Source organism: Hymenobacter sp. HSC-4F20, from assembly GCF_019599275.1.
In the GTDB taxonomy this organism is placed as follows: Bacteria; Bacteroidota; Bacteroidia; order Cytophagales; family Hymenobacteraceae; genus Hymenobacter.
On sequence record NZ_JAHZTD010000003.1, the window covers coordinates 1 to 227,284 of the forward strand.

General features: G+C 58.0%; 207 protein-coding genes, 3 tRNA genes and 2 pseudogenes (1 of these 212 cut by a window edge). 104 read left to right on the plus strand and 108 right to left on the minus strand.

The window, feature by feature from the left end; all coding sequences use genetic code 11:
- Positions 1 to 44: 44 nt before the first annotated feature.
- From K3G63_RS15960 to K3G63_RS16000, 9 genes are all read right to left on the minus strand, one after another.
- The gene (locus tag K3G63_RS15960) at positions 45 to 1,265 is read right to left on the minus strand and encodes a pyridoxal phosphate-dependent aminotransferase (protein WP_220615136.1); all 1,221 of its coding nucleotides are present in this window, start codon (positions 1,263 to 1,265) and stop codon (positions 45 to 47) included.
- A gap of 89 nt (positions 1,266 to 1,354) precedes the next feature.
- Positions 1,355 to 3,340, minus strand: a complete 1,986-nt coding sequence (locus K3G63_RS15965; protein WP_220615137.1) for a glycosyltransferase family 2 protein — start codon at positions 3,338 to 3,340, stop codon at positions 1,355 to 1,357.
- Between the two features lie 496 nt (positions 3,341 to 3,836).
- The gene (recR, locus tag K3G63_RS15970; protein WP_220615138.1) at positions 3,837 to 4,451 is read right to left on the minus strand and encodes a recombination mediator RecR; all 615 of its coding nucleotides are present in this window, start codon (positions 4,449 to 4,451) and stop codon (positions 3,837 to 3,839) included.
- Positions 4,452 to 4,867: 416 nt separating this feature from the next.
- On the minus strand, positions 4,868 to 5,947 hold the full coding sequence (arsB, locus tag K3G63_RS15975) for an ACR3 family arsenite efflux transporter (RefSeq protein WP_220615139.1): 1,080 nt from the start codon (positions 5,945 to 5,947) through the stop codon (positions 4,868 to 4,870).
- Entirely contained in the window at positions 5,934 to 6,461 is a 528-nt protein-coding gene (locus K3G63_RS15980) for a GNAT family N-acetyltransferase (RefSeq protein WP_220615140.1), read from the minus strand. Before K3G63_RS15980 ends, arsB begins: the two co-directional genes overlap by 14 nt.
- A gap of 12 nt (positions 6,462 to 6,473) precedes the next feature.
- Entirely contained in the window at positions 6,474 to 7,247 is a 774-nt protein-coding gene (locus K3G63_RS15985) for a metallophosphoesterase (RefSeq protein ID WP_220615141.1), read from the minus strand.
- Between the two features lie 24 nt (positions 7,248 to 7,271).
- A complete protein-coding gene (locus tag K3G63_RS15990) occupies positions 7,272 to 7,838 on the minus strand; it encodes an ArsI/CadI family heavy metal resistance metalloenzyme (RefSeq protein WP_220615142.1) in 567 nt (188 codons plus the stop codon).
- A 35-nt stretch (positions 7,839 to 7,873) separates the two neighbouring features.
- Positions 7,874 to 8,224 carry a helix-turn-helix transcriptional regulator gene (locus K3G63_RS15995; RefSeq protein ID WP_220615143.1) on the minus strand — a complete coding sequence of 117 codons (351 nt, stop codon included), beginning with the start codon at positions 8,222 to 8,224 and terminating at the stop codon, positions 7,874 to 7,876.
- Positions 8,225 to 8,661: 437 nt separating this feature from the next.
- Positions 8,662 to 8,943, minus strand: coding sequence for an ATP-dependent Clp protease adaptor ClpS (locus K3G63_RS16000; protein WP_220615144.1), 282 nt, complete (start codon positions 8,941 to 8,943; stop codon positions 8,662 to 8,664).
- A gap of 323 nt (positions 8,944 to 9,266) precedes the next feature.
- Between K3G63_RS16000 and K3G63_RS16005 the strand changes: the two genes are divergently transcribed.
- Positions 9,267 to 9,824, plus strand: a complete 558-nt coding sequence (locus tag K3G63_RS16005) for a hypothetical protein (protein ID WP_220615145.1) — start codon at positions 9,267 to 9,269, stop codon at positions 9,822 to 9,824.
- 31 nt (positions 9,825 to 9,855) lie between these two features.
- Positions 9,856 to 10,629 (plus strand): hypothetical protein, encoded by a 774-nt coding sequence (locus K3G63_RS16010; protein ID WP_220615146.1) that lies wholly within the window; start codon positions 9,856 to 9,858, stop codon positions 10,627 to 10,629.
- Positions 10,630 to 10,688: 59 nt separating this feature from the next.
- Here the strand turns inward: K3G63_RS16010 and K3G63_RS16015 are convergent, their stop codons facing one another.
- Positions 10,689 to 11,336, minus strand: a complete 648-nt coding sequence (locus K3G63_RS16015; protein ID WP_220615147.1) for a YceI family protein — start codon at positions 11,334 to 11,336, stop codon at positions 10,689 to 10,691.
- Between the two features lie 59 nt (positions 11,337 to 11,395).
- The gene (locus tag K3G63_RS16020) at positions 11,396 to 11,845 is read right to left on the minus strand and encodes a MarR family winged helix-turn-helix transcriptional regulator (protein ID WP_220615148.1); all 450 of its coding nucleotides are present in this window, start codon (positions 11,843 to 11,845) and stop codon (positions 11,396 to 11,398) included.
- A 183-nt stretch (positions 11,846 to 12,028) separates the two neighbouring features.
- Here K3G63_RS16020 and K3G63_RS16025 point away from each other — a divergent pair, with 183 nt between their 5' ends.
- Positions 12,029 to 12,598: a DUF6799 domain-containing protein gene (locus K3G63_RS16025; protein ID WP_220615149.1), complete on the plus strand. Its 570-nt coding sequence runs from the start codon at positions 12,029 to 12,031 to the stop codon at positions 12,596 to 12,598.
- 115 nt (positions 12,599 to 12,713) lie between these two features.
- Here the strand turns inward: K3G63_RS16025 and K3G63_RS16030 are convergent, their stop codons facing one another.
- Positions 12,714 to 13,766, minus strand: a complete 1,053-nt coding sequence (locus K3G63_RS16030; protein ID WP_220615150.1) for a dipeptide epimerase — start codon at positions 13,764 to 13,766, stop codon at positions 12,714 to 12,716.
- A 187-nt stretch (positions 13,767 to 13,953) separates the two neighbouring features.
- On the opposite strand from K3G63_RS16030, the gene K3G63_RS16035 reads away from it, so the two are divergent.
- The 7 genes from K3G63_RS16035 to K3G63_RS16065 all read left to right on the plus strand — a co-directional run bounded on the left by K3G63_RS16035 (position 13,954) and on the right by K3G63_RS16065 (position 23,709).
- The gene (locus tag K3G63_RS16035) at positions 13,954 to 15,375 is read left to right on the plus strand and encodes a dicarboxylate/amino acid:cation symporter (protein WP_220615151.1); all 1,422 of its coding nucleotides are present in this window, start codon (positions 13,954 to 13,956) and stop codon (positions 15,373 to 15,375) included.
- A gap of 248 nt (positions 15,376 to 15,623) precedes the next feature.
- On the plus strand, positions 15,624 to 16,295 hold the full coding sequence (locus K3G63_RS16040) for a hypothetical protein (RefSeq protein ID WP_220615152.1): 672 nt from the start codon (positions 15,624 to 15,626) through the stop codon (positions 16,293 to 16,295).
- Between the two features lie 178 nt (positions 16,296 to 16,473).
- Positions 16,474 to 17,871 (plus strand): pitrilysin family protein, encoded by a 1,398-nt coding sequence (locus K3G63_RS16045; RefSeq protein WP_220615153.1) that lies wholly within the window; start codon positions 16,474 to 16,476, stop codon positions 17,869 to 17,871.
- Positions 17,872 to 17,901: 30 nt separating this feature from the next.
- The gene (locus K3G63_RS16050) at positions 17,902 to 19,461 is read left to right on the plus strand and encodes a pitrilysin family protein (RefSeq protein WP_220615154.1); all 1,560 of its coding nucleotides are present in this window, start codon (positions 17,902 to 17,904) and stop codon (positions 19,459 to 19,461) included.
- 233 nt (positions 19,462 to 19,694) lie between these two features.
- Complete coding sequence (locus tag K3G63_RS16055) at positions 19,695 to 20,570, plus strand: T9SS type A sorting domain-containing protein (RefSeq protein WP_220615155.1); 876 nt, start codon at positions 19,695 to 19,697, stop codon at positions 20,568 to 20,570.
- Positions 20,571 to 20,696: 126 nt separating this feature from the next.
- On the plus strand, positions 20,697 to 21,269 hold the full coding sequence (locus tag K3G63_RS16060) for a hypothetical protein (RefSeq protein WP_220615156.1): 573 nt from the start codon (positions 20,697 to 20,699) through the stop codon (positions 21,267 to 21,269).
- Positions 21,270 to 21,384: 115 nt separating this feature from the next.
- On the plus strand, positions 21,385 to 23,709 hold the full coding sequence (locus K3G63_RS16065) for a GAF domain-containing protein (RefSeq protein ID WP_220615157.1): 2,325 nt from the start codon (positions 21,385 to 21,387) through the stop codon (positions 23,707 to 23,709).
- Positions 23,710 to 23,830: 121 nt separating this feature from the next.
- Here K3G63_RS16065 and K3G63_RS16070 read toward each other — a convergent pair whose 3' ends face one another.
- The 3 genes from K3G63_RS16070 to K3G63_RS16080 all read right to left on the minus strand — a co-directional run bounded on the left by K3G63_RS16070 (position 23,831) and on the right by K3G63_RS16080 (position 25,548).
- The gene (locus K3G63_RS16070; RefSeq protein WP_220615158.1) at positions 23,831 to 24,499 is read right to left on the minus strand and encodes a phosphatase PAP2 family protein; all 669 of its coding nucleotides are present in this window, start codon (positions 24,497 to 24,499) and stop codon (positions 23,831 to 23,833) included.
- A 118-nt stretch (positions 24,500 to 24,617) separates the two neighbouring features.
- Positions 24,618 to 24,699, minus strand: a tRNA-Leu gene (locus K3G63_RS16075).
- 132 nt (positions 24,700 to 24,831) lie between these two features.
- Positions 24,832 to 25,548, minus strand: coding sequence for a phosphatase PAP2 family protein (locus tag K3G63_RS16080; RefSeq protein WP_220615159.1), 717 nt, complete (start codon positions 25,546 to 25,548; stop codon positions 24,832 to 24,834).
- Between the two features lie 74 nt (positions 25,549 to 25,622).
- On the opposite strand from K3G63_RS16080, the gene K3G63_RS16085 reads away from it, so the two are divergent.
- Together K3G63_RS16085 and K3G63_RS16090 are read left to right on the plus strand one after the other, a co-directional pair.
- Positions 25,623 to 26,267: a trans-aconitate 2-methyltransferase gene (locus tag K3G63_RS16085; protein ID WP_220615160.1), complete on the plus strand. Its 645-nt coding sequence runs from the start codon at positions 25,623 to 25,625 to the stop codon at positions 26,265 to 26,267.
- A gap of 121 nt (positions 26,268 to 26,388) precedes the next feature.
- Complete coding sequence (locus tag K3G63_RS16090) at positions 26,389 to 28,245, plus strand: M61 family metallopeptidase (RefSeq protein ID WP_259404523.1); 1,857 nt, start codon at positions 26,389 to 26,391, stop codon at positions 28,243 to 28,245.
- A 90-nt stretch (positions 28,246 to 28,335) separates the two neighbouring features.
- Here K3G63_RS16090 and K3G63_RS16095 read toward each other — a convergent pair whose 3' ends face one another.
- Together K3G63_RS16095 and K3G63_RS16100 are read right to left on the minus strand one after the other, a co-directional pair.
- A complete protein-coding gene (locus K3G63_RS16095) occupies positions 28,336 to 29,067 on the minus strand; it encodes a Bax inhibitor-1/YccA family protein (RefSeq protein ID WP_220615161.1) in 732 nt (243 codons plus the stop codon).
- Positions 29,068 to 29,167: 100 nt separating this feature from the next.
- Positions 29,168 to 29,821, minus strand: coding sequence for a hypothetical protein (locus tag K3G63_RS16100; RefSeq protein ID WP_220615162.1), 654 nt, complete (start codon positions 29,819 to 29,821; stop codon positions 29,168 to 29,170).
- A 120-nt stretch (positions 29,822 to 29,941) separates the two neighbouring features.
- Between K3G63_RS16100 and K3G63_RS16105 the strand changes: the two genes are divergently transcribed.
- The 9 genes from K3G63_RS16105 (at position 29,942) to K3G63_RS16140 (ending at position 38,748) form a co-directional block, all read left to right on the plus strand.
- Positions 29,942 to 30,517, plus strand: coding sequence for a hypothetical protein (locus tag K3G63_RS16105; protein ID WP_220615163.1), 576 nt, complete (start codon positions 29,942 to 29,944; stop codon positions 30,515 to 30,517).
- A gap of 93 nt (positions 30,518 to 30,610) precedes the next feature.
- Positions 30,611 to 31,627 (plus strand): MBL fold metallo-hydrolase, encoded by a 1,017-nt coding sequence (locus tag K3G63_RS16110; protein WP_220615164.1) that lies wholly within the window; start codon positions 30,611 to 30,613, stop codon positions 31,625 to 31,627.
- Between the two features lie 73 nt (positions 31,628 to 31,700).
- Positions 31,701 to 32,036 carry a DUF6678 family protein gene (locus tag K3G63_RS23190; RefSeq protein WP_409070874.1) on the plus strand — a complete coding sequence of 112 codons (336 nt, stop codon included), beginning with the start codon at positions 31,701 to 31,703 and terminating at the stop codon, positions 32,034 to 32,036.
- A gap of 205 nt (positions 32,037 to 32,241) precedes the next feature.
- Positions 32,242 to 33,723, plus strand: coding sequence for a sodium:solute symporter (locus tag K3G63_RS16115; protein ID WP_220615165.1), 1,482 nt, complete (start codon positions 32,242 to 32,244; stop codon positions 33,721 to 33,723).
- 126 nt (positions 33,724 to 33,849) lie between these two features.
- Positions 33,850 to 34,341: an energy transducer TonB gene (locus K3G63_RS16120; RefSeq protein WP_220615166.1), complete on the plus strand. Its 492-nt coding sequence runs from the start codon at positions 33,850 to 33,852 to the stop codon at positions 34,339 to 34,341.
- Positions 34,342 to 34,480: 139 nt separating this feature from the next.
- Positions 34,481 to 36,331, plus strand: a complete 1,851-nt coding sequence (locus K3G63_RS16125) for an ABC transporter ATP-binding protein (protein WP_409070873.1) — start codon at positions 34,481 to 34,483, stop codon at positions 36,329 to 36,331.
- 318 nt (positions 36,332 to 36,649) lie between these two features.
- On the plus strand, positions 36,650 to 37,216 hold the full coding sequence (locus K3G63_RS16130; RefSeq protein WP_220615168.1) for a hypothetical protein: 567 nt from the start codon (positions 36,650 to 36,652) through the stop codon (positions 37,214 to 37,216).
- Positions 37,216 to 37,749: a hypothetical protein gene (locus K3G63_RS16135; RefSeq protein ID WP_220615169.1), complete on the plus strand. Its 534-nt coding sequence runs from the start codon at positions 37,216 to 37,218 to the stop codon at positions 37,747 to 37,749. The genes K3G63_RS16130 and K3G63_RS16135 overlap by 1 nt, the downstream gene beginning before the upstream one ends.
- Positions 37,750 to 37,854: 105 nt before the next feature.
- Entirely contained in the window at positions 37,855 to 38,748 is an 894-nt protein-coding gene (locus tag K3G63_RS16140) for a DUF2911 domain-containing protein (RefSeq protein WP_220615170.1), read from the plus strand.
- An 85-nt stretch (positions 38,749 to 38,833) separates the two neighbouring features.
- Here the strand turns inward: K3G63_RS16140 and K3G63_RS16145 are convergent, their stop codons facing one another.
- The 4 genes from K3G63_RS16145 to K3G63_RS16160 form a co-directional block, all read right to left on the minus strand.
- Positions 38,834 to 40,528, minus strand: a complete 1,695-nt coding sequence (locus K3G63_RS16145; RefSeq protein WP_220615171.1) for a sodium:solute symporter — start codon at positions 40,526 to 40,528, stop codon at positions 38,834 to 38,836.
- 184 nt (positions 40,529 to 40,712) lie between these two features.
- Positions 40,713 to 41,399, minus strand: a complete 687-nt coding sequence (locus tag K3G63_RS16150) for a phosphatase PAP2 family protein (RefSeq protein ID WP_220615172.1) — start codon at positions 41,397 to 41,399, stop codon at positions 40,713 to 40,715.
- 145 nt (positions 41,400 to 41,544) lie between these two features.
- Positions 41,545 to 44,235 (minus strand): PIG-L family deacetylase, encoded by a 2,691-nt coding sequence (locus tag K3G63_RS16155; protein ID WP_220615173.1) that lies wholly within the window; start codon positions 44,233 to 44,235, stop codon positions 41,545 to 41,547.
- Positions 44,236 to 44,526: 291 nt separating this feature from the next.
- Positions 44,527 to 45,315, minus strand: a complete 789-nt coding sequence (locus K3G63_RS16160) for a hypothetical protein (RefSeq protein ID WP_220615174.1) — start codon at positions 45,313 to 45,315, stop codon at positions 44,527 to 44,529.
- Positions 45,316 to 45,412: 97 nt separating this feature from the next.
- On the opposite strand from K3G63_RS16160, the gene K3G63_RS16165 reads away from it, so the two are divergent.
- Positions 45,413 to 47,065 carry a S8 family peptidase gene (locus tag K3G63_RS16165; RefSeq protein WP_220615175.1) on the plus strand — a complete coding sequence of 551 codons (1,653 nt, stop codon included), beginning with the start codon at positions 45,413 to 45,415 and terminating at the stop codon, positions 47,063 to 47,065.
- 111 nt (positions 47,066 to 47,176) lie between these two features.
- On the opposite strand, the gene K3G63_RS16170 is transcribed toward K3G63_RS16165, so the two are convergent.
- The gene (locus K3G63_RS16170; protein WP_220615176.1) at positions 47,177 to 47,524 is read right to left on the minus strand and encodes a DUF805 domain-containing protein; all 348 of its coding nucleotides are present in this window, start codon (positions 47,522 to 47,524) and stop codon (positions 47,177 to 47,179) included.
- A 156-nt stretch (positions 47,525 to 47,680) separates the two neighbouring features.
- Between K3G63_RS16170 and K3G63_RS16175 the strand changes: the two genes are divergently transcribed.
- The 4 genes from K3G63_RS16175 (at position 47,681) to K3G63_RS16190 (ending at position 51,449) form a co-directional block, all read left to right on the plus strand.
- Positions 47,681 to 48,646, plus strand: a complete 966-nt coding sequence (locus K3G63_RS16175) for a YitT family protein (protein WP_220615177.1) — start codon at positions 47,681 to 47,683, stop codon at positions 48,644 to 48,646.
- 108 nt (positions 48,647 to 48,754) lie between these two features.
- Positions 48,755 to 49,585, plus strand: a complete 831-nt coding sequence (locus K3G63_RS16180) for an MOSC domain-containing protein (RefSeq protein ID WP_220615178.1) — start codon at positions 48,755 to 48,757, stop codon at positions 49,583 to 49,585.
- Positions 49,586 to 49,867: 282 nt separating this feature from the next.
- Positions 49,868 to 50,680, plus strand: a complete 813-nt coding sequence (locus K3G63_RS16185; protein WP_220615179.1) for a DUF547 domain-containing protein — start codon at positions 49,868 to 49,870, stop codon at positions 50,678 to 50,680.
- Positions 50,681 to 50,771: 91 nt separating this feature from the next.
- On the plus strand, positions 50,772 to 51,449 hold the full coding sequence (locus K3G63_RS16190; protein ID WP_220615180.1) for a DUF2461 domain-containing protein: 678 nt from the start codon (positions 50,772 to 50,774) through the stop codon (positions 51,447 to 51,449).
- Between the two features lie 198 nt (positions 51,450 to 51,647).
- On the opposite strand, the gene K3G63_RS16195 is transcribed toward K3G63_RS16190, so the two are convergent.
- Positions 51,648 to 52,271, minus strand: coding sequence for a deoxynucleoside kinase (locus K3G63_RS16195; RefSeq protein ID WP_220615181.1), 624 nt, complete (start codon positions 52,269 to 52,271; stop codon positions 51,648 to 51,650).
- Between the two features lie 261 nt (positions 52,272 to 52,532).
- Between K3G63_RS16195 and K3G63_RS22900 the strand changes: the two genes are divergently transcribed.
- On the plus strand, positions 52,533 to 52,658 hold the full coding sequence (locus K3G63_RS22900; protein ID WP_259404524.1) for a hypothetical protein: 126 nt from the start codon (positions 52,533 to 52,535) through the stop codon (positions 52,656 to 52,658).
- A 302-nt stretch (positions 52,659 to 52,960) separates the two neighbouring features.
- Here the strand turns inward: K3G63_RS22900 and K3G63_RS16200 are convergent, their stop codons facing one another.
- Entirely contained in the window at positions 52,961 to 53,638 is a 678-nt protein-coding gene (locus tag K3G63_RS16200) for a DUF6565 domain-containing protein (RefSeq protein WP_220615182.1), read from the minus strand.
- A 165-nt stretch (positions 53,639 to 53,803) separates the two neighbouring features.
- Here K3G63_RS16200 and K3G63_RS16205 point away from each other — a divergent pair, with 165 nt between their 5' ends.
- Together K3G63_RS16205 and K3G63_RS16210 are read left to right on the plus strand one after the other, a co-directional pair.
- A complete protein-coding gene (locus K3G63_RS16205; RefSeq protein WP_220615183.1) occupies positions 53,804 to 54,319 on the plus strand; it encodes a GNAT family N-acetyltransferase in 516 nt (171 codons plus the stop codon).
- A 155-nt stretch (positions 54,320 to 54,474) separates the two neighbouring features.
- Positions 54,475 to 54,762, plus strand: coding sequence for a CDGSH iron-sulfur domain-containing protein (locus K3G63_RS16210; RefSeq protein WP_259404525.1), 288 nt, complete (start codon positions 54,475 to 54,477; stop codon positions 54,760 to 54,762).
- Between the two features lie 86 nt (positions 54,763 to 54,848).
- Here K3G63_RS16210 and K3G63_RS16215 read toward each other — a convergent pair whose 3' ends face one another.
- A complete protein-coding gene (locus K3G63_RS16215) occupies positions 54,849 to 55,100 on the minus strand; it encodes an acyl-CoA-binding protein (RefSeq protein WP_220615184.1) in 252 nt (83 codons plus the stop codon).
- A gap of 427 nt (positions 55,101 to 55,527) precedes the next feature.
- On the opposite strand from K3G63_RS16215, the gene K3G63_RS16220 reads away from it, so the two are divergent.
- A complete protein-coding gene (locus K3G63_RS16220) occupies positions 55,528 to 56,055 on the plus strand; it encodes a CinA family protein (RefSeq protein ID WP_220615185.1) in 528 nt (175 codons plus the stop codon).
- Positions 56,056 to 56,119: 64 nt separating this feature from the next.
- Here the strand turns inward: K3G63_RS16220 and K3G63_RS16225 are convergent, their stop codons facing one another.
- Positions 56,120 to 57,157, minus strand: coding sequence for a hypothetical protein (locus K3G63_RS16225; protein WP_220615186.1), 1,038 nt, complete (start codon positions 57,155 to 57,157; stop codon positions 56,120 to 56,122).
- 206 nt (positions 57,158 to 57,363) lie between these two features.
- Here K3G63_RS16225 and K3G63_RS16230 point away from each other — a divergent pair, with 206 nt between their 5' ends.
- The 3 genes from K3G63_RS16230 to K3G63_RS16240 all read left to right on the plus strand — a co-directional run bounded on the left by K3G63_RS16230 (position 57,364) and on the right by K3G63_RS16240 (position 60,807).
- Positions 57,364 to 58,605, plus strand: a complete 1,242-nt coding sequence (locus tag K3G63_RS16230; RefSeq protein WP_220615187.1) for a zinc dependent phospholipase C family protein — start codon at positions 57,364 to 57,366, stop codon at positions 58,603 to 58,605.
- 342 nt (positions 58,606 to 58,947) lie between these two features.
- Entirely contained in the window at positions 58,948 to 59,853 is a 906-nt protein-coding gene (locus K3G63_RS16235; protein WP_220615188.1) for a manganese catalase family protein, read from the plus strand.
- A 186-nt stretch (positions 59,854 to 60,039) separates the two neighbouring features.
- A complete protein-coding gene (locus K3G63_RS16240) occupies positions 60,040 to 60,807 on the plus strand; it encodes a peptidylprolyl isomerase (RefSeq protein WP_220615189.1) in 768 nt (255 codons plus the stop codon).
- A gap of 10 nt (positions 60,808 to 60,817) precedes the next feature.
- Here the strand turns inward: K3G63_RS16240 and K3G63_RS16245 are convergent, their stop codons facing one another.
- Entirely contained in the window at positions 60,818 to 61,255 is a 438-nt protein-coding gene (locus K3G63_RS16245) for a hypothetical protein (RefSeq protein ID WP_220615190.1), read from the minus strand.
- Positions 61,256 to 61,369: 114 nt separating this feature from the next.
- Positions 61,370 to 63,481: a M13 family metallopeptidase gene (locus K3G63_RS16250; RefSeq protein WP_220615191.1), complete on the minus strand. Its 2,112-nt coding sequence runs from the start codon at positions 63,479 to 63,481 to the stop codon at positions 61,370 to 61,372.
- 326 nt (positions 63,482 to 63,807) lie between these two features.
- On the opposite strand from K3G63_RS16250, the gene xseA reads away from it, so the two are divergent.
- The 8 genes from xseA (at position 63,808) to K3G63_RS16290 (ending at position 69,307) form a co-directional block, all read left to right on the plus strand.
- Complete coding sequence (gene xseA, locus K3G63_RS16255; protein ID WP_220615192.1) at positions 63,808 to 65,301, plus strand: exodeoxyribonuclease VII large subunit; 1,494 nt, start codon at positions 63,808 to 63,810, stop codon at positions 65,299 to 65,301.
- Between the two features lie 12 nt (positions 65,302 to 65,313).
- On the plus strand, positions 65,314 to 65,529 hold the full coding sequence (gene xseB, locus K3G63_RS16260) for an exodeoxyribonuclease VII small subunit (protein ID WP_220615193.1): 216 nt from the start codon (positions 65,314 to 65,316) through the stop codon (positions 65,527 to 65,529).
- 83 nt (positions 65,530 to 65,612) lie between these two features.
- Positions 65,613 to 65,993 (plus strand): hypothetical protein, encoded by a 381-nt coding sequence (locus tag K3G63_RS16265; RefSeq protein WP_220615194.1) that lies wholly within the window; start codon positions 65,613 to 65,615, stop codon positions 65,991 to 65,993.
- Between the two features lie 25 nt (positions 65,994 to 66,018).
- Complete coding sequence (locus K3G63_RS16270) at positions 66,019 to 66,699, plus strand: hypothetical protein (RefSeq protein WP_220615195.1); 681 nt, start codon at positions 66,019 to 66,021, stop codon at positions 66,697 to 66,699.
- Between the two features lie 115 nt (positions 66,700 to 66,814).
- Complete coding sequence (locus tag K3G63_RS16275) at positions 66,815 to 67,228, plus strand: hypothetical protein (RefSeq protein WP_220615196.1); 414 nt, start codon at positions 66,815 to 66,817, stop codon at positions 67,226 to 67,228.
- 10 nt (positions 67,229 to 67,238) lie between these two features.
- On the plus strand, positions 67,239 to 68,027 hold the full coding sequence (locus K3G63_RS16280; RefSeq protein ID WP_220615197.1) for a hypothetical protein: 789 nt from the start codon (positions 67,239 to 67,241) through the stop codon (positions 68,025 to 68,027).
- 75 nt (positions 68,028 to 68,102) lie between these two features.
- Entirely contained in the window at positions 68,103 to 68,885 is a 783-nt protein-coding gene (locus K3G63_RS16285) for a sensor histidine kinase (RefSeq protein ID WP_220615198.1), read from the plus strand.
- Complete coding sequence (locus K3G63_RS16290) at positions 68,882 to 69,307, plus strand: response regulator transcription factor (RefSeq protein WP_220615199.1); 426 nt, start codon at positions 68,882 to 68,884, stop codon at positions 69,305 to 69,307. Before K3G63_RS16285 ends, K3G63_RS16290 begins: the two co-directional genes overlap by 4 nt.
- A gap of 53 nt (positions 69,308 to 69,360) precedes the next feature.
- Here K3G63_RS16290 and K3G63_RS16295 read toward each other — a convergent pair whose 3' ends face one another.
- Positions 69,361 to 69,717 carry an MGMT family protein gene (locus K3G63_RS16295; protein ID WP_220615200.1) on the minus strand — a complete coding sequence of 119 codons (357 nt, stop codon included), beginning with the start codon at positions 69,715 to 69,717 and terminating at the stop codon, positions 69,361 to 69,363.
- Positions 69,718 to 70,077: 360 nt separating this feature from the next.
- Between K3G63_RS16295 and K3G63_RS16300 the strand changes: the two genes are divergently transcribed.
- The 5 genes from K3G63_RS16300 (at position 70,078) to K3G63_RS16320 (ending at position 76,673) form a co-directional block, all read left to right on the plus strand.
- Positions 70,078 to 71,238 (plus strand): efflux RND transporter periplasmic adaptor subunit, encoded by a 1,161-nt coding sequence (locus tag K3G63_RS16300; RefSeq protein ID WP_220615201.1) that lies wholly within the window; start codon positions 70,078 to 70,080, stop codon positions 71,236 to 71,238.
- A gap of 43 nt (positions 71,239 to 71,281) precedes the next feature.
- Positions 71,282 to 71,647: a four helix bundle protein gene (locus tag K3G63_RS16305; protein WP_220615202.1), complete on the plus strand. Its 366-nt coding sequence runs from the start codon at positions 71,282 to 71,284 to the stop codon at positions 71,645 to 71,647.
- A gap of 32 nt (positions 71,648 to 71,679) precedes the next feature.
- Positions 71,680 to 74,760, plus strand: coding sequence for an efflux RND transporter permease subunit (locus tag K3G63_RS16310; protein ID WP_220615203.1), 3,081 nt, complete (start codon positions 71,680 to 71,682; stop codon positions 74,758 to 74,760).
- 56 nt (positions 74,761 to 74,816) lie between these two features.
- A complete protein-coding gene (locus tag K3G63_RS16315) occupies positions 74,817 to 76,241 on the plus strand; it encodes a TolC family protein (RefSeq protein WP_220615204.1) in 1,425 nt (474 codons plus the stop codon).
- Between the two features lie 258 nt (positions 76,242 to 76,499).
- Entirely contained in the window at positions 76,500 to 76,673 is a 174-nt protein-coding gene (locus K3G63_RS16320; RefSeq protein ID WP_220615205.1) for a hypothetical protein, read from the plus strand.
- A 144-nt stretch (positions 76,674 to 76,817) separates the two neighbouring features.
- On the opposite strand, the gene K3G63_RS16325 is transcribed toward K3G63_RS16320, so the two are convergent.
- Complete coding sequence (locus tag K3G63_RS16325; protein ID WP_220615206.1) at positions 76,818 to 78,092, minus strand: zinc dependent phospholipase C family protein; 1,275 nt, start codon at positions 78,090 to 78,092, stop codon at positions 76,818 to 76,820.
- Between the two features lie 278 nt (positions 78,093 to 78,370).
- On the opposite strand from K3G63_RS16325, the gene K3G63_RS16330 reads away from it, so the two are divergent.
- The 4 genes from K3G63_RS16330 (at position 78,371) to K3G63_RS16345 (ending at position 84,737) form a co-directional block, all read left to right on the plus strand.
- A complete protein-coding gene (locus tag K3G63_RS16330; protein WP_220615207.1) occupies positions 78,371 to 78,787 on the plus strand; it encodes a hypothetical protein in 417 nt (138 codons plus the stop codon).
- Positions 78,788 to 79,012: 225 nt separating this feature from the next.
- A complete protein-coding gene (locus tag K3G63_RS16335) occupies positions 79,013 to 82,174 on the plus strand; it encodes an efflux RND transporter permease subunit (protein WP_220615208.1) in 3,162 nt (1,053 codons plus the stop codon).
- A gap of 94 nt (positions 82,175 to 82,268) precedes the next feature.
- Positions 82,269 to 83,501, plus strand: coding sequence for a TolC family protein (locus K3G63_RS16340; protein ID WP_220615209.1), 1,233 nt, complete (start codon positions 82,269 to 82,271; stop codon positions 83,499 to 83,501).
- A 66-nt stretch (positions 83,502 to 83,567) separates the two neighbouring features.
- Complete coding sequence (locus tag K3G63_RS16345; RefSeq protein ID WP_220615210.1) at positions 83,568 to 84,737, plus strand: efflux RND transporter periplasmic adaptor subunit; 1,170 nt, start codon at positions 83,568 to 83,570, stop codon at positions 84,735 to 84,737.
- A gap of 62 nt (positions 84,738 to 84,799) precedes the next feature.
- On the opposite strand, the gene K3G63_RS16350 is transcribed toward K3G63_RS16345, so the two are convergent.
- From K3G63_RS16350 to mltG, 8 genes are all read right to left on the minus strand, one after another.
- Positions 84,800 to 86,068, minus strand: coding sequence for a PAS domain-containing protein (locus K3G63_RS16350; protein WP_220615211.1), 1,269 nt, complete (start codon positions 86,066 to 86,068; stop codon positions 84,800 to 84,802).
- 34 nt (positions 86,069 to 86,102) lie between these two features.
- Positions 86,103 to 86,462 carry a hypothetical protein gene (locus K3G63_RS16355; RefSeq protein WP_220615212.1) on the minus strand — a complete coding sequence of 120 codons (360 nt, stop codon included), beginning with the start codon at positions 86,460 to 86,462 and terminating at the stop codon, positions 86,103 to 86,105.
- Positions 86,463 to 86,666: 204 nt separating this feature from the next.
- Positions 86,667 to 86,751 (minus strand) — tRNA-Ser (locus K3G63_RS16360).
- A gap of 73 nt (positions 86,752 to 86,824) precedes the next feature.
- Positions 86,825 to 86,911 (minus strand) — tRNA-Ser (locus K3G63_RS16365).
- 118 nt (positions 86,912 to 87,029) lie between these two features.
- Entirely contained in the window at positions 87,030 to 88,001 is a 972-nt protein-coding gene (locus K3G63_RS16370) for a YihY/virulence factor BrkB family protein (RefSeq protein WP_220615213.1), read from the minus strand.
- Positions 88,002 to 88,159: 158 nt separating this feature from the next.
- Complete coding sequence (locus K3G63_RS16375; RefSeq protein ID WP_220615214.1) at positions 88,160 to 88,648, minus strand: thioesterase family protein; 489 nt, start codon at positions 88,646 to 88,648, stop codon at positions 88,160 to 88,162.
- Between the two features lie 4 nt (positions 88,649 to 88,652).
- Positions 88,653 to 88,979: a hypothetical protein gene (locus K3G63_RS16380; RefSeq protein WP_220615215.1), complete on the minus strand. Its 327-nt coding sequence runs from the start codon at positions 88,977 to 88,979 to the stop codon at positions 88,653 to 88,655.
- Between the two features lie 28 nt (positions 88,980 to 89,007).
- Positions 89,008 to 90,081: an endolytic transglycosylase MltG gene (mltG, locus tag K3G63_RS16385; RefSeq protein WP_220615216.1), complete on the minus strand. Its 1,074-nt coding sequence runs from the start codon at positions 90,079 to 90,081 to the stop codon at positions 89,008 to 89,010.
- A 189-nt stretch (positions 90,082 to 90,270) separates the two neighbouring features.
- On the opposite strand from mltG, the gene K3G63_RS16390 reads away from it, so the two are divergent.
- On the plus strand, positions 90,271 to 92,097 hold the full coding sequence (locus K3G63_RS16390; protein ID WP_220615217.1) for a T9SS type A sorting domain-containing protein: 1,827 nt from the start codon (positions 90,271 to 90,273) through the stop codon (positions 92,095 to 92,097).
- Between the two features lie 198 nt (positions 92,098 to 92,295).
- Positions 92,296 to 92,925 (plus strand): L-threonylcarbamoyladenylate synthase, encoded by a 630-nt coding sequence (locus tag K3G63_RS16395; protein ID WP_220615218.1) that lies wholly within the window; start codon positions 92,296 to 92,298, stop codon positions 92,923 to 92,925.
- Between the two features lie 82 nt (positions 92,926 to 93,007).
- On the opposite strand, the gene K3G63_RS16400 is transcribed toward K3G63_RS16395, so the two are convergent.
- Positions 93,008 to 93,916, minus strand: coding sequence for a lysophospholipid acyltransferase family protein (locus K3G63_RS16400; RefSeq protein ID WP_259404526.1), 909 nt, complete (start codon positions 93,914 to 93,916; stop codon positions 93,008 to 93,010).
- The gene (locus tag K3G63_RS16405; protein WP_220615219.1) at positions 93,913 to 94,797 is read right to left on the minus strand and encodes a hypothetical protein; all 885 of its coding nucleotides are present in this window, start codon (positions 94,795 to 94,797) and stop codon (positions 93,913 to 93,915) included. Before K3G63_RS16405 ends, K3G63_RS16400 begins: the two co-directional genes overlap by 4 nt.
- Positions 94,798 to 94,924: 127 nt before the next feature.
- On the opposite strand from K3G63_RS16405, the gene K3G63_RS16410 reads away from it, so the two are divergent.
- The 5 genes from K3G63_RS16410 (at position 94,925) to K3G63_RS16430 (ending at position 102,280) form a co-directional block, all read left to right on the plus strand.
- Complete coding sequence (locus K3G63_RS16410) at positions 94,925 to 95,692, plus strand: WbqC family protein (RefSeq protein WP_259404527.1); 768 nt, start codon at positions 94,925 to 94,927, stop codon at positions 95,690 to 95,692.
- Positions 95,693 to 95,815: 123 nt separating this feature from the next.
- Positions 95,816 to 98,437: an ATP-dependent Clp protease ATP-binding subunit gene (locus K3G63_RS16415; protein WP_220615220.1), complete on the plus strand. Its 2,622-nt coding sequence runs from the start codon at positions 95,816 to 95,818 to the stop codon at positions 98,435 to 98,437.
- Between the two features lie 169 nt (positions 98,438 to 98,606).
- Positions 98,607 to 100,175 (plus strand): acyl-CoA carboxylase subunit beta, encoded by a 1,569-nt coding sequence (locus tag K3G63_RS16420; RefSeq protein ID WP_220615221.1) that lies wholly within the window; start codon positions 98,607 to 98,609, stop codon positions 100,173 to 100,175.
- Between the two features lie 116 nt (positions 100,176 to 100,291).
- Positions 100,292 to 101,362, plus strand: coding sequence for a M42 family metallopeptidase (locus K3G63_RS16425; protein WP_220615222.1), 1,071 nt, complete (start codon positions 100,292 to 100,294; stop codon positions 101,360 to 101,362).
- Between the two features lie 111 nt (positions 101,363 to 101,473).
- Positions 101,474 to 102,280 (plus strand): ABC transporter substrate-binding protein, encoded by an 807-nt coding sequence (locus K3G63_RS16430; RefSeq protein WP_259404528.1) that lies wholly within the window; start codon positions 101,474 to 101,476, stop codon positions 102,278 to 102,280.
- 194 nt (positions 102,281 to 102,474) lie between these two features.
- On the opposite strand, the gene K3G63_RS16435 is transcribed toward K3G63_RS16430, so the two are convergent.
- On the minus strand, positions 102,475 to 103,686 hold the full coding sequence (locus tag K3G63_RS16435; protein WP_310794602.1) for a 3-phosphoshikimate 1-carboxyvinyltransferase: 1,212 nt from the start codon (positions 103,684 to 103,686) through the stop codon (positions 102,475 to 102,477).
- A gap of 177 nt (positions 103,687 to 103,863) precedes the next feature.
- Positions 103,864 to 104,904 (minus strand): 3-dehydroquinate synthase, encoded by a 1,041-nt coding sequence (aroB, locus tag K3G63_RS16440; RefSeq protein ID WP_259404529.1) that lies wholly within the window; start codon positions 104,902 to 104,904, stop codon positions 103,864 to 103,866.
- 124 nt (positions 104,905 to 105,028) lie between these two features.
- On the opposite strand from aroB, the gene K3G63_RS16445 reads away from it, so the two are divergent.
- The 7 genes from K3G63_RS16445 to lysS all read left to right on the plus strand — a co-directional run bounded on the left by K3G63_RS16445 (position 105,029) and on the right by lysS (position 114,000).
- Entirely contained in the window at positions 105,029 to 105,484 is a 456-nt protein-coding gene (locus K3G63_RS16445; RefSeq protein ID WP_220615223.1) for a hypothetical protein, read from the plus strand.
- Positions 105,485 to 105,740: 256 nt separating this feature from the next.
- Positions 105,741 to 106,931 (plus strand): proline dehydrogenase family protein, encoded by a 1,191-nt coding sequence (locus K3G63_RS16450; protein ID WP_220615224.1) that lies wholly within the window; start codon positions 105,741 to 105,743, stop codon positions 106,929 to 106,931.
- Positions 106,932 to 107,053: 122 nt separating this feature from the next.
- The gene (locus K3G63_RS16455; protein WP_220615225.1) at positions 107,054 to 107,422 is read left to right on the plus strand and encodes a hypothetical protein; all 369 of its coding nucleotides are present in this window, start codon (positions 107,054 to 107,056) and stop codon (positions 107,420 to 107,422) included.
- 191 nt (positions 107,423 to 107,613) lie between these two features.
- On the plus strand, positions 107,614 to 108,483 hold the full coding sequence (locus K3G63_RS23090) for a hypothetical protein (protein WP_310794603.1): 870 nt from the start codon (positions 107,614 to 107,616) through the stop codon (positions 108,481 to 108,483).
- A gap of 324 nt (positions 108,484 to 108,807) precedes the next feature.
- Complete coding sequence (locus K3G63_RS16465; RefSeq protein ID WP_220615226.1) at positions 108,808 to 110,955, plus strand: carboxy terminal-processing peptidase; 2,148 nt, start codon at positions 108,808 to 108,810, stop codon at positions 110,953 to 110,955.
- Between the two features lie 229 nt (positions 110,956 to 111,184).
- Positions 111,185 to 112,222: a hypothetical protein gene (locus K3G63_RS16470; RefSeq protein WP_259404530.1), complete on the plus strand. Its 1,038-nt coding sequence runs from the start codon at positions 111,185 to 111,187 to the stop codon at positions 112,220 to 112,222.
- Positions 112,223 to 112,437: 215 nt separating this feature from the next.
- A complete protein-coding gene (gene lysS, locus K3G63_RS16475; RefSeq protein WP_220615227.1) occupies positions 112,438 to 114,000 on the plus strand; it encodes a lysine--tRNA ligase in 1,563 nt (520 codons plus the stop codon).
- A 577-nt stretch (positions 114,001 to 114,577) separates the two neighbouring features.
- On the opposite strand, the gene K3G63_RS16480 is transcribed toward lysS, so the two are convergent.
- The gene (locus K3G63_RS16480) at positions 114,578 to 114,937 is read right to left on the minus strand and encodes a YtxH domain-containing protein (protein WP_220615228.1); all 360 of its coding nucleotides are present in this window, start codon (positions 114,935 to 114,937) and stop codon (positions 114,578 to 114,580) included.
- 197 nt (positions 114,938 to 115,134) lie between these two features.
- Positions 115,135 to 115,569: a CsbD family protein gene (locus K3G63_RS23095; protein WP_220615229.1), complete on the minus strand. Its 435-nt coding sequence runs from the start codon at positions 115,567 to 115,569 to the stop codon at positions 115,135 to 115,137.
- A gap of 245 nt (positions 115,570 to 115,814) precedes the next feature.
- On the opposite strand from K3G63_RS23095, the gene K3G63_RS16490 reads away from it, so the two are divergent.
- Both K3G63_RS16490 and K3G63_RS16495 read left to right on the plus strand, forming a co-directional pair.
- Positions 115,815 to 116,060, plus strand: coding sequence for a Kazal-type serine protease inhibitor (locus tag K3G63_RS16490; protein WP_220615230.1), 246 nt, complete (start codon positions 115,815 to 115,817; stop codon positions 116,058 to 116,060).
- A 67-nt stretch (positions 116,061 to 116,127) separates the two neighbouring features.
- Entirely contained in the window at positions 116,128 to 116,499 is a 372-nt protein-coding gene (locus K3G63_RS16495; protein WP_220615231.1) for a cupin domain-containing protein, read from the plus strand.
- Between the two features lie 60 nt (positions 116,500 to 116,559).
- Here the strand turns inward: K3G63_RS16495 and K3G63_RS16500 are convergent, their stop codons facing one another.
- From K3G63_RS16500 to K3G63_RS16510, 3 genes are all read right to left on the minus strand, one after another.
- Positions 116,560 to 117,309, minus strand: a complete 750-nt coding sequence (locus K3G63_RS16500) for a LytTR family DNA-binding domain-containing protein (protein ID WP_220615232.1) — start codon at positions 117,307 to 117,309, stop codon at positions 116,560 to 116,562.
- The gene (locus K3G63_RS16505; protein ID WP_220615233.1) at positions 117,290 to 118,348 is read right to left on the minus strand and encodes a sensor histidine kinase; all 1,059 of its coding nucleotides are present in this window, start codon (positions 118,346 to 118,348) and stop codon (positions 117,290 to 117,292) included. The genes K3G63_RS16500 and K3G63_RS16505 overlap by 20 nt, the downstream gene beginning before the upstream one ends.
- Positions 118,349 to 118,429: 81 nt before the next feature.
- Positions 118,430 to 119,203, minus strand: coding sequence for a hypothetical protein (locus tag K3G63_RS16510; protein ID WP_220615234.1), 774 nt, complete (start codon positions 119,201 to 119,203; stop codon positions 118,430 to 118,432).
- A 192-nt stretch (positions 119,204 to 119,395) separates the two neighbouring features.
- Between K3G63_RS16510 and K3G63_RS16515 the strand changes: the two genes are divergently transcribed.
- The 3 genes from K3G63_RS16515 (at position 119,396) to K3G63_RS16525 (ending at position 122,840) form a co-directional block, all read left to right on the plus strand.
- Positions 119,396 to 120,256, plus strand: a complete 861-nt coding sequence (locus tag K3G63_RS16515; RefSeq protein WP_220615235.1) for a dienelactone hydrolase family protein — start codon at positions 119,396 to 119,398, stop codon at positions 120,254 to 120,256.
- 14 nt (positions 120,257 to 120,270) lie between these two features.
- Positions 120,271 to 120,900 carry a hypothetical protein gene (locus tag K3G63_RS16520; protein ID WP_220615236.1) on the plus strand — a complete coding sequence of 210 codons (630 nt, stop codon included), beginning with the start codon at positions 120,271 to 120,273 and terminating at the stop codon, positions 120,898 to 120,900.
- Positions 120,901 to 121,385: 485 nt separating this feature from the next.
- A complete protein-coding gene (locus tag K3G63_RS16525) occupies positions 121,386 to 122,840 on the plus strand; it encodes a carbohydrate-binding protein (protein WP_220615237.1) in 1,455 nt (484 codons plus the stop codon).
- A gap of 151 nt (positions 122,841 to 122,991) precedes the next feature.
- On the opposite strand, the gene K3G63_RS16530 is transcribed toward K3G63_RS16525, so the two are convergent.
- Together K3G63_RS16530 and K3G63_RS16535 are read right to left on the minus strand one after the other, a co-directional pair.
- Complete coding sequence (locus K3G63_RS16530) at positions 122,992 to 124,566, minus strand: M20/M25/M40 family metallo-hydrolase (protein WP_220615238.1); 1,575 nt, start codon at positions 124,564 to 124,566, stop codon at positions 122,992 to 122,994.
- Between the two features lie 254 nt (positions 124,567 to 124,820).
- The gene (locus K3G63_RS16535; RefSeq protein ID WP_220615239.1) at positions 124,821 to 127,058 is read right to left on the minus strand and encodes a xanthine dehydrogenase family protein molybdopterin-binding subunit; all 2,238 of its coding nucleotides are present in this window, start codon (positions 127,056 to 127,058) and stop codon (positions 124,821 to 124,823) included.
- 271 nt (positions 127,059 to 127,329) lie between these two features.
- Between K3G63_RS16535 and K3G63_RS16540 the strand changes: the two genes are divergently transcribed.
- The 13 genes from K3G63_RS16540 (at position 127,330) to K3G63_RS16600 (ending at position 137,782) form a co-directional block, all read left to right on the plus strand.
- Positions 127,330 to 128,127: an alpha/beta fold hydrolase gene (locus K3G63_RS16540; RefSeq protein ID WP_220615240.1), complete on the plus strand. Its 798-nt coding sequence runs from the start codon at positions 127,330 to 127,332 to the stop codon at positions 128,125 to 128,127.
- Between the two features lie 43 nt (positions 128,128 to 128,170).
- Complete coding sequence (locus K3G63_RS16545) at positions 128,171 to 128,461, plus strand: antibiotic biosynthesis monooxygenase (protein ID WP_220615241.1); 291 nt, start codon at positions 128,171 to 128,173, stop codon at positions 128,459 to 128,461.
- 32 nt (positions 128,462 to 128,493) lie between these two features.
- Positions 128,494 to 128,967, plus strand: a complete 474-nt coding sequence (locus tag K3G63_RS16550) for a hypothetical protein (RefSeq protein ID WP_220615242.1) — start codon at positions 128,494 to 128,496, stop codon at positions 128,965 to 128,967.
- Positions 128,968 to 129,039: 72 nt separating this feature from the next.
- On the plus strand, positions 129,040 to 130,851 hold the full coding sequence (locus K3G63_RS16555) for an ABC transporter ATP-binding protein (protein WP_220615243.1): 1,812 nt from the start codon (positions 129,040 to 129,042) through the stop codon (positions 130,849 to 130,851).
- A 62-nt stretch (positions 130,852 to 130,913) separates the two neighbouring features.
- A complete protein-coding gene (locus K3G63_RS16560; protein WP_220615244.1) occupies positions 130,914 to 131,282 on the plus strand; it encodes a hypothetical protein in 369 nt (122 codons plus the stop codon).
- Between the two features lie 253 nt (positions 131,283 to 131,535).
- Positions 131,536 to 131,799, plus strand: coding sequence for a barstar family protein (locus K3G63_RS16565; protein ID WP_220615245.1), 264 nt, complete (start codon positions 131,536 to 131,538; stop codon positions 131,797 to 131,799).
- Positions 131,800 to 131,964: 165 nt separating this feature from the next.
- Entirely contained in the window at positions 131,965 to 133,044 is a 1,080-nt protein-coding gene (locus tag K3G63_RS16570) for an SDR family oxidoreductase (RefSeq protein ID WP_220615246.1), read from the plus strand.
- 284 nt (positions 133,045 to 133,328) lie between these two features.
- Positions 133,329 to 134,087 carry a DUF4272 domain-containing protein gene (locus K3G63_RS16575; RefSeq protein WP_220615247.1) on the plus strand — a complete coding sequence of 253 codons (759 nt, stop codon included), beginning with the start codon at positions 133,329 to 133,331 and terminating at the stop codon, positions 134,085 to 134,087.
- Positions 134,088 to 134,152: 65 nt separating this feature from the next.
- Positions 134,153 to 135,172 carry a hypothetical protein gene (locus K3G63_RS16580; RefSeq protein WP_220615248.1) on the plus strand — a complete coding sequence of 340 codons (1,020 nt, stop codon included), beginning with the start codon at positions 134,153 to 134,155 and terminating at the stop codon, positions 135,170 to 135,172.
- A gap of 67 nt (positions 135,173 to 135,239) precedes the next feature.
- On the plus strand, positions 135,240 to 135,689 hold the full coding sequence (locus K3G63_RS16585) for an ACT domain-containing protein (protein WP_310794604.1): 450 nt from the start codon (positions 135,240 to 135,242) through the stop codon (positions 135,687 to 135,689).
- A gap of 94 nt (positions 135,690 to 135,783) precedes the next feature.
- A complete protein-coding gene (locus tag K3G63_RS16590; RefSeq protein WP_220615249.1) occupies positions 135,784 to 136,638 on the plus strand; it encodes a hypothetical protein in 855 nt (284 codons plus the stop codon).
- A 33-nt stretch (positions 136,639 to 136,671) separates the two neighbouring features.
- Positions 136,672 to 137,025 carry a hypothetical protein gene (locus tag K3G63_RS16595; RefSeq protein ID WP_220615638.1) on the plus strand — a complete coding sequence of 118 codons (354 nt, stop codon included), beginning with the start codon at positions 136,672 to 136,674 and terminating at the stop codon, positions 137,023 to 137,025.
- 79 nt (positions 137,026 to 137,104) lie between these two features.
- A complete protein-coding gene (locus K3G63_RS16600; RefSeq protein ID WP_220615250.1) occupies positions 137,105 to 137,782 on the plus strand; it encodes a metallophosphoesterase in 678 nt (225 codons plus the stop codon).
- 148 nt (positions 137,783 to 137,930) lie between these two features.
- Here K3G63_RS16600 and K3G63_RS16605 read toward each other — a convergent pair whose 3' ends face one another.
- Complete coding sequence (locus tag K3G63_RS16605) at positions 137,931 to 138,347, minus strand: TerB family tellurite resistance protein (RefSeq protein WP_220615251.1); 417 nt, start codon at positions 138,345 to 138,347, stop codon at positions 137,931 to 137,933.
- Positions 138,348 to 138,540: 193 nt separating this feature from the next.
- Here K3G63_RS16605 and K3G63_RS16610 point away from each other — a divergent pair, with 193 nt between their 5' ends.
- Positions 138,541 to 138,948 (plus strand): hypothetical protein, encoded by a 408-nt coding sequence (locus K3G63_RS16610; protein WP_220615252.1) that lies wholly within the window; start codon positions 138,541 to 138,543, stop codon positions 138,946 to 138,948.
- Positions 138,949 to 138,975: 27 nt separating this feature from the next.
- On the opposite strand, the gene K3G63_RS16615 is transcribed toward K3G63_RS16610, so the two are convergent.
- The 3 genes from K3G63_RS16615 to K3G63_RS16625 form a co-directional block, all read right to left on the minus strand.
- Positions 138,976 to 139,953: a pectinesterase family protein gene (locus tag K3G63_RS16615; protein WP_259404531.1), complete on the minus strand. Its 978-nt coding sequence runs from the start codon at positions 139,951 to 139,953 to the stop codon at positions 138,976 to 138,978.
- A gap of 62 nt (positions 139,954 to 140,015) precedes the next feature.
- Positions 140,016 to 140,966: a pectinesterase family protein gene (locus K3G63_RS16620; protein WP_220615253.1), complete on the minus strand. Its 951-nt coding sequence runs from the start codon at positions 140,964 to 140,966 to the stop codon at positions 140,016 to 140,018.
- Between the two features lie 177 nt (positions 140,967 to 141,143).
- A complete protein-coding gene (locus K3G63_RS16625; protein WP_220615254.1) occupies positions 141,144 to 142,475 on the minus strand; it encodes a cytochrome P450 in 1,332 nt (443 codons plus the stop codon).
- A gap of 122 nt (positions 142,476 to 142,597) precedes the next feature.
- On the opposite strand from K3G63_RS16625, the gene K3G63_RS16630 reads away from it, so the two are divergent.
- Entirely contained in the window at positions 142,598 to 143,218 is a 621-nt protein-coding gene (locus K3G63_RS16630) for a DUF3885 domain-containing protein (RefSeq protein ID WP_220615255.1), read from the plus strand.
- 61 nt (positions 143,219 to 143,279) lie between these two features.
- Here K3G63_RS16630 and K3G63_RS16635 read toward each other — a convergent pair whose 3' ends face one another.
- From K3G63_RS16635 to K3G63_RS16670, 8 genes are all read right to left on the minus strand, one after another.
- Positions 143,280 to 144,101, minus strand: coding sequence for an enoyl-ACP reductase (locus tag K3G63_RS16635; protein ID WP_220615256.1), 822 nt, complete (start codon positions 144,099 to 144,101; stop codon positions 143,280 to 143,282).
- Between the two features lie 133 nt (positions 144,102 to 144,234).
- Entirely contained in the window at positions 144,235 to 145,908 is a 1,674-nt protein-coding gene (gene recN, locus K3G63_RS16640; protein WP_220615257.1) for a DNA repair protein RecN, read from the minus strand.
- A gap of 159 nt (positions 145,909 to 146,067) precedes the next feature.
- Positions 146,068 to 146,994 (minus strand): DUF4835 family protein, encoded by a 927-nt coding sequence (locus K3G63_RS16645; RefSeq protein ID WP_220615258.1) that lies wholly within the window; start codon positions 146,992 to 146,994, stop codon positions 146,068 to 146,070.
- Positions 146,987 to 147,637 (minus strand): phosphopantothenoylcysteine decarboxylase, encoded by a 651-nt coding sequence (locus K3G63_RS16650; protein ID WP_220615259.1) that lies wholly within the window; start codon positions 147,635 to 147,637, stop codon positions 146,987 to 146,989. The genes K3G63_RS16645 and K3G63_RS16650 overlap by 8 nt, the downstream gene beginning before the upstream one ends.
- Before the next feature lie 92 nt (positions 147,638 to 147,729).
- Entirely contained in the window at positions 147,730 to 148,281 is a 552-nt protein-coding gene (locus K3G63_RS16655; protein WP_220615260.1) for a flavoprotein, read from the minus strand.
- A gap of 152 nt (positions 148,282 to 148,433) precedes the next feature.
- Positions 148,434 to 148,766 (minus strand): DNA-directed RNA polymerase subunit omega, encoded by a 333-nt coding sequence (locus tag K3G63_RS16660; protein WP_220615261.1) that lies wholly within the window; start codon positions 148,764 to 148,766, stop codon positions 148,434 to 148,436.
- A gap of 133 nt (positions 148,767 to 148,899) precedes the next feature.
- The gene (locus tag K3G63_RS16665; RefSeq protein ID WP_220615262.1) at positions 148,900 to 149,727 is read right to left on the minus strand and encodes an outer membrane protein assembly factor BamD; all 828 of its coding nucleotides are present in this window, start codon (positions 149,725 to 149,727) and stop codon (positions 148,900 to 148,902) included.
- Positions 149,728 to 149,814: 87 nt separating this feature from the next.
- The gene (locus K3G63_RS16670) at positions 149,815 to 151,494 is read right to left on the minus strand and encodes an OstA-like protein (RefSeq protein WP_220615263.1); all 1,680 of its coding nucleotides are present in this window, start codon (positions 151,492 to 151,494) and stop codon (positions 149,815 to 149,817) included.
- Positions 151,495 to 151,843: 349 nt separating this feature from the next.
- Between K3G63_RS16670 and tilS the strand changes: the two genes are divergently transcribed.
- The 5 genes and pseudogenes from tilS (at position 151,844) to mdh (ending at position 158,579) form a co-directional block, all read left to right on the plus strand.
- Entirely contained in the window at positions 151,844 to 153,172 is a 1,329-nt protein-coding gene (gene tilS / locus K3G63_RS16675) for a tRNA lysidine(34) synthetase TilS (protein ID WP_220615264.1), read from the plus strand.
- 104 nt (positions 153,173 to 153,276) lie between these two features.
- Positions 153,277 to 153,444, plus strand: coding sequence for a hypothetical protein (locus K3G63_RS16680; RefSeq protein WP_220615265.1), 168 nt, complete (start codon positions 153,277 to 153,279; stop codon positions 153,442 to 153,444).
- A gap of 359 nt (positions 153,445 to 153,803) precedes the next feature.
- A pseudogene (locus K3G63_RS16685) lies at positions 153,804 to 154,496 on the plus strand (GLPGLI family protein); the annotation flags it as partial.
- Between the two features lie 99 nt (positions 154,497 to 154,595).
- The gene (locus tag K3G63_RS16690) at positions 154,596 to 157,265 is read left to right on the plus strand and encodes a hypothetical protein (RefSeq protein WP_220615266.1); all 2,670 of its coding nucleotides are present in this window, start codon (positions 154,596 to 154,598) and stop codon (positions 157,263 to 157,265) included.
- Positions 157,266 to 157,637: 372 nt separating this feature from the next.
- Complete coding sequence (gene mdh, locus K3G63_RS16695; RefSeq protein ID WP_220615267.1) at positions 157,638 to 158,579, plus strand: malate dehydrogenase; 942 nt, start codon at positions 157,638 to 157,640, stop codon at positions 158,577 to 158,579.
- A gap of 77 nt (positions 158,580 to 158,656) precedes the next feature.
- Here mdh and K3G63_RS16700 read toward each other — a convergent pair whose 3' ends face one another.
- The 4 genes from K3G63_RS16700 to mutL form a co-directional block, all read right to left on the minus strand.
- Positions 158,657 to 159,178 (minus strand): DUF4468 domain-containing protein, encoded by a 522-nt coding sequence (locus K3G63_RS16700; protein WP_220615268.1) that lies wholly within the window; start codon positions 159,176 to 159,178, stop codon positions 158,657 to 158,659.
- A 156-nt stretch (positions 159,179 to 159,334) separates the two neighbouring features.
- Positions 159,335 to 160,231, minus strand: coding sequence for a rhomboid family intramembrane serine protease (locus K3G63_RS16705; protein ID WP_220615269.1), 897 nt, complete (start codon positions 160,229 to 160,231; stop codon positions 159,335 to 159,337).
- A 108-nt stretch (positions 160,232 to 160,339) separates the two neighbouring features.
- Positions 160,340 to 161,122, minus strand: coding sequence for a rhomboid family intramembrane serine protease (locus K3G63_RS16710; RefSeq protein WP_220615270.1), 783 nt, complete (start codon positions 161,120 to 161,122; stop codon positions 160,340 to 160,342).
- Positions 161,123 to 161,271: 149 nt separating this feature from the next.
- Positions 161,272 to 163,329, minus strand: coding sequence for a DNA mismatch repair endonuclease MutL (gene mutL / locus K3G63_RS16715; protein WP_220615271.1), 2,058 nt, complete (start codon positions 163,327 to 163,329; stop codon positions 161,272 to 161,274).
- Positions 163,330 to 163,645: 316 nt separating this feature from the next.
- Between mutL and K3G63_RS16720 the strand changes: the two genes are divergently transcribed.
- Positions 163,646 to 166,597, plus strand: a complete 2,952-nt coding sequence (locus K3G63_RS16720) for a glycoside hydrolase family 3 N-terminal domain-containing protein (RefSeq protein ID WP_220615272.1) — start codon at positions 163,646 to 163,648, stop codon at positions 166,595 to 166,597.
- Between the two features lie 246 nt (positions 166,598 to 166,843).
- Positions 166,844 to 167,980: an N-acetyl-alpha-D-glucosaminyl L-malate synthase BshA gene (gene bshA, locus K3G63_RS16725; protein ID WP_220615273.1), complete on the plus strand. Its 1,137-nt coding sequence runs from the start codon at positions 166,844 to 166,846 to the stop codon at positions 167,978 to 167,980.
- Between the two features lie 111 nt (positions 167,981 to 168,091).
- Here the strand turns inward: bshA and K3G63_RS16730 are convergent, their stop codons facing one another.
- Together K3G63_RS16730 and K3G63_RS16735 are read right to left on the minus strand one after the other, a co-directional pair.
- On the minus strand, positions 168,092 to 168,622 hold the full coding sequence (locus K3G63_RS16730) for a 5' nucleotidase, NT5C type (protein ID WP_220615274.1): 531 nt from the start codon (positions 168,620 to 168,622) through the stop codon (positions 168,092 to 168,094).
- A 145-nt stretch (positions 168,623 to 168,767) separates the two neighbouring features.
- Positions 168,768 to 169,304, minus strand: a complete 537-nt coding sequence (locus tag K3G63_RS16735) for a hypothetical protein (RefSeq protein ID WP_220615275.1) — start codon at positions 169,302 to 169,304, stop codon at positions 168,768 to 168,770.
- Between the two features lie 277 nt (positions 169,305 to 169,581).
- On the opposite strand from K3G63_RS16735, the gene K3G63_RS16740 reads away from it, so the two are divergent.
- Both K3G63_RS16740 and K3G63_RS16745 read left to right on the plus strand, forming a co-directional pair.
- Positions 169,582 to 169,935: an iron-sulfur cluster assembly accessory protein gene (locus K3G63_RS16740; RefSeq protein ID WP_220615276.1), complete on the plus strand. Its 354-nt coding sequence runs from the start codon at positions 169,582 to 169,584 to the stop codon at positions 169,933 to 169,935.
- A gap of 172 nt (positions 169,936 to 170,107) precedes the next feature.
- A complete protein-coding gene (locus K3G63_RS16745) occupies positions 170,108 to 172,303 on the plus strand; it encodes a penicillin acylase family protein (RefSeq protein WP_220615277.1) in 2,196 nt (731 codons plus the stop codon).
- Between the two features lie 83 nt (positions 172,304 to 172,386).
- Here the strand turns inward: K3G63_RS16745 and K3G63_RS16750 are convergent, their stop codons facing one another.
- From K3G63_RS16750 to K3G63_RS16765, 4 genes are all read right to left on the minus strand, one after another.
- The gene (locus K3G63_RS16750) at positions 172,387 to 173,268 is read right to left on the minus strand and encodes a DUF1080 domain-containing protein (RefSeq protein WP_220615278.1); all 882 of its coding nucleotides are present in this window, start codon (positions 173,266 to 173,268) and stop codon (positions 172,387 to 172,389) included.
- Positions 173,269 to 173,462: 194 nt separating this feature from the next.
- Entirely contained in the window at positions 173,463 to 174,413 is a 951-nt protein-coding gene (locus K3G63_RS16755) for an MBL fold metallo-hydrolase (RefSeq protein ID WP_220615279.1), read from the minus strand.
- Positions 174,414 to 174,449: 36 nt separating this feature from the next.
- Positions 174,450 to 175,304, minus strand: coding sequence for a DUF4261 domain-containing protein (locus K3G63_RS16760; protein ID WP_220615280.1), 855 nt, complete (start codon positions 175,302 to 175,304; stop codon positions 174,450 to 174,452).
- Between the two features lie 29 nt (positions 175,305 to 175,333).
- The gene (locus tag K3G63_RS16765; RefSeq protein WP_220615281.1) at positions 175,334 to 175,798 is read right to left on the minus strand and encodes a GNAT family N-acetyltransferase; all 465 of its coding nucleotides are present in this window, start codon (positions 175,796 to 175,798) and stop codon (positions 175,334 to 175,336) included.
- Between the two features lie 101 nt (positions 175,799 to 175,899).
- On the opposite strand from K3G63_RS16765, the gene K3G63_RS16770 reads away from it, so the two are divergent.
- Positions 175,900 to 177,486, plus strand: coding sequence for a glycerol-3-phosphate dehydrogenase/oxidase (locus K3G63_RS16770; protein ID WP_220615282.1), 1,587 nt, complete (start codon positions 175,900 to 175,902; stop codon positions 177,484 to 177,486).
- Between the two features lie 12 nt (positions 177,487 to 177,498).
- Here K3G63_RS16770 and K3G63_RS16775 read toward each other — a convergent pair whose 3' ends face one another.
- From K3G63_RS16775 to K3G63_RS16800, 6 genes are all read right to left on the minus strand, one after another.
- Positions 177,499 to 178,137 (minus strand): hypothetical protein, encoded by a 639-nt coding sequence (locus K3G63_RS16775; protein ID WP_220615283.1) that lies wholly within the window; start codon positions 178,135 to 178,137, stop codon positions 177,499 to 177,501.
- Positions 178,138 to 178,167: 30 nt separating this feature from the next.
- On the minus strand, positions 178,168 to 179,052 hold the full coding sequence (locus tag K3G63_RS16780) for a ChaN family lipoprotein (RefSeq protein ID WP_310794605.1): 885 nt from the start codon (positions 179,050 to 179,052) through the stop codon (positions 178,168 to 178,170).
- A 142-nt stretch (positions 179,053 to 179,194) separates the two neighbouring features.
- Positions 179,195 to 180,583 (minus strand): ABC transporter permease, encoded by a 1,389-nt coding sequence (locus tag K3G63_RS16785; protein WP_220615284.1) that lies wholly within the window; start codon positions 180,581 to 180,583, stop codon positions 179,195 to 179,197.
- Between the two features lie 68 nt (positions 180,584 to 180,651).
- Positions 180,652 to 181,605: an ABC transporter ATP-binding protein gene (locus K3G63_RS16790; protein WP_220615285.1), complete on the minus strand. Its 954-nt coding sequence runs from the start codon at positions 181,603 to 181,605 to the stop codon at positions 180,652 to 180,654.
- Positions 181,606 to 181,685: 80 nt separating this feature from the next.
- On the minus strand, positions 181,686 to 182,186 hold the full coding sequence (locus K3G63_RS16795; RefSeq protein WP_220615286.1) for a hypothetical protein: 501 nt from the start codon (positions 182,184 to 182,186) through the stop codon (positions 181,686 to 181,688).
- A gap of 122 nt (positions 182,187 to 182,308) precedes the next feature.
- Positions 182,309 to 182,818 carry an RNA polymerase sigma factor gene (locus K3G63_RS16800; protein WP_220615287.1) on the minus strand — a complete coding sequence of 170 codons (510 nt, stop codon included), beginning with the start codon at positions 182,816 to 182,818 and terminating at the stop codon, positions 182,309 to 182,311.
- A gap of 79 nt (positions 182,819 to 182,897) precedes the next feature.
- Here K3G63_RS16800 and K3G63_RS16805 point away from each other — a divergent pair, with 79 nt between their 5' ends.
- The gene (locus K3G63_RS16805; RefSeq protein ID WP_220615288.1) at positions 182,898 to 183,056 is read left to right on the plus strand and encodes a hypothetical protein; all 159 of its coding nucleotides are present in this window, start codon (positions 182,898 to 182,900) and stop codon (positions 183,054 to 183,056) included.
- 94 nt (positions 183,057 to 183,150) lie between these two features.
- Here K3G63_RS16805 and dnaJ read toward each other — a convergent pair whose 3' ends face one another.
- Positions 183,151 to 184,293 carry a molecular chaperone DnaJ gene (dnaJ, locus tag K3G63_RS16810; RefSeq protein ID WP_220615289.1) on the minus strand — a complete coding sequence of 381 codons (1,143 nt, stop codon included), beginning with the start codon at positions 184,291 to 184,293 and terminating at the stop codon, positions 183,151 to 183,153.
- Between the two features lie 94 nt (positions 184,294 to 184,387).
- Positions 184,388 to 184,957 (minus strand): nucleotide exchange factor GrpE, encoded by a 570-nt coding sequence (locus tag K3G63_RS16815; protein WP_220615290.1) that lies wholly within the window; start codon positions 184,955 to 184,957, stop codon positions 184,388 to 184,390.
- Between the two features lie 164 nt (positions 184,958 to 185,121).
- Here K3G63_RS16815 and K3G63_RS16820 point away from each other — a divergent pair, with 164 nt between their 5' ends.
- On the plus strand, positions 185,122 to 185,766 hold the full coding sequence (locus tag K3G63_RS16820) for a GIY-YIG nuclease family protein (RefSeq protein ID WP_259404532.1): 645 nt from the start codon (positions 185,122 to 185,124) through the stop codon (positions 185,764 to 185,766).
- A 37-nt stretch (positions 185,767 to 185,803) separates the two neighbouring features.
- On the opposite strand, the gene obgE is transcribed toward K3G63_RS16820, so the two are convergent.
- The 5 genes from obgE to K3G63_RS16845 all read right to left on the minus strand — a co-directional run bounded on the left by obgE (position 185,804) and on the right by K3G63_RS16845 (position 191,717).
- Positions 185,804 to 186,802, minus strand: coding sequence for a GTPase ObgE (gene obgE / locus K3G63_RS16825; RefSeq protein WP_220615292.1), 999 nt, complete (start codon positions 186,800 to 186,802; stop codon positions 185,804 to 185,806).
- A 209-nt stretch (positions 186,803 to 187,011) separates the two neighbouring features.
- The gene (locus K3G63_RS16830) at positions 187,012 to 187,635 is read right to left on the minus strand and encodes an adenylate kinase (protein WP_220615293.1); all 624 of its coding nucleotides are present in this window, start codon (positions 187,633 to 187,635) and stop codon (positions 187,012 to 187,014) included.
- Positions 187,636 to 187,754: 119 nt separating this feature from the next.
- Positions 187,755 to 188,294 carry a hypoxanthine phosphoribosyltransferase gene (hpt, locus tag K3G63_RS16835; protein WP_220615294.1) on the minus strand — a complete coding sequence of 180 codons (540 nt, stop codon included), beginning with the start codon at positions 188,292 to 188,294 and terminating at the stop codon, positions 187,755 to 187,757.
- A 101-nt stretch (positions 188,295 to 188,395) separates the two neighbouring features.
- The gene (locus tag K3G63_RS16840; protein WP_220615295.1) at positions 188,396 to 190,606 is read right to left on the minus strand and encodes a sodium-translocating pyrophosphatase; all 2,211 of its coding nucleotides are present in this window, start codon (positions 190,604 to 190,606) and stop codon (positions 188,396 to 188,398) included.
- A 196-nt stretch (positions 190,607 to 190,802) separates the two neighbouring features.
- Entirely contained in the window at positions 190,803 to 191,717 is a 915-nt protein-coding gene (locus K3G63_RS16845) for a M20/M25/M40 family metallo-hydrolase (protein WP_220615296.1), read from the minus strand.
- 111 nt (positions 191,718 to 191,828) lie between these two features.
- Here K3G63_RS16845 and K3G63_RS16850 point away from each other — a divergent pair, with 111 nt between their 5' ends.
- Together K3G63_RS16850 and K3G63_RS16855 are read left to right on the plus strand one after the other, a co-directional pair.
- Positions 191,829 to 193,085 (plus strand): tol-pal system protein YbgF, encoded by a 1,257-nt coding sequence (locus K3G63_RS16850; RefSeq protein WP_259404534.1) that lies wholly within the window; start codon positions 191,829 to 191,831, stop codon positions 193,083 to 193,085.
- A gap of 20 nt (positions 193,086 to 193,105) precedes the next feature.
- Positions 193,106 to 194,476: a hypothetical protein gene (locus tag K3G63_RS16855; RefSeq protein WP_220615297.1), complete on the plus strand. Its 1,371-nt coding sequence runs from the start codon at positions 193,106 to 193,108 to the stop codon at positions 194,474 to 194,476.
- Here K3G63_RS16855 and K3G63_RS16860 read toward each other — a convergent pair.
- Positions 194,428 to 195,495, minus strand: a complete 1,068-nt coding sequence (locus K3G63_RS16860; protein ID WP_220615298.1) for a glycosyltransferase — start codon at positions 195,493 to 195,495, stop codon at positions 194,428 to 194,430. The genes K3G63_RS16855 and K3G63_RS16860 overlap by 49 nt on opposite strands.
- A 195-nt stretch (positions 195,496 to 195,690) precedes the next feature.
- Between K3G63_RS16860 and K3G63_RS16865 the strand changes: the two genes are divergently transcribed.
- Together K3G63_RS16865 and rffA are read left to right on the plus strand one after the other, a co-directional pair.
- Positions 195,691 to 196,632, plus strand: a complete 942-nt coding sequence (locus K3G63_RS16865) for a glycosyltransferase family 2 protein (RefSeq protein ID WP_220615299.1) — start codon at positions 195,691 to 195,693, stop codon at positions 196,630 to 196,632.
- A complete protein-coding gene (gene rffA / locus K3G63_RS16870) occupies positions 196,629 to 197,795 on the plus strand; it encodes a dTDP-4-amino-4,6-dideoxygalactose transaminase (protein WP_220615300.1) in 1,167 nt (388 codons plus the stop codon). Before K3G63_RS16865 ends, rffA begins: the two co-directional genes overlap by 4 nt.
- Before the next feature lie 37 nt (positions 197,796 to 197,832).
- Here the strand turns inward: rffA and K3G63_RS16875 are convergent, their stop codons facing one another.
- From K3G63_RS16875 to K3G63_RS16930, 12 genes are all read right to left on the minus strand, one after another.
- On the minus strand, positions 197,833 to 199,056 hold the full coding sequence (locus K3G63_RS16875) for a hypothetical protein (RefSeq protein ID WP_220615301.1): 1,224 nt from the start codon (positions 199,054 to 199,056) through the stop codon (positions 197,833 to 197,835).
- Positions 199,056 to 200,315, minus strand: a complete 1,260-nt coding sequence (locus K3G63_RS16880; protein ID WP_220615302.1) for a glycosyltransferase — start codon at positions 200,313 to 200,315, stop codon at positions 199,056 to 199,058. Before K3G63_RS16880 ends, K3G63_RS16875 begins: the two co-directional genes overlap by 1 nt.
- Positions 200,316 to 200,327: 12 nt before the next feature.
- Positions 200,328 to 201,359, minus strand: a complete 1,032-nt coding sequence (locus K3G63_RS16885) for a glycosyltransferase family 2 protein (protein WP_220615303.1) — start codon at positions 201,357 to 201,359, stop codon at positions 200,328 to 200,330.
- A gap of 185 nt (positions 201,360 to 201,544) precedes the next feature.
- Entirely contained in the window at positions 201,545 to 202,663 is a 1,119-nt protein-coding gene (locus K3G63_RS16890; protein ID WP_220615304.1) for a DUF563 domain-containing protein, read from the minus strand.
- Positions 202,664 to 202,727: 64 nt separating this feature from the next.
- Positions 202,728 to 203,417, minus strand: a complete 690-nt coding sequence (locus K3G63_RS16895; RefSeq protein ID WP_220615305.1) for a DUF1919 domain-containing protein — start codon at positions 203,415 to 203,417, stop codon at positions 202,728 to 202,730.
- Positions 203,418 to 203,497: 80 nt separating this feature from the next.
- Positions 203,498 to 204,457 (minus strand): glycosyltransferase family 8 protein, encoded by a 960-nt coding sequence (locus tag K3G63_RS16900; protein WP_220615306.1) that lies wholly within the window; start codon positions 204,455 to 204,457, stop codon positions 203,498 to 203,500.
- Positions 204,458 to 204,465: 8 nt separating this feature from the next.
- A complete protein-coding gene (locus K3G63_RS16905) occupies positions 204,466 to 205,494 on the minus strand; it encodes a glycosyltransferase (protein WP_220615307.1) in 1,029 nt (342 codons plus the stop codon).
- 65 nt (positions 205,495 to 205,559) lie between these two features.
- On the minus strand, positions 205,560 to 206,612 hold the full coding sequence (locus tag K3G63_RS16910) for a glycosyltransferase (protein ID WP_220615308.1): 1,053 nt from the start codon (positions 206,610 to 206,612) through the stop codon (positions 205,560 to 205,562).
- Between the two features lie 73 nt (positions 206,613 to 206,685).
- Positions 206,686 to 207,621: a glycosyltransferase gene (locus tag K3G63_RS16915; protein ID WP_220615309.1), complete on the minus strand. Its 936-nt coding sequence runs from the start codon at positions 207,619 to 207,621 to the stop codon at positions 206,686 to 206,688.
- A gap of 41 nt (positions 207,622 to 207,662) precedes the next feature.
- Positions 207,663 to 208,307 carry a NeuD/PglB/VioB family sugar acetyltransferase gene (locus K3G63_RS16920; protein ID WP_220615310.1) on the minus strand — a complete coding sequence of 215 codons (645 nt, stop codon included), beginning with the start codon at positions 208,305 to 208,307 and terminating at the stop codon, positions 207,663 to 207,665.
- Positions 208,308 to 208,386: 79 nt separating this feature from the next.
- Complete coding sequence (locus K3G63_RS16925) at positions 208,387 to 209,466, minus strand: DegT/DnrJ/EryC1/StrS aminotransferase family protein (protein ID WP_220615311.1); 1,080 nt, start codon at positions 209,464 to 209,466, stop codon at positions 208,387 to 208,389.
- A gap of 60 nt (positions 209,467 to 209,526) precedes the next feature.
- Positions 209,527 to 211,044: an ABC transporter ATP-binding protein gene (locus K3G63_RS16930; RefSeq protein ID WP_220615312.1), complete on the minus strand. Its 1,518-nt coding sequence runs from the start codon at positions 211,042 to 211,044 to the stop codon at positions 209,527 to 209,529.
- 1,027 nt (positions 211,045 to 212,071) lie between these two features.
- On the opposite strand from K3G63_RS16930, the gene K3G63_RS16935 reads away from it, so the two are divergent.
- Complete coding sequence (locus tag K3G63_RS16935; RefSeq protein WP_220615313.1) at positions 212,072 to 212,992, plus strand: glycosyltransferase; 921 nt, start codon at positions 212,072 to 212,074, stop codon at positions 212,990 to 212,992.
- 15 nt (positions 212,993 to 213,007) lie between these two features.
- Here K3G63_RS16935 and K3G63_RS16940 read toward each other — a convergent pair.
- The 10 genes and pseudogenes from K3G63_RS16940 to asnB form a co-directional block, all read right to left on the minus strand.
- Positions 213,008 to 213,800: pseudogene (locus K3G63_RS16940) on the minus strand (IS5 family transposase).
- Between the two features lie 235 nt (positions 213,801 to 214,035).
- Positions 214,036 to 214,296: a hypothetical protein gene (locus K3G63_RS16945; RefSeq protein ID WP_220615314.1), complete on the minus strand. Its 261-nt coding sequence runs from the start codon at positions 214,294 to 214,296 to the stop codon at positions 214,036 to 214,038.
- A 116-nt stretch (positions 214,297 to 214,412) separates the two neighbouring features.
- Positions 214,413 to 215,519: a DegT/DnrJ/EryC1/StrS aminotransferase family protein gene (locus tag K3G63_RS16950; RefSeq protein ID WP_220615315.1), complete on the minus strand. Its 1,107-nt coding sequence runs from the start codon at positions 215,517 to 215,519 to the stop codon at positions 214,413 to 214,415.
- A gap of 21 nt (positions 215,520 to 215,540) precedes the next feature.
- Positions 215,541 to 216,479, minus strand: coding sequence for a glycosyltransferase family 2 protein (locus K3G63_RS16955; protein ID WP_220615316.1), 939 nt, complete (start codon positions 216,477 to 216,479; stop codon positions 215,541 to 215,543).
- 31 nt (positions 216,480 to 216,510) lie between these two features.
- Positions 216,511 to 217,443: a hypothetical protein gene (locus K3G63_RS16960; RefSeq protein ID WP_220615317.1), complete on the minus strand. Its 933-nt coding sequence runs from the start codon at positions 217,441 to 217,443 to the stop codon at positions 216,511 to 216,513.
- Positions 217,422 to 217,832, minus strand: coding sequence for an FdtA/QdtA family cupin domain-containing protein (locus tag K3G63_RS16965; RefSeq protein ID WP_220615318.1), 411 nt, complete (start codon positions 217,830 to 217,832; stop codon positions 217,422 to 217,424). The genes K3G63_RS16960 and K3G63_RS16965 overlap by 22 nt, the downstream gene beginning before the upstream one ends.
- Before the next feature lie 102 nt (positions 217,833 to 217,934).
- The gene (locus K3G63_RS16970; RefSeq protein WP_220615319.1) at positions 217,935 to 218,921 is read right to left on the minus strand and encodes a UDP-glucuronic acid decarboxylase family protein; all 987 of its coding nucleotides are present in this window, start codon (positions 218,919 to 218,921) and stop codon (positions 217,935 to 217,937) included.
- 45 nt (positions 218,922 to 218,966) lie between these two features.
- Positions 218,967 to 220,304: a UDP-glucose/GDP-mannose dehydrogenase family protein gene (locus tag K3G63_RS16975; protein ID WP_220615320.1), complete on the minus strand. Its 1,338-nt coding sequence runs from the start codon at positions 220,302 to 220,304 to the stop codon at positions 218,967 to 218,969.
- A gap of 63 nt (positions 220,305 to 220,367) precedes the next feature.
- Positions 220,368 to 221,099 carry a glycosyltransferase family 2 protein gene (locus K3G63_RS16980; RefSeq protein ID WP_220615321.1) on the minus strand — a complete coding sequence of 244 codons (732 nt, stop codon included), beginning with the start codon at positions 221,097 to 221,099 and terminating at the stop codon, positions 220,368 to 220,370.
- 60 nt (positions 221,100 to 221,159) lie between these two features.
- The gene (gene asnB / locus K3G63_RS16985; RefSeq protein ID WP_220615322.1) at positions 221,160 to 223,067 is read right to left on the minus strand and encodes an asparagine synthase (glutamine-hydrolyzing); all 1,908 of its coding nucleotides are present in this window, start codon (positions 223,065 to 223,067) and stop codon (positions 221,160 to 221,162) included.
- Between the two features lie 127 nt (positions 223,068 to 223,194).
- Between asnB and K3G63_RS16990 the strand changes: the two genes are divergently transcribed.
- Entirely contained in the window at positions 223,195 to 223,725 is a 531-nt protein-coding gene (locus K3G63_RS16990) for an acyl-CoA-binding protein (RefSeq protein WP_220615323.1), read from the plus strand.
- Between the two features lie 179 nt (positions 223,726 to 223,904).
- Here K3G63_RS16990 and K3G63_RS16995 read toward each other — a convergent pair whose 3' ends face one another.
- The gene (locus K3G63_RS16995; RefSeq protein WP_220615324.1) at positions 223,905 to 225,314 is read right to left on the minus strand and encodes an FAD-binding oxidoreductase; all 1,410 of its coding nucleotides are present in this window, start codon (positions 225,312 to 225,314) and stop codon (positions 223,905 to 223,907) included.
- A 42-nt stretch (positions 225,315 to 225,356) separates the two neighbouring features.
- Here K3G63_RS16995 and K3G63_RS17000 point away from each other — a divergent pair, with 42 nt between their 5' ends.
- Positions 225,357 to 226,043, plus strand: a complete 687-nt coding sequence (locus K3G63_RS17000; protein ID WP_259404536.1) for a C40 family peptidase — start codon at positions 225,357 to 225,359, stop codon at positions 226,041 to 226,043.
- Positions 226,044 to 226,184: 141 nt separating this feature from the next.
- A protein-coding gene (locus tag K3G63_RS17005; RefSeq protein WP_259404537.1) for a TonB-dependent receptor crosses the window boundary here: on the plus strand, positions 226,185 to 227,284 show its start. It continues 2,395 nt past the right edge of the window; 1,100 of the gene's 3,495 nt are visible here — the first part of the coding sequence; the start codon lies at positions 226,185 to 226,187; its stop codon lies beyond the right edge, outside the window.

Here is a 227,284-nt window from a genome sequence, read left to right on the forward strand (position 1 = left end):
GGGCGGCCCGCCTCTCTCAGGACGGGATAGGGAAAGCCCGGTAGTTACTCTAGCTTGGCCAAGCTGTTTTTGATGCGGATAAAGGCTTCGCGCAGCTTTTCATCGGCAGCGGCAGTGCTAAACCGAATACAGGTGGGTGCCCCGAAGGCCGAACCATCTACGGCCGCTACGTGGCCGTCATGGAGCATAAACAAGGCTAGGTCCATGGCCGAGTTGATGACTTCGCCGGCGGGAGTGGTTTTGCCGAAGTAGCCGCTTACATCGGGGAAGATATAGAAGGCCCCCTCGGGGGTAGGCGTACGGAACCCCGGAATGTCTTTTACCAGCTCCAGCACCAAGTCGCGGCGGCGGCGGTAGGCTGCCACCATCTCATCCGCTGAAGTCCGCCCGCCTTGTAGCGCGGCCAGGGCCGCGCGCTGAGTCATGGCGCAGGTGCCGGAGGTAATCTGGCTTTGCATTTTCTCGCAGGCGCAGGCAATTTCCTTGTTGGCCGCCAGGTAGCCTACGCGCCAGCCCGTCATGGCATAGCCCTTGGAAAAGCCATTCACCGTAATGACCCGGTCTTTAATGACAGGAAACTGGGCAATGCTCACGTGTTCCCCCACAAAGTTGATGTACTCGTAAATTTCATCGGCCAGCACGTAGAGCTGGGGGTAGCGGGCCACTACCTCCGCAATAGCGCTCAGCTCCTGCCGCGAGAAAACGGCCCCCGTGGGGTTGCAGGGGGAGGAGTACATGATAAGCTTGGTTCGGGGCGTAATGGCTGCTTCCAACTCCGCGGCCGTTACTTTGAAGTCGTTTTCCAGGGAGCCCACCAGCTGCACCGTGGTGCCCTCGGCCAGCTTCACCATTTCCTCGTAGCTGACCCAGTAGGGTGAAAACACGATGACTTCGTCGCCGGGGTTTACCAGGCTGAGCACGGCGTTAGCCAAGGACTGCTTGGCACCGGTGCTCACCACAATGTTTTCGGGTTTGTAGTCGAGGTTATTGTCGCGCTTGAACTTGTCGCAGATGGCCTGGCGCAGGTCGGGGTAGCCAGGTACGGGGGTGTAGAAGGTAAAGCCATCATCGAGGGCCTTTTTGGCGGCGTCCTTGATGTACTGCGGAGTTTGAAAATCCGGCTCCCCGAAGCTCAGGCTAATCACATCAACGCCCTGGGCGGCCAGCTCGCGGGCTTTCTTGGCCATGGCAATTGTCTGCGACTCCTGCATGGCGTTAATACGGTCGGAGAGAACAAGGGGGGCGAGGGCAGTAGCGTCGGGCATAGCAAACTGGGGGTTGGGAAAGGCCACAAAGGTACGCGGAATGTACGGAGTGTTCCTGGAAAACGGCCTTTCCGGCTCCCGGAACTTCCTTAGCTTTCCCGGCCCAGCCAGCGGAAGCAGCGTAGCAGCAGGCCCACATCGGTACCAGGCTCATAGTCCTTGGCGTAGAGTAGCTCCAGGCGGCGCCGGGTAGCTTCCGAGAGGGGCGCTGCAGTAGACTGAGCGGCATCGGCGGCCGAGAGGATGGCGCGGGTCATGCGGCGCGGCGCCGCGGCGTAGCGCAGCCCCACCCAGGTGCGGGAGCCGGCCAACACCCGCAGACAGTTGCGCAGAAAGCCGCTTTTGTGCTGCTGCCCCCACACTACTACCGGCGCGGCCAGAAGCAGGAGCACGCTCACTGTAACATCGAGCAGGCGCTTGGCGCGCACCTGCGCCGGCCGGAACAGGTTCAGCTGGATGTCGAGGGCGTAGTAGTCGCCGGGCGAGTCTTTGCCCGAGCTGCCGATGATGTATTCACTACCCTGGGGCAGGATTTTATACTCCACGGGAGGCTGGCGGTGCAGCTCCACCATCAGCCCGATAATCTGGCTGGCCGACAGGTCGCGCCCGCAGAAAATCAGCTCATTCAGATTGTAGATGCGAATAATGTCGTCGAGTTGGCGCACTTCGCCCAGCAGGTCGTCGGCCGGTGCGCTAGCCTTGCCCGGCCCCGGCTCAATGTGGCCGATTACCCGGGCCGGAACGGCGGCGTGTTCCAGTAGGTAGCGCACTCGCTGGCTTTCCTCGGCCGAGCCCACAATAGCCACGTTTTTCTGGGGCTCGGTAGTAAGGCTGAAGGTGCGGTAGCGGAGGAAGTTGGCGGCAGCCCGGCGCAACGCCAGCGCTGCCACGGCCCACGCCCCGCCCAGCACAAGCAGGGCCTTGGAGAAACGCCAGGCATCCAGGAAATTACTAAACGCCGAAATGAGCACCGTACCCACAAAAACGCCCCGCACAATGCGACTGAGGCGAGTGGGCTTGTCGTAGGCGCCGCTGAAGAAGGCCGAAAGTAACCACACGGCCACGTACACCGGCACGGCTACTTCCATGTACTGCTCGGGGTAGGGCACGCGCACGTAGCGGTGGTTTTGCTCCCAGTAGGTTTTCAGGAAGTACATGCCCCCGTAAAGCAGGCCAGCATCCAGCAGCACGGGGGCGGCCTGCGCCAGCAGCCGCTGCGCCACGGCGGCCCCGGCTCGTAGCCAGATGGCCAGATTAATCAGGAAGCTGAAGGTGCCGGCCCGGCCCGGCGCAAAGTGCTTGCGGGCAAAAATGACCATGGCCCGGTAGAACACAAACACGTAGTTTACGCTCGTGCGCTTGGTGCTCTCCCCCTTGTAATGAATGATGCGGGTGCCGGGGTAGTAGTAATTTTTCCAGCCACCCCGGGTAAGCCGGTACGAGAGGTCAATATCCTCGCCGTACATAAAGTAATCTTCGTCTAGCAGGCCTACCTGGTCCAGCGCTGCCTTGCGCATGAGCATGAAGGCCCCACTGAGCACCTCTATTTCATGGGTTTGCTCGGGGCTGAGGAAGCCCAGGTGGTAGCGCCCAAAGCGGCGCGACTTCGGAAACAGCTTGGCTAGCCCGAAAATCTTGTAGAAGGCCACCCAGGGGGTAGGCAGGCCGCGCTTGCTTTCCGGCAGAAACATGCCCTGTCCGTCGAGCATCTTTACGCCTAGCCCACCGGCCTGCGGGTGCTGGTCCATAAACTCGCAGCACAGCCGGAAGGTGTCTTCCTCCACTACCGTATCGGGGTTGAGCAGAAGCACGTACTGGCCCCGGGCCCGGCGCAAGGCTTGGTTGTTAGCCTTCGAGAAGCCGGGGTTGTCTTTGTTTTCAACGAGGATAACTTCCGGAAACCGGCTGCGCACCATCTGCACCGAGCCGTCCACGGAGTTATTATCTACCACGAAAACTTCGACGGGCCGGCCGAGCTTTTCCACCGCCCGCCGCACCGAGAGCAGCGCCTGCTCCAGGAAGTAGCAGACGTTGTAGTTGACAATAATGACGGATAGCGTGAGGGCGGGCGGCACAGCAGCAAAGCAGGAAAGGCCGCGAAAGGTAAGCAGAGTCTCTCTGTTCTAAGACAAACTACCCGTACAGTGGCTTCACGGCACCAAGTCAATAGCCTGCTTCCCTCCACCGCAAGCATGCCCCTGCTTTCTTCTGAGCGCCGTTGCTTCCTGCTATCCTGGTGCCTTCGCGCCGACTCTTACCCGGTCCTTTTGCACGTCGTTATGGCTGCCCGGCACCTTCTCTCCTACCCTTGCTGAGTTTCAGACAGACCTGCTGTATACGCCCGGGAGAAGCGTACCAACTCCTGCTTTTCGCCCTGAGGTTTCCTGCGCTGAAGGCGCCAGAACCCAGAACTGCTAGTCTGTCAGGCATTTTTTTGAAGGCAGGGGCAGAAGCACAAATCAGGACTATTGAACCATGCAACCTGATAACGCCTCCGCCACGCGTTGCGGTTACCCAAACCAAAAAAGCCCCACCGGCTACGGTGAGGCTTTTTTGGTTTTCAGCAGCGCGTTAGCGCGCCTGGCGCTGGCGCTCCACAATGGAGCGGCCCAGAGTAATTTCATCGGCGTACTCCAGCTCGCCGCCCATGGGAATACCACGGGCAATGGTGCTTACGTGCAGGTCGGGCAGGTCGCGGAGCTTGCGTGAGAGGTAGAAGGCCGTGGTGTCGCCTTCCATGGTAGGACTGATGGCCAGTATCACCTCCCGGATTTCGGAGCCTTCCTTGGTTACGCGCTCCACTAATGAGTCAATGGTCAGGTCTGAGGGGCCCACGCCTTCAATGGGCGAAATCACGCCCCCGAGCACGTGGTACATACCCTGGTACTGGGCCGTATTTTCAATGGCAATTACGTCGCGAATGTCCGACACCACGCACACCGTGCTCTGGTCGCGGAGCTGGTTGGCGCAGATGCTGCACTCGGGCGTATCGGAAATGTTATGGCAGGTGTCGCAGTAGCGAATCTCGAAGCGCATCTTGGCCAGCGACTCCGCCAGAGTAGCGGTAGTGTCGGCCTCGGCTTTGAGCAGGTGCAGCGCCAGCCGCAAGGCCGTTTTCTTGCCCACCCCCGGCAGCTTCGACAACTCGCCCACGGCGTTTTCTATCAGTTTGGAAGGGAATTCCATGTATATTCTTTTTACCTCTGGCTTTCAGATATTTACTAAAGGCAAACAGCTGAAAGCGGACTGATTTTAGACAGGTTTGTGGGACTACGCAACTACCTATGCTCTCCTCCTAAAAAACTTACCTTCCTCTTCATAAACGTTCTACAAGGTACGGGGCAGCAGGACAAAAGCGGCCTAGAAACTGTGTACGTGGTATATCGTGACATGAAAGGCGTGGAAACGTTGAACGCAACAGGCAGACAGGTAGATTCAGCTCATTGTAACACCCAAAGCGGCAAAATCAGTCCCGAAGACACCTATTTTCCGGAGAACAACGCAAAGATAGATGCTCCCCTCGCAGACTTCGAGACGGTGATAGACAAGACAACATGAAGCTAGCCGGATGAGGCTTGCTGTTTAACACAGGCACACGGACCTTACGTGCTGGAGTACCACCGACGCCGGAACCAGAATGCGACGTTCACTAGTGCTAGCAGCGCCGGAACCTCAATGAGCGGCCCGACCACACCAGCAAAGGCTTGCCCGGAGTTCAGGCCGAAAACACCGATAGCCACGGCAATTGCCAGCTCGAAGTTGTTGCCCGTAGCCGTAAAGGCAATGCTGGTGTTCTCCGCGTAGCCAGCCCCCAGGTACTTGCCAGCAACGAAGCTCAGCAGGAACATACTGCCGAAGTACAGGCACAACGGTACTGCTATCCGCACTACGTCCAGGGGAATTCGCACGATGAGTTCTCCCTTCAGGCTGAACATGATGACGATGGTGAACAGCAGGGCCACGAGAGTTATCGGGCTGATGGCGGGCAAGAACACCTGCTCATACCATGTACTCCCTCTCAGCCGCAGTAGCAGGTAGCGAGAAAGAAACCCAGCGGCAAACGGGATACCCAGGTACACCAACACGCTCTGCGCGATGTCCCAGATGCCCATGTTCACGCTGTAGCCCTTCAGGCCGAAGCGCGGCGGTAGTACCGTAATGAAAAGCCAGGCTAGTAGGCTGTAGAACAGAACCTGAAAAACCGAGTTTAAGGCGACAAGGCCAGCAGCGTATTCCCGGTCACCATCGGCAAGGTCGTTCCACACGAGAACCATTGCAATGCACCGAGCAATACCGATAAGAATAAGCCCAATCATGTAATCCGGCCGATCCGGTAACAGCCAGACGGCAAGACCAAACATCAGCAGCGGCCCCACAACCCAGTTTAGCAGCAAGGAAAGCCCAATGACGCGGATGTTCTGAAATACCCGCCCGAGCTTTTCGTATTTCACTTTCGCTAGGGGCGGGTACATCATCAGGATGAGGCCCACGGCAATCGGAACGTTAACGGTACCGACGGAAAGGTAATCAATGGCCTGCTCTATGCCGGGCACGAAGTAGCCCAAGGCTACACCGAGTAGCATTGCCAGGAAAATCCACAGAGTCAGGCCACGGTCAAGCCTGGAGAGCTTTTTTGGTGCCACAGCAAATGCCGGTGCAGCCTCCGGACTATGCGTGCTCATGGATGGCCTGGGATTCAGGCTCACTACCAACGACCTGACTACGGCGCTCCAGTAACACTGTATTGCGCCAGACGCCCCGCATTTGCCCAATTCGCTCACGGTAGCCCACCGTGCGAAAACCGAGGGATTCGTGTAGCTTAATACTCGGGACGTTCTCGGGAAAGACACCTGCTTGCAGGGTCCAGATACCGTTCTGCTCGGACTCTGCCACCAACGATTCCAGGAGCTTGTATCCTACCCCTTTGCCACGGGCAGCGGCGGCTACATACACGCTTACCTCAGCTACTCCGGCGTAAACACACCGGCCCGAAACCGGTGTCAACGCCGCCCAGCCCAGGACGCGGCCATCCCCGACAGCTACGAGCCTGCTGTGTGGTAAATGGGCCGGGTTCCAGGTATCCCACTCCGGTGCCTCCGTCTGGAAGGTGGCGTTACCCGTGGACATGCCTTCCTCGTAAATGGTTCGCACCTCGGGCCAGTGCTCTTGTGCCAGGGAGTAAAGTTCGATGTTCATGATGAGAAAGAGTTAATAGGCCCGACGCAACATGTCGGCATATTGGTTAGGCAACGCACTGGCTTCTACGGCTTGTGCCGCTTTTTCCACGTCGTATTCCACCCTCACTAGTTCGCTGCGTAAGCTCGTTGGGCTTGTCAACTGCGTCTCCTGATTCAGGTGCAAGAGCAAGTACGCGGCCCGAGGGTCCCCATCTTTGGGTTTTCCTACTGAGCCGATGTTCAGGGCATGACGGTACCGAGTTTCGCCGTTGCTTTCATAGGCGAAGGTTCGGTGATACGGCCTGTGGGTATGCCCGAATAGCAATACGTCGGCATTGGCGTCTTCCAGCACCCGCAAAAAGCTCTTTTCCTGCCGGTCCTCAAACAGGTACTCGTTAATGCGGCGTGGTGAACCGTGAACCATCAGCAAGCTCAGCGTAACGGGTTCATCCTGGAAATCCAATTGCATATGCTTTGGTAGGTACCGCAGGTACCGGCGCTCGTCGGCACCGACGGTTGCATTAGTAAACGCAATGCTCTGCGCCCCCAGGTCCCTTTCTACGTCGGTTGTATAAGCGCAACCGCATTCGGAGCTAGCTAGCCCAATGCCTTGGTCGTAGTTACCCGCCAGGGTAGGAATACCCCGCCGCCGAACTTCGGCAATGACTTCGTTTGGCCAGGGAGCGTAGCCCACCAAGTCACCCAGGCAGAACACCATATCAGGCTTACGACGGTCCAGGTCGGCTAGCACAGCCTCCAGGGCGGGCAAATTGCCGTGAACGTCCGAGAAGAAGGCAATCGTCATAGTGTTACCGCTGGAGTTCCAGAGTTAGCAGCACTCCCCGCCAGGAGAGCAAGTAGGGCCGGACTTGGTAGTGGTTTCTACCAGGGTGAAGGCCAGCGGCGCGGGTGCCGGGGCTTCAGCAGCAACTCCCTTAGCAGCAGGAGCGATACAGCACTGGCTGTTACCATTAGCTTGGTCGTACTCTTCCTGATAACGTGGGTCGTTGAACTCTGCATCTTCATGGAAGTAATATACCTCCCACTCCACGCCGTCAGGGTCGCTCACCCAAAATTTATCCTGCTTGGCGTAGCAGCAATTGGTCCCCATTTCCTCCCGCTGCACCAGGCCAGCCGCCCGCGCCGCTGCTAGTCGCTCGTTCAATTGCTCGATGGTTTCCACCTGAAACCCTAGGTGGCCGAAGCTGCTACGTACCCGCTCCGGGTTTTCGACAAACGAAATGAGGAGCGAAGGCGTGTCCAGCACGTACTTGGCGTAGCCTCGGCGAATCTTAGTAGCTGGTTGGCCAAAGAACGCGGTGTAGAAGTTTACAGTGCTGGCCAGATCGGAGACGTACAGCGAGACGTGCATCCGGGGAAAAACAGAGGCTTCCATGTGCTGAGTGGTAATAAGAGTGGAACGGAGAGGTATTAGCAGGCGCAACCGTCACCGGAGCCACAGGCTCCGTTAGAAGTAGCTTCCAGGAAAAAGCCAGTGAATTGCGCATGCACCTTGCGCAGCAACTCGATATTGAGGCAGTAGCAGACCGTTAGCCCGTCAATCTCCCCCCTGATCAGGTCCAGGGCCTTGAGTTCCTGTAAGTGTTGAGAAACCGTAGTCCGGCTCAGCGGTAGCTCGGCGGCGATGTCGCCGGAAATACATGTCTGTTTAGACGCTAGCAGTTGGATGATGGCCACGCGGGCCGGGTGAGCCAGGGCTTTCGCCACGCGGGCTAGTTCCTGTTGCTCCTGGGTAAAGTCGGAGGTTTTGGCGTAAGTCATGCTACGGGTATGCAGTATGTCGTAAATATACGACATACTATGACGCATGAACACGTCATAGACTTCTTTTTCGTTACGCCCGGAAAAGGTGACCGGCAGAACTGCTAACTCGTAGAGTCCAACTCCGAGAAGTTCAGTAGTTGGTTTTTCAGCTACCACTAAAACCGCGTCCCGTTTAAAAACGAAAATAGTCCCATTTTCGTGAGACTATTTTCGTTTCCAGGTAGCATCAAAATGCAGTATCGGCCAGCATTTTAACTCACGCGAATCTTTGTAAATACTCAAGTAGAAGAAGATTCCATTCAAGTCAGGAAGAGAGTAACGGACCTGTTATCCGGGCGTGCAGTATCGTATCAGAGGCCCGTATCCAACTACTACTCCCTCTCCGACAGGTCCCGGATAAACCGAGGGGAACCGATGTATCGGCGGGAAACTCGTTATACTACGTCGGCTGAGATACCCCGGTCGTGAATGGCGGTGCACATACCAGCCAACTCGTCATAGGCCCCGTGCTTGACGGTGCACTGGCCTTTGTAATGAATAAGCAAGGTACACTGCTCGGCCTGCTCGGGCTCGTGGCCACACACGTCAATAAGCGTTTTGATGACGTGGTCGAAGGTGTTAATGTCATCGTTGTACACGACTAGGTCGCGCACGTCAATGGTTTCTTCCAGGAGCAGAACGTCCTCGTCGTACTCGATTTGCGGGTTGCTGTTCATGGCGTAAAAATACGGAGAAACGGCCAAAACACCGGGTTTTATCGTTCCGGTCTGGGTAGTATAACCCGTTGAGGTGCTGAATCGTTTCTTGGATTTTGAAAGATTCTGCTTGCTTGCCGCCATTTTTGCAGCTCCGAACCACCGCTTCCTGGCGGACCGCGGCGCAAGGCCAAACACCGATGCCAAGGAAGATGGCTGGGTGCGCCGAACCACGCTGCCCGCCTGGTGTAGGCTTCGCTACCGCAAGGGGAAGAGCACTGCCCCAGCGGACCTGCCTGGCCTCCCGCCCGCCGCTTTCTTTTTTTCTTTTCGCCTACCCACCTATGCCTGTTCCGTCCGCCGAATTCAAGCGCGCCCTTAAACGCCTTTCCGATAAAGAAAAGGAAGCCCTGCTGCTGCGGGCGGCCCGCCGCGACGCGGAACTGTACGAGACGCTCAGCTTCGAGCTGCTGCCCGACGTGACCACGGAAACCATCTTTGAGCAGGCTTCCGACCAGATTCATGAGCTGTTTGCCGTGGGCGCTACCGGCCGCCTGCTCAACCGCAGCCTTACCAAGGCCCTGCAGAAAGCCACCAAGGAAGTGGCCCGCGCCCGCCGCATCACCAAGGATAAGCGTCTGGAAGTCGACCTGAACCTGTATACGCTGCGCCACATCTTTGAGAACTACACCGGGCAGTTTGAGAGCGTTTATGCGGGCTTTTACACCAGCACGGCCCGCCTGGCGGCGCGTACAGCCCAGCTGATTCTGCAGAACCTGCACGAAGACCTCTGGCTGGAATACAAGCCTGAACTCGACGATTTTCTGCAGCAGCTGCATGCCCGCGCCAAAAGCCGCAGCCTGAAGTTTGAGCTGCCCCGGGAACTGGAGTTACCTGACTAGGTAGTTACTTGCTGGCTCACTAGTATCCAGCATGTTTTCTATCCGCTTAACTACCCCTTTGGCGCTGCTCAGCGCCCTGGCCGCCTGCACCCCCGATGGCGGCCCGCCCGCGGCTACCTCCCCTACCCCCGCTGCACCCAACGCCTCGGCCGTGCAGCAGGCGGCCCGCGACTACCGGGTGCACTACAACACGCCTGTCGACCTCGACAGCACCGATTACTACTACCAGCCCGTTTCGGTACTATCTCAGGACGGCTCCTCGCCCAGCCGCACCTACGACTCGGGCAGTTCCTACGGGAGCAGCTCGGAGGGCCGCTCCGGCATTGAGGGAACTTGCTACAACGTGCTGTTTCTACGCAAATCGGGGCCGGCGGAGCAGCGGCTGCTCCTCCCCCACGGCCGCTTTGTGCTCACCAGCATCGACGACGAGCGCCAACCGGACAGCCGCTGGCCCTATTTGTTCTACACCGTCGTCAAGGCCGATACCAACGCCGACCAGGAGCAGGACGAGGAGGATGCCACTACCCTCTTCGCCTCGGACCGCAGCGGACAACACCTGCGCCAGCTTACCCCCGACGGCACCCAACTGCAAAGCCGCCACTACCTGCCCCCTACCTCCCTGCTACTGGTGGAAGTACGCCCGGACACCAACCACGACCAGGAATTCACGGCCGCCGACGCCCCCTACTGGCTCCGCTACGACCTGCGCAACCTCTCAGCACCACCCACCCGCACGCCCACCCCGGCCCTGGGTGGCCAGTTGCACCGGCAAATGCTGCAACGGCAAACCAGCCCGGCCCACTAAGCCAAAAGCCCCGCCGGCACGCGCCAGCGGGGCTTTTTAGCTCGTGCAGAGCAGGGGGCTTACTTCTTGGCAATAACGTTGAAGCTCATGGTGAAATCATCCATGATGGCTTTGTCGCCGATGCTCTCGAAGAACGACTTCGAGCCGTACTTGATGTCGTACTTGGTGCGGTCGATGGTAGCGGTGCCGCTGGCTGATGCCACGCCGTTTTTCACTCCTACCTTGGCCGGGAAGGACACGGGTTTGGTGATGCCCTTGATGGTCAGGTCGCCGGTTACGGTGGCGTTGTTGCCGTTGGCGTCGCCCTTCAGCGGAGCCAGGCTGGTGATTTTGAAGGTTGCCGTCGGGTTCTTATCAATGCTGAAGAAGTCTTCCGAGCGCAGGTGGCCCACCAGCTTATCGTTGTACTCCTTCTCCTTGATGTCCTCCACTTTCAGGGAGTTCATGTCCACGGTGAAGGTGCCGCCCACAATCTGATTGCCGCGCACCAGCACGTTACCATCTTTGAACTGCACGTTGCCGTTGTGCTGGCCGGTTACTTTTTTGCCTACCCAGCCCAGAGTGCTCAGCTGCGGCTGCAGGGCGTAGGAAGCAGCGGCGGCCTTTTCAGTGCCAGGGTTGGTTTTTTTAACAGCGGGCTTTTGCGCGAAAGCCGGAGCGGCCAGCAGAGAAGCAGCCAGCAAGGCCGGCAAAAACATTTTTTTCATGGGATGTAGAAACAAAAGAGAAAAGGGAGAGAAAATGATATCAGAGAAAACACCACGGGCTAGTCCCGGATTTTATCGAGCAGGTCGCTGAGCTGGGTTGCTTCCTCGGGGGTGAGGTTGTGCAAGCCAATACTCTGCACCTGCATGACCTCATCTAGGCGGCGCAACAGCTCCAGGCCGGCCTCCGTGATGCGGATGTCCACGGCCCGGCGGTTGCTAGGACACACCTTGCGGGTAACCAAGGCCTTGGCCTCCAGCTTGTCCACGATGCGCGAGGCATTGCTGGTTTTATCGAGCATACGCTCAATGAGCAGATTTACAGTGGCCGGCTTGGGGTGCTGGCCGCGCAGAATGCGTAGAATATTGAATTGCGGCAACGTCAGGCCGTACTCTTTGAACATGGCACTCTGGCGCAGCTGCAACCACCCGGCCGTAAATACCAGGTTGATGTAGGCTTTCTGGCGTTCATCCTTGAAAGCCCGCTGCTTGATTTCGTCTTCGATTTTCATGAGCTGCATGGGAAGCCGGAAAGTGCTGCAAATATATGTACATACATTTAATGTCGCAACACTGTTCGGGAAATTTATTCAAAAATAGTAAGCTGCGGTCATCCCGTCACCTGGGCCCGGCCTGGCAGGAACACCCGCGCTGGAATCTCGTAAGCAAGCCCGTTCACCCTACCCTCTCCTAGTATGAAGAACTTTCTGTTTTCCCTTCTGACCTTGAGCTTGCTGACGGCCACTGCCGCCACGGCGCAAACCACGGCCAGCCCCACGGTGGCCGGCCCGGTGGCCACTACCCCCTCTGACCGGTTTATGCTGCAAAACGGCGAGGTAGTGCTGGTGCAGGGCAAGCGCATGACTCCGCTCAACAAAAATGTGCTGCTGTCGAATGGCACTAAAATCAACTACAAAAGTGGCATTGTAGAGCTGCCCGGCGGCAAAATAACCACCCTGAAAGAGGGGGACTACGTGCGGCCCAACGGCGACATTGTGTTTGCTACTCCGGCCAGCGCCGCCCAGGCCCGCGGCGACAACTCGGTGCCCGCCAACACGACCTTTACGCAGTACGTTGATCCGCGCTCCGGCTCGGCGCCTATGGAAACGCGCCTGGCCGAAATGAACTCGCAGATCAGCCTGATGGCCGAGAAAATCCAGTTGCTGAATCAGAAGATCAGCCTGCTGAGTACCAACGCCCAGCGCCCCACCGATACTGCGGCCCTCGACCGGCAGATTCAGGCCATTGATGCCAAGCTGAAGTAGCCCAGCCGGTTTTCAAGGCTGGCCAGCCTACCCAGGCGCACTAGCCCACTACCTCTTGTGCCGGCCCCTACCGCGTGCCCGCGGTGGGGGCTTTTTCCTGGTGGGCCTACCTCTCCTATGCCGGCGGCACCGTGGGCGCCAGGTGGTAGGGCGCAGTAGCCGGCTGCTGGAGGGTCAACCGGCCGTTTTCTTCTGTTACCAACCCGAACGGCTCCTCCCGCACTACCAGAAACCCGTCCAAGTCACAGATGTCGGCCAGGGCACTGACCTGCAGGGCGGAATAGATGCCCAGGGAAGTTTCTACCATGCAGCCCAGCATGGTTTGCAGGCCGTGGGCTCGGGTTTCGCGCAGAATGCGCAGGCCGTTAAGGTAGCCGCCCGCTTTCATCAGCTTCATGTTTACCCCGTCGAACTGGCGGGCAATGTCGGCGAAGTCAGCCTCGTCCGTCACCGATTCATCGGCAAAAACCGGGCAGCCGAGCCGGCCTTTAACGGAGTGGTAGTCAGCGGTACAGGCGGCGGGCAGGGGCTGCTCCAACAGGCGTACCCGCAGGCCGGGCAGGGCCTGAATCTGCTCCCAGCTGCGGCGCAGGCTGTCGGCATCTGTCCAGGCTTCGTTGCCGTCGATGAGGAGGGGGCGACCGGGGAACAGCCGGGCTACCTCGCGCAGCAGATCCACGGCCCCCTCCTGGTTTACCTTGATTTTCAGCAGCTCGAAGCGCTCCAGCTGCTGCTCCTGCGCGAACTGCGCCACCAAACCAGGCTCCATAATGGGCAGCGTTATGGCGGTGGGCACGGCAGCGGCCGGAGCGGGTACCCCCAGCCACTGGGCTACCGTCTGCCCAGCCCGGGCTGCTTCCCAGTGCACCCACGCCGATTCCAGGGCAAAGCGCAGGGCGTGGGCCGGGGCGTGCTGGTGTAAAAAGCTGGTCAGTTCCGAGAGCGTGGCACACCGCCCGAGGCCGGCGGCCTGCAGGCGCGCAAACTCCTCTTGCAGCCCCTCGGGGGTTTCATTGTAGCGCACGTTAGGAGCCGCTTCGCCCAGCCCCTCGTAGCCGTGGCCTTGCACCCGCACCAGCAGATTCGTTTTGACTGTGGAAGCGTTACGCGCTATTTTCCAGGTATAGCGCAGCGGCAGCGACAGGAGCGTGAGCGTCCAGGTAGGCATAGGGGCAGGCGTAGGGTAAAGCACAATACGGCGAAAGATACTCGTCGCCAGCCGGACCTGGCAAACAGGCGGCTGGCTCCTTACTGGCGGCCATAGGATGCCTCGCCAGTCGGTGCGCCAAACTACTGCCGACAGAAACCTATCTTTGCTGCATTCCCGCTACTTCTTTTTCCCTGAATTGCCGCGCATGAAGTTTTCGCGACTTACTCTCATCGTTCTTCTCCTGTTTCTAGTGGCGGCCCTGCTGACGGCCGCCAGCGCTCAGGGCTGGCTGGCCTTGGACCCGGTAGTGCCCCTCGTGGCTCGCTGGCTGGCTATAGTGGCGGCCGTGGCCCTGGCCGTACAGCGGCGCTCCATCACCTTCTGGATTGTGGTGAGCATGCTAGTAGGCGCTGAAATCGGCCACGATTTCCCTACCCGGGCCGTGCAGCTCAAGGTTCTCAGCGACGTGTTCCTGCGCCTGGTGAAAACCATCATTGCCCCGCTGGTATTCGCTACCCTGGTAGTAGGCATTGCAGGCCACGCCGATTTGAAGCAGGTGGGCAAGATGGGCCTGAAGGCGCTGGTGTACTTTGAAATCGTGACCACGTTTGCCCTGTTCATTGGCCTGGGTGCCATTAACCTGACCCGGGCCGGCGAGGGCGTAGACCGCAGCGGCATTGCCGCCGACACGGAGCAGCTCCAGACCGTTAAACAGTCTACCGCCGATATCATCCTCCATATCTTCCCCGAAAACATTGCCAAATCGGTGGCGGAAGGTCAGGTACTGCAGGTAGTGGTGTTTGCCATTATCTTCGCCATTGGCCTGGCCATGGTGCACCAGAAGCACCGCCAGCCCCTGCTGCAAGTCACAGAAAGCCTCTCGGAAGTGATGTTCAAATTTACCAACGTGGTGATGTTCTTCGCCCCGCTGGGGGTAGGCGGCGCGCTGGCGTACACGGTAGGTAAAATGGGCTTTGCGCCCCTGCTGAATGCCTTTAAGCTGCTGCTCACCCTTTACGGGGCGTTGGCCGCCTTCGTGCTGCTGGTGCTGGTACCTATTGCGCTGCTGGCGCGCATTCCGCTCAAGCGCTTTGTGCAGGCCATTGCCGAGCCGGTGAGTATTGCCTTTGCCACCACTTCCTCGGAGGCTGCCCTACCCCGGGCTATGGAAGCCATGGAAAGCATTGGCGTGCCGCGCCGTATTGTGGCCTTTGTGATGCCCACGGGCTATTCCTTCAACCTCGATGGCACAACCTTGTACCTGTCGCTGGCGGCGGTGTTTGTGGCCCAGGCAGCGGGTATAGAACTCTCGTTTGGCCAGCAGCTCGTGATGGTGTTTACTTTGATGCTCACCTCGAAGGGGGTAGCCGGGGTGCCGCGCGCCTCGCTGGTGATCCTGCTGGCTACGGTGGCTTCGTTTAACCTGCCGGCCTGGCCTGTGTTTATTATCCTGGGCATTGATGCGCTGATGGACATGGCCCGCACGGCCGTGAACGTGATGGGCAACTGCTTGGCAACGGCCGTGGTGGCCCGCTGGGAAGGCGAGTTCGTTGACAATTACGTGGCGCCCGACCCCGTACTGGACCTGGCCGAAGCCGACAGCGCCCTGTCGCACCACCCGCACTAGGCCTCGTCTTGGTCTAGTACAAGTTTAGCGGTAGTTCGGCTACACAAACGGCCTTGTCTCATAAACTTGAGGCGGGGCCGTTTGCATTTACCCAATATCAAGTTATACCCTGTAGGCACCCAGCTTATTTATAGTAGAAAAATTATATATTTTAATCGTATATCATAAGTCAAATCCTACTTTTCTACTGTTACTGTGCTGTAATTTTGATAATCCGCTGGCGCGGTAGGACTTAGACTATGATGCACATGCCTCGTTTTTACCCCTACTTGTTATTGGCGCTGCTAGGCTCTGGGCTAGGCAGCTGCAAATCCACGGAAAAAGCCGTGTTCCAGACCGTGCGCTCCAACAACTCGGTGGCCCTGGGCCGCCTGCCAAGCCTGGAAGCAGTGGTAGAGCCCGGCCCCCTCAGCACCACGGACGGCGCCCTCCCCGACGATGCCAGCAAGGTGTTCCGGCAGGAGCTTTCCTTTCACCTGGCGGAGTCCCAGCCTGATACCGTAAAGTATGGCTACGCCAAGCTGCTGGTAACGCAGGCACAGGTACAGCGCACCGGCCGTGCCCTGCAAGCCTTTCAGATGCTGACCCTGATGACGCCTAGCTTGCTGGGCATGCCCCTGGAGTGGTACCGCACCCACGTGAAGGCCGAGGTTCAGATCATCAACGCCAAGGGCGAAGTGATTGGCACCTACGCGGGCACGGGCCACAGCAAAGTGCGCGTGGCCATGTACCACGGCTACAGCCAAACCAAGGCCGCCCGCCTCTCCGATGTGCAGGCTCTGCGCCTGGCCCTGGACCAGATCCGGCCCCAACTCGACGCCGCCGCCGATACCCTGCGCCAGCAGTTGGCTACCTCGGGGCCGCTGGAAGAAATTATCGGCCAGTCGGCCTACTCCACCGATTCTACCGCTGTTAATTAACACAACGCTTTTCGGCTTTTTAACGCCGGCTTCCCCGCTTACTGGCCGCTTCGGGCCAAGTAGGCGGGGAAGTGCTTTTCGGGGGAGTGAGACGCAACCGTAGCCGGGGGTTTGGTTACTTTGCTGCGGGTAGTACTTCGCCGCTGGAGTGCCCCAAGCTCACTTTTCCCTTTATCCAATGAAACACGCAGTACAGGCGCTGCTCCTGAGTACGGCACTGCTGGCAACCCCGCCGGCGGCCCAGGCCCAGAAGCAGAAAGCGGCCCCCTTAACGGCCGCTACCCCTGCGGCTTCCGCCAACGCCGCCTTCCCCTACCCTATTCAGCAGAAGCAGCTGGCCAACGGCCTGAACGTAGTCACCGTCCCCTTCGACTCGCCCGGGCTGGCCTCCTTTTTCCTGGTAGTGCGCGCCGGCTCCCGCGACGAGGTAGAGCCCGGCCACACTGGCTTTGCGCATTTCTTCGAGCACGTCATGTTCCGGGGCACTGAGAAGTACTCCAAAGACCAGTATAACGATGTGCTGCAAAGCATTGGGGCCGCGGCCAACGCCAACACCTCCCTCGACCGCACCGTGTACCACATGACCGGCAACGCCCGTATGCTGGAGAAGATGTTTGAGGTAGAAGCCGACCGGTTCCAGAACCTGAAGTACCCGGAGCACGACTTTAAGGCCGAAGCCGGCGCCGTGAAGGGCGAGTACACCAAGAACTCGGCCTCGCTCTACACCCAGCTCAACGAAAAGGTGGCCGACGCGGCCTTCGATCAGCACACCTACGAGCACACCACCATGGGCTTCTTCAAGGATGTGGTGGACATGCCCAACCAGTACAACTACTCGCTTACCTTCTTCGACCGGTTCTACCGCCCCGAGTACACGACCCTACTGGTAGTCGGCGACGTGAAAGCCGATGAAGTAAACAAGCTGGCCGACAAGTATTTCGCCAGCTGGAAGCGCGGCACCTACAAGCCCGACATCAAGCCCGAGCCCGCCCAGACGGCCCCGCGCTACGTGCACATCCAGAACGCCAGCTTCCCGCCCCTGGTGAGCTTGAGCTACCGCGCCCCGGCTTTCTCGGATCAGCAAAAGGACCTGCCCGCCCTGGATGTGCTCACGACTCTGCTTTTCGCCGAAAACTCGCCGCTGTATCAGCAGCTGGTAGTGAAAGAGCAGAAGGTGCGCTTCGTGGGCGGCTCACCCAATTACACCCGCGACCCGTACCTGCTCACCATCCGGGCCTCGGTAGTAAAGCCCCAGGACCTACCCTACGTGAAGGAGCAGATTACCAAAGCCCTGGAGGAGCTGAAAACCAAGCCTGTGGATGCCAAGCGCCTAGCTGACACCAAGTCGGCCTTGAAGTACAGCTTTCTGATGGGCCTGGACGCCCCCGACCAGATTGCCAACGCCCTGGCCCAGTTTATTTGGCTGACCGGCGACGTGAACTCCCTGAACCGCTTCTACGCCCTCTACGACCAGGTAACCCCCCAGGACGTTCAGGCCGCCGCCCAGAAGTACTTTGTGCCCGAGCACCTGACCGTGGGCACTATTGGTCCGAACGCCACTGGCGGCGTGCAGTAAGCTTTTCCTTTCTTTCTTCTGACTTTTTCCATGCTCTATACATTCTCCCGCCTGCTGCTGGCCGCCGCCCTGCTCGGCCCGGCAGCCACTACAGCGGCCCAGGCCGCCGAGGTAGTGGAACTGCGCCAGCCTAACGCGGCCAAGGTGGTCGTGAAGCTGCAGTTCCGCAACGGCTCGGCCACTGACCCCGTGGGCAAAGAGGGCCTGACCTACCTCACCAGCCAACTGGTAACCGAAGGGGGTACCAAGGACCTGACCGCGGCCCAGCTCAAGGACCTGCTTTATCCGATGGCGGCCCGCTATTACGCCACCACCGACAAGGAAGTTACTACCTTCACCTTCGAGTTTCACCGGGACTTTATCGATAAGTTTTACCCGGTGCTGCGCGGGCTAATGCTTACGCCCAGCTTTACCCAGGAAGACTTCGACCGCCTGAAAAGCAACCAGCTCAACTACGTGGAACAAGTGATTCGGGCCTCCTCGGATGAGGACTACAGCAAGTTTGCCCTGGAAGATCAGCTGTTCCGCGGCACGCGCTACCAGCACATGACCCGCGGCACGGCCGCCGGCGTGAAGGGCCTTACCCTCGCCGATGTGAAGCAGTACTATGCTACCGCCTTTGGCAACGACAACCTGACTATCGGGCTGGCTGGTAACTATCCCGCGTCGTTTGCCAAGCAGCTGGAGCAGGACCTCAAGAAACTGCCCAAGAGCACGGTTAAAACCCCGATTCCGGTGGCGGCTGTGCCCAACGGCATTCACGTCGAAATCATCAGCAAGCCCGACGCCCTCGGCTCGGCGGTGTACGCGGGCTTCCCCATCAAAACTACCCGCGCCGACGACGACTTTGCGGCCCTGATGGTGGCCAACTCCTGGCTGGGTGAGCACCGCAAAAGCTACGGCAAGCTCTACGACAAAATCCGCACGACCCGCTCGATGAACTACGGCGACTACAGCTACATCGAGTGGTACGAGGCCGGCGGCTCTAACATGCTGCCCGTGCCCGGCGTGCCGCGCCACGCCAACTACGCCAGCCTCTGGCTCCGCCCCGTGCAAATTGCCGAAGGGCTGCGCAAGCAGTACCCCGCGGAGCTGGGTGACCTGAAAGTGGGCCACGCCCCCTTCGCCCTGCGCCTGGCCGTGCGCGAAATGGATAATGTGGTAAAGAACGGCCTGAGCAAGGAAGACTTCGAGCGCACCCGCACCTTCCTGCGCTCCTACGTGAAGCTCTACGGCACTACCCCTGCCAAGCAGCTCGGCTTCCTACTCGACTCGCGCTTCTACGGCCGCAAAAATTGGCTGCAGGATGTGGATGCCCAACTCGCCAAGCTTACCGTGGATGACGTGAACCGCGCCATGCGCAAGCACTGGCAGGTACAGAACATGTTCGTGACCATCGTAACGGACGACAGCGAGGCCCAACCCCTGGCCGACGTACTCAAACACAACACCCCCTCGCCCATGAGCTACGCCAACGTAGTGAAGGCGGGCCTGCCCAAAGAGGTGGTTGCCGAGGACGCCGAGGTAGCTGCCTACAAGCTGAACGTGACGGAAGTCAAGGTCATCAACACCAACGATACGTTCCGCTAGGCTTTCTATTCTGGCCCAATTGTCATTCCGAACGGAGTAAGGAATCTGGGTGTACTGCGAGAGGGTACCCCAGGTTCCTCACTCCGTTCGGAATGACAGCTTTTATATAGTAAAACCGCTTTGGATACTGTCCGAAGCGGTTTTTCTTTTTGTCGATTAAACCCTACCCCCGCCTGCCCATCTATGCCAGTGGATCCGGATACCACACTCTTCCCACTAGCGTTTACGACTCCATGAAAGCTATTACCCTCGCTCTGGCCCTGTCTCTGCTGTTAGGCGGCTCGGCCGCGCAAGCCCAGAACACCCAGGCCCATCAGGGCGCCCCGGCCCGCCAGGAGCTGCGCGCCTACTACCAGCAGAATGTGCTGCCCGTGGTGCGCCAGCAGCGTCAGAAGCTGGAAGCCCAGCTCTCCACCTCCGACAAGGCTCAGCTCACCCTCTACCGTGCCCAGCTCAAGGAAACCCGCCAGAAAGGCAAAGCTCTGCGCCAAAGCTTCCGCCCGGCCGGTACGCCCGCCGGCACCCGCCCCGAGCTAACGGAAACCCAGAAACAGCAGCTTCAGCAGCTGCGCGCCGAAAACAAGGCTATTTTGCAGAATGTAGGGCAGCTGGCCCAGAAATATGAGGGCGCCATTGCTAAGCTAGCCCAGGAAGTACAGCCGCAACGGGAGAAATGGGCCGCTGATACCAAGGCTATTCTGTCGCGCACCGGCTCCGCAGGGCAGCCTGCTGCCGCTGGCAGCGGGCCGGGCCGCCACCAGCGCCACGCGGGCTTGCGCCGCCACTTTCAGCCCGTCGCCTTTCTCCTGCTCGACCCCAACGCACCCCAAACCAAAGCGCCGGACCCAGAACGTGGCGGCGTGAGCGTGTACCCCAACCCGGTGGCCACTACCAGCCAGCTGGAGTATGAGGTGAAGAAAGCCGGCCCCGTGACGGTAGAGCTGCTCGATAGCCGCGGCAACACCCTGCGCACCGTGGCCCAGGAAAACAAAGTGGAAAAAGGCGCCCACACTTTGTCGGTAAGCGTGGCCGACCTGCCCGCGGGCACTTACTACTTCAAGATTACCACCCGCGCGGGCGCAGAAACCCGGCGCTTCGTCAAGCAGTAAGCCGGCCGCCGGTTAGCCAATATCTGGCCTGGCTCAGCGTTACACAAGCCAATCTGCTACGGGCGGGTTGGCTTGTAGTATGTCGGGGGCCGGGGTTCCGTGCGCGTCCTGTTATCTTTACGGCCTATGCTGCGCTCCTTTGTTACCTGGCTTCTGATTCTGACAACTGCCGCTCTACTGGCGGCCTGCTGCGGCTCCACCGCCTGCGAGTGCGAGGATGCGTATGCCGACGCCATCGGTCTGGCGTTTAGCCCCACCGACTCGGCCGCTACCAACCCCGCCCGGGGGTTTCGCTCGGCCCAGCTGACGACCGTGTTTCTGGTGCGGGTGCCCCTCGACACGTCTCAGCGCCCCAGCGCCGATACGGTAGCCATTACCCGCCCCCGCGCCTCCGTGTTCACCCAGCCTATTGTTATCAATAACGCCACGCCCTTTACCCAAGCCGGCAACCGCCGGCTTAACCAGTATACCTACACGCTTTATCTGGCACCCAGCCGGCGGGCCCTGCCTACCTACACCTACCACATTACCGACATTAACTTGGCCACCGAGTATCAGGCCGACGGCTGCTGCACCTGCTACCAGAATACCCGCAAGCAGGTAACCGTGCTGGACCAGCAACGGGTGCCCCGCCAATTCGACCTCACGGACCCTGCTGGCGAAAATCAGTTAGTGCCCATTGTGCTTACCCGGCCGTAGCCCGCACGGCCGCGGCACTGCGCACGTCCGTGCGGCGCTGGTTACCGTATACAACGTGGCGCTACTTCGCGGCTGCACCAGGCTGGTTCTCTTCGAGTAGTGCCTCTTTGTACCTATGCTGAAAGAACCTACTGCGGCTGTTACGCCAACTTTTCCTTTTAAAACTACGCTCAGCCTGGAGCCACTGATTGCCTACTGGCGCGCGGGTGAGGAATCTGCCAACATGGGCGTGGCCATGCTGGCTCAGGCTGTAAGCGAACAGGTAGCCACCGCCGACTGGTCAAGGGGCATTATTACGGACCTGAAGCTGCTGGAGTGCAACTGCGACCTGGTGGAAACCCTGATGCTGGCCGTATTTCCGCCCGCTTCCTTCGACACCGACATTGCCGGCGCCATTGCCCCTTTTCAGCGCCACAGCTTCTACCACACTCCGCGCTTCGCCGAGGTGCTGCTGAACCCGTCTAAGTCTATTAAGCAGCCGCTTAATATTGATATGCGCACGCTGGAGGTATACACCACCCGCATGGCCTACCAGCTGATTCTGGAGAAGGTATACGGGGTGCACCTCCCCTTGCAAGGCACCATCATCTTTACGGTTCCCGACTACAGCATTGGCCTGTACCGGCACTACGGGGTAGAGTTCAACTCCACCTTTGTGGAGATTAAGGTGCACGGCGACAAGCCGGCGCTGACCCCGGAACAGCTCGACCAGCTGGCCCGCAACCCCCACCGCGCCGATTTGTGGCAGCAGATGCTGCCGCCCGAGCACTTCGAGCTGGTGGGCTTCAACATCCTGCACCTGGTAGATGTGACGGAGCAGGAAATTCTCTCGGAGCTGAAGTACGACCTGCTGGAGCGCGACGTGCTGCAAGCCTCTGACCGCCTGGAGCAGATCCAGGAAAAGCTGCGGGTCCTGTTCGGGCGGCCGTTTCTGCAACTCGGCATTGCAGCCTACGACGAGAAAAAGCGGGCTTTTGTAGACTTCGGTCGCAAAATCAACCACAGCTTCCTGACCAAGCAGCTCCACAGTCCCGACGCTGGCTCCGGCTTCCGGCAGATCTACAGCCAGCTCTGGACCGACCGCCAGCCCCTGGTGCTGGAAGACGTGGAGAAAGCCAACATCCCGGAAGATCTGCGCCAGCAGGTCCTGAGCCTGGGTATTCGCTCCGCTATTCTGGCCTTGCTCCCCTACGGCGACGATGTAGTGGGCTTACTGGAGTTGGGCTCGCCCAACGTAGGGGACCTTAACGAGTTCAGCCTGGAAAATGTAAACCAGTTTGTTCCCCTGTTTGCGGTAGCCGTGAAGCGCAATGCCGAAGACATTCAGACCCGGGTGCAGGCTATCATCAAGGAGAAGTTTACAGCCATTCATCCTACCATGGAGTGGCGCTTCACCGACGCGGCCCAGAACCTGCTCCAGAAGCTGGAGGACGGAAACAAGAACGCGGAAATGGAAGCCATTGTCTTCCACGACGTGTACCCCCTACACGGGTCCAGCGACATTCGGGGTAGTAGCACGGCCCGCAACGAGGCGATTCAGGCCGACTTGATTGAACACCTAACGCTGGCGGGCCAGGTGCTGAGAAAAGCTTCCGAGTTTCAGCAGCTACCCATCCTGGACGAGCTAAAGTTTTACGTCAATAAAAACCTCAACCGCCTGCGCCAGGGCATTCTGACGGGCGACGAGGTAAGCATTTTCGAGTCGCTCAAGACGGAAGTAGAGCCCCTGTTTGAGTATCTGAGCCAGAATACGCCGGAGCTGCGCCCCATCATCCGCCAGTACTGGTCCAACATCGACCCGGAGCTAGGCATCCTCTACAAGCGCCGGAAGGCTTTCGAAGAAACCACCACCCTCCTCAATGATGCTGTTAGCAGTTACCTCGATGAGGAAGATGCCAAGGCCCAGGCTATGTTTCCGCACTACTTCCAGCGCTTTAAAACCGACGGGGTAGAGCACAATATCTACGTAGGAGCCTCGCTGGTGGAAAATAAGCCATTCGACCTAGTATTCCTCAAGAACCTGCGCCTGTGGCAGCTCTTGGTGATGGTAGAAATTACCCGCCGGACAGCCGCCCTGCGGCCTACCTTGCCTCTGCCTCTGGAAACTACCCAGCTTATTCTCATTCATAGCCAGCCCCTGAGCATCCGCTTCCGGCAGGATGAGCGTCAGTTTGATGTAGACGGAGCCTACAATATCCGCTACGAAATCATCAAGAAGCGCATCGATAAGGCTACGGTGCAGGGCACTAGTGAGCGGCTCACCCAGCCCGGCAAAATTGCGTTGGTGTACTCCCAGCAGCGCGAAGCCGACGAGTACGTTGAGTATATTGACTACCTGCAAGACCGGGGCCTACTCGAACCCGAAGTAGAGCACTTGGAGCTGGAGGAGCTGCAAGGCGTGAAGGGCTTGCTAGCCCTGCGGGTAACGGTAAAGCCGTGAACTGATAAGTTACCAAAGTGGTATGGCAAGCAGGCAGCGTATCAGGCCATTCGTCCTCCTGGCTACCCTTCTGAAGCATACGGGGCAGGCTGGATAAAGTCGGCGTTACCTCTCCACAACTTCACAAGTTAACTTCTTCCCGCCACCAAAGCCGCAGGGCGGTGCGCAGCAAAATCAGCCAGAGGAGGCCGGCCGCGAAGCCGGCCGCTACATCGGTGGCGTAGTGCACGTGCAGGTATATCCGGGTCAGGCCAATGAGGACAGCAAACAAAACCAACGCTGTGGCCAGCAGTGGGTGGCGGCGGTGCCGCCACAGCAGCCAAGCCAGGCAGCCGTACAGGGCCAGACCAATCATGGCGTGTCCGCTGGGAAAACTCAGCCCCTGCTGAAATACCAGGGCGGAGGCGGGCCGCACGCGCTGGAAATGCGTTTTCAATACCTGATTCAGCAGCGCGGCACCCGCTACAGCCAGCAGCACTTCCAGCGCCTCCCGGCGGTGCCCGCGCGCGCGTAGCGTGACCGGGATGCCCACTCCGGCCGCTACCAGGAAAGGGAAGGAAGCAAAGAAGGTAAGCCCTGCTACTACTGGCGTCAGGTAGGGGCGGGTTGCGCGCAGGGCATCCATCTGCTGGAACGCCCAGTTATCGAACTGCACCGAGTGGGCAACGAACACAACCCGGGTCAGATAGAAAAACAGGAGGGCCGCCCCCAGAAATACACTGCCCACTACGGCTACCTCGACCGTTAAAAAGCTAAAGACCGCAACCAGCCGAGCAGAAAAGGATTTCATAAAGCGCGGATGTAGCAAACTGCCTGAGCGTACGCTACCCAGATGGTGAGAGGCTACCGAGGGGGTAGCGCGGGAAGCTACAAACAAAAAAGCCGATCCATTCCTGGATCGGCTTTCGTGCGCTCGGAGAGACTCGAACTCTCACACCTTTCGGAACTGCCGCCTGAAGACAGCGCGTCTACCAATTTCGCCACAAGCGCAGCTCTTTTTATCATTTGACCGCCGTGGTGGTTGTCATTTGATGCTGCAAAGATAGGGGGCTTTTTTGCCCCGTGTCAAGCTTTTGCTTAAAAAAACCTCATAATTTTTTTCAAAAAAAGCGTGATTTCACGCTATACAGGCTGTTTTTCAGCGGATTGCAGCTCCGTTTTGAATCGTTTTTTTACTACAATTTCTAATTGTTTCAGCAGCGGAATAGCCACCACCAGCCACGCAGCCCCCGCCGCAAAGCCCGCCAGCACATCGGTGGCGTAGTGCACGCGCAGGTACACGCGGGTTAGGCCGATGAGCAGAATTAGGGCTACCAGCCCCGTTACCAAGGCGTAACGCAGGGCTGGTCGTCGCACGTGCGTCCAGACCAGGTAGACGAGCAGGCCGTAGAACGAGGCCGATATCATGGCATGGCCACTTGGGAAGCTCAGCCCCGAGGCCGAGGTGAGTGGCAGCAAGGGCCGGGGCCGCTGGTAGAGCTGCTTGAGCACCAGATTCAGGCTAATACTACCCAGCGCTACTACGGGCACCAGCAGCGAGTACCAGCGGTGCCGCCGCACTAGCAGAAACCAATTGATCAGCAGGCAAGCCGCCGCGGAGATAAAATTGCGCGAGGCCAAGAACGTAATGCTTTCTACCCACGGCTGCCGCTCGGCCCCCAGCAGCTGCCGTGCCCACCGGAAGGCCGCCGCATCGAAGGTGGCCGCATCCTGGTCGAATACCTCGCGTCCCAGGGCCAGAAACGCCACTACCCCCAAAGTGCCCAAGGCCAGGGTAATGGCAAATTCGGTGAGAAATAAGGTGAAGCCGGCCAGCAACCGGCGCAGAGCTGTTGTCATACTTCCTGATACGATGCCCGCCACATTTTCGGACGCTACCTCCTCCGGTGCGCGGCATCCTGATAGCTTTGCATATGCCCCGTCTTCCCGATTCTGGCTTCGATGTAGTAGCTGCCTTTTATGATCCGCTGGCGCGGCTGGTGTACGGGCGAGCCTTGCAACATGCTCAGCAAGCAGCGCTGGAAGCTGGCGTACGGCCTGAAAGTAGGCGTGTGCTTATCATTGGGGGCGGCACTGGCTGGGTGCTGGGCGAAGTGCTCCGGCGCCAGCCCGAGGCGCGGATACTCTACCTGGAAGCTTCCCCGCAGATGGTGTATCGTAGCCAATGGTGGCTTACGCGGCATTGCCCTCAACATAGCGGGCAAGTCGAGTTTCGGGTGGGTACGGAAGTTGCCCTGCGGCCCGAGGAGCAGTTTGAGGTTGTCATTACCTTTTTCTTTCTGGATTTGTTTGAGCCCGTGCGGCTGCGGAGCATCGTAGCCCGCCTTGGCCTGGCCTTACACCCGGCCGGCGCGTGGCTGCTCGCCGACTTTGCTGCTCCCCGCCGCTGGTGGCAACGGCTGCTGCTCCAGCTTATGTATTGGTTTTTCGGAGCTACTACCCAGATCAGCGCCAGAAAGCGCCCTCCCATTGAAGCCGAGCTAAGGCAGTTAGGCCTGCACTGTGCCCCGGCCGGAAGGTTTTTCCGGGGCATGGTTGAGGCCAGCGTGTGGCGGTAGCCCCACTTCAGGAGGCCACGACTTGCTTTCTCCCTTCTAGTTTCTACCCCCAACCCTATCAGCTCTGCTAAAGACCTGTTAGGTTAGCGTTTCCTTTCTATTCTTTTCTATTTCTCTGCGTATGACGATGCGGAAAACTGCCGCCCTGCTGCTGCTAGCCCTACCCCTCGCACTGGCCCGACCCGTTCAGGCCCAGGCGCCGGTTCAGTACAATCTTTCCTTCCCGAATGCCGCGCACCACGAAGCGCGTATCACCGCTACGTTTCGAGAGTTGCCCGCCGGACCGTTGCAAGTGCGGATGGCCCGCTCCTCCCCTGGCCGCTACGCCCTGCATGAGTTTGCCAAGAACGTATACGATGTGCAGGCCACGGACTCTAAGGGGCAACCTCTGTCGGTGGTGAAGCCCGACCCCTACGGCTGGACGGTAGCCGGCCACGATGGCACCGTGACGTTTACCTACACTCTGTTCGGCGACCGGACTGACGGCACCTACGCTGGCATTGATGCCCGCCACGCTCACCTGAACATCCCCGCCACCCTGGCGTATGCCCAGGGCTTGGAGCAGCGCCCCGCCGAGGTGAAGTTTGCCCTACCCCAGGGCTGGACGGTAGCCTCCCAGCTACGCCCCGATGCGGGCGGTGCCACCTGGTACGCGCCCAACCTGCAGTACCTCATGGATTCGCCTACCTCCCTGGGCCCGCAGCAAGTGCGCACTTGGCAGGAACAGGGCAAAACCATTGAGCTGCAGGTGCTGCACGAGGGTACGCCCGCCGAGTTGGATGCGTACACCGAGCAAACCAAGAAGATTGTACGCGAGGCCGCTGCCATCTTCGGCGGCCTGCCCGACTACGATTTCGGGCGCTACACCTTCGTGGCCAACTACCTGCCCCAGACTAGCTCCGACGGCATGGAGCACCGCAACTCTACCAGCCTCACCAGCAACCGCCCGTTGCGCGGCCCCAGCGCCATCGATAACCTGGGTACCGTCTCGCACGAGTTTTTTCATAGCTGGAACGTGGAGCGCCTGCGCCCCCAGGACCTGGAGCCCTTTGACTTTCAGCGCGCCAACATGAGCAGCAACCTGTGGTTTGCCGAGGGCTTTACCCAATACTACGGCGACTTGCTGCTGCGCCGCGCCGGAATATTCACCGATGAGCAGTACTGCCAGGAAGCCCTTAGCGGAGTGGTGGATGCTATGCTGACCATGCCCGGCCCGAAGCGCTACTCGCCGGTGTACATGAGCCAACAGGCGCCCTTCGTGGATGCCGCCGCGGCCATCGACCCCAACAACCGCTCGAACACCTACCTAAGCTACTACTACATCGGGGCGGGCAATGCCTTGGCCCTGGACTTGCAGCTGCGCCAGCGCTTCAAATCCGACCTCGACACGTATATGCGCGCGCTTTGGAAAGAGCACGGCCAGCAGCAGAACTACGCCCCCGCCAAGCCCTACACCCTCCGCGACCTGCAACGGGTGCTGGGTCAGGTAACTAAGGATACCACCTTTGCCGGCCAGTTTTTCCGTCAGCACATCACCGGCCACGAGGCGCATAACTACGAGCAGCTCCTGGCCCCGGCTGGGTTGCTGGTGCGGCGGGCCCACGCCGGCCAGGCCACGCTGGAAGCCCGCCTACAGTTCAACCCCGACAGCAGCGCCACCTTGGGCACTACCCTACTGGGTAGCCCCTTCTACCTCGCCGGCCTCGACCGGGAAGACGTGGTGCTGAAGCTGGATGGCCGTAAGCCCACTAATGCCAAGGAAGTGCAAAAGCTCCTGGCGGCTCACAAACCCGGCGACGTCATTCAGGTGGAAGCCCGCGCCCGCGACGGGGTGCGCACCGTACCGGTTACCCTCCAGGAAAACTCTGACCTCGAAGTGGTGCCCTACGAAAAAGCTGACCGCCCCGTGAGCAAAGCTCAGAAGAAGTTCCGGGACGAATGGCTGAATGCCAAGGCCAAAGCAACGGCAAAGCGGTAGCCCGCATTCCCTACCCCTCCGAAACAAACAAGCCCCTACCTCACAGCTGCGGGGTAGGGGCTTGTGGTGAGTAGAACTCTTTCCCTGCTATTAACGCCGACGGCCGAAAATGCGCAGCAAAAACAGAAACAGGTTGATAAAGTCGAGGTAGAGGGTAAGAGCCCCCAGCACGGCGGCTTTGCGGTCCGTGGCCTCATCTTCCAGACCCACAAAAGCCAGGGCTTTCAGCTTCTGCGTATCGTAGGCGGTTAGGGCCACAAACAGAATAACGCCAATAAACGAGGTGATGGTGTGCAGCACCGAGTTCAGCCAGAACATATTCACCACGGAAGCAATGATAAGCCCTACCAGGCCCATCATCAGCACATTGCCCCAGTGTGCCAGGTTCGTGCGCGTGAAGTAGCCGTAGAGGCTCATCACGGCGAACGTCCCGCCTGTTACGAAGAAAGTAGAAGCAATGGAGTCAGCGGTGAAAACCAGGAAAATCACGCTCAGGGTAATGCCACCAAGGGCCGAATACGCAATGAATGCGCCCGTGATGGACGAGGCCGACATGTCGAAGGCGCGGCTGGAGATATAGCCAACCACAAACATTTCCAGCAGCAACAATCCAAAGAAAACCAGGCGGTTGCCCACCACCACTTCCACTAGTTCGGGCATGGAGCTAACGAGCATAGCTACCCCACCGGTCAGGGCCAAGGCGCCGGCCATCCAGCCGTACACTTGCTGCATAAACGTGCCCTGAATGCGGGCAGCCTCTTCAGCGCTGATGTGCAAAACCGGCTGCACTTCCTCTTGCTGCTCGGGTACAAATTCTTCCATGAAGTAGATAAAGTAAGGGATTAGAAAAATACAGTTGGCGTGCCTAAAGTACAGATTTTAGCGTATGCTGCTGCTCCGTTTAGCTCCATTACTTAGCAGATTATTCGCCCGTGTAAAGGCGCCAGGCCAGCACCAGCAGAAAGCCCACTACGCCCAGCGCTAGAATGCGCAGGCCATGGGCACGGTCCTGAGGAATGAAACCATACACCTGCCGACCATCGGGCAGTTGCTTTTTATGCGAGTACAGGTGCCAGCCGATAAACAGGGCAATGACACCGCCCAGCAAGGCCGTTACGTAGCCAAATACTACCCAGGCTTTTTGGCGGGGCTCGGGCTGGGCTAGGTCCTGAATGCGTTGCTGCCGCAGCCGTTCCGTGAGAGCCGGGCTAACGTCGTGGCCGCGCTGGCGCAAGATGCGGCGGGCCAGGGCCACATCGAAACTATTCCACTCGTCGGGCTTCAGCAGGATGTCGAGTAGCTCATCATCGGTGAAGTTGAAGAGGTAATGGTCGGCGGGGGCGTTGGCGGTTAGCTCGTCGCTGGCGGCCAACTCCAGGGCGTGAGCGCGCTCAAAGTCCTCGGGGCGCAGCTGCACCACGAAGTAGGTGCTAGTAGGGTTAAAGGCAAACGACGGGTCGATGCGCGGCTGATCGAAGGCGGTTTCGTAGGGAATATCCTGCTCGTGCAGCAACTGGAGCAGAGGCTGAGCAACTTCCACGGAAGCAAACCGCTGATAGGATTGATAGTCAGACATAGGGTAGCAAGGTAAACGGCGGTGAAGGTGGCAGTTTTTTCCGGGCTGGGCACGGTAACGGGGCGCGTAGCGTTTCGTACCTTAGATGCCGGTTCACCCAACGGCTCCGGCCGCCCTCCTATGCTCCGATTCCTTTCCCTTCTCACCTGCGGCTTATTGCTGGCCGGCGCGGTTCAGGCCCAAGTTCAGGCGCCGGAACAGCCCGCGCCTACCCCCCGCCTCGGCCTCAAGCCTTCGTACAGCCTCAATGCCGGGGCCATGTTTGCGGGCCGTTACGGCTCAGCCACCTACCTCAGCCCTACGGTTTCCGCGCCGGTTACCAACCGTTTCTCGGTATTTGGCGGCGTTACTTACATGCGCGTGATGCCGGGGGCAGCGTACCTGCCCTTTGGTGAGGCTGGCCGCATCGGGGCCACGGCCCAGAACCGCTACCTCATTCAGGGCGGCGGCCAGTATGCCTTGTCGCCGCGCGTGACCCTGACGGGCTCGGCGTGGAAAGACCTGACGCCTACCTCCGGTTTTCAGGTGAACCCCTATGCTGGTTTTGGGGGCAACTTAGGCTCCGGCGTGAACCTGCGCGCCGACTACCACATCACCGAGAACTTCTCGGTGTCGGGTGGGGTGCGGGTAAGCAACGGTGCTACGGCCTACCCCGGTGCCTATTCGCCGCTCTACGGGCCGGGCGGGTACTGGTAACCGTATCATCACGCAGAACTTGCCAAAGCCTCGGGAATCTTCCGGGGCTTTGTTGTTTCTTTGACTACCTACTTTCTATCCTTCTTGCCGCGTATGGCCCCTACCCCTCGCTTCGTCCGCAACCCGCAACTGGCCACCATCAAGCCCAACTACCCTGGCAACAAAATGATAGGGGCCGAGTACTGCAACGGCGAGGAGCTGTACGAGCCCAATTTCGGCACCGTTATTAAATGGCAGCTGAGCGAGAATCCGCAGAAAGAAGAGAAAAAGGCCGATACTTGGGCGCCGGAGGTGGTAGACTGCACGGCATTTCTGCAAAGCCAGGAAGACGGCCTGGTGTGGCTGGGGCACGCCTGCTTTCTACTGCGCGTCAGTGGCAAAACCATCCTGTTTGACCCGGTGCTGTTTTCGTCCATAGGGTTGCGCCACCGTCACCCCCTGCCCTGCCGCCCCGAGGACCTGACGAACCTCGACTACCTGCTGCTCAGCCACGGCCACCGCGACCATCTGGACGAAAAATCCATCAAGCTGCTGGCCCGCCAGAATCCGCAGCTGCGTGCGTTCGGTCCCCTAGGCATGGCCGGGCTGGTGCGCGGCATGGCCCGCACGCTGCCGGTGCAGGAAGCCGGCTGGTGGCAGCAGTTCGACTTAGGCCCGGATGCACCGTTCGAGCTGTTTTACCTGCCCGCCTCACACTGGCACCGCCGCGGCCTCTTCGACCTGAATACTGTGCTCTGGGGCTCCTTCCTGCTCCGCCTGCCTGATGGCCGAACCCTTTACTTTATGGGCGACACATCGATGGCCGACCACTTCGAGGCCATTGAAAAGCAGTTTGGCCCCCTGGATGTGGTGCTGCTGCCCATTGGAGCCTATAAGCCGCCCTACATGATGCAGATGAGCCACGTAAACCCGCACGAAGCCGCCAAAGCGGCTAACCTGCTACGGGCCGGCCACCTGGTGCCCATGCACTACGGCACCTTCGACCTGAGCGACGAACCCGCCTCTGAGCCCATCCGGGAACTGCAGATGGTAGCCAATGGCAAAATGCTGCGCGGAGAGCTACACGTACCGGCCGTGGGGGAAGTGCTGCGCTGGCAGGACTGGGAATAAGCTTGGTTGTTGGCTAGATGATTTCTGGCTCCGTTTGCTGCTGATTAATACTAACAAGAACGTAATACGTGTCATGTCAAGGACGTCTATAGAAGTAATTGAAAGCCTAATAAACAGTTACAGCTGCGAGCTGCGGCTGAAAACAATACACGAGCCCGAGCCGGCGGGTTGGTGCAGGTGGATTATTCAACCAGTGCCAGGCTACATAGAGTCGTCTACGGCTGGACCTTGCCCTGCTTATGAAGTGGAATGGGTGGATATCAATCCCATTGTAACTATTCACATTGGGCGCTTAGTTAAAGACAAGTACGTCAATTATCAGGCAGAATTAGAAGCCCAGCTCACCGCTGCTCGCGTTGCTTGGCAACATATTGATGGCCTGCTCCGCATTCACTTGCTGCACTCTTAATATAACATTGAACTCTAATAAAATTACCTCGATACGCTCTTATCAGTTGCCAAGTGTCGGTTGGGGCATTACGCACGAGTATGCGCCATTGTTGATTGGTTGTTGGTAGCTTTGAAATCTGTTTTCAATTGATGTGGCTGCCACTTGTCGGTTTGCGCTGTAGCAACCTGGCAACCGGCAACTGACAACCGGCAACTGATCCTCCATGTCTCCTACCCTCGTGCTGAGCCTGATTGCAGGCTACTTTGTTGTTCTCATCATTATTGCCTACCTCACCTCCCGGAAGGCAACCAGCGAATCGTTTTTCATTGCCAACCGCAATGCGCCCTGGTACATGGTGGCCTTCGCCATGATTGGCACGTCGCTGTCGGGGGTAACGTTTATTTCGATTCCGGGCATGGTGGCGGGGCAAAGCTGGAGCTACATGGCCGTGGTGCTGGGCTACATTGTGGGCTACCTCGTTATCGGCACGGTGCTCATGCCACTGTACTACCGCATGCGGCTGGTAAGCATCTATACCTACCTGGAGCAGCGGTTTGGTTTCTGGAGCTACAAAACCGGGGCTTTGTTCTTCCTGATTTCCCGGGCTGTGGGGGCGGCGTTCCGGCTGTTTCTGGTGGCCGGCGTGCTGCAGTTTGCCGTGTTTGATCAGTTGGGGGTGCCGTTTGCGGTTACCGTCACGATCAGCATCTTCCTGATTTACCTCTACACCTTCCGCGGAGGCCTCAAAACCATTCTCTGGACCGATACTTTCCAGACCTTGGCCATGCTGGTGTGCGTGGGGGTGAGCATCTACCTGATGGCCGATGAGCTGAATCTGGGCTTTGCCGGTTTGGTGAAAACGGTCAAGGAAAGCTCCATGTCGCAGATTTACTTTTCCGACCCCAAGGACGACAAGTTTTTCTGGAAGCAGTTTGCCTCCGGGGCCTTCATTACCATCGTAATGACCGGCCTCGACCAGGATTTGATGCAGAAGAACCTGAGCTGCCGCAACCTGCAGGACGCCCAGAAAAACATGTTCTGGTTTACCCTGGCCATTGTGGTAGTGAACGTGTTCTTTCTTTCGCTGGGCGTGCTGCTTTACCAGTTCGCAGCGGCCAAAGGTATCAGCCTGCCTACCAACCCGGCTACTGGCAAAGTCATCGGCGACAATGTGTTTCCGCTGCTGGCCACCAACCACTTCTCCCTGTTTGCGGGCATTGTGTTCATCCTGGGCATTATTGCCGTAACCTACGCCTCCGCCGACTCGGCCCTGACTGCCCTGACCACCTCCTTCTGCGTGGACATGCTGGTTATCAGCCGCTACCCCGAGGCCCAGCAGAAACGCATCCGCCAGGCCACCCACTTCGGTTTCTCGCTGGTGCTTATCGTTATCATCCTGATTTTCCGGGCCATCAACGACCAGAGCGTAATTACCTCCGTGTTCAAAGCGGCGGGCTACACCTACGGTCCGCTGCTGGGCCTGTACTCCTTCGGCATCTTCACCAGCCGCGGCCTGCACGATAAGCTGGTGCTGCCCGTGTGCGTGGTAGCGCCCCTGCTAACGTGGTTTATCAATGCCAACTCGAAAGACTGGTGGGGCTACGAGTTTGGCTTTGAAATTCTGATTCTGAACGGGTTGCTTACCTTCCTGGGGCTGCTGGCTATTTCGCGCCCTCGCAATCTGGAATTGAACCCTGTTGCGTAGGGGTTGTTTAGGGGAGACGTACCTTTGCATGTTGCCCAGGGCCTTCCAGCTTTAGGCAACATGGACAGCCGAACGTAGATGTAAGTTCTACTTGCCACTGTTTCAGTCCACTACCCTACCAACCCTATGAAACATCTGTTCTTCATCTTCCTGTTCGTAGCTTCGGCCGCGGGCGGAGCGCAGGCTCAGCAAACCACGGCTGGCTCTATGCCGGCCAAGCAGCCCATTGAGCTGAAGCCTGGCCGCATGCAGCCCCAGGCTAAGCCTGCGCCTAACCGGCCCGATGCTCCGCCGCAGTTTCCGGGTGGGGCGCAGGGCCTGAACTCATTTTTTCAGCAAAACTTAAAGTATCCGGAAGCGGCCAGCGTCAAGCAAATCAGCGGCAACGTGGTCATGACCTTCACCGTGGAAGCCGACGGCCATCTTACCAACCCTTCGGTGGTGCAACCCCTTTCCCCGGAGTGCGACACTGAGGCGCTACGTGTGCTGGGCCAGATGCCAGCCTGGAAGCCTGCCACCCGCAAAGGGCAGCCCGTTGCTACTCAGGTGCGCCTACCCATCCCCTTCGGCAACTCCCAGGGGCTGAACGTGGAGCAGGGGAAACCTAAATTTGAATAATGAACTGATGGAGAAGTGAGCAACCAAAAGTAAAAGAGCAAGAGGTGAGGAGTAGGAATCAGCCGCGAAACCAGCCGGATTCCTACTTCTCACCTCTTGCTTGCGCTTTTTACCGCTCACTTCTCGCTTCTATAAAAAAATGGCAGCCAGAAGCGGAATGAATACCAGTGGCCAAACGGAGGCTGACGCCCCCAAGGTCAAGCTTACGAAAGAGAATTTTCAACGTGGACTGCGGATTTTCCGCTTTGTGTTGCCGTACAAAGGCCCATTTATTGCGGGCCTGCTGCTACTGCTGCTTAGTAGCGTTTCTACCATGGTGATGCCCAAAATGCTGGGCTACATCGTCAGCGTGGCTAACCATGAGACCAAAGTCCTGCCGGTCTTCGCGCCCAAAACAATTACCGGCATTGCGCTGCTGCTATTCGGCGTGGTACTGCTGCAAGGTATATTTTCCTTTTTTCGCATCTTCTTTTTCTCACGAGTTAGTGAGTTTACCGTACGTGACATCCGCCGCGCCCTCTACCAAAAGCTTGTCACGCTCCCTATTCCGTTCTTCGAACAGCGCCGGGTAGGCGAAATCACTTCCCGCCTGACTTCGGACGTAGCTAACATTCAGGACACGTTTTCGCTGACGCTGGCCGAGTTTCTGCGCCAGATACTCACCTTACTGGCTGGTGTGGGCTTTATCATGTTGGAGTCGTGGCGGCTGTCACTCTTTATGCTGGCCACCTTTCCGCCGCTAGTACTGCTCGCGTTTTTCTTTGGGCGCAGCATCCGCAAACTGTCCAAGCAAACCCAGGACGAGTTGGCCAAAACCAATGTCATCGTGGAAGAGACACTACAGGGTATCAATTCGGTAAAGGCCTTTACGAGCGAAGAGTACGAGGTAAGCCGCTACACTGCTGGCTTAAGTCGTACTGTGCAGGCGGCCCTGAAGTCGAGCCTATACCGCGGTACATTTGTCTCATTTATCATTGTTGCCGTCTTCGGTGGCATCTTCCTAGTGCTGTGGCGCGGGGCTACTTATGTAGACTTACCCGAAGCCGACCCGCGCCACCTTTACATGAGCGACTTAGTAGAGTTTATCCTCTACACCATGTTTATTGGCGCTTCTGTTGGGGGCCTAGGCGAAATGTACGGTAAAATTCAGAGTAGCCTTGGTGCCACGGAACGTCTGCTGGAAATCCTGGATGAGGAATCGGAGCCGGTGCATCAGGCCCGACCAGCTAGCGCAACTCCCCTGCAGGTATACGGCGACATCCGCTACGAGAACGTGCAATTCCGCTACCCCACCCGCCCCGACCTGGCCGTGCTCAAAGACATCAGCTTCCACATTGAGGCAGGCGAGAAAGTGGCGCTGGTGGGCCCATCGGGAGCCGGCAAAAGCACCATTGTGCAGCTGCTCATGCACCTGTACCCGCTCAGTGGGGGTAGCATCAGCGTGGATGGTCGCGACATCAACACTCTGGACCTGACGGAGCTGCGCCAGCACATCGGCATTGTGCCCCAGGAAACGATGTTGTTTGGCGGTACCATCCGGGAAAACATTCTCTACGGCCGCCCCGGCGCGGCGGAGGCTGATGTTGTCGATGCCGCCCGCCGGGCCAACGCCTGGCAGTTCATTCAGTCGTTCCCTGAGGGGCTGGATACGGTAGTAGGCGAGCGAGGCATTAAGCTCTCGGGCGGACAGCGCCAGCGCATTGCCATTGCCCGCGCCATTCTGAAAAACCCCGCCATCCTGCTCCTCGACGAAGCTACCTCCGCCCTCGACTCGGAAAGCGAGAAACTGGTGCAGCAGGCCATGGACGAGCTCATGCAGAACCGCACCAGCATCATCATTGCCCACCGCCTCAGCACCATCCGCAAGGTGGATAAGATTCTGGTTATCGAGGGTGGCCGCATTGTGGAGCAAGGCACCCACGAACAGCTCAGCCACGACGAAAACGGCCTCTATGCCAATCTGCTCAAGCTGCAGTTTGAGCTAACCTAGGGTGCGGATTTAGGCGGACTACATGAAACGGGCGGCGCATTGTGCGCCGCCCGTTTTTATATTTGACAACTCTGTATACACACAATCATATGTCTACAACTCGTATTACTGTTGTTATGAAGGGAAATGCTTTGTTGGCCGATGAGGTAGCAGATATATTTTTTGGAGTGATAGAGAATGGTATACCTGCGGAACGAATGGATCAGCAAGCCCGTGATGCTGTATCTTTTATATGCTTTAAGCGTCCTATGGACATATCAATCTTTCGGCTGTATAATCTCTTAACTAACCTTGAGCCCAGAACAGAGCTATATATAAATGGGAGACAATACCCCTATAATTAGCCTCCCTACTACCCCTCCTACGTTCCAAGAGTACCAGCTAATTCACCAGACGCAGCAACGGCAGCGCTACCCGGAGTTGGCCAACCAGCAGAAGCCAGCTACCTCCGACCCGTGGAAACGCAAGGTGCAGTTATGGCTGGGCGTGCTGGCCGGGGCTGCGGGGTATTTTATCTGGTTCGAGCCCGCCGGCGGAGTCGGATACCTGCTGGTGTTCAGCGTGTTTACTGCGCTGGGGCTGTTGTACCAGTGGTGGGAATACCGCCGGGCTTTCCTGCAATATCAGCGGCGGCCGCAGCCGCTGGGGTTTCGGGTATCGGAAGCGGGCCTGGCCGTGCAGTGGCCCCAAGGCTGGCAGCGGCTACCATGGCCTACTCTCACCCGCGTGCAGCAGGTGGGCGACTGGCTCCTGCTCTACCCTGGCCCCGACTTTTGCTACTACCTGGATTTGCGGCAAGTGCCAGCCCCCTATACGGCCGTAGATGTGCTGGCTTTGATTGGCAAACAGGAAGTAAGCGGGCCCGCTCCTACCTTCGCCTCCTGATGAAGCCAACCCCCATCGTTCTGTCCGGCGTGCAGCTCTCCGCCGATGAATTTGTGGCCGTGAATTTTCGGCTTTGGCGCGCCCGCCCCCGCACCCGCCTGAACCACTGGATTCTGGGCGCGGCCATTGCGCTGCTGAGCGTGAGCCTAGGGCTGGAGGTGTACCAGAGCGGCCGGCTCCCACAGTCCTCTTCCCTGGTTTTTCTGGCGGTAGCAGTAGGGTACGCGCTGTTGCGCTTTGGGCTGGTGCGCTACCAGTTGCGCCGGGGGTACGCCAAGAACACGGCCGCCCACCAACCCACCGATTTTACCCTCACCGATACTGAAATCAGGGGCCGTAGCGCGCTGGGGCAGTTTTCTGGTAAGTGGAGCCTAATCCGGCGGGCCGTGTGGGTGCGGCCCCACTGGCTGCTGCTCTACCCCACCGAAGCCTCTTGCTACTACCTGGATATGCGCCGCCTGCAGGCTCCCGCTACCCCCGACGCCGTGGAGCAACTGCTTGCCACTCACCAGATACCGCAGCAACGCATCTGAGAACAGAGGTCTTGGTTTAGCATTCGGCTAAATTTCTGAGCTATGTGCTGGTTTTAGCTATTTTTACCGCAGCATCTAGTCTCTCTCACTTTGCTTGTTCACCCTATGATTACCTCGACTTTCCTGAAGTCCTCGTCGCGCACCCTGGGCGCTACGCTGCTGGCAAGCGGCCTGCTGTTGGCCTCGGCCGCCGAAGCCCAGATCAGCACGCCTCAAGCCAGCCCCAAAAGCACTGTGCAGCAGCGCGTGGGCCTCACCGATGTTACTATCACGTATTCGCGCCCCAGCCTGAAGGGCCGCACCGCCTTTGGCGGACTGGTGCCTTTCAGCAAGCGCTGGCGCACGGGTGCCAATGCCACTACCGCCATCAAGTTCTCGGATGATGTGACGGTAGAAGGCAAGAAAATCCCGGCTGGGGAGTACGGCATCTACACCATCCCGAATAAAACCGAATGGATTGTGGTGCTGAACAAGAGTACCAAGATGGGCGCCAACGTGGATGGCTTCAAGGATGACGAGGACGTAGCCCGCTTCACCATCAAGCCCTACAAGCTGGCCTCGAAGGTGGAAACTTTCACCATTAACTTCGCCGACATCACTCCGGCCACGGCCAGCGTGGACATGCAGTGGGAGCTGACCGGCGCCAAGTTTAAAATCACCTCCGATGTGGATGCCAAAGTAATGGCCCAGATTGAGGAGAAGGTGACCAAGAACGCCAGCCCTTCGGCCAACGACCTGGCCGCCGCCGCCGTGTACTACTACGACAGCAACAAGGACGCCAAGCAGGCGCTGGAGTGGCTACAAAAGGCCAACGCCACTGACCCCAAGTTCTGGAACGTGCACACGGAAGCCAAGCTCCGGATGAAGCTGAAGGACTACAAAGGCACCGTGACGGCCGCCGAACAGTCGCGCAAGCTGGCCCTCGACGCTAAAAACGCCGATTACGTGAAAATGAACGACGACCTGATTCTGGAAGCCAAGAAAGCCGGCAAACTGTAAGCTGCATCCTGCCCAAAGAAGTAAAAAGCCCTTGATTTCAGTTGAAATCAAGGGCTTTTTGCTGCCACACTTTTGCTTGTGGTACCTAGGTAGTAGGAGCTGTTTTACTTCCTCGCCCAAACAGGCTACCCAGCACTACCACTCCACACCCCAGGATGTTGTACCAGAGGTAGCCGATATCCGTGGCGAAAAACAAAATCAGCACGATGGTTTGCGCTACCACTGCCGACCAGAACACGGCCTTTCCGCCTACCGACTTCATGAAAAACGCTACCATGAAAATCCCGAGAATGGTGCCGTAAAACAACGAGCCCAGGATGTTCACGGCCTGAATCAGGTTTTCGAGGCGGGCGGCAAAAGTGGCAAACCCGATGCCGAGTACGCCCCACGCTACGGCCGCTACCCGCGAGGCCTTCACGTAGTGCACTTCGGGGTAGTCGGGCTGACCGGGTTTGTACAAATCCACCACAGTGGTAGAAGCCAAAGCATTTAGGCCAGCCGCGGCCGAACCCAAGGCGGCGCTGAGTACCACGGCAATCAGCAAGCCTACTAGGCCTTGGGGGAGGTAGTTCAGCACGAAGGTTAAAAAGACGTAGTCAGTGTCCTTGGCTTCGGTGGCGGGTACAGCTTGTTTCAGTAGCTTCTGGGCCTGCTGGCGTAGGCCCTGGGTAGCCGCCTGGGTAGCCTGCACATGAGTCTGAGCGGCGGCCGCAGCTTCGCTGTTGCCTGTTTGCAGGGCTGCTACCAGCTGGCCGGTAGCATGGCGACGGGCTTCAAAGAGGGTAGCGTGTTCGCGCTCCAATTCGCGCAGGGCGGGGCCGTACTGCTCCGAATGCGCCACCTGAATGTACACCGGCCGGTTGAAAGTAAGCGGTGCCAGGTTGAACTGGTAGAACACGAACAAGAGCACGCCCAGCAGCAGAATCCCGAACTGCATCGGAATTTTTAGCAGGCCGTTCATCAGCAGGCCCAGGCGGCTTTCGGTTATGTCGCGGCCGGTGAGGTAGCGCTGCACCTGGCTCTGGTCGGTGCCGAAGTAGGAAAGGGCCAAGAATAGGCCGCCCGTCATGCCCGACCAGAAGTTGTAGCGGTCCTTGGGGTCGAAGTGAAAATCGACGAGGTTGAGTTTGCCCTGGTGGCCGGCCAGGCGCATGGCATCCACGAAGCCAACTTCGGCGGGCAGGTAGTGCACCAGCAGGTAGCCAGCCACCAACAGCCCGATGAAAATAACGAGCACCTGCCCCTGTTGCGTCACCATCACGGCCCGCGTACCGCCCGATACCGTGTAGGCAATCATTACGCTACCCAGCAGCCACACCGTCAGGTGAATATTCCAGCCCAGAATAGCCGACAATACAAGCGCCGGAGCATACAGCGAAAGGCCGTTGCTAAGGCCACGCTGCACCAAAAACAGCAGGGCCGTGAAAGTGCGCGTGCGCCTATCGAAGCGGCCTTCCAGGTACTCATACGCCGTAAACACCCGCAGGCGGTGGTAAATAGGAACGGCAAAGATGGCAATCAGTACCATGGCAATGGGTAAGCCAAAGTAGAACTGAATGAACCGCATGCCGTCGTCGTAGGCCTGGCCGGGCGTGCTCAGGAAGGTAATGGCTGAGGCCTGGGTAGCCATAATGCTGAGGCCGATGCCCCACCACGAAGCCTGACGCCCCCCCAGCAGGTAGCCATCCAGGGTGTCGCCGGCGCGGCGGGTGCGCCAGGTGCCGTACCCAACGATGAAGAGCAGCGTACCGCCCAGAATCAGCCAGTCGAGCCCACTCATGCGAACAAGTGAGTCAGGTACACAAACACGCCAATCTCTGCTACTAAGGCGGCTACTACCACTACGTACCAGGCTCGCCAAGAAGGCAGCAAGGGAGGCTTAGGCTCTGGAACTTGGGCGGAGGTAGTAAGAGGAGACGACACGAGAGAAACAGCTAGCACGAAGAACAATGCAAGATAGGCACTCAGGCGGCAGCAGAAACGACCGGCTCCGTTGAAAAAGTACCTGTGGGTCGTAGCCACCAGGTAGCTAGTTCAACTCCACAAGTAAGTACCAGCGCCAGACAAACGGACGCAACTACGTCGCTGAGCCAGTGCGCTTCCAGCCCTACCCGCGCCATGCCCACCAACCCGATGCAGGCCAGCAGCCAGGGTCGCGCCTTCGGGAACCGCAGGGCTAAGGGTAGCAGCAAGCCCGCCGCCCAGGCCGTGTGCCCGGACGGAAAGGCATCAAAACGGCCCACAGGCTGCCAGAAGTCAGCATTGGGAGCCTGGTAAGTTACTATAGCCAGCGGGCGGGGCCGGTTAAAGTATAGTTTGAGCAGGTTGGCTACCCCCTCGCTGCCCACCATGGTCAGCAGCACTACCACCCAGATGGTGCAGTGGGGCCAGCGGCGGAAGCGCGCCACCCCGAACAGCACCAGCAGCAAGAGCCACGGCAGCGGCACTCCCAGCCCCCCACCTTTGTGCATAAGCTCCCCGATAGTGTCGGTAACCATCATCAGGGCGGTAAAGAAAGGCAGAACCGGCGCGCCACGCTCATGCACCAGCCGGGCCAGCGGCTCATCCACCACGAAAATGCACAGCAAGGTAAGCGGAACCAGCAGTAGTATACTTGTCAGCAGCACACGTAGGTAGTACTGGATAGTCATGGTAATGCTCGTGCGGCTCTACACGTATGTTATCCGGAGGGAAGCGAAGGACCTCTACCGCTTCGTAGAATTGATAATTACTACCAGTAGAAGTCCTTCGTCCTCGCTTGATGCGCGCCATGCTGAGGTGACAGATGGTTATTTTCTACTTCCCCAACGACACCATGTTGGTGAGTAAGCGGTAGGCACCGGGCACGCCGGCGGGCAGCTCCCGGAACAACGAAAGACCCGTGTAGATGTAGTGCCCTTTGCCGTAATCGGCTACCAGAATGGCGCTTTGCTTGGCTTTCTCGCCGGGGTCGTGGGAACTGAGGACGGTCTGGTATTTGGGGTCCCACTGGGAGGGGTAGTACAGGCCTTGCTCCTGCACCCAGCCCTCGAAGTCCTTGGCGGTAATCTTGTTGGGCGAGTTGAGCAGGGGCTGCTGGGGGTTCAGGAAGGTGACGGGCGCATTTTCTACCGTCACTCTATCGGAAGACAAGGTCAGCGGGTACGGACCAATTTGTGGCATGACGGTGCCGCGGTTCACTACATATTGCACCACCAGGTTGCCGCCGTTTTCGACGTAGCGCAGCAGGGTAGGCTGCACGGTTTTCAGCCTGTCCACTGTGTTGTAGGCCCGCACGCCCAGCACCACGGCATCGAAGCGGCGCAGGTTTTGGTCGGTGAGGTCCTCGGGCTTGAGCAGGGTCACGGTGTAGCCGATCTGGCGCAGGGCGTCGGGCACTTCGTCACCGGCCCCCATGAGGTAGCCGATTTCCTGACCTTTACGCTTAAGGTCCAGCTTTACCAGCGGAGCCACGGCTTCGGGGAAAAGCACTTGGGTAGGAATGTGGTTGTACTCGATGGCCTGGTAACCGCGCGAATACTGCTGCCCGTCCACGGTAGCCACGGCCCGCAGTTCGGTTTTACCTTCCTGGGTCCCACCCCCCGGCTGCACCCGGAACTGCACGGTTTGCTCGGCGTCTTTGCTGGCGAGGTCAAAGGTAAAGCTGGCCGGCTCCGACTTCCAGCCTTGCGGCAAGGTCAGCGCCACGGAGCCTTTCACGCCCGCCTTACCAGCCCGCAAGGTCACGGGAATGGTTTTGGGTTGGTTGTCGGCAAAGACGTAGGCGCGCCCGCCGATGTTTACGGCTACGGGCGGCACCACCACCAGCGGGCGGTACTTCTCTCCTTCTACCGGGTCGGTGCTTTTGTATTGGACAGGAACACTATAGAATAATGAAGTGCCTAACACATTTATCTGCAGGCCTACGTAGGCAAAAGCTGGGTTCTCAGGTAAGCCAATAAGATTCTGTTGATTGACCAGCAACATGGCGTTACGCTCGCGGGTTTGTTTTCCCCCGCCTCCATCCGGCAAGTGCTGGGCAGGAACTGTTGCTACGCCCGGAACTTGAGCTGTTCTTAGTTCTCCTCCCGCAGCTAGTAGTAGCTCATCAGGCACATGATACATCCCAACAGTACCTACTTCCCGGAGCCAATACGGCTGCGATGTTGTGAGCTGCGCAGCAAATCGAAGGGGCAAACGCAGAGAGAGCGGTTTCTCAGTGTTTAATACAGTGTTTAAAGTGGTATCTCGCCCAAATCCTAAAGCTCCTACGCCTCGCACAGTTACGGGTACTGCTGAACGGTTAAGCACATCTAGACGTACTGCTACCGCTTGGTTAGGGGCAATAGTGGGCTCAGAGATAGTAGCTTCCAAGTAGAGGCCCAGACTACCCCGAATCAATTCTTCTATCTGCTCCTGCTTGCTTTTGATCCAGTAATATTCTGGCATTCTAAAGAAGCTTCCTGCCCCTCCCAACACCTTGGCTTGCTGGTCAAGCTTCAGGATAGCCTCGCGCACCTTCAGCAACCCTGCCACGCTGGCGCTGGGGTTGCTGGGGTCGTACTTCCGGATAACATCATCTATCATCTTTCCAATAGCCGCGCCGCCGGGCACCCGGTTCCAGTTCAGGTCAATGCCCTCGAAGGGGTCGGACGTAGCCTTGTCGCCCTTCACGTATTGCAGATACTCCAGGGCCTCACCGCGCTGGGCGGCCGAGCCGAAGCCCTGGCTTTTGTGCTGGGAGCGGCTGCGGGCGGCAATTTCGCCGTAGCTCTGCCCCAGCAGGGGGTTGTAGGCGCCGGCATCCACTTTTAGATAACCCTCCATGTTTTCGCCGGGCTTCACGAAAAAGGAGCCGGTGTTCCAGAACAGACGCTTGGGTTGCCAGGGCTGCACGTATTTCAGCTGCTCCGGGAAGCGCTTAGGGTCGCCGGCAGCATCAAATGCTTCGGCGGCCAGGATGGCGGAGGCGGTGTGGTGGCCGTGGCCGGCGCGGCTATCAGGCGGGAAGCGCGTGATGAGCACATCGGGGCGGCGCTGCCGGATCACCCAGACCATATCGGAAAGCACCTGCTCCTTGTCCCAGATGGTGAAGGTTTCGTCGGGAGTTTTGCTGAAACCGAAGTCGTTGGCGCGGGTAAAGAACTGCCTACCCCCATCAATGCGCCGAGCGGCCAGCAGCTCCTGAGTGCGGATTACGCCGAGTTGTTCGCGCAGCTCCGGGCCGATGAGGTTCTGGCCGCCGTCGCCGCGGGTGCAGCTGAGGTAGCCGGTTTCCAGCAAGCGGCCGTTGGCCAGGTAGGCAATCAGGCGGGTATTTTCGTCGTCGGGGTGCGCGGCAATGTACAGCACCGAGCCCAGCACGTTCAGCTTCTTCAGCCCCAGCAGAATCTCGGACGACGAGTAGGTTTTGGGGGCCTGGGCCTGGGTGGTTAAGGAAGGAATGAGTAGTTGAGTGAGCAGGGCCAGCAAAGTGGCGCGAAAGAAACGCGAGGAGCGCATACGCATACAAAGGAGCATCTTGAAAGCGTGAAGATAACCGCACGCCCCACACGGTGTTTCCCCACTCGCGCTTCCGGACAAGCGAAAAGTTGCCCTATCTCCCGGTTCGACGCCAAAGACGGCCGACCGGTTGACGTTACTGATACCCACCCGGCCGGGTTTGGGCAGGTGGAGGGGGTAGGGAGCTACGGTTCTGGCGGCGCGGAAGTCAACTGCTCGAACGGTTGCGCTGTCGGGCCGGGGCGTGGTGGCCTAGCTTCCTACGCTACATTTTCCGGCAGTACCTGTGCGCGTAGCTCAGTCATCGTTGCAGGGAACATCTACGTTTCCGAATACCAGCGGCATGGCCCACGGTTGTTCTTGGGCTGAGCCGAGGAGTGGGTCCGCTTGCAGGTACTGACGCATTACCCGCAAAGCGGCCGGTACTAGCTCCGGCCGATCTGCTGCCAGAATAGTTAGGGGCTCAGAAGCTGCGGCATCTATTTTCACCCACACCTGAGCCGGCGGCATGTTATGGATACCCGTATAGTGTCGCTCCTCCGGCGTCATGAGGCTCCGTGCTTCACAGTAGCGTCGCGTTACTTCCTTTAGAGGCAGATGCTGCCACAACTTTCTTTCCGCTGGTAATGGAGCAGACTGAACCGAGCCTTCTTGCACCCACACGTGCCACTGGCAGAGGTAGGCAGGGTACATCATTCCAACCTCCGAAGCCGGTTCAGCCAACGTTAGTTGCCCACTAACCCAACTGGCTTTCACCCTCCCTGCGGCGTCAGGCCGAAACCAGCGCCGCAGGTGAATCTGCTTAGCACTTTCCGCGCAGGTCGGCGTAATGGCCAGCAAGTAGAGTTGTTGGTTCTCAATGCCCCAGGTGGCCCGAAAACAACGCCAGTTACTGGAGCTGCCACATACCGTACGGTGGCACGGGGCATCCTTCCGACCTTCAAAATAAATTTCGAGCGGGCTTTCTGATAGATACAGCGTATCGCCGTGGTAAAGCAGAATATCGGGTATCTGCGCGGTAGCCCACGCAACCTGCGGCCACCACCACCCGACTATCATCACTACAACTAGTACCATTTTCTGCATTCGGGAAGATAAGTGAAGAAGCTTCATCTGAGCTTAATCCCCTGGCTCGGTCCTTGCGTACATCCTGCTTTCCTTTCCGTTTTTGAACTCCCCTTGCATGGCGTTTCCCCTTACTTCCCGGCTGCGGCTGCTGGGCCTCTCGTTTCTGTTTCCAGTGCTGGCGGCTTCGGCCCAGACTACCCCTCCCGCTTCCTCGAACCCTGCTACCCCGGCCGCCGCGGCCACGCCCCAATGGTATCTGCTCGACCCGGAGCAGGATGGGGGTGTGATGGGCATCAGCGCCCGCCGGGCCTATGCAGAGCTGCTCCAGGGCAAGGCCTCTACCCCCGTATTGGTGGCCGTTATTGATGCCGGCATCGACACAGCCCACGTGGATCTGAAGCGGGTGTTGTGGCACAACCGCCGCGAAATTGCCGGCAACGGCCAGGACGATGATAAGAACGGTTACGTGGACGACGTGCTGGGCTGGAGCTTTCTGGGCGGAGCTGATGGTCGCAACATCGACGTGGAAACGCTGGAAGAAACACGCATTCTGGCCAAGTTGCAGCCCCTCTACGCCGGCAAAGTGCGTACTGCCGTGCCCGCCGCCAAGCGCGCCGAGTTCGACCTCTACCAGAAGGTAAAGAAGAGCTACGACGCCAAGGTGAAGGAAAACACCCAGCGCCTCCAGGAATTCAATGATGCCTACCGCGAAAACTCCCAAGGCGCGGCGGGCCTTAAGCAGGCACTGGGGGTAGCCCGCCTCGATACGGCCACCCTGCGCAACCCACCCACCCAGGACCCGGAGCTGCGCCAGATTACCCGCGGCCTGTACACTACCCTCATCCAGACGGGGTTTGCCTCCCTGGATGATGTGCTGGAAGAAATGAAAAAGGGCCTGAAGGAAACTCAGGACCAGCTCGACTACGGCCTGAACCTTAAGTACAACCCTCGTCCCATCGTCGGCGACCAACCCGAGGATACCAAGCAGCGCAACTACGGCAACCGCGACGTGCACGGTCCCGACCCCATGCACGGCACCCACGTAGCCGGCATTATCGGGGCTGACCGCGAAAACAACCTGGGGGTGCTCGGGGTGGCGCCCAATGTGCAGATCATGGCCGTGCGTGCCGTTCCCGACGGCGACGAGCGGGACAAAGACGTGGCCAATGCCATCCGCTATGCCGTGGATAACGGCGCTCAGATTATCAATATGAGCTTCGGCAAGTATTACTCGCCCCAGCGTCCGGCCGTGGAAGAAGCCATCAAGTACGCCGCCACTAAAAATGTGCTGCTGGTACACTCGGCCGGTAACGAAAATGAGGACCTCGACAAAACGCTGCAGTATCCGGCTCCGGTGTACCTCAGCGGCCAGCGCGTGCCCAACATGATTACGGTAGGCGCTTCGGCTCGCACCAACGACGAAAGCATGGTGGCCGACTTCTCGAACTACGGTAAAAACCAGGTAGATGTGTTTGCGCCCGGCAACCAGATTTACTCCACCCTACCCGGCAGCCGCTACGGCAACCTGAGCGGCACCAGCATGGCGGCCCCCGTGGTAACCGGCATAGCGGCTACGCTGAAATCGTACTACCCCCAGCTGACGGCCGTGCAGCTCAAGCGCATCATTCTGGAATCGGCAGTGCCCTACCACACCAAGGTGCGCAAGCCCGGCACCACTACCCTCGTTGATTTCGCGGAGCTTTCCCGCACGGGCGGCCTCGTAAATCTGTACCGCGCCCTACAGCTGGCGCAGAAGCCAACCCCCTAGCTCGTGCACCAGTAGTTTTCAGTTGCTGGTATGCAACTCTGCCCCTTCCGAAGGCTCCTTCGCAAAGGAAAGCTCTCCGGAAGGGGCAGTTTTTATAGGGCGCACAGGTAATTACGCAACCGAACGAAGGCGTGTAGCTACGCCGTGGCGGGTGGGGCGCGACAAACCAGGCTGTAGCAGCAGCAGCACCAGCAGGAGGGCATTGAATACGGGCACCAGCAGCAGTAAGGCGTACCAGCCGCTGCGGCCTACATCGTGCAGTCGGCGCACGGCTAGTATGGCAACCAGGGCAGTAGCCAGCAACCACAGGCACGAAGCCAGCCACACCGGAGGCAATTGGCCTGCGGGGGTAAGGGCGTAAAGTAATATCAGTGGCAATAGCGCGGGGGCTATTTCAACGGCAAAGTCCAGCCGCTCCTGACGCCCCCATAACACTTGGTACTCCTGTAACAATGCCATGCTACTCAATTGGTTTGCGGCAGTCTTATCTAACTACGGGCAATAGGGTTTCCAAATTCCGGGCCAAGCTTCCGCTACCCGGTATGCTTGTTCCTGCTTTTCAACATTCCCCCTACCTCACCGTACTGTTTAACTAGCACCCTGCTGTTTCTGCCTATGCTTATTCCTCAACTCATGTTCCTGCGCAAACTTCGTTCTACTACCTCCTCCGAGACGCCGAAGCGTCGCCGACCGGCCCCCGGTGCGCGTCCCGCGCGCGACCGTCGCTGGTGGCGGCGGCAGGTAATCAATACCTTACTAATGGTAGTGGGCGTATTTTCCGCTGGCTTTGGGTTGGAGAGTTTTTTGTTGCCCGGCGGCTTCCTGGATGGGGGCGTAACCGGGGTTTCCTTGCTGATTAGGCAGGTTTTTGGATTGCCGCTGCCCATGCTTATTGTGCTGCTTAACCTGCCCTTCGTGCTTATGGCTTGGCGGCAGCTCGACCCTGGCGTGGCCATTCGAACCCTGCTCGGCATCTTGGCGCTGGCCCTGGTGCTGGCCGTAGTACCCTTCCCCATTGTCACGCAGGATAAGCTGTTGATATCCGTATTTGGGGGCTTCTTCCTCGGGGCCGGTATTGGGTTGGCGATGCGCGGCGGCGGGGTGCTCGATGGCACCGAAATTATGGCCATCTATCTTAGCAAGCAGTCCAGTATGAGCGTCGGTGATATCATATTGGTCTTTAATATTCTCATTTTTGGAGTAGCTGCCTGGGTTTTATCCGTCGAAACGGCGCTTTACTCCATACTGGCTTACCTAGCCGCGGCCAAAACCATCGATTTTATCATTGACGGGCTGGAGGAATACACAGGGGTTACCATTGTTTCGGGCCGCTCCGATGCCATCCGGCGCATGATTACTGAGAAGCTGGGCCGTGGCGCTACCGTATACAACGGCAAGCGGGGGTTTGGTAGCCATGGTCAGCAGCCCAGCCCAGTGGATATTGTTTTTACGGTCATTACCCGTCTGGAAGTATCCAAGCTCAAAGCGGAGGTAGAGCAAATTGACCGGCAAGCCTTCATTGTAATGCACAGCGTACGCGACACCAAAGGCGGTATGATTAAGAAGCGTCCCCTCCACTAGGGGATACGGATCGGGAGCGGATGGTTTACTGTTTTGTACCACGCATAGCCGCGTCGATGAGCGTCAAACTCATCTGTGCACTATCTCAGTATTTCTCATCTTTGCAGCATGGCTGCTCCCCTCCTGCTCTCCGATCTATATATCTATCCTGTGAAATCCCTCGGTGGCATCCGATTATCGGAGTCGATGATAGAACCTCGGGGGCTGCGCCACGACCGTCGGTGGCTGATTGTGAACGAGCGTAACCAGTTTATGACGCAGCGGCAGACGGCAGCCATGGCGCACTTAAAGGTAGCGCCCGCCTACAACGGGTTTCTGCTGACTCACCAGGCCCGCCCCGATTTGCTACCCTTGTTTGTGCCTTTCGAGGCAACGCCGGAGAAAACGCTGTTCGTGACCATCTGGGACGACATGGTGTTTGCTTGGCGGGCGCGGCCTGAGTGCGACGAATGGCTCTCCGAAGCCTTGGGGCAACCTTGCAAACTGGTGTATATGTCGGATATGGTCCGCCGCGACGTGGAGCCGGAGTATAACCCAGAAGGGCAGCTGGTTAGCTTCGCCGATGGCTACCCCTTTCTGCTGATTGGGCAGGAGTCGCTGGCCGAACTGAACACCCGGCTGACTGACCCTGTGGGCATGGACCGTTTCCGCCCCAACCTGGTGTTTAGCGGCGGTGAGGCCTTTGTAGAGGATACTTGGCATCAGTTTTACATCGGGGAACTGCCGTTCCGGGCCGTGCGAGGCTGTGGCCGGTGCATTCTCACTACCATTAATCAGCACACGGGCACCAAGCACCCCTTGGGCGAGCCGCTGCGTACCCTGGCTGCTTACCGGGCCCAGGGAGCTAAGAATAAGGTGCTGTTTGGGCAGAACGTGACGGGTGTGGGCCACGGGGTAGTGCGTGTCGGCGAAAGTATCCGGGTTGAAAGCCTGAAATAACGGGCAAATAAGCCTGTCACTGCTAGGTGCAAACATGCGCTGTGACAAATAGCGCACTGCAGCAAATAGGATAATTATTGGATATATTTTTATTAGGTGGGTGGTAGTATTACCCTAATGCTATACATTTGATAATCCAATTACATATTAGGCAAATCACGTTTGCCGGCTGTTTGGCCGGCTTCTTACCGTGAATAGCCACACTTTTTGCTGGTACAGGTACTCGACCTCCTTGCCTCGCCAGCTAGTTTACCGTTCTGCTCTGCGTTCTTAGCCTATTGCATGCCCCGCCTCTCTGCCATTGTCTTTTTTCGCCTGTTATTGCTCGGGCTCTGCCTCCTGTCCCCGGCCGCGCTCCACGCCAAGGATAACAACTACCTGAACCTGCTGCACCAACCCTGGGAGCACCTGATACGCCACCACGTCATGGCCGATGGCCGACTGGATTACGAAGGGCTGGTGGAGGAGGAAGATGTGCTGCTTGGATACCTGGCTAATCTGCGTAAGGTAAAGCCCGACCCCAACTCCTGGTCGCCCGACGAGACGAAAGCATTTTGGCTGAATGTGTACAATGCCGCTGCCACTTCGCTGGTAGTGCAGTACTACCCTGTAGCCAGCATCAACGACATTCGGGTCAAAACCGTGGGCGGAGTGAAGTCGCCCTGGGAAGCGCCGATTGTCAACGTAGGCGGTCAGAGCTACTCGCTTAATCAGATTGAACAGCAGATGCTGCGCGACCAGTTTCACGACCCTCGGGTGCACTTTGCCCTCATGTATGGGGCGGTATCCGGCGCCCCGCTGCTCGGCGAGGCATACGATGGTGGCCGCCTCCACAGCCAGCTTGAGGAACAGACCCGCCGCTTTATCAATGACCCGGCCTTTAACCAGTTGACGCCCCAGCTGGTAAAGCTTTCGGGCTTGTTTGAGGCGTACGCTGCCGAGTTCGGCTCGGAGGCGCAACTGGTAGCTTTCCTGAACCGCTACGCCCGCACGCCACTCACCCCCTCGGCCCTCACCATAGAGTATCAGTCGTTTAACTGGGCCCTCAACGACCGGACCAGCCTCAGCAGCACCCACGCGCTAAACAAGCGGTAGCCTGCACCCGAACTTCCCCGGCAGCCACCCCGTACCGGCTAGCGGTGCGGGACGCTTTTTCTTGAGCCCGTGCCTGCTACCTTCTTCTGCTATGAACCTACCCCTCGTCCTGGACTTTCTGCGCGAGCTGGCCGCCAACAATAACAAAGTCTGGATGGACGCCCACCGCGCCGACTACCACCGCGCCCGCGCCGAATACACCACCTTTGTCGCCAGCCTGCTACGTACCGCTGCCGACGAACTGGAGCCGGCCCTGCGCGGCCTCACGCCCCAGGATGTAATGTTCCGCATCAACAAAAACGACCGGTTTCAGCAGAGCGACGAGCCCTACAAGCGTCACATGGGGGCGGGCCTTAAGCCCGGTGGCCGGCACAGCGCTTGGGCCGGCTATTTTGTGGCCGTTGAGCCTGGCGGCGAAACCTACGTAGGGGCAGGCCGCTGGATGCCCGAGCCGGCGCAACTGGCCCGTATCCGCCAGGAAATTCACTACAATGCTCCCGCTTTCCACGCCCTGCGCCAGGATGCTAAGTTGCTCGGCCAGTTTCCGGCGGGCCTGGATATGTCGCAGGCGCTAAAAACAGCTCCCAAGGGCTACGACCGCACCGACCCCGATATTGAATGGCTGCGCTTGAAAAGCTTTTTTGTGTGGCGCGCCTTTCCCGATGCCGAGGTCTGCCGCCCAGACTTCCCGGCCCGCGTGCTAGCGGCCTGGCAAGCAGCCCGACCATTCGTACGCTTCCTCAACGAGGCCATGCAGGAACAAGGGTGAGGGTATGCCTGGGCGAGAAGGCCCGACGAGGCTGTCTTTGCTCGCCTTTGCCAAAGCTCCACTAACGGAACAAGCCCTTACTGCTCGCGCGAGCAGTAAGGGCTTGTTCCGTTAGTAAGGAGGTAGCACGTTGGTCAGGACGCATGGCGTCGCGCTGCTCGGCACAACACGTCACTCATTTGCTTACTTAATCACCAGTTAAAACAGCCCGAACAGGGTGCTGTTGATTTTTTCGATGATGACGCTCAGGTCCTCGGGGTGATTAACGTAGTCGAGGTTATTGACATCCACGATCAGCAGCTTGCCGTGCTTGTAAGAGCTAATCCACTCCTCGTAATGTTCGTTGAGGTGCTTGAGGTAGTCAATCTTAATATTGTTCTCGTAGTCGCGGTTGCGCTTATCAATCTGCGCCACCAGCTTGGGCAGGTCGGCGCGCAGATAAAGCAGCAGATCAGGCGGGTCTACCATGCTGATCATGGAAGTAAACAGGCTCAGGTAATTCTGGTAGTCGCGCTCCGCCATCAGGCCAGACTGGTGCAGATTGGCCGCGAAGATGTGGGCGTCCTCGTAAATCGTGCGGTCCTGAATAACACCTTTGCTGGCGCGCTGTAGTTCCTTGATGCGCTGGGTCTGACGAAAGCGGCTATTAAGAAAATAGACCTGCAGATGAAATGCCCAGCGCGGCATATCGTCGTAGAAATCTTTGAGATAAGGGTTATGGTCGACGTCTTCCAGGAACACCTCCCAGTTGAAGTGATGAGCCAACTTGTTGGCCAGGGTAGTTTTGCCGGCGCCAATATTGCCGACGATTGCTATGTGCATGAGCGAAGCGCAGAAAAAACGGAGCGGCAAAAATAGCAGGTACCAACCGAACCAAACAGCAAACCGTCCCGATCCTGCACAAGGTAGTTTTCAGTATAGTATAGCCCTGCCGCCTTTTGTGAAGCGGCTATGCCTTCCCTACCTCTCCAACCACTAGGCACGCTGGCCGATGCCCACGGCAATACCGTAGCAGAATTGCTCCACTCCCCCACGCACTACCAGCTCTGCCTTCGGTAGTACGGTAACTTACCGGGGCAGGAAGTGAAACACGTAGCCGAAGCAGCGCTTACCCTGCAAGCCAGCCCACGCTACGCCCTTCTTCTCAATGATAAAAGCCATGCTACCGGCGGCTGGACGGAAGCCATGGAGCGGCTAGAATACGAGTAGTTACCCCCAAGCCCTGCAGGAAGGTATGCAGGCCATTGCCTGCGCTTTCTCGCCCGAACTGCACAACCGGCTCAGCAGCATCAATTTTTTGAGCGGGTACGGTAGCCTCTTACCATTCAGCTGTTGTATGATGTACCCACGGCCTGGCAGGGGCTGCGGCGGCAGGGCCGGTCATTTCTCTTCCTACAGGAAACAGCTCTGAAGCGCCACAGAGCCCGCCTCTAGAGAGAGACTACATAGAAACAACGCCGCGACCCTCCGAGGGCCGCGGCGTTGTTTGTCAGGACCTGATGTGAGGCAGACTACTCACGCATTACATCCTTCACGTCGCGGGCCTTTTCCAGGGTGCGAAACTCGCCCTGCAGACTGCGGATGCGCAGGCGCTCCTCCAGAGGCAGCTGTTCCCGCACCTGCTCGTAGCGGGCGTTCAGACGGCTAAGCACGGCGCTTGCCGCGCTCCAGTCGGCCTGGGTCCAGTTTTGCTTGTTGGAGCGCATGGTTTCCAGCAGGCGGAAGTACAGGTCGGGTAGTTCCGTGGCCCGGGCCCGGCTGATGTTTACGTCCTCACCCAGCAAGCGGCGCTGGGTTGCATCGGCGGTAGTGGGGCGGCGCGCGGCGGCATCTAGGCTGTCCTGGCGGGTAGCCCACTTCCGGTAGCGGGTTTTCTGGATGGTGTACTCGCGCTTGCCCTCTACGGTGAGGCTATCCACGGCTTTATCAATCCGGTTGCTCTGGCGGTCAAACTCCGCCGTTAGGCGCGGCAGTTCCCGGCGCGCCGTGGTAGCGGCCTGGTCTACCTTGTCGTTAACCCAGTCGCTGAACACGCGCAGGTCCCGTTCCACGCCAGCGGTAGTGGAGCTGGCCGAGGGCGTTTTCGTGGTCTTGGTAGCCGTTTTGGGCGTTTGCTGGGCCAGGGCAGCCGGGGCGGCCAGTAGGGCAGCACCCGTCAGCAGCGCAAGTGACAACAGGAAAGGTCTCATAGGCAGGAAGTCGTCGGGGGAAGAGAGTGTAGATGATAAAGTAAAGCACCGGAACGGCCGAAGCACCGAACCCGTGTGACTTACGCAGGCAATTTCCGGCCCAAAACGAGCGAAACCAGGAATTGGGTTCGGTTTTACGCCGAATAATGCCGTTTTTTGCCCGCTATGTCAGTCTCTGCCGCTCCGCCTCTTCGCATCCAATCCGCTACTCCGGCCGATATTCCCACGATTATCAGCTTGGCGGAAGCTACTTGGGAGCCTACCTACCGTTTCATCATTTCGCGGGAGCAGATTGAGTACATGTACCGCGTGATTTACACGCCGGCGTCGTTGGAGCGGCAAATGAGCGAACAGGGCCACACCTTTCTGCTGGTATACGTAGAGGATGAGCCCCGGGGCTACGCTTCCTTCTCGGCCCAGGCCAGCGCCGGCCTCTACAAGCTGCACAAAATCTACGTGCTACCCTCGGCCCAGGGCCACGGCCTGGGTCAGCAGCTGGTAAAGGCGGTGGAGCAAGCCGTGCGGGCAGCCGGTGGCCACACCCTGGAGCTGAACGTAAACCGGCACAACCCTGCGCTGGCGTTCTACGAACACCTGGGCTTTCAGCTTCATCGGGAAGAGGACATCGCCATCGGGCCTTACTGGATGAATGACTACGTACTGCGTAAAGAGCTTCTTTAAATAGTGAGATGGTAGCATGGCTGCCTGGCGCGTTTACCGTACTGCCTGTGCTAGTAACGTAAGCAGCGCAGCTTGGCCCCCACAACTTCAGTTCTCTGTCTTACCAGTAGCTCACTTCACTAACTACCCCTTACACCACCTCACTCCATTGTCATATGGCTACTAAACTTACCGTTCTCAGCAACGGATCCTTGCGCGTAGAGGGCACCGATTTTGAAATTGTGGACGCCCAGGGCCAGCCTTATGGCCTTGGCGGCCGCGAGCGGGTGAGCATCTGCCGCTGTGGCCTCTCCCATAACAAACCCTTTTGCGATGGCTCGCACAAAGGCCACTTCGAGCACAATGCTGTGGCCTTTGATCTGCCGACGCCCGGTGCCCCTGCCGCTCCGGTAGCGCCTCCGGCTCCGGCAGCTCCGGATGCCGGCAACCAGCCCCTGGGCTAAGTTCCACTTGGCCCTACCTAACACAGCGGCCCGCTGCTACCTGCGTAGCAGCGGGCCGCTGTGTTAGGTAGGGCTGCTACCGAAAGCTAGAACAGAGAATTAACAAAATCAACGTATTCCTGCCGGGCTTCTTCCTGCGACTTACCACGCAGGCCGGCCCAGGCGTCGTATTTGGCAATACCCTTAAAATCGAAGCCCCCGGGTCGCTCGCCGGTTACGTCGCCCTCGCTGGCTTGCTTGAAGAGCGCATACAGCTTTAGGAGGGTTGAGTTATCCGGTTTGCTAGGGAGCTGCTGTACGCGCTGCTGCGCAGCTTCAAAATCGGCAGTGGTAGCCATTGTGAAAAAGTAAAGAATGAAAGAAAGGAAGCGCGCCACCGGAGCGATGGGTAGCAAACCAGCGGCGGCAAAAGATACGCATTGCAACCAAACTAGGCTGCATGCAGCGTTTTTACGGGCGCTATTTTCCTAGCCCACTTCTCTCTTACCGTCCGGCGCGGTGCTTAGCGGCACCCTTCTCTTCTATTTCCTCCGGGCCCAGGCCAGAAAACGTATCTGCTCTGCGGCCGACTGCTGGATACGTACCCGGACCGCAATGTAGGTAGTAGCAGAAAAAACGGCCGGGTGATGGCCGTGGACGCCGCTCTGGTACAGAATATCGGCCCGGAATAGTACTTCTCACAGTTCTGCGGCGGCTAGTTTTACCTCAACCATAACATTTAGCGGCCTAAGTGGCGTAGAGAGAATGTTCGTTCTATCTATCGTCATGAAGCCTACCGACCTGAATACCCTCGTGCAGAAGTTTCTGCAGTATAAGCTTACAATTGCCTTTGCGGAAAGCTGCACGGCGGGTCTGCTAGCCTCCGAGTTTGTGAAAGCCACAGGCAGCAGCGAAGTACTGCTCGGCTCTGTGGTAACGTACCATCCCACAGCCAAACAGCGGTTGCTGGGCGTGAAAAAGGAAACTCTGGCTTTGTACACCGCCGAAAGCCAACAGGTTACCAATGAAATGGTCATGGGCCTGCACAAGCACCTGCCTTCAGCCGATATCTGCGTGGCCGTAACGGGGTTGTGCGCGGGCGGAGCTTCCGAGTCAGAGGACAAGCCGGTGGGCACCATGTACTTCACAGTGCTGCACCAGAACCGCGCCTATGAGCTGCGCCAGGAGTTCAGTGGCAACTGCGACAAAGTGCGGCAGCTAGCCGTCGACTACATCTACGACTACCTCAATACCTTGCTCGATGAATACGCCGAACAGCATGCCGGCACCGCCATTGAGGAGAAAATGAAGTAGCGAAGCGGGGGAGCTAGGAATTTCTGTTGTCCTGCGCCCTCTCCATGACAACAACAGTACCTGCCTACTTCACTACTTTATTCCGGCCTAGGGTTAGCAGCAGGTTCAGGCGTACTACGTCGCCCATGCTGCGGCAGGTAGTGAACTGCTCCGTGCGGTGGTGCTGGTTTAGCTGGGCTTTTAGTTGGGCTACTTTTTCCGGGGGCGAAACGTCGTCGCGGCGCAGGCAGTCTATCAGATCCTTGAGACGGTAGCGCTCCGAGCGGGCGCGGCGGGCCATAAGCGTGCGTTCCTCGGTTTGGTACTGCCGGATGGTTTCGGGCTCCAGCAGCTTGCTGCACAGTAGCACTACGGCGCGGTTATCCTTGAAAAACTGCGGCAGGTACATATGCTTTTTGCCCTCGTAGCATTGCTGGTCGAAGTCAATGGCTCGCACCCGGTACTGCTCATCTTCGAAGTCGGGGGTCACATCGATGACGTAATTGTAAGCCCGCATATCGCCGAGCAGGCGGGCGAAGCACCGCTCATTGAACTTCACAAATTCCTTGGCGATGCGCACTTGGTTCAGGTGAGGACGCTGCAGATGGTATCGGATGAAGTCGTCGCCGGGGATGCCAGCAATGTGTTCCTCAATCAGCGTGTTATTGTGCACCAGGTAGTTGATGCTGTTAGGCGAAAGCAGGTGCTCCAGCTCCAGACCGTACACGCGTGAGGCATCAGCCCGCTTTACGTAGAAATAGTCGTAGTTGTCGTTGAGCTGATTGACGATGCGCACCCGGAATGGGTTGGAGTTCCCAAAGCGGCAGTAGTCAATGCGGTCGGCCAGCAGGTGGTCAGTAAATGACAGGTCGCCGGCAGTTTTTAGGAGGGCGTACACCTGGGCTAGCCCCTGGCTTAGTTCCCGCAGGGCCTGGGGCTCATAGAACACGGTTTCCCAGAGCGTATCGCGCCCCTGCCGGTCCAGAAGCGGGAAGCTTCCGCTGATGCGCGTCAGGTCCAGGTAGGCAACGGGCAGCTGGGTTTCCCGGTCGTAGTGGCGCAGATAGTGCCGCAATGGCTCCTGAATGGGGTAGGTAATTTTCTTTTTGGAAATGAGCGTCACGGGTGGGGCAGGTAGGTAGGGCTACAAGGTATATGCTACGCACGAGTAGCCGCGTAAGTATACCGGTAGCCAGAGTAAGCAACCTGCGCAACGGCTGAAATGGCCGAAGCACCGAGCAGCACCCATCACATCTTCCGGTCAAAAATCAGCGCATCAGGCGCTTCCGTTGTACCTTCGTGGGCGGTACCCGCTGACGTTGCGTTGCTATGAGAAAACTTCTGCTCACTCTTTTTGTCGTGCTATTATGCCCGGTATTGTCGCCGGGCTGGGGCTTTTTTGGCCACCGCACCATTACCCAGATTTCGGTGTACGCCCTGCCTTCCGCCATGCGGGGCTTCTACTACCGCAACCTGCCTCAGTTGCTGAAGCTGAGCACCGCCGCCGACGAGCGGCGCGGCCAGGATCCGCTGGAGGCCAGCCGGCACTTCATCCGCATGGACCACTACGGCGACGACCCCTTCGGCCTCATGCCCAAAGCCTGGGACAAGGCCGTGGCCAAGTACACGGCTGATACCCTGCGCAAATACGGCACGCTGCCGTGGGCCGTACTGGAAACCAAAACCAAGCTGACGGAGGCCTTCCGCCAGCGCGACACGGCCGCCATCATCAGCCTCTCCGCCGACCTGGGCCACTACGTAGCCGACGCCTACGTGCCCCTGAACACCACCGTGAACTACGACGGACAGCTTACCAAACAGGAAGGCATTCAGGCCCTGTGGGCCAACAAGCTACCCGAGCGCAACATTGCCAAGTACAAGCTGGACAGTGAATCGGGGCACTATTCCAAAGATCCGTTGAAGGAAATTTGGCAGACGGTGCAGGACTCCTACGGTTTTCTGGGCGAAACCTTTGATCGGGAAGAGGAAATAACCCGCAAGTACACACCCGAAACCAAATACGTGTTCAGCCACAAGTACGGCAAAACCCGCCGCTCCTACTCCGACGCTTTTGCCGACTCTTACCACGAGAAAGTGGGGGGGCAGGTAGCCTACCGGCTAAAGCTGGCCCCCACCCTGGTAGCCTCCATGTGGATGACGGCCTGGAAGGATGCCGGCAGCCCCAACCTGGACACGTTCCTAAAAAAAGCGCCGACCAAGGAGGAAAAGCAGAAGCTTGAGGATGAAATGAAAATCTGGAAGGACAATGGACTAGTAGAAAGCCAGCTGCTGCTGTCCATGCAGAAATTCACGGAGGCCGAGCGCCCCGACCTGATTAATGCCGCCAAAGACATGCAGGCCCTGCCCGCCGATGCGGAAGCTGCCCCCGCCGCGCCGGCGGTAGTACCCGGCGCCCCAGCCCTGCCGGCCGGCACCAACAAGGTTAAAACCAAAAGCAAGCCCGCCGCTGCGCCAGCCCAGAAGGAGAAAGCCAAGGTAGACAAACCGGCCAAAGCCAAGAAAAAACCAGCTTCCGATGGCTGGGATACGCCTGCCGGCTCTGGTTGGTAACCTCCTCAGCAGAAAGCGCAATTACTAGGTGCAGTCAGCCAATGGGCGGGCTGCACTTTTTTTGCACCTACCAAGGGCGCATTATAAATCTGAAAATCAGCTATTTAGGGTACACTGCCAGCTTTTGAAAGAAGCCAGCGCACTACCAAGCCGTAGGCTGGGCCTCTGGGTTTACTCCTAAAAGATACGCGCTACTCCACCCTCAACTACATCATTATCAGCTATATGCCTTATAACAACATTCTGGTATCGGGATAACCTCGCGCTCAATCCCCCGTTAAGCAGCAAGATCCACTTTGGCGGACAGAAATAATCTTTTTCAACCCCAAACCCCAGGTTGCTATGATTCTGCGCTATGACCGGCTAGCCGTTGAGCTGCCCAAACCCAAAAATCCATCTCCCAACGATGCTGCTGCTATTCAGGAGCTGCTGGGAGGCAAATACGGGGAGATGTCGACCCTGATGAACTACACGTTCCAGTCGTTCAACTTCCGGGGCAAAAACCGGTTGCGCCCATTCTATGATCTAACCTGCAGCATTGCCGCCGAAGAGTACAGCCACATCGAGGCCGTATCCTACGCCATCAACCTGCTACTGACCGGCCAGACAGTGCGCGGCAAGGACCCGGTACCAGCGCCTCTGGCCGACGCTAAAGATGCCCGCAACAGCTACCATTTCCTGAGCAGCGCCCAGGCTGCCGTACCTTTCGACTCCATGGGCAACCCCTGGACTGGCCAGTACGTGCACAGCAGTGGCAACCTGAAGCTGGATTTACTGCACAACTTCTTCTTGGAGTGCGGGGCGCGCGCCAACAAAATGCGGGTCTATGAAATGGTATCGGACCCCTGTGCCCGCACGATGGTCGGCTACCTACTGGTTCGCGGCGGCCTGCACGTGGTAGCCTACGCCAAAGCCCTCGAGAAGCTGACGGGTGTGGAAGTAAGCAAGCTGGTGCCGGTACCAGACCTGAGTAACGATGCCTTCCCCGAGGCCAAAAAGCTCCAGGACCAGCAGAAGTTGCACCTGAAACTCTATACCTTCAGCCCCGACGACTACAAGCAGGCGGGTATCATCTGGAACGGAACCCACCCCGAGGATGGCCAGCCCCTGGAAGTAATACAAGGAGGGTTTGAGGGCGTGCCCTACCCTGTGTTGGAAGAGGAGCCCCAGCTTAACTCGCCCGGCGCCGACGACTACGACCCGCAGATGTTCGCGGATATTGCTAAGAAGCTCGGCATCAAGCTGTAAGCTGCTTTGCGGTGCAGACCAAGGGCTACTCCCGCCAGACGGGGGTAGCCCTTGTTGCGTACTCAAGCAGGTAGAGGCTTTCCCGCTGGCTCCAGGGCGCGCGGAAGCCTGAGCCTCGGAGGTAGCACCACATCCTACTGCGGCGCGGTTCGTATCATTGCAACCTGCTACCTGCGCTGTATTTCTATGTTCCAGCTTCCTTCTTTCTCCTCTCGCTCTGCTCCACTCGTGGCGCTGGCTAGCGCCGCCCTGCTGGCGGCCTGCAACCAGCAGCCACCCGAAACGCCGGCCGCTGTGGCTACCTCACCGGCGGCGCCAGTAGTTCCCGGCCCCGACCTGATGAGCCTGACGGACTCTACGGCCCCGGCCTTACTGCGGCCCTACGGCCAGCAGTACCCGGGGCGCGAGGTGCTGCTCCAGACCCGCCACGGCAACATGCGCATCCGCCTCTACGAAGACACCCCGCTGCACACGGCAAATTTTCTGCTGCTCACCCGTAAAGGCTACTTCGATGAAACGGTGTTCAACCGGGTGGTGAAAGGCTTTGCCATTCAGGGCGGCACCTCCGACCACCTCACCATGCGCCTGAGCCGCTACCGCCTGCCACCGGAAATCCGGCCCCAGCATTTCCACAAGCGCGGAGCCGTGGGCATGGCCCGCTACGATGATGAGCAGAACCCAGGCAAGCTGTCTTCCAGCCACGATTTTTACATTGTGCAGGGGCAGAAGCTTACGCCCTACCAGGCCCAGAGCAGCACCAACCGGGAACTCACACCAGCCCAGCTGCGGACCTACAGCACCCAGGGCGGCACTCCCAGCCTCGACGGGGAGTACACCGTGTTTGGGGAGGTAGTGGAAGGCCTGGACGTTATCGACAAGATTGCCAACGAGCCCGTCGGCACCGACCACTGGCCCAACAAGGACGTGGACATCAAGATGAAAGTGCTTCAGTAACCAAAGGTGCTTAGTTGCGGCGCACAGCAATCAGGCGGGTGTGCTGCACGTCGCCGGGCTGCTCCTGCAACAATTCTAAGGCTTCGGCACGGGTATAGGTCATGCTGTTCTCGGCGAAGAAGCCAGGAGCACTTATGGCCGCTTGGGGGGTAGTGGCCTCTTGCCGGGCCGGATGTAGGTCCACAGCATCGGGGCGCACGGCGTGTACCTGGTAGAAGTAGTAGCGCTGCTGCTGCGTGCCGCGGGGCTGAAACTGCACCACATACACGTCGCCGACACGGGGAGCGCGGAGCCGCATTTCCGGCGTTTCGGCGGTGGCTACGGCCGCTGCGGGCTTGGTAGCCGCGGGCATCTGGGTGGCGGGTTGCTCGGGCTGGCTGCGGTTGCAGGCTACGGTACAGGCGGAGGCCAGTAGCAGGCCACCTAGAAAGCAAGGGGTAACGGACATAGCGGGAAATGTAAGCGGCACCAGAGCTAGTATTACGGGCGGAAGCACAAAAAAGGCGGCTCGTTTACCACGAGCCGCCTTTTCAGCTAGCAGATAAAGCTATGCTTCAGCGGCTTACCACACCTTAGCGCGCTCGGCCTGCGCACGTACCATCTTGGCGTCTTCCTTGCAGCCAAAGGCCTCATAGAATTGGGGCATGTTCATGAGCGGACCGCTGGTACGGAACTGCGCGGGCGAGTGAGGGTCCGTCATAACCTGCTGGCGCAGATACTCGGGGCGTGCGTTCGTACGCCAGATCTGAGCCCAGGCCAGGAAGAAGCGCTGCTCGGGCGTGAAGCCGTCGTACTTGGGCGCGTTGCCGGTGGGGTACTGCTTTTTGAGCTGCTTCTGCAGAGCAGTGTAGGCAATGTTCAGGCCCCCGAGGTCGGCCAGGTTCTCGCCCATCGTCAGCTTGCCGTTCACGAACACCGAGTCCAGCGGCGAGAAACCCGAGTATTGCTTGCCTACCATGTCGGCGCGCTGCTCAAACTTGGCGGCGTCTTCCTTGGTCCACCAGTCGCGCAGGTTGCCTTCGGCGTCGTATTGCCGGCCCTGGTCGTCGAAGCCGTGGGTGATTTCGTGGCCGATAACGGCGCCCATGCCGCCGTAATTTACCGCATCGTCAGCCTTGGGGTCGAAGAACGGAGGCTGCATAATGCCGGCCGGAAACACGATTTCGTTCATCGGCGGGTTATAGTAGGCATTTACCGTGGGCGGGGTCATGCCCCATTCCTTCCGGTCAATCGGCTTACCGAACTTACTGAGGTTGTCTAGGGAAGCCCACTGGCGAGCAGCCAGCACGTTTTTCAGGTACGACTCGCGCGAGATGGTCAGGGCCGAGTAGTCCTTCCACTGGTCGGGGTAGCCGATTTTTACGGTGAAGGCGTTCAGTTTTTTGAGGGCTTCCTGCTTGGTAACATCGCTCATCCAGTCAAGCTGCTGAATGTGCTCCGCCATGGCCTCCCGGATGTTGGCTACCATTTCCATGGCCTTCTGCTTGGTTTCCGGCGTGAAAGCCTTGTCCACGTAGAGCTGGCCGAAGGCTTCGCCCAGGGCGCGGTCGGTGGCGGCGTTCATGCGCTTCCAGCGGGGCTGCTGCTTTTTGGCGCCAGTCAGCACCTGCGAAAAACGGAACGACTCGTCTCCGAAGGCTTTCGGCAGGGCCGAGGTCAGGGAGGTCGTCAGGTGCCAGCGCAGGTAGGTTTTGATGTCGCCGAGGGGCTCCTGCTTGAGCAGGGTGCTTTCTTCCTTGAAGAACTCGGGCTGCCCTACAATAATGGTTTTGACCGCGCCCAGCTTCATGGCCTGCAAGGCCTGCGGCAGCGCCAGGTTCGGGAACTGCTTGTTGGCCTCGGCTACCGTCATTTTGTTGTAGTTGGCCTGCGGGTCGCGCAGGGCCACGCGGCTCCGGCTAGCCTTGGCCAGGCGCGTTTCGATGCGCATAACAGCCGCAGCATTCTTCGCGGCCGTGGCCTCGTTGTCGCCTAACAGTTTGAAGGTATTGGTGAGGTAGGTGGTGTACGCGGCGCGCAGCCCTTTCGAGCGGGCGTCATCCTTCAGGTAATAGTCCCGGTCGGGCAGGCTGAGGCCGCCCTGGTAAAGCTGGAAAGCGTACTCCGTGCTCTTTTTCTCATCCTGGCCTACACCAGCGCTATAGAATGCGCCGGTGCTGTACAGCTGCTGCCGCACAATTTCACTCTGCACGCCTTTCAGGTCCTTGATGGCGTTGATGCGCGCCAGCTCGGGCTGCAAGTACTTCAGGCCCGCCTGCTCAATAGCCATTGAGTCCATGGCCGTAGCGTAGTAGTCGCCTACTTTCTGGGCGTTAGACCCTTTAGTGGCCGAGGTGTTGGCAGCGGCTTCCTGCAGAATCTGGCGCATGAGGGCGTTGTTCTTGTCGGCCAGCTCATTGAAAGAGCCCCACCGCACTTCCGCCGCCGGAATCGGATTGTTTTTCAGCCAGTTGCCGCTGGCGTACTGAAAGAAATTGTCGCAGGCGCTAACTGAGTTGTCAATGTTAGCTACGTTCAGGCCCACCCCCTTTGGGTCGGCGGCTGGGGCGGGAGCAGCGGGAGCCGTAGTGGTAGCGGCCGCCGTGGGTGCAGCGGTTTTGCTGGAGGCGCAGCTGGCCAGCGAAAGACCGGCTGCCGCCACCGCTGCCAGCGTCAGGCTGTTGCGGTTTTTCATGAAAAAGATAGTAGGAAGATGGATGTACTGTTTTGCAAGGTAAGCAATTAGCCAGTGATGCGGGAATGAAGAAAAACAGGCCGGCCGCCGCTCTTTGGGAGAACAGAGATTCACTGAATTTCTGCTCTCCCAAAGAGCAGATCAAGAAACCCCGAGCAGCCGCTTCACTTTACCGGCCGACAGATGCGGGGTAGCCGGTGACCAGCACGGCGGCTTTTGCTACCGCCTCTTGCCCTGTGGATACTACATCTTAGCGGGAGCGGTAGCCCGGCTGCCGCGTACGGACACGCTATTGGTCCCCTGCTTCTGCGTAACTTGCGCGTCTGATGCCCCTGTACAACCGCCGCCCCGAAACCGGGCTTTCTTCGGCCAAGTCTGCCTCGCTCCCGCCCGCCGCACTGCCCCTGAGCGAGCTGCTGGCCCGGGTGCGTCAAACCCTGAGTGAGCGGTTTGCGGACTCCTACTGGATAGTAGCGGAAATTGCTGACCTCACCCTCCCCCGCTTCGATGGGGCGCATTGCTACCTTACCCTCACTGACCAGCACACCACTGCCCGCGGGGCCCAACTCAAGGCCCAAGCCCGGGCCACCATCTGGAGCCAGCGCTTTCAGCAGCTAGCCCCTGCATTCGAGGAGCACACCGGTCTTACCCTCCGGACGGGCCTGAAGGTGATGCTGCGCGTGCAGGTGAAGTTTCACGAACAGTTTGGCCTTAGCCTCGACGTGCTGGCCCTCGACCCCACGTATACCGTGGGCGACCTGGCCCGCCTGCGCCTGGAAACTCTGCGCAAACTGGAGGCCCAGGACTTGCTGGAGCGCCAAAAACGCCTGACCCTACCCATTGGCGTGCAGCGGGTAGCCGTTATTTCGTCGCCGACGGCGGCGGGCTGGCAGGATTTTGTGCAGCAGCTACAGGAGGCCCCTTACGACTTTGCCCTGACCCTTTTCCCCGCCCTTATGCAGGGCGACGACGCCCCGGCCAGCATCCGGGCAGCACTGGATGCCATCCGCCCGCGGCGGGAGGAATACGATGCAGTGGTGATTATCCGCGGTGGGGGCTCCAAAACCGACCTGCTGGCCTTCGATGACTACGGCCTGGCCGCGGCCATCGGCTCGTTTCCGCTGCCCGTTCTCACGGGTATCGGCCACGAGCGGGACGAGGCCGTGGTAGACCTAACGGCGCACACCGCCCTGAAAACCCCCACGGCCGTAGCAGCTTTTCTGATTGAGCGTCTGGCCCGGCTGGAAGCAGCCCTGGAAGGCTACGGCCTGCGTATTCGGGAGCTGGCCCAGGCCCAGGTGCAGGCCGAAACCGGCCGGCTAAGCCGCTTGCTGCGCCACGCCCACCTGGCGGCCCAGAACCAGCTCCAAGACCACCGCGAAGCCCTGCACCAGCGCGTCCGGCAGGCGGCTGACTCGCCCCGCGCGCAGCTGCGGCAGCAGGAGCACCAGCTGATCCGGCGACGCCACCAGTTGCACCGGGCAGCCCGGACCGCGCTGCGTCAGCAGGAGCAGGGCCTTCGCACGCGGGGCCGCCTGCTGGCCCGTCACTTCCGCCGCCTGCACCGCCGCCGCTGCGAGCAGCTGCTCCACCAGCGCTACGAGTTGCAGCTAGCCGCTACCCGCCTGCTGCACCGCGCGGAGCTGCGTTTGGCTCAGCTTAGCACGGTGCAGCCAGCCAGTGGTACGGTTCGCCTGCTTACTCCCAAGGGCCGCCCCCTGACCGGCCCCCTCCGGCCCGGGCAGGACATTCTGCTCCGCCTGCCCGAGGGCGTAGTGCCCGCCCGCATTGGTGGGCAACTGCCTCTGTTTCTTCCCTAGCCTTCCCCTGCCATGTCGCCCCAGAACCTTACCTACCGCCAAGCCATTGAAGAGCTGGAAACCATCCTGCGCGCCCTGGAAACTGACGCCGTGGACGTGGATGACCTCACGGCCCGGGTGCAGCGCTCCGCTGAGCTGATTCGCCTGTGCAAGCAAAAGCTGCGCTCGGCCGAGTCAGCCATTGACCGGGTCTTTGAAAACCTGGAAGAAGAAGAGGACGAGCAGTAGCTGAGCCGTGGAGTTTGGGGGACATACCTAATCCGGTATATTTGAATCCGGCAATTCTGCTCGCCTCCTACCCTATCTTTTGCATGTCATCTGCTGCTGATCAAGCCCCACTCGGGCTTACCCTCGACCAGGCCAGTGACTGGACCCGCCGCTACCGGGAACAGCACACCGACCAGATTAAGGGACACCATTTTTCGCGGGCCACTCTCGAAGCAATTCTGGCCCAACCCGAGTGCGCAGGTATTCGCCTGTACTACGGCCGCGACGAGCACAACCAGCGGCGGCTCATTCTGGTAGGTACCGACAGCAACGACTTCGACTTGCTCGGCACCGCTACGGCCCTACAAGCGCCTACTTCCGATGAGCCAGCCGCGGCTAGCTTCGCCGCGGCCGCCCCTACCCCGGTGGAGGCTGGCACTCCCTGCCCGCCCTGCTGCAGCGTGACCAACTCCCTGAACAGCTAACATACCAATTGCCAGTCTTTTACCCATGACCGACACCTGGATAAAAGCGTATCTGGCCTTTGAAATCTGCGTTAACCTCAGTTTTTTCCTGCCCGCTGTCCTCGCGTGGCGGCGATGGCCATACGTGGTGCCGCCCCTGCGAGTACTGGCCCTGCTCACGGTATTTACGCCGGCTATGTTTGGTCTTTCCCGACTGGCAATTACGCTGTGGAAGTACAACTTAGCTGTGGGCCACGCCACAACTATTGGTGAGGGGATGCTGTATCTGTGGTATTTCCGCCGGCTGTTCACTGGCAGCCAGTACGCTAAATACTTTCCGGCCTTACAGTGGGGCTACGCTGCATTCGCCTTGCTCGACTCTTTTTACCTGGAAGGATTTGCCAAGCTAAACTCCTACACCAATGGCCTGGAAAGCTTCCTGTGCATTGGCTTGGCCCTGCTGTTTTTCGAAGAATACCTGCGCAGGAGCAAAGTACCCTCTCCCGCTCAGGACCCGGCCTTTATCAGCAACTGTGCTATTCTGATTTACATGACCAGCACGGTTACTACGTACCTGTTCCTCAACCGGTTTATTGCGCTGAATGATGCCCATTCAGTGTACCGTATTTTCTTTATCAATCTGGTAATGCTGCTGATTTTGAGTGCTGCTTTAACGTTTGCTTTTTTGCTGGCCCGGCGTCCGGCTGTAGCCTCTGCCAGAAGCTAGGCAGCCCCTACCCAGAACTGGCCGTGAACTGGGGAAGTAAGCAGAGTATTTTTTCCGCTTAAAAACAGTAGCTTGGCTCACTGCTCCATCTTCTGCCACGTTTTACCCTATCTGCATGCCTATTTCTGACCCAGTTCCTGGCTTCAATCCAGATGCCGGCGCCCTCATTGCGCCGGCGCTTGCCGAACAATGGACTGCCAACTACCGCCAGCAGCCTCTCACCGATGCGGGCCCGGGTGCTGCGAAACGAATTAACGCCTACTACCTCAGCAACCAGATTCTGACGGAGATTCAGGCCCAGCAGGGCTGCGTCGGGCTCCGCTTCTACATGGGCCTCGACAAGCCCAAAGCCGGCGAGAATAAAGCTGCCGAATACCAGATGCTGGTGGTAGGCGTAGATGCCAACGGCTACGACATGGTGCCGCGCCCGGCGACCAGCGGCGAACTGCTCTACGAAGACGGCATTGTAGGGGATAATGCACAAAAGTGCCCGAGCGTGTGCGACAGCACTAGTCCGCTAACTTCTTAAGGAAGTATCCATGAGCCCCTGGCTTTCTCTGATCAACCTTTTTATCGGGATAAGCAAGGGATTCAGTGTTATCCTGCTGGGCTACCTATGGGGGCGCAAAACCCGGATACCCGGCGTTTTGCGCCCCTTGCTGTGGTATGTGGTTTTTGATGCGGCCATTTATGTGCTCGGGGTAGCCGGAAGCCGCCTCTACCACAACAATGTTCCAGGCTTTCACCTCTCTACCTTCAGCGACGTTACCTGCCTGACCCTGCTTTTCGTGCGGCTGGCTTCTCCCCGGGTCAGGCCCTGGCTGCGGGTGGGTTGGGTGGGATTCGTCGGCTCCGCGCTGGTTAGTGCGCTATGGGTGGACGGGCTCTGCACGAATATCAATACGTTGAGCCGGGGCGTGGGCAACTTGTTCCTGGTGGGCATGGCCCTGCGGCAGCTGATGCAGATGAGTTCGTACAAACGCACGCTCCCCCCCATGCGCAACCCCGAAATGCTGCTGTGCGTGATGGTGCTGCTATACTACTCCTGCTCTACGCTGGTAATCATCGGGCAGGATCTACCGCGCTATTCTTGGTTCAAGAGCAGTTACACCTCGGCTCCGGGTGCCAGCTTCACCATTCTTACGCTGCTACCGTATCCGTTTCTGCGGGCCATCCAGGCCGGCGTGCTGGTGCGGCTATTTGCGCTGCTGCCGCAGGGCGTCAGGCCCCGCCGGGCACTGCCGCGGTGGCTGCGGTTTCGCCTGGGCTGGCGTCCGCCCACTGAGCCACCACAGTACCGGGTGCTGCCGGCTTATCTGATCAAGTAAAACCCTGTATCTTGGGCGGATAAAGCTGGCTTCTGCTTTGTATGTATGCCTGACGCGCTTATCCCTTTAGTTCTCGTGACGCCTATCCTGCTGCTGCTGGCACTGGGCATTGTGGGCTTTGTGGTGCGCTACCAACGCCGCCTGATTCAGCAGCAACTGGAAATGCAGGAGCTACACGAGGCAGCTCAACAGCAAGCCCTAGAAGCGGCGCTGCTGGCTCAGGAGGAGGAACGCCGCCGCATTGCCGGCGACCTGCATGACGGCGTAGGAACTACCCTGGCCATTGTAAAGCTTCACCTCAACACCCTGGATCAGCCCGAGCTGACGCAGGAAGCCTCTTCCCTGCTGGACCAGGCCATTAACGAAGTGCGCCGTATTTCCCGTAACCTGCTCCCGGCGGCTCTGCAGAAATTCGGGTTACCCTTTGCCCTGGAGGCCCTGGCCCGCACTGTTCCTGCCGATGGACCTACGCAGGTAGAGGTAGAACAGCGCGGTCGGCCCCGCCGCCTCGAACCCAAATACGAGTTGATTGTATATCGTGTGGTGCAGGAACTGCTAGGCAACGGCCTGCGCCACGCCTATGCGGCCCATATTCACATTGTAGTGGAGTTCGGCACCGATCAGCTAACCCTTCATTACACGGATGACGGTGTAGGCTTCGACCCCACCCTGCCCGATCAGCCGCCCGCCCCTGGCACTCGTACTGGCCTGGGATTAACCAACTTACGGAGCCGAGTTGGCGTACTACGCGGAACGCTACGCCACGAGTCGGCTCCTGGCGAGGGAACGCGGGTTTGGATTTCCTTACCCGTTCCGTACCTTTCTACAATTCAACCTGCTCCCTCTTCAGTCCTATGAGTGTTCCTGCCATTCGCCTAGCTGTTGTCGATGATCATATCTTATTTCGCAAAGGACTGCGGGCTCTCATCAGCGGCTTTCCGGGGATGGAAGTGCTGTTTGAAGCTGGCGACGGACAGGAGCTGCTGGAGCGGCTGGACCAGGGCACCATTCCGGATGTGGTCCTGATGGACTTGCAGATGCCAGTGCTCGATGGGCTGCAAACCGTGCGCCTGCTACGTGCTCAGTATCCGCAGGTACGCTCCATCATCATTTCCATGCACGATGAGCCCGAGCTGATTGACTCTCTGCGCGCTGAAGGCGCCCACGGCTACCTGCTGAAAAACGCCAGCCCTGAGGAAGTGCGCCGCGCCATCCAAAGCGTTATCGATAACCGCCCGAACCTGGGTAACTCCCGCAATATTCTTACTACCGCTTTCTAGAGCTAGCCTTTAGAAGAGGTGGTGCTACCCAAAGCCCTGCTACTGGTAGCCTTTTATTCCAGTTCCGCCGCGGGGTCCCAGAACAGGCGCTTAAACTCAACCACCTGATCATCTACCACCTGAATGCCCTCTGCTTCCAGGGCTTCCTGCATGGCCGTGGGGGTAGGGTAATGCTGCCGCCCGGTCAGTAGGCCATTGCGGTTCAGCACGCGGTGGGCCGGCACGTAAGCGTCGGCGGTGTGGGCAGCCATCATGGCCCAGCCCACCAGGCGCGCCCCGTGGCGGGCCCCCAGGTAATGAGCAATGGCACCGTAGGTAGTAACCCGGCCCGAGGGCACCAAGCGCACTACCTCGTGCACTTCCTGAAAAAAATTGCGCTGCTTTTCGCTGGGGTTACGGGGTAGGGACACGGGTAAAAGTAGCGCGAAGCCAAGAAATAGAACAAGTTTTGAGTGCAAATGCTTGGGCCGCTTAGCGTAAACGAACTCATACGCTACCCAGACAAAAGCTCCCGCTCAAGCACCGGTAGGCTGTTCAGAGAGCCGCTAAGCTGAGCCTTAGCCCAACGCAGCAAGGCCACCAACCAGAGCCGTAGGTCCTACCAGGTGCGTCTGGAAGGAACGGGCTGCAACCCGCCGGGGTTTTCTGTGTCTTACCCGCATCATCACCCCACCCCAACCCGGCCTTAACCTTCAATAGGTGGTTAGCGTTGTGACGGTTGCACTCCAACCGGCCGCGGCGTTGCGGCGGGCACCACTCCCCCGAGGCACATGCAAACCCAAGAACACCCCACGCAAGAAATTACCGAAACTCGCTCCAGCGGAGCCGGCCGCCGCATTATCTGGCTGCTGGTAGCATTGGCCGTAGTAGGCGCCCTGGCTTTCATCAAGATAAAGTTTTTTCCTTCCCAAAGTGCCGAGGGCAAAGGGGGCGGTGGCAAGGGTGCTGCTGGGGCCGGTAAAGGTGCCTCGGGTGGGGCCGGGAGCAAAGGCGGGCAGAAGCTACCCGTGCAGGTATATGTAGTACAAGCTACCAACCTGGCCGATGAAGTAGCTGCCACGGGTTCCATTCTGGCCGAGGAATCGGTGATTATTAAAAGCGAAATTTCGGGCAAAATCACCAGCCTCAATATCAAGGAAGGGCAACCCGTCAGCAAGGGACAACTGCTGTTCAGCATCAACGCCGACGAAATTCAGTCAAACCTGCGCAAGCAGGAGTACAATATCAAGCTTTACCGCGACCAGGAGCGGCGGCAGCGCACCCTGCTCGATAAAGAGTATATCAGCGCCCAGGAATACGAGCAGGCCAATAATCAGCTACTTACGGCTCAGGCTGACTTGCAAACCTTGCGTGCTTCCCTGGCCAAAGCCTACGTGCGGGCGCCCTTTGCCGGCGTACTGGGCCTGACTACGGCTACAGTGGGTACCTACGTGAGCCCCGGCGCCGAAATAACCACTCTGTCCAAGGTCAAGCCAGTGAAAATCAACTTCACGGTACCCAGCCGCTTCTCGAACCTGGTGCGCACCGGCGACCCTATTACCATTACCGACGAGGCTTCGAACAAGAAGTACGAAGCTAAAGTCTACGCCCTGGATCCGCAGATTGACCCTGTGAGCCGCACCCAAACCGTGCGCGCCCGCTATGCCAACAGCAACAATGAGCTGCGCCCCGGCGCTTTCGTGAAAGTAAACCTGCAACTCGGCCAAACCTCGGAAGCCTTGCAGGTACCCACCGAAGCCGTAATTCCCGAAGCGGCTGGCTACAGCGTGTACACGGTGCAAGGCGGCAAAATGGTCCCGAAGAAGGTGAAGATTGGGGTACGCTCGGCCCGCCTGATTCAGATCACCGAAGGCATTGCCGTCGGGGACTCCATAATTCGCACGGGCATTCTACAGGTTAAACCTGGTGATGCTGTGCGCGTTACTAAGTAATTAATAATTAACAATTAGTAATTAGTGATTATAGCTCAATGACATGAAGGAAGACAATATAATTCTTCATAAAAGCTACAGCTTGGCTGTGCGCATCGTGAAACTCAGTCAATATTTAAGCAAAGAAAAACAGGCCTTTCAATTAGCAGACCAGATTCGACGTAGCGGCACTTCTATTGGTGCCAATATGGAGGAAGCTATTGGGGGCCTTTCTCGTAAAGACTTTGTAGCAAAATGTGGTATAGCGTACAAGGAGGCTCGGGAGACGCATTACTGGCTTCGTTTGCTACGTGATACCGATTACATAGCGCCAACTCAGGCTGCGTCTTTACTACAGGATTGTGAAGAAGTATTAAAAATAATAACGGCTATTATTCGCTCTTCTCGAGATGTACCCGCCAATTCTTAATTATTAATTTCTAATTACTAATTGACGAAGTCATGAGTCTTTCCTCCACTAGTATCAACCGGCCGGTGCTCGCCATTGTGATGAGCCTGGTCATCGTGATTTTCGGGGTGATTGGGTTTCGTTACCTCAGCGTGCGGGAGTACCCCAGCGTTGACCCGCCCATCATCACCGTATCGGCCTCTTATACCGGTGCCTCCGCCGACGTCATGCAGGGCCAGGTAACGGAGCCGCTGGAAGAAGCCCTCAACGGTATTCAGGGCATCAAGAACCTGACCTCGAACTCCCGCGACGGACGCACCCAGATTACGGTAGAGTTTGACCTTGATGCCGACCTGGAAACGGCGGCCAACGACGTGCGCGACAAGGTATCGGGGGCCCAGGGCCGCCTACCCCGCGACATTGACCCTCCCGTGGTCAGCAAGGCCAACGCCGACTCCCAACCCATTGTAATGACCTACCTCAGCTCCAGCCAGCGCAACCTGCTGGAGCTGACCGACTATGCCAACAACACCCTCAAAGAGCGCCTCCAAACCATTCCAGGCGTTTCGGAAGTGCGGGTGTACGGGGAGCGGAAGTATTCCATGCGCTTGTGGCTGGACCCGGTGAAACTCTCCGCCCTGGGCGTGAGCCCCGTGGATGTGCAGGCCGCCCTTACCCGCGAAAACGTGGAGCTGCCCAGCGGCTCGGTACAAGGGGAGGCTACTCAGCTGACGCTACGCACCATGGGCCGCCTGTCGTCGGTAGAAGACTTCAACAACCTGATTATCCGGCAGGATGAATCTTCGCTGGTGCGCCTCTCCGACATCGGCTACGCCGAACTCTATCCCGAGAACGACCAAACCATCTTCAAGGTGAACGGCGTGCCGATGGTAGGTCTGGCCGTTATTCCGCAGCCGGGCTCTAACCAAATTGACATTGCCGACGAGTTCAACCAGCGCATTGCCCTCTACGGCAAAGACCTGCCCAAGGACCTGGTGCTGAAGCCGGGCTTCGATAACTCAGTGTTTATCCGCAAGTCTATTAACGAGGTAGAGCACACCATCATTGAGGCCTTCGTGCTGGTAGTAATTATCATCTTCCTGTTCCTGCGCGACTGGCGTTCTACCATCATTCCGGTGGTAGCCATTCCGGTGTCACTGGTAGGTATCTTCTTCGTGATGTACCTGATGAACTTCTCCATCAATGTGCTCACGCTGCTGGCGGTGGTACTGGCCATTGGCCTGGTAGTGGACGACGCCATTGTGGTGCTGGAAAATATTTACTCCCGCATTGAGGAAGGCGAAGACCCGAAAACTGCCGCTATTAAAGGCTCCGAGGAAATTCTGATGGCCGTTGTCAGCACCACCATTGTACTGGCGGCTGTATTCCTACCCGTGGTGTTCCTGACCGGTATTACCGGTCGTCTGTTCCGGGAGTTTGGTATTGTGGTGGCTGGTTCGGTACTGATTTCGGCCTTCGTGTCCCTCACCCTGACACCGATGATGTGCTCGGTGCTGCTCAAGCGCCAGGAAACGCACAACTGGTTTTACCGCAAAACTGAGCCCTTCTTCCAGAAGATGATTGGCGGCTACCAAAGCAGCCTGGAAAGCTTCCTGCGCAACCGCTGGATGGCCTGGCTGATGGTGGTGGGTACGGGGGTAGGCATTTGGTTTTTCATGAAAGTGATTCCCTCGGAGCTGGCACCAGTAGAGGACCGAAGCCGCGTAAACATCAATGCCACCGGCCCGGAAGGTGCTTCGTTTGAGTTCATGGATGCCTACATGACCCAGCTCACGAAGCTGGCCATGGACTCGACCGGCGAGCAGAACCTGAGCAGCGTGTTTGCCGTGACCTCGCCCGGTTTCGGGGGGGGCTCCAACTCTGGTACGGCCCGGGTGCTGCTGCTGGATGCCGATGAGCGGAAACTGGGCCAGCAGCAGATATCGGATAAGCTCAGCGCCGGCGTGAAGAAACTGACGGCTGCCCGTACCTCGGTGTCGCAGGACCAGAGTATTGGTAGCGGCGGCGGGGGCCTACCGGTGCAGTTCGTTATCCAGACCCAGGACTTCGACAAGCTGCGCACGGCCGTTCCGAAATTCCTGGATGCCGCCCGCCAGGACCCGACCTTCCAGTTCGTGGATGTCAACCTGAAGTTCAACAAGCCGGAGCTGCGCGTGAATATTGACCGGGAGAAAGCTCAGAGCTTAGGCGTATCGGTGCAGAGCATCAGCCAGACGCTGCAGTCGGGCCTCAGTGGGCAGCGCTACGGCTACTTCATTCGGGAAGGCAAACAGTATCAGATTATCGGGCAGGTAGCGCGCGAAGACCGCAGCCAGCCGTTGGATGTGCGCTTGCTTTCCGTGAAGAATGCAGATGGGGAGCTAATCCAATTGGACAACGTAATTCGGTTGGAAGAAAGCAGCACGCCACCTCAGCTCTACCGTTTCAACCGCTACAACTCGGCTACCTTCTCAGCCTCTTTGGCTCCGGGCCGGACCCTCGGCGACGGTATTGCCGCCATGCAGGCCATTGCCGACAAAAACCTTGACGACACCTTTTCTACCGAACTCGCCGGCGCGTCCCGCGACTTCCAGGAAAGCTCTTCCTCCCTGGTCTTTGCCTTTGGATTGGCGCTGGTGCTGATTTATCTGGTGCTAGCGGCGCAATTCGAAAGCTTCCGCGACCCGGTAATTATCATGGTGACGGTGCCGCTGGCCCTGTCCGGCGCCCTGCTCAGCCTGTGGTACTTCAACCAGACCCTCAACCTGTTCTCCCAGATCGGCATTATCATGCTGGTAGGCCTGGTCACGAAGAACGGTATCCTGATTGTGGAGTTTGCCAACCAGCAGGTAGAGAATGGCAAAGACTACATGACGGGCCTGATTGAAGGCGCTACCGCCCGTTTCCGTCCCATCCTGATGACTTCTTTGTGCGCCATCTTGGGTATTTTGCCCATTGCCGTGGCTACCGGTGCGGGTGCGCTTAGCCGCCGGGCCATGGGCATCGGGGTAGTAGGCGGCTTGTTTTTTGCCACGGCGCTTACCCTCTATGTGGTACCAGTTATGTATTCGTACTTCGCTACGGCTAAAAAGCACAAGCAGCCCGAAGCCGAGCGAAAGGCCGTAGCAGCATAGCCGTGCCGTATCCTTCTGTATTTCAACCGCCCTGTTTTCAGCAGCTGATTCCCTTCATGCGTCGTTCTGTTCTTGCTGCTTTTTTGCTCGCCGCTCCCCTACCCTTGCTGGCTCAGCAGCCGGTGCTACCCTCGCGTCAGCCTACTACCCAGCCCCAAAGCAAACCCCAAACGGAAAAGCCCGAAACGGTAGCGCCGGCCCCTTTCCTGACCCTAGCGGATGCCATCCGCATCGGGGTAGAAAACAACTATGACATCCGGCTTTCCCGTCAGGACGTGCGTATTGCCGAAAACAATGTGACCCGCGGCAACGCCGGCCAGCTGCCCACCGTGAACGGCAACCTCACCCGCACCTTCAACCGCAACAACGTGCGGCAGGAGTCCTCTAGCCGGCCTGAGCCCAGCATTGCCAATGGGGCCCAGTCGAACCTGTTGAATGCCAACGTAGCAGCTACCTGGACGATTTTCGACGGGTTTGGGATGTTTATTGCCTACGACCGGCTGAAGGCACTGGCCCAAAGCCAGCGGCAGCTCACGCGTGCTACCCTGGAAGAAACCGTTGCCAACATCACCGACGCCTACTTTGTGGTGGTGCGCGAGTCGGGCAAGATTAATTCCATTGAGGAAGCCCTGAAAATCGGGCAGGCCCGCATCGACCTGACCCAGGCCCGGGTAGACGTAGGCGTAAGCGCCAAGGTAGAAGTGCTGACCGCCCGCGTCGATTACAACGCCGACCGCTCGGCGCTCATTCAGCAGCAGGAAGCCCTGAAAACCGCCAAAATTAGCCTCAATAACCTGCTAGGCCGCAACCCGAATTTGGATTTTCAGCCCCAGGATTCCATTGTAGTTTCCCAAAACCTAAACCGGGAGGCGGTGCTGCAAGCTGTACGCCAGAACAACCCCCGCCTGCAGCAGGCGCGCACGAATACGGAGGTAGCTACCTACGACCGTCGGCTGGTCCGGGCTTCCCGGTTCCCACAGATCGGGCTTACCTCCGGTTACGGCCTGAACCGCAACATCAACGGTGCGGCCTTCTTTGGTTCCCAGTTGGTTACCAATACCAGCCGCACCTATGGCCTGAACTATGGGGTAGTAGCCTCAGTACCCATTTTCGATGGCTTTAACCGCAACCGCCTGGAGCAGAACGCCCGCGTAGTTGAAGAGCAAAGCCGCCTGCAGCTCGACCAGACCCAGCTCCAGCTTGATGCCGAAGCGGAGCAGGCCTGGGCTCAGTACCAGAACCGCCTGCAGCTGCTGGAGCTGGAAGAAGCCAACATTCTGCTGGCCCGCGAAAACGTGGCTATTGCTCTAGAGCGCTACCGACTGGGGCTTCTTACCCCCATTGCCTTGCGTGAAGCCCAGCGTACCCAGCTCGACGCTGAAGTTCGCCTGCTCGATATTCGCTACCAGGCGAAGCAAGCCGAAATTGTGCTGCGCCGCCTGAGCAGCGGCTTGGTGCAAGAAGGAACTACTCAGCGGTAAGCACAGGCGGGTACCGCGGCTAGCCCGCAGTAGCTCGTGCACATCATAAGGGTAGACCTGGCCTTAACAAACAGCCCGCTTCCTCGCGAGAGTAGGCGGGCTGTTTTGCGCTTGATTCTGCAGGCAGAGAATCCGTTTGGCCGCAAAAAACGTCCTTTTAGTGGGTGCTCCGGTAGGTCCGGCGAAGAAATTCTACAGGCTGGAACCACTACTATAGTTTTGTTTCATCCTCAACGCCACCTCACCTACCTACTGCCAATGTTTGCTTCTTTACTCCGCCTCACCCTGGTTTTTTTCGCATTGTCTTTCTGCCTGCCCACCGGGTCATCGGCGGCTGGCCTCACTGGCCGCGGTTTGCTTCCGGCGGTACGCGCCAAGATGAAAGGCCAGTATCATCTGCACCGTCCGAACTACCGTCCTTACCGTCGGTAGCTTGCCATAAGACCGCTGAGAGAGTAGCCGCAAGCTACTTGCATAACAGCCCGTCGCCTCGCTTTTGGCCGTGCCTCCTGTCGTGTTCAGGGGTAGCATAGCGAAGGCGAGGCGACGGGCTTTTTATCTGGCAGCCGATGCACCTTAGGGAGTTGCTTTCACGTGCACTGCGCGTAGCTGTTGCAAGGCCTGCTGGGTTTCTTGTCGCTTTTCTTTTTCCTTTTCATCCTCATCTACCGGCTCCTGGGTTGGGGTATCGTAGAAGGCAACTATATGCTGCTGCTGCGTGAGCGTGAGGTGGTCAAACTTCTTATCGGCCAGCTTGCGAAGCCACTCGCCGTAGGTTTCATCCGTTAGGGCGTACTCTCCCAGCTTGGTAGGCTTGCCGGTATCGAAGTCGGCATTGGGTAGCGGAATGGCGGCCAGGGTAGTATCGTGGGGCTCTTTCTCCAGCAGGGTGCAGTAGTTGCGCATCACCGTCCGGAAGCTGGCCTTGAATAGCTCCTGGGCTTCGGGAGTAGGCAGCTTAAAGGCAAAAGGCCGCAACGGCCCGATTTTGGGCAATACTCGCACGAAGTAAGATAAAATGCGGGCCCCGGTACCGGGGTGCTCGTAGTCGGTGCCGTAGCGCTGGCGGTACTCCCGCTCACTTTCTTTGTACACGTACTCGCGGCGGCGGGCCTGGGGGCTTAGCCGACGAATTTCCTTTTTCTGCGACTGCCACGCAGCCCGGCTGGCAATGGGAATCAGGCTGCGCACGGCAAACCGGAAGGAGCTGATGGCCAGATCTACGTTAAAGACCACTTGCCCTAGCTCCAGCCCATACGTTTTCAGAAATGCCCTTTCCAGCACCGGCTTGCTCACCTGGAAACCGATGTAGCGCTGGTAATCGGCAGTGCGGTAGCGGCCCGCTGCCACTTGCACCACATCGAAGGCAAACTCCAGCTGGGTATGCTGAATGGGAGCTTCTTCGTACGTAATGACGTCGCCAAACGTAGCCTTTAAATCGGGGTATACGCTGGGCATGGCGCGGTTAGTACCTTCGGGGTGCCCGTGAATGTCGGCGGCATAGTGGGCCAGCGCACCAAGGGCAAAGGCGTACTCATTTCGGTTGTGGGCCTCATCGAGCAGGGTGCGCACAAAGTCGCCGGAGCGCACGTAGTGGGTCAGGTTGGTGAACAGCTCCGAGCCGAAGGGGTAGTAGCCCATGTCCTGCAGAATGGAGCCGCCATAGGCAAAGCTCTTGGCTTCATTGAGCTGTTCTTCAGTGGCACCGGGGTAGCGGCTCTGCAACAGCGGCAGCATACAGCGCGTCCAGCTGGAATCGACGTTGGCCTGGTGGGTAAGCACGGAGTAGGCCGCAGCCGGATGCGCAGTGAGTCCGAGCAGGACCAGTACGCCAAGTATCCATTTCAGCATAAGGAGTAAGGCTGGGCCAGGCAATATAGCTCAACCGCAAGCTTTGCCAGTACGCGAGCCTGCAAGTCATGGTTGTAGCTACATAGATGGCGGTAGGAACAAACCTGCCACACGGGAATCGCCGTCAGGAACACGCTTTTCCCCTGACTACGAGAGTGAATGGCTGATGGTCGTGAACAGGAAAATTTCGGGCAACCTGAAGTCAGACGAATTCCAAATTTGCAGGCTCCAGGTGTTTTCCTGAACAAGTCCCTGCCCCAGGAGTTACCTTTGCCGAGATGAAACCGGTAGTAGCCTTCTTTCTGGGAATCCTGATGCTCGTGAGCAGCCTCGTGCCGCAGAACGATCTGTCGGAGCTGGGGAAGCTCCCGGAGCTGGCCCGGCACTACCGCTACCACCAAACCCTGGCGGGTGGCACCCTCTCGCCGCTGGCCTTTCTGGTGCTGCACTACGGCCCTCATGGCGCCGACCACCGCCGTAACCCCTACTCCCAGCGCGACGCCCAGGACCACCACAAGCTTCCGCTGGAACCGCATCACCACGACTGTGTGATGGTAAGCTTTGTACTGCCGACGGGCCGGGTAGTGCTGCCGCCACGGCCCCAAAGCTGGCCGGCCCCCGACTACCACGTAGCCGCCGGGTCTCTGTACGCTTTCAGCGTCAGCCAGTCCTTGCTGCAGCCACCACGAGCGTAGCTACCCCGCGCCCCCGGGCGAAGTGTGCCCGACTGCTACCCCGGTTGCCGCCCGCAACCCTCGTTTCTTTTTGCTGATTTTGCCTCCGCCCGAGCAGGGTAGAGACCTACCCCTACGCGTCTGATGGGCGTGTGCTCAGGTTGTTCTCGCTACGTCTTCGCCGGGCTGCCCCGGTACATGCCGTCTTGCGTGTTGTAATCTGCGGAGGCAGCACTTCTTCCTTCTATGCTTTCCCGCATCATTCGGGCCAGTATCCACAACAAGCTGTTTGTAGTGCTACTGCTCATCGCCTTGCTGGGCTGGGGCGGCTACTCGGCCGCCCACCTACCCCTCGACGCCATCCCCGACGTTACCAACAACCAAGTTCAGGTTATTACCCAGAGTCCGGCCCTTGCCGCCCAGGAAGTAGAGCAGCTGCTCACTGTTCCGCTGGAGCTGAGCTTGCGCACCATTCCGGGCGTCACGGAAATCCGCTCCACGTCGCGCTTCGGCCTCTCGGTGATTACCGTGGTGTTCGAGGACGACATCAGCACCCTGCAAACCCGGCAGCTGGTGGCCGAGAAGCTGCGCACGGCCGAAGCTGACCTGGGCTCCGACCTCGGCCGCCCCGAAATGGCGCCCATCACCACGGGCCTTGGCGAAATCTACCAGTACAGCATCGGCATTAAGCCCGGCTACGAGCAAAAGTTTTCCCTTTCTCGCCTGCGCGACGTGCAGGACTGGATTGTGAAGCGGCAGTTGGCCGGCGTGCCGGGGGTAGTGGATGTGAGCAGCTTTGGGGGCTACGTGCGTCAGTACGAAGTCAGCGTAAACCCCGAGCGCCTTAATGCCAGCGGCGTGACCATGAGCGAGCTGTTCACGGCCCTGGAAGCAGGCAATGCCAATACGGGCGGTTCCTACCTCGAGCGGGGCCGCAATGCTTACTTTATCAGGGGTGAGGGCCGGGCTGCTTCCCTGCAGGACGTGGGCAGCATGGTAATTAAGCAAGTGAACAACGTGCCTCTGCTGGTGCGCGATGTGGCCACCGTGCGCTTCGGGCACTCCGTCCGCTACGGGGCCATGACCTTTAACGGCAAAGGCGAAACGGTAGGCGGCATCGTGCTGATGCTGAAAGGCGCGTCTTCGGAGCAAACCATTAAGGGCGTGAAAGCACGGGTGGAAGAAATCAACCGCCAGCTGCCCGAAGGCCTCTACGTGCGCCCCTTCCTCGACCGAACCAAGCTGGTAAACACGGCCATTCACACCGTCGCTAAAAACCTGATTGAAGGCGGCGTGATTGTGATGCTGGTACTGCTGCTACTGCTGGGCAACTGGCGGGCCGGGTTGGTGGTGGCCTCCATGATTCCGCTGTGCATGCTGTTTGCCCTGGGCCTGATGCACACGTTCGGGGTGTCGGCCAACCTCATGAGCCTGGGCGCCCTGGACTTCGGGCTGATTGTGGATGGGGCCGTAATCATCGTGGAAGCCATGATTTTTCACCTGGTGCACTTCCGCAGCAAAGCCGCGCACGAAACCATGGACCAGGTGGCCGAAACGGCCGCTACCCGCATGATGCGCTCCGCCCTGTTCGGCCAGCTCATCATCCTGATTGTGTACCTGCCCATTCTGGCCCTCACCGGCATTGAGGGCAAGATGTTCCGGCCTATGGCCCTGACGGTGAGCTTTGCTATTGTGGGGGCCATGCTCTTGTGCCTGACGTACGTGCCGGCCGTATCGGCCTGGGCCCTGCGCAAGGACATCAAGGAAGAAGGTACCGTGGCCGACCGCATCATGAAGGTTCTGTACCGTGGCTACCGGCCCGTTATTCACGGGGCCCTGCGCCTGCGCGGGCTGGTGGCCGGCGCGGCGGCGGGGTTGCTGGTGCTGGCGGGGGCAGTGTTTGCGGGCATGGGGGGCGAGTTTATTCCGCAGCTGGACGAAGGCGACTTTGCCGTGTACGTGGGTTTGCCACCCGGTTCTTCGCTGGCCCAAACCATTGCCACCACTACCCGCGTGCAGAAAATCTTGCTGCAGCAATTTCCGGAAGTAGAGCAGGTAGTAGCCAAAATTGGCACCTCGGAAATTCCTACCGACCCGATGAGCCTGGAAGACTCCGACCAGATTGTGGTGCTCAAGCCCCAGGCCGAGTGGACTTCGGCCAGCTCCCGGGAAGAATTGGCGGGCAAGATGAGCGAGGCCCTGGCCGGCGTACCCGGCGTGAGCCTGGAGTTTCAGCAGCCCATTCAGATGCGCTTCAATGAGCTGATTTCGGGGGTAAAGTCCGACATCAGCATCAAGATTTACGGCGACGACCTGGGCTTGCTCTTCGACAAAGCCAACGAAGCGGCGGCCCTGATTCGGCCGCTGGCAGGGGTAGGCGACCTGAAAGTAGAGCAAATTGCCGCCCTCCCCCAGCTGCGCGTAACCTACAACCGCGGTAAGATGGCGCAGTACGGCCTGCGGGTAGCCGACCTGAACACGCTGCTGCGCGCCTCGTTTGCCGGCGACGTGGCCGGCCAGGTGTACGAAGGCGAGCGGCGCTACGACCTGGTGGTGCGCCTGGACAGCACCAACCGCCGGAGCATTCAGGATTTGCGCGCCCTGTACGTTGATTTGCCCAACGGCGACAAGGTGCCCCTGGAAGAAGTAGCCGCCGTCGACTTCCGGAACGCCCCCATTCAGGTATCGCGCGATGATGCCCGCCGCCGCATCAACATTGGCGTGAATGTCCGCAACCGCGACGTGGAAAGCTTGGTAGCCGATATTCAACAGCAGCTTACCACGAAGCTCAAGCTGCCGGAAGGCTATGCTCTGCAGTACGGCGGGCAGTTCGAGAACCTGCAGCAGGCCAAGTCGCGCCTGGCGGTGGCCGTGCCGGTAGCGCTGCTGCTGATTTTCGTGCTGCTGTACTTGTCCTTCCACTCCGTCAAGCAAGCCCTGCTCATTTTTACGGGGATTCCGCTGGCGGCCATCGGGGGCATTCTGGCCTTATGGGTGCGCGGCATGCCGTTTAGCATTTCGGCGGGGGTAGGCTTTATTGCCTTGTTCGGGGTAGCCGTACTCAATGGCATCGTGCTGGTAGCCAGCATCAATGAACTGGCCTTGGTAGGCGTTACTTCGGTGCAGGAACGGGTACTGAAAGCTACCGCCGAGCGGTTTCGGCCGGTGCTGCTCACGGCGGCAGTAGCTTCCCTGGGCTTCCTGCCCATGGCCCTGAGCAACTCGGGCGGCGCAGAAGTACAGAAGCCGCTGGCTACCGTAGTGATTGGCGGACTGATTTCGGCTACCCTGCTCACGCTGGTTGTGTTGCCCGTGCTTTACACCTTGTTCACCAAAGACGGCGAAGCCAGCCCCGTGGAATCAACCCCGGAAGCCCTGGCCGATGCCCGCGAAAACCATGAGCTGTAATTCACTTTCTCAGCTCAGAGTGTGTACCAGTCCTGCACCTTCTGGGGCAGGTTCTAAGGCTGATATTCCCTGTATGTTCTACCGCTTTCTTCTCTTGGCACTGCTGCTACCGGGCCTGCTCCGGGCCCAGACTACGCCGCGTACCTTACCACCGCCAAGTCCTGCCGGGCCAGCTGTTGCCGAAGGGCCACTCACGTTGCAACAGGCCCTGCAAACCGGCTTACGGCAAAGCTTGCTGGTACAAACAGGTAACTTGGCGGTGGAGCAGCAACGTGTTCTGGCTCGCACGGGCTACGATGTTCCGCGCACGGTAGTCGATTATCAGGTGGGGCAAATTTCGGGGCCGTTGCGCGACCAAAGCCTGAACATTGTACAACAGGCGGCGCTGCCTGGCGTGTATGGGGCGCAACGCCGCTTGCTGGAAGGCCAGATTCTGACGGCTGAGCAGCGCGCCCGAACCCAGCGCCGGGAGTTGGTACACACCATCCGCTCCACGTACTATGAGCTGCTGCTCAGCTACCGCCGAACTGCCTTGCTGCGCCGCCAGGATAGCCTCTACCGCCGGGCCGCCCGGGCCGCCCGCATCCGCTACCAAACCGGCGAAACCAACCGCTTGGAGCAGGTTTCAGCAGAAGCCCGCCGACTGGAGCTGCAAAACCAATTGGCCCTGGCTCTGACAACTCAACAGGTGCAGCAACAGCAGCTCGGGGTGCTGCTGAACCTGGGCCGCCCCGCTACCATCGACACAACTGCTGCCGCCGTGGTACCCCTTACCCCCGCTGATACGGCTACCCTCACGGCAGCCTCCAACCCTACCCTGGCGCTGCTGGAGCAGGAAATCGACGTCAGTAAACGTCAGACCAAAGTAGAACAGCTGCGCCGCCTGCCCGATGTGCGCTTGGGCTACTTTAACCAGACGATCAACAAAGAAACGGGCTTTCATGTAGCCCAGGCTGGTATTGCCCTGCCCTTGCTCGGCGGTATGCAGAAAGCCCGGATTCAGGCAGCCCGGCTTGGCGAACAAGCGGCCGAGGCGCAGCTGCGCTATGCTACCACCCAGCTTACGGGTCAACTGGCGGCCCTGCGGCAGCAACTCGTCCGCGCTCAGGCTTCGCTTAGGTACTACGAGCAAACTGCTCTGCCCCAAGCCCGTCTGATTCTGGATACCGCTGAAAAAAGCTTCCGCGCCGGCGACATCGAGTACGTGGAGTACGTGGTGAACACCGAGCCCGCGTGGCAGATCCGCACGGCCTACCTCGAGCAAATCCGCCAGTACAACGAGCTGGCCCTTTCCCTCCAGACCCTCACTGGCCCCGACATTCAATAACCGTTATACCACGAAAGCCTACCTCGCCTCAGCAAGGCCCGACGGTAGGCTATCTTCTCCTCACGCATGCGCTACATTCTTTTGCCTTTTCTGACGGGTCTGTTGGCAGCCTGTGGCTCTGATACCACTACTACCCCTCCGGCAGCTACCTCCCCCGAATCGGCTACCCCTGCGGCCACCACCAACCCAGACGAGGTAAGCATCAGCCCCGCTCAGGCCCAGGCGGCGGGGCTCGAAACGGGCTCCTTCGCGTGGAAGAACATGACCACCGATGTGCAAGCCAATGGTAGCATTGATGTGCCGCCCCAGAATCAGGCCTCCGTGTCCGCCGTTATGGGGGGCTACGTGCAGTCGGTGGAGGTATTACCCGGGCAGCAGGTGTCCCGCGGCGGCATAGTGGCCGTACTTCGCCACCCCGACTACCTCCGGCTCCAGCAAGACTACCTGCAAAGCAAGGCGCGGGTTACTTTCCTGCAGAAAGAGCTGCAGCGCCAGCAAGCCCTGGATGCCGAGGACGTAGGAGCCAAACGCAAGCTCCAACAGGCTCAGAGCGACTATGCTTCGGAACAGGCTACCCTCCGGACTACGGCGGCGCAACTCCGCATGCTGGGCCTCTCGATAAGCCGCCTTGACCGGGGTGATATTTCGCCCACAGTGCCGCTGGTTTCTCCCATTAAAGGCTACGTCAAGACGGTGAACATCAATCCCGGACAGTTCGTGAATCCTCAGGATGTGCTGGTAGAAGTTGTGGACCGCTCCGACCTGCACCTGGAACTGAAAGTGTTTGAGCGAGATATTGCCCGGGTGAAAGTTGGGCAGCATATTCTGTTCAAGATTCCCAGCCGGGGCTCCAACGAAGACCTGGGAGCCCGCGTATTTCTGGTAGGCAAGGCCTTCAACGACGACGCCCGCACGGTCAGCGTACACGCCCACCTGGAACCGGAGCGCGATGATGTGCTACCCGGCCAGTACGTATCAGCCCACATCCAGACGGCCGGAGCCCGGCAGCGCACCCTTCCCGAAGACGCCGTTATTCAGGCCGGCGAGCTAAGTTACATCTTCGCCCAAACCAAGGCCGGAAGCTACCGCCGTTACAAAGTCAGGACTGGGGCCGAGGAAAACGGCGACGTAGCCATTACGCCCTTAGAGCCTCTACCCGATACCACCCGTGTGGTGCGCCACGGCGCTTATTTCCTGGATGCCGAACTGAAAAAAGGTCAGGATACCGAGGAGTAAACGCCGAAGCAGCAGAAAGAGGCCGCCTCACTAGGGGCGGCCTCTTTCTGCTGCTTCGGCGTTTACTCGTATTCCCCTAATCGGTGGCGCAGTTCCTGCACTTCCCGCTCCAGGTCAAGGGTACGGAACATTACTTTGGCTTCGAGGTCGGAGTAAGCGCGTTCCAATTGTTCCTGCAGCTGTTTTTGCTCTGTTACATCCGTATTGGTGCCGCACCAGCGCACAATGCGGCCTTCGTCGTCGCGCACGGGTAGGGCTCGGCTCAGGAACCAGCGGTATTCTCCATCGTGCCGACGCAGGGGGAAAGTATCTTCCCACTTCTCCCCCTTCGCCAAGGCCTGCTGCCAGCCCGACGTTACGCCCTCCACGTAATCGGGGTGCTGTACTTTCTGCCAGCCCCAACCCATCATTTCTTCGTGGGTAGTACCGGTAAAGCGGAACCACCGGTCGTTGTACCAGAAAAGAGAGCCGGTTTCGTCGGCCATCCAGGCGAGCTGCGGAATGGCGTTGGCCAGGGTAGTGAAGTCCTGCTCCCGCTTGCGCAAGGCCAACTGCTGCATTTTCTGGTCGTGGATGTCGGTACAAGTACCAAACCACTTCATAATTTCCCCGGCTTCGTTGCGCACCGGCAAGGCTTGGCCCAGAAACCAGCGGTAGTCGCCTTGCCTGGATTTAAAGCGGTATTCGATTTCGTAGAATTCGCCGGTAGCCAGCGAGTGGCCCCATACCTGCCGCGCCCGCTGTCGGTCGTCGGGGTGGAGCAAGTTATTCCACATATCGGGCCCCACACTGTCGGCCAGGGTATAGCCCGTAAAATCTGTCCAGCGCTGGTTAAAGTAGGTGTGGAAGCCCGTCGGGTCGGTGGTCCACACCAACTGCGGAATCAGTTCCACCAGGAAGCTAAAGTCGGTAATGGTGCCCAGGCCACTGCTAGCCTTATCGCGCAGGGCTACTACATCTACTGTGCTGATAATCCATTGCTGCACCTGGCTATCCTGGTTTACCTGCGGATAGCCGGCACTGTGTATCCAGCGGTACTGCCCATCGTGGCGACGCATGCGCAACTCAACCTGGTAGCTTTGCCCGCTAGCCAAGGCGTGCTGCACCACGGCTGCTACCCGCGCCTGGTCGTCGGGGTGAACCAGGGTAGGCCACTCAGTGGATAAGCGGGGTAAGGATAGGCCGGTAAACGCCAACAGCTGCGGACTTGCATACACAGTAGCACCGGTTGCATCCGCAATGCTTAGCAGCATGGTTGGGCTGGCGGGCAAGTGGTTGCTTGCGGACTTTGGAGCAAGGTCTTCCGGAGTGGCAGAATGAGCAAAAGCCATGCGAAAACAAGCAGATTAGCGTGAGAAGAGACGATTACGGGCGGGTCAGCTGCATCTCCATTCCCGACTGAAAGTAGAGGTTGAGCTGGCTGGTGCTGCCGTCGCGGGAGCGGCGCAGGCGGGTAATCAGGGCCCGGGTTTGCTCCTGCCCCAGAATCAATTCCAGGTACGGCCGATTCAACAGACTGTCGCGCTGCACCTGCCAGCGTCCATCATCCCGCACCCCAGGCGCCTGAATTTCTACGCGGCCGGGCTGTAGCTGAAAGCGCTCCGCCTGCGCCAGGGTAGTAGCTGGGTCCGTACGACTTAGCACCCGGTCGGCCACCCGCCAGTTGCCCGTCAGGAACTCATCCGGTAGCTGCTGTAGGTTAACGTCAAAAAGCTGTTCAGACATAGACGCCATAAAGGTAGGTAGCAAGCTCAACAAGTACTACGCTAGTGTGCACAGGCCAGCAATTACTCAAGATTGGGTGTACTAACGATGAAGCCCGCATTATTTTTTGGCTTTCACTGCTTGGGGCAGCAAGAGCCAAAAAAAACAGCCTCCCAACTCGAAGTCAGGAGGCTGCCCGTATACTTGCTGTCCGCTGATGCATTGCAGAGGAGGAGGGATTCGAACCCCCGGAGGTGTTACCCTCAACGGTTTTCAAGACCGCCGCAATCGACCACTCTGCCACTCCTCTAAGGTTGGACTTAGTGCACTGATGCGGAAGACAGCAAGAAAAAGGCTTTTTCACGAATTGAAAAAGCCAAGAGCAGAGAGGGGGGGATTCGAACCCCCGATACCCTTGCAGGTATAACGGATTTCGAATCCGTCGCATTCGACCACTCTGCCACCTCTCTGTAAGGGCCCAACTGAGTGGTTTGGGATGGCAAAAGTATTCATTGCAGCCCAAGGAGCAATAGGCAGGCCCGTTTTTTTCTGCAAGAATTTTCTTACTTACTCATATCCAGCTACTAATTATTTACTAAGCTGAGCGGTGGATGGTAGTTGAGGCCGCTTTAGCCGGCCCGTTACGGCGTCGATGCTCACGTTCACCTCAAACCCCAGAATCAGGGTCATACACACGAAATCCAGCCACACCATGAAACCCACCAGCGTGCCAATGGAGCCATAGAAGTGATTATAGCTGTCAAAAATCTTCACGTAGAGGATAAACAGAAAAGACACCAGGAAGATAAGCAGGGTAGCTACCACCGAGCCGGCTGAGAGAAACGGCCATTTATCGTGCACGGGCGGCACGTAGTAATATACCAGGCAGGTAGTTAGCAGAAACAGCCCTACCACGGAGCCGTACCGCAGCAGCGCAATCAGCTGGTTGGTCAGGTGTTCAGGCACAATTTCGTGGTACACCAACGCATCGATGATGTAAGTACCGAAGAAGATGCCGGCCACTGAGAACAAGAGTACCGCAGAAAGTACCACCGTTAGCAGGGTAGCAATAACCCGCTTGCGCACGTAGGTTCGCTTCTTAAAGGATGGGTATTTTTTCTCAAACGCGTCGAGTAAAGCCATAATACCATTGGAACTGAGCACCATGGCCGTGGCAAAACCAAACGAGAGCAGCCCGCCGTGCGGTATGTTTACAATGTCCTCAATAGTCCCGGAAACGGCCACGTACATCTCCCGCGGAATCAGGTCGGCTAGGAACTGCAGGATATCGACGTTGAGGTTGGGAACCGGGATGTAGGGAATGAGGGTAAACAGGAAGATAATAGTGGGAAAGATGGCAATGGTCAGGTTAAATGCCATGTAGCTGGCCCGCTTGGCAATGCCATCAAGCTTAATTTCCTGCAAGAGCCGGTCAACTACGTCGTACACCGAGGCCTGCCCGCCGTGAAAGCGCAGCCGCTTCAGAAACACGATGAAGCGCCGGTAACTGCGGCGGCGGCGCACATCGGGCAAATGGTAGCGTCGAACGGGAAGGCGCATGGAGGTCAGGTAGGAATGAGCAAGAAACAGGAGCAACTGGGTAACACCTCCGGTTGGCATTTTGCTCATTCTTGACTGTTCTGAGCATTTTCTTGGCCGCACAACCGACCTGCACCCACAGCAATAGAGACTACTGCTCAGTACGCATTCCTCGTTGCTTATTTCTTCAGAAAAGCAGCCGGGGCCGGAGCATCGGTGGGTGCTTTGGGCGGCGTGAGAGGCCCGGCCGTTTCTTCGTCGGTGAAATAGGGCGCCAGCTTGGCCTGAATAGCGGGCGGAATAGGCACGGGCCGGCCAGTGGCCATGCTCACGAATACCATCAGGGTGTGGCCCTCGGTGAGCAGCTCCTGGGCCTCGTTATAGATTTCGTACTCGAATAGCACGCGCGAGCCTTCGGCGGGTTGTTTCAGCAGCAGCCGAACGGTCAGCAGGTCGTCGTAGCGGGCGGGGCGGCGGAAGCGAGTCCGGATTTCGCCCACGGGCATCCCTACCCCGTCGGCTTCCAGGGCTTTGTAGCTGATGCCCAGCTGGCGGAACGCCTCCGTCCGGCACACCTCGAAGTACGCCGCGTAATTGCCGTGGTACACGTAGCCCATCTGGTCGGTTTCGGCGTAGCGGACGCGGATTTGGGTGTCGGATTGGTACATGTGGTTAGTCCTCAGAGTCAGGGGTTAATCCGTATAGTTTCAATAAGTCAAGGAGATAATGCCCATAAATTTCTACTCTGTTTAAGTCAATAATTATCACTAAAAAAACATCTGCATTATTAGTTGCTATAAGTACATGCAGAAATGCCTTTCTAGGATGCTGGTATACATACGGTACTAAACCATCTGATAAAGTATATTCTTTCAAATCACTAACTGGCACCGACTCAACATAGGGCCAAATATCAAGCACGGGCTCTGCCGTTGTCGTAACATCCAACATCGGTGCTTGGAAAACCGCCTGGTACTCTTCGTGACTGAGCTTATTCAAGTTTATTGGTTTCGTAAGCGCATCAGTTTTACTTCATGATGCCGCTGCGCGTCAGGGCGGCCTGGTAGCGGCGGGCGTTTACCAGGTGCTCCTGCTCGTTACGGGCAAAGGCGTGGTAGCCGCTGAAATCTTCCTTGGCGCAGAAGTAGAGGTAGTCGTGGCTTTCGGGATTGAGCACGGCATCAATGCTGGCAATGCTGGGCAGATTAATGGGGCCGGGCGGCAGGCCGGCGTACTTATACGTGTTGTAGGGCGAGTCCTTGGTCAGGTGCACGTTGAGCACGCGCTTAATGGTAAAGTCCTGGTTGGCGTACACTACCGTGGGGTCGGCTTGCAGCTTCATGCCACGCTTGAGGCGGTTGAGATACACCCCGGCCACGCGGGGCCGCTCATCAGCGTGCTGCTGCTGCTCGGCTTCCACAATGCTGGCCAGGGTGCTGACCTCGGCCCGGGTGAGGCCCAGCTGCTGGCGCTTGGCGTCGCGGGCCGGCGTCCAGAACTTCTCGTACTCCTTCTTCATGCGCTGCATGAGGTTGTCGGCCGAGGTGTTCCAGTACAGCTCGTAGGTGTTGGGGATGAACATGGTCAGGATGCTGGTGGTATCGAAGCCCAGGCTTTTGGTGTAGCTGGGCGAGCTAAGCAGCGAGTCGAACTGACCGGGGCGGGCATCAATGGCGGTGCTGAGCTTGCGGGCCAGGTCCTCACGCAGGCGGATGTTCTGGAACGTGAGCTTGAGCGGCGACTGGCGGCCCGTGCGCAGGTCGTTGATAAGCTGACGGTTGGTGTAGCCGTCCTTCAGCTCGTAGCGGCCAGGCTTCACCAGCTTCTCGTACTTCATCAGGCGGGCTACAAAGTGCAGGCTGAGCTTGTCCACAATCACGCCCGAGGCGTCGATGGAGTCGAGCACGGCCTTGGCCGACTGGCCCCGGCGCACCAGCACATAGGTCGGGCGGCCCTTGGTTTCCACGTTGGGCGTGAAGAATACCTGGTAGAAATAATACGAAAAGGTAACGAGTATCAACCCGATAATGCCCGTTATATAAGCAAAACGGTTGCGCCGGCGCGTGGCCTTGGCTTTGTAGTCGATGCGGGTTTTGGCCATAAGGCAGGATGAGGTAACAAAACGGTAATATGGACCGTCCGGGCCGCTGCTTGGGCAACCAGACGGATTAGGGTAGCTTTGGCTCGTCAAAAGTACGCGGATTCTGCGGCTGTACCACGGTTGGGCATTTCTGGCACAATCGTGTCTTGGCCCTAACTTTTTTTCTCACCTTTCCTTCTGTTTTCCTCTATGAAACACGCCTACTCTTCTTGGAAGCTGCGCGTTGCAGGGGCCTCTGCCCTGCTGAGCCTTGCTTCGGTGGCACACGCACAAACGCCGCTCGGCCTCTACACCTTCACTGGTGCGACCGGCAGCGAGGCCACGTTTCCGGTTGATGCCCAGCCGACCAACGCCACTTTCAGCCCCGCCTCGCGGGGAACGGGCGTAACACCTTCGGCTGGTAGCAACGCATTTGTAGCCACGGATTGGAGCACCGGCGCAGTAGATGCAGCCGATTATTTCAGCTTTTCAGTAACGCCCAGCGCGGGCTATACGCTGCGCCTGGACAGCCTGCGGTTTGATGAGCGCCGCTCGGGCACTGGCATTCGCGACTGGGCCGTGCGCTCCAGCCTCGACAACTTCGCCACGGACATTGTAACGGTTAACGTGCCCGACGACACAAATACCCGCACCAACCGCAAAATTGTTCTGCCGGCCGCTTTTGCCAGTCTTGCTTCCGCAGTAGAATTCCGCATTTATGGCTACAATGCCGAAGCTACCGCAGGCAGCTGGCGCGTTGATAATGTACGTCTGCACGGCGCTGCCGTACCAGGCACCACAACTGCTCCTACCCTCTCGTTTGGTGCCGTTAGCGCAACGGTAGCCGAGAGTGCCGGCACCATCCAGATTCCGGTGAGCATCAGCGCAGCTCCTACCCAGGCAGTAACCGTGCAGGTAGCCATAGCAACGGCAGGCGGCACCGCTACCTCTCCCGCCGACTATACCTTCACAACCCAGACACTTACGTTCCCAGCAGGCTCTACCGCCAGCCAGAATGCTACCCTGACGCTGGTAGATGATGCTGCCACTGAGCCCGCCGAAACTATTGTGCTGTCGTTGCAGAACGTGGAGCCGGCCGGCGCGGCCATGGCTGCCGCGGGCATCTATACTATCACCGTCACCGATAACGACACGCCGGCAGGCCCGGTGGTAACCCCCATTGCTACGCTGACTACCAACGACGCCGCCGGAGTGCCTCTGCAAAACGGACAAAGCGTTACGGTCCGCGGCACGGTATATGGCGTCAATACCCGCACGGCTGGCTACCAGCTCACGGTACTTGATAATACGGGGGGCATTGGGATCTTCTCTTCTACTAACATCGGCACCATCACGCTGGCCGAGGGTGACTCGGTAGAAGTTACCGGTACACTGGGCCAGTTTAACGGTCTTACCCAAATTACCCTAAGCGGCATTACGCCCGCTGGCCGCGCCCGCCGTACCTACCAGCCCCGTGCTATTACTACTGCCCTCACGGAAGCAGAGGAATCCGAACTAGTACGCATCACAAGCCCGCTCACGTCCACGACGCCTTCCCAGTGGGTGACAAACTCTACTGCGTCGGGCTATACTGTAGATGTAACGGCGGCTAACGGCGTGGCGTATCAGATTCGTATCAACCGCGGCTCTACCCTGTACAACCAGCCGGCACCGGCGGGCCCGTTCTTCCTCACCGGCATTGGTTCTCAGTTTGACAGCTCGACGCCGTATACCGAGGGCTACCAGATTGTTCCGCGCAGCTTAACTGACCTTGTACTGAGCCGCCGCGAGCCGGCCTTTGCCGCGGCTGTTGTTGTGTTTCCGAACCCTACCACCAGCAAGCTTACTGTGCGCTTGGATGCCGCCGGCCGCGGCGCTACGCTGGAAGTATTCAGTGCTTTAGGTCAGCGCGTACGCCAAACTGCCTTGACTGCCACCGAAACTACTCTGGACGTAGCCGCGCTGCAAGCGGGTGTTTACTCACTGCGCCTGACGACGAAAGATGGCAGCGTGTCGCGCTTCTTCGTAAAGCAATAATCTATCTGCTGTAAAAGGGGCAAAAGGCTCCGGCATGGTATGCCGGAGCCTTTTTTTATGTTCGGCTGGAGCCTGTAGCGTAACACAGTGCGCAGTTTTACCGAAAAGAGTAGCAGATTTCTCCTTCCCCTTGTACCTTGACCGCCCCCGCCGACAGCCGGCATGGGGCTGACTGCTCACTCAACTGCTGCTTCTGCTATGTCCGCAACCTTGCTTCGCATTCACCCCGACAACCCACCCCAAAACCGCATTGCCCAAGCCGTAGAAGTCCTGCGCAATGGCGGGGTTATCATTTATCCTACCGACACGGTCTATGGCCTGGGCTGCGACATTCATAATGCCCGCGCCGTGGAAAAGCTCTGCCGTATCAAGGGGATTCACCCGGATAAAGCCAACCTCTCCTTTATCTGCTCCGACCTCTCGCACATTACCGACTACGCTAACGGCATTACTACCCCAGTCTATAAAGTCCTAAAGAAGGCACTGCCGGGGCCATTTACGTTCATTTTCGAGGCCAGCACCAAAGCCCCACGCTACGGGGGCGTGAAGCGCAAAACCGTGGGTATCCGTGTACCCGACAATCAGATCTGCACTACCCTGGTACGCGAGCTGGGCAACCCCATCGTTTCTACCTCCATCCACGACGAAGACGAAATACTGGAGTACAGCACCGACCCCGACCTCATCTACGAGAAGTATCGCCCCCTGGTAGATTTAGTTATTGATGGCGGATTCGGCAACAACATCGCTAGCACAGTTGTCGACTGTACTAATGAGGACTTCGACATTATCCGGCAGGGCGCCGGCGACATTGAGCAGTACCTGTGAGATAGTGAAAAATAGCGAGCGGGGGAGCATAACGTTCTACCCAGGCAGTTTGTGCTGGCAGAACGTTACCCTCCCCCGTTCACTAGTTCACTACCCGTTTATGCTTCCAGCGCCGGTGAGTCCAGAGATAGTCGGCGGGGAATAAGTGAATATCTCGCTCCAACTGTCGCACGAAAGCGTCGGTGATGGGAAAACTATCGGTGGGCAACGGGGTGTCGCCATCATACAGCTCCGTCAGGATAATTTCGTAGTAGCCACGGCGCAGACGCCGGATGCTTACGTATACCACTGGGCACTGGAAGCGACTGGCCAAGCGTTCGGCGCTGGTATAGAAACCGGCATCCTGCTGCAGGAAGCTTGTCCAGTAGGGCCGGTCCTCAGGGCCCGCCGCTTGGTCAGAGAGCATGCTTACTACCCGGGTTTCGCCCTTGCGCTGTACTAAGTCGCGCAATGTGTCGCGCATCGGAATAAGCCCCGAGCCCATGCGGGTGCGCAGCCGATACATGAAGCTTTCAAAGAATGGATTGCTCAGGGGCTTGTACACACCATCGGTGTGGGCGGATAGCCAAATAGCCCCGGAAGTCAGCACCCACTCCCAGTTGCCAGCGTGCGAGGATAAGCCAAGCACCGTGCGGTGGTTGGCGAAATGGCGCTCCAGCACCTCCGGATTGCGAAACAGAACCCGCTGCTTCAGCTCGGCGGCAGGCATACTAGCCAGTTTGATAACTTCTACCAAAACTTGTGAAAAGTGCCAGTAAAACCCGTACGCCAGCTTGATAATTTCAGCCTCTGATTTCTCCGGGAATGAGTTACGCAGATTTTCCAGCACCACCCGCTTCCGGTAGCGCACGCCATAGGCCAGCAGCAGGAAGAAGCCCCGGGCTATGCTGTACAGGACGGACAGTGGCAGCCGCGAAAGACCAAGCAGTAGCCACTCCAACGGCCGATAGTACCACGGGTACGGTTTGACAGGGACGCGGGCAGTACTCATTGCGGCATCACGGCCCCGGCGGGAGCATAGTCGGCTGGATTGCGGCGCACGGTGGTAGTTTGGGTGGAAAGCATTTGATTTTTGGCGTTACGAACCTCTACAGTAAGCATGTACTCGCCGGCCGGAACTTTGCTCAGGTCCAGGTCCCCGGTTAGCACGGTAGGCTTGCCCTGCGCGCCCTGGATTGCTCCCTGTCCGGTTACTGCGTCCTTGGCCGCCTTCGGGGCCCGGAGGCGGTAGCGCACTACCAGGGGCTGCCCAGCCGCGGCGTTGTATAGCTCGGCGTAAAAGTACAGCTTCTCCATGCCCCGCGCATACAACCCGCCCGGTGCCCGCGTCAGGCTCAGACCATTTCGTATGAAGTTGTTGGCTTCTACGGCCGAGCGGCTCGCCGGCTTGCTCAGCAATACCAAGTCGCTAAGCGCCGGTTTTGGGCTAGTAAACTCCAGCACCAGAGGCTGCTCCACAATATCGGTATTCGTAGCGCGATACTGGTCGCGGAGCTGTCCGCGCAGCACGTAGCGGCCTTCAGGTAAGGTAATGCGCTTTTGAAAGCTGATCGGGTTTTTAATGGCAGCCGTGGTATCGCGCAGCACCGGTGGGCGTAAGGTTACGGTTTCCTGGTAGGCCGCCGTACCATCGGGGCGCACAGCTTCCAGCAGTACGGTGGCGCCCGCCTGAAACATCTTGGGTCCGCGGCGCTGGTAGGTTAGTCGCTTACCCGAGACAGTGGCGTAGATTTCCACTACGCCACCCCTCACGGCTACATCCGCACTGCGGAAGGAGGCTACATCCAACTGGAGTTGGTGTTGCGCTACGGCCGAGGCTAGCGGCATTAAGAGCAGAAACAGGGGTAGCAGAAAACGGGGTCCGAAAGCCATAGTGTCAGATTGGCGGTAGTCAAGGTAAAAACGCGGCGGATACGTCACGATCCAAGCCTGGCAAACGCGCGAGCTGACAACGTCGTTTCAAAAGCGCCATCCCACTTTTGTATACGCCTGTCCAGTTATGGAAACGCAGGATGGTTTGCTATCAATTTCGCAGGGTAAGTTCGCGGTTTACCGGTATTCCCGTATACTCACGCTTCCTCCTCTCTTGCCAAGAGCTGAATTTTTTCGCATGCCTGCTATTTTATTCGAGTCGCAGTACAATCCGCCAGCGGCTTTTTTCGCCGAACTGCTTGGTGCCGAGGCGCTGTGGCTGGAAACTCAGGACAACTACCAGAAGCAAACGTACCGCAACCGCTGCCTGATCCTGACGGCCCAGGGCGTGCAGCCCCTTACTGTGCCTGTTATCGATGGTAACCGGAGCGAAAAAGTACTTACCTCGGCCATCGAAATTGACTACCGTCAGAATTGGGTGCACCGCCACTGGCGTACTTTACAAACCGCTTACGGAGGTACGCCGTATTTTGAATACTACGCCGACTATCTGCACGATATCTACGTACAAAAGCCACGGCTTCTATTCCAGCTAAACCTGAGCTTGTTACAGCTGTTGTTGCGGTGTCTGAAGCTACGCTTACCCATTCATTTTACTACCGACTACCAGCCTGTCTACACCCCCGCAGGTCACGCATCGTTTCCTCAACCCAGTACTCCATTTGTGCTTGACCGTCGCAACTGGCTGACACCAAAGTCCGCTGCTTCGGCGGAACCTGACAGGACGTCGGTTCGGCCCTACCAACAGACGTTTGGTAAAGATTTTGTACCGGGACTCAGCATCTTAGACCTGCTATTTATGCAGGGACCGGCCGCCGGCAGTTTTCTTACGTAGTGTACTTGCCGCCTCCGAACCTTCGCCCGTTACAATCTGTTTTCAGATGACAGCGGCCCAACCCGCATTTCTTACCTCCCAACGTACTTGCGGGGTTCCGTTTTTCTTCACTACCTTATCTGCATGGAAGCTAAATTCTCAAATCGTGTCAAGGAGGTCATCTCCCTGAGCCGGGAGGAAGCCATCCGGCTCGGGCACGACTATATCGGTACTGAGCACTTATTGCTGGGCATGATTCGCGAGGGGGAAGGCACGGCCATTGGTCTGCTCAAGAAATTGGGCGTATCGGTGGACGAGCTGAAGTACGCCCTCGAACAAGCTACCCGCAACACGGCTACGCAGGGCACGAGCATTACCGGCTCTATCCCCCTGACGAAGCAGACCGAGAAAGTACTCAAGATTACCTACCTGGAAGCTAAAATCTTCAAGAGCGAAATTATTGGCACGGAGCACCTGCTGCTGTCGATTCTGCGCGATGAAGACAACATTTCGTCCCAAATCCTGAGCAAATTCAACGTGAACTACGAATCCGTACGCGATTCGCTGGACTACCACGGTAACACGGCGAACAACCCCACCAACGGCCCCGAAGCCGACGACGACGACAACGACCGCCTCTTTGGTGGCAGTGCAGGCCGCGGCGGTGCCGGCGCCGGTGCTACCCCCAAGAAAGGCAATGAGAAGTCGCGCACTCCGGTGCTGGACAACTTTGGCCGCGACCTGACCAAGCTGGCCGAGGAAGACAAGCTCGACCCGATTGTAGGCCGCGAAAAGGAGATTGAGCGCGTAGCTCAGATTCTGTCGCGCCGCAAAAAGAACAACCCCATCCTGATTGGTGAACCGGGGGTAGGTAAAACGGCCATTGCCGAAGGCCTGGCCCTGCGCATTATCCAGAAGAAGGTATCGCGCGTGCTGTTTGGCAAGCGCGTAGTTACGCTTGACCTTGCCTCTCTGGTAGCTGGTACCAAGTACCGCGGCCAGTTTGAGGAGCGCATGAAAGCCGTGATGAACGAGCTGGAAAAGTCGCCCGACGTTATCCTGTTCATTGACGAGCTGCACACGATTGTAGGTGCTGGCGGTGCTTCCGGCTCGCTGGATGCCAGCAACATGTTCAAGCCCGCTTTGGCCCGCGGCGAAATCCAATGCATCGGTGCTACTACCCTCGACGAGTACCGCCAGTACATTGAGAAGGATGGTGCCCTGGCCCGTCGTTTCCAGATGGTAATGGTAGATCCTACCTCGCCCGAGGAGACGATTGAAATCCTGAACAACATCAAGGATAAGTACCAGGACCACCACCACGTTCTGTACACCGACAAGGCTATTGAGGCTTGCGTGAAGCTGTCGGACCGTTATATGTCGGACCGCTTCCTGCCGGACAAGGCCATCGACATTCTCGACGAGGCCGGTGCCCGCGTGCACATCAACAACATCGTGGTACCCGAGGATATTCTCAAGCTCGAAGAGCAGATTGAGAATATCAAGACGGAGAAAAACCGCGTGGTGAAGTCGCAGAAATACGAGGAAGCCGCTAAGCTCCGCGACACGGAAAAGAAGCTCATTGATCAGCTCGACCAAGCCAAGAAGGACTGGGAAGAGGAGACCAAGAAGAAGCGCTACACCGTGAAAGAGGAGAACGTAGCCGAGGTTATTGCCATGATGACCGGCATCCCCGTTTCGCGCGTTGCTCAGAACGAAAGCTCCAAACTGCTCAACATGGGCAACGAGCTGAAAGGCAAGGTAATTGGCCAGGATAAGGCTATTGCCCAGCTCGTGAAAGCCATCCAGCGTACCCGCGTAGGCCTGAAAGATCCGAAAAAGCCCATCGGTTCGTTCGTGTTCCTCGGCCCGACGGGCGTAGGTAAGACGGAGCTAGCCAAAGTGCTAGCTACCTACCTCTTCGACAAGGAAGATTCGCTGGTGCGGATTGACATGTCGGAGTACATGGAGAAGTTTAGCATCTCGCGCCTGGTTGGCGCGCCTCCCGGCTACGTAGGCTACGAAGAAGGCGGTCAGCTGACGGAGAAAATCCGCCGCAAGCCCTATTCGGTAATCCTGCTCGACGAGATTGAAAAGGCGCACCCCGACGTGTACAACCTGCTCCTGCAGGTGCTCGACGACGGTATTCTGACCGACGGCCTGGGCCGCAAAGTAGACTTCCGCAATACCATCATCATCATGACCTCGAACATTGGGGCGCGTGACCTGCAGGACTTCGGTGCTGGCATTGGTTTCGGCACCAAGGCTCGTCAGGAAAACATGGATGAGATTACCAAGGGCACTATCACCAACGCCCTACGGAAAACCTTCTCGCCGGAATTCCTCAACCGCTTGGACGACGTTATCGTGTTCAACTCCCTGGAGAAGCACGACATCCACCGCATCATCGACATTTCGCTGTCGAAGCTGCTGGGCCGCATCCAGACGCTGGGCTACCGCGTGGAGCTGACCGACGCTGCCAAGGACTTCGTGGCCGAGAAGGGCTACGACCCCAAATACGGTGCCCGCCCGCTGAACCGGGCCATTCAGAAGTACATCGAAGACCCGATTGCGGAGGAAATCCTGAAGGCAGAAATTGCCCAAGGTGACGTCATCACGGCCGACTACACGGCTGGAGCTGAAGAGTTGACCTTCTCGGTAAGCAAGAGCGGCGAGCAGCTTAACCTCGCCAGCGACGAGCGGCCAGAAGAAGCCCCCGAGCCCAACGATGACGAGCCCAACGACTCGAAGAAGAAAGGCGAATAGCTGCTTAGGCTAATTGAAAACGGCCGGTTTCCGTATGGAAGCCGGCCGTTTTGGTTTATGCTATAGCTAGAAAAGCCGCACCGAAATTCTGGTGCGGCTTTTCTTTACGGGTACGTTACCTTTGGTTCCTGACCCTAGTAGCAAAACCGACTTTCCTCAAGCCCACCCAATGTCTGATTCGCGCGCTGAAGCCCAACTAAGCAAACTCGAAATTCTCGAACAGAAAAACCAGGAGGCCCTGCTCGGCGGGGGCCAGGCCCGGATTGATGCCCAGCATCAGAAAGGCAAGCTCACGGCCCGGGAGCGGATTGATTTGCTGCTTGACGAAGGCTCCTTCGAGGAGATTGGCAAGTTTGTGATGCACCGCTCCAAGGACTTCGGCCTGGACAAGGAGTACTACCTCGGCGACGGGGTAGTAACTGGCTATGGCACTGTGAACGGCCGGCTGGTGTACGTTTTCTCCCAGGATTTCACGGTGTTTGGTGGCTCACTGAGCGAAACCCACGCCGAGAAAATCGTGAAAATTATGGATCTGGCCATGAAGAACGGCGCCCCGGTTATCGGCCTGAACGATTCGGGCGGGGCCCGCATTCAGGAGGGGGTAGTGAGCCTGGGTGGCTACGCCGACATCTTCTATAAGAACACCCTGGCTTCCGGGGTAGTACCGCAGCTTTCGGCCATTATGGGGCCATGCGCGGGCGGTGCGGTGTACTCACCGGCCATCACCGACTTCATCCTGATGGTGGAAAATACGAGCTATATGTTCGTGACCGGCCCGAACGTGGTGAAGACCGTAACCCACGAAAACGTAACCAGTGAGGAACTGGGCGGGGCCAGCACCCACTCGGCTAAGAGTGGCGTGACGCACTTCACGGCTCCGAACGAGGTAGCCTGCATCAACCAGCTGAAAGCCCTGTTGAGCTACATGCCCCAGAACTGCGAGGAAACCGCCCCGGCCCTACCCTATGAGACCGGCCAGGACGAGTCGCGCGCGGTGCTGGACAGCATCATTCCCGAAAACCCCAACCAGCCCTATGACATTCGGGAAGTGATTGAGGGCATTATTGATGCCGACTCCTTCCTGGAAGTGCACCAGAACTTTGCTGAAAACATTGTGGTAGGGTTTGCCCGCCTGGGCGGCCGCAGCATTGGCATTGTGGGCAACCAGCCCGCCGTGCTGGCCGGTGTGCTCGACATTAATGCCTCTACCAAAGCGGCCCGCTTCGTGCGCTTCTGCGACTCGTTCAACATTCCGCTGCTGGTACTGGAAGATGTGCCCGGTTTCCTGCCCGGCACCGACCAGGAGTGGCGCGGCATCATCACCAACGGGGCCAAGCTGCTCTACGCCTTCTGCGAAGCCACCGTACCGCGCATCACGGTTATTACCCGCAAGGCTTACGGCGGAGCGTATGACGTGATGAACTCCAAGCACATCGGGGCCGATATGAACTACGCCTGGCCCACCGCCGAAATTGCGGTAATGGGGGCTAAAGGCGCGGCCGAAATCATTTTCAAGCGGGAAATAGCGGCGGCCGAAGACCCCGAAGCCAAGCTGCAGGAGAAGGTAGATGAATACCAGCAGAAATTCGCCACCCCCTACCGCGCCGCCCACCGCGGCTTCGTAGATGAAGTGATTTTGCCCTCGCAGACGCGCCAGAAGCTCATCCGGGCGTTCAAGATGCTGGAAAACAAAGTAGATACCCTACCGCGTAAGAAGCACGGCAACATTCCGTTATAAAGCCATTTGTCATACTGGCGAAGGAAGCATCTTATCACGTCCTCTCGTCAGAACAGTACTCATCCCAGTAGCACGAACGTGATAAGATGCTTCGCGCTACTCAGCAGGCCGTAACAATGCGTCAAGAATCCTTCGACTTCCTTCAGAAATATCTGAACAACCCGTCTCCCACTGGCTTCGAGAAAGAAGGCCAGCAGCTGTGGCTGGAATATATTAAGCCTTACATCGACGAGTACTTCGTGGATACCTACGGCACGGTGGTGGGAGTCATCAATCCAGAGGCCAAGTACAAAGTGGTGATTGAGGCGCACGCCGATGAAATCAGCTACTTCGTAAATTATATTACCAAGGAAGGCTACCTCTACCTGCGCAAAAACGGCGGTTCCGACCCGCTGGTGGCCCCCAGCAAACGGGTAAACATCCACACCAAGAAGGGCATTGTGAAAGCCGTGTTTGGCTGGCCGGCCATTCATGTGCGCAAGGTGGAGCAGGACAAAGCCCCCACCATTGAAACCGTATTTCTCGACTGCGGCGCTTCGAGCCGGGAAGAAGTAGAGGAAATGGGCATTCACGTGGGCTCCGTGGTGACGTTCGAGGACGACTTCATGGTGCTCAATGATAAGTTCTACGTAGGCCGCGCCCTCGATAACCGCGTGGGGGGCTTTATGATTGCCGAAGTGGCCCGCATGCTCAAGGAAAATGGCAAGCAGCTACCCTTCGGCCTCTACATCGTGAATGCGGTGCAAGAGGAAATTGGCCTGCGCGGCGCGGAGATGATTGCCCACCGCATTCAGCCCGACGTAGCCATCGTGACGGACGTAATTCACGACACGCAGGCCCCCATGTACGAGAAGAAAACCTCCGGCGACCTGCACTGCGGCAAAGGCCCCGTAATTACGTACGGCCCGGCCGTGCAGAACAACCTACGCGAGCTGATCATCGAAACGGCCGAGAGCACCGAAATTCCGTTCCAGCGCGCCGCCGCTACCCGCGCCACCGGCACCGACACCGACGCCTTTGCCTATTCCAGCGCCGGCGTGGCCTCGGCCCTGATTTCCCTACCCCTCAAGTACATGCACACCACCGTGGAAACCGTACACAAGGACGACGTGGAGAACGTAATTCGCCTTATCTACGAAACGCTGCTCCGCATTGAGGACGGCCACGATTTCCGCTACTTCAGCTAAGTTGTAGCAGAAGCACTCATCTGGAAGAAGGCTACACCCTGGGTACTGCTCAGTTTGTAGCCTTCTTTTTTGCCCTTTCCTACCCCCTTCGCTTACCCCAACCACAACTGCATGCCCTTAGAGCCACTGCCCCAGATGCCGCTTACCGTAACCGACCAGATGAACCGACGGGTGGCCGTGCCGTTTCCACCCCGCCGGATTGTGTCGTTGGTGCCCTCGCAGACGGAGCTTTTATATGATCTGGGGCTAGGGGAACGGGTAGTAGGCGTCACGAAATTCTGCATTCACCCGGCTGGAGCCCGGAAGTCGGCTACGGTTGTCGGAGGCACCAAGAACTTTCACTTCGAGCAGATAGATGAACTGCAGCCCGACCTTATCCTTGGCAATAAGGAGGAAAATTATCAGGAAGGGATTGAGCAGCTAGCTGCCCGCTACCCCGTGTGGATGAGCGACATCCTGACGCTGACTGACTCCGTGGATATGATCCGGCGGGTGGGCCTGATTACCGGCCGTAAGGAAGCGGCGGAGCAGCTCGGCCGGAATATTTTGGATTCTTTTGCCGCCCTACCCCCTACCGTTTCTCCCATTCCTACCGCTTACTTTATCTGGCGCAAGCCCTACCTGGTAGCTGCGGCCGGAACCTTCATTGATGATATGCTGGAGCGGGCAGGCTGCCGCAACGTGTTCAGCCACCTGAGCCGCTACCCCGAGGTAACGCCGGAACTGCTCCGGGCCGCTGCGCCGCACCAGATTCTGCTGTCTTCGGAGCCCTACCCCTTCGGCGAGAAGCACGCAGCTGAGTTCCAGGCCCTTTGTCCGGAGGCGCGTATTCGTATGGTAGATGGAGAGCTGTTCAGTTGGTACGGCAGCCGATTGCAGTACTCGGCCGCATACTTTCAGAAGCTTATGGGTCAGTAGAAGCGAAACCGGAAACTGTCTTCGTCCAGAGCAGCCGGGGTCATGGGCGACCAGCAGTTGAATCGCAAGGCAGCTACGGCCGTAACTGACCCGTTAGTTGGGACAAGGTGCTAAACCTGGTACAGATGCATAAGCAAAAAGCCGCTTTCTAAAGGCAGGAAGCGGCTTTTTTGCATACACCTGTACCAGAGGTATCAGTACACCGGGGCGGGCGTGGGGTCCGTGGTGAATCCGACTTGCTCTAGCTCTGCCCAGAACTGGGGGTAGGACTTGCGCACTACCTGCGGCGCCTCTACTACCAGTGCCCCGCGCAGGGCCAAGGGGGCAAACGCCATAGCCATGCGGTGGTCGTGGTAGGTGGCCACTGTTTGGCCCGTTACCCGGAAATCGGATGAAGCTACCCGGAATACGCCGCTTCCCTCATCTGTGAGGCTGCCACCGAATTTAGCCAGCTCGGTTTGGAGCGCAGCAATCCGGTCGGTTTCCTTGATGCGCAGGCTTTCTAGCCCGGTCATTTCCGTGGGGATGTTACGGGCGGCGGCCACTACGGCTACGGTTTGGGCCAGGTCCGGGCATTGGGCAAAGTCCTGGGTAAGAGAAGCGGCAGGTTCAGTCTGGGTGAGGCGCACTGCTTCATCGGCCAGAAACTCGGTTTTCACCCCCAGCTTTTCCATGATGCCCACAATGGCTTGGTCGCCCTGCCAGGAGTAATGACGCAGGGTGGGCAGCGTGAGGTAGGAGCCCGCCGGAGCCAGGGCCACCATGGCGTACCAGTAGCTGGCCGCCGACCAGTCGCCTTCCACGGTATAGTTTGTGGGCTGATAGGCCTGCGGGCGCACTTCCAACACCTCCCCCAAGTCGCGGCATTGGGCACCGAAATGCTGCATAAGCGCCAGCGTCATCCGAATATAGGGCCGGGAGCCTACCTTTCCCGTTAGCCAGATGCGCAGGCCGTGGGGCAAGGTAGGGCCAATCATGAGCAGGGCCGAAATGTACTGGCTGCTGATGTCGCCGCGCACGGTCAGCTCAGTAAAGTCGGCTGCTTCTTCTGTAGCAGGCTGGGGAGTGCGGCCCAGCAACCGCAGCGGCGGGTAGCCTTCCTGGCCCTGGTACTCAATGCGGGCCCCTAGCTGCCGGAGCGCATCTACCAGCACCCCAATGGGGCGTTCCAGCATCCGGGCAGTACCCGTTAACTCGGTCTGGCGCCCAGTCATGGCCAAGTAGGCGGTTAGAAAGCGCATCACGGTGCCGGCATCTTCCGCGTCGAAGGCAGCGGCCGTTGGGCTTTGCAGCAGCCGCTGCATCAGGCGCGTGTCGTTGGCATCAGAGAGGTTGGCTAGCTCCCCGCCACCGGCCAGGGCCCGAATAATGAGGGCGCGGTTACTTTCACTTTTGGAGGCTGGCACCTGGGCCTTACCCCGCAGGACGCCGCCGGCCCAGGTTAGTGCAATGGAAGAGTCGATGGTACGTTATAGTTGCAGGGCGAAGCTCCAGCTTCGCGCTTCGTGGAACGATGGGGGCCGCCCCGGCAAACACTGCTACGGCGGTGGCCAGGAAAGCGAAGCTGGAGCTTCGCCCGGCCGTTACAACCGGTGGTAATAGCGCAGGGCGGCAGCAATGTCCTCCAGGGTCACGGGCTGGTCGTACACACCCTGGCCAATGCCTTCGAGCAGCGTACAGTTGATAACATTGCCCGCATTTTTCTTGTCCTGCCGCGCAAAGTCAGCAATAGCCTCGGTTTCGAGGGTCACAAACTGCACCTTGTCGAAAATAGAGAAGAGGAAAGTTTCTACCTGATCTAACTCCTGGTCGGTTAGCTGCCCTTTGTGATGGCTCAGCCACGCCTCGCAAATCATGCCCGCCGCCACGGCTTCTCCGTGCAGAATTTCGCGCCCGGGCTGGGTGAGCAGATAGCTTTCCAGGGCATGCCCGATGGTATGCCCAAAGTTGAGCAGCTTGCGCGGGCCTCTTTCCAACGGATCCTGCGCCACAATCCGCTGCTTCAGGGCCACCGACTCCCGAATCAGAGGGGTCCAGTCGTCCACCAGAATGCCGATGGTGCGGTTGTGGGCGAAAGCAGCAGCGTCCGCAATCAGCCAATGTTTAACTACCTCCGCGTAGCCGGCTTTCAGTTGGCGTGGGTCCAGGGTTTGCAGGAAGCGAGGCTCAATGCAGACCGCCAACGGCTCCTGAAAAACCCCAATCTGATTTTTGAACCCCAGGAAGTCAACTCCCGTTTTGCCGCCCACGCTGGCATCTACCTGGGCCAGCAAGGTGGTAGGCACCTGCACGAAGGGAATCCCACGCTTGTACAGCGCCGCGCAGAAGCCCCCCAAGTCCGTTACCACCCCTCCCCCTACGTTAACCAGCACGGCATGGCGGTCGGCCCGCGCTTGGGTTAGAGCGTTCCACACCGCTTCGCAGGTAGCAAGGGTTTTATATTCTTCGCCGGCCGGAATTTCTATAGGGGTATACCCCCCCGGCAGCTGTCTTTCCAGTAGCGGCAGGCACTGGCGGGCGGTATTGGTATCCAGCAGCACAAACACCTGGCTTACCGCCGGCCGCCCCAGTAAGGTTGCCAGGGCCGATAAAGACTCTGACCCGATGAACAGGTTTTCGTTCAAAATACTATTGGTTTTAAAAAACTTGTCTCACCATTAAAAGAAATCGGACAAAAATAGCTTGCTTTGATGCAACTATCCAGCCTGAAATACGCTCACTAAGACGCAACTTACTTTCTATTCAATTATGAACTCTTTTACTCGTGGCGTATTCTTCCTAACACTCGCTGGTCTGGGTCTAGCGGTGGGGGGCTGTAACCGCGACTCGGTGCCGACGGTTGAGGAAAAGCTGGTAGGCCGCTGGGAGTGGCAGCAAACCACGGCCGACAATCAGAGCCGACTTACTCCAACCAACACGGGCCACCAAGTGGTAGTCGAGTTTGACCGGCGCGGCCGGGCCCGGTTCTATCAGGATGGGCAGTTGGTTAGCGCCGCCGCCTTTTCGGTCCGCCGGGTGATGGGCAGCTTCGGCAAGCCTTCCCGACACGTTATCATTTACCGGGGCTACCAGAACAACCAATTCTATTCCGTGTCGGGCAACCGCTTGCAACTCCAGGACGCCAACGGCAAGATATCGGAGCACACTTATATCCGGGCCGCACCGGAAGTATCGGCGCAGGTGCGCGCGCCAAAAGAGTTGTAAATCGGTAGTGCGCTGCCTACCTGGTGGGCAGCACTGCTGAAAAGGGTATTGCCTGATTTTAGTGAAACTACTGTCCTAAACTGCAGTCTGTACTACGGCCGGGGTTACAGCAGGCGGGAGGAGCGGTCTGCATGAACCGGCATTTACAAAGCGCGAGGTAGAGCAGAGCAACTAACCCGGTTTGAACAATGTTTACCGGCTATCTTTGCACTGGCAGTTTTCCACCCTGCTGCCCTTCACCCCTACCACCCTATCGATGCCCGTAACTCAAGCTCCGCCCATTTCTTTCGACGATACCGCCGTTGCATTTGCCAGCAAATCCGACGGAGAGTTGCGGAAGATGTACGCCCTGTTTGCCGCCATGAACAACAACTCGCTGGTCAAGACCGGGGGTGGCCTCATGAAAGCGGCGTTGAAGTGGCACCTGCCCGGCACTAAGTTCTTAATCAAAAAGTCAATTTTTGAGCAGTTCTGCGGGGGTGAGACTATTCAGGAATGCTTACCCGTAATTCAGGAGCTGGGCCGCTACCACATTGGTACCATCCTCGACTACTCAGTGGAAGGCGAAGGCAACGATAAAAGCTTCGATGCTACCACTACCGAGCTACTGGCGACTATTGATTTAGCGCACCGTTCGCAAAACATTCCTTTCTCCGTATTTAAGGTAACGGGTGTTGGCGACGCAGCTATCCTGGAGAAGGTGCAACGCGGCACGGCGCTTTCACCGGGGGAGCAGGCCAGCTTTGAACGAACCAAAAAACGGATTAACGCCATTTGCGCCCGGGCCCATCAGTACGGAGTACGTGTATTCGTCGATGCGGAGGAGAGCTGGTTTCAGGAAACTATCGACCAACTCACCTACGAAATGATGCAGCGCTACAACCGGGAGTCGGCCATTGTCTGGAATACGTACCAGCTCTACCGCCACGACCGACTGGAGGCCCTTCAGAAAGCGCACGATGCCGCTGTCCGCGGTGGTTACTATTTAGGAGGTAAACTGGTCCGCGGAGCCTATATGGAGAAGGAAGGACGGGTAGCGGCTCAGCAGGGCCGGCAAAATCCTATCAACTCCAGTAAGCAAGCTACCGACGACCTGTATAATGAAGCACTGCGCTACTGCCTGGCTCACGTTGACCGTATCAGCATTTGCGCTGGCACGCACAACGAAGCCAGTTCCTTGCTGCTAACCGAACTGATGCAGGAGCGTGGCCTGCGCCCGAATGACCAGCGGGTATGGTTTGCTCAGCTTTATGGCATGAGTGATAACCTAAGCTATAACCTGGCCCACGCAGGCTATAACACGGCTAAATATGTACCCTACGGTCCTGTGGAAGCCGTGATGCCGTATCTGCTCCGCCGCGCTGACGAAAATACGGCCATTGCGGGCCAGAGCAGCCGGGAGTTCCTCCTGATTCAGAAAGAAATGAACCGCCGCAAGGCCCACTAATTTTGGCTATATAGCTGAACGGCATAGTTTTGGTTAGCGCCCGCCCGCTGCCCTGGTTTTAGCCCGGGGCAGCGGGTGTTTTTTTTAGTACATTCCGCTTTCAACTTTTCCCTTTCCCGCCCATGATCGGCCGAGTACGTAGCCATTTGATTCGCTTTGCCCGCACACAGGTAGGCACTACCAGCTACCTCAATCTGGTTCAAGAAGCCGAGTTAGGCTTGAACCTTGACATCTCCCACGAAAAATCCCGCCTTAACGAAATCCTGGCTGAAATTTCGGAGAGTGAATACCAAAGTGGGCGTCCTATCTTAAGCTGCCTAGTAAAAGTGGAAGGCTCCAAGGGGCAAGGCGACAGTTTTTACAAACTATGCGAGCGGCTTGGGCTGGGGGAATGGCGTAGTCTTAAGCAGCAGGAAGACTTCCTGAAGAATATCCGCCGCGAATGCCGGGAGTTTTGGAAGGACAACAGCAATTTTGAAAAATTTGCTTAGGCAAAAATGCCCTTAGGAGTTTGTATAGGCCTTTTTTGAATGTAGAGAAGAGAGAAAGGCAGAATTATTTCTGCAACCTCTGTTGAGACGCTACCGTTAAGCATCCTCGAAACCGATGTTGGATTATTCTTTTCCTTTCTAGTCCACTTCGGAGTACTCTCTCCTTTCCATTCAAATTCAACTCCACCCTTATGAACACCAACGATTCGATTAACCCGACGAACACCGGTACTGGCTCAGGCGCTAACTACGGCAGTGATACTCCGGGTACTGGCTACAGTGCCGGCACTGGTAGCAGCACTTCGAGCGGCAATATGGGCAACTCCAGCACTGGTAACTCTTCTAACCAAGGTGGGGTAGGTTCTTCGTCGTACGGCAGCACTTCCAGCTCCTCGGATAATAATGCCCACCATGACTACAGTGCTACCCAGAAGGGTGCCGCAGTAGCAGGTTCGGCTGGCGCTACGGTTGGTGCTGGTGTTGATGCTGTGCAGAACGCCGCTGGCGATGCTGCCCGCGCTGTAACCGGTAGCAACACAACTTACGGCTCTTCTTCTACCTACGGTTCGTTCCGCGACCGTGACAGCGCCGAGCGTGCATATCAGTCGCTCTCGTCGCGTGGCTACAGCAAGGACGATGTGAACGTGCTGATGTCGGATGACACCCGTAAAACGCACTTCGGTGACCACACGCCTGATACTGAACTAGGTGATAAGGCCATGGAAGGTGCTGGCGTAGGTTCAGCCATCGGTGGTACTGCTGGCGCCATCATTGGAGCTATTGCTGCCATTGGTACTTCGGTAGCTTTGCCCGGCCTGGGTCTGGTAATTGCTGGCCCAATTGCCGCTGCTCTGGCTGGTGCCGGTGCTGGTGGTCTGACGGGTGGTCTGGTAGGTGCCCTGGTGGGTTCGGGCATCCCGGAAGAACATGCTGCTGAATATGAAAGCGACGTGAAAAACGGCAACATCGTAATGGGTGTGCGTCCGCGTAACGAAGAAGATGCTCGCTACTTCGAAGAAGAATTCCGCCGCCATAGCGGTGACAAAGTGCGTCGCTACTAGTCTGGCAGCACATTTGCCTTAAAAAGGTCCTCCCTATCAAGATGGGGAGGACCTTTTTTTATGCGCCGACGGCTAATTTCATCGAGCATTCGGTATTCCGTGTTTACTTGCAAATCTTCTATATACCAAAAGTTCAATGCCGCGGCAGTCGTGCAACCTTGAGGACAATTTTCCACCCTTATTTCACTGGTCGTACTATAGCGCCGGCACTTATTTCGCCTTCTCCAACGTTTTCCTTCTATAACCGCCAGCCCTGCCTGTGCGTAGCCTTTAGTAGGATTCCTGCTTTTCTCCTGAGTATTCTTCATTTCACCCCGATTGTTCATGTCCTCCCCCCGACTCAAGATAGGCCTTTATGCCTCGGTGTTGCTGGCGGTGTTTGTACTGGCTTCTTACAAGCTGTACCGGCGCAACGATGGCCGCTCTCCTCAGAAAGATGAAGTTCTCATCAAAGCAATGCTCCAGGGCCTAAGCCAGGCTCACTACCAGCCGGAGCGCATTGATGATGCGTTTTCCAAGCGGGTTTTTGATCTGTATCTGAAGCGGCTGGATAGCAGCAAGAAGTTTCTGCTCCAGTCTGATGTTGACCAGTTGCGCAAATACCAGCTGGATATCGACAACCAGGTGCAGCGTGGCACCCATGAGTTCATGGACCTAGGCACCCAGCTCATGGCCCAGCGCGTGAAAGATATCCAGGGTCTGTACCGGGATATTCTCTCCAAACCGTTTGACTTTACCGTTGAGGAGAACTTCGAGACAGAACCCGACAAAGTAACCTTTGCTGCCAACGCTGCCGCTCAGCGTGAGGAATGGCGCAAGTTTCTGAAATATCAGACGATGGTGCGGGTATCGGAAATGATGGACGAGCAGGCTAAGAAGAAGGATAAGCCGTTGGCTTCGACTTCGGCTACTCCCTCGCCGGCTACCACCTCCGAGCCGATGCGTACTCCGGCCCAGATGGAAGCAGAGGCCCGCAAGCGGGTGCTGAAGTACTTCGATGATTACTTCAAGGATCTGCAGCAGACCGACGCCAACGACCGGCTGGCTATGTACGCCAACACCATTGCCAACACCTACGACCCCCACACCGAGTACTTTGCTCCCCGCGACAAAGAAACCTTTGATATTGCCATGACGGGCCGTTTTGAGGGAATTGGAGCTTCGTTGCAGGAGAAAGACGGGCAAATCAAAGTGTCGGATATTATTCCGGGTAGTGCTTCCTACCGCCAGGGTGAGTTGAAAGCCGGAGATATTATCCTGCGCGTTGCACAGGGCGCGGCTGAGCCAGTATCGGTGGAAGGTATGCGCCTGGATAAGGCTGTTTCAATGATCAAAGGCAAGAAAGGCACAGAAGTGCGGCTGACGGTGAAGAAACCCGATGCCAGCACCAAGATCATCTCCATCATCCGTGATGTGGTAGTGATTGAAGAAACCTACGCGCAGTCAGCTACTATCAACGACAACGGTAAGAAGCTGGGCTACATCAAGCTGCCAAACTTCTATGCCGACTTCAACGACAATGGCGGCCGTAGCTCGGCTGCTGATGTGAAGAAGGAGCTGGAAAAGCTGAAGGCTGAGAATGTGCAGGGCGTAGTGCTTGACCTGCGCTTCAACGGAGGCGGCTCCTTGCAGGACGCTGTAGAAATGGCTGGCCTGTTCGTGGATAGCGGCCCGGTAGTGCAGGTTCGCAATAGCCAAGGCGCGCCTACCATTCTCAACGACCGTGACCCGCGCGTACAGTACGGCGGTCCGCTGGTAGTACTGGTAAATAAATACAGTGCCTCAGCCTCCGAAATTCTGGCCGCCGCCATTCAGGACTATAAGCGCGGTGTTATTATGGGCTCGGCCAGCACCTACGGCAAGGGCACGGTACAGCGCATTTTCGACCTCGACGAAGCCATGCCGGCTGAGTTTAACAGCATCAAGCCGTTCGGCTCGCTGAAGCTGACTACCTCGAAGTTCTACCGCATTAATGGTGGCTCGACGCAGTTCAAAGGGGTAATTCCCGACATCGTTCTGCCCGACGCCTATAGCTACTTGGACCAAGGCGAAAAAGAAACCGACTACCCGCTGAAGTGGGACGAAATCACGCCGGCCCGCTACCGCGCTTGGGGTGCAGCCCCGTCTATCGACAAGCTGCGCCAGGCCAGCACGGCCCGGGTAAATAGCAGCGCCAGCTTCAAGCAGCTTTCGGATATGGTAGCCCGCATGGTGAAGCGTAAGGACGATACTAAAGTGTCGCTGAAGCTGTCTAACTACCGCGCGGAGCAGGAGCTGGCTAAAGCAGAGTCTGAAAAGTATGAGGCTATTCAGAATGCTGCTCAGCCCATTGCTATTGCTCCTCTGGCCTTCGATCTGCGCCAACTGGGTGCCGATACCATCAAGGTAAACCGCGCTTCTCGCTTCGTGAAGCCGCTGAAGAAGGATATCACTCTACGCGAAGCCGTAGCGGTGCTGAAAGACCAGATCTAATCGGGTATTTCGCCTTTTATCGAAAGCCTCCGTGCAGCAGTGCACGGGGGCTTTTTTGGCTCTTTACCAAACCGTTATAATTCGTTAGCAAATCGACCTTAATTTTAAATTACCATTTATAACGTTATTCATACACAATCATCTGATTATCAGTCATATATTTTTAGTAAATCTTGTCAATATTTTTAGCAAATAAGAACTCAAAACCTGCTATCTTGGTTTATAAAGCATGACAACGATGAACATGGAAACGACCATTATTCCGCTCGTTACGGACGAGCAGAAGCAGGCTGAGGAAATCTGGCGCAAATCCATTCCGGCCCAGGTGTTCCTTAACTACTTCTTCGCCATCAACTACCACATTCAGGAAGCTGACGACGCCATGGGCGGTCTGCAGCACCTGCCTTTCTTCCGGGCTCACCAAGCTGAGCTGACTGACGCCGACGTGCAAGCTATTACTAAGCTGCTGCACGCTAGCTGGAGCACTGAGTACGCCCTGCGCGCCACTGCCGAGCTGGGCGATGAAGACTACTTGCGCAATGCTCTGCACTGGACCTTCCCGCAGGCCTATCATACCATCATGGCCGGGTTGCAGGCTTTCCTGTACACGGCCGGCGTCCGCAGCAACAACCCTTCCCTGATCCGTCGGGAGGTAGGGCGGCTGGTGGTGCGCAATGCCTACCCTCGTCCCATTTCCTTCTATGCGGCCGGCGCGTACGGCGACTTCAGCATTCACCGCTTGCCCCTGGCTGGCTACAAAGCTGGTCTGCACATTGCCAGCAAGGAGATTGACGCTCAGGCTCAGATCGGGCAGTTCCTGCGCACTACCCGCAAGCTGAAGGCTCAAGCCACCCGCCAGCAAGTGCAGGCCAACCCTAACACGGCGTTGCGCAGCCAGAAGACGGGCAAGGTGCTAGATAAGTGGACAGCTGCTCACTGGCAGCAGATTACCTGGCGCCTCGGCTACACGACCATCTTCGACCTGCTGGGTCGCCTGCGCATCTCCCAGACGAGCCGCGAGATTGAGCGCTTCGTGGAAGCGGAGATTGACTTCAAGCTGTTCCACCAGTCGCTGCTCAACATTGTAAGCTACCTCAACGGCATCCACGAAACCTACGTGGCCAAGGCTATGGGGCTGGAGCGCTACCAGCAACTGGTAACCGAGCTGCCGAAGCACCTGCAGAACTCCTTTGTGCAGGAGCGCTTACAAACCCGCGTTGAGCCCCAGCTCCGCGACAACGAGCCGACCATGCGCATGGCGGCCTAAGGTACCCCGAGCTTTTTTTAGTAGTCCGACTGCATATACACGTAAGCGCTGGCCCCCTGGGCCGGCGCTTTTTGTTTGCGCTGAGCATACCACCACTACATTTTGGGCAACTATCCAACTCTTCGGTGGTTTATGCAAATAAGTGTGGGAGCCGCGCTATTTTTGCAGCTTGACTTTACTAGCCCCGCGTGGGCTTTCTTTTTAGACCTTGTACCATGCAGCACCTCAGCGAACAGGAGATAATCCGTCGTGGCAAATTGGAAGAGCTCCAGAAGCTCGGCATTGAGCCCTACCCCTCCGAGCTGTTCGACGTGAACTTCTACGCCCAGGAGATTCTCGAGAACTACCACCCCGAGCTCAATAACTTTCAGGATGTCAGCCTGGCCGGCCGCCTGATGTCGATTCGGGTAAAGGGCAAGGCCTCGTTCGCGGAGCTGCAGGACGCCTCGGGCCGCATTCAGCTTTACATCAACCGCGACGAAATTTGCCCCGGTGAAGACAAGGAGCTGTATAACACGGTATTTAAGAAGCTCGTGGACCTCGGCGACTTCGTGGGCGTGAAGGGCCATGTGTTCAAGACGATGGTAGGCGAAACCTCCATCCACGTAACCGGCTTCACGCTGCTAAGCAAGAGTCTGCGCCCCCTGCCCGTGGTAAAAGAGCGGGTAGATGAAGCCACCGGCGAGAAAATCACCTACGACGCCTTCACCGACCCCGAGCAGCGCTACCGCCAGCGCTACGTGGACCTAGTAGTAAACCCGCACGTGCGCGACGCTTTCGTGAAGCGGACCCAGCTGGTACAGGCTATGCGCAACTACCTCAACGACAAAGGTTACCTGGAGGTGGAAACGCCCATCCTGCAGCCTTTATACGGTGGCGCGGCGGCCCGTCCGTTCAAAACCCACCACAACACGCTGGACATGACGCTCTACCTGCGCATTGCCAACGAACTGTACCTGAAGCGCCTCATCGTGGGTGGTTTCGACGGGGTGTATGAATTCTCAAAGGACTTCCGTAACGAAGGCATGAGCCGGTTCCACAACCCGGAGTTCACCCAAATGGAGCTGTACGTAGCCTACAAAGACTACTACTGGATGATGGACTTGGTAGAGGAAATGGTGGAGCGCGTAGCCCTCACGCTGCATGGCAAAACCGAAGTGCAGGTGGGCGAGAACCTCATCAACTTCCAGCGCCCTTGGAAGCGCTTTACCATGGCCGAATCCATTGAGCACTACACGGGCTTCAACATTGATGGCAAGAGCGAGGAAGAACTGCGCGCCGCCGCCAAGGACCTGAAAGTGGCCCTCGACCCGAGCATGGGCAAAGCCAAAATCATCGACGAAATCTTCGGAGAACATGTGGAGCCCAAGCTGATTCAGCCCACGTTCATCACCGACTACCCCGTGGAAATGTCGCCGCTGGCCAAGAAGCACCGCAGCAAGCCGGGCCTGGTAGAGCGCTTTGAGGCTATTTGCAACGGCAAGGAAATCTGCAACGCCTTCTCGGAGCTAAACGACCCCATCGACCAGCGCCAGCGCTTCGAAGACCAACTGGAACTGGGCAAGCGCGGCGACACCGAGGCTATGGTGCTCGACGAGGACTTCCTGCGGGCTCTGGAGTACGGCATGCCGCCTACGGCCGGTCTGGGCATCGGCATTGACCGCCTGAGCATGATCATGACCAACTCCAACTCCATTCAGGATGTGCTGTTCTTCCCGCAGATGAAGCCGGAGTACACCAAATCAGAAAACGCGCCGAAGCCTGAGGCGGAAGCGTAGTTTCCTACCCCCTGAAACGTCAGAAAGCCTCCCGCTAATAAGCAGCGGGAGGCTTTCTTTTGTAACTGACTAATTCTGTCCGCTGAACAGCCTTTGCCTGAAGAAGCTTGCGATGGGCCTGTACGATTTTACTACCAAGGTTTGTTAACCATTCCTTTGTAGAAGCTCTACAGCCGGCAATTTTACGACAGGTGCGTATCCAACTTCTTGTAAGTCGGTTATGATAGCTTTAACGGGGTAGCTCAACCAAGGTTACGCTTACCGAAAATATTTTTGGCAAGTGAAGCTAATTATAGCTGCCCGCACTTTACTACCCCGTAAAATCAGAAAGCCTCCCGCTAAATAAATGCGAGAGGCTCTCCTTATAATACAACTAGCTTACCCTTCCGATTAGGTTTACAGAAGAAGTGTGCGATGGGCCACGTTCGATTTTACTGACGGGTTGTTTGACCAGATCCTGTCAGAAGCTCAACGAGCCGGCAATTTTACTTACTGTAAATTCTCCAATCTTCTTTTAAGCCGATTGTATATTCTTTAACGGCGCCGTGGGAACAAGGTTACCAGTTTCCGAAAAAAATTACGATTTGTAGCCCGGGTAGTGCCGGGAGTCGCCGCCAACGCCGTCGTAGTCAGAGTCAGCGTCGCTGGAAGTAGAGACTTCGTAGGCTGAATCGCTCAAGGAATTCAAGAGCGTGTCGGCCGCTGTACGGTCGGTGCGAATTTGCTCGGAGTCTACTTCGTCGGTTTTGAGTGAGCCAAGGCCTGCTTTTCCTTGCTTGAGTAACTTAGCCAGGTCGTCGCCCCACTTTGAGGCCGACTTTTTCAGGTTGGCGCGGGTAGCGTCGCCGGTTTCGGGAGCCAGCAGCAGCCCGGCCACCGCTCCGGCGGTAGCTCCAACCAGCAGGGAGAGGATTACTTTGCCTTTCGTGTCTTCCATGAGGCAGAACAGGTTTGAAGGTGAGCGTACTAGCTTCCGGCAACGCACCGGGCTACTGGTACAACGCGAAAAGTATAGAGTAGGTTAAATATTGTTTTCGAAGCAGGTTGGATACCCTCTCCGGGGGTAGCACCTCAGCAAAAAGCCCCCACCAGCTGGGCTGGCAGGGGCTCTCAATTCGCAAAAGCCGGAGTGGCTTACAGTTCGTTGAGCAGCTTTACAATCTCCTGTTTGGCTTTGCCCAGTTTGTTTTGCAGACGGCCGATCAGCTCGTCGCCCTGGCCTTCAGCGTACTCCAGGTCTTCGTCGGTCAGCTGCGCATACTGCTGCTTCAGCTTGCCTTTGGCTTCGTCCCAGCTGCCTTTCAGCTTCAGCTTGGAGCCAGCACCTGTAATGCCCAGGTCTTCCAGCTTCTCAATGTAGCCTTTGAACTTAGAGTCCAGGTCTTCACCGTATTTGGCAAGTTGTTCGCCCAGCTGGCCGCTGTATTTGGTAGCAGCGCTGCCCAGCTTGCTGCGGGTAGCCGTACCTTTGTCGGGGGCCATCAGCAGGCCAGCAATAATACCAGCACCGGCACCAGCCAGAGCAGCGAGGAGAATTTTACCCGAGTTGTCTTCTTCGTGGTAGGACATGATTCGTAGGGGGAGAGAAATGAAAAATAGGGTTCAGGATAAATCCCAACTTCCCGAGCCAAAGCCAGGGCAGGCGCCGCATAGGTAACGGGCCATTGTACAGGATATGGGCAGCTATACGGCGTGGAGTGGTCGAGGTTTTGCACCAATATAAAAATTAGCTAAGTAAAATATTAGGTCAACCCTATTTAATACCGTCTAACGACAGTCCTTTACCTTTAGCGCCACACACCTCTCTTTTACTTATGCGAAAAACCCTTGTTTTCGGTGCTTTTCTGCTTTCCACAGTCGCCTGCCAGCGCACCCCAGCTTCCACGGCCCAGTCTTCCTATATCGACGAAAGCAAAATCAAGAAAGACGCTATGTGCACGATGGACTACAAGCCGGTATGCGGCTGCGACGGCAAAACCTACGGCAACGCCTGCCAGGCCAGCAACGCCGGTGTCACCAGCTTCACGGAGGGCGAGTGCGCCCAGAAAACCAGCAACTAGCCCCTACCCTATCCTACCCAGCGAAGCCCTGCGCTAAGGCTTTGCCCATACTTTGTTTTTCCTCACTATGTCTGAAAAGCGCTATTTCCGCCAGCAGAACCCGTTTATCGTCCCGACTACGGACGGTAAGCTGATTGAAGAGCACATTGGCTTGGCCAGCACCGGCACGGGCCAGTACAGCGTGGCGCACATGGTAGCGCCGCCGCAGTGGAGCGAGCCCCACCAGCGCCCGGAGTTTGATGAGGTAACGATAGTCGTGCGGGGCCGCAAGCGGTTTGAAATAGACGGCGAGGTAGTAGAGCTGGGCGCCGGCGAATCGTTGCTGATTAAGGCCGGCGCCCGGGTGCGCTACTCCAACCCCTTCGACCAGGAATGTGAGTACTGGTCGATTTGTGTGCCCGCGTTCAGCCCGGCTACTGTGAACCGGGAAGAAGAATAGCGGCCTTTCACCCTAGTATCAACCCAACTGCCGCGGTGGCTGCAAGGAAAGCGCTTACTGCTATCCTTGCAGCCACTTGCGCAGCTCTGGGGTGCGGTGCGAGCTGCTGGTAAGGGTAGTGGCCGGGGCTTTCAGGTGTACTACCAGCGTGTCGTTGAAATATGGCTCCAGGCGCTCAACGGCTCGCAAGTGCACTATTTCGGTGCGGTTGAGGCGGAAAAATTGCGCGGGGTCGAGCACAGTTTCTAGCTGGCTGAGGGTTTCGTTGAGCACAAAAGCCCGGCCCTGCCTATCCAGGGCGTGGGTAACGCCGTTGCGTAGCTGGAAATACGCCAGATCAGCTACGTCGAGCAAGTATAGGCCCGCGCGGCTCTTGCTCACCAGCCGGGTTTTGTAGCGCGGGGCCGGGGCTACGTGCGCCGCCAGCTGCTGCAGCAAGGCTCCCTGAAACGACTGCCGGAGGCGCTCAAACTTCTGCAGGGCCGCCGCGAACTGCGGGTATTGCACTGGCTTGAGCACGTAGGCAATGCCGTTCTGCTCGAAGGCCTGCACCAGAAACGTGTCGTAGGCCGTGATGAAGATAACTGGGCTCGTAACTGACACCTGCCCGAACAGCGCAAATATATTTCCGTCGAGCAGCTCAATGTCGGACAGAATCAGGTCGGGGGCCGGGTGCTGGCGTAGATAAGTGGCGGCCTCGCTTACCTGCTGGCATTCGGCCACGATGGTAGCGGCAGGCTGGTACTGCTGCACAAACCGACGCAACTGAGCGGCGGCGGGCTCCTCGTCCTCAATCAGCAGAATGTGCATGGGCAGGCATGGATAAGGCCGCTGCCAGGGGCAGCGTAACGGTAAAAGAATCGTTGGTGGCGGCTATACGCACGGGCGCAGCAGCCACCAGCGCCACGCGGGCCTGCAGACCCGCCAGGCCACTGCCCGCACCAGGCACGGAGTGCGGACGGGGGCGCCGGTCGTTGCGCACTTCAATTTCAGCGGGCAGAATCCGCAGGCTAATACGAAGGGGCTGGCTGCGACTGGCCAAATTGTGCTTCACAGCATTGGTAAGCAGCTCTTGCAGCACTCCAGGTGGTAGTAGCAGGTTGTGGAGTTGCTCAGGAGTAGCCTGCACCTCTTCCTCAAACTGATAGGCCGCGCCAAACCGGCAGCGCAGCAGCTCGCAGTAGTCGCGGGCAAACGTCAACTCTTCTGCTACCGGTACTACCTCCTGCTCGCGGGTACGCACGAGGTAGCGGTACACCTCGGCCAAGTGCCCTATATAAGTATGGGCAGCTTCGTTACCGGGCTCAATAAGAGCGGCCAGAATATTGAGGTTGTTAAACAAGAAGTGCGGATCGACGTGCTGCTGCAAGGCCTGCAGCTTGGCCCGGGCCGCTTCCTTTTCGAGGCGCTCCAACTCCAGGCGCACCTGGCCGGCGTGCTGCTGGTACAGGAAGGGCAAGTAGATGCTGCCCACCAGCAGATACAGAAACACATCGGAAGAGAAACCCCGCACCACCGCGTACCAGCCGCCATAGTCGCCCTGGCCCACGCCCGAAAGCACCAGCCCAGCTTGCAGTAACTGCTTGAGTAGGATAAACAGCAGTGCCCCGCGCCAGAGCAGGCCGAAGTAGTAACCCGCCCGGCCGCTGGCCCGGCCTCGTTGCGTAGCGCGGGCGTGCAGCCGGTCGAGCAGGTACACCACCAGCAAGGCTTCCAGAAACGTCCAGAACGGCGCGTCGGGGAACAGGTAGAACTCCTCTGCCCGCACGGCCATGGTCAGGCGCGTGTAGAGGGCCAGCAGCACCGACAGGCCGAGCACCAACAAGTAAAACCAGAGCTTCTTGCGCATATAAGCGGGAAGTTACTAGGTGAGGCCCGATGCCTACCCTCCTGGCAGGTATCAAGCCTCAACGCTGGGTATATATCTACTCTACAGGCCGGCCGCTTTTACATCTTTGCCCTGCTCATCCAGGAAGCGAAGCACGGGCTGGTTGTTTTTATCGACGCCAATGGTGAGGCGGGTGCGGCCCTGAGCATCCTTGAAGTCGAGGGTGGACTGGTCGGTGTTGGCGACCAGCATCACGCGGGTTTCGCCGCGCTGGTCGGCCATTATCATGGCCGATGACCGGCCGGCAGTGGTGCCCACGTATAAGCGCCGCATTAGCCCTAGCTTCCCTTCCTTCACGGCCTGCTCCTTCTGCTCAGGGGTAGCACTTGTATACTTCTCCTCCAGAGCCGTTATGGATTCGGTGGGAGCGTCGCTGAACGTGAGGCCAGCCTTGTAGCCCCCGCCCTGCTCCTGGTAGTTCAAGGCAATAACCTGGTCCTGCCCAAACCGATCGAAGGACAAATGGCCACCGGCCGATACCTTGCCGTTGGCGTCTTTTTCGCCCCCGAAGATCAGGCCGCCGCACTCCTCGCCCTTGTCATTGTAGAAGAGCATACCGGGGTGTGGGCGCTTGTAGTCGAGGTGCTTGCCGTCGATGGTGACGCCCTGCGGGAAGCGCGCCTTGTTGCTCATCAGCATTTTCACAGTGCCGTCGCGCTCCACTAGGTTCAGGCGCTCCACCGATACTTCGCCGAAGCGCACCGGCTTATCGGGCTTGCCGAAGGCGCAGAGCAGCACGACCAGAGGCAGAAGGGTAGTGACCAAGGCATAGGCTTTGAGAAACTTCACGTCGCGGGCGAGGTTGCGAGTATCCATGGGGGTAGTAGCTGAGGTGAGAAGATTCCCAAAACTGCTGCTCACCTCGGCCGGAAACAGGCGAATTCGCGGGAGTGCCGGAAAAATCGGCGGAGCGCCGGAAAAGCCGGCGTGAGTGCCGCGCCGCCTACCCCGACAAGAAGCATCAAACCCTTACCTTGCTGCTCTACCTTCACTCCCACTCTACCGGCTATGGATCAGCGCATCATCAACCTGTTCGACGAGTACACCCACGCCCCGCTTACCCGCAAGGAGTTTCTGGACCGGCTGGTGAAGCTGGCCGGTGGCACGGCCCTGGCCGCGGCCGCTCTGGCCGTGTTGGAGCCCGGCTACGCCCAGGCCGCCACCGTACCCACCGACGATGAGGACCTGGTGACGGAGGAGGCTACCTGGCCCGGCGAGGCCGGCGTGACCATGAAGGGCTACCTGGTGCACCCGAAAGGCAAAAAGAAGCGCGGCGCCGTGGTGGTCATCCATGAAAACCGGGGCCTTACCCCGCACATCAAGGACGTAACGCGCCGCGTGGCCAAGGCGGGTTACCTGGCGTTGGGAGTTGACGCCCTGTCGGTATTTGGCGGCACTCCGGCCAATGAAGATGAAGGCCGCACCCTCATTGGCAAGCTGGATAAGCAGCAGAACTTGGGCAACTACCTAGCCGCTCTGCGCTACCTCCGCCAGCGCCCCGACTCTAATGGCCGCACCGGCTGCGTGGGCTTCTGCTGGGGCGGGGCCATGGCCAACAGCCTCGCTACCCATGATCCGCAGCTGAATGCCGCCGTGGCCTACTACGGCACCCAGCCGCCCGCCGAGGAAGTGCCCAACATCAAAGCCGCCCTGCTGCTACACTATGCCGCCCTCGATGAGCGAGTAAATGCCGGCATGCCTGCCTACGAAGCCGCTCTGAAAGCCGCTGGCATCAAGTATGAGCAGTACGTGTACCCAGGCGTAAACCACGCCTTCAACAACGACTCTTCCCCGGCCCGCTACAACGCCGAGGCTGCCCAGCTGGCTTGGAGTCGCACGCTTAAGTTATTTAAAGAGAAGCTCAGCTAACGCTGCCACTACCCATGAAGCTCCCTTTTTCTCACCTGGCCGCGCCCTTGCTGGCCGTTGTGCTGGGCGGATCCGCCGCGGCCGGCTGCCAAGACAATTCTGCCCGCACAGACGGCACTCCCCTGGCCACCCGCACCGACAGCGTCGCCCAAGCCGCCTTGCCTCCGGAAGAGCCAGAGGAATACCTGGACCTGCGGGCCATGACCCTTAATGGCAAGCAGCCCCTGGTGGGCAGCACCGCCGGCCTGTTCGCCCTGCTGGGCCAGCCCGACAGCCTGGTAACGCCTAACATGGGCGAGGTATGCACCTCCTACTACAAGCGCACGTTCCGCTACGCCCACTTCCGGCACAGCCAGTGGGAGATATACGGCGACACGGCCGTGATTGGCACTATTACCTTTCGGGGGCATCCGGAGGTGGAGCTGCACACGCCCACCATTCTGCTCAACCAGAACACTACCCTCAAGGCCCTGGCCCAGGCATTTCCGCAGGGCGTAAAAACCCAGAAGAAGATACCCGTGTATGGCATGGGCAAGCTCACGGCCGTAAGCCTACCCACCGGCGAGGCGGCGGGTGAAAATGCCTGGATTCTGTTTTTCGACGAAGGCAAGCTCGTAAGAATAGACTATTGGCTTCCTTGCTGAAGCCAGGCGCCCTGTTCTCCTTCGCCGCCTAGTTTCTCGCTTTTCGTGCGCCCGGCTGCCGTACTCTAATGGCGGGGCGTAGCAGCTTAGGCCCCGGTGAGGCTAGAATAAACCCGCGTAACATATTGTAGAAAACTTTGGCTATTGGACTCTTTTCTACTTGTTTTTTAGCCGACTTGGCGTGGCCCAACCAACGCCGTGAGCAGGGCCCAATGCCCCGGTAAAGGCCTTCCGCGGAATGTGAGGTAAGTGTATAGCGCCTAATCCGGGCGCGGGCGGGGCGGTAGGGTAGCACTTGCGTTTGGGTAAGTAACCCGGATATATTGGGGCTGTGCTTTGGTCCGGCCGCTGCTGAAGTTTCCCTTCACGGCTAGTTTTAGCCAGCTTCCGAAGCGCTTTGGCCCGGCTCAAGCCGCTACCCCCGGGGAGCGGTGCCACTGGTGCCTCCCCGCTGCTCTTCTTTCCACCAAACTCCCACACAACCAATGAAACACCAGTTTACCTCCCTCTTGGGAGCGGCTGCGCTATGCGTGCTCGGCTCCGCTTCCTCCCACGCCCAAACCTACCAGCAGGTATGGGCCGATGAATTCACCACCGGCATTGGCCCGAGCTGGGTATTTGAAACCGGCGGCGGCGGCTGGGGCAACAACGAGAAGCAGTACTACCAGCGCGCCAACGCCACCGTAGTAAATGGCATTCTACAGATTACGGCCAAGAAAGAGACGGTAGGCGGTATGCCCTACACCTCCTCGCGTATGAAAACGCAGGGCCTGAAAGACTTTAAGTTCGGCAAGATTGAAGCCCGCATGAAGCTGCCCCTGGGCCAAGGCCTGTGGCCGGCCTTCTGGATGCTGGGCAGCAACATCAATACGGTGAGCTGGCCGGCCTGCGGCGAAATCGACGTGATGGAGCACATCAATGCCGAAAACAAGGTGTATGGCACCGTGCACTGGGACAGCAACGGCCACGCCGAGTACGGTGGCAACATCATCACTACCCCCCAGGACTACCACGTGTACTCCATCGAGTGGGAGCCTACCTACATCCGCTGGTTTGTGGATGGGGTGAAGTACCACGAAATCAACATTACCAACGGCACGGGTAGCACCGAGGAGTTTCAGCGCCCTTTCTTTCTGCTGCTGAACCTGGCCGTAGCCGGCAACTGGCCCGGCCAAACCGTGGACGAAAGCAAGCTGCCCGCCACCATGTACGTGGACTACGTGCGGGTGTACCAGAAAAGCGGCACCACTACCCCGCCGCCAACTGGCTCTACGGTTACCATTCAGGCCGAAAGCTACAGTTCCATGAACGGGGTGCAGCTGGAAACCACCACCGACGCAGGCGGCGGCCAGAACGTATCCTACATTGACGCCGGCGACTGGATGGCCTACAACAACATCAATTTCCCCACCTCCGGCACGTACACCATTGAGTACCGCGTGGCCAGCCCCAGCGGCGGCACGCTGTCATCGGACCTCAACGCGGGCGCCATTCAACTGGGCAACACCACTATTCCGGCCACCGGCGGCTGGCAGAACTGGACGACCGTATCGAAAACGGTGAACGTGAATGCGGGCACCTACAACTTCGGGGTGTTTGCGCAAACCGGCGGCTGGAACCTCAACTGGATTCGGATTACAAAAGCGGCGGCCCGCCCCGCTACGGTAACTGCCACGGCAGGTAGCGAGGAGGCCAAGAGCCTGGGCGTGTATCCTAACCCTTACACTCCCGGCTCAGCCCTCACCATTCAGCTTCCTGGCCAAGACCTGTCGCCTGCTCAGGTGCAGATTGTAGATGCGCAAGGCAAGAAGGTGTGGCAGACTACTGCCTTCGGCTCGGAAGTGAAAGTAGACAAAGAGTTGCCCCTACGCAGCGGCATGTACCTGATTCAGGTGACAAACGCTACCGGCACTTCCGTGCAGAAGCTGCTGGTACGATAACCAGCCTGAGAGGCGAGGCGTAGCTTATCGGCTTCTTCGTCAACCTCCCACGCTGACTACAATAACAAGCCCCTACCCTCGTGCAGAAGGTAGGGGCTTGTTGGTACTGGAGGGGGTAGTATCATACCCCACTCACTGAAGTAACCAGGAACTACATGCGCTGCTCAGGCTTAGCGGCGGGCAGAGGTTTGCGGGGCAGCTTTTGGTCGCGCATGGCGGCCTGGTACACAAAGGAAGCCACCAGCACGGAGGCCTGCTTCATGTCGTCGGCGGGCAGACGCTCGTAGGTGTCCATGTTGGTGTGGTGAGTGCGGGTGCCGTAGTCCAGCGGGTCTTGGATGAACTGAAACCCGGGCAGGCCCACCGCGTCAAAGGAGAGGTGGTCGGTGCCACCGGTATTGCGCAGGGTAACGGTGGTAGCCCCCATATCGGCGAAGGGCTTGAGCCACTCCTGGAAGATGGGAGCAGCGGCCTCATTGCCCTGGGCGTAGATACCGCGGATTTTGCCGGCGCCATTATCGAGGTTGAAGTAAGCGGCCAGCTTTTCGTGCTCGGGCAGCAGCTTCATAGTGGCGGGGTCGGCGAAGTGGTTTTTCACGTAGTTGCGTGAGCCGAACAGTCCCTGCTCTTCCTCGCCCCAGAGAGCAATCCGGATGGTACGGCGGGGCTGCACACCAGCGGCTTTCAGAATCCGGACAGCTTCCATCATCACGGCGCAGCCGGCGGCGTTGTCGGTGGCCCCGGTGGCAGCGTGCCAGGAGTCGAGGTGGGCGCCCAGCATCACAATTTCACTTTTGAGCTTTTTGTCGGTGCCCGGAATTTCGGCTACCACGTTGTAGCCCTTCAGGTCCTGGGTTTGGAAGCGGGTGCGGGTTTCCAGCTCAATTTCTACCGGAATGCCGGCTTCGGCCAGGCGGATAAGGCGTAGCTGATCTTCGGGCGCCATCTCCAGCTCGGGCAATACGGGCTTGGCGTCGGCGGCGTAGGGGGCGCCGTTGCTGGTGAAGAAGGTGCCATCGGAGCCGCCGCGGCTGCTTAGCACGGCCGCCGCACCCTCGCTCAGCAGCATATCCGTCATTTTCGTGCGCAGGGCCAACAACGCCCGGCGCTGCGCCATGCGCTGCTCCATTTCTGCCGTGGCGGGGGTAGCGGCGGCAGGCGCTTCGGGCTTGAAGGCTGCCATTTTCTGCAGCTCCTCGTCGGTGTAGCGGCGGGCGTCGGCCTCGAAGGAGGTTTTGGGGGCCGTTACGTCCAGCAGCACAATCTTGTCGCGCAGTTGGCCTTTGTACTTGTCTAGCTCGGCTTCGGTGGTAGCTTTTACCACAATTACCTGCTTTTTGAGCGGGCCATTGGTGCTGGGCGTCCAGGCTTTGGGTGCGCCGATGAGGGTGTGGTAGTAGGGGGCCGTCATGGCCACGTACGATTTTTCGATGTCCCAGCCGCGGCCGAACGTACCCCAGGGCTCAATAGCCGCCTTGGCCAGGCCCCAGCCGGCCAACTGCTTTTGCGTCCACTGGTTGGCGCGGTTAAGCCCTTCGGAATTAGCCAGGCGCGGACCACAGACGTCGGTGAGGTAAAAAGCCGTTTCCATCACCTTGGAGCGGTTCATGCCTTCATCCTTGATTTTAGCCAGCGTGGCCTGATCGGCTTTGGTTCCCTGTTGGGCTACGGAAGGGGCGGCTACCGCAAGGCTGCCTGCCAGCGCCAGGAGTCGAAATGCGTTCATTCAGCAGAAGTAGTTGTGGAAAAGATGATTTCGGAAGATAAAGAACCGAAACGAACGGCAACGTTGCGCCGCCGACGCCTAACGGGCTATTTGCTTTTCTGCTTCCCTGTAAGTTGCCTTTTCTGGATAGCCCACCCGTGCCGGGTTCTTTCCCTTCGCCCGAGGCCGAAACCGTACACCTTCCCGCGCAGGGCTCAGGATGAGCCGTTCTTCTTGCGGCAAAAGGGTTTTCGTTGCTACCCTCTCTCCTGCCGCTAAACTTCCGGCTTTGCTGCGAGTATTCTGGCGGGGGTGATGGGCAGCTCCCGCATGCGTTTGCCCGTGGCGTGGTACACGGCGTTGGCCACGGCGGCCGTGAAGCCGATGAGGCCGATTTCGCCCATGCCTTTGGCGCCCATCGGGTCGAGGTGGGGGTCAGGCTCATCCACGAAAATGACGTCGATATCGGGGATGTCGGCATTGACGGGCACGTGGTACTCGGCCAGCTGGTTGTTCACGTAACGCCCGAACCGGTGGTCCATGCGCGCCTCCTCCAGCAGAGCCAAGCCGATGCCCCACACCACGGAGCCGTACACCTGGCTGCGGGCCGTTTTGGGGTTGAGCACCCGCCCCACGTCCAGGGCCGATACTACCCGGCTTACCCGCACCGTGCCCGTGGGCTCGTGCACGCGCACTTCCACGAAGTTGGCGCAGAACGATTTGCCGGAGTACTGCTCCTGCTCGGGGCCTTTGTCTGCTTCACGGGTCAGGTCGAGGCCAATCAGGCTGTGTTCCCGCAGAATATCGGGGTAGGAAAGCTGCTGCAGGCGGTGCACCTGCCGCACCACCCCATTTTCCGCTACCACATCCGTGGGCTTCAGCTTCCGCTCGGCCCAGGCCGGCGCCCGCAGGGCCAACTCTACTACCTGCTGCCGTAAGGCCCTGCAAACGGTATGCACCGCCGAGCCTACGGAAGCGGCCGTGTGCGAGCCAAACTGGCCTGGCGCGGGCGGCAGGGCAGAGTCGCCCAGCTCGAAGCGGATATTTTCCACGGGTACGCCGCTGGCATCGGCAGCAATCTGGCTCATGATGGTGGCCGTCCCGGGCCCTACGTCGGCGGTGGCGCTCTGCACCACCAGGCGCCCATCGGCGAAAAGCTGGGCCCGGGCGGCGGCTTTCGTGCGCTCAGCTTTGTAAATGCCCATGCTCATGCCCCAGCCCACCAGCCACTCGCCCGCCCGGGTGGCGCGGGGCCGGGCCGGTCGTTTGCTCCAGCCAAACCGCTCGGCGCCCTGCTCGTAGCAGGCGCGCAGCTGGTTGCTCGACCAGGGTTTGCCCCCATTGGGGTCGACCTCGGCGAAGTTGCGGCGGCGCAGTTCCAGCGGGTCCATGCGCAGCGCATACGCCAATTCATCCATGGCCGACTCCAGGGCGAAAGAGCCGCTGGCTTCGCCGGGGCCGCGCGTCCAGGCCGGGGTGCTCAGGTCGAGGTCTACCAGCTGATACCTGGTAGTAAGGTTGGGGCAGCGGTAAGCCGACCTGGTCGGATCGACGATGCGCTCCGTGAATTCTTCGTGGCGGGAGGTTTGCCCGTAGGCTTCATGGGTGATGGCCACCAACTGCCCGTCGGGCGTGGCCCCTACCCCCACCTCCTGAATGGAATAGGGCCGGTAGCCTACCAGATTAAACAGCTGGCTTCGCGCCAGCACCACCTTCACCGGGCGCCCTACCAGCTTGGCCCCCAGAATAGCCGCCACCTCCTGGGGCCAGATGCGCGAGGCGCCCCCGAACGCCCCACCCACCACCGGGGAATGCACCTGTACCCCGTCCTCGGGCAGCTGAAACATGCGCCGCAGGTCCTGCTTGGCCAGGGCGGGGGCCTGGGTTTTGTTGTAGACCGTTAGCACAGGGCCGTTCCAGTGGGCAATGGCGGCGTGGGGCTCCATAGGATTGTGCACTTGCACAGCCGTGCGGTACTGCTGTTTTACTTGCACAGGTGCCTGCTGGTACGCGCTTGCCTGCCCGCGCAGGGTATCCTCGCCTCTCTTAGGCTTACGGCTCCGGGCAAGGTGAGCCACCAGGTTGGTTTCGGGCACGGTAGGCGCGTAGCGCACACGCACCAGCGCGGCGGCGTGCTGGGCACGCTCCAGGGTATCGGCAATGGCCAGGGCTACCGGCTGGTTGCTGAAGTGAATCTGCTCGTCGTAAAATACCCGGTGTTCCTGGCCTTCCAGGCGGGGGTTGTTGTTGGCCTGGGCAGCCTGATAGGCAGGTACGCCGGGGGAGTTCCGGTAGGTGAGAACAGCCAGCACGCCCGGAGCTTTTTCGGCGGCGCGGGTGTCCAGCTCCTGAATACGCCCGCGGGCAATAGTGCTGGTTACCAGCACCCCATGCACCAGCTCAGCCACTGCGTGCTCAGCCGCGTAGCGCGCCTGACCGGTGACTTTTGCCCGCCCATCTACGCGGCTGAGCGGGCAGCCCGTGCTGGGAGTAGCGGACGCTTGGATTTCCATAGCAGAGAGTATAAACAGGGTACTGGGCTGCCCACGGAGAACTTCCGCGTCGCCCTCCCGGCTGTCTACGAATGAGCCCCCGGAAAGGCTTCACCTGCCAACTGTCGCCACCGGGTGACGGCGGATTTCAGCCTACCCAGCCGCTTGAGACCTGGATGCCACAACACGGCCGCTTTCCCCGCATGAGCCGCTTTCCTTTTTTGAAACCAGGCTATTCTATTCCGCTATTTTTTAGCTATTTCTACGTATACGTTTTGTAAATTATTACAACATGGTCGATGTACTGAAGCGCAATAACGTCCGGGTACTGGGGCGAGGAAGACGGACCTTGCTGTTTGTCAATGGCTTTGGCTGCGACCAAAGCATTTGGCGCTACATCATCCCGGCCTTTTCCGAGCAGTTCCACCTGGTGCTCTTCGACCACGTAGGTGCCGGCCAGTCGGACCCGAGCTCCTACCAAGAAGCAAAGTATGCCTCTCTGAATGGCTACGCCGAGGATTTGCTTGAAATTTGCCATCGCCTCACTCTGCAGCAGGTTACCCTCGTGGGCCACTCAGTAGGCGCTGTTATTGGGTCACTGGCCGCTATCCGGGAGCCTCAGCTTTTTCGTCAGCTGATTTTGCTTTGTCCCTCGGCCTACTACCTCAACGAGCCCGGCTACCATGGCGGCTTCGACCGGACGGACGTGGAACAGATGTTGCGCTTCATGGAAACGGACTACGTTGGCTGGGTCGACTCGTTTGTGCCGTTTATTATGGGCAATCCTGACCGGCCTTCCCTGGTGGCGGAACTCACGCATAGCTTCTGCCAAAACGACCCCACCATTGCCAAGCAGTTTGCCCGGGTCACATTTCTCTCGGACAATCGGGCCGATGTAACCAAGCTGCGCGTGCCTTGCCTGCTGCTGCAGTGCGCCGAAGACCTGATTGCCCCGCCGGAAGTGGGCGACTATCTGCACTCCGCTATTCCGGGCTCTACGCTGATTACCCTGCCCGTAACCGGGCACTGCCCGCACGTCAGTGCCCCTACTGAAACGCTGGAGGCCATTGAAGCCTATCTGGTTGCCTGACAGCAAACGGCTGCTTACCCCTCTGCCCGCCACTGCCTTTGCCATGACCGTCGAATACATCCGCTACCGCATTGCCGCCGGGCAACAGCTGGCTTTTGAGGAGGCTGTCCGCCATGCCAATCAGCTACTAGAAGCCGCCCCCGACTGCTTAAGCTACCAGCTCGCTCAGTGTGAGGAAGACCAGGAACTGTTCGTCTGGCGCATCGAGTGGACCTCGGTGGAGAGCCACCTGAACGGCTTTCGCAAAAGCGCAGAGTTCGGGACGTTTTTCCAACTCGTGAAGCCGTTTTATGCGAGCATTCAGGAAATGAACCATTACGCGGTGGTGGAATAAAAATGAGCACATGAAGCAATAGGGTCCTGCCTATGAAGCACACAGTACAGTTCACTACGTCATACAGTCAGTTCTATATCTACGATAGGGATTCTCCGGGCGCTACTGACTTATCGGAATTCTGGTCTGGCTCAGCATTTGACGATAAGCTCGCTATTGAAGATGGTATTCTAGGAGTTAGCATCGGTACCTATAGCTATGTCAATGTCACAATTACTCTGCTAGAACAACGCAACGAGGTTGTCTCTTTTGACGCTTGTGACCATGCAGTAGAAGCTATTTTAGAAATCAAATCTGGGACGCTACAGATTCTGGATTGCCCAAGCTCAACCCTAGAATATAAGATGTCGGTCAGCCCTGGGGTTTACCGGGTGAGAGTAGGTTCTTTAGGCTTGGATTCAATCGTAGATTCAGATGAAGAAGCTGATGACTACTACACAATTGAACTTTGGCCTGAGCCTCCTTCCCCAAGACAGGTACTTAAGCGCTATGCTTGTAATTGGTAGCGCTACGTCTATAACCCCACTCCCGCAAAGCTCGTCTAACCGGCTACCCCTCACCTAGCCCCGCACGACCCAATGAGCCTCTGGGAGATTATTAAGCGTCTCTTTCCCTACGTCCGCCCCTACCGTGGGCTGGTTATTGCCACGCTGCTGCTCACGCTGGTGGGCTCGTTGGCGGCCCAGGTCAACCCCTTTGTGCTGCGCTACACCGTGGATACGGTGCAGGGGCTGCTCAGCCGCAATGCCTCGCTGGCTGCGGGCATGCCCATGCTGCTGCTCGTGAGCGGGCTGCTGCTGGGTAAGGAAATCATCAACACCTTCATTCAGTTCGGGCAGAAGTTCTACGGCGAGAAAATCCGCATCAACGTTTCCAGCACCCTTATTCAGGATGCGGTGCACAAAGTACTCAGCTACCAGCTCGGCTTTTACTCCGACAGCGGCAACCAGACGGGCAAGCTGCAAACGCGCATCGACCGGGGCGTGGAAAGCCTGATGAAGCTGGTGCAGAACTTCTTTATCGACATTCTGCCGCTATTTGCTAATTCCATTGTGGCCCTGGTGGTTATGTTCATGGCCAACATGTATGTGGGCCTGGTGGCGGTGGCGGTGCTGCCGGTGTACTTCTGGCTTAGCTACCGCCAGGCCGATAAGCTCAACGGCACCCGCCGGGCCCTGCGCGGCCTGCGTGAGGCCCGCAGCCAGGGCCTGGTCAACCTCATCGATTCGGCGGTGGTTATCAAGAGCTTCGTGCGCGAGGACTACGAGGAAGAAAAGCAGGCCCAAACCCAGCGCAACCTACAGGAAGCTCAACTGGAAACGCGCAAAACCAACTTCCTCTACGACGGTCTCAAGACCTTTACCGAGCAGATTGGGGTAGTGCTCATCATCATCCTGACGGCCTACCTGGTACTCGACCGGCAGATCAGCATCGGGGCCATTATGTTCCACATTCTGCTGTTCAACAACGTGTCGGCGCCCATCCGGCAGCTGCACCGCATCTACGACGAGATGAACGACGCCCTTACCTACTCGGAGGGCTTCTTCGACATTCTCGACGCCCACGACGCCGTGGAGCCCACCGGCCTGCTCCAGCCCGAGCACCTGCACGGCACCTTCGACATCTGCAACGTGGACTTCACCTACCCCAGCGGTACCCAGGCCCTGCACGACGTATGCCTGACGATTGAGGCGGGCAAAACTACGGCCCTAGTGGGCCTGAGCGGGGCCGGCAAGAGCACCATCATCAACCTGCTCTGCAAGTTCTACGCCCCCGACCGTGGCAACATGCTGCTCGACGGCAAGCCCCTGGCTGACTATAATACCCACGCCCTGCGCCAGCAAATCGGGCTGGTATTGCAAAAAAACCACATTTTCAAGGGCACCATTGAGGAAAACATCCGCTACGGGGTAATGGACGCTACTCTGGAGCAGATTCAGCACGCCGCCAAACAAGCCTACCTGCACGAGCAGATCCTGGAGCTGCCCAAGGGCTACCAGAGCGACGCCCAGCAGCTTTCGGGCGGGCAGCAGCAGCGCATTGCCATTGCGAGGCTGTTCCTGAAAAATCCACCCATTATCTTCCTCGACGAGCCCACCGCCTCCCTCGACGCCATTGCCACCGAGCAAATCAAAAACTCCCTCGACGCCATCAAGCAGGGCCGCACGGTCGTCATCATTTCCCACAGCCTCGCCCAGATTGTGGATTCCGACTGCATCTATGTGATGAAGCAGGGCCGCATGGTGGAAAGCGGCACCCACGAGCAGCTCTACGACCTGCGCGGCACCTACCGCGAAATCTTCGACGCCTCCGCCCGCAGCCTCAACATTGAGAAGCTGGCCCGGGTGCTGGTGGACGACGGGGACGAAGTGGAGGATACGGCGGCATGAGTCCTTGATTTCCTTATCATTACAACCTACGCCTCCTCTGTCACAACATATTTTAGAAGCATATGGGCATGTTCGGTTACCACTTTTATTTCATCACTAATCCCTTCCAATCAGAAGTGATACACAGACTGCAATTACACTTTACTGAACCACTACTTATAACTCAGCCAGACCCTGAAAGCCTTGAAGTCAGAAATCCAGCTTACAAGAATAACCCCGTTTGGGTATACTGGGCAACTGAGCGCACACTGCCATTTCTACCGGAAACAATTGCTATTGCTCCGGAAATGGCTTCATTTAACAAGCTCCCATTTCCTGAGCTGCCGCATGAAATAGGTATTCGAGCTTTCTTTGATTCCGGACCAAACAAGTTAATAGATTCTACCAGGCAAGTGCTCCAAGAACTTGGCGGCAAATCCGAGCACCCATAAGCTGATTGGTTCGATGTGCAACGCGTGTCCCCCCGCACTGGCGCGAGTTTAGCGCAGCGTAACTCGTGACCAGCTATGATGGGGAGGCTGCGCCTCCCCTGCCGCCACAGCGGCAAGCTGGGGCCGCGTCGTTCGGGCGTTACTGTGATGACGGGCAAGTTGGAAACTCGCATCATACTCCGGCACGAGTTACGCTGCGCTAAACTCGCGCCAGCCATCAGTTGACTTTAGCATTCATCTGACCAATTCTACCATGACCCTCGACCTCACCGGCATCACCAGCAAAGCCGCCATTCACCAACTGTTCAAGGAAAAGCTGGGCTTTGAAGACTGGTACGGCCCGAGCTGGGACGCTTTCTGGGATTCCATCATTGCCATCGTGGAAATGCCGGAGCAGCTTACCCTAACCAACTGGCAGGAGTTTGCCGAGCACTGCCCCCGTGACATGCAGATTCTGCGGCAGGTAATTCATGACTACGATATCGAAATGGCCCCGAAGCGTATTGTGCTGGCCTAACGCTTCGCCTGCTCCGCGACTGGTGGCGGGCGTAGCCACGCGGGCTGAAAGAGCAGCTACGCTCTGCCCAATAGCCATCGACCGTTAACCATTTTCTACTCCGGCTGTTCTTTTGACTTTCGCCCCGCAGCATACGGCGGAAAATCAACAACCTGAACAGCAACCATGACTTCTGACCCGAATAGAATTGCCTTGGTAGTGGGCGTAAGCGGCATCATTGGCAGCAACCTTGCCCAGGAGCTACTGCGCAACGGCTGGACTACCTATGGCCTGGCCCGCAACCCTGGCACCGATGCAGCTGGCTTGCACCCGGTAGCCGCCGACTTGCTAGACCCGGCCAGCCTCGAAACAGCCTTGGCCGAGGTGCAGCCCACGCACGTATTCATCACCAGCTGGCTGCGCCAGGAAACGGAAGCCGAGAACATCCGCGTCAACGGGGGCATGGTGCGCAACTTGTTGGACGCATTGTCGCCGAAAGGCTCGGTGCAGCACGTGGCCCTGGTAACCGGGCTGAAGCACTACCTGGGGCCATTTGATGCCTACGCCAAGAGCGGTACGCTACCCCTCACGCCGGTGCGGGAGGAGCACCCCCGCCTCCCGCTCGACAACTTCTACTACGCCCAGGAAGACGAGGTATATGCCGCCGCGGCCCGCGACGGATTCGGTTGGAGCGTACATCGTCCGCACACCGTCATCGGCAAGGCCGTGGGCAACCAGATGAACATGGGCGTCACGCTGGCCGTGTACGCCACTATCTGCAAGGAAACCGGCCGCAAATTTCAGTTCCCCGGCTCGGAAGCGCAGTGGAACGGCCTCTCCGATGTAACGGACGCCCGGGTGCTGGCCAAACAGCTGGTGTGGGCCGCTACCACCGAGGGCGCCCGCAACCAGGCCTTCAACATCGTGAACGGCGACGTGTTCCGCTGGAGCTGGCTCTGGGGCCGGCTGGCCGACTGGTTTGGCGTGGAAGCCGCCGGCTTCGATGGCACCGTGCGCCCCCTGGAAGCCGAACTCGCCCACGACGCCGCCCTGTGGCGCGAAATTGCCGAACGCCACAGCCTGGCCGAGCCCGACCTGAACCGCCTGGCCTCGGCCTGGCACACCGACCTGGACCTGGGCCGGCCCATTGAGGTGATGACGGATATGGCAAAGAGCCGCAAGCTGGGTTTCCTGGTGTACCAGCCCACCGAGGAGTCGTTTTTCGACCTGTTTGAGCAGCTTCGCACCGACCGGCTGATTCCGTAACTCCTCGGCTGATTGCCCGAAAGCCGCTCCCGGCCGCTCTACCGCGAGTGGCTGGGAGCGGCTTTCGTTTTGCAGCTCAGGAGCGCCTCTGGGTGAGGTTGCTACTGGTCTGTTTGGCGAAAAGCGGCGGGTAGTCTTTCACTACCCCTTTCCCTTCGCAGAATCCCGGAGGCGCTGATGCGGCCGGAGCCCACGGCAAATAGATTGCACGTCTGAAGCAGATAAGTAAGTTTGTAACGTGTAGCCGCATGGCTAGGGCGCGTGCTTTACATCAGCAGCCAACAATGCGTACGTTTCAGGTACTTTTTCTTTCCCTTGCGCTTGGCTCTTGCAGCCACAACAACCAGCCGGAAGCAGCAGCGAATTTAACGGTTCCGGTAGAGCAGATTGCTGCCACCCCCGACCAACAGGCCAGACGAGCCAAGTCGGAAGCCTACTGCAAGGCGCATGCTATTCCGATGTATAGTAATCCTACGGCGCTGTTTGTCGACTCAGAGGCCGAGGCTACTATCCGCACGAAAGACGAAGTGGTGGACCGCGCGCTGGCGCTGTGCTACATCGGTTTGAAAGGCGAAGGACTGGCGCAGCGCTACCTGGATAAGATGGATCGGGATTATCACATCACGAGCAAGCTCACGCCCATCGAACTGGCCTTTGCAACGGCCGCGCACCCGACCGAGCAACAGAGAACCGACGCCACTTGGCGGTACGAAAGCCTGCACGTTATGCTGTGGGCCCTAAGTTTTGTTGATGACCTACCCTACCCCAACCAGATGTGTGATGTTGCCCACGACGCCAAGATTATCCACGATCTATCGGAAAAGGAATTCCGACAGAAAGCCAAGCTGAGAAGCAAGCAAGAAATCCTGGATCAGGCAGATTTAATCCTCCGCCTGGATTGGGCCTGTACCGACGCCCGGGTTACTAATGCCGCCATGCCAGGTAACCTCGACCAAGGTATTGTGTACGAACGGCACCATTCCCTTAACTGGCTTATCACCTACATGAACCAAGCCTGGGATGATGTAAGCACCGATACCTGATACCCGCGTCGTATCTGCTTCCTTCCTGCTAGAGCTTATCTACTCCCCCTGTTCTTCGCCGCCAGATGCCGCACCTTTCACGCCTCCTTCTCTTCGTTCTGGTGCTGCAAACGGCGGTGGCTACTGCCCAGAAAGCTCCGTTTACCTTTCACCCCATTCGCCTGCCCAAGGAAATAGCAGACCGGAACAACCAGTTCTCGGGGCTTCAGGTGCGCAACAATCAACTGCTGCTGCTATCCGAAAGCCGCCTGCAGGAGCGCGCCGAAGCCAAGGTGTATGCCCTGGACCTAGCCAGCATCGACAGCCAGCTAGCCCAGAAGTTGCCGGAGCAGGAGCTGGCGTACCGGAAATACCTCATCCGGAACCTGGACACCATCAGGGCCCGGCTTGACAGCGCTGGCCAAGTGTACGAGGGCCTGGAGGGCATGACGATGCTGGGCGAGGTGGCCTACTTCTCCATCGAAACGACTACCCCTTCGGCCTATTGCTACCTCATTAAAGGGGTGGTAGACGACGCCACGGCCAGTATTACCATTGATACTTCCTACCTGGTGCCACTAGCCAAACCGGCCCTCACCAACGGCAGCCACATCCACAACGCCGGCTTCGAGGCCATCAGCACCTACAACCAGAACCTGCTGCTGCTATTCGAATACAACTACTTCTCGCACGACAACTTCGCCTTCCAGCTTCCCGCCGCAGCCGCTACCCCCGATGTGCCGCACTACGTGTCGGTAGCCCGGCTCCCCTTCCGCCTGACGGACATGGTGCACACGGGCAAAAACCGTTTTACGGCCATCAATTATTTCTACAATGGTGCCGAAGACAGCGTGTACCGCAGCCCGGCCCCTGACCCGAACACCCGATTTATCCGGAGTGGCACCACGTATCAGAATTACTGCCGGCTTATCAGCCTGAAATACAAAGGCAACAACGTAAGCTGGAAGCCGCTGGTTGAGCTGCCCAAAGAATACATGACCTACAACTGGGAAGGCCTGGCGGCCTACCACGGGGGGTATTTCCTGATCAACGACAAGTACGGCCCGTCCAATCAGTCGACGTTGCTGTTCTTGCAGAAGAAGTAAGCAGCGCAAGGCCTGGCGTCGGCTAACAAGGACGCGGTGGGCCTGCTGGAAGGTTCTGGCTTGGAACGTGACTCTTGTTAATCTGGCCTTCCTGTCACTTAGCTCCTACCCCCGTATGCCCGGCGAAACCAACCTTACCCAACTGCTGCGTACCATGAAGCCGGAGTTGCAGCCGGGCACGTACGTATTTTGCACGGTCCCGTCGCTGGCCGGCCTCGACTTAACGGAGGTTATCGGCACGTTTCGGGAGCAGGAAGGCCTGACGGTTATTCTGCCCCAGGCCGCCGCCGACCGCCTGCACTTGCCCTACACCTTTGTGGCCGCCTGGATAACCCTGACGGTGCACTCGGCCCTGGAAGCAGTAGGGCTCACGGCAGCCTTTGCCCAGGCCCTGGCCCGTGGGGGCATAAGCTGCAACGTGGTTGCCGCCTACTACCACGACCACATCTTTGTGGCAGCTTCCGATGCCGCTAACGCCTTGCATGTTCTGGAGGAATTAGCCGAATCGGGCAACTAGGTGGTGGGCGTGCCCACAGATAAGCCGCACATTCGGCCGAAACCAGCACAGGAGTGACTAGCTTAGCTGCGTTAGCTAGCCTTTTTGTATGCGTATGCAGCGGTTTCTGTACCTGTGCCTATTCCTGATGACCTCGTTGGGGTGCGTGGCACGCGATAATGTTCGGATTGAAGTATTCATTCAGCCAGAAGCCCGGTCTTTCACTTCTCAATATACTCTCACTACCCGCGCCGCCGAGGGGAAGCTCATCCTTCACCTCAACAAGCAATATCACCTGTCTGGCGTGACGGGGCCCAACGTGCGTACCTACACCTCGGCGCTGTTCTACGATAAATTTACCGACGACACCTTACGACGGATAACCATTGAGTTTACGGACCGCCAGGCCCAGCAGCGCGTTACGGTGCAGTATAGCGGCGCCATCGGCGAACGATTTGCTACCGAAGGCATGGCCGAGTTTACGGCCCACGCTAACTGGGTTCCTACCATTCCCGATCAGGAGTATACGGTGGTCGACTACCGGCTCACGGTGCGCGTACCAACTACGTATCAGGTAGTAAGCACCCGGGCGGCCCGGCGCAGCAGGCCAGGCCAGTACCGCTTCGAGGGAAGCACTTCCGCCATTGAAATAGGAGCCTTGGCGGCCCGGCAGTTTACCACGCTTACCAGTGCTACCCCTCAGTTTCGTGTGAACCTCTACAAGGCCAACGGCCCCTGCACCGCCCCCGACAGCCTGTTGGTGCAGGATGCCGGTAAAATCATTGCCTATTTCAATCAGATTATCGGGCGCAAAGATCCTATTCGGAAGTTTACGTTTCTGCTACCAGGCGTCGACCGTACGGCTAGCGGCTTACTCGATAATGCGGCCATCATTGCCTACACTTCATTTAACACCCACGACCCCGGCGACCTGCTGATTCTGGCTCACGAAATCAGCCACAAGTGGTGAGGCTATGGCACTTGGAACACCTATGATAACTGGCTGAACGAAGGCTTTGCTACTTACTCGGGGCTGCTTTACGTGCGCGCGGCCGGCGACACTGCCAGCTTCCGGAAAGAGCTGGCTAAGCGGCAGAAGTCAGCTGCTACGGCTCCGGCCCTCCTGGGCTTCGAACCCCGCAACTACCCCTACCCCGTGCGGCGGCAAGTACTCTATGACAAGGGCACGGCTACGCTATACCAGCTGCACCAGCGCCTCGGCGACGAGCAGTTTTTCCGCATTCTAACGAAAACTGCGGCCGCCAAACTAGCTACTACCGAGGCCTTTCTGAATCTGGTAGAAAAGGAAAGCAGCCGCCAAACCCGCGAGTGGCTACTGGCTCAGCTACAGGTGTAAGAGGTACCGAGGGCGTTTGGTAGCAGAACAGTCGCCGCCTGGTGCTAGCTCAATCTGTGTGGCTGCCGTAGTAACCCGTATGGAAACCTACGTCCTGGGCGATATTCACGGTGCTTACCGCGCCCTTGAGCAAGTGCTGGAGCGCAGCCCGTTCCGGCCCGGTATCGACCGTCTTATACATCTGGGGGATGTTTCCGATGGCTGGCCCGAAACGCCGGAGTCTGTCGAACGGCTGCTGCATATTCCGAACAGCATCTGGCTGCAGGGCAACCACGACTGGTGGACGGCGGAGTGGCTGGCAACCCGGCTACCCCTCGAACAGGTAAATAGGAGCTGGTACCGGCAGGGCGGCAAAGCCACCTACGATGCGTATCGGCGCGGGCCGGCCGAGCAAATGCAGCGGCATTTCACCCGTTTTTTTGGTCAGCAGCTTCCTTACTTCGAAGCCGACAACACGCTCTACGTGCACGCCGGCTACAACCCGGCGCAGCCCATTGCAGCGCAAGACCCGTTTGAGCTGATCTGGACCCGGGAGCTGTGGCGCAACAGCCTCCCAGCTCAGGGCTACACCGAATGTTTTATCGGCCACACGCCTACGTGGCCCGCAAGCCTGGTACCCTGCCAGCGGGCGAACGTCTGGAATGTAGACCAAGGCGCCGCCTATGGGGGGCGACTAACCTTGCTGAACGTGCGCACCAAAGAGTTTGTGCAAAGCGACATCGTGCAGAGCCTTTACCCAGGCGTGAAGGGCCGCTGAACGGTTGCCGTTTCCTCCCTCACCCAAAAGCTCAAACCCCAGCCTAGGATACCTCCCGTTCTTGGGTAGATATTCTTGGCTAGGGTTTGAGCTATCAGAGGTGGGTAGGACAAACAGCCCTAGTGCTGCTTACCAGGGCCCGGGAGCCCTAGCTAACCGTAGGCGGGTTGCGGTTAACTACCGGACCAGCGCCGGCCAGCTGGCTAACCATATCGTCGAGAATTTCTTTGCCATAGCCAATGCGGTTGGCGTACTCCATGCACAAGCCGTATTCGCGGGGGTCAATCTGCCCGTCCTGAAGCATCATCTGCACCAGCGTCTGCAGTTCCAGGGTGCGCTGCAAGCCTTCGGCTGGCACTACAAAGCTGAGCACGTTGAGGTTATCGGCAATAGGCTGCACCTCCTCAGGCTTCAGCCCTAAGCGGTTGCCAATTTGCAAGAGGAAGTCGCTTTCTTGCTCGTCCAGCTGGCCGTCGGCCGTGGCTACCAGCAAGAGGTTCTGGAAGAAGCTAAGTTTCTTCTGGGTAGTGTTCAGTACTTCTTCGAGGTTATGAGAGTGCTGCATATGCGTAGAAGCTAGGTGGTGAGGGTGCCCACCAAGGGCGGAAAATTGTTTCAACGATGCCTCCGCCGGAAGGTTATTATTCGAAATCTGCGCGACGGGTAGCAAACAATACGGGTGGTACGCCGTTATTTGCGGCACCATTCGTCAACCATCCTGCTGCTGGCAGGTACCGCCTTAGCTTCTTTCGTACTTCATGACTACATCGTTGCGCCGGGGAGATGGCAGCATATACCTCACAGTTGAGCGTAACACGCGTGATAACTGGGTTCATGCCCGTTGGCATGGCCGACAAACGCTGGGCACCATCATGGATGGTGGCCTGACTTACCTGGACATGATTCGCCAGGAACCCAGCGCCAAGTTGCTCAACGACCACCGCGACCTGGTAGGCACCTTCACCGAAGCCAACGACTGGATACAGCAGGTCTGGACTCCGCTCATCATTGGGGCAGGCTTGCGCTACATCGGGCAGGTAGTATCTCCTGACATCTTCGGGCAGCTTTCTATGGAAGATTTGCAGCAGCGCATCGGCGACCAGCTGCACATCCATATGTTCCAGGATATAGACGCAGCGGAATCCTGGCTTCGCATCCAGCCGTAGCGGGCTAGCTCTGACAGCTGCCGCTTGCTAGCGGCGCGGCTTCCAGGCCGGCATCGTCGCAAAAATTCTGTTCGTGGTGTACTGGCGGGCTTGTTGGCGGGAAAGCTGCCGGGCCCAGGCTACGCGCGTAGCGGCCGGAGCGGCGCCGGGCCCCGTGGAGCGATACTCCGCGTAGCGCGCCGTTTTTTCGCTTTCGGGCTTTTTCCAGTTGTCCCAGCCCGCGGGCCGGATGTGCGCCCCCATATAGGTGTGCAGGTAGGCTACCTGGGCGTACGGCTGCCAGGGCCGCCCCAACGATACATTGGTAGCCAGCGTGATATCAGCCGTGAGCCGGCATTTCCGGAACACAAAGCCATAGGCCTGATCCTGCGGGGTTGCGGCGGCCGTAATATGGGAGTTTTTCTTACTGCGGATAGTGCAGCGGTCGAATACGGCCGTGCTGCTCCCGAAAATAAAGTCGGTGGTGCCTTCAATTAAGCACCGGTAGAAATACTGGCGGGTGTGGCCGGTAGCCAGAAACAGCGTGTCCTGGTCGCCGAGGATGCGGCAGTTCCGGAACGTGCAGCGGTCGGCTTCTACGTGCAGAGCCACCGCCTGGCCCGCCGTGCGGCCCGCGGTATTCTGAAACGTGAGGTTTTCGGCAGTAAAGTCAGTGCCCTGCACCAGCACGGAGTAGGAAGTGTAGGTATTGATGGCGCCCTTGCCGCTGTGGTCGTCGAAAGTCAGGATGGTTTGGTCCCGGTCGTCGCCCAGTAAGGTCAAGTGAGTTTTGCTGACTGGAATGACCAGCTTTTCCTTGTACACACCTTTCCGGATGCGGATGATGACCTCCTGCTTTGACTGGGCAGGGGCGGCATCAATGGCCGCCTGCACCGTGCGGAACTGCCCGGTCCCATCCTGAGCTACTACCAGCTCTTGGGGCCTAGCAGTGGCTGCTAGGGCTAGTAGCAGTAGGGCAAGCAGGGCGAGTAGCTTATTGGTCATCGAACGGGCAACAGTATTCATAACATTAGGTCTGGCCGAGCCAACCGGCAGTAGTTTCCTACCCTCGGCTTTACCTTGCAGCCTTACTCCTGGGTAGGGTTCCAGCCGCGCAGCACGGTTTGCAGGGTGTATTGCTGAGCTTCCGCATCGGAAAGCTGGCGGGCCCAGGCTACGCGCTGCTTGGGAGCGGCGCCGGGGCCGCGGCTCTGGTACTCGGCGTAGCGGGCGGTTTGCTTGTTGCTTTCCTTGTCCCAATGGTCCCAGCCTTCGGGCTTGATCTGCTTGCCCAGTTCGCAGCGCAGGTACACCGTTTTGGCGTAAGGCCGCCAGGGCCGGCCCAGATAGAAACTGCCGGCGGGGGCGTTGCCGGTCAGGCGGCACTGGTTAAACACGTAGCCGTAGCGCGTGCTGTCGGGGGTAGAGGCCGCCGTGACAAAGCCGCCGGTTTTGCAGAAAATGGTGCAGCGCTCAAACCAGGCGGTGCTGCTGCCGAAGATAAAATCCACGGTACCCTCGATGTAGCAGTCTTCGTAGTACTGGCGGCTGCCGTAGCCGTAGGTGTAAAGCGTATCCTGAAACCCCAGGAAGCGGCAGTTTTTAAACCGGGCTTTGTCGCCGGCCACCCACATCGCCACTGCCTGCCCCACGGGCCCCGAGGAATTCTGAAACGTGAGGTTTTCAGCCGTAAAATCAGCGCCGTAGATGTAGCAGCTGGCGGAACCCGATGTGCCTTTGTCCTCCCCGAAAATGTTTTTCTTCTGGTTGTAGTCGTCGTAGGTGAGGATGGTTTGCTCCCGGTCTTCCCCAATTAGCCGCACCAGATTTTTGGAGCCTGCCAGAATCAGCTTCTCCTTGTACACACCTTTTTTGACGAAGATGGTGGTGACTTTCTTCCGGAAGTCGGGCACGGCGTTGAAGGCTTCCTGCACCGTCCGGAATTGCCCGCTGCCATCCTGCGCCACCACAAAATCGTAGCCGAGGGCCCGGCCCAGCGTCAGCCAGAGGAGCAGAGAAAAAAGCAGGACAGGTTTCATGGCGCGCGGGTGGGTAGGGCGGCAACTTATCTGAAATCCGGTGGAATTGGCTGTATTCTTCCCGCTATTTCCGCGCAAACGTTGTCGGGAACGTTGCCACTCCCTACCCCCCTTGTCAGCACCAAAGCCGCCCTGAGTCCAGACCCAGGGCGGCTTTGGTGTGTACATTAGGCTTCTCTACCCCTTGTGGAACGGGCAACCCATAGCGGCAGCCTTCTCACTGCCGGCGGCGGGCATGGGCAGGGCTGCTAGGGCTCCTTTACCAGTTGCCCGCACATTCGTCATCACAAAGCCGCTGGCGGGCAACGTGGGCATGCGCGTTAGGTCATAGCTCAGGTCCTGGGCCGGCACGTCGTAGCGGATGCCGTCGTTGAGGAAGGCTACCGCTTGCTTCATGGCTTCAATGGTAATCCACTCGCCGGCGCAGCGGTGGCCGGTCAGGTATTCACCGCCGCCCTGCGGAATAAAGTCGTAGGGGCTTTCCTGCCACTGCCGGAACCGCTCGGGCCAGAACACTTCCGGGTCCTGCCACAGCCGTTCGTCGCGGTTAGTGCCGTACACATCCAGCAGTACCATCGTGCCCTTCGGAAACTCGAAGCCGTGCCAGGTAAAGTCGTCGCGCACCAGCGCGCCTACAAATGGGGTAAAGGGAAAATACCGGCGCACTTCCTGCACAAATAACTCGGCGTAATCCTCGGCGGGGTTGCGCAGTAGCTGGCGGTAGGCGGGATGCTCATGCAGGGCAAGGGCCGCAAAGGTGATGTAGGTAGCAATAGCCACAATGGGCCGAGTGGCGTTCATGAGTTCAATAGCGGCCATCTGCACATCCAGCAATTCGCCGTCTGCATCCCGGTACCAAGCTACCATATGAGCCGGCGAGCCTTCCTGAACCGGCAATTTCCCCTTTCGGATGGCCCGGATAATACCGCGCATCCACTTCTCGCCGCGGCTGCGGGCCTGCTTGCCGCGCCAGTGCCGGGGCCCTACCCCACCAAAGCCGTCCACCATGGCCCCGAAGTCGCGGGCGCGCTTGCTTACCTCGTCTTCCTGCAGCGGCACCTCAGCCCAGGCGCACGCCGCCCGGCACAGGATTTCCTGGGCTTCGCGAAAGAGCACTACCCGATCCATCTTTTCCCAGCGGTGGGCATAGCGCTGCCACTGCTCGGCCAGCAGACTCATCAGCCGCTCCCGGCTAGCCGGCCCCATCAGGGCCATAAACATTTCCTTGCGGCAGCGGTGCTCCCCGTTGTCGCGGGTCTGGATGGCATCCACGCCCATCAGAGTGGTTTGCACCCGGCGCGGCACGGCCCCCTTCCGGATAAAGAGCTTAGGATTGTAGAACAGCTCGGCGGCCTCAGCTCCGTGCAAGCAAATAGCCTTCATGCCCATTAGCCGAATCTGGAAGATATCGGAGTCGAAGCGCTGGCTGCGGCTGTACAGGAAGGGGTAGCCTTCGCGCAGCACGTCCAGGGTGCTGTCGAAACTTGGGTCGCGGAAAATCTTGGGCATGGTCAGGTAGTAGTCGAATAGGTCGCCGAAATGAATGCCTTTACCTTACGGCTCGTTGACACGGAGGATATTGTGGAGCCTGTAAAAACACCTACTTTACTTGCCATTACCTATGATAATCAATGGCCTCTCCCTTAACGCGCTTCCTACAGCAGCACTATCCAAGCCTGCGACTAAGCTCACCCTTATTCTACTCTTGGCCTTTTGGTCTTCGTTTCGACTTACAGCATGAGCACTTATCTACATCTGAGGACGCCTATTTTCAGGAAGTCGTACGCCGGGCTTCATTACTGTTCCAAGCCACTTTTGCTTCTAATGACCCGGTTGTAGTTGTTCATCAGGAATGGCGGCACAAACGACCTCGAATTAGGAACAGCAACTATCTACTTCAGCAGCTTTCAATACCGAAAGCCGCTATTCACTTTCAGCGGATTGCTAACCCATACTCATACGGAAGCACTAAATGGATGAGAGCACACTTCTCATTAAGCGCTTCTCAGGTACCCTACCCCTCTATTTTTGCTGCTATTGGCAACCAGGATTTTGGCAATAGAAAGCCTGTGCTTCACGGAGACACTTTCTTTTTAAACCAGCGCACTAGCTTAATTTTCTATATGTATGATGATCGGGGCTTAGATATCATCGGCCCTGACGTAGCATCTCTTCGTTACCTATATGAGGAGTTTAATGAGTTGATACTGGACTACGACCGGCCACAGATTGACGCCTTATTTGCTACATAAAGCGCAAAAAGCCCGACCAAATGGCCGGGCTTTCTTATTCTAAACTCTGACAACAGGTAGCCTAGGCTTTGCTGTTGGTGATGAGCTCCACAATTTCCTCCGAGATGCCGGTGGTGCTGAAGCCGCCGTCGTGCATGAGGTTCTGCATGGTCACGTAGCGGGTCAGGTCCGAGAACAGGCTAATGCAGTAGTCGGCGCAGGCTTCGGCCGGGGCGTTGCCCAGGGGCGAAAGTTTGTCGGCGTAGGTGTAGAACGCATCGAAGCCGCTGATGCCGGTACCAGCCGTGGTCTTGGTGGGCGACTGGCTGATGGTGTTCACGCGCACTTTTTTGAGCTTGCCCAGGCGCTGGCCGTAGCTGCGGGCAATGCTTTCGAGCACGGCTTTGGCCTGCGACATGTCGGTGTAGTCGAGGAAGGCGCGCTGAGCGGCAATGTAGCTCAGGGCTACTACCGAGCCCCACTCATTGAAAGCATCCTGCTTCTCGGCCACGGCCAGCATCTTGTGCAGCGACAGGGCCGATACGTCCAGGGTTTTCTGGTACCACTCGTAGTTTAGCTCACCGTAGTGCTTGCCCTTGCGGATGTTGGCACTCATGCCAATGCTGTGCAGCACAAAGTCAAGCTTACCACCAAGTTGCTCCTGAGCGCCGCTGAACAGCTTTTCCAGGTCTTCCACGGAGGTAGCATCGGCCGGGATGATGGGCGCATTGCACTGCTCCGAGAGCTTATTGATTTCGCCCATACGCATGGCCAGCGGGGCGTTGGTGAGCACAAAGCGGGCACCTTCGGCGTGGGCCTTCAGGGCTACTTTCCAGGCAATAGATTCCTCGTTCAGGGCACCCGAAATGATGCCGACTTTACCAGCGAGTAGGTTGTTAGACATGTGGTGAAATGGTGAGATGGTGAAATGGTGAGTTGCTGTTTCGGACTCCCCTGCACCGTTTGAAACTCCAGGTTAGCGGCTGCCAAGTTAGCCATTCACCACCTCACAATTTCACTACCTCATAATTTCGCCCCTACCCTACCAGTTCCTCGCCGCGCATGGCCAGCAGCTCGCGGGCACTCTGGTAGGCGTGTTGGCTGGGGTTGGCGCCGGAAATCATCTGGGCAATTTCATGAATGCGCTCCTCCAGGTTTAGCATCCGGATGCTGCTCACGGTCCGGTCGGCGCGGTCTTCCTTGTACACGAAATAGTGCGCGTCGCCGGCGGCGGCCATCTGGGGTAGGTGGCTGATGGTGATAAGCTGGTGCTTACGGGCCATCTGCTGCATCATGCGCCCTACCTTCACGGCAATTTCCCCACTGATACCCGTATCAATTTCATCAAATACGATGGTGGGCAGAGCTGTTTTATCAGCCAGCATGTACTTGATGCAGAGCATGAGGCGCGAGAATTCACCACCGGAAGCCGCTTTGCTCAGTGTCTGGGGCTGAGCGCCTTTGTTGGCCGTGAACAGGATGCTGACCACGTCGATGCCACTGGTAGCGGGCGGGCCTTCCTGGTGGTGTACTACGATGCGCGAGTTCGGCATGCCCAAGTCAGCCAATAAGCCTACCAGCTCCTTTTCAAACTTCGGGAACACCTTGCGGCGCGCTTCCGAGAGGCGGCTGGCCTGCTTTTTCACGGTTGCCAAAGTGCCTTCGGCGTCGCGGCGCAGGCGGGCAATCTGCTTATCCAGGTTAAGCACGGAGCCCACTTTGTCGCGCAGGTCACCACGCACGGTAAGCAGCCCCACTACGTCGCGGACCTGGTGCTTGCGCTGCAGGCTGTAGAGCACATTCAGGCGGCCCTGCAGCTCGTCAATGCGGGCGGGGTCGCCTTCGGTGCGGCGCTCCACTACCTCTATTTCGTCGGCAATGTCGTGCAGCTCGATCAGGCAGCTGTCGAGGCGGTGCTTCAACTCGCGGGCCTGCTCTGAGTACGAAGCAATCTGGCCTAGCAGCGTGGCGGCTTCTTTCATGGCGCCGGTAGCACAGTATTCGCTTTCCGAGAGGTGCTGCAGGGCCGAGGTCAGCTTGAACTTAATTTCCTCGGCGTGCTCCAGCTCCTTTACTTCTTGCTCCAGCTCGTCCTGCTGCTCATTATCGAGGCGGGCATCTTCCAGCTCGCTGAGCAGAAAGCTATGGTAGTCCAGCTCTTTGTTGGCCTGAGCCACTTGGTCTTCGAGAGCTTTGAGGTCGGCTTCCAGCTTGCGGTACTGGCGGTAGGCATTGCTGTACTGGGCGCGGGTAGGCACCAGCCCGGCGTACAAATCCAACAGGTTCAGCTGAAACACAGCATCCCCCAGCAGCAGCGTATCGTGCTGGGAGTGAATGTCCATGAGATTCGCCCCGATGTTACGCAGGGTTTCCAGGGTCACGGGCGTATCATTCACGAAAGCCCGAGACTTGCCGGCCGGACTAATCTCGCGGCGCAAAATGCACTGGGTATCGTAGTCGAGGTCTTCGGCTTCAAAGATATCCTGCAGCTGGTAGCTGCTGATATCAAACTGGCCTTCAATCACGCACTTCTTCTCCGTGTCGAAGAGCATGCGCGAATCGGCCCGGTTGCCGAGCAAGAGGCCAATGGCCCCGAGCATAATGGACTTGCCCGCGCCAGTTTCGCCGGTGATTATATTTAAAAGAGCCGAGGGTCGCAGCTGGAGCTGCTCAATCAGGGCGTAGTTTCGGATGCGCAGGTCAACTAACATAGCAATCCAACATGAGGGCCGCATTACCGGCCGTAGCTGACAAAAAGGAAAAGCTACGCGCCGGCCACAACCAGGTCTAGTAGCTTTAGCAAAGCTACTAGCTCATTTAGTTAATTGCTAACTAATTTTGCCGAATAATTTTTTATATGCTCTCAACCATTACGGCTGACGCAGGATAGCTTGGTACTTGGCCGAGTTGGTTGGGTCCGCTTCCGAAAGCAAGGTAGTCACGGTCACCTTCTGCTGTTGATCGGGGCTGGTACGAAAGATGTTGGCTATTTCGTCGGCCTTGGTGGTAAAGAAGGCCCGCGCCAGTAACGTACCAGGACGGCGCTGTACGGCTTGCTGAACGCCCTGCAACGCCGTAGTAATAGTGGTGCGCGCTTCCTCCGGCTTCGTGATAAAAACATCCATTCCTTGTCGGTAGTACGCGTACATGCCGCTGCGGAAGGCTTCCAACTGAGGATCCTGCAAGTTATTAAGCAACCAGTAGCGGTTGGCGTTATTGGTGTCCTTCCAGCCCTCATCCGCTTCGTTGGTGGTGTTTTGGGAGGCCGCGTTGGTTAGGATAGAACGGGCACGGTCGTAGTAAGGCGAGCCACTTAGAGGGGAGAAGCTGTCTTGGTCCATGCCAATGATAAGATAGGCATAGAAAGATAACAGGGACGACAGATTTCCGACGAAGGTGTTCTCCGAATAATCAATCGGGCTCTGGGGCGAGTAGTTGAAAATCCAGCCCCGGTCGGCAAAGCTCAGCAGGTTCGTTTCGTAGCCCGTGCCGTACACCGGCCGGGTACTGACAATACGCACGGTAGCACGGTAGGTACCATTCTGCGGAATTTCCGTAATGCCAATGAAAAACCGGCAGTTGATACGCTCCGCGGGCCGGTAGACCTGGTTGGTAAAGGAGCGGGTATTAAGAAAATCCTGAGTGTCTTTCTGCAGCTGCTGCACAAGCTGCCGGTCGGAAATAGTTACGTTTTCCGTAGATACTGTTACTACCGCGTTCAGCTCCTGCGCCCGGGCGGAATACGTTAGCAGGGTAGCTGGCAGAAGCAGGCAGAGCGACAGGGCGAGGTTACGCATGGTGGGGCAAACGAGCTAATACAGTGTGCACAATGTCGCGGGCTACTTCGGACTTGGGCTTCACGGGAAAGGTAGTCACTTGGCCGTCGGCAGCCAGCAGCGTTACCTTGTTGGTATCGTGGCGAAACCCAGCGCCTGCGTCGCGCAGAGAGTTTAGTACAACTAAATCAAAGTGTTTCCGGCGAAGCTTGTCCAAGGCGTGGGCCTGCTCATTTTCCGTCTCCAACGCAAAACCTACAGAAAATTGTCCGGGGCGCTTGGTTTGGCCCAGGGTAGCAGCAATATCCACGTTTTTCACCAGCTCCAGAGTTAGCGTGGCTCCAGCTTTTTTGATTTTATTTTCCGCTATATGGGCTGGTTTGTAGTCGGCTACGGCCGCCGCAAACACCCATATAGCGGCCGTGGGCGCCACAGCGGCGGCGGCGGCGTACATCTCATCAGCCGTTTGCACGCGCTGCGTCCGAATGCGCGGATGTGCGGGGTCAGGCAGGCTGGTGGGGCCACTGATGAGCACCACCTCGGCCCCTTCAGCCGCGAAGGTTTCAGCTAATGCGTACCCCATTTTGCCCGTGCTGTGGTTGCCAATAAAACGAACCGGGTCCAGAGGCTCGTACGTGGGACCAGCCGTAAGAAGAACGCGCATAAGGGAAGCTAGAAAGATAGAAGCAGAAACTAACGCTCCAGGCAGATAACTGCACAAAGCTGTTCTTTACCCCGCAAGTTTGACATACTTTTTCATACAAAGAACTGCTCCAGTTCCGCTACTATCTGTTCGGGTTCTAGCATGCGGCCGGGGCCGCTGAGGCCACTGGCCAGCTCACCCGCCGGGGAGTTCCATACCGTGTTGCCGTATTGCCGCAGGCGGCTGAGGTTAGCTTGGGTAGCCGGGTGCTGGTACATATCGAGGTCCATGGCCGGGGCCAGAAACACGGGGCAGCGCGCGGAAAGGTACACGGCGTCCAGCAGCGTATCACAAAGGCCATTCGCCAGATGCGCCAACGTATTGGCGGAGGCTGGTGCTACGACCAGCGCGTCGGCCCAGAGGCCCAGGTGCACGTGGTTGTGCCACTCGCCGGCTCGCTTATCTTTCAGGAAGCCTTGCAGCACCGGGTTCTTAGACAGCGTGCCCAGGGTCAGCGGCGTCACAAAGGCGGTGGCGGCCGGGGTAAGCACCACTTGCACTTCAGCGCCGGCCTTTACCAGCAGCCGCACCAGCCCTGCAGCTTTGTAAGCGGCAATGCTGCCGCTCACGCCTAACAGAATTTTTCGTTCTCGCAATCCAGCCATTGCAGCATGTACAGTATGGGCTCCGGAGTCCAGTAAAAACGCCATGCTGCCTCTATCCCAGCACCTCGCACAGGTCAGCATACAGAACACTGACGGGCAAGCTACCGGGGCAGACGCAGCATGTAACGTACTCTTCTGCTACAGCAGTCCGATTACTCAGGCTTCTGCTCTTCCTCGGCAGGAGTATGGAAGTGCACTTTGCCTTCCAGGAATTCCTCCACAGCTAGGTTTGTGGGCTTAGGCAGCCGCTCATAGTGCTTGGAAATTTCGATTTGCTCCCGGTTCTCGAATACTTCTTCGAGGTTGTCAACGGTAGTAGCAAACTCCGCCAGCTTGCTGTTCAGCTCTTCCTTAAGCTTCACGGAAATCTGGTTGGCGCGCTTCGAGATGATGGCAATGCTCTCGTACACGTTGCCTGTTTCGTGGGTGAAGTCCGACATATTGCGGGTCACAATGGAAGCGGGTACGTTATTGGGAGTCTTCATAAACGAATGTGTTGAGGATGTGCAGAAAGTGGGAATAAGGAGGGAATGCAAGAAGAGTGGGGCAACAGGGTCAGCTAGTTTACCCTCATTTTCCACAGGTAGCACCTTGCAAGCCCATTATCCACAGTAAATTTTATTTCGCGGCCGTAGTTTCGGCCGGTTTAATCTTGGCTACGGCGTCGCGGGAGGTATCGTACATGCGCTCCGCCTCCTTGAGGTTTTTGCTCTGAGGGAAGGCGTCGATAAAGTTCTGGTAGAAGGCAATAGCCTCTAGATACCGCTCCCGCTGCTTTTCTTCCACGCTTTCCCGGGCCAGGTCGTACTGGGCACTAAGCTTCAGGAAAGCCGCCTGCTCTCCGTAGGCCGAGGCGGGATACTGCTGCTGAAAGCCGGTGAAAGCCGTAACGGCCGACTGGTAGTAACGCAGGTCGTAGTAGAGGCGGGCGGCGCGAAACGCCTTGTTCTCCAGCTTCTTCTGCAACTCCTGCGACATCCCCTCGGTTTCGGCGCGGAAACGGCTTTCCGGAAAGCGGTTCAGGAAATCCTGAATGACTTCCAGGGCCGAGAAGGTGTTGGTTTGGTCAAGCTGGAAGTCAGGCGAGTCGCGGAACAAGGACTTGGCCTGCATGAAGGCTGCTTCTTCGGCGTACTGCGAGTTAGGATACGTTTCGTAGAACGTTTTGAAGTAGTAGGCGCTCAGGGTGTAGTTCCGCTGCTGGAAGTTGGTATTGGCGAAGTAGAACTGCGCTTTTTCCGCTTCCGGGCGGCCTTTTAGCAGCGGATTCAGCTCCTCCAGTAGGGTACCCGCCTTGAAATAGTCGCCTTTCTCATAATACTGCAAGGCAGCTTCGTACTTCTTGTTTACGTCGGTGCTCTTGAGCAGCTTCTGGTAGCCCGTGCACGAGCCAAGCAGCAACGCGCTCAAGGACAGAGCAAAGAAGGTAGGGCGAAAAGACAGCATAAGGGGCGCAAAGGTAAGGATAATCGGTGAGGCAACTGCCACTGCCGTCGGGGGAAGTAAAACTACAGTCTGCCGGATAAACCAGCGTTATTTTTTGACGACTGGCTTCCGAGCCGACGGAGCCGCTTTTTTCTTGGCCGGGGCCGCGGGCCGGGTAGTTTTTGATTTCTTGGGAGTCGCTTTTTTCTTGGGCTTGGCGGGCAAAGCGAAGTGTTTGCCTAACGTTTGGCGACGGGTTGGGCGTTCCGTGGGCCGCCACCGAAAGTCCTTCAGTTTGGCATCTTCAGGCTGTAGCTCATTGGGCGGAATAAAGCTGGCTTCGGGGTTGGTAAGAAAGGAAATCGTCTGGAGCTTACTATCTGCAAAGCGCAGGGCCATAGTAGCCGAGAGGCTCTTGTTGACCCCTGACACGGCCGTGTCGCCCTCAAGAGCATAGTAGAGGCTCTCGGCGTTGCCAAGCACGTCAATTTTTTTTATGGCCTTCTCGCCGAAGTAGGCTACCATGTAGCGTCCTTTCACCTGGTTGAAGTTCAGCAGCGTATCCTGCCCAATGCTGAAGGCGTGGCCGTAGAGGCGCATCTGGTCGATTTTGCCCCGCCGCTGCTGAATCTGCATGGAGTCGGCAGTAAGTTGGTTTTTCTGGTTCCAGAGTACCGGATCGTGGCTGAGGTAGATGATGGAATCCTGCCGGTCGTAGGTCAGCGAGTCGCAGCGGCCCTGCAAGTCGGCGCGGAAGATGCCTACTTTACGGTAAGCGTAAATAACGCCGGCCTTATTCTGGGGCGGGCGGCCCTCCAGGCTCACCAGCGTATCGGCGGTGAGGTAGAGCGTATCCCGGTCGGAGATGTTGCGCATCACGGGGCGGCTGCCGTACACCTTGGCTCGGCCCTGGGCCCGCCAGTAGCGGCCCACGTCGCCCCGGATTTCGATGTTATCTTTCTTCGAGGTCATCGAGACGTGGCCGGTGGCTACGCCGTACTGTCGGGCTTCGTCGTAGAACAGCTTGTCGCCGCCGAGCAGGTAGTTGGGCGTCTCGATCTTAGCGTTGCGGGCGAAGTTGGACACCTTGGTGATGGTGTTGTAGGTGCCGTTTTCAGCGTAGAGGTTGCCTTGCTTGCCCCGGATGCGGGTAGGCCCAAAGAAGTAGGCAATTTTGCTGACCGTGTTGTACTGGAGCGTATCGGTGTCGATGTTGTTTTCCTTGGTCACCAGCTTCACGTTACGCTTGAAGCTGAACACCTTGCTCTGGGTGTTGTAGTAGCCGAACTGGCTGTCGAGGGTGTTCTCCGGGTCCTGCAGGTGCCCGCCGGTGCTGTAGTACGCCAGGTTCTGGTTCAGGTCGTAGTCGAGCAGCTGGGTAGTCAGGGTCATACGCGGGTCGCGCATGGTCACGTTGCCGGTCATGCGGGCCTTGCGGGTGTCGCCATCGTAGGTGCCCCGGTCGCCGGTAATCGTGATGGTATCGTTCTGGATGATGCGCACATTGCTGAACGCTTCCAGCGCATTGCGGTCCACGTACTGATAGGCCGAGTCGCAGTAGAGCAGCGTGGTACCTTGCCGGAAGCTCACGTTGCCCAGCACCTTCCGGATTTCTACCCCGTTGAACGTACCTCCTACCAATCGACCAGCCCCGGGAAGCAGTTCAATGCGCTGCCCTTGCGGCGGGGTAGCAGGGGTAGCAGGACGAGCGGCCGGACGTTGCTGGGCCCAGGTGAGGGTAGGCAGCAGCAGGAGCAGGAAGAGAAAAAGAGGCTTCGGGAACGACATTTAACTGCAAAGGTACAGAAGGGCCGTTGCTAACGGTTTTCTTTGTGGAATAGTACAGATGTTCCGTTTACACCGAACAGCTAGCTCCCCCCAGATGATTCTGCGCATCAAGCGACGTGGGCAGGAAGTGGTTGATCAATCGTTGTCTACAGTAAACGTCATTCCGAGGGTAGTTGAGGAAACTCGCGTGCTGATGCGGCAAGACCAACTCAACGGTCCGAGCGAGATGCCTCGACAAACTCGACATGACGGGCTGAAGGATTGTTCCCTCGCCGTCAACCACCCCCTACCCCTCCTTTTTAAGGAGGGCAGCTAGTTCTAGCCGTAAATTCTAGTTTTCTCCTACCCCATGCTCGACCGGATTCAAGCCTACATACAAGAACACGCTCTTTTCTCCCCTACCGATACGCTGCTGGTGGCCGTCAGCGGCGGCCTTGACTCCGTGGTGCTGGCCCACGTGCTGCACAAGCTGAAGGTGGAGTTTGCCGTGGCCCACTGCCACTTCGGGCTGCGGGCCGAGGAAGCCGACGCCGACGAGCAGTTCGTGCGCAAGCTGGCGGGGCAGTACGAGGCGCCCTACTTCGTGGAGTTTTTCCAGACCAAGAAGTTTGCCGAGCAGGAAGGCGTATCGACCCAAATGGCGGCCCGCGCCCTGCGTTACGAGTGGTTTGAGCGCATCCGCCAGACCCAAGGCCTCGACTACATTGCCACGGCCCACCACCAGCGCGACACGGCCGAAACCATGCTGCTCAACCTCACCCACGGCACCGGGCTGGCGGGCCTGCACGGCATCCGGCCCAAAACCGGCCACCTGGTGCGCCCCCTGCTGGCCGTAAGCAAGCCCGACCTCTACGACTACGTGGTGGAGAACCGCCTGATCTGGCGCGAAGATGCCTCCAACGACTCGCCGGTGTACCAGCGCAACCGCCTGCGCCTGGAGGTACTACCCGTGCTGCGCGACATCAACCCCTCCCTCGACCAGACCCTGAGCATTACCGCCGAGCGGGTGGGCGGGGCCGAGGAAATTGTGCGCCGCTACGTGGAAGAAACCGCCGCCCAGGCCCAACGCCAGGAGCCCGAGGCTACCTACCTCGACATCCGGCTGCTGCAGAAAACGGCCGCTACCACCGTAGTGCTACACGAGCTGCTCCGGCCCTTTGGCTTCTCCTACCTAGTAGTAAAAGACATTGTGCAGAGCTTCGGGGCCGAGTCGGGCCGCCGGTTTGAGTCGCCGACGCACCTGCTGGTCAAGGACCGGGAGCAACTGGTGATTACCCCGCGCAACCTCCAGAAGTTTGGCACCCACCAGCTGCAGGCCGGCCAGGAAGCGCTAAAAATTGATGGCCTGCACCTGCGCACCGAGCTGCGGGAAGTAACCGAGGGCTTCGAGGTGCCAAGAGGCAAGGCAGTGGCCGCCCTGGATGCCGACGCCCTGAAGTTTCCGCTCACGGTGCGCACCTGGCAGGAAGGCGACTGGTTTATGCCCATCGGGATGAAGGGCAAGAAAAAGCTTTCCGACTTCCTCATCGACCAGAAAGTGCCCCTCAACCTCAAAGACAACGTGCAGGTGCTGGTTTCCGCCGACGGCAAAATCGCCTGGGTTATCGGCTTCCGCCCCGACGACCGGTTTAAGGTGACCGAGGAAACCGAGCGGGTGCTGGTGGTGAAGCGAATGTAATGGGCAGGATTTTTACGATGTCGCAAAACGGCCTACTTTGTCCTTAATTGCACTACTCAATGGTACTTATTTGGGGAGTTATTTCATCTAACCCTTATAGTATCATGAAAAAATTTCTAGTAGTGGCCGCCCTGCTGGGTGGTGTATCGTTCAGCAGCGTGGCGGCTGCAAAAGCACCAAAGGCGAATATCATGCGAAAGGCAAGTATTCGCAGCACACATGCACTGAAGAAATTAGTAGTCGAAGGTTGTGGATGGGTGAGTGAGTTTTAGTATCGGCTGCGGCGAAGAAGATTTTCTTGGACATATATATGCCTGTAGCGTAGTCGACGTTCTTGATTCTAAAATTAGACTTCAAGAGGAGTTTTGCAATTAATAATCTTTTAGCAAAAGACCGCACTCATATGAGTGCGGTCTTTTGCTAAAAGATTATTAATAATTAAAATTTTAAACTTCTTTATATTTTTTCAATGAGACTTATATTCCTTTCCTCCCTCGTACTTTTTTCAATTCTAATTACTATAGGAAGATCAGCGGATTTACCCTCCTCATCCGTTAAAATTATTTGTTTATATCGCATGACTAGCAGACCAGATTCTACCTCTAAGACAACATGAGAGGAACTTACTCAACTAGCTATTTCGGATAGCTTATCAGAGTTTAGAAGCATCCTTCGATATAAGTCCGACTCATTAATTAGTAAATATCAGCATGTTGATTTAAATTCCCCTGCCTTCCATGAAGGAATGAACGAAATAACAAACTTACCTAAGTATAAGTTTGATGGTGTCATTATAAAAAACTTAAAAGTAAATAATTGCTTTTATTACGGAGTTGTTGGCAAATTCTTATACAAATATCAGGAATACGATTACCCATTGAAGTGGCAGCTATCTTCCGACACTGCAACCATCAATAGCTACAAATGTCAGCGGGCTTCTACCAGCCTGGGCGGTCGACGGTACGATGTTTGGTTTACTCGACAGCTTCCATTTAGCAACGGGCCGTATAAGTTTGGCGGATTACCTGGCCTAATCGTGCTGGCAACCGATAAGACCAATAGTTACCGCTTCGAACTCACGCGCGTGTATAAGCCCGCCAAAGAATACTACATTACGCCTCCCGACAAGGTAGTAATGCCAAGTAAACCCGCTATCACTACAACCAAAGAAAAATATTACACGAGCTACTTCACCGCTAAAAATAATTTTATAGAAAACTCTATCAATAGCGGAATGATCCGGTTTGATAATGAAGACGAAGTTCGCCGGAGTTACCAGGAAAAGTTGAAGCACCGTAATAATCCTATAGAACTCAAATATTAATATACTAAAAAATAAGGTACACTTTACACGAACATCTTAAACGTAAAGACACGAATTTACAATCATCTAGAATACAATTTATCCTTATTCATATCTTCCATGAAAGAAGGACACCAAATATTTTTATGGGTTTGCCTTCTTTGGATCGCAATAGGACACTGCCGGGCCCAAACCACTCTTACCGGCACCATCACCGACACCCAGCGCCAGCCTATTCCGGGGACGCTGGTGGAAGTGCAGCCCCTACCCGCCCTCGACGAATCGGCGGTGGCAGTAACGGATGAGGCCGGCCGCTTCACGGTGCGCCTCGCCTTTACCGCCGATTCGGTGCTGCTGAGTGCCCGCAGCCTCAGCTTTCGGGAGCAGACGCGACGGTTGCGCAATCAGTCGCAGGCCGTTGCGTTGGCCCTGCCGGCCAGCACTACCGCCCTCAAGGAAGTGACCATTAAGGCCCCGCCCATCCGGCGCGAGGGCGACACGCTCAGCTACCGCGTGTCGGCGTTTACCGAGCAGAAGGACCGGGTAATTGCCGACGTGCTCCGGAAGCTGCCGGGCGTGGAGGTGGAGGCCGACGGGCGCATTCTGTACGAGGGCCGGCCCATTCAGAAGTTCTACATCAACGGGGCCGATTTGCTGGAGAGCCGCTACAGCCAGGCCAGTAACAACCTGCCCGCCGATGCCGTGCAGGACGTGCAGGTACTCAAGCGCCATCAGCCCATTGCGGCCCTGCGCGGGGTGCAGAACACGGAGCAGGCCTCCCTGAACATCAGCCTGAAAAAGAAGGTGACGGCCACCGGGCAGGCCCGTCTGGGGCTGGGCACGGCCCCGCTGCTGTGGCAGGCCAACCTCTCGCCCATGCTGTTTACGCCCCAACAGCAGCTGCTGGATACCTACCAGACCAACAACACCGGCCAGGACGTAGCCGCCGAGCTGAAGCCTCTGGGTCTTGACGACCTGCAGCAGCTGCGGGAGCCGGGCCTGCGTAAACCCGAGCTGACGGGCATTCAGGACCTGGGGGTGCCCCCGCTGCCGGCCAGCCGGTGGCTGCTGAACCGGGTGCATCTGCTGAGCGCCAATCATCTGGTGCCCTTCAGCAAGGAGGCCCAGTTCCGCCTCAACGCCTCCTACCTCACCGATGAGCAGACGCGCACCGGCTCTACCCGCACCCGCTACACCCTACCCGACGGCCGCGCCATCATGCTCCGCGAAGCCAAGCGCAACGTGCTACGGCCGCGTCAGCTCACCACTGATCTGGCCTACATCCGCAACGTAAAGCAGTACTACCTCAAGAATACGCTCAGCTTCACGCGCGCCTGGGACGAGCAAACCGGCCTGCTCACGCGCGATACCGGCGCCGAAGTCCTACGCCAGCAGGCCCGCAACCCGTTTACCAGTCTCAGCAACCGCCTGGCCCTGGTGCGGCCGGCCGGCGCGGGGCGCATGGTGCAGGTAAGCTCCGTCCTGACCCTGGCCGGCAGTCCGCAGCGGCTGCTGGTAGCACCGGGGCCGCTGCCGGAGGTGCTGGCAGGTGGGCAGCCCTACCCCCAGGCCGTGCAGGAGGCCCGGCAGCGCAGCTTCTACACCAGCAACTCGGCGGCCCTGCTCTGGGGGCGGGGGCACTGGCACTACACGGCCGCCGCCGGCTTCATGCAGGAAACCCAGGGGCTGACTTCGGACCTAAGCCGACGACCAACGACTGAGGCGCCTACCCCCGATACGCTGCGCAACCACCTGCGCGCCTACCAGGCCCGCTACTACCTGCGCCCGGCCCTGGAATACAAAACGGCCCGGTGGCAGTTGGAGGCCGAAGCCCCCCTAAGCTACCGCACCCTCCGGGCCACCGACGCGCCCCTGGCCGCCGCCCAGCACCGCCGCTGGCTCACGCTGGAGCCGCAGGTAGCGGGGCGCTACGAGCTGAACGGGCTGTGGAACGCCCGGGCCGGCGCCGAGCTGACCAACCAGCCCGGCAGCCCGGAGCAGCTGTACTACGGCTACCTGCTGCGCGATTACCGCACCCTGCAGCGCAACGCAGCCCCCCTCACCCAGGAGCGGGCATTCAGCTCGCGCCTGGGGCTGCACTATGAAAATCCCTTGACCTCGTGGTTGTATCAGGCCACCTATAGTTTCAGCAGCAGCACTCGCAACCAGCTGCTGCGCAACCTGGTTCGCTCTGATGGCACCCTGACCACCGTGGCCGTGGCCCAACGCGCCACGGCCCCCCGGCACACCCTGGCCGCCCAGGCCAGCAAGTTCATCAGCCCCTGGAAAACTACCCTGGCGCTGCAGCTCAGCGGCACGACCAGCCGCCAGCCTCTGCTCCTGAATGCTACCCCCACCACCACCCGCAACCAGTCGGGCACGGTGCGGGCGCGGGTCAACGCGGCGGCTTTCAGGTGGGGCAGCCTGGAGTACACGGGCCTGCTTACGGTACTGCGCAACCGGGTAGGCAGGGCCGCCCAGCCCGCCACGCGCCTGCAGGAGCACCGCGCTACCCTAGCCCTCTACCCCACCGAGCGGCACCAGTTGCTCCTCACCACCGAGTACTATCAGAACACCGGTGCTGGAACCACCGTCCGCACGTTTTTTGCCGATGCCAGCTACCGCTACACCTTGCCCACAGCCCGCAAGCTGGATGTAGAGCTGAAAGCCAGTAACCTACTCAACAGCCGGGCCTACCAGTACGCCTTCGTGTACGATTTCGTGCTGGTGCAGAACGAGTATGCATTGCGGCCCCGGCAGCTGCTGGCTTCGGTGCGGGCTTCTTTTTAGGCTCTGTGGAAAGTGAAGAAAGCAACAACGGTCATGTTGAGCCGGGTGAGGAATCTGGCGGGCTGATGTTGCTATAGTAATCCAACGATTTGAGCGAGATTCCTCGACCAGCTCGGCCATGACGGACTTTCATCCTACGCGCTGTACGACCTTACCGCAAACGCAGAAACACTACCCGGTTTACACCATTACTATAAGCGGGTCGCAGACCTGATGCAGGGCCTACCCCCTGCTATGAAGCGCAACCTTCCGCCTAGCGGGCGAGGCAGTTGCCGGGGCACGGTGCAGTTTTGTGGGGCCAGGGGTTGCCGGAACTGGTTTTCGGTTAGCTTTACAGCCTCATCCCTTCGTTCACACCCAATTCCTCACCCAATGAAAGTTACCGTAGTTGGAGCCGGCAACGTGGGCGCAACCTGCGCCGATGTACTGGCCACCCGCGAAATTGCCAACGAAATTGTGCTGGTTGACATCAAGGAAGGTTTCGCCGAAGGCAAAGCCCTCGACATCTGGCAGAAAGCGCCCATCATCGGCTACGACTCCCGCACCGTAGGCGTAACCGGCGACTATAGCCGCACCGCCGGCTCCGACGTGGTAGTAATTACCTCGGGCCTGCCCCGCAAGCCCGGCATGAGCCGCGACGACCTGATTTCGACCAACGCCGGCATCGTGAAAACGGTAACCGAGCAGGTAGTAAAATACTCGCCCAACGCCATCATCATTGTGGTGAGCAACCCGCTGGACGTGATGACCTACCAGGCCCACCTCACTTCGGGCCTGCCCCGCGAGAAGGTGTTTGGCATGGCCGGCATCCTGGATACGGCCCGCTACCGGGCCTTCCTGGCCGAAGCCCTCAATGTAAGCCCCAAGGACATTCAGGCCGTGCTCATGGGCGGCCACGGCGACACGATGGTGCCCCTCCCCCGCTACACCACGGTAGGCGGCATCCCGGTAACGGAATTGATTGGCAAGGAAGAGCTGGACGCCATTGTACAGCGCACAGCTGTAGGTGGAGGTGAGCTGGTGAAGCTGATGGGTACCTCGGCCTGGTATGCGCCCGGTGCTGCCGCAGCTCAGATGGTAGAAGCTATTGTGCGCGACCAGCGCCGCGTGTTCCCCGTGTGCATTGAGCTGCAGGGCGAGTACGGCATCAACGGCGTGTACCTGGGTGCTCCGGTTATTCTGGGCCGCAACGGCATTGAAAAGGTGATTGAACTGCAACTCAACGACGAGGAACTGGCGCTGCTGGAAACCTCGCGCGGCCACGTGAAAGAGGTAATGGACGCCCTTGATAACATGGGCAAGGCTTCGGCCTAGTTTCTCCCGCTTCTGGCGCCAACACAAAGGCCTTACTACCGGTGGTAGTAAGGCCTTTGTGTTGGCGTTTTGTTTATTTACCAAGTAACTGTTGTAGGTTTTTGGCCGTGGGTCATGGCGACATCCAGGGAGGTTATCAACTCCTTGATTTGCGAGTCAAGGTACCCGGCCCGGTCCTCCACGTAGTAGTTCTGCCGCAGGGTGCGCAGATGCTCAATGGGATAGGTAGAGGGGCCTTCGGCCACCTGCCCGCCAACGCGCATGGTACTGTACGTCCACTGGATCTGGTCGATCTGATACTTGTACTTCCCATCCTTCACGTATACCGTGCAGGTGTAGGCGTAGCTATTAGGGTCCTTGAAGGCTCCGATGGGCGGCTGAGTTAGCAGGCCGTGCCCGCTCACTGTACCGGTCTGCTTATCACGCACGTGAGTTGTATCAGCGCCGCCAGTTAAGGTCTGCTTCGCCCACTGCTGGGCCCGGGCAAACAACTCATCCTGACCAATACCCTCAACGGGCAATACTCCGGTGTACACCACCCTGTTTTCTACTAAGGGCAGGCGGTTGTAGGCGTAGGGTTTTTCTGTTTTTTGTGCCATGCAAGCACTACCGCTGATAAGTAGCAGCACTAGAAATAAATAATATGCTTTCATGGCTGCTAGTTACGTAAAGAGCCCCAGGCATACACTACTACGGCCGAGCCGAAGCACAAAAAAGCCCCCTGGCGGGGGCTCTTGCAAAGAAAGGAATGGCACTTACCGCTGGCTGGCGCGGAACAGCTTCTGCTTTTCGTCTTTTGATAAGCTCTCGTAGCCGGAGCGGGAAATTTTATCCAGAATCAAATCAATTTCCTCCTGCTCGGGCTTGGCCACTGCCCCTTTCTTGGGAGCGGTAGCCGGAGCCGTAGTGTTGCCGCGGTGGGTCACGCGCAGGTTTGGCCGGCCAGTAACCAAGCGCGTTATCCAGTCGCCCACAGCCTGTACCGGCCGGCCTAGGTCGCGGCCGGCTTGCAACTGCTTAATGAACACGAAGCCCAGAATAGCTCCCCCAATGTGAGCGAGCCCTCCGCCCTCATTGCCTTGGTTAATGGCAATAACCGACAGCAGAATCACGACGGCGGCAATGTACTTAATGCGTACCGCCCCAAACAGGAACAACATAAAGGTGTATTCTGGCAACAGGGTTGCCGCGGCCATAATAATGGCTGTAACCGCCGCCGAGGCTCCTAGCAATGATACCCCTCCCGGGCGGTGCAAAGCCGGAACCAAGTTAAAGGCCAACAGAAACAGCACGGCCCCGGCCAGCCCCCCCAGAATGTAAAGACTCACGAGGCGCCGGTCGCCGAGGTACTCACGAATCAGCGCCCCAAACCAGTACAGGTTTAGAAGGTTAAACAGGATATGAAAAAAGCTCTCGTGCGTGAAGGCGTAGGTGAGTACCGTCCAGGGGTGGCGCAGCAGCGCAGCCGGGTCGGAGGGCAGCTGCAGTTGCCGCACTACGTTGGGATAATACTCGAGATAGGTGCCCGTCAGGCGCATCAGGGCTTCAATCAGCACCAGAGCCACAAATACTAGCCCGTTAAGCAGCAGCAGCTGAATCAGGGCATTATCGCGGCGACTAAAAGCGGTGCGGATATCATTAAAAACACTCATCAGTGGGCAGGGTTAAAGCCGGGCCAGGTGGCAGGAACGAGGTGGACACCGGGCGGTAATTTCTACAATTTTCATGCAAGCGCCTTTCCCGCGCCCCGGGTCTGCCACTTAGTACAGGCGGGTGCGGTTGCGCTGCCAGAACAGCAACACTACCAGCCCCACCAGCATTCCGCCCAGGTGAGCAAAGTGCGCCACATTGTCGCCCGGCACGCGGTGCACCCCAAAGTAGAACTCGTACAACCCGTATAACACCACAAAGTATTTGGCCTTGATGGGAATGGGCAAGGGGAACACCATCAACCCGGTGTTGGGAAAGAAGAAGGCGAAGGCCAGCATTATCCCGAACAGCGCCCCTGAAGCCCCTACCATCGGGTGGCTCTGGCTTTGCTCGTAGGTGGCTTGCATGGTCGTTAGCAGGCCCTGGATGAGTTGCTGGTCGTTAGGGGTTTCGTGCAACTGATGAATCACGGCATCAAAGGCCGCCTCATTGCCCTCAATGTTGTGGTTGACGAAGTCCTGCAGGTGAATATCTGTAGGTTCCTGCCGAAATACTTCCGTGTCGTGCTGCATGCGCCGCAGCTCATACGTGCGCAAGCCGTTGTACAGAATACCCGCTCCCAGCCCGCAAATAAGCCAATACGTCAGGAACCGTTTCGCGCCCCACCGCTGCTCCAACAGCGGGCCCAGGGCAATCAGGCCCAGCATGTTGGAAAAAATATGCCCCATGTCCGCGTGCATGAACATATAGGTCAGGAACTGCCAGGGCTTGAACAGCGGGTTATCCAGCGGGTAGAGCGCCAGGAAATTGAGGCCACGCAGCTGTAAGCTCAGAAAAAACACCGCCGCATTGGCAATGAGCAGGTTGCGGACCGTGGGCGTAAGTTGAAACATGAAGAACTGAGTTTGGGCTGATGTACCGGGTACTACCCCGGGGCCAGCAAGCTACGACTGTTCGCCGACCGAAGCCGGCCGGATGTCTTTCACGAGCCCCGCCCGGTTTTGGTTGGCTGCTACCCCGCGCCGGCGGGCCACCACGGTACTCAGCGGCTGAAGAAGGCCTGCACCTGGCTTAGCTCCAGCAGCACAATAGTCCGGCGGCCATCCGGAGTATAGTTGGGTACCTGGCAGGCAAAGAGCTTGTCCACTAGCGTGGTCATTTCCAGCTCCGAAAGCCGGGCGCCAGCCGCCGTGGCGGCCACCCGCCGGGCTAGGACCCGCGCCATCTGCTCCCGCCGGTCGAGCTTTACGGGGCCGGCGGCAGTACGGAACTGCTCAATCAGGCCTTCCAGCAGCTCTTTCTCGTCGCGGGCAGGCACGTCGGCCGGAATACCTTCCACAGCAATGGTGTTCTTGCCGAAATCGGTGAAGCGGAAACCCAAGGCCCGGAGTGGCTCTTCTACCTCGCGCAAAATGGCAAAGTCCTGGGGGGTGAAGGTGATGGTACGCGGAAACAGCAGGGTTTGGGAAGCACTGGTTTCGCGCTCCAGGCTTTGGGCGTACTGCTCAAACAGAATTCGCTCCCGGGCCGCTACCTGATCGATGAGCATTACCCCGGATTTCACTGGCACCAGCAAATACTGCTGGTGCAGTTGCAGCACCTTGTTGCCCGGCCCCGTGGAAGATTCCCGCAGAGGCAGCTCAGGCGTAGCCGTGGCCGCGGGCACGGCGGGAGTTTCTTCCAGCGGCGGTAGGGTAGCAAAGGCGGCGGCCACAGGAGGCACGGGGTCAGGGGCGGCCACCAGGGGTTCGGCTGGGGCTACCGCCGGCCGGGCAGCCGCCAGGGTAGCCGCCGAAGGCACGGGCACCCCCACGGCGGTGGCTTCGTGCTCGACATCGGGCACGCTGAGCTGGCTCAGGCTCTTGTAGAAGTCTTCCAGTTCGCGCTTGGCTTGCTCCGTAGGGCGGGGCGGCAGCTGCCGCTCGTAGGCATCGGGGCGGGATGTTTTCTCGCCCGTGTCGGCGGGGCTGCCCGCCGCCCGGGCTGCGGCCGAGGCCAGGGCATCGGGCTGGAAGTCATCGGCAAAAGGATTCTTCTCGTGGCCCGAAAGGCGTAGGGGCTGAATAGGAGCAAAATTCACGTTGCCGTCGAAGTCCAGGGAAGGAGCCATGTTGTGCAGCCCTAGGCTTTGCTTCACGGCCGCCCGCACAATGGCGTACACGGTTTTCTCGTCCTCGAACTTGATTTCCGTTTTGGTGGGGTGCACGTTGATGTCAATAGCCTTGGGGTCTAGGTCTAGGAATAGCACGTAGAACGGGTGAGTGTCCTTGGGTAACAGCCCCTCGTAGGCAGCCAGCACGGCGTGGTTTAGGTAGGCCGAGCGGATAAAGCGGTTATTAACAAAGAAAAACTGGTCGCCCCGGCTTTTCTTGGCTGACTCCGGCTTGCCAATAAATCCCCTCACCGTGATGAATGGGGTCACTTCTTCCACCTGGGCCAGCTGCTCCTTGTAGCCGTTGCCTAGCAGCGACACAATGCGCTGGCTGAGCTTGCCGGCCGGCAGGTTGAACACCTCCAGGTCGTTCTGAAACAGGGAAAAGCTAATTTGCGGATTGGCCAGGGCTACGTGCTGAAACTCGTCAAGAATATGCCGCATTTCCACTGCGTTGCTCTTGAGAAAGTTACGCCGGGCCGGCACATTAAAGAAGAGGTTTTTCACGCTGATGCTCGTGCCATCGGGGCAGGCCACGGGTTGCTGACTGCTCACCTGGGAGCCCTCCACTAGCAGCAAGGAGCCCGTGTCCTGGTCGCGCTGCTTCGTGCGGATTTCGACCTGAGCGACGGCCGCAATGGAAGCCAGGGCCTCGCCCCGGAACCCGAGGGTGCGGATGCGGAACAAGTCGTCGGTGGTGCGGATTTTACTGGTGGCGTGGCGCTCCAGGCTCATGCGCGCATCAGTGGGGCTCATCCCCTGGCCGTTGTCGACGACCTGCACCAACTGTTTGCCGGCTTCCTTCACAATCAGTTGCACCTGGGTTGCGCCGGCGTCCACAGCATTTTCCAGCAGCTCTTTTACCGCCGAAGCCGGGCGCTGCACTACTTCACCGGCCGCAATCTGGTTGGCTAAATACTCGGGCAGGAGTTGAATAATATCCGCCATATCAAATCAAATTCAGGGCAAAATCACTAAAAAAACAGCCGTGCTTTGCGGGCCGGCTGGCGGGGCTATCCGCCTGATAACAACCAGCGTCGGGAAATTATCCGTAAGTTTGCGGCCAACTTTTGTGTGCGCGGCGTGAGACGTATTACACGAATCAGGCGTTGGAGAGAGAAGATGCCAGCACGGCAACGGCCATCAAAAGCGGCCCGTAGCCCGGTCTTTTTCCCTTCCGGCACCCTTTTTGGAACCGCAAAAGTAGAGCTTTTCAGCTCGTCTTCTACTTACCCATCACCTTCAGCACAGACCACCGGAGCCGATGCTCAAAGACTTTCGGATTGGAATCTTCCTGCTAGTACTGGCCGTCACGGGTCTGCTCATTGCCTGGTCGGCCCCGCGCGAAGAAGGCGGGCGGCCAATGTCGGTGGCAGAGCAGAACTGGGTCGACAGTGTGTTTACCTCGCTTACCCCCGACCAGCGGCTGGGCCAGCTGTTTATGGTGGCGGCCTACTCTAACAAGGACCGCAAGCACGCCCAGTACACCGAGTTTCTGATCAAGAACTATAACATCGGGGGGCTGATGTTTCTGCAGGGCGGCCCGCGCCGGCAGGCTCTGCTCACCAATCGCTACCAGGCGGCGGCCAAAGTGCCCCTACTCATTGCCATGGACGCCGAGTGGGGCCTGGACATGCGCCTGGACTCCAGCATGCACTTTGCTAAGGGCATGACCCTGGGGGCCATGGACGACGACCAGTACGTGTACCAGATGGGCCGTGAAATTGCCCTGAAGATGAAGACCTTGGGCGTGCACGTAAGCTTTGCTCCGGTTATTGACGTCAACTCCAACCCCGATAACCCGGTCATCGGCAACCGCTCCTTCGGCGAAAACAAAGAGCAGGTAGCCAAGCGCGGCATCAGCTACATCCGCGGGCTGCAGGACCACGGCGTGATGGCCGTGGTAAAGCACTTCCCCGGCCACGGCGACACCGACGTGGACTCTCACGTGGCCCTACCCGTCATCAACTCCGATATGGCCCGGCTCACGAACGTGGACCTCTACCCGTTCCAGAAGTCGTTTGAGCAGGGCGTAATGGGCGTGATGGTAGGCCACCTGTACATGCCTCTGCTTGATACCGTGCGCAGCCTCTCGGCTACCATCTCTAAAAATCTGGTAACCGGACTGCTTAAGGAGAAGATGAATTACCGGGGCCTCGTGTTCACGGATGCGCTGAACATGAAGAGCGTCTCGACCCTGTATAAGCCGGGCGAATTGGACGCCCTGGCCCTGGCCGCCGGCAACGACGTGCTTCTGTTTTCGGAGGATGTGCCCATGGCCCTGCAGAAAATCAAGGAGTTTATTGCGGAGGGTAAGATTGAGCAGGCCGACGTGGACCAGCGCGTGCGTAAGGTGTTACGGGCCAAGTACTGGGCGGGCCTGAACCGCTACCAGGCCGTGGACGTGCCCAACCTGATGACCAACCTGAACCGGCCCCTGAGCCGCATGGTGCAGCAGCAGATTTACGAACACGCTACTACGGTAGTGAAGAACGAGGACGGTCTGCTACCCTTCATGCGCCTCGATACCCTGCGAATTGCAGCGGTAACCATTGGCTCGGATGCGCCTACCTACAAGGAAATCATGGGCAAGTATCAGAACGGGCCGGTGTATGCTGTTCCAAACCGCTACGCGGTGGATTCTACCTTCGCCCGCATCAGCAGCCGCCTGACGCCCTACAACGTGGTGGTCGTCAGCCTGCACAACATGAACAACACCCCCACCCACAACTACGGCATTGGGGAAGGGGCGCTGAAATTCCTGAAGGAGCTGCAGGCCAACCCAAAAATCAAGACGGTGGTCCTTGCCTTCGGGAATGCCTACGCCCTGAAATACCTGGAGGGCAGCCGCAGCCTGGTGTGCGGCTACGAGGACAACTACGCCTCGCAGCTGGTGATGCCGCAGGTACTGTTCGGGGCGCTGCCGGCGAAGGGCCGCCTGCCAGTGACGGTTTCCGAAAACCTGAAAGCCGGGGTGGGGCTGCCTACGCCCGACCTACGCCGTCTGCGCTACGGCACCCCCGAAGAAACGGGCCTCGACTCGCGCATTCTCGCCCAGATTGATAACGTGGCGCTGGAAGCCGTGGCCTATGCTGCGGCGCCCGGCTGCCAGGTGCTGGTCGCCAAGGATGGCATGGTGGTGTTCGATAAGAGCTACGGCTACTGCACCTACGATAAGTCGCAGCCCGTCAACAGCAGCACCCTCTACGACTTGGCTTCCGTAACGAAGGTAGCGGGCACGCTGCAGGCCATCATGTACCTCAAGGACCAGGGCAAGCTTACCCTCGACGAGCGGGTTTCCTCCTACCTGCCCGAGCTGAAAACAACCAATAAAAAGGATATGACGGTGCGCGAGGTGCTCATGCACCAGGCGGGCCTCAAACCCGGCATTCCTACCTGGGAGCGGACCATTACCAAGGCCGGCCCCAAGCCCACGTTCTACGCCAGCACCGAGTCGCCGGAGTTTTCGCGGGAAGTGACGCCGCAGCTCTATAGCCTGAGTACCTCCGAGGACTCGGTGTGGGCCTGGGTGCAGCGTTCCAGCCTGTTGCCCAAGGTGAAGGGCAAGTACCCCGTGGAATACTCCGACCTGAGCTTTATCATTCTGAAGCGGGTAGCCGAAAAGGTGCTGAAAGAGCCCATTGATGGATTTCTACAGAAGAATTTCTACCAGCCCCTGGGCCTGGGCACCATGACCTACAACCCGCTCAGCAAATTCCCCAAGTCGTGCATTGCGCCCACGGAAAACGACACCTACTACCGCCGTACCCAACTGCAAGGCACCGTGCACGACCAGACGGCGGCCATGGTGGGGGGCGTGGGCGGCCACGCCGGGCTGTTCTCCAACGCCAACGACCTGGCCATCCTGATGCAGATGAACCTGCAGAATGGCCGCTACGGCGGGCAGCGCTTCTTCCAGACGCCGGTTGTCACGGAGTTTGCCCGCAGCACTGAGGCTGGCAACCGCCGGGGCCTGGGCTGGGACAAGGGTGACCCCACCAAGCCGGAGGGGCCCACCAGCAACCTCTCGCCGGCCAGCACCTTCGGGCACACGGGCTTCACCGGCACCTGCGTGTGGATGGACCCCGAAAACAAAATCCTCTACATCTTTCTTTCTAACCGCGTGTACCCCGATGCCGGCAATAACAAGCTGCGCCAGTACAACATCCGCACCCGCATCCACGACGTGATTTACAAGTCGTTACAGAAAACATGATCTGTTGTCCGGCTTTCCTGCTCCTCTGAACTGCCCTGGCGGCAAGGCATCCGAATGGGGTGACTTGCCGCCTTTTTTGTAGCATCCGCCGAAAACAGGCTATTCAATAACCAAAATTTAACGCAGAGCTTCGCGGCCCCCGCAACGGTTCCGCCCAGAAAGTGTCCGTTGCCTACCTCGTTGCTCTTTATTTGTTCTCCCCTCCTATCCGTACCGTAGTTGGTACGGCATCAGTTGAAGCCACCCATGAACATCGGCATTGTTTGTTACCCTACTTTCGGCGGCTCCGGCGTCGTGGCTACTGAACTGGGCAAGGCCCTGGCCCTGAAGGGGCACCGCGTGCACTTTATTACCTACAGCCAACCGGTCCGCCTCGATTTCTTTAACGAGAACCTGTTCTACCACGAGGTATACATTCCGCCCTATCCCCTGTTCCAGTTTCCGCCCTACGAGCTGGCGCTGGCCAGCAAAATGGTGGACATTGTGCAGAACGAGAAGCTGGACGTGCTGCACGTACACTATGCCATTCCGCACGCTTCGGCGGCCTACATGGCCAAGCAAATCCTGCTCACCCGCAACATCCGCATTCCGGTAGTTACTACCCTGCACGGCACCGACATTACCCTGGTGGGCAAAGACGCTAGCTACGAGCCGGTAGTCACGTTCAGCATCAACCAGTCGGACGGGGTAACGGCCGTATCGGCTGATTTGCGGCGCGAAACCTACGAGTACTTCGCGGTGGAGAAAGACATTGAGGTGATTCCGAACTTCATCAACCTGGAGCGGTTCCAGAAGCAGAACAAGGGGCATTTTCGTACGGCTATTGCGCCGGAGGGTGAAAAGCTGCTGGTGCACACCTCCAACTTCCGCTCCGTTAAGCGCATCGACGACGTAGTGAAAATCTTTGCCGGCGTGCGGGCGCAGATTCCGGCCAAGCTCCTGCTGGTAGGCGACGGGCCCGACCGCCCGCGTATTGAAAAGCTCTGCCGCGAGGTAGGCTACTGCAACGATATCCGCTTCCTGGGCAAGCTCGAAGCCGTGGAAGAAGTACTCAGCGTGGCCGACCTGTTTCTGATGCCTTCCGAAAAAGAAAGCTTCGGATTGGCCGCCCTGGAAGCCATGTCCTGCGAAGTGCCGGTTATCAGCACCAACGCCGGCGGTATTCCCGAGCTGAACGAGCACGGCCTCACGGGCATGGTCAGTAACATCGGCGACGTGGACGACATGGTGAAGAACGCCCTATACGTTCTTCAGGACGAGAACCTACCCCGCTTCAAGGCTGCCGCCCGTGCCCACGCCGAAACCTTCTCAGTAGAAAAGATTGTGCCGCGCTACGAAGCCTGCTACCAGCGCGCCATTGATGCCACGCTAGCCGTGGTGTAGAGGCAAGCTCGGCCCATACTCAGCAAAAAAGCCTTGGTGTAAACACCAGGGCTTTTTTGTTTGGTTTGCTGTGAAGGCGCGGCCTTACGCTACGAATACAGCAGAAAGGCTCTACAGAAACAGCGCACCTACCTCCTGCCAACTGCGGACCCGGCGGTAGCGGGTTTCGCCAGCGTTGTGCGGCGCGTCGAACAGGATGCCCTCGCCCCGGAAGTGGTCGAAGTTGAACGCGTTGTCGTCGATGAGGTAGTCGGCGTTGAGGATGCTTTTGTCGCCGCAGAATACCACGTTGCGCCACGGGATAAAGGGAAAGTGCTGGCGCAGCCACTCGTACTTGTCCAGAAAGGAGCTGGGAAACTCCATGGCCGCTGTGGCAATGAACAGCTCGTAGCGCTGGTTTATTTCCCGGAGCACCCGCTGGCTATCGGCAATTACGGGCAGGTCCTTAAAGAAGCCGGGCCGGTTGGGGTACTCGCGCAGGGCCGCCTGGTGCTCCGGCGCTACGGCCTCGTGAAAGTGCTTGCCCTGCAGCTCGTCCAGGGTTAAGGTAAGCTGGTAGTCAAGGCCATACCATTCGTGAAAACGGGCAATGGAGTCGGCAATAACCTCGTCCATATCCACTGCAATTCGCTTTTTCGTCATGTGCTGCTGGCTTTATTGTCAAAGGACCATCTTCAGGCGGAAGCACAGCCGGCGCTCTGGCAGGCGAAGGACACTACCTCTAACGCAGGCGAGCTACTCCGGCTGCTCCTCAACTGAGTGTGAAAGGGCTGCGCGGCGTATGGTGTTAGAACATAGCCACGGCTTCGCGCTTCACAGCCAGCAGGGCCGCAGCCGTAGGGTCAAACTGGTTGGTCATCAGGCCCTCTAAAATGTGGCGCGCCAGTTCCGGGCCGCGCGCTTCCTGCGGGGTGGGCAAGGCCTGATAGTGGGTAGTGATAAGGTTAACGACGCTTTCCTGGGCCTGCTTTACCGCCGCCCAGGTTTCGGGCTGCATGTAGAGCTGCTGGCTGAGGTTGTGCTCCACTTCGGCCCGGATTTCCTGAAGCAGCAGGCGGTGGTAGTCGGTGGCCGTTAGTCCGGCGCTGCTCACGCGCACCAGCAGGTTGTTCGGGGTAATGCGCTCCAGCAGCATCGTCACGCGCTCCAGGGCCTGCAGGCGCAGCGGCAGGGTAGTCTTGCTCGATTCGAGACGCAGCTCCATGAGGCGGCGCTGCTGCTCTTTTTCCAGAAACTGCTGGAATAGAAAAAAGATGGCGCCCGCCACGAGTAGCGCCGGCAGAATAATCTTGAGCAAGTCGAAAAAATACGCGGTGGTGTCCATTGAAGCGGGTTGGTCGACTAAGAAAAAAACGAAAATCGCCTGATAAAGTAGCAGCCGCAGGCCGCGGCGGCCCGTACCCGACCTGATACGCAGCCAGCCGCCAATGCGCTACCCAGGCGGCAAATATAGGTCGTGAACCGCGGGGCCCTACCCGTTGTTATACTCCCAAACAACGCTGCGGCTCGACGGAGCAGCCAGGTTGCCCCACGGATAACCTAGCGCTACTACCGCCGACTTCGTATCTTTGTCGCCTTACTTTCCTAACGACGAACACACTATGGCAACGGCCGTCTCCACGAAACTTGCTCCCATCAGCCTCACTCCCCGCGCGCTGGAAGAGGTTCGGAATATTCTCATTGAGAAAAACGTGCCCGCCGAGTACGGCCTGCGCGTAGGCGTCCAGGGCGGGGGCTGCTCGGGCATGAGCTACCTGCTGGGCTTCGATAAAGCCAAGGAACAGGACGAAACCTTCGACCTCGAAGGCGTTCTGCTCATCATGGATAAGAAACACGCCATGTACGTGCTGGGCATGGAGGTTGATTTCCAGGATGGCCTCAATGCCCGGGGCTTTATCTTTAATAACCCCCAGGCCAAAAGCACCTGCGGCTGCGGCTCCTCTTTCTCGGCCTAACCCTTTCTGATTTCTGCTGCTTCGGCAGCGCAGTACCAAGCCCCAACCGACCCTGGTTGGGGCTTTTTGCTTTCGTGGTGGCGCGGGCCGGGTACACGCCGGGGCCACGGATATGCAAGCGGCTAGTTACTTTAGGCCGTTCTTCCGCCGTTTCCCCACGTTTTCTCTCCTGATGCGCCCTACCCTTACCCTTGGTTTTCTGCTTACTGCTGCCACCGCCCACGCCCAGGCCTTCAGCCCCGCGGAAATTGCCCGCTGGCAGCAGCAGGCCCGGCAGGTAACCATCACGCGCGACACCTGGGGCGTGCCCCACGTGCAAGGCAAAACCGACGCCGATGCCGTGTTTGGTCTGCTCTACGCCCAGTGCGAAGACGACTTCCCGCGGGTAGAAATGAACTACCTCGATGCCATTGGCCGGCTGGCCGAAGTGGAAGGCGAAGCCGCCCTCTATCACGACCTGCGGGCCCGCCTGTTCATGGACAGCACCCAGGCCATCCGGCTGTACAAGAAAAGTCCGGGCTGGATGAAGCAGTTGCTCAACGCCTTTGCCGACGGCACCAACTACTACCTCTACACTCACCCCCAGACGCGCCCGCGGCTGCTGCGGCGCTTTCAGCCCTGGATGCCGCTGATGTTCAGCGAGGGTAGCATTGGGGGCAACATTAGCGTGGTGCCGCTGGAGCGGCTGAAAAACTTCTACGGCAGCCGCAAATCAACCTCCTGGGTGCGGCCCGACGCGGAAAAAGCGGAGCGCGAGCCGGTCGGCTCCAACGGGTTTGCCGTGGCCCCGGCCAAAAGCGCCAGCGGCCACGCCCTGCTGCTGATTAACCCCCACACTTCCTTCTACTTCCGGCCCGAGGTGCAGATGACCAGCCAGGCGGGCCTGAACGCCTACGGGGCCGTGACGTGGGGGCAATTTTTCGTGTACCAGGGCTTCAACGAGCACTGCGGCTGGATGCACACCTCCAGCTTTGCCGATTCCATGGACGAGTACGTGGAAACCATTGAGCAAAAAGACGGCAAGCCCCACTACCGTTACGGTTCGAAGCTGCGGCCCGTGCGGGTGGCCACCGTTTCCCTGCCCTATCTCCAGGATGGCCGGCTGCTGCGCCGGGAGTTTACTACCTACCGCACCCACCACGGGCCAGTGGTCGGCCAGCTGGCCGACAACAAGTGGGTGACGGTCCGCATGATGGATACGCCCCTGGCCGCCCTGGAGCAGTCTTACCTGCGCACCAAAGCCACCGACTACGCCAGCTTCCGGAAAGTGATGCAGCTCAATGGCAATGCTTCCAACAACACGGTGTTTGCCGACAGCAAGGGCACCATTGCCTACTGGCACGGCAACTTTATGCCCCGCCGCAACCCACAGTTCGACTGGAGCCAGCCCGTGGACGGCAGCAACCCGCAAACGGAATGGCAGGGCTTGCACAAAGTGGAGGACCTGGTGCAGGTGCTCAACCCAGCCAGCGGCTGGATTCAGAACTGCAACTCCACCCCCTTTACTGTGGCGGGCCCGGGCAGCCCAGCCAAAGACAAGTACCCCGCCTACATGGCTCCCGATGCGGAAAACTACCGCGGCATAAATGCTGTGCGGGTGCTGAGCCGCAAGCCCGTGTTCACCCTCGATACGCTGATTGCCGCCGCCAAGGACCCCTACTTGCCCGGCTTTGAGGAGCTGCTGCCCGCCTTGGCTAGGGACTTTCAGTTTGTGGCCGACAGCCCGAATCCGCCGGAGGGCGAGGTGGTAGAGGCCCTGAAGCTACTGCAGGGCTGGGACCGGCGCTACAGCAAAACGTCGGTGGGCCAGACCCTGGCCACCTACTGGGGCGAGCGGCTGCTGCGCCTGGCCCGCCCGCGCGTGCCCGGGGGGCAGCCCCTAGACTACATTAGCCTCGTGCAGTTCAGCATGGCCCACACGACGCCCCAGGAGAAAGTAGCCGCCCTGCAGGAAACCCTGGACGAGCTGACCCGCGACTTTGGCACCTGGCGCATGCCGTGGGGAGAAGTAAACCGCTTCCAGCGTCTCACCGGCAACCTGCAGGAAACCTACGACGACCAGAAGCCTAGCCTGCCGGTGGCCTTTACCTCATCGGCCTGGGGCTCTCTGGCGGCCTTTGGCTCCCGTACTTACCCCGGCACCAAGAAGCGCTACGGCAGCGTGGGCAATAGCTTTATTGCGGTGGTTGAGTTCGGCCCCCGCGTGAAGGCCCGCTCCGTACTGGCCGGCGGCAACAGCAACCAGCCCGCTTCGCCCCACTTCACCGACCAGGCGGGGTTATATGCCGAGGAAAACTTCAAAGACGTGCTCTTCTACCCCGAAGACATCCGGCAGCACACGGAGCGCACCTACTCGCCCGGCCAGTAAGCCTGCCCCTAAAGACGCAGCAGAGAAGCCCCCGTAGCCGCAGATGTTTACGTAGCCGCGGGGGCTTCTCTAAGGGGATCATCTTACTTGAAGTACTGCGCGTACTGGGCGGGCATAGCGTCCAGCGGCTTAATAAGAATGTCCTTGTAAAAGACTTCGGCGGCTTCGCTTTGCAGCTGGATTTTGCCGTGCGTGAGCGGCTGGCGCTGGCCGTTGACCACGGCCCCGGAGTTGCTGAGCGCCAGCACCACGTGGCCGTTTACAATGTGCACGCTCCGGCCATTCACGTTAATAAGCTCCAACTCGTTCCACTGGCCGTTGGGCACCTCGTAGTTGGCCGACGCCTGACAGAACCCTGGGCCGCCGCGTCCCATCCTGACGGGGGCCGCCGCCGGGTTGTAGCGCAGCGTGTCATGGGTAGGGTTGTAGGCCGCCCGGATATCGGCCGTGGAATTCGCAATGCACCAGAAGTCGCCCATGGCGTTGCCCTTCTGGTACTCCGACACCTGAAATTCCTGGCTGAGCATCCAGCTGCGCCAGTAGTCTACCCCGCACTCGCCCTGGCTGTTGTACAGGATGCCGCTATCTAGGGGCTCATCAAGCCGGGGCACCCATTTTTTGGTTCCCCATTTCACTTTCAGCTTGAGGTGGTAGTTGGCGAAGTCCTGCTTGGTGAACACACAGCCGTATATCTCGCCGCTGATGCGTAGCACGGGCTCCCCCTGCTGCATCTGCACGGAAAAGACGTTTGCCTCGTTCTTATCGTAGCCAATGGGGGGTAGTGGCTTGCCCTGCGCGTCGGTGGGCTGCTGCCCGCGGTATCCAGGCTGGTGGCGGTAGCTTTGGTAGGTCTGCCACTTGCTGAGGTTTTTGTCCAGGAGGGGCTCCCACCCCTTGGGTACCATAAAGGAGGTAGTGCTCAGCAGCAGCGCGGCGGCGCAGCTCAGTATAGCGGGCTTTTTCATCAGACGAAGCATCCTAGGGTGATAATCTGCCCCAAGCTACTGATTCTAGCCAACGTGGCCTTACCAAACACGACTACCCGGAGCTTCTAGCAGTAGCCCACCCCGTGTCTGCAAAATAGCCCGACATGATTTTCTACTTTCCTACAGCTCAGGCGCCTGTTGACAGCCTGGTAAGGTAGCGCCTGTCGGCCGAATCAAAACTCCAGCCGCTGCCCTTGCTCCGGAAATATAAGCTTCACTGGCAGGGTGTTACCCTTCAATAGCTGGGCTTTGATTGCGTCTTCATTACCCGGCTTGATGTGGGTAATCACCACTGGCAGCCCGCGCAACGCGGCAGCGCCCGTCAACTGCCCCAGCACCTCCAGCTCCTGCAGGAGCAGGGCGGGCGTCAGGTGGCCGAAGAGCTGGCTGGTAGGCTGGCTATTGGGGTAGGAAGTTTCAATGAAAATAGCCTTGAGCTGATGCGCCTGCACCAGAGGCCGTACCGCCTGCCAGAGCGCCCGCAGGTTTTGCGTTTGCTCCACGGCATCAGCGCCCGTATCGCCGAGGTAGAGCAGGTAGCTGCTGCCACTGCGTACCAGAAAGGCGGTGCTTGGGTAGGGCTTGCCGTGGCTGAGCGGAAAGGCCTGCACGCTCAAGGCGGTATTGGCCAGGGGTGTTTCCTGCCCGGGCGCCAGCTCCCGCAGCTGGTATTTTTGCAGAGCCGGGGCGTTGCCGCCACTCCCGAAATTGGGCCAGGCTCGCCAGTTCAAGTAATCGTTCTGCAAGGTGGCCAGGCAGCCCGGCAGCCCGTAGATGGTTTTGGCCGTATCATCGGGGGCACCCAGCAGCAGCCCGGCAACGTGGTCGAGGTGGGGGTGGGAAATGAGGTAGCCTTTGATGCGGGTGCGGATTGCTTGCCCCGTGGAACCCGCCAGAGTGTTACGGGCTATGGCCTTTTCTACCCCGCTGTACACCGTGCCGGCATCCAGGCATACGTACGCACTGCTACCCGCTGGCGCTACCAGGTAGGCGGAGAGGTTGCTTTCCTGCAGGCCGCCCTTCACGCCCAGAGGCACCACAGTAAAGGACGACTGAGCTGCGATGGGTAGCGCAATCAGGTACGCCCAAAACCATATGAATACCCTTCCAACTACTTGTTTCATCTCGTGTGGGCTTCTAGCATCAGAGTAGTACCAGAATTACGTAGGCTCTACAGCAAGCACCAGCCGGTCCGGTCCTACTAACGCCTCCTGCCGTTCGCATTGCCATTTAGATTCTTGCGTCACTCCCTGAATGGTGCTTCCGTCAGTTATGATATCCCCTTGTGCATACGTATAGTAGGCATAATTCCAAAGCAATGCTCCTACGGCTGACGGATCCAGACCAGTAAAACGAACTTGAAAATCGGGGAGGCCTAGCACGTACAGCCCGACAGTATCCATTACGCTTTCATCTTTCGCTCCATTACCGACCTGGAAGAGTCGCACATTCAGAAAGCCATGAAGAGTACTTCGGTTATCCTCGTCCCAGGCCTCCAGCAAATCATCAGTCGCAAGAAGCTTCTGTGCCCCAACCGAATAAACTACCTGCGGCCGGGTTGCTTTTACCACAGCCATCAGAAACTGTGTAAATAGCTCGAGCCTGACCTTATAATCGAGTTGCCGGGTCATAAAGTCAGAGAGTACTACTTCATAGCGGCACGCGGCAGCCGCTTCAGCCGCTTCTGGCCAGTGCCAATTTTGCTGGAGTGCTTCTTCGGGAATCTCAATCCCGTCTTTGCCTTTGCCGGGGAAGAATATGGAGCATTGCGCTGCCACTTCTCCATCAGTAAAAGAAACCTTCGTATCAGGAAACAAGAACAGCATTGGACCAGCTACATCTGGGCTGTCTACGCTGTGAAAATATTTGCTCAGTTCCGCTACTATAATCTGTTTATCAAACACAGGCGCCTCTGCAAACAGCAATTTAGCCGTTAGCAATTGAGGAAAATTTGTTAGCTGTTCCTCCGGTTCGGAATGTTGGTTTTTCTTTTGTCGAAAATCGAAGATTCCCATTGCTGTGCTGTATCAATCTTGAAGCTGACTTATTTATTCGTCTTTTGATCACCCGGTTTTTTGTCTTCCCACGCCCCCACCGTCAGTTCAAAGCGCACCTCGCCGCTACCCGTGCGGCCAGTGTCTTGCCAGCCCTGCCGGCGGTAGAACTCCTCGGCGCGGGTGCCGGGCGCAGTGCTGAGCCACACAGATTCCGAAGTTTGCCCGAAATACCAGGTCAGCAGCTGGTGGTGCAGCTGTTTGCCGATACCCTGGCCCGCGAAGTCAGGGTGCACGAACAGAGCCCACACGCTGTGCTCTTGCATGTCAACGATGGTAAACCCAACGATACGGCTGTTTTCTTCGGCCACCCAGCCGCGGCCGCGGCGCGTGAGGTAGTCGAGGTAATGCGCCCCGGTGACGAGGGCTGGGTTGCGCAGTACATTCTCGCGCACGGCCAAGCGTACCTCCGCCAGGCGCGGAATATCTTCGGGAACGGCAGTGCGGTAGTGCATAATGGAAGGCAATACGGGAAGAAGCCAGCCAGAGCGGCGGCGAAAATTATCCATTTTTGCCGCCATCCGTTGTGTACTAGCCGATATACTGCTCCTGCCTCATGCTACCGCCTACCCTACCTTTCCGCCGCGACACGCTGCTGCAGCGGCTTCGCCATCAGCCGAGCTGGGATTTACTGGTGATTGGGGGTGGGGCCACGGGGCTCGGCGTAGCCCTGGATGGCATCAGCCGGGGCTATACCACGCTGCTGCTGGAGCGGGCCGACTACGCTAAGGGCACCAGCAGCCGTAGCACCAAGCTAGTGCACGGGGGAGTGCGCTACCTGGCCCAGGGAGACATTGCCCTGGTCCGCGAAGCACTTTACGAGCGAGGGCTGCTCCTTAAAAATGCCCCGCACGTGGTCAGGAATCAGAATTTCATCATTCCGAACTACGAGTGGTGGAGCGGCCCGTTTTACACCCTCGGCCTGACGCTCTACGACCTGCTGGCGGGCAAGCGCAGCCTGGGTCCCTCCCGCCACCTGAGCCGGGCAGAAGCCCTACGCCGCCTTACGACTCTCCAACCCGATGGCCTGCGGGGCGGCGTGCTCTACCACGATGGGCAGTTTGATGACGCCCGCCTGGCCGTAAACCTGGCCCAGACGGCTGTGGAGCGCGGCGGTACCGTGCTTAACTACTGCGAGGTGCACGGACTGCTGAAGGATACTCACGGCAGGGTAACTGGCGTGGCGGCTACCGACCAGGAAACCGGCGCTACGTACGAGTTGGCTGCCAAGGTAGTCGTAAACGCCACCGGCGTGTTCGTGGATGCCATTCGGCAGCTAGACGAGCCCGGCGCCCCCCAGCTGGTGCGTGCTAGCCAGGGCGTCCACATAGTCGTGGATAAGTCTTTTCTGCCCGGCGACGATGCCCTGCTAATTCCGCAAACTGACGATGGACGGGTGCTGTTTGCCGTGCCCTGGCACAACCGCGTGGTGCTGGGCACTACCGATACTCCCCTGCCGGGGCCAAGCCCGGAGCCTCAGGCCCGGGAAGATGAAATAGAGTTCATTTTGCGCACGGCCGGCCGCTACCTCACCCGTGCGCCCCGGCGTCAAGACGCGCTGAGTATCTTTGCCGGCCTGCGCCCCCTGGCCGCTCCAACGGATGGCTCAGCGCAGACCAAGGAAATTTCGCGCAGCCACAAACTTCTGGTGTCTGAAACAGGGCTCATTACCATCACGGGCGGCAAATGGACTACCTACCGCCGCATGGGGGAGGATACCGTGGCCCAGGCCATTGCTCTGGGCAAGCTTCCCGCTGCCCCGAGCCAAACGGCCCACATGCCCATTCACGGGGCTCAGCCTACCCCCGACCACAGCAGCTACCTTTACGTGTACGGCTCCGACCAGCCGCACCTGCACCAGCTTCTTACCGAGCACCCCGAGCTGAGCCAACGACTTGACCCCGCCCTTGAGTTTCGGTACGCCGAGGTAGTGTGGGCGGCTCGCTACGAAATGGCCCGCACCGTAGAGGATGTGCTGGCCCGGCGCGTGCGGGCACTGTTTCTCGACGCGGCCGCCGCCCTGCGCGCCGCGCCAGCCGTAGCGGCCCTGCTGGCCCAGGAACTCGGCCACGACCAGCAGTGGCAGGAGCAGCAGGTAGCTGCGTTCCGGGCGGTAGCACAGCACTACCTGCCCAGCCGCTAGGTGCCGCGTTGCCTAGCTGAAATCATACGGGTAGCCGATTTCCTGTAGGTCGGCTTCCAGCTGGGCCCATTCTTCCAGCTCACTGTTCAGGGCCGACACGAGGGCCTTAGTTAGGGGCTGGTGGGCGTACACGGCAGCTACTGCTTCCTCGGCAATGGGGTCCCGGTCGGTTTCGTCGATGAAGTACTCGTTGGCCCAGTCGGTGTAGGTAGCGGGGTCGCCATCAAAAATCGAGAGCAGCTCATCGGAGCCGTCGTCTTCGTCGGCGGGTAATACGCCGGTTTGCCAGCCGTGGGCCGGTGTGTACCACAGGCAGAAGGTAGTGCCAATGGAGTTGACCGGCTCCCCGAACATAAATTCGTCGAAGGCTTCGGGCAGGCCGCGCGTAACTTGGGTTTTGTCGGGCTGGTCGAACCCATCAAGGTAGCCGTTGATGCAGCAGCCCTCCTCGCGAAATAGCACCAGCATCTGGTCGCCTTCCCCGTCGCTCATTTCAAACAGCGCCTCGCCCTGGTCCCAGTGGGGGTTAAACGTGTAGTAGCGATACTCCGGCTCCGGGGAGTTAACTGCATCGAGGGCAGCCAGGGACTGGCACAGGCGGCGCAGGGTAGCGGCGTCGGGCAGGGCGGCGGGGTTCTGGGTTGACAGCATAGGGAAAAGGTGGTTGGTAGCCGGTAGAGCTTAATACGTCTTGGTCATGTCCTGGGGTACAACCAGCACGAAGTCGGCTTTTTGGGCGTGCTCCTGGTCTAGCTTGCCTAGCTGCTCCTGCGTCACGGTGCTGATGGTACGCACCTTCAGCTTCGGGTTCTGCTGGCGCAGGTAAGCCAGGATGCCATCATGGTTATCGGAGTGGTAGGCACCGTTGAGGTGGAGCAGCAGGTGGCCCTCGGGGCGGGCCTGGTTGAGAAAGTACGCCATGGTGGCATCTTTGAGGGCCTGCGCCTGGATGATGTTCTGCACGCCCGCGGCGTGGGCTGCGTCGCCCCCGAACATCTTCTGCATGTTCTTGTAGCCCGGCAGCTCGTAGTCTACCGTCATGGGCAGGGGTACTAGCCAGGTTTTCTCCGTGGCTGGCAGCTGGTTTAAGCTGGTGAGGCTGCTTTTGGCCACCTGGGAGGCATAGCGCCGCGGCACGTTGGTGCCCACCACCCGAAACTTCTGCTGCCGGGCCAGCTGCAACAGGGGCTTGTAGTCGGTGGAGTAGTTAGGCCAGGGGCGGCTTTGCTCCTCAAACTCTTTCTCGGACAGCTCGCCGGTAGTGTACTGATCCACCAGGGGCTGCACGTCGCGCTCAAACATTTCCAGGCCCAGCACCAGCTGGCCCTGGCGCAGGCGCAGCAGGTCCTTGGTCAGCTGCAGCTCCAGCCAGTGGGCAATGGGGTCGTTGTGCTGCTCGCCGAAAAACACTACGTCGGCTGCGGCCAGCTCCTTGAGCATTTTATCATAGGCGGCCGGTTTGCCCGCGGCCGTAAACAGGCGGTAGGCAGGCTTATCGTCGGCGCGCAGGGTCAGGCTGCCTAGCAGCACCAAGAGCGCAAAAAGCAGAAATTTTCGAGTCATCATTAGCAAAGGCTACCCTCTACGGGACGGTGCAAGGTAGCAGAAAGCCCCGGCAGCTGCTTTCCAACAGCTACCGGGGCGCAGGATGTTTCAGGATGATTCAGGTTGGTGTAGGATGCTGCTGGCCAGGCCAGCCCGCACTGGGCTAGGCCTTATAGAACATCCACTTCGACAGCTCGCCGTAGGTTACTTTCTTGCCGTACATGAGGATGCCCACCCGGTAGATGCGGGCTGCTACCCAGATAGTGAGCAGGAAGCCCAGAATCAGCAGGGCCATGCTCAGCAGCAGCTGCCAGCCAGGCACCCCGCCGAAGGGCAGGCGCATCATCATGGCAATGGGCGAAGTAAACGGAATCATCGACATCCAGGTGGCCACCGTGCCGTTGGGGTCCCGGATAATGACGCTTTGGGCAATAACGAAGGTCAGAATCAGGGGCATGGTCACGGGCAGCATAAACTGCTGGGTGTCCGTCTCGTTATCCACGGCCGAACCGATGGCCCCGAACAAGGCCCCGTAGAACAAGTAGCCGCCCAGGAAGTAGAACAGGAAAGCACCAATAATCAGGGGCAGGTTGATGCTGGCCAGGCCCGCCACAAAGCTCTGCTGAATCTTCACGGCCGGGTTTTCCTTTTCCTTGGCCGTGGTTGCAGTAACCGTACTGGCCGCCGGTGTGCTGGTGCCAGCCGCCACGGTACCGGCCTGCGGAGCCGTAGCCTGCTGTAGCTGCCCGGTGCGGGCCGCTACCACCTTCTCGGCTCCGAACACGCTGGCCAGGCCCGTGGTAACGGCCGTGCTCAGTATCACCCACAGCAGCAGCTGGGTAAGGCCCACGGCGGCAATGCCCAGCACCTTGCCCATCATCAGCTGAAAGGGCTTCACCGAGGAAATAACTACCTCCACAATCCGGTTGGTCTTTTCCTCAATCACGCCCCGCATAATCTGCACGCCGTAGATGAAGATGAACATGTAAATCAGGAAGGCGCAGAGGTAGGCAATGCCGGTGGTAACGCCCGTGCTGCTGGTTTTCTCGCCGTCGTCGCTCAGGTTAATAGTTTCCAGGTCCACGTCGGCCTTAATCTTGTCGAGCGTGGCTTTATCCAGGCCGGCCTGGCGCATGCGGGCCGCCTCAATCTGGCGGTTAATCAGGCGCTCCAGGCTGATTTGGGTGTTCAGGCTCAGGTTTTCCTTGGAGAAGATGCGGAAACCCTTGGGCTCGGCCATGTCGTAGCGCGGGATGTAGAGCAGGGCCGCGTACTTGCCCTTCTTAAAGGCCGCCTTGGCCGCGTCCAGCTGGGCAGGCACGGCCTCGTAGCGCAGGTCGTTGCTGGGGTCAGTGGGCAGCTCCCCGGCGAAGATGTTGCCCTCGTCGGCTACGGCTACCACCTTCTGGTTCGAGGATATCTGCGACAACATGACGGGCACCACAATAAAGGCCGCCATCAGCAGCGGGGCCAGCAACGTCATGATAACGAAGCTTTTTTTGCGCACCCGGGTCAGGTATTCGCGCTGAAAAATGAGGATAATTTTTTCCATGGGAAGTCGGGAGTTAGCAGTCAGCAGCTAGAAGGGTCAGAAGGTCAGGGCGCGAGGCAGGCGGGCGCCTACCGCACGGTTTCCAGCTCTTCCACCAGGCTTTCGGGCATTGTTTCCTGGACCCGGCGAATAAAAATGTCGTTGATGCTCGGAATCAGCTCCCGGAAGGCGTGCACCTCCACGCTGCCGGCCCCGATGAGGTAGCGCAGCAAGTCATTAGGCGACGTATTGCCGTGCAGCTTAATCAGGTCGTAGAAGTGGCCGTTCTCCCGCTCCCGGTGCTCCAGCACTTCAAAGTCGGGGTGCAGCACCATCAGCCGGCCCTTGCCCTCCACCACGTAGGTCTGGGTTTTGAAGGTATTCTTGATGTCGCGCACCGAGCCGTCGAGCACCTTGTGGCTGCGGTTAATCAGGGCAATGTTGTCGCAGAGCTCCTCCACCGATTCCATGCGGTGGGTAGAGAAGATGATGGTGGCTCCTTTCTCGCGCAGGGCCAGAATCTCGTCCTTGATGAGGTTGGCGTTAATGGGGTCAAAGCCGGAAAACGGCTCGTCGAGGATGATAATGCTGGGCTCGTGCAGCACCGTGGCAATAAACTGCACCTTCTGCTGCATGCCCTTGGAGAGGTCCTCCACGTTTTTCTCGGCCCAGGGTTTAATATCCAGGCGGGTGAGCCAGGCACGGATGCGCTCCGTAGCATCGGCCTTCGAGAGGCCCTTCAGGCGAGCCAGGTAGAGCAGCTGCTCGCCTACCTTCATCTTTTTGTAGAGGCCCCGCTCCTCGGGCAAGTACCCGATTTCGGCAATGTGGGCGGGTTTCAGCTTTTCGCCCCGCAGCCGGATTTCGCCCTCGTCGGCGCCCGTTATCTGGGTGATGATGCGGATGAGCGAGGTTTTGCCGGCCCCGTTGGGACCAAGCAAACCAAAGATGCTCCGCTCCGGAATATCGAGGCTCACACCATTAAGGGCCACGTGCTGGGCGTAGGCTTTGCGCACGTTCAGGGCTTGTAAAATAGGTTGCACGGCAGGTAAATTGGTTAGGTAGTAGCTAATGTAGAATTTTGGCTATGCACTGGGGAAGGTATTTCAACGAACGGGCTGGTTTAGGCCTCTAACTCGCGCAGGGCCGCTTCCAGTTGGTCGAGGTGCCGGCCGTAACGTTGTTGCTGCTTATACTCCCCAATCCAGACCATGACGCCAAGTGCCGCTATTACTAGAATGGCCAACGCTACTGAGCGCCAGTCGATGCCTTCGAGCTCCGTTGACCAAAATCGGTTACGCTGGCTGTATAAGATGATTGTGATGAGCCCCAGCAGAAACAGCCCACCGGCGTAACGGCGCAACTGCATCAGCTGACGGACTCGCTGAATTTGGCTTTTCAACTGTAGATATACAGCCCCTACCTCTTGCTGCATGCGCCGCACAATGCGCAATTGGGTAATCATGCTCCAGGCGACAAAAGCTACCATCACTAGCACCAACGCCAGCAGCGCCGGCCGCACCTCCGTTAAGCCGTGGCGCTTGGTCAGGCTAAACACATTGCCCACGTTAATGATTAACACGAATAGCAGAAGGCGTAGGTCGCGGGTGGCATTTCGTTCCATGCGAGCCAGAGGCCCATCCGCTTGGTTGGCAAGCATTGTGCGTAGTCTTTGTTCAGTTAAAACGGTTTGGGCTGGCTCAACTGGCTGCTCCTGCCAGCTTCGGCGGAAATTATCGAGGTCCATCAGGCGGGTTGGGTTAGCAGGTGGCGAAGCTTGTCTTGCACGCGGTGCATTTTCACGCGCACATTATTTTGGGTGATGCCCAGGATGTCGGCCATTTCCTCGTAGGTGCGCTCTTCCAGGTACAGCAGCACAAAGGCCTTTTCCACGTCTGAGAGCCGCTCAATGGCGCGGTAGAGCTGGGCCAGGTCGTCGGCATCGGGGCCCGTGTCGGACGGCGGGGCTACATCGGGCATGATGGCGTCGAAACGTTCCGGCGGCGGCTTGCGCGTCCGCAGGCGCAAATCGGAAATAGCTACGTTCAGGGCTACGCGGTAGAGCCAGGTGCTGAGCTTGGCCGAGGCCCGCGCCTGGTACGTTGGCCACGCCCGCCACAGCTGCAGCACAATGTCCTGGTACACGTCCTGCTGGTCGTCGGCATGGGTGCAGTACATGCGCACCACCCGCCGCAGCAAGGGCTGATACTGTTGAAGCAGGTGCAGGAAATCCGGCGTGGGAGCAGCGGCAGGCATATGGTGGGGAAGTTTGCTGGATTTATCGTGGAACCCCTCTCCGCATTACAGCCGCTTCAAAACTTTTTTTGCTTATCCCATGCGAAAGGCCATTGCCCAGGAAGCACCCGCCCCTGCCGCGCATAAAGAACGCCGCCGCCCTACCCCTTGCTGCCCGCTGAACCCTTCCGGCGGCAGGTATGGCACGCTGCTGACTGGTCGAACGCCTTCGGCGTTGCACTGGTACCAGAAGCCCTAAACAAAAAAGCCTACCTCCCCAGGAAGCGGGAAAGTAGGCTCTAAGCATGGTCGCCGGAATCCGTGAAATCCGACGAGTCCGTCTAAATCCGTGATTATTGGAAGTACTCCTTCACTTTCTCGAAGAAGCCTTTCTCATTTTTGCCGGGGTTGGGCGTGAAGTTACGGGCGTCGCGCAGCTTTTCCAGCAGTTCCCGCTCCTCGTTGGTCACGTTCTTCGGGGTCCAAACGTTGAGATGAATTAGCTGGTCGCCGCGGCCGTACCCGTTAATATCCTTAATGCCCTTGCCACGCAGGCGCAGAATTTTACCGGGCTGGGTGCCGGGGTCCACCTTGATTTTCACCTTGCCCTCAATGGTCGGCACTTCAATGCTCGCGCCCAGGGCCGCATCTACGAACGAGATGTACTGCTCGAACATAATGTTGTTGCCGTCACGCTTAAGCAACTCGTGCGGCTCCTCCTCAATCTGAATGAGCAGGTCGCCGGCTACGCCGCCCCGCTCGGGGTAGTTGCCTTTGCCGTTCATGCTTAGCTGCATGCCCTCGGCTACCCCGGCCGGAATATTAATCGGAATAACCTCCTCGTGCAGCTGGCGGCCTTCGCCGTGGCACACGTCGCACTTACTGGTTACTACCTTGCCCTCGCCCTCGCAGGTCGGGCAGGTGGAGGCGCTGACCATCTGGCCGAGCATGGTTTGCACCACGCGCTTCACTTGGCCTTGGCCCTGGCAGGTGCCGCAGGTTTTAAGGTCGGTGCCGTTTTTGGCGCCGGTACCCGAGCAGGTGCTGCAGGCGACGTAGCGCTTCACCTTGATTTTCTTCTCGACGCCGTTGGCTACTTCTTCCAAGTCGAGCTTGAGCTTAATGCGCAGGTTGGAGCCCTTACGCACCCGCCGGCCACCTTGCTGGCCCCGCCCGCCCCCGAAGAAGCTTTCGAAGCCACCACCGCCCCCGAAGATGTCGCCGAACTGCGAGAAGATATCCTCCATGTTCGGGCCGCCGCCGTTGCCACCCATGCCCTGGTGGCCAAACCGGTCGTAGCGGGCGCGCTTCTGCTCATCCGACAGAACCTCGTAGGCTTCGGCGGCTTCCTTGAATTTGTCTTCGGCCGAGGGGTCGTCGGGGTTTTTATCAGGGTGATACTTGATGGCCACCTTGCGGTACGCCTTCTTTATCTCGTCGCCCGAAGCGTTTTTGGCTACGCCCAGCACCTCGTAATAATCTCGCTTCGTTGCCATGATTAGTAGTGAGTAGTATGTATTGAGTACTGAGACAAGTACTGGTTGCCTGAGGCAGAGCGCATCATTACCACGTAGTACCTGCTACTCAATACTAGGCCCCTAGTACCACCTTGGCGTGGCGGATTACCTTGTCGCCGAGGTAGTAGCCTTTCTCCACCTCGTCCACAATTTTGCCTTTCAGATCTTCCGTGGGAGCCGGAATCTGGGTAATGGCTTCGTGCAGATCAGGGTCAAAAGCGCCACCTTTGGCCTCCATAGGGGCCAAGCCTTTCTGGCTCAGAGTTTTCTGGAGCTTGTTCTGAATAATATCGATGCTCTCACGCACGGCGGTAGCATCCTCAGTGTCCTTGGTGTGGTGGCGGGCCCGGTCAAAATCGTCCAGCACGGGCAGCAATGCCACCATCAACTCCTGGTTGGCGGTCTTGAACAGGTCGGCGCGCTCCTTGGTGGTGCGGCGCTTGTAGTTCTCGAACTCGGCGGCCAGGCGCAGGTACTTATCTTTCAAGTCGGCCAGCTCGGCGTCGGATTTGGCGGCAGTGGCTTCCTCGCCGGCAGCATCCTCCACGGACGTTGCGGGAGTAGCGTCCGTCATTTCGCCAGCAACGTGGTCAGCCTCGCCGGTCAAGTTGTCGTCTTGCGGCAGTTGGTTCTCGTCAGCCATCTTGGTAAATATTCTTCGGAATGGGTTTTTCACGGGATTCGCCGTTGGGCAGCAGCATGGGCGCAAGGAGTAGGCCAAAGGCACCGTCGCTGTCATTGTGGCATAGCAGTACTACTCTCCGTCTCGCTATCTATTTTGCACAACAAAAATACACAGCCATTTTTATGAACTCTTCTAGTGCTAGTTCGCCCTTAAGCGTGGTGTATGTACTGACAAATCCGGCTATGCCGAACCTTGTCAAAATTGGGCGTACTAGCCACGACGACGCTAAAACTCGGATTGATCAGCTCTATACTACCGGCGTTCCTGTTCCCTTTACTATTGAATACGTGTGTAAAGTTCCCAACTCGGCTGAAGTAGAAAAAGCATTACATCTGGCTTTCGCGCCGCATCGTATTAATCCCAAACGCGAGTTTTTCAGCATTGAGCCCGCGCAGGCAATAGCCATTCTTAAGCTTTTACACGTAGCCGACGCTACTCAGGAAATTGAGAGCCAACCGTCTTTACTGGATCAGGCCGAAGTAGAAGCTGCTATACAACTCAGCCGTAAGCGCCCAAATCTTAATTTCGAGGAGATGCAAATCCCGATTGGGGCTGTACTCACCTGCAAGTCCAATGGCCGCCATGCCGTCGTTGTCAGTAACCGGAAAGTGCGCCTGGAGGATGAAGAAATGTCGCTTACTGCTGCTACCCGGCGGGTGCTGGATATTGAATACAGCGTGGCTCCCTGCCCGCATTGGCTTTACGAAGGGCAGTCCTTAACAGTGCTTTACGATGCTGCCTACGCTCCTGAAAGCAGCGAAGTGTAACTAGCGCCCGACGAGAAGTACACCCGCCGGGCTTCTACTAGTCCTGAGCGTGCAGGGCCTGCCAGATCATGTCCTTCAACGGCTGAATGTTCTTGTTTGTGAGGCTGGAAATGAAAATGGTGGGCAAGTCGGTGGGTAGCGTCTGGCGGATTTCAGCTTCCAGTTCCTCGTCCAGCATATCAGCCTTGCTAATGGCTAGTAAGCGCTTTTTGTCGAGCAACTCGGGGTTGAACTGCTCCAGCTCACTGAGCAGCACTTGGTACTCGGCATTGATGTCGGGCGAGTCGCAGCTGATCATAAAGAGCAGAATAGAGTTCCGCTCCACGTGGCGCAGGAAGCGGTGGCCCAGGCCCCTTCCTTCGGCAGCACCCTCAATGATGCCCGGAATGTCGGCCATCACAAACGACTTATAGTCGCGGTAGGCTACTACCCCTAGGTTGGGCGTGAGGGTGGTAAAGGCGTAGTCGGCAATCTTGGGCTTGGCGGCCGACACAACGGAGAGCAACGTGCTTTTGCCCGCATTCGGGAAGCCTACCAGGCCTACGTCGGCCAGCAGTTTCAACTCCAGAATTACCCACTCGTCGATGCCAGGCTCGCCGGGCTGGGCGTAGCTGGGGGCCTGGTTGGTGGCCGACTTGAAGTGGTCGTTGCCGAGGCCGCCGCGGCCGCCGGGCGTGAGAATCAGGCGCTGGCCGTGCTCAGTAATTTCCAGCTTCTTCTCGCCGGTTTCCGCGTCGCGGGCAATGGTACCGAGGGGTACCTGCACGATGATGTCTTCGCCCTGAGCCCCGGTGCGCAGGTTTTCGCCGCCGTTTTCGCCGGGCTTGGCAATCAGGTGCTTCTGGTACTGCAGGTGTAGCAGCGTCCAGAGCTGGGAGTTGCCTTCCAGAATAATATGACCGCCCCGGCCGCCGTCGCCGCCATCGGGGCCACCGTTGGGCAGGCCCTTGGCCCGGAAGAAGTGGTGCGACCCCGCCCCGCCCCGGCCCGAGCGGCAGTTGATTTTGACGTAATCGATGAAGTTATTAGAAGCCACTGGTGTAGAATTAAGAATTAAGAATTGAGAATTAGGAATCGGAGCATTCCTAAGACCTGACTCCTAATCAGATGGTCTGAAAACAACTGTCATCCTGAGCGCAACGAAGGACCCCTACCTAACTCGTTGGAGGAAAGCAGTAGAGGTCCTTCGCTGCGCTCAGGATGACAGATAGTTCTGCCGCTACGAAAGCCGTAGCAGCGGCAAAGTTACGCTTTTACTTCGTCGGTAGCTTGGCGGCTGCCTTCCGTAGTAGCGGGCTGGTGCTCATCCAGGATGGCGCAGATCTGACTGAAGATATCCTCGATGGCCCCGATGCCATTCAGGGCGTGAAATTTCTGCTGCCCGGCGTAGTACCCGGCTACCTGCGCGGTTTCGGTGTTGTACACCGTTACGCGCTTGCGGATTTTTTCTTCGTTCTGGTCGTCGGGGCGGCCCGAGGTTTTGCCCCGCTCCAGCAGACGCTTCACCAATTCTTGCTCATCTACTTCCAGAGCTACCATGCAGGAAACGCCGGTGTCGTGCTGGGCCAGCAGCTGATCGAGGCTTTCGGCTTGGGGCACGGTGCGCGGGAAGCCGTCGAAGATGAAGCCAGCGGCTTGCTTGTTGGCTTTCAGGGCGCTGTCAATCATGCCGATTACTACCTCGTCGGGAACGAGCAAGCCTTCGTCCATGAGCTTTTTGGCGCGCAGGCCCAGCTCGGTGCCCTGGGTAATCTGGGCGCGAAGCAGGTCGCCGGTGGAGAGGTGAACCAGGTTATAGCGGGCAATCAGCTTCTGGCTTTGCGTTCCTTTGCCGGCGCCGGGAGGGCCGAAGAGCACGAGATTCAGCATGAGTAGCGGGGAGTTACGCGGGGAGGAGAAAATACGGGTGGTTTAGGCAATATAAGCAACGAAGAGGAAAGCCTTTACGGAGGCAGCGAATTTTAGCTGGCCTGACGGGCGGCCTTTTTCTACACGGCTTTGTACACGTCGGGGTAGTTACGGCCCAGCCCGTCGTAGTCGAGGCCGTAGCCCACGATGAAATCGTTCGGGATGCTCAGGCCCACGTAACGGATGGACAGCTCGTGCTGCAGGCACTCGGGCTTGAGAAACAGGGTAGCAACTTCCAGGGACGCAGGTTGCTTTTCGGCCAGCAGGTCAAGCAGGCGGCGCATGGTGTGGCCGGTATCCACAATGTCTTCCAGAATGATTACCGGGCGGCCTTGCAGCTCTTCCGTGAGGCCGAGTACTTCTTTTACTTCGCCGGTGCTGCTGGTGCCCTGGTAGGAGGCCACCTTGATAAAGCTTACTTCGCAGTCGAGGGTGATGTGCTTCAGCAAATCGGCCACGAACATAAACGAGCCGTTGAGCACTGCCACGAACAGAGGCGTCTGGCCGGCGTAGTCCTGGTTGAGGCGGGCGGCTACGGCCTGCACCGCATCAGAGAGTTGGGCAGCCGACAGGTAAGGCTCGAACTGCTTGTTATGCAGCGAAATATGGTCCGGGGTCATCCGTTTGGGGTTGGGCCGTAGGTGAGCGGGCGGGCAAAGGTAGTAGAAAAAAGCCGCCCTCCCGGTGAAGAAAGGCGGCTTAGGCGGTTGAGCTTACTGAATCAGCGGTTAAAAACGAGCGTCGGGCTTACCTGTGCTACCGCGTGGTGCTGCTCCGTTTTGGCTTCGCGAGTTTCCTTGCCCGATTCCAGAGTCAGGGCCCGCTCGGGGGCGGCAATGTGCGGGGCAATAACCAGCGACACAATGCTCATGAGCTTGATGAGGATGTTCATGCTCGGGCCGGAGGTGTCTTTGAACGGGTCCCCTACCGTGTCGCCGGTCACGGAAGCTTTGTGGGCATCGGAGCCTTTGTACTCCATTTTCCCATCAATCATTACCCCTTTCTCAAACGACTTCTTGGCGTTATCCCAGGCTCCGCCGGCATTGCTTTGGAACATGGCCATCAGCACTCCCGAAACTGTAACGCCGGCCAGCGTGCCGCCCAGCACTTCCGGCCCCATGGTAAACCCAATGATGACCGGCACGATAAGCGCAATGGCGCCCGGCAGCATCATTTCCCGAATGGCGGCCTGGGTGGAAATGGCCACGCACTTCTCGTACTCGGGGCGGCCGGTGCCCTCCATAATGCCCGGAATTTCGCGGAACTGGCGGCGTACTTCCTGCACCATGCTCATGGCCGCGCGCCCCACCGCCGAAATAGCCAGCGCCGAAAATATAAACGGAATCATGGCCCCCACGAACAGCCCACCCAGCACCCGCGCATCGCTGATGTCGATGGCCGAAATGTTGGCCGTGCCCATGAAGGCGGCGAACAGGGCCAGCGAGGTAAGCGCCGCGGAGGCAATAGCGAAGCCCTTGCCGGTAGCCGCGGTGGTGTTGCCCACGGCATCCAGGATGTCGGTCCTTTCGCGTACTTCCTTAGGCAGCTCGCTCATTTCAGCAATGCCACCGGCATTATCCGCAATGGGTCCGAAGGCATCAATGGCGAGCTGCATGGCCGTGGTAGCCATCATGCCGGCGGCTGCAATGGCTACCCCATAGAGGCCGGCACATTCAAAACTCAGGATGATGCCGGCCGCCAGCACAAGTATGGGTAGCACCGTGCTTTCCATGCCCACGGCCAGCCCCCCGATAACCGTGGTAGCGTGGCCCGTGCTGCTCTGGCGCACAATGCTGAGCACCGGCCGCTTGCCCATGGCCGTGTAGTACTCCGTGATAATGCTCATTAGCGTGCCCACTACCAGTCCGACTACCACGGCATAGAACACGTCCATGGCGTCGAAGGTGATACCCCGAATGGTCAGATCTTCCGCGGGTAGCAGCCATTGAATAATAAAGTAAGAAGCCACCGCCGATACCAGCACCGACACGTAGTTGCCCAGGTTGAGGGCCCCCTGCACGTTGCCACCTTCCTTTACGCGCACCATTAGAATGCCCACCAGCGAGGCGACAATGCCCATTCCGGCAATAACCATGGGTAGCAAAATGGGCGAAAGTCCCTGAAACTGGTCGCCGCGGGCTACTACCTCCCGGCCCAGCACCATGGTAGCCAGAATGGTAGCCACGTACGAGCCGAACAGGTCGGCGCCCATGCCGGCTACGTCGCCCACGTTGTCGCCTACGTTGTCGGCAATGGTAGCGGGGTTGCGGGGGTCATCTTCCGGGATGCCGGCTTCTACTTTGCCTACTAGGTCAGCGCCTACGTCGGCGGCTTTGGTGTAAATGCCGCCTCCTACCCTCGCAAACAGCGCAATACTTTCAGCTCCCAGCGAAAACCCGGTCAGCACTTCCAGGGCCGTTTCCATTTCAATGCCGTTAGCCGTGCCGCCCTTGCTCACCACAAACATCTGGTAGAACACAATGAAGAGTGACCCCAGCCCCAACACCGCCAGTCCGGCTACTCCCATGCCCATCACCGAACCTCCCGAGAAGGAAACGCTTAGGGCCTGGCTCAGGCTGGTGCGGGCAGCCTGGGCCGTGCGCACGTTGGCCTTCGTGGCAATTTTCATCCCAATGAAGCCAGCCAGCGCCGAAAACACGGCCCCAATCAGAAAGGCTATGACAATGACCGGACTCGATTTTTCGCCCGTGCTGCCCAGATAAAACAGGAAAGCTGAGGCAATGAGCCCGAAAAGTATCATCACCCGATACTCAGCTTTGAGAAAGGCAATGGCGCCATCGGCAATGTAGCCGGCAATGGTTTGCATCCGCTCATCACCGGCTGGTTGCCTACCCACCCAGCCCGAGCGAAGCCATGTGTACAGCAACGCCAGTACCCCAAGGGCCGGCACTACGTAGAGAATATTCATCATAAGCGGTGGGAGTAGGTTGAGGCGGTTGGAGAAGTGGACACTGGAAAAGAACGATTGGACGGGTAAAATAGAAGTTATTCCCTAATCCTCAAGCTATAAGCAGTATTCCTACTCGGGCTATATAACAAAACCCGGCCGGGGCAGCCGAGAAATACCTCCGCTGCCCCGGCCGGGCCAAGCAAGCTTACCAGACTGCTTATAGCTCCCGCATCAGCACCTGATACAAAGCCAGCATGCTGTCGATGTCGCGCTTATCCACGATTTCGTTGGGCGAGTGTACGTTGTCTTCCGGAGCGCCCACGAAGCACCAGTCCCAGGGCTGGGCGCCGTGCTGCAGTTCCTTGGCATCGGAGCCGCCGCTGCCTTCTACCTCCAGTTGGTGGGGAATGCCGGCCTGGTGGGCAATACGGCGGATGCGCTCCACGTAGCTGCGGCGCGGAATCAGAGAGTCGCGCAGAGAAATAGCCACCCCCTGCCCCGGGCGCACGCCCTCCGTTACCCAGGTAATGTCGGAAATCAGGGCCTGCCGCACGCCATAGGTTTCGTAAATGTAGCGGGCCAAGTAAGCCACCGAGCCGCCGCCGTGCTCTTCCCAACATGAGAAAGCGATGATGCCATCCTGTAGAGTTTCGCACAGGCGCAAGGCCGTCCAGACTCCCAGCCGGTTGTCAAGGTAGCAGCTTTGCACTGTCGTGTCAGTTTCACGGAAGTCGCAGCGGAACGTTAGCTCGGTGCCACGCTCAATCTCCCGGTGAAAATCGTAGCTCAGGGCGCCTGTATGCTCATCTACCACGAGGGTACACTCTATTTCCCCCTGCGAGTCGCGGCCTACGAGGGGGTAGCCGGTTTCGGCATCGGGCCCACCGATGCGCACAAGCTGCCGCCCGTAGCGGACGGTGAACCCAATGCTGTCCAGGTGAGCGAAAACCGCTGTTCTTGGCTTTCCAAATATCAGAATAATGCAATCCTGGAACTCTCCCCCCGCCACAATGGTTGGGCGGGTGCGCCATCCCGCCTGGTGCCGCTGAATGTAGTGCAGTAAGAATTCTGTCAGAGGAGTTTCGTTGCCGGAAGGGGCGGCTATCTGGCACAGGGCTTGTAAAAGCTGCATATGACGTATCTTATTTGTCCAAAACTAGGGCAAATGTTCTACTTTAGCAGTTGTAATAGGCGGCAGGGACTATTTCTTGACTTGTGTTTGACGCTGCAATTCGTTATTCCTATGGTTAAACGACTCCAATTTGTCCTGTTGCTCCTGCTCCTGCCCTTTGTAGGATGGGCCCAGCAACCCGACACCACCCGGCCGGCGCCCCTCCCGGACTCCGTGCGCCAGGTGCAATTGGACAACGTGGATGTAGCTCCCGGCGCTATCGATACCAAGGGGTGGCTGCTGATGGATAAGGACATCCAGACGGAGTTGGAGGGCGCGGTTTTCAACCTCTACAACTTTAAGTACGACAAGGCCGAGCGGCAGTTCCGCAGCCTGCGCCGGCGCTACCCCAACCACCCCATGCCCTACTTTCTGATGGGCCTGAGCACGTGGTGGAAGATTATGCCCTCCGGGATTCAGACCACCCAGTACGACAAGCTGTTTTTCGCTTACATGGATACAGCCATTACTAAGGGAGAAGAGCTGTATAAAGCGGATAATAAGAATTACGAAGCCTGCTTTTTTCTGGCTGCCGGTTATGGTTTCGATGCCCGCCTGCACGCCGAACGGCACGACTGGCGCAAAGCAACCGTGGGCGCCAAACGCTCCCTCGATTATCTGGATAAGAGCAAGGAAGCCAATGGCCTGAGTCCGGAGTTCCTGTTCGGACAGGCTCTGTTCAACTACTACGCCGTCTGGATTCCCGATAACTACCCGCTGCTCAAACCAGTGCTGCTGTTTTTTCCCAAGGGCAACAAGCAACTGGGGCTGCAGCAGTTGCGCAACGTTGCCGACAATGGCTTTTACGTGGGGCCGGAAGCGCGCGTGTTCCTGATGCGCATCCTCATGAATGAGGAAGACAAACCGGAGCAGGCCATGCCCATTGCCCGCTATCTGGCTACCACCTACCCCGACAATGGCTACCTACAGCGCATTTACGCCAATGCCTGCTTCCGTCAGGGCGAGTTCCGGGAGTGCGAGCGGGTCAGCCGCGACATTTTGGAGAAGCTAAACCAGGGACTGCCTGGCTACGAGGCAAATAGCGGCCGCTACGCCACGTATTTCCTGGGTTACCTGATGCAGAATAAGTACAAAGACTTCACGAAAGCCAAGGAGTACTATCAGCGCTGCATTGTATTTGCTGAAACCAACGGCGAGACCAAATATGGCTTCTACGTTTTTGCTAATCTGGCTCTGGCCCGCCTCGCCGACCGCGGCAAAGATGTTGCCGCGGCCCGCCGTTACTACAGCGTAGTGCTAGACAAATCCGACCACGACTCGGAACAATACAAGGAGGCCAAAGCGTACTTGAAGACGAAACGAAAGTAGGGACGGCCTGCGCGCACTGTATGGAACTCAAGGACCTCTTCTTAACTCCGCTTTACCTCGGGATTTTCTACGGAATAGCCTTTGCCGTACGGAAGCGCTTTACCAACCCACTCACCCGGAAATACTTTATCCCGGCTCTGTCGCTTAAGTTTCTCGGGGCCATTGGCCTGGGGCTGATTTATCAGTTTTACTACGGGGGCGGCGATACTTTCAATTACTACTTCCACACGAAAGTAGTGTACAGCGCTTTTAGCGACTCCTTCAGTACGGGCCTAAAGCTGCTCATGGGCCAGCACCCGCCAGAGGCGGATATGTTGCGCTACACCGGGCAGATGTATTGGTACGATGCCCCCACAGAATACGCTGTAATTCAGGTAGCGAGCTTTTTTGCGCTGTTTTGCTTTGACACCTATACAGTTATAGCGCTGTTCTTTGCCTTTACCAGCTTTTGCGGGGTGTGGGCTATGTACATTACGTTCGTGCGGCTTTACCCAACGGCTTATAAAAAGCTGGCTATTGCCGTGTTTTTCCTACCCTCCGTATTTTTCTGGGGTTCGGGCCTGATGAAAGACTCGCTCTGCCTGGGTGCGTTGGGCTGGGCTTTTTATGGTTTCTACCACGCCTTGATCCTAAAGAAAAACATTCCGACGGCCGTGGTGCTGGGCGCGCTGGGCGCTTACATTCTCTTGTCGGTGAAGGTGTACATTCTGCTGTCCTTTCTGCCGGCGGCGCTGCTGTGGGTCTTTAATGAAAACAACCAGCGGATAAAGTCGGCGGCGCTACGGATGCTGCTTAAGCCGCTGTTTCTGCTGCTGGGCGCCGGGGCCGGCTACCTGGGTGCTACGGGCCTAACCGCCGGCGACGAAAAGTATGACGTAGAAAAGATTGGCGAACGGACCAAAATCAACCACGAATACTTAACCTCATACGCAACCAGTGGCTCGGCCTACAACATTGGCGAGTTCGACGGCAGCCTGAGCTCGACGCTGAAAGTTGCCCCGCAGGCCATTGTGGTTTCTATCTTCCGGCCGTTTCTCTTTGAAGTACGCAACCCCGTCATGCTGCTCTCGGCACTGGAGGCCACCTTATTTATTTGGCTGACGGTGTCATTGTTTTACCGGACCGGGTTATTTAAGGGCTTGTCCTTAATTGCCGGCACACCCATTCTGCTTTTCAGCTTCCTGTTTGCCATTGTGTTTGCCATTGGGGTAGGTATCAATAGTGGCAACTTCGGCACCCTGGTGCGCTACAAAATTCCGCTGATGCCTTTTTACCTGGGGGCACTCTACATTATGCAGGCCAAGTCGCAGAAGAAGGTGCGCCCCCAGGGCCCGGTACGTCCTCAGTTAAACAATCCCAGAAAGTTGGGGCGGTTGGCTACCACCGAATAGCGCGCCACAATGGTAGCGCGGGCGGCCGTGCCCATGCGCGTACGCAGCTCGGGGTTCTGCAGCAACCGCCGCAAGGCGGCTTCCCACTCGGCGGGGGTAGTACAGATGTTGCCGTTCACGCCCTCTTCCACTACCTCTGTGTTCATGCCCACCGGCGACACCAGAGCCGGCTCTCCCAGGGCCATGTACTGTAGGGCTTTGAAAGCGCATTTTCCCTTGGCCCATAAATCATCTTCCAGCGGCATCAGTCCCACATGGAAGGTCAGCAAATCGGCTATTTCCGTTTCCTTGCGCCACGGTTGATACACTAAGCTGCGCAGCGGCAGGTTGGGCGGCTGATTGGAAATCACCCGAAATTCAAAATCAAACTCCTGCTCCAGCCGGGCCAGCACGGGCACTACCTGCTCGATGTACTTGAGGGTAGAATGAGTGCCCGTCCAGCCAATAACCAGCTTGCCCGGTACCTGCTGGTCGCGAACCTGGTTGTGCAGGTGCTCCGTGTCAATGGTAGTAGGGTTAATAACGGCGTTCGGGTTGAACTGCCGAGCGTAGTCGCGCAGGTAGGCGTTGCCGCAGCTTACCTTGTAAGCCCAGCGGCAGATGCTGCCCACCTTATGGTGCCATTTCACGCCGGCTACGATCTTATTGGCTTCCGAGGTATTGGGAATCCAGATGGCGTCGTCGAAGTCGTAGATAATCTTCTTGCCCAGCACCTTAGCAATCAGCCACTCAAACACCGGCGGCCCGATGGGAGAAGCCTCGCGATGAATAAAAATGTAGTCGTACTTCGGTACTGAAAACAGCAGCAGGAAACGGCGCAGGAACCCGGCCAAAATACCCATGGCCTTCTGAACCTGATGCCCCGGCTTGTAGAGAATAGCCCAGGTAGCATCCGAAATAAAGGACGCTACGTGGTACTCAATACCCGAGGCCCGCAGGAAACCAAAGTACTGCTCAAAGCGAAACCGCTGGGAAGGCGCCTTGCCTGTCGGATACGGAACCAGAAAAAGAATACGCATAGCAAGAAGAAGTCGGGCCGCGGGCTAACAGACTGTACAGCGGTGAGTAGAAGCCGCAAAGGTACGGGAACTACTGCCGCTGACACCAGCCTGCGGGTGTAATAGGGCACAAGCAATGTCCCTCCTTAGTATCTTTGGTGATTATCTGCTGCGTGGGCTTGCCTGTACTACCCCACATTTACTACGCTCCCACCTATGCCTGTTAGTCCGTCTGCTCCGCTGCTTTCCGTAGTTAGTCCTGTGTATCAGGCAGAGCAAGTTCTGGACGAGCTGATCGGGCGCCTGGAAGTAACCCTAGCCGCGCTGCCGGGCTCTTATGAAATCATTCTGGTGGATGATGGCAGCACCGATGCCAGCTGGGCCAGCATCTGCCGGCACGCAGCCCGAGCGCCGCAGATACGCGGCCTGCGGTTGTCGCGCAACTTCGGCCAGCACCACGCCATTACGGCGGGCCTCGATCAGTGTCAGGGCGAGTGGGTAGTAGTGCTGGACTGTGACCTGCAGGACCAGCCTGAGGAAATTACCCGCCTGTGGGCCAAAGCCCAGGAAGGATACGATGCCGTGTGTGCCCGCCGCGGCAGCCGCACCGATTCCGCCTTCACCGTATGGCGCGCCCGCGCGTTCTACGCGGTGCTTTCCTACCTCACCGGTCAGGCTCAGGAACCCGAGGTCGGCAACTTCGGCATCTACCACCGCCGCCTGATTGCCACCGTCCGGCAGCTGCGCGAAAGTACCCGCTACTTTCCCACCATGGTCCAGTGGTCGGGGTTTCGCCAAACCACCCTGCCCGTGCAGCACGGCCGCAGCGGGCGGCCTACCTCCTACTCCCTGGGCCGGCGCCTGCAGCTGGCCCTCGATATTATGCTCTCCTACTCCGATAAGCCCCTGCGCCTGGCGGTGTACTTTGGCTTGCTGCTCGCCGGGGTAGCTTTCGGGTTGGGAATGATTATGCTGATCCGGGCTCTGCGCGGTCAGATTATCGTGCTGGGCTACGCCAGCCTGATCGTGTCGCTGTGCTTTTTTTCGGGCGTGCTGATTACCGTACTAGGGGTAGTAGGTCTGTACGTGGGTAAAACCTTTGAAGGCGTGCGGGCGCGTCCGCTGTATGTTGTAGCCGAGGGCACCCCGCTCGTATGATTCCGTCGCCGCTTCCCCCCGATTTCATCCCGTTCAACAAGCCGTACCTAGTTGGGCCTGAGTTGAAATACATTGCCGAAGCCGTGGCGCTGGGTAAGCTGTCGGGCAATGGCATTTTTACCCAACGATGTCAGCAGTTTTTTGAGCAGGTGTATGGCTTTCGGAAGGCACTACTGACGACGAGCGGCACGGCGGCCCTAGAAATGGCTGCTCTCCTGCTTGATCTGCAGCCCGGCGACGAGGTTATTCTACCCTCCTTTACGTTTACTTCCACGGCCAACGCCTTTGTGTTACGTGGAGCTCGTATTGTGTTTGCTGATAGCCTGCCCTACCATCCCAACCTTGACTGCTCGAAGGTTGCGAAACTGATCACGCCCCGGACCCGCGCCATTGTGCCGGTACACTATGCCGGCGTAGCCTGCGACATGGCGCCTCTGCTGCACCTGGCGCAGAAACACAATCTGTGCCTGGTGGAAGATGCTGCGCAGGCCATCGAGAGTACCTACCAAGGCCAGGCCCTGGGCTCGATAGGGCAACTGGCCGCGTTTTCCTTCCACGAAACAAAAAACATCATTGCCGGGGAAGGCGGGCTACTGGCCATTAATAACCCGGCTTTTGCCGAGCGCGCCGAAATCCTGTGGGAGAAGGGAACCAACCGGGCCGCCTTTTTCCGGGGTGAAGTGGCGCGCTACCAGTGGGTCGACATTGGCTCGTCTTACTTGCCGTCCGAACTTATTGCAGCGTATCTGTGGGGGCAATTGGGGGCGCTGGAGTCGATTCAGCAGCGGCGCTATCAGCAGTGGCAGCGCTACTACGAGGCCCTGCAGCCGCTGGCCCGCCAGGGCTGCTTCACGCTGCCCTTCGTCCCCGACTACGCCCGCCACAACGCCCACATCTTCTACCTGCTCTGCACCAGCCTCGAGGAGCGGGACGCGCTGATTCGGCACCTGGGCCAGCACCGGATTCTGGCCGTGTCGCACTACCAGCCCCTGCACGCCAGCCCATTTTACCGCGCGCGGCACGACGGCCGGCCCCTGCCCCACGCCACGGCCCACGCCGAGCGCCTCGTCCGGCTACCGCTCTACTACGAGCTGAGCCTACCCGAGCAGCAGCAGGTTATTGCGGCGGTACAGAGCTTTTACCTGGGGCCTTGCGCGCGTTAGAGCACGGGAAAACCGCCCGCTGGCAAGCAAAAGCCCGTTACAGCTGCTCGAAAATTGTATCGACGGTCGGCAGGTACTGACTCAGGCCCCGGTACTCGATGCCCGCCTGGCGGCATTTTTGGCGCAGCGCCTCTTTGTCGGCCGCCAGCAGCTGTTCTACCTGCGGATATACCCTGGCTGCCTCCGCCTGCGTAAAGCCGCTCACGACCACGCCCACGCCGTACTTTTCAGCCACCAGATCATCTTCCGACACGCCGGCGCACACCAGATACGGCAGGCCGCAGCACAGGTACTCCCCCACTTTAATGGGCGAGCGGAATTTCTGGGACGGCTGCGACGGGACGGCCACCACCCCGAAGTCGGCGGCGGAAATGTAGTCCTGCACCTGCTCGTAGGGGCTGCGCGTGATGGTGTAGCTGGTTTCGGGCAAGCCTTCGGCCTGCATCAGCCCGGCAATGTGGGCCGGGGCATCGGGCGACACAATCAGGAAAAAGAGGTCTGGATTCTGCCGGTAAAATTCCCGGAAGAGCACCGCTATTTCCCGGTCGTAGTATATGCCGCCAAACTTGCCCAGGTACAGAATGACCTGCTTGCCGGCCGGAATGTTGTACTTGGCCCGAATCCGGGTCCGGCCTTCGGGTCGGAAGAAAATCTTGTTTTCGTCGATGCAGCTGGGCAGCTTATACACCTTGGCCGGCGTGCCCCACTCCTGCATCCGCCGCACCATATGCACTGTGCCGGTCGAGAGAATATCGGCGTGCATTCCGCTGAGGCGCTCCATGTAGTGCAGCCCCCGGTACGCCAGGCTCGATTCGGGCCATACGTTGCAGTCGAGCATAAATTCGCTGTGGGGCTCGTACTGGTAGCCGTAGTAGCGCAGCCCCAGCACCTTGGCCATCATGAAGGCAAATGAGCCCGCCACCGTACCTAGCCCCCCGATGCTACGCGCGCCCACCCCGATTCGTAGCTTGAGTACCAGCAGGAACCCCACCAGCAGATCGTAGGCTTTCTTGAGCAGCTTAAAACTGCCCGAATGCCATTGGAGCGGGTGCCACTCAATGTTGTATGTCGCCAGATCGGCCCGCACGCGCGCGGCCTGCTCTTCGCTCAGGGCGTAATCCTGCTGCTCGTAGGTGATAAGGTGCAGCCGCAGGTCGGGTTGCTGCCGGCCGACGTGCTGCAGAAACAACAGCAGATTGCCCTTAAACAACGGGTCGTTAAAGCTATTGTAGACGTAGATAATGACGTGGCGCAGTTTCATTATGTGCTTGGTTGGTTGAGCAGAGCTTCCCACTGCTGCATAATCTTGCCGGGAGCAAAATCCTGCACCCGGCGGTGCGCTTGCGCGGCGTAATACGTACGTTTCTCCTGGTCGGCCAGCAGTCCGGTCAGGGTAGCGGCCCACACGGGCGCGCTTTGGGCCAGGGCCGGCCCCGCGCCCAGCAAAGGCAGCAGCAAGCCAAACTCGGCCCACTCCGGCGCGCGGGCATAGTCGCTGGCCGGAGTTTGGGGCGCCAGAATCTCGCGTGGGCCCGTGGGACAGTCGGTCGAGGCGACGGGCACGCCGCAGGCCATGGCTTCGCAGAGCGCCATCGGGAAACCTTCGGTGGATGAGGAAAGCAGCGACACCGACGCCCGGGCAATGTACTGAAACGGGTTGCTCTGAAAGCCCAGGAAATACACGTCGTAGTCGGCCGTCATGGGTGCTTCGTTCCACACCTGCCAGGCGCGCAGCCCCAGCTCCTGGCAGCGCTGCAGCAGCTCGGCGCGCAGGGGCCCGTCGCCGAGCAGCACCAGCTTGGCCGTGTGCTGCCCGCCGGCGCGCATGGTGCTGAGCACTTCCAGCAGGGCCGTCTGATTTTTTTCGCGGGCCAGGCGGCCGGCCGTAATCAGCACGAGGTGAGCATCAAACAGCTTTTGCTCGACGGGCAGCAGCGGCTCCTGACTACGGCGCCGGATGCCGTCCACGTCGAAGAAGTTGTTGATGGTCTGCACTTTCTGCGGAGCCAGGCCAAATACGTCAATCAGCTCCTGGCGCAGGTCGCGGCTCACCGGCACGATGCGGTCGGCGGAGCGGTAGAGGAAGGGCATCAGCAGGCGGCGGCGCACCCAGCCCAGCGCGCCCCGGATGTTGGGGTCGTGGCGCTTGGAGTTGTGAATGCACAACAGCACCTGCTCGGGGCCTTTGCTGAGCAGATTCAGGTAGTCGGCGCCTTCCAAGTGACTGATGCACACGTCGATGCGGTGCTCGCGCTTGAGCTGCTTCACCCGCCGAATGCGGCCCACGAAGCTGCGCAGCTTGCCGACCAGGCCCGTGCCGGCGGGCACATCCAGGGCCACCAGGGTATTGGAGGTGGGAAAGGCGACTTCCGTGCTACTGTCGAACACGCACTCGACCACGTGGTGGTGGCGGGCCAGCTGCTGGCCGTGGTCATGAAAAACCCGCTCAGCCCCGCCGTAGGTGAGCTGAGGAATGAGCAGCAGAATGTTTTTACGCGCGGGCGTCGAAGAGTTCGTCATACTTCTGGCGTCTTACAAATGCCGCAGCACGTAGCTTTTCAGCAGAAATTTACCTTGCAGCTTGGCCGGCACCTGGTGGTGCTGCGCCAGGGGCTGGCGCCGGTATTCGCGCAGGGAGTTGACGCGCTTATCCGGGTTGAGGTAGCAGGTCAGAAACCACCGCTCGGCCACGCAGCGCAGCATGGCATCGGGGTCAGCGTAGCGGCGCGTCTGGTTGAAGGTGTGAATCTTCCAGAGCCAGGCGTGCACTTCGGCCAGGGTAATGTCGCCGAGGGTGAAGGGGAAATACGATATGGTGTTGTGCACGTGCAGTTCCCGCTCGGAAAAGGAAATGCCGAACACGCGCAGCTGCCGCTCCCGAATCTGGTTGGACTTGGCGTTGCGCCGGGCGTGCACATCGGCCTTCAGCGTCTGGGGCAGGGTGCGGTAGTGCAGCAGAATATCGGGCTGATTAACGATGTCGGTGACCTGCGCCAGGCGGGCTATAAACTCGTAGTCTTCGCCGAAGGTGTCCTGAATCGTGTCGTCGTAGCGCAGGCCGTGCTCCTGTAGCAGGGAGCGGCGGAAAAAGGCCGTAGGGTTGGCCACCGGCATGTTAAACAGCATGAAGCTGCGCACCGCATCGGCCGACAGCGGGTAATCATACACGATATCCGACTCGCCGAAGCACTTCATGAAGCTGCTGGTGAGGCCCACCGTGGGGTTCTGCTCCAGAAAATCGACCTGCTTCTGCAGGCGGTGCGGCAGGGCAATGTCGTCGGCGTCCATCTTGGCAATGTACTTGCCACGGGCGTACTCGGCCCCGTAGTTGTCGGTAAAGGAGCGCCCCCGGTTTTGCTCGTTGGCCAGCACCGTCACGCGCGGGTCGGTTTCGTAGCTGCGGGCCACGGCCAGGCTTTCATCCCGGGAGCAGTCGTCCACGATGATCAGCTCGAAGTCCTGAAAGGTCTGCTGCAGAATACTATCAATGGCAGGCCGCAAATATTCCCCGGCATTGTAGACGGGGATAATCACGGAAACGAGCGGCGTCTTTGTGGTAGGCATAATAGCGCAAAGGTACGGTGCCCGGCGCAATAACCCGATTCGGCACCCGCCTCGCCTGCCTGCCGCCTTAAAGCGCAGTACATCCGTCAGCCCTTACCGACGAGCTGGCGGCGCCCCGTTACCACCAGGCGTATGCCTTGGCAGTCATATTGCGCACAGCCCACTATCCCTGGCACCGAAGTCGGCTACTCGGAAAGCGCAGACAGTAGCACCGAATCCAGCTCTGCGGTATCGACTACTACGTCAACCTGGTTATTAACATCACCGGTGGCCGAGCGACAGGTAGAAGCGTAGTAGGAAATGTTGAAGTAGGAAGCTAGAAAGAAGTAGAACAAGTATTTTTCGGAGTCCAGATTAATGAGCTCTATTACTTTGGCTGTCGGCTGCAGAAACATCAGGTTAGTCAGGTTGGCACCATGCAACCCGACCAATACTGCCGTTTCCTGCATCAAAGCCATTTGCTCCTTAAAGCTCAGGTCTTCAAAGAAAACTGTTTCGAAGCCATGCTTTTTTAATACCTGTTCAACCGCCACCTCATTCGACACTCGGCGCACAGCCTGCTTTGCGCGCGAGACATAAATGCGGCGGTGCGGCAAGCGGTTTGGCTTATCGAGTGCGCGCAATAATTCGTTCCGCACCGTAGTCAGGCTAAAATCTCCCTGTCCGGCCGTCGTATCCTCAAGTGACATTACCAGATAAGGCACTTTTTCCGGAACAAGCAAAGACTTTACCCTCGCTATTTCATCCTTTTTAATGGGAATAAGCTTCTCAAATCCCAGCAGCGAAGTGGTAACCTTGATAAAGGAAGGAGTTGGGTCGGGCACCAGCAAGCTGATGTTCGGGTAGTATTTGCGCAGGGCCAATAAGCGGGGCAGTGATTCTACAAGCCAATGGTAATAATTCTGGGCCGACCAGATATCATATACCAAGGCGGCTTCGTCGTAGCGCCGCACTTTATTCTGCTGTAGCCACTGTTTCAGTAAAAAACTATCCCGAAAGAATACGTCGACATCAGGCGACATCTCAGGCTTGAACAGCCTGAAGTTATTAAACATAGCACCATGCCAGGAGACATTGGCATTTGCAATTGTATACAGATGCAAAGCTGGCAGCGTTGTCGGGGCCTCATCAGCCATTTTTTGATAATGCGCCGCAACCTCTTCGGGCATTGAGCCAATATTACCGGGCAGAGTATAGCGATGCGCAGGAACCTCCGGAAACGTGTTGACCACCGTAGTTGCTTCCCAGGCAGGCAAAACTTTAGACAGCTTGGCTATCGAAAAATCAATTACTTTCTTTAGCATGAAACGCTACAAAAGAAGATTTGCGTGAAATCAGATAACCTCATGGCAAACAATATATACTTCACTACTGACCTACCCCGAGTAATTTGTGCATAATCCAACTTGCCAGTGTAAACCTTGGATTCCCCGTGTTAATCCAGTTTACCAAATCATAATCGGGCATTGAATTCTGGAACATGTGTGCTCCATTGGTCGTGTAGCGGCTTACGACTATGGCATCTTTCACGGTGGGCACAGGCTCTTTCACCAGCAGCAAACGCCGATAAGGCATCTGCTCAAATTCCTGTAGCAGTTCCGGCGTTGCCCCATCTTTGCTGCCGTCGAATTTTACCAGCAGATTATCCCAGTTGATACGCGCGACCCGGCGCTGCCACTTTTCCCGGGCTTCCTCTACAGAATGATAGTGCAGAAAGCTGACTTCAACCTTACCGCCTAGCGTCGCTAGCGGATAGGGATTTGTCTGGCGAATCTTATTGATTTCCTGGTAGCGGGAAGTTTCCTGAAAAACCAAGTCCTGTGCTATATAATACTTTGGATTGCGCAGAAATTCCACATAGCACGGGGCCATTAGGAATAAGCCGATGAAAGGCGTATTGAACGGTAAAGACAAATACTTATATACTTCGGCGCCCCAGCAGTCATTAGAAAATACTGTAAAGTCCTTGTTACGAACCAGGCGCATCTGCCGGCGTCTTGCCTCAAACCGGCGTTTACCAGAAATGCGACTTGCTATTTTATCAACGACTGGCAGCATGGCACTTGTCTTTTATTGAATGAAAGCAGCCCTTAATTTGACATGAAAAGTTTTACATCCCAGCTTTGGCAACAAACAATTTACTTCCGATGTCGTCCTAATACTAGAGCAGGATAATCAATTGCCCATTCACTGAGTCGTATCTCAATCATTTTTCGAATTTTGTGCCTATTCCACGTAAAATTGTCGTACCGTCGACGATACTTCCTAGGCACTTTATCGAGGTAAGCAAAATAGGTATTGCGCAGCTTGTTCTCGCCGAGCATGGCCCAGGGCTTATGCTGCGTCGTGAAATGCAGAACAACTACATTTTGCAGGAACTGCCGCAGTTGCTTACGCGGATGCTCGTGCGGAATGTCATGATACATTGTGTTGAACCGGGTATCCAGCTTCACCCAACTTTCCAGCAGTACTGCGTTCAGGGCATCCTGATCGGGATAAACTAATTTATCGGCATTCTTGCCGATAAAGTCGAGCACTTTGGCGGTGATTTCCCTTTTCTGCCACTCAACCCGGTCAATAAGCAGCACTCCCGAATTAAAGTAGGAGTTCGGTTTAACAATGCCCAGCTCCGGTCTGCTATCAACAAAATCGCGCACGGCCGCTACCGGCAGGCCCTGCATCGGAGTATCGAACAGCGTCTGTAGCTGGCCCAATACAATGATGTCGGTATCGAGGTAAATAAACTTCTCTACCTCCGCCGGCAAGAGCACCGGAAACATCAGCCGATAATAAATGGAAGCCGTCCACCAAAGAGTTGGCGGCAGCACAAAGTCGCTGGCAAAACTCTCTTCGAGCGTATAAAAGCTGATACTGCTGGAATAGCCCGCGCAATAGTGTTGTAATTCTTCCCGCTGCAAGGCCGTCAAGCCCGTTTCAATAGCGTGGACTACAATACGATTGTGCGCATTATTGAGGAAGATCGAAGTAAGCAGCACATACACCGGCGTCACATAGTTCTGATCGAAAGCTATGGCGACGTGTATGCTTGCGCTATTGGTTCGCACTGGTGGCTGGTTTCCTTCGGCTTTCCCTGACACGGCTCGGATTATTTGTTGGCAAGTCGGTTGCGAAGCTCACTGATCTGGTGAAATACGCGCACAGCTTCTTCGCGCTGCTTCACCGAGGTCTGGAAATTATAGAACAACCGAAGCGTTTCGAAATTGCTGAGTATGCCCTCCTGCTGCCGGCGGAACGCAGCGTTCAATAAGTTGCCGGGCTGCTTGGCCATCTGCAGGGCCAGCCAGACCAGGCGCTTGTTGTACAGCTGACGAAACTTGCTTTCCGTCAGTTCCGGGTGGCGGAAAATGAAGTAATACACGATGCTCGTCAGCTGGGAAGAAGCGGTGCCCTGCCCTATCCGCAGCAGATAATTCCAGGTCAGGCGCTCCTTGAACATGAAGTGCTTGAAGCGCAGCCGGTCATCGTACCAGAGCTGGTAGCCGGCCAGCTGCAGTGCGTCGCCCAGCTCCACATCCTCCCCGCTCACGATGATTTTGCCGCGCTTGGTGGAGGTTGTAAAGCGAAAGCCATGATCCAGCAGCTTTTGCCAGGCCGATTTGCGCACGACCGAGCCGGCCCCGTACAAATAGCCTTCGTGCGCTGGCAACGGGCCGCTTTTGCCCCCATTCTGGGGCCCAACGGCATACACTGCCTGAAAGGTTTCAAACCAGGCGGGAGGCGGCACTTCAAACATTCCTTCCGCGTGAGCGCCCAGCACCCCGATTTCCGGATGCGCGCTCATTATCTCATCTACCAGGGTCAAGTAGTTGGGCGCTATCCAGTTGTCATCATCAATGATAACAATGTTCTCGTAGGCCGCCTCGTTGAACCCGCGGATCAGCGCGTTTTCCTTGCCTGCTACCGGCTCTTCGAGTACGCGGAACGGAACCTGAATATGCAGGGTCTCGCGCAGGCTATGGGCTACCTCAATCGTGTTGTCCGAAGAGGCATTGCTGATAATGAGTACTTCCCACGCTATGGCATTACTCACCTGCTGGGCCGCCACATGCCGGAGCGTATCGGGCAGGCGCGTAGCACCATTGTGCGTGCAGATAAGAAAAGTTATTCCGTTCACCTTGCAAAAATCAAAATTTAAAAATCATTCTGCCCCGAGCGACAGAATGTCTGGAATGACGCGCTCTACTTGTCCAGCTGGTGCAGGCGGGCAATGAAGGCGGCTACCAGCTCGTAGCTCTTGTCGCCCGTAAGCTCCTTTTTTACCAACGTCTTAAACTGCTGCCAGTAAAAGCTCGTTCGGATAGCCGAAGACTCTCCCTCCCGAAAACGCTCGTTGTTTTTGAGCATCTTATTCAGCGCAACAACTGCGTATTGCAGGGAGAACTTAGCATTCCTCAGCCAGATCAGCGGCTTGTTGCCCGACGAGTTTCCCTGCATGGCCCGGATGTAGTCCAGGTAAGGGCGCAGGGCGGCTTCCGACTCGGCATTACCCGCAAAGATGCGCTGCACGTAGTTCCAATTCAGGCGCTGCGCCGGAATGAAATGCTCAAACCGAAGCCGCTCGTCGTACCAGATTTTGTAGCCGGCCAGCACGAAGGCATAGCACATTTCATTGTCCTCACCGGAGGTGAGTTTGTCGCCGTGCCGGCCCATCAGCATCGATTTGAAGCCAGCCTGGTGAATTTTCTGCCAAGCCGCTTTGCGTACCACGCAGCCGGCGCCGTATACGTAGCTGGGGTGGCGCGTAATGTCGCCCTGCCGATCGGCCTGCTTATCGGCGGCATAGATAACGGCAAATTCGGGAAACCAGGCCGGAGGCGTTATTTCACACACCGGGCGGCCGATTCCGCCCAGAGCGGCTATCTGCTTATCCGCTTCCATTACCTCCCAGGCCAGGGTCAGGTAGTTGTCTTCGAGCCAGTTGTCGTCATCGACGATGCACACGTACTCGTAACGTGCCGTGGCAAAGCCCAGCTCCAACGCGTTGCTTTTGCCGCTTTTGCCCTCATACAGCAGCTGGTAGGGAAACGGGAAATTCAGGGCCGCAAATTCGGCCGCCGCCACCTGAGACGTTGCATCCGTTGAGGCATTATCAACCAGCAGAACCTCAACCGCCAATACCGCCGGATTGATTTTTTGGCGGGCCAGGGCCTGTATGGTTTCCCGGATGCGGGACGCGCTATTGTAGGTACAGATGAGTACCGTTATACCTCGTTCTTGTTGAGCTGTTTCCATACAATTGCAAGCGGGGTGGTGCAGCGGCGTGGTTGAAACAGACGCCGATGTTACTGTGAAAGCGGTTAGGGGTTTATTTTTTGTACCACTGGTACACCAACTGCTTTATGTGACCGATGGTATTTCGTGGGCCGCCTACTGAAATACCCTTGTAGTAGTTGTAATAGCTGCTCCACGCGTGGCCGCTTTCCTTGAGCCGTTTGCTTTGGTCGAGGTACAGCCACTCCAGAAAGCCGTTGAAGCGGGCGTGGTACTGCGGATCAACCATCTGCTTGTAATAGCCGGTTTCGAAGATCTGCTTCTTGTTGCGGGCAATAATTCTGTCGTTCTGCGTGGCCGACATAATGCCGCCGGCATGCAGCCGGTAGCGCGACATCACATCGGGCAGATAGTAAATATTCCCGGTGCGAGTCAGCAACAAGTGCAGGGAATAGTCGCCACTAAAGGCATTTTTCACCCAGGCTGGAATAGGAAACAGCGCGGAGCGTCGGAAGACCATCGAGGCCGTCGGGATAAACCAGCCGTGCAGCGCAATGTCGCCCTGCGTAAACTCGTGCTCGGTGGTCGGCAGGATGGTGGAGAACTTTTCGCTGAACAGCCGTGGCGGAATGGAGTTGTCATCCATAAATTCCTCCGCATCATGAATGCAGGTGGTGCAGCCCGGATGCCGCTCCAGAATATCAACCTGGCGCTGCAGCTTGTGCGGGCTGGTCCAGTAGTCGTCACCCTCCAGCAGGGCAATATATTTGCCAGTGCACGCTTCCAGAGTACCCAGGAAATTGCCCATTACCCCCAGATTCTTCTCCGGCAGCAGTAGCCGGATACGGTCAGGATACCGGCGTTGGAAGTCCAGCGCGATTTGCCGGGTAGAATCCGTCGAACAGTCCTCGCCAATGACCAGCTCAACCGAGAAGTCCGTTTCCTGCATCAGAACTGATTCGATGGCCTGGGCCAGGAATTTTTCGTGATTGTAGGTTATACAGCAGACGCTTAGCGTGGGCGTGGGCATAGGGTAAGGGTTTTTAAAAACAACCAGGCTGATACTGCAACCTACAGGGATTCAGTACCAGCATTCCGCCGCACTACTCGGCCAGGCACGCCAACGACCGTAGCCCCCGCCGGTACATCCTGAATCACGACGGCACCGGCTCCTATCCGCGCCCCTTCGCCTACCACTACTCGGGGTAGTACAGTAGCGTTGGCACCTACCAGCACCAGATCGTGCAACTGACAGCCGCCGAGAATGCGGGCCCCGGGTGATATCTCGCAGTATTCCCCAACCGTTACGTTGTGGTGAATCGCGGCCCCGGCATTTACCAGCGTACCCTCGCCCAGCTGCGTGGCGTTTGAGATGAGGGCGTGATGCATCACATTTAGGCCGGGGCCCAGGCTTACCTCGTAGCGGCCGATCTGGGCGGTTGGGGCAATAACCGACGTCAGCACTCCGCCCAGACCAGCCATTTTTTGCGCTAGTAGCTTGCGCAGCTTGCCACCGCCCAGGCCCAGCACAAACGCTGGATCCTGCGCGAACAGCCGCGCTACTTCGTCCAGGCTACGCAGCACCGGATACCGACCAAACAGTTGGGGCTCGAGGTCAGGAGTTACGTCGTCGAAGAAAAACAGCTGCGCATCGGACGATTGCCGCAGGCATTCCAGCACTTCTATGGCGTGCCCCCGGGCACCTACTACCAGCATATGATCGTTTGTTAAACTTCAGAAAATCCGGCGTTGCAAGACCGCACCGGGCAGCGGTTGTTGGCCAGCCGGCACTACCCTACAAAACCGATTTTATGACGGCGCAGATGGTATCTACCTCTTCATTGGTCAGCTCGTAATACAGCGGCAGACACAACGCCCGCGTCGAAATATCTTCCGATACGGGAGCCGGCTGCTGGCCCGTATATTCCAGCGTGTTCAGCGAGGGGTAGAAGTAGCGCCGAGGCATGATGTCGGCATCGTTCAGAGCGTCGCGCACGGTCAGCAACACTTGTTCCGAGGGCATCACCGTCGGATAGTAGGAGTAGTTGTAGCGGGTTGTATGCTCCTGAATCTGCGGGCGCTGCACGGCGGTGTCGGCCAGTAGCGCATCGTATCGCTCGCTCAGCTCGCGCCGGCGACGGACCAGCTCATCTACCTTCGGCAGCACGCACAGGCCCATGGCCGCATGAAACTCCGAGCTTTTACCGTTTACGCCTACGCCCCAGAATGCTTCCGGACCGTTGTGGCCAAAATTGCGCATGTAGCTGATGCGGTGGGCCAGCTCATCATCATTGGTGATAATGGCCCCGCCTTCTACCGTATGAAACAGCTTGGTAGCGTGGAAGCTCAGCGTGGAAATATCGCCGTAGTTCAGAACCGAGGTATCCTTGTAGGTCACACCAAACGCGTGAGCGGCATCGTATATCACCCGCAGATTGTGGCGTTTGGCTATTGCTTCAATGGCCTCCACATCACACGGGTTTCCATACACGTGCGTTGCCATAATAGCAACCGTCCGGGGAGTAATGACGGCTTCCAGCAAGGAAGCGTCGATGCACAAGGTCTGCGGATCGATATCCACAAATACGGGCACGCTGCCTTCCCACACAATGCTGGAAGTAGTGGCCACGTACGAGAAGGGAGTGGTCAGAATCTCCCCTTTCAGGTCCAGCGCCTTGAGTGCTATCTGGAGCGCAATAGTGCCGTTATTAACGAAGAACAGGTGTTTTACACCCAGATATTCCTTGAGGCTATGCTCCAGCTCTACCACCAGTGGCCCAGCATTGGTCAGATGCGCTCGTTCCCAGATGCCTGCTAAGTAGCCCACATATTCCTCCATAGGAGGTAAGTAGGACTTGGTAACGTTGATGCTCATAAAAGCGGAAACAGGTTTATCAATTAAATTCTTCTGCCTAGCGGCACCACCTATCTATTGCTATACAATCTGGCGGACCAGATCATGATACTGGTGCGTAGCAATTACTTCACCCTGACTTAACTCGTAGATCCGGTCACACTCGCGGAGCGTGGTGATGCGGTGGGCAATGATGAGAATGGTAATATCGGTGTGGGAAAGCTTATTGATGGCTTCGTTTACTTCCCGTTCCGTTTCATTGTCCAGGGCGCTGGTGGCCTCATCCAGCACCAGTACTTCCGTGCGTTTGTACAGCGCCCGGGCAATACCGATACGCTGCCGCTGTCCGCCCGAGAGTTTCGAGCCACGCTCACCAATGTGGGTATTCACCCCAGCCGGCAGATTTTTGACAAAATCAGTTAGGGAAGCCTGCTCAATGGCATACTGCAGCCGCGTCTGGTCCACTTCCTTGTCGCCGAGCGTGATATTGTCCTGAATGGAAGCCTCCATCAGAAACGTATCCTGCTTCACGTACCCGATAATCTTATACCAAGCCAGTAGGTACTGGGGCGTCAGCGGCTTGCCATCGACCAGAATACGACCTTCCTGCTCAATATAAAACCGGAGCAGGATGTTCATTAGGGTGGTTTTACCGGAGCCGGAGCTACCGATAAAGCCTATTTTTTCGCCCTTCTTAATGTCGAGTTTAATACCCTTCAGCGTGCGTTGGCTGGCGCCAGGAAAGCTGTAGGAAATGGCATCAAACGAAAGGGAGTGATTAAAGATGAGGGGCAGCTGCTCTGCATGCTGCGGCATCAGGTACTCCGCGTCATCCTCTGAGTTAATAATTTCAATGGTGTACTGAGCCTGCTTCAACTGAAACAAGGATTGCAACATCCTATTCACAGAAGGCATCAGGCGGTAGGCCGCGGCGGCAAACAAGCCAACCAGCGCAATCAGATCAGAAGCGTTTTCCGAGAAAAACAGCGCGTAGATGAAGATAGTAAGTACACCCAGAATGGCTACCATTTCAATCATTTTGATGGGCAGCAGGCTGTAGAGATAGCCTTCGGCATCCAGCTTTTGCAGCTCTTCCTGGTTTTCAAGCAGCTTACGACGAAAATCCTGCTGCTTATCGGCCAGTTTGAGCTCGATGAAGCCGATGAACAAATCGCTCAGAATGCTGAATGAAACTGGCCGCAGGGCATTTACGCGGTGTCCTATTTCCTGGGTCCGGGTTCTGAGCACCCGGTACATCAGCCAAGTAGTAGGCACCAGCACAACCCCCAGAATAGCCAGCAGCAGCGGCTTATAAACGATGATGCTAACAACGATGACTGCAATAACCGCTACTTCCGAGAAGAAGACAAATAACGGACGCAGAATGCCACTAACATAGACGCCCGGTACCTGCAGCGCTGCATTCATGAGGGCCGCCGAGCCAGTGTCGCTAAACTTCCAGAAGGAAAGATTCAGGTATTTGGACAGCTGACTAGCAATAATTTTCAGACCAATATCAGCGGTAAACCTGGTTTGCAGGTAGTTGACCCAAGTCGTAAACAGATTCTTGAACAGAAAGAATAAGAAGATGATTGCCATCAGGAAAAGCAGAAACGTCTTTTCCGATTGGAATCCCAGGAACTGATATATTGGAAAAAAATACTTGCTTTTTTGTATGGCCCCAGGCTCGGCCGCTACCATCATGATCGGTACTAATGCTGCTAGTCCGAAGACATCCAAAAAGGAGGATATCAGAACCAAGACGAACATCCATATGGCTTTGTACTTCTGGGTTGACGTCAGATAATAGCGAATGCTATTAAGTGAATAGCTGATGATTCCGGTGTTCATAAGGAAGGTGCCTGCTTAAAAACTGAAAGGCAGGAGGCTAGCTACTGGTTGCAGAGGCCGCAGTTCTCAAGTCTCAGGGAGGGGCAAAGTTACGGATTTTGTGTTAGCTACCACTTCCACCCACTACCGATGGGCTATAGCGCAGTCAGTGGCAGCAGCCATTTTTACAGTCTGCAGCCCTCTCGTATCGTTTGTGAGCCTGCTGTTTAGCACCGCAAAGAACGGGAGCAGGATCATCGCGAGGCAGGGTAGTTTGCCTAGCTTCAACGAGCACTAAGCAGGCACAAGTGATACGGTGAGGGCCTTACACAGGGCTGGATACGCCACAGTTGAACAAGTAGTTCGCTGGCTCTACTACGTGTGGCACAAGTTACCCCTACCCACCATCCAGGCAGCCTGACCAATGGGCGGTGACGGGGCGGATATACCACTGGTGTTGTGCCTTTTGGCCGAGTCCCGCTATGCTCCTGCCATATCTTCCCAGTGTCCTATAAAAGGCCTGCTACAACGTGGCAGGGCTCCTTTTTGACAAATCCGGGCAATATGAATGCCTGGCTACGCGTTGTGAGACGATAACGGTTTCCTCCCTCCGCGACTACTGTTCTGCTTTCACCGCACCGCATCGCTCTGATTTTCAGCCTGGGCTTTGTCTAGTGGCACCTGCCCACTCGGGGCTATTAAAATTCATTGGCTCTGCAATGATTTTAAAGTGCTATGCAAGAAAACTACATAAAGTTTTCCTTGCAATTTCGCCGCTATATATATAAAAGTTCATATGGAAAAAGTGAGTGTTTGTTGTATCTCCTACAACCATGAACGCTATTTGGCTCAGGCAATTGAATCTGTGCTGATGCAACAAACGGCGTTCGATGTAGAACTCATCATTGGCGAGGATTGCTCCACCGACAATACCCGTCAGATTGCGCTGGACTATGCTCGGCGCTACCCAGAGCAGATTCGGGTACTACTTCCTGAGCGTAACCAGGGAGTGATGAAAAACCTTATGGCCACCATGGATGCCTGTAACGGCACGTACATTGCTTTTCTGGAAGGTGATGATTATTGGACTGATCCGCACAAACTGCAACGTCAGGTAGAAGCTTTGCGGGCGCATCCTGAATGTACCCTTTGTGCGCACGACGCCCAGGTGTTGTCAGAGGATGGAACAAGTAATAACTACATCTTCAGCAACCAGTTCCGGCATGTGCTGCCGTTAACCGAGGGCATTATTACGCACGACAAGCTGGTAGCACACCACTGGTTTATTCCCAGCGCCTCTATGCTGTTCGTTAAAGTCGCATTGACGCTGCCACTACCCGCTTGGTTTGCAGAGGTGCACAGTGGTGATTACACGCTGCAGTTGCTGGCAACACGAACTGGCAGTATTTATTACTTACCCGATGCGATGTCGGTTTATCGTCGGCACGCTACAAGCCTGACGCATTCAACGCATCGGTCACTGGAGCAAAATCGAAAGCGCATTTTTGAAAACCAGCAGCACCGGGCAATGATGCCCAAACACTACTCACGATTCTTTGAGTCATACTTAGAGCACCTCTATTTTGAAAGGAGTGAACTACAGGCAGCCAATGGAAACAAGCTGGCGCAGCTATATTACTACGCCAAAGCTATTTCGGTTAATAAGGAACGTTTGGCCTTCCATATAAGCAGGTTGACCAAGCGCTTTACCCAATGATGCCTCTAAGAGCACCTAACAAATCCGTTTGACAGCCCGAAAGACAATGAGGATACAGGCCAGTTTGGTGAAGGCGAAGTGAATATCGGCGCGTCGTTCATAGCGCACGCGCAAGCGGTTGACCCAGGAAAAGGTGCGTTTCACGACCCAGTGGTGAGGGCCCAGCTGCTGGCTGGATGCCACGCCGCGGCGGGCAATGCGACTATTGATGCCGCGTTTGCGCAGCGCCAGGTGGCATTTTTTGCAGTCGCAGCCTTTGTCCGCGTGTAGCTTCTGCGGGCGCTTGCGCGGCCGGCCGCGGGCCTAGCGCACGGGCACTGCCGCGTCAAGTAGTGAATCGAACACGGTCGAATCGTGGCAGTTGGCTGCGCTCAATTTGACCGCCAGCGGCGTCCCCCGCCGATCAACGAGCAGGGGACGCTTGGTGCCCGGCTTGCCCCGGTCCGTCGGATTAGGACCCGTCTGTGCCCCCTTTTGCGGCCGGGATGCTTTGTGCGTCTAGGCTAGCACAGCTCCAGTCCAATTGCCCCGCCACACTGAGCCGCTCAAGCACTACCTGATGCAGGTGCTGCCAGACCCCGGCCTCGTGCCAATCGCGCAACCGCCGCCAACAGGGCATACCCGAGCCGTAGCCTATTTCGGCCGGCAACATCTTATAAGACAGGCCGCTACGTAGGACAAATAAAATACCGGGCAGCGCGGCGCGGTCCTTGACGCGCGGCCGGCCGCCTTTCGGCTGCGGTGGTGTAGGCGGGAGCAACGGCGCTAGAACCGCCCACAACTCATCAGAAGCTAGGTGCTGTGTCATGCTATCAGCATACGTAAATAGGTTTTGCTAGGTGCTCTTAGTGGTTTCTGGTCGGTGTACAGGTTTTTCACAACGTGGAGCGAACGGCTACGGGCGGCATCGAGGTCACGGCACACATACTCGCCAATAAGCCAAGGGCCGGCATTTGGAAGGCTGATACAAAAAGCAGCATCAGCGCCGTCCAAACTTCTACTTCAATACCGCCAAATACCTTCACGGCCATGATGTAGAGGGCCTAGAGCAGGGCCACGATGCCCATTTCCACGCCCAGCACCGGAATGGCCCGAATCGGAAAAAAGGAAAACGCCAGAATTGAGTCGATGAATAGCTTGATCTTCTTCTGAATCGTCCAGCGCGACTTACCAATCTCCTGCTTGCGCCGCACGCAGGGAATGTTCCCGTAGGGGTAGCCCAGCCATACCATCAAGCAGAACAGGTTGCTGTTGCGCTCCTTCAACTCAAGAACATGCTCCCCTACCTGCCGGTAGAAAAACACAAAATCGCCCCTCTGACCGGAATATTGGACAGAGCAATTCTCTTCATCAGCGCGTGAAAGGTCTTGGCAAAGTAATGGTGGATAACTTGGGCATTGGAAGCAGGAAAAGGTAGGAATTACGACTTAAAGAAGGTATGCAGGGCGTCGCTTACCCTATCTACTTCCGCAGCCGTCATGCTGGGCCACATAGGCAGGCTGAGGCAGGAAGTAGCCAGGTTTTCGGCAATGGGAAAATCCCCAGCTTTGAAGTTCATAAAGCGGTAGGCTTCCTGCAGGTGAGGCGGAATTGGGTAGTGAATCAGCGTGCCGATGCCCTGCTCGGCGAGATACTGCTGCAGGTCGTCACGTCGGCTGGTACGCACCACATACAGGTGGTAAACGTGGGTAGCCCCAGCGGCTACTGCAGGCAAGTGCACATCTGGAATGCTGGCCAACCGCTCATTATACAGCGCGGCCACTTCCTGGCGCTGACCGGTCCATTCTATCAGCATCGGCAACTTGGCGCTCAGCACGGCGGCCTGCAACTCATCGAGGCGGGAGTTGTGGCCAATTACCTCGTTGTAGTATTTCTGCTGCGAGCCGTAGTTGCGTAGCGTCCGCACTTTCTTGGCTAGGGCAGCATTGTTGGTCGTACTAGCGCCAGCGTCACCGAGGGCCCCCAGGTTCTTACCAGGGTAGAAACTGGTAGCATTCACATGGCCGAAGCTTCCGGTCAGTTGACCTTTGTAGGCAGCACCATGCGCTTGTGCGTTGTCTTCAATTACGTACAGGTTATGACGGTAAGCAACGTCCATAATAGCGTCCATCTCGCAGGCTTGGCCATACAGATGAACCGGCATAATAGCACAGGTGCGGGAGGTGATAGCCGCCTCAAGCAGGTCTGGGTTAATGTTATAGGTATCTAGGCGCGGTTCAACGGGCACAATAGTAGCACCTACGTGGGATACAGCCAGCCAAGTGGCGATGTACGTATTACTAGGCACAATCACCTCATCACCCGATCCGATGTTAAGTGCTCGTAGCGAGAGTTCCAGTGCATCTAGCCCGTTACCTACTCCTATGCAGTACTGCACTTGATTGAAGGCGGCGTAAGCAGCTTCAAACTGCTCAACCTCCTGGCCTAGCACATACCAATGGCTGTCGTATACCCGCGCTATGGCCGCTAGCACCTCTTCCCGAATAGCATCGTGCTGCCCGGAAAAAGAAAGAAAAGGAATTTGCATAAGGTAGCTGTGCTGGCCTTGCTAGGCCAGTGGTTTACTTATTTCTTTCACCACATACAACGGCCGGTTGCGAGCGGCGTCGAGGCCACGCCAGACGTACTCGCCGATGATGCCGAGGGCCATCATCTGGAAGGCCGATACAAATAAGAGCACCACCATGAGCATGGTCCAGCCGGCGGGCTGGACCGTGCCGCTCAGCCGCAGCCCCACCAGGTACAATCCGTAGAGCAGTGCTGCCACCCCCAGGCAGATGCCGGTGGCTGAAATGGCTCGGATGGGGAAAAAGGAAAAAGACAGAAAAGAGTCCAGAAACAGCTTCACCTTCTTCGACAGCGTCCAGCGGGAAGTTCCGATTTCGCGGCGGCGGCGGGAGTATGGCAGGTTTACATAGGGGTAGCCCAGCCACGTCATCAGGTAAAACACATTGCTGTTGCGCTCCTGCAGGCGCACTACCTGCTCCCTCACCTGCTGATCGAACAGGACGTAATCAAAGCCGCCCGGCGGGATATTGCGGAGGGCAAAGTGCCGCATCAGGCTATGAAACAGTTTAGCTAAAAGGGTACTAACAGCACCCTCCTGTCGGTCCTGGCGGTTACCGATAACCAGCGGGAAACCTTGCTGCCAGTAAGCGTACATAGCGGCCATCAGCTCGGGCGGGTCTTGCAGGTCGGCGGTGATGATAACGTTACAGTCGCCGGTGGCGTGGGCCATGCCCGCTACAATGGCATTGTAGGAGCCTACATTGGCGGCCAGCTCCACTACCCTCACCCGCTCGGGGTGCTGCTGCTGGAAGGCGTGGAGGGCGGCTACTGTTCCATCACCGGAGGCATCATCTACCAGCACGTACTCAAAGGTGACCCCAGCCGGGAAACGGGCCTCGTTGGCAACCAGCGCCTGCATGGTAACGGGGATATTGGCCTCGTTGAAATAGCAGGGAATGATGATGGACAGTTTTGGCATGGGGGAAATTAAACAATTCGGACGGGTCCTGCTACCGGGCCTGCCAGCTCAGCATATGCGTGAGGCCGCCCAGCCGGAAGCCCAGCACCTCGCAGTTATGGATTACGGCCCGGTTTGCGGCCTGGGTGGTCAGCAGGGCGTAGCGGCTGCCTCTTTGCTGCAAGTGCCACAGCGTTTCAGAAAGCAGCGGGCGGTGCCAGCCCTGATTTCGGGCGCCCACGGCCGCAAGCACTACCCGCCCCAGCCGGCAGCCCAGCTGCCGGGCATCCGGCGCCAAGTAGCTAATGGCCAAAAAACTATCGAGCGGCTCCTGCTGCGGCACGAGAACCAGGTCGGTGTAGCCGAGCACAGTGGCCGCCGCATACTCGCCCAGAAAAGCGTCGCCTTGCTCGGGCGTGAAAAACGGGTCGGCGTGGAAACGGTCGGCAGGGTTGCGATTAGTGGCGGCAACGCGGCGCACGGCCTCCGCATCCTCCGCAGTAGCCTTCCGTACGGGGTTGCGGGTGGCCGGAATAGAATGCAGGGTATGATAGTAGTGCAGCCGGGTTTCTACGGTGGCCCAACCGGCGCGGCCCAGCGCAGCCAGCAGCACAACGTCGGGAGTTGCTACTTCACAGTAGCAGTGCTGCTGTGAAGTAGCGGCCAGGTGCCGGCTGAACTGCTGAACAGCTGCCGTTAGTTCGGGCAGCCGCACAGCCAGACCAAACACCACGGCCTGCAAGCGCGCCATTGCCCGACCAAAAAAAGCTGTATCCCAGGGCAGATGCCGGTACAGGAACACCACCTGCTGCTCCCCCACCCCCGCTGACCAGATGAAGTGCCCCGGGCGGCCAGCAAATTCCTGTAGCCGCTGCCAAACAAACTGCTCAAACACTGCGTCGGGTGCCAACCCTGGCAGGGCCGCGTAGGGCACGGCCGCCAGCAGGGCCGACTGGCGCGCTGCTACCTGCTCTGCGAACTGCATACCCGACGAAACTCGGCGTAGCTGCGGATATAGTCGGCCTCGGCGTAGGCCGTAGAGGCCAGCGTGAGCTGTACGGCCCCGGCCGAGTACTGCATGGTGTGCCAGCAGCAAGGCGGAATGTACACCCCCACGTCGGGCCGGTCCAAGACAAAAGTTTGCATCTCCTGGCCGGGCATTTCCGTCAGGACCACAATGCGGCCGGTAACAGCCAGCAATACCTGCTCTGTGCGGTAGTGCGCGTGCCGGCCCCTCACAATGGTTTCCGGGGTGTTGTAGGTCCAGAACACTCGCTTTACCTCAAAGGGCGGGTCCTGCTGGTCAACTACTGATATATACCCCATATCGTCGGCGCCGATACCGGGAAAAGAAAGAAGATGCGGCAGTTTCATAGTGTAGTTGGGCGGCGTAGCGGCACCGGGCCCGGAAAAATAAGAAAAGCCGGCTGCTTTCGTCAACCGGCTTTTCGCTACAGTATAAGCGGCGCTCAGGCGCTAGAACGTGCGCGGGGTGTTATCAACCTGGCCGGTTACTACGCCGGGCACATGCTCCCGGAAGTATTCCAGGGTCCGGCGCAGGCCTTCCGCACGGTCTACTTTCGGCTCCCAGCCCAATACCTCTTTAGCCTTGGTGATGTCGGGCCGGCGCTTCATGGGGTCGTTTTCGGGTAGCGGGCGGTAGTCGGGCTTGAACTCTACGCCGGTGAGGCGGGCAATTTCCTCGCCGAACTCCTTGATGGTGATTTCCGACGGGTTGCCGATGTTCACGGGCAGGTGGTAATCGCTCAGCAACAGGCGGTAAATACCTTCAACCAGGTCGTCGACATAGCAGAACGAGCGGGTTTGGGAACCGTCGCCGAACACTGTCAGGTTTTCACCGCGCAGGGCCTGCGAGAGGAAAGCGGGTAGTACGCGGCCGTCGTTGAGGCGCATGCGCGGGCCATAGGTATTGAAGATGCGCACAATACGGGTTTCCAGCCCGTGGTGATTGTGGTAAGCCATAGTAATGGCCTCCTGGAAACGCTTGGCTTCGTCGTAGCAGCCGCGGGGACCTACGGGGTTCACGTTGCCGAAGTACTCTTCTACTTGGGGGTGAATTTCCGGGTCGCCGTACACTTCTGAAGTGCTGGCAATCAGCATGCGCGCGCCCTTCACGCGGGCCAGGCCCAGCAGGTTATGGGTGCCCAGCGAGCCGACCTTCAGGGTCTGAATCGGAATTTTGAGGTAGTCGATGGGCGAAGCTGGCGAGGCAAAGTGCAGGATGTAGTCCAGCTTGCCGGGCACGAATACAAATTTCGATACATCGTGATGATGAAACTCGAAATTCTCCTTGCCGAACAGGTGCTGAATGTTTTCCAGGTCACCCGTCACCAGGTTATCCATGGCAATGACGTGGTAGCCTTCCGCCAGGAACCGGTCGCAGAGGTGGGAGCCCAGGAAGCCCGCTCCGCCGGTAATAAGTACGCGTTTCTTATCTGACATGTGAATGAGAGTTAACCGAGGTAAAAGGTAGTGCCAGCCGGCAGACTAAGCGGGCTCGTGGTGGGCCGTCTTGATGCCGATGCAGTGGTAGGCGTAGCCAGCGGCTTGCAGTTCAGCGGCATCGTAGATGTTACGGCCGTCGAAGATGACTTTCTGCTTCAGCAAGCGGCTCATCACCTCGAAGTTGGGTACCCGGAACTCGGGCCACTCAGTTACTACCAGCAAGGCGTCGGCATCAATGAGAGCTTCCATCTGATCCTTGGCGTAGGTTATCCGGTCGCCAAGGGAGTGCTTGGCTTCCTCCATTGCCACGGGGTCGTAAGCCGTTACCGTGCAGCCTTCGGCCAGCAGCTTCTCGATGATAACCAGCGAGGGAGCCTCGCGCATGTCGTCGGTCTTGGGCTTAAAGGAAAGGCCCCATACGGCCATTTTCTTACCCTTCAGGTCGCCGCCGAAGTGCTTCTGTACTTTATTGAACAGCACTTCCTTCTGGCCTTCGTTTACGCTTTCCACGGCTTGCAGTACCTGCATCTGGTAGCCGTTTTCGGCAGCCGTCTTGATGAGCGCCTTTACGTCTTTGGGGAAGCAGGAGCCACCGTAGCCGATACCAGGGTAAATGAACTTGGTGCCAATCCGGGCATCGGAGCCAATGCCTTTGCGCACCATGTTCACATCGGCCCCCATGATTTCGCAGAGGTTGGCAATGTCGTTCATAAACGAAATCTTCGTAGCCAACATCGAGTTAGCCGCATATTTTGTCATTTCTGCCGACGGAATGTCCATGAAGATGATGGGGTGGCCGTTCAGCAGGAAGGGCTTGTACAGGCGGCTCATTACCTCCTCGGCCCGCTCCGACGACACGCCCACCACAATGCGGTCGGGCTTCAGGAAGTCATCAATGGCGGCGCCTTCCTTCAGGAACTCAGGGTTGGAAGCTACATCGAACTCGATGGTTTCGCCGCGACGGGCCAGAGCGTCCTCGATTTCCTTTCGCACCTTGGCGGCCGTACCTACCGGCACCGTGCTTTTGGTCACAATAACGCCGTAGCTGGTCATGTTCTCGCCGATGGCGCGGGCCACTGCCAGCACGTATTTCAGGTCCGCCGAGCCGTCCTCACCGGGAGGGGTACCTACGGCAATAAAGGCTACGTCGCAGCCTTTAATGGCCTCGCTCAGGTTAGTGGAGAAGTGCAAACGGCCCGCCGCCACATTGCGCGATACCATTTCCTCCAGACCGGGCTCGTAAATCGGTAGGATGCCCTTGTGCAGGTTGTCAATTTTGCGCTGATCGATATCAATGCAAGTAACATCGATGCCGACCTCCGCAAAGCAAGTTCCTGTTACAAGGCCTACATAGCCTGTGCCTACAACTGCAATTTTCATGTAAGTGGGAAAATAAGGGGGAAAAAAGAGCCAAAGGCTCACCATGAAATCTGGAGAGAGGGCCTACTTGAAAAGACCATATCTGATGATGCAATAAATAGCCCGAAAGCCGTCGCGCCAGCCAATCTTCTTACCCTCGGCGTAGGTCCGGCCGTAGTAGCTGATGCCGACCTCGTAGATGCGTACATTAGGTACGCGCGCTATTTTAATAGTTACTTCGGGCTCAAAGCCAAAGCGCTTTTCCTCCAGGTGAAGCCCCTGCACAATATCGCGCCGAAACAGCTTGTAGCAGGTTTCCATATCGGTCAGGTTCAGGTTGGAAAAGGCATTGCACAGCATCGTCAGCCAATGGTTGCCGATGCTATGCCAGAAAAATAAAATTCGGTGTGGCTTACCCCCGATAAAGCGGGAGCCATATACCACATCGGCTACCCCCCGCAGGACGGGGCGAAGCAGAATATTGTACTCTTCCGGATCATACTCCAGATCAGCGTCCTGAATCACGAGGTAGTCGCCGGTAGCTTTCCGGATGCCGGTGTGCAGGGCAGCTCCTTTCCCCTGGTTAACGTCGTGCTTGTAGTACTGAATTGGCAGTTCCGGATTAGCCGCTATGTACTGCTGCACCGCTTCCTCGGTGTTGTCGCGCGAGCAGTCGTTTACAATCAGCACCTCCTTCGTGAAGCCCCCTAGCAGCTGCACCTCCTTAATCTGATCCAAAATAAGGTGAATAGTAGCTCCTTCGTTGTAAGCCGGAATAACAATGGAAAGCTTACGTGGGGTACCTACTGGGGTCATACTCTTGGGTAACGAGAAACAAACTGTTGCGAGGAATTCAAACTACTAAAAGGCTGCCTGTTACGCCATCATATGCTTTTTCCACCACCACTGAAAAACAATCAGGGCCCAGATGCGGGCGTGCACGTCGCCGGGGTTGGAGGAGAACAGCTGCCGCTTCAGGCCGCGGATGGCTTCTACGTCAAATACGCCCTGGGCTTCAATGAAGCCATCCGAAAGCAGGTCGTCTTCGATCAGGGGCCGCAACTCGCCGCGGAACCACTTGAGCAGGGGCACCTCAAAACCGTGCTTGGGGCGCTTATATAACTCTTCGGGCAGCATCGGCCGAAAGGCATCCTGCACGATCTTCTTTTTCATCTTGCCGTCAATCTTGCTGGAGACGGGCAAAGAAAAGGCAAAGCGCACCACGTTAGGATCCAGGAAGGGCGGGCGTACTTCCAGGGAATTGGCCATGCTCATGAGGTCGACCTTGGCGAGCATGTCGTAGGGTAGCACCATTTTGGTATCGGTGAGCAGCACCTCGTTCAGGTCACCATCGGCGTGCAGGTCTTCCAGCAGATCTTTGCGGCGCTTCTCGGCCAGCTTCTTCCCTACCTTACGGCGCGAGGCGGCGCTGAGCAGGCTGCGCGCGTCCTTCTCGGAAGCGAACGATGCCCAGTCCCAGTACCGGTCTTTGGGACCAGAGAGCATGCCGCGGGAAAAGCGCTGGAACTGGCGCACCTTGTTGCCAAAAAAGGAGTTACGCGACTTGGGCAGAATATCCCAGAGCAGGTTTAGTCCCGTAACGGCTTCGGCCTTGAAGCCCCCTTGCCGCACCTGAAACTCGCCCATGTGCTTATTATAGCCCCCGAACAGCTCGTCAGCGCCATCGCCCGACAAGGCCACCGTAGCTTTTTCGCGGGTGCGCTTGCTTAGGATGTACACGGCCAGCGCCGAAGAGTCGGCGAAGGGCTCGTCAATGTAATTCAGGACATCGAAGATGTGGTCGTAGAGGTCCTGGTTGGTAAGGGAGAAGACCGTGTGGTTGGTTTTGTACTTGTCGGCCACCAGCTTAGCGTACTTCGTCTCATCGAAGAACGGCTCGTCGCGGTAGCCAATGCTGAACGTGTTCAAGTGCTGGGTATGCCGCGAAGCCAGGGCCACGATAACCGACGAGTCGATGCCGCCGCTCAAGAAGGCACCCAGCGGCACGTCGGCCACGAGCCGGCGGGCGGTAGCGTCGTCGAGTAGCTCCACGAGCTTGGCCTGTTGCTGCTCATAGGTAAGCTTATTTTTCTCGGCTTTCTTCGCGTCGTAGGGAATCCTGTACCACCGCTTGCGCACTACTTTCTTCCCCTTCACGTAGAGGTAGTGGCCGGGCAGGAGCTTTTTCACTCCTTTAAAGATGGTAGCAGGGCCGGGAATGTAGTTTAGCTGCAGATAGTGGCTGAGCGACACATAATCCAGCTTGCGCGGCACTCCCAGGGCCAGCAACGACTTCATCTCAGAGGCAAACAATAGCTTATCCTCGTCGCGGTAAATCAGCAGGGGCTTCTCCCCCATCCGGTCGCGGGCCAGGAACACGGAATCTTCTTCCTTGTCGTAGATAGCAAAGTCGAAAAAGCCGTTCAGCTTTTTCAAGAAGTTGCGTCCCTCCGCCATGTACAGGTGCAGCACTACCTCCGTATCGGTCTGGGAGTGGAAGCGGTGTCCTTTATTGAGCAGCTTCTGGCGTAGCTCCTTGAAATTGAAAATCTCGCCGTTGAATACGATGGTGTAGCGGCCCGACTCATCCGTCATGGGCTGATTTCCGTCAGCCGTCAGGTCAAGAATAGCTAGGCGCCGAAACCCCAGCCCGCAGCGCTCATACGCGAAGTGCCCCTGGGAATCGGGGCCACGGCTAACAATGGCGTCGGTTGAGGCGCGCAGGGAGGCCAGCGAGTTGCGACCTGCTTCAGTAAAAGCGAATACTCCGGAGATTCCACACATAAGGCGGGCAAAAGTACGAACTATCGGGACTTGAGTTTGCAAAAACTACAAGCGTCTGCCCGCAACCAAAGCCGTGCCACGTTAGTACACAACCGTGGAATAGTTGTTTTCCCAACCCCGCCCTATCATGACTCTACAAGATCAGCTAACTCTTCAGCAGCAATTTGAAGCCGCCGTATCGCGCGTTGATAATCTTCCCGGTGACCAGGCTGCCGCCCACATGACGGACCTCTACGGCTTGTATAAGCAAGCTACCGAAGGCGACCATGACACCCAGCACGATGAAGTAGGCGACGACACGCCCGACAACCCGAACGGTCCGAAAGGCCTTTCGCAAGCCCAGTGGGATGCCTGGAGCAAGTACAAAGGCGTTCATCAGGACGATGCCCGCCGCCAGTACATCCAGAAAGTAACCGAAATAGCCGGCCCCGTCGGCGAAAAAACCACTATTATCACCGGTAACGGCCAGCCAGCAACGGGCTCGCAAGTAGGGGGAGCCGATGCTGCTTCCGGCCCGGAAGTGCAGCCCAATGATAACACAACGCTTGCCCAGCAGCCCAGCACGCAGCCAGGCGTATCACAAGGCGGTTTGCGAGGAGACATTACTGCCGGTGCTCCTTATGGAGGCGAGGATAAGCTAAAGGGCGACCAGAGCTAGTCACAGATTTTCGCAGATGGGAACGGACTGATCGAATTTTACAGAGGAGCCTGTTCTTCTACACTACCCGCTCTCCAAGTAAAAAGCCCCACTCTCGGTGGGGCTTTTTTGTGCTTTACATCAGGCGCTGGACGGTCTGTGAATCCGACTAATACGTTTGTAGCTGCAATTATCCGTACTCAGAAGATCTTGCCGGGATTCATAATGCCGTGCGGGTCAAACACCTGCTTGATACCGCGCATCAGGTTGAGGTTGGCTTCTTTCAGGGCGATACCGACGTATCCTTTTTGCACCAGCCCGATGCCATGCTCTCCCGAGATAGTGCCCCCCAGTTTCACGCACAGTTCGAAAATCTCCGTGATGGGTTGGCGCAGGCCTACATTCCACTGCTCGTCCGTTAGCTCACCCCGAATGATATTCACGTGCAAATTGCCGTCGCCGGCGTGGCCGTAGCACACGCTCTTGAAGCCGTAGCGCGCGCCAATTTCCTTTACGCCTTTGAGAAGCATTGGTAGCTCGGCGCGGGGTACTACAGTGTCCTCCTCTTTGTAGACCGAGTTGTACCGCACAGAATTGCCAATGTTGCGTCGTATTTTCCAGAGTTCCTCTTTCTGGGTAGCCGTGTCGGCAAGTAAGATTTCTCCTACGTCATAGTGCTCCAACACGGCATACACCTGCTCAGCCTCTTTATATAGCTGTTCCAGATCCTGGCCATCCAATTCAATAAGCAGGTGCGCCATAATATCGTCTGGCAGGGCGAGCGGAATTTTCAGGTAGTCCGATGACCACGCTATAGCTTCCCGCTCCATGAATTCCATGCCGGAGGGGACAATTCCGGCCCGAAATACAGCCGAGACGGCCTCGGCTGCCTGGGCTTCCTGGCGGAAGGGCACCAGCATCAGAATGTTGTGCTGCGGATATGGCAGCAAGCGGAACACCACCTTAGTAATAATCCCAAGCGTTCCTTCCGAACCTACCATCAGCTGCGTGAGATTGTAGCCGGTGGAGTTTTTCAAAGTATTAGCCGCCGTCCAGATGATTTCGCCCGTAGGCAGCACTACCTGCAGGTTCAGCACGTAGTCGCGCGTAGTACCATATTTCACGGCTTTAGGCCCGCCGCTGCTGTGAGCCAGGTTGCCACCCAGAAAACAGCTGCCCTTACTAGCCGGGTCGGGAGGGTAGAACAAGCCTACCTCCTTTACGGCATTCTGAAACACCTCATTTACTACTCCGGGCTCCACAGTAGCCTGTAGGTTGCGCTCGTCAATTTGCAGGATGCGATTAAGCCGCTCGGTACTCAAAACCAACCCGTTGTGAATAGGCAGAGCCCCCCCGCTCAGGCCAGTTCCTGCCCCACGGGCCGTCACCGGAATCCGGTGCTCGTGGCAGAGGCGCACAATGGCACTTACTTCCTCTGCGTTAGCGGGACGCACTACCACCTCAGGAGCAAAGTGCAGGTCTTCCGTATGGTCACGCCCATAAGTAGCATACACATCCGCCTCCACCCGATGCGCGGTAAGCACGTGCTGGGTTCCAACAACGGCTTCAAATTCAGCCACCAGGGCGGGAGTCAAAACTTGATATTCCATATATAGAGGAGTGAAATGACAGCGTCGCTTATCTTTGTTCCGATGCGGGAACACGTTACGAAGGTACAGCATTCGGCGCAGTGGCAGCGGCCCCTGTTAGCTATCTTACTGTTGGTCTTGGGAAGTTGGCTGGCGGCTTGTAGCAGCACCAGCAAAGTAAATTACCGAAACGGCCGTTACTATTCGGCCCGCGACATGGCGCGCATGAAAGCAGCCAACCGGCGGCGCAGTGTTGCCGCGCCTACGGTTAAATCAAAGGTTAAGACATCAACCGCCACGGGAAAAGCCAAGAGTGTAGTACGCCGGCCGGCGCCAGCCCGTCCATTGCCCGCAAACGTTCCGCGCCAGATGGCAGTAGTTATTGAGACAGCGCGCTCATTCCAAGGTACCCCCTATAAGTTTGGCGGTACAACCCGGCAGGGCATGGATTGCTCGGGCCTTCTATTGGAATCTTTTGCGGCCATCAACGTAGCCATTCCGCGCTCCAGCAACGAGCAGGCTCTGTGGGGTGAGCCCGTACGGCCCCAGGATTTGCGAGCAGGCGATTTGGTATTTTTCGGAGCTTCACCTGGCAGTGCTACCATTACGCACGTAGGTTTAATTACGGAAGCTTCGGCGGAAAGTGTTCAGTTCATTCACTCTTCCAGTTCGTTAGGTGTAATAGAAAATGCTTTGGAAACCGATTACTACCTAAGCAGATTCATTAAGGCAGTACGACCAAGATTGTGAATTTCCCCCTTACCTTTGCAGGGCTCTTGGCCTCTGACGTTCTAGATTTCATAACACTGGCGTAACACAATCAGGTTTTGGAAGCCGTAGTTTTGCGCCGCTTTTTCTCAGCACACTTTTTTCATCAATCCCCCCTCATTTATGAGAAACAACCTTTACGCCTCCGTGATGCTGGCGCCTTTGGCAGTCCTGGCGGCGCACGTAAGCTGGGCGCAGGGTACCACCACTTCAGCCATGAACGGTGTTATTACCGATAAGGCTGGCGAGGGCTTGCCCGGAGCTACAGTAATTGCCGTGCACACCCCGACTAACACGCAGTACGTGGCGCCGACCAACTCGGAGGGTCGATTTAACCTGCAGAATATGCGGGTGGGTGGTCCGTATACCATACGGATTACTTTTGTGGGCTACAAGGAAGCTGTGCGGGAAAACATCTTCCTGACGCTGGGCCAGAACCTGCGTCTTGACATCAACCTGAGCGAATCGGAGCAGGTACTGGGCGAAGTAGTAGTAAGCGGCCGTCAAGATCCGGTTATCAACGCCGGCCGGACGGGTGCTGCCACTACAGTACAACGTGAGCAGATTGAGCGTCTGCCCACTCTGAACCGTTCGCTAAACGATTTCACCCGTTTGACCCCGCAGGCAAATGGTCAAAGCTTTGGTGGCCGTAGCGGTAGCTTCAACAACATTACGGTTGATGGTGCCATCTTCAACAATGCCTTCGGCCTGTCGTCGACGGTAGGTGGTCAGGCCGGTGCTCAGCCCATCTCGCTGGACGCTATCGACCAGATTCAGGTGAGCATCGCTCCTTTCGACGTTCGTCAGGGCTCCTTTACGGGTGCTGGTATTAACGTAGTAACCCGCTCCGGCACCAACAAATTCTCGGGCTCCATCTACGGCTTCTACCGCGACCAGAACCTGGTAGGTAGCAAAGTAGGCGACTTCGAGCAAGATTACCCCAAGTTCCGCCTGCATAATGAAGGCTTCCGCGTAGGTGGCCCAATCATTAAGGACAAGCTGTTCTTCTTCGTAAACGGAGAGCGGGAACGTCGTAACGATCCGCCCACGGGTAACTTCACCGCTAACCGCGCCGACACGCCGCCCGCTGCTGGCTCGCAGACTTCGGCCGCCTCGGCTCGTGACCTCAATGCGCTGCGCAACTTCCTGCAGGAGCAGTATGGTTACAACGCTGGGGAGTATGAAAACTACCAGCTGCGCTCCAACAGCGACAAGATTACGGC

Excerpts from the sequence above, each read along its gene's own strand:
- K3G63_RS15960 (WP_220615136.1), bottom strand. The coding sequence starts at position 1,265 with ATGCCCGACGCTACTGCCCTCGCCCCCCTTGTTCTCTCCGACCGTATT.
- recR (WP_220615138.1), bottom strand. The coding sequence starts at position 4,451 with ATGGAATTCCCTTCCAAACTGATAGAAAACGCCGTGGGCGAGTTGTCG.
- arsB (WP_220615139.1), bottom strand. The coding sequence starts at position 5,947 with ATGAGCACGCATAGTCCGGAGGCTGCACCGGCATTTGCTGTGGCACCA.
- K3G63_RS15980 (WP_220615140.1), bottom strand. The coding sequence starts at position 6,461 with ATGAACATCGAACTTTACTCCCTGGCACAAGAGCACTGGCCCGAGGTG.
- K3G63_RS15985 (WP_220615141.1), bottom strand. The coding sequence starts at position 7,247 with ATGACGATTGCCTTCTTCTCGGACGTTCACGGCAATTTGCCCGCCCTG.
- K3G63_RS15990 (WP_220615142.1), bottom strand. The coding sequence starts at position 7,838 with ATGGAAGCCTCTGTTTTTCCCCGGATGCACGTCTCGCTGTACGTCTCC.
- K3G63_RS15995 (WP_220615143.1), bottom strand. The coding sequence starts at position 8,224 with ATGACTTACGCCAAAACCTCCGACTTTACCCAGGAGCAACAGGAACTA.
- K3G63_RS16000 (WP_220615144.1), bottom strand. The coding sequence starts at position 8,943 with ATGAACAGCAACCCGCAAATCGAGTACGACGAGGACGTTCTGCTCCTG.
- K3G63_RS16005 (WP_220615145.1), top strand. The coding sequence starts at position 9,267 with ATGCCTGTTCCGTCCGCCGAATTCAAGCGCGCCCTTAAACGCCTTTCC.
- K3G63_RS16010 (WP_220615146.1), top strand. The coding sequence starts at position 9,856 with ATGTTTTCTATCCGCTTAACTACCCCTTTGGCGCTGCTCAGCGCCCTG.
- K3G63_RS16015 (WP_220615147.1), bottom strand. The coding sequence starts at position 11,336 with ATGAAAAAAATGTTTTTGCCGGCCTTGCTGGCTGCTTCTCTGCTGGCC.
- K3G63_RS16020 (WP_220615148.1), bottom strand. The coding sequence starts at position 11,845 with ATGAAAATCGAAGACGAAATCAAGCAGCGGGCTTTCAAGGATGAACGC.
- K3G63_RS16025 (WP_220615149.1), top strand. The coding sequence starts at position 12,029 with ATGAAGAACTTTCTGTTTTCCCTTCTGACCTTGAGCTTGCTGACGGCC.
- K3G63_RS16030 (WP_220615150.1), bottom strand. The coding sequence starts at position 13,766 with ATGCCTACCTGGACGCTCACGCTCCTGTCGCTGCCGCTGCGCTATACC.
- K3G63_RS16035 (WP_220615151.1), top strand. The coding sequence starts at position 13,954 with ATGAAGTTTTCGCGACTTACTCTCATCGTTCTTCTCCTGTTTCTAGTG.
- K3G63_RS16040 (WP_220615152.1), top strand. The coding sequence starts at position 15,624 with ATGCCTCGTTTTTACCCCTACTTGTTATTGGCGCTGCTAGGCTCTGGG.
- K3G63_RS16045 (WP_220615153.1), top strand. The coding sequence starts at position 16,474 with ATGAAACACGCAGTACAGGCGCTGCTCCTGAGTACGGCACTGCTGGCA.
- K3G63_RS16050 (WP_220615154.1), top strand. The coding sequence starts at position 17,902 with ATGCTCTATACATTCTCCCGCCTGCTGCTGGCCGCCGCCCTGCTCGGC.
- K3G63_RS16055 (WP_220615155.1), top strand. The coding sequence starts at position 19,695 with ATGAAAGCTATTACCCTCGCTCTGGCCCTGTCTCTGCTGTTAGGCGGC.
- K3G63_RS16060 (WP_220615156.1), top strand. The coding sequence starts at position 20,697 with ATGCTGCGCTCCTTTGTTACCTGGCTTCTGATTCTGACAACTGCCGCT.
- K3G63_RS16065 (WP_220615157.1), top strand. The coding sequence starts at position 21,385 with ATGCTGAAAGAACCTACTGCGGCTGTTACGCCAACTTTTCCTTTTAAA.
- K3G63_RS16070 (WP_220615158.1), bottom strand. The coding sequence starts at position 24,499 with ATGAAATCCTTTTCTGCTCGGCTGGTTGCGGTCTTTAGCTTTTTAACG.
- K3G63_RS16080 (WP_220615159.1), bottom strand. The coding sequence starts at position 25,548 with ATGACAACAGCTCTGCGCCGGTTGCTGGCCGGCTTCACCTTATTTCTC.
- K3G63_RS16085 (WP_220615160.1), top strand. The coding sequence starts at position 25,623 with ATGCCCCGTCTTCCCGATTCTGGCTTCGATGTAGTAGCTGCCTTTTAT.
- K3G63_RS16090 (WP_259404523.1), top strand. The coding sequence starts at position 26,389 with ATGACGATGCGGAAAACTGCCGCCCTGCTGCTGCTAGCCCTACCCCTC.
- K3G63_RS16095 (WP_220615161.1), bottom strand. The coding sequence starts at position 29,067 with ATGGAAGAATTTGTACCCGAGCAGCAAGAGGAAGTGCAGCCGGTTTTG.
- K3G63_RS16100 (WP_220615162.1), bottom strand. The coding sequence starts at position 29,821 with ATGTCTGACTATCAATCCTATCAGCGGTTTGCTTCCGTGGAAGTTGCT.
- K3G63_RS16105 (WP_220615163.1), top strand. The coding sequence starts at position 29,942 with ATGCTCCGATTCCTTTCCCTTCTCACCTGCGGCTTATTGCTGGCCGGC.
- K3G63_RS16110 (WP_220615164.1), top strand. The coding sequence starts at position 30,611 with ATGGCCCCTACCCCTCGCTTCGTCCGCAACCCGCAACTGGCCACCATC.
- K3G63_RS23190 (WP_409070874.1), top strand. The coding sequence starts at position 31,701 with ATGTCAAGGACGTCTATAGAAGTAATTGAAAGCCTAATAAACAGTTAC.
- K3G63_RS16115 (WP_220615165.1), top strand. The coding sequence starts at position 32,242 with ATGTCTCCTACCCTCGTGCTGAGCCTGATTGCAGGCTACTTTGTTGTT.
- K3G63_RS16120 (WP_220615166.1), top strand. The coding sequence starts at position 33,850 with ATGAAACATCTGTTCTTCATCTTCCTGTTCGTAGCTTCGGCCGCGGGC.
- K3G63_RS16125 (WP_409070873.1), top strand. The coding sequence starts at position 34,481 with ATGGCAGCCAGAAGCGGAATGAATACCAGTGGCCAAACGGAGGCTGAC.
- K3G63_RS16130 (WP_220615168.1), top strand. The coding sequence starts at position 36,650 with ATGGGAGACAATACCCCTATAATTAGCCTCCCTACTACCCCTCCTACG.
- K3G63_RS16135 (WP_220615169.1), top strand. The coding sequence starts at position 37,216 with ATGAAGCCAACCCCCATCGTTCTGTCCGGCGTGCAGCTCTCCGCCGAT.
- K3G63_RS16140 (WP_220615170.1), top strand. The coding sequence starts at position 37,855 with ATGATTACCTCGACTTTCCTGAAGTCCTCGTCGCGCACCCTGGGCGCT.
- K3G63_RS16145 (WP_220615171.1), bottom strand. The coding sequence starts at position 40,528 with ATGAGTGGGCTCGACTGGCTGATTCTGGGCGGTACGCTGCTCTTCATC.
- K3G63_RS16150 (WP_220615172.1), bottom strand. The coding sequence starts at position 41,399 with ATGACTATCCAGTACTACCTACGTGTGCTGCTGACAAGTATACTACTG.
- K3G63_RS16155 (WP_220615173.1), bottom strand. The coding sequence starts at position 44,235 with ATGCGTATGCGCTCCTCGCGTTTCTTTCGCGCCACTTTGCTGGCCCTG.
- K3G63_RS16160 (WP_220615174.1), bottom strand. The coding sequence starts at position 45,315 with ATGCAGAAAATGGTACTAGTTGTAGTGATGATAGTCGGGTGGTGGTGG.
- K3G63_RS16165 (WP_220615175.1), top strand. The coding sequence starts at position 45,413 with ATGGCGTTTCCCCTTACTTCCCGGCTGCGGCTGCTGGGCCTCTCGTTT.
- K3G63_RS16170 (WP_220615176.1), bottom strand. The coding sequence starts at position 47,524 with ATGGCATTGTTACAGGAGTACCAAGTGTTATGGGGGCGTCAGGAGCGG.
- K3G63_RS16175 (WP_220615177.1), top strand. The coding sequence starts at position 47,681 with ATGCTTATTCCTCAACTCATGTTCCTGCGCAAACTTCGTTCTACTACC.
- K3G63_RS16180 (WP_220615178.1), top strand. The coding sequence starts at position 48,755 with ATGGCTGCTCCCCTCCTGCTCTCCGATCTATATATCTATCCTGTGAAA.
- K3G63_RS16185 (WP_220615179.1), top strand. The coding sequence starts at position 49,868 with ATGCCCCGCCTCTCTGCCATTGTCTTTTTTCGCCTGTTATTGCTCGGG.
- K3G63_RS16190 (WP_220615180.1), top strand. The coding sequence starts at position 50,772 with ATGAACCTACCCCTCGTCCTGGACTTTCTGCGCGAGCTGGCCGCCAAC.
- K3G63_RS16195 (WP_220615181.1), bottom strand. The coding sequence starts at position 52,271 with ATGCACATAGCAATCGTCGGCAATATTGGCGCCGGCAAAACTACCCTG.
- K3G63_RS16200 (WP_220615182.1), bottom strand. The coding sequence starts at position 53,638 with ATGAGACCTTTCCTGTTGTCACTTGCGCTGCTGACGGGTGCTGCCCTA.
- K3G63_RS16205 (WP_220615183.1), top strand. The coding sequence starts at position 53,804 with ATGTCAGTCTCTGCCGCTCCGCCTCTTCGCATCCAATCCGCTACTCCG.
- K3G63_RS16210 (WP_259404525.1), top strand. The coding sequence starts at position 54,475 with ATGGCTACTAAACTTACCGTTCTCAGCAACGGATCCTTGCGCGTAGAG.
- K3G63_RS16215 (WP_220615184.1), bottom strand. The coding sequence starts at position 55,100 with ATGGCTACCACTGCCGATTTTGAAGCTGCGCAGCAGCGCGTACAGCAG.
- K3G63_RS16220 (WP_220615185.1), top strand. The coding sequence starts at position 55,528 with ATGAAGCCTACCGACCTGAATACCCTCGTGCAGAAGTTTCTGCAGTAT.
- K3G63_RS16230 (WP_220615187.1), top strand. The coding sequence starts at position 57,364 with ATGAGAAAACTTCTGCTCACTCTTTTTGTCGTGCTATTATGCCCGGTA.
- K3G63_RS16235 (WP_220615188.1), top strand. The coding sequence starts at position 58,948 with ATGATTCTGCGCTATGACCGGCTAGCCGTTGAGCTGCCCAAACCCAAA.
- K3G63_RS16240 (WP_220615189.1), top strand. The coding sequence starts at position 60,040 with ATGTTCCAGCTTCCTTCTTTCTCCTCTCGCTCTGCTCCACTCGTGGCG.
- K3G63_RS16245 (WP_220615190.1), bottom strand. The coding sequence starts at position 61,255 with ATGTCCGTTACCCCTTGCTTTCTAGGTGGCCTGCTACTGGCCTCCGCC.
- K3G63_RS16250 (WP_220615191.1), bottom strand. The coding sequence starts at position 63,481 with ATGAAAAACCGCAACAGCCTGACGCTGGCAGCGGTGGCGGCAGCCGGT.
- xseA (WP_220615192.1), top strand. The coding sequence starts at position 63,808 with ATGCCCCTGTACAACCGCCGCCCCGAAACCGGGCTTTCTTCGGCCAAG.
- xseB (WP_220615193.1), top strand. The coding sequence starts at position 65,314 with ATGTCGCCCCAGAACCTTACCTACCGCCAAGCCATTGAAGAGCTGGAA.
- K3G63_RS16265 (WP_220615194.1), top strand. The coding sequence starts at position 65,613 with ATGTCATCTGCTGCTGATCAAGCCCCACTCGGGCTTACCCTCGACCAG.
- K3G63_RS16270 (WP_220615195.1), top strand. The coding sequence starts at position 66,019 with ATGACCGACACCTGGATAAAAGCGTATCTGGCCTTTGAAATCTGCGTT.
- K3G63_RS16275 (WP_220615196.1), top strand. The coding sequence starts at position 66,815 with ATGCCTATTTCTGACCCAGTTCCTGGCTTCAATCCAGATGCCGGCGCC.
- K3G63_RS16280 (WP_220615197.1), top strand. The coding sequence starts at position 67,239 with ATGAGCCCCTGGCTTTCTCTGATCAACCTTTTTATCGGGATAAGCAAG.
- K3G63_RS16290 (WP_220615199.1), top strand. The coding sequence starts at position 68,882 with ATGAGTGTTCCTGCCATTCGCCTAGCTGTTGTCGATGATCATATCTTA.
- K3G63_RS16300 (WP_220615201.1), top strand. The coding sequence starts at position 70,078 with ATGCAAACCCAAGAACACCCCACGCAAGAAATTACCGAAACTCGCTCC.
- K3G63_RS16305 (WP_220615202.1), top strand. The coding sequence starts at position 71,282 with ATGAAGGAAGACAATATAATTCTTCATAAAAGCTACAGCTTGGCTGTG.
- K3G63_RS16310 (WP_220615203.1), top strand. The coding sequence starts at position 71,680 with ATGAGTCTTTCCTCCACTAGTATCAACCGGCCGGTGCTCGCCATTGTG.
- K3G63_RS16315 (WP_220615204.1), top strand. The coding sequence starts at position 74,817 with ATGCGTCGTTCTGTTCTTGCTGCTTTTTTGCTCGCCGCTCCCCTACCC.
- K3G63_RS16320 (WP_220615205.1), top strand. The coding sequence starts at position 76,500 with ATGTTTGCTTCTTTACTCCGCCTCACCCTGGTTTTTTTCGCATTGTCT.
- K3G63_RS16325 (WP_220615206.1), bottom strand. The coding sequence starts at position 78,092 with ATGCTGAAATGGATACTTGGCGTACTGGTCCTGCTCGGACTCACTGCG.
- K3G63_RS16330 (WP_220615207.1), top strand. The coding sequence starts at position 78,371 with ATGAAACCGGTAGTAGCCTTCTTTCTGGGAATCCTGATGCTCGTGAGC.
- K3G63_RS16335 (WP_220615208.1), top strand. The coding sequence starts at position 79,013 with ATGCTTTCCCGCATCATTCGGGCCAGTATCCACAACAAGCTGTTTGTA.
- K3G63_RS16345 (WP_220615210.1), top strand. The coding sequence starts at position 83,568 with ATGCGCTACATTCTTTTGCCTTTTCTGACGGGTCTGTTGGCAGCCTGT.
- K3G63_RS16350 (WP_220615211.1), bottom strand. The coding sequence starts at position 86,068 with ATGGCTTTTGCTCATTCTGCCACTCCGGAAGACCTTGCTCCAAAGTCC.
- K3G63_RS16355 (WP_220615212.1), bottom strand. The coding sequence starts at position 86,462 with ATGTCTGAACAGCTTTTTGACGTTAACCTACAGCAGCTACCGGATGAG.
- K3G63_RS16370 (WP_220615213.1), bottom strand. The coding sequence starts at position 88,001 with ATGCGCCTTCCCGTTCGACGCTACCATTTGCCCGATGTGCGCCGCCGC.
- K3G63_RS16375 (WP_220615214.1), bottom strand. The coding sequence starts at position 88,648 with ATGTACCAATCCGACACCCAAATCCGCGTCCGCTACGCCGAAACCGAC.
- mltG (WP_220615216.1), bottom strand. The coding sequence starts at position 90,081 with ATGGCCAAAACCCGCATCGACTACAAAGCCAAGGCCACGCGCCGGCGC.
- K3G63_RS16390 (WP_220615217.1), top strand. The coding sequence starts at position 90,271 with ATGAAACACGCCTACTCTTCTTGGAAGCTGCGCGTTGCAGGGGCCTCT.
- K3G63_RS16395 (WP_220615218.1), top strand. The coding sequence starts at position 92,296 with ATGTCCGCAACCTTGCTTCGCATTCACCCCGACAACCCACCCCAAAAC.
- K3G63_RS16400 (WP_259404526.1), bottom strand. The coding sequence starts at position 93,916 with ATGAGTACTGCCCGCGTCCCTGTCAAACCGTACCCGTGGTACTATCGG.
- K3G63_RS16405 (WP_220615219.1), bottom strand. The coding sequence starts at position 94,797 with ATGGCTTTCGGACCCCGTTTTCTGCTACCCCTGTTTCTGCTCTTAATG.
- K3G63_RS16410 (WP_259404527.1), top strand. The coding sequence starts at position 94,925 with ATGGAAACGCAGGATGGTTTGCTATCAATTTCGCAGGGTAAGTTCGCG.
- K3G63_RS16415 (WP_220615220.1), top strand. The coding sequence starts at position 95,816 with ATGGAAGCTAAATTCTCAAATCGTGTCAAGGAGGTCATCTCCCTGAGC.
- K3G63_RS16420 (WP_220615221.1), top strand. The coding sequence starts at position 98,607 with ATGTCTGATTCGCGCGCTGAAGCCCAACTAAGCAAACTCGAAATTCTC.
- K3G63_RS16425 (WP_220615222.1), top strand. The coding sequence starts at position 100,292 with ATGCGTCAAGAATCCTTCGACTTCCTTCAGAAATATCTGAACAACCCG.
- K3G63_RS16430 (WP_259404528.1), top strand. The coding sequence starts at position 101,474 with ATGCCCTTAGAGCCACTGCCCCAGATGCCGCTTACCGTAACCGACCAG.
- K3G63_RS16445 (WP_220615223.1), top strand. The coding sequence starts at position 105,029 with ATGAACTCTTTTACTCGTGGCGTATTCTTCCTAACACTCGCTGGTCTG.
- K3G63_RS16450 (WP_220615224.1), top strand. The coding sequence starts at position 105,741 with ATGCCCGTAACTCAAGCTCCGCCCATTTCTTTCGACGATACCGCCGTT.
- K3G63_RS16455 (WP_220615225.1), top strand. The coding sequence starts at position 107,054 with ATGATCGGCCGAGTACGTAGCCATTTGATTCGCTTTGCCCGCACACAG.
- K3G63_RS23090 (WP_310794603.1), top strand. The coding sequence starts at position 107,614 with ATGAACACCAACGATTCGATTAACCCGACGAACACCGGTACTGGCTCA.
- K3G63_RS16465 (WP_220615226.1), top strand. The coding sequence starts at position 108,808 with ATGTCCTCCCCCCGACTCAAGATAGGCCTTTATGCCTCGGTGTTGCTG.
- K3G63_RS16470 (WP_259404530.1), top strand. The coding sequence starts at position 111,185 with ATGACAACGATGAACATGGAAACGACCATTATTCCGCTCGTTACGGAC.
- lysS (WP_220615227.1), top strand. The coding sequence starts at position 112,438 with ATGCAGCACCTCAGCGAACAGGAGATAATCCGTCGTGGCAAATTGGAA.
- K3G63_RS16480 (WP_220615228.1), bottom strand. The coding sequence starts at position 114,937 with ATGGAAGACACGAAAGGCAAAGTAATCCTCTCCCTGCTGGTTGGAGCT.
- K3G63_RS23095 (WP_220615229.1), bottom strand. The coding sequence starts at position 115,569 with ATGTCCTACCACGAAGAAGACAACTCGGGTAAAATTCTCCTCGCTGCT.
- K3G63_RS16490 (WP_220615230.1), top strand. The coding sequence starts at position 115,815 with ATGCGAAAAACCCTTGTTTTCGGTGCTTTTCTGCTTTCCACAGTCGCC.
- K3G63_RS16495 (WP_220615231.1), top strand. The coding sequence starts at position 116,128 with ATGTCTGAAAAGCGCTATTTCCGCCAGCAGAACCCGTTTATCGTCCCG.
- K3G63_RS16500 (WP_220615232.1), bottom strand. The coding sequence starts at position 117,309 with ATGCACATTCTGCTGATTGAGGACGAGGAGCCCGCCGCCGCTCAGTTG.
- K3G63_RS16505 (WP_220615233.1), bottom strand. The coding sequence starts at position 118,348 with ATGCGCAAGAAGCTCTGGTTTTACTTGTTGGTGCTCGGCCTGTCGGTG.
- K3G63_RS16510 (WP_220615234.1), bottom strand. The coding sequence starts at position 119,203 with ATGGATACTCGCAACCTCGCCCGCGACGTGAAGTTTCTCAAAGCCTAT.
- K3G63_RS16515 (WP_220615235.1), top strand. The coding sequence starts at position 119,396 with ATGGATCAGCGCATCATCAACCTGTTCGACGAGTACACCCACGCCCCG.
- K3G63_RS16520 (WP_220615236.1), top strand. The coding sequence starts at position 120,271 with ATGAAGCTCCCTTTTTCTCACCTGGCCGCGCCCTTGCTGGCCGTTGTG.
- K3G63_RS16525 (WP_220615237.1), top strand. The coding sequence starts at position 121,386 with ATGAAACACCAGTTTACCTCCCTCTTGGGAGCGGCTGCGCTATGCGTG.
- K3G63_RS16530 (WP_220615238.1), bottom strand. The coding sequence starts at position 124,566 with ATGAACGCATTTCGACTCCTGGCGCTGGCAGGCAGCCTTGCGGTAGCC.
- K3G63_RS16535 (WP_220615239.1), bottom strand. The coding sequence starts at position 127,058 with ATGGAAATCCAAGCGTCCGCTACTCCCAGCACGGGCTGCCCGCTCAGC.
- K3G63_RS16540 (WP_220615240.1), top strand. The coding sequence starts at position 127,330 with ATGGTCGATGTACTGAAGCGCAATAACGTCCGGGTACTGGGGCGAGGA.
- K3G63_RS16545 (WP_220615241.1), top strand. The coding sequence starts at position 128,171 with ATGACCGTCGAATACATCCGCTACCGCATTGCCGCCGGGCAACAGCTG.
- K3G63_RS16550 (WP_220615242.1), top strand. The coding sequence starts at position 128,494 with ATGAAGCACACAGTACAGTTCACTACGTCATACAGTCAGTTCTATATC.
- K3G63_RS16555 (WP_220615243.1), top strand. The coding sequence starts at position 129,040 with ATGAGCCTCTGGGAGATTATTAAGCGTCTCTTTCCCTACGTCCGCCCC.
- K3G63_RS16560 (WP_220615244.1), top strand. The coding sequence starts at position 130,914 with ATGGGCATGTTCGGTTACCACTTTTATTTCATCACTAATCCCTTCCAA.
- K3G63_RS16565 (WP_220615245.1), top strand. The coding sequence starts at position 131,536 with ATGACCCTCGACCTCACCGGCATCACCAGCAAAGCCGCCATTCACCAA.
- K3G63_RS16570 (WP_220615246.1), top strand. The coding sequence starts at position 131,965 with ATGACTTCTGACCCGAATAGAATTGCCTTGGTAGTGGGCGTAAGCGGC.
- K3G63_RS16575 (WP_220615247.1), top strand. The coding sequence starts at position 133,329 with ATGCGTACGTTTCAGGTACTTTTTCTTTCCCTTGCGCTTGGCTCTTGC.
- K3G63_RS16580 (WP_220615248.1), top strand. The coding sequence starts at position 134,153 with ATGCCGCACCTTTCACGCCTCCTTCTCTTCGTTCTGGTGCTGCAAACG.
- K3G63_RS16590 (WP_220615249.1), top strand. The coding sequence starts at position 135,784 with ATGCAGCGGTTTCTGTACCTGTGCCTATTCCTGATGACCTCGTTGGGG.
- K3G63_RS16600 (WP_220615250.1), top strand. The coding sequence starts at position 137,105 with ATGGAAACCTACGTCCTGGGCGATATTCACGGTGCTTACCGCGCCCTT.
- K3G63_RS16605 (WP_220615251.1), bottom strand. The coding sequence starts at position 138,347 with ATGCAGCACTCTCATAACCTCGAAGAAGTACTGAACACTACCCAGAAG.
- K3G63_RS16610 (WP_220615252.1), top strand. The coding sequence starts at position 138,541 with ATGACTACATCGTTGCGCCGGGGAGATGGCAGCATATACCTCACAGTT.
- K3G63_RS16615 (WP_259404531.1), bottom strand. The coding sequence starts at position 139,953 with ATGAATACTGTTGCCCGTTCGATGACCAATAAGCTACTCGCCCTGCTT.
- K3G63_RS16620 (WP_220615253.1), bottom strand. The coding sequence starts at position 140,966 with ATGAAACCTGTCCTGCTTTTTTCTCTGCTCCTCTGGCTGACGCTGGGC.
- K3G63_RS16625 (WP_220615254.1), bottom strand. The coding sequence starts at position 142,475 with ATGCCCAAGATTTTCCGCGACCCAAGTTTCGACAGCACCCTGGACGTG.
- K3G63_RS16630 (WP_220615255.1), top strand. The coding sequence starts at position 142,598 with ATGGCCTCTCCCTTAACGCGCTTCCTACAGCAGCACTATCCAAGCCTG.
- K3G63_RS16635 (WP_220615256.1), bottom strand. The coding sequence starts at position 144,101 with ATGTCTAACAACCTACTCGCTGGTAAAGTCGGCATCATTTCGGGTGCC.
- recN (WP_220615257.1), bottom strand. The coding sequence starts at position 145,908 with ATGTTAGTTGACCTGCGCATCCGAAACTACGCCCTGATTGAGCAGCTC.
- K3G63_RS16645 (WP_220615258.1), bottom strand. The coding sequence starts at position 146,994 with ATGCGTAACCTCGCCCTGTCGCTCTGCCTGCTTCTGCCAGCTACCCTG.
- K3G63_RS16650 (WP_220615259.1), bottom strand. The coding sequence starts at position 147,637 with ATGCGCGTTCTTCTTACGGCTGGTCCCACGTACGAGCCTCTGGACCCG.
- K3G63_RS16655 (WP_220615260.1), bottom strand. The coding sequence starts at position 148,281 with ATGGCTGGATTGCGAGAACGAAAAATTCTGTTAGGCGTGAGCGGCAGC.
- K3G63_RS16660 (WP_220615261.1), bottom strand. The coding sequence starts at position 148,766 with ATGAAGACTCCCAATAACGTACCCGCTTCCATTGTGACCCGCAATATG.
- K3G63_RS16665 (WP_220615262.1), bottom strand. The coding sequence starts at position 149,727 with ATGCTGTCTTTTCGCCCTACCTTCTTTGCTCTGTCCTTGAGCGCGTTG.
- K3G63_RS16670 (WP_220615263.1), bottom strand. The coding sequence starts at position 151,494 with ATGTCGTTCCCGAAGCCTCTTTTTCTCTTCCTGCTCCTGCTGCTGCCT.
- tilS (WP_220615264.1), top strand. The coding sequence starts at position 151,844 with ATGCTCGACCGGATTCAAGCCTACATACAAGAACACGCTCTTTTCTCC.
- K3G63_RS16680 (WP_220615265.1), top strand. The coding sequence starts at position 153,277 with ATGAAAAAATTTCTAGTAGTGGCCGCCCTGCTGGGTGGTGTATCGTTC.
- K3G63_RS16690 (WP_220615266.1), top strand. The coding sequence starts at position 154,596 with ATGAAAGAAGGACACCAAATATTTTTATGGGTTTGCCTTCTTTGGATC.
- mdh (WP_220615267.1), top strand. The coding sequence starts at position 157,638 with ATGAAAGTTACCGTAGTTGGAGCCGGCAACGTGGGCGCAACCTGCGCC.
- K3G63_RS16700 (WP_220615268.1), bottom strand. The coding sequence starts at position 159,178 with ATGGCACAAAAAACAGAAAAACCCTACGCCTACAACCGCCTGCCCTTA.
- K3G63_RS16705 (WP_220615269.1), bottom strand. The coding sequence starts at position 160,231 with ATGAGTGTTTTTAATGATATCCGCACCGCTTTTAGTCGCCGCGATAAT.
- K3G63_RS16710 (WP_220615270.1), bottom strand. The coding sequence starts at position 161,122 with ATGTTTCAACTTACGCCCACGGTCCGCAACCTGCTCATTGCCAATGCG.
- mutL (WP_220615271.1), bottom strand. The coding sequence starts at position 163,329 with ATGGCGGATATTATTCAACTCCTGCCCGAGTATTTAGCCAACCAGATT.
- K3G63_RS16720 (WP_220615272.1), top strand. The coding sequence starts at position 163,646 with ATGCTCAAAGACTTTCGGATTGGAATCTTCCTGCTAGTACTGGCCGTC.
- bshA (WP_220615273.1), top strand. The coding sequence starts at position 166,844 with ATGAACATCGGCATTGTTTGTTACCCTACTTTCGGCGGCTCCGGCGTC.
- K3G63_RS16730 (WP_220615274.1), bottom strand. The coding sequence starts at position 168,622 with ATGACGAAAAAGCGAATTGCAGTGGATATGGACGAGGTTATTGCCGAC.
- K3G63_RS16735 (WP_220615275.1), bottom strand. The coding sequence starts at position 169,304 with ATGGACACCACCGCGTATTTTTTCGACTTGCTCAAGATTATTCTGCCG.
- K3G63_RS16740 (WP_220615276.1), top strand. The coding sequence starts at position 169,582 with ATGGCAACGGCCGTCTCCACGAAACTTGCTCCCATCAGCCTCACTCCC.
- K3G63_RS16745 (WP_220615277.1), top strand. The coding sequence starts at position 170,108 with ATGCGCCCTACCCTTACCCTTGGTTTTCTGCTTACTGCTGCCACCGCC.
- K3G63_RS16750 (WP_220615278.1), bottom strand. The coding sequence starts at position 173,268 with ATGAAAAAGCCCGCTATACTGAGCTGCGCCGCCGCGCTGCTGCTGAGC.
- K3G63_RS16755 (WP_220615279.1), bottom strand. The coding sequence starts at position 174,413 with ATGAAACAAGTAGTTGGAAGGGTATTCATATGGTTTTGGGCGTACCTG.
- K3G63_RS16760 (WP_220615280.1), bottom strand. The coding sequence starts at position 175,304 with ATGGGAATCTTCGATTTTCGACAAAAGAAAAACCAACATTCCGAACCG.
- K3G63_RS16765 (WP_220615281.1), bottom strand. The coding sequence starts at position 175,798 with ATGCACTACCGCACTGCCGTTCCCGAAGATATTCCGCGCCTGGCGGAG.
- K3G63_RS16770 (WP_220615282.1), top strand. The coding sequence starts at position 175,900 with ATGCTACCGCCTACCCTACCTTTCCGCCGCGACACGCTGCTGCAGCGG.
- K3G63_RS16775 (WP_220615283.1), bottom strand. The coding sequence starts at position 178,137 with ATGCTGTCAACCCAGAACCCCGCCGCCCTGCCCGACGCCGCTACCCTG.
- K3G63_RS16780 (WP_310794605.1), bottom strand. The coding sequence starts at position 179,052 with ATGATGACTCGAAAATTTCTGCTTTTTGCGCTCTTGGTGCTGCTAGGC.
- K3G63_RS16785 (WP_220615284.1), bottom strand. The coding sequence starts at position 180,583 with ATGGAAAAAATTATCCTCATTTTTCAGCGCGAATACCTGACCCGGGTG.
- K3G63_RS16795 (WP_220615286.1), bottom strand. The coding sequence starts at position 182,186 with ATGGAACGAAATGCCACCCGCGACCTACGCCTTCTGCTATTCGTGTTA.
- K3G63_RS16800 (WP_220615287.1), bottom strand. The coding sequence starts at position 182,818 with ATGCCTGCCGCTGCTCCCACGCCGGATTTCCTGCACCTGCTTCAACAG.
- K3G63_RS16805 (WP_220615288.1), top strand. The coding sequence starts at position 182,898 with ATGCGAAAGGCCATTGCCCAGGAAGCACCCGCCCCTGCCGCGCATAAA.
- dnaJ (WP_220615289.1), bottom strand. The coding sequence starts at position 184,293 with ATGGCAACGAAGCGAGATTATTACGAGGTGCTGGGCGTAGCCAAAAAC.
- K3G63_RS16815 (WP_220615290.1), bottom strand. The coding sequence starts at position 184,957 with ATGGCTGACGAGAACCAACTGCCGCAAGACGACAACTTGACCGGCGAG.
- K3G63_RS16820 (WP_259404532.1), top strand. The coding sequence starts at position 185,122 with ATGAACTCTTCTAGTGCTAGTTCGCCCTTAAGCGTGGTGTATGTACTG.
- K3G63_RS16830 (WP_220615293.1), bottom strand. The coding sequence starts at position 187,635 with ATGCTGAATCTCGTGCTCTTCGGCCCTCCCGGCGCCGGCAAAGGAACG.
- hpt (WP_220615294.1), bottom strand. The coding sequence starts at position 188,294 with ATGACCCCGGACCATATTTCGCTGCATAACAAGCAGTTCGAGCCTTAC.
- K3G63_RS16840 (WP_220615295.1), bottom strand. The coding sequence starts at position 190,606 with ATGATGAATATTCTCTACGTAGTGCCGGCCCTTGGGGTACTGGCGTTG.
- K3G63_RS16845 (WP_220615296.1), bottom strand. The coding sequence starts at position 191,717 with ATGCAGCTTTTACAAGCCCTGTGCCAGATAGCCGCCCCTTCCGGCAAC.
- K3G63_RS16850 (WP_259404534.1), top strand. The coding sequence starts at position 191,829 with ATGGTTAAACGACTCCAATTTGTCCTGTTGCTCCTGCTCCTGCCCTTT.
- K3G63_RS16855 (WP_220615297.1), top strand. The coding sequence starts at position 193,106 with ATGGAACTCAAGGACCTCTTCTTAACTCCGCTTTACCTCGGGATTTTC.
- K3G63_RS16860 (WP_220615298.1), bottom strand. The coding sequence starts at position 195,495 with ATGCGTATTCTTTTTCTGGTTCCGTATCCGACAGGCAAGGCGCCTTCC.
- K3G63_RS16865 (WP_220615299.1), top strand. The coding sequence starts at position 195,691 with ATGCCTGTTAGTCCGTCTGCTCCGCTGCTTTCCGTAGTTAGTCCTGTG.
- rffA (WP_220615300.1), top strand. The coding sequence starts at position 196,629 with ATGATTCCGTCGCCGCTTCCCCCCGATTTCATCCCGTTCAACAAGCCG.
- K3G63_RS16875 (WP_220615301.1), bottom strand. The coding sequence starts at position 199,056 with ATGAAACTGCGCCACGTCATTATCTACGTCTACAATAGCTTTAACGAC.
- K3G63_RS16880 (WP_220615302.1), bottom strand. The coding sequence starts at position 200,315 with ATGACGAACTCTTCGACGCCCGCGCGTAAAAACATTCTGCTGCTCATT.
- K3G63_RS16885 (WP_220615303.1), bottom strand. The coding sequence starts at position 201,359 with ATGCCTACCACAAAGACGCCGCTCGTTTCCGTGATTATCCCCGTCTAC.
- K3G63_RS16890 (WP_220615304.1), bottom strand. The coding sequence starts at position 202,663 with ATGCTAAAGAAAGTAATTGATTTTTCGATAGCCAAGCTGTCTAAAGTT.
- K3G63_RS16895 (WP_220615305.1), bottom strand. The coding sequence starts at position 203,417 with ATGCTGCCAGTCGTTGATAAAATAGCAAGTCGCATTTCTGGTAAACGC.
- K3G63_RS16910 (WP_220615308.1), bottom strand. The coding sequence starts at position 206,612 with ATGGAAACAGCTCAACAAGAACGAGGTATAACGGTACTCATCTGTACC.
- K3G63_RS16915 (WP_220615309.1), bottom strand. The coding sequence starts at position 207,621 with ATGCCCACGCCCACGCTAAGCGTCTGCTGTATAACCTACAATCACGAA.
- K3G63_RS16920 (WP_220615310.1), bottom strand. The coding sequence starts at position 208,307 with ATGCTGGTAGTAGGTGCCCGGGGGCACGCCATAGAAGTGCTGGAATGC.
- K3G63_RS16925 (WP_220615311.1), bottom strand. The coding sequence starts at position 209,466 with ATGAGCATCAACGTTACCAAGTCCTACTTACCTCCTATGGAGGAATAT.
- K3G63_RS16930 (WP_220615312.1), bottom strand. The coding sequence starts at position 211,044 with ATGGCAATCATCTTCTTATTCTTTCTGTTCAAGAATCTGTTTACGACT.
- K3G63_RS16935 (WP_220615313.1), top strand. The coding sequence starts at position 212,072 with ATGGAAAAAGTGAGTGTTTGTTGTATCTCCTACAACCATGAACGCTAT.
- K3G63_RS16950 (WP_220615315.1), bottom strand. The coding sequence starts at position 215,519 with ATGCAAATTCCTTTTCTTTCTTTTTCCGGGCAGCACGATGCTATTCGG.
- K3G63_RS16955 (WP_220615316.1), bottom strand. The coding sequence starts at position 216,479 with ATGCCAAAACTGTCCATCATCATTCCCTGCTATTTCAACGAGGCCAAT.
- K3G63_RS16960 (WP_220615317.1), bottom strand. The coding sequence starts at position 217,443 with ATGCAGTTCGCAGAGCAGGTAGCAGCGCGCCAGTCGGCCCTGCTGGCG.
- K3G63_RS16965 (WP_220615318.1), bottom strand. The coding sequence starts at position 217,832 with ATGAAACTGCCGCATCTTCTTTCTTTTCCCGGTATCGGCGCCGACGAT.
- K3G63_RS16970 (WP_220615319.1), bottom strand. The coding sequence starts at position 218,921 with ATGTCAGATAAGAAACGCGTACTTATTACCGGCGGAGCGGGCTTCCTG.
- K3G63_RS16975 (WP_220615320.1), bottom strand. The coding sequence starts at position 220,304 with ATGAAAATTGCAGTTGTAGGCACAGGCTATGTAGGCCTTGTAACAGGA.
- K3G63_RS16980 (WP_220615321.1), bottom strand. The coding sequence starts at position 221,099 with ATGACCCCAGTAGGTACCCCACGTAAGCTTTCCATTGTTATTCCGGCT.
- asnB (WP_220615322.1), bottom strand. The coding sequence starts at position 223,067 with ATGTGTGGAATCTCCGGAGTATTCGCTTTTACTGAAGCAGGTCGCAAC.
- K3G63_RS16990 (WP_220615323.1), top strand. The coding sequence starts at position 223,195 with ATGACTCTACAAGATCAGCTAACTCTTCAGCAGCAATTTGAAGCCGCC.
- K3G63_RS16995 (WP_220615324.1), bottom strand. The coding sequence starts at position 225,314 with ATGGAATATCAAGTTTTGACTCCCGCCCTGGTGGCTGAATTTGAAGCC.
- K3G63_RS17000 (WP_259404536.1), top strand. The coding sequence starts at position 225,357 with ATGCGGGAACACGTTACGAAGGTACAGCATTCGGCGCAGTGGCAGCGG.